The 230,686-nt window shown below is 40.5% G+C and carries 248 protein-coding genes, 2 pseudogenes, 2 riboswitches and 1 other annotated feature (2 of these 253 running past the window's edge); of the genes and pseudogenes, 78 read left to right on the plus strand and 172 right to left on the minus strand.

Going from position 1 to position 230,686, the window contains the following annotated elements:
* From BOD01S_RS01215 to BOD01S_RS01250, 8 genes are all read right to left on the minus strand, one after another.
* Window positions 1-23 carry the start of an ABC transporter ATP-binding protein gene (locus BOD01S_RS01215; RefSeq protein WP_198948692.1) on the minus strand. Its footprint begins 1,039 nt before the window's first position, so 23 of the gene's 1,062 nt are visible here — the first part of the coding sequence; its start codon is at window positions 21-23; the stop codon falls past the left edge of the window.
* A 12-nt stretch (window positions 24-35) separates the two neighbouring features.
* Window positions 36-1,010 carry an ABC transporter permease gene (locus BOD01S_RS01220; RefSeq protein ID WP_036154871.1) on the minus strand — a complete coding sequence of 325 codons (975 nt, stop codon included), beginning with the start codon at window positions 1,008-1,010 and terminating at the stop codon, window positions 36-38.
* Window positions 1,010-1,954, minus strand: coding sequence for an ABC transporter permease (locus BOD01S_RS01225; protein WP_036154873.1), 945 nt, complete (start codon window positions 1,952-1,954; stop codon window positions 1,010-1,012). The genes BOD01S_RS01220 and BOD01S_RS01225 overlap by 1 nt, the downstream gene beginning before the upstream one ends.
* Before the next feature lie 134 nt (window positions 1,955-2,088).
* Complete coding sequence (locus tag BOD01S_RS01230) at window positions 2,089-3,909, minus strand: peptide ABC transporter substrate-binding protein (RefSeq protein WP_036154875.1); 1,821 nt, start codon at window positions 3,907-3,909, stop codon at window positions 2,089-2,091.
* Window positions 3,910-4,019: 110 nt separating this feature from the next.
* Entirely contained in the window at window positions 4,020-5,087 is a 1,068-nt protein-coding gene (locus tag BOD01S_RS01235; protein ID WP_036154877.1) for a dipeptide epimerase, read from the minus strand.
* A 23-nt stretch (window positions 5,088-5,110) separates the two neighbouring features.
* Entirely contained in the window at window positions 5,111-5,905 is a 795-nt protein-coding gene (locus BOD01S_RS01240; RefSeq protein ID WP_036154880.1) for a M55 family metallopeptidase, read from the minus strand.
* On the minus strand, window positions 5,902-6,435 hold the full coding sequence (locus BOD01S_RS01245) for a M15 family metallopeptidase (RefSeq protein ID WP_081977963.1): 534 nt from the start codon (window positions 6,433-6,435) through the stop codon (window positions 5,902-5,904). The genes BOD01S_RS01240 and BOD01S_RS01245 overlap by 4 nt, the downstream gene beginning before the upstream one ends.
* 456 nt (window positions 6,436-6,891) lie before the next feature.
* Window positions 6,892-7,947 (minus strand): DmpA family aminopeptidase, encoded by a 1,056-nt coding sequence (locus tag BOD01S_RS01250; protein ID WP_036154884.1) that lies wholly within the window; start codon window positions 7,945-7,947, stop codon window positions 6,892-6,894.
* Window positions 7,948-8,222: 275 nt separating this feature from the next.
* Between BOD01S_RS01250 and BOD01S_RS01255 the strand changes: the two genes are divergently transcribed.
* The 3 genes from BOD01S_RS01255 (at window position 8,223) to BOD01S_RS01265 (ending at window position 10,375) form a co-directional block, all read left to right on the plus strand.
* Entirely contained in the window at window positions 8,223-8,507 is a 285-nt protein-coding gene (locus BOD01S_RS01255; RefSeq protein WP_036154886.1) for a hypothetical protein, read from the plus strand.
* 421 nt (window positions 8,508-8,928) lie between these two features.
* Window positions 8,929-9,258 carry an antibiotic biosynthesis monooxygenase family protein gene (locus tag BOD01S_RS01260; protein ID WP_036154889.1) on the plus strand — a complete coding sequence of 110 codons (330 nt, stop codon included), beginning with the start codon at window positions 8,929-8,931 and terminating at the stop codon, window positions 9,256-9,258.
* A gap of 268 nt (window positions 9,259-9,526) precedes the next feature.
* Window positions 9,527-10,375, plus strand: a complete 849-nt coding sequence (locus tag BOD01S_RS01265) for an MBL fold metallo-hydrolase (RefSeq protein WP_036154892.1) — start codon at window positions 9,527-9,529, stop codon at window positions 10,373-10,375.
* Window positions 10,376-10,753: 378 nt separating this feature from the next.
* On the opposite strand, the gene BOD01S_RS23950 is transcribed toward BOD01S_RS01265, so the two are convergent.
* The 3 genes from BOD01S_RS23950 to BOD01S_RS01280 all read right to left on the minus strand — a co-directional run bounded on the left by BOD01S_RS23950 (window position 10,754) and on the right by BOD01S_RS01280 (window position 13,134).
* Window positions 10,754-11,041 carry a TIGR04104 family putative zinc finger protein gene (locus BOD01S_RS23950; RefSeq protein ID WP_036154894.1) on the minus strand — a complete coding sequence of 96 codons (288 nt, stop codon included), beginning with the start codon at window positions 11,039-11,041 and terminating at the stop codon, window positions 10,754-10,756.
* Between the two features lie 448 nt (window positions 11,042-11,489).
* Entirely contained in the window at window positions 11,490-12,254 is a 765-nt protein-coding gene (locus tag BOD01S_RS01275) for an SDR family oxidoreductase (RefSeq protein ID WP_036154896.1), read from the minus strand.
* 319 nt (window positions 12,255-12,573) lie between these two features.
* Window positions 12,574-13,134 (minus strand): hypothetical protein, encoded by a 561-nt coding sequence (locus tag BOD01S_RS01280; protein WP_036154898.1) that lies wholly within the window; start codon window positions 13,132-13,134, stop codon window positions 12,574-12,576.
* A gap of 225 nt (window positions 13,135-13,359) precedes the next feature.
* On the opposite strand from BOD01S_RS01280, the gene BOD01S_RS01285 reads away from it, so the two are divergent.
* Complete coding sequence (locus BOD01S_RS01285; RefSeq protein WP_036154900.1) at window positions 13,360-13,845, plus strand: DinB family protein; 486 nt, start codon at window positions 13,360-13,362, stop codon at window positions 13,843-13,845.
* Window positions 13,846-14,013: 168 nt separating this feature from the next.
* Here the strand turns inward: BOD01S_RS01285 and BOD01S_RS01290 are convergent, their stop codons facing one another.
* From BOD01S_RS01290 to BOD01S_RS01305, 4 genes are all read right to left on the minus strand, one after another.
* Window positions 14,014-14,958 carry a DNA/RNA non-specific endonuclease gene (locus tag BOD01S_RS01290; RefSeq protein WP_036154902.1) on the minus strand — a complete coding sequence of 315 codons (945 nt, stop codon included), beginning with the start codon at window positions 14,956-14,958 and terminating at the stop codon, window positions 14,014-14,016.
* A 914-nt stretch (window positions 14,959-15,872) separates the two neighbouring features.
* Window positions 15,873-17,003, minus strand: coding sequence for a DNA polymerase III subunit beta (gene dnaN, locus BOD01S_RS01295; RefSeq protein ID WP_036154904.1), 1,131 nt, complete (start codon window positions 17,001-17,003; stop codon window positions 15,873-15,875).
* Window positions 17,004-17,246: 243 nt separating this feature from the next.
* Window positions 17,247-18,290 carry an LCP family protein gene (locus BOD01S_RS01300; protein WP_036154906.1) on the minus strand — a complete coding sequence of 348 codons (1,044 nt, stop codon included), beginning with the start codon at window positions 18,288-18,290 and terminating at the stop codon, window positions 17,247-17,249.
* Window positions 18,280-18,807 (minus strand): sigma-70 family RNA polymerase sigma factor, encoded by a 528-nt coding sequence (locus BOD01S_RS01305; protein WP_036154908.1) that lies wholly within the window; start codon window positions 18,805-18,807, stop codon window positions 18,280-18,282. The genes BOD01S_RS01300 and BOD01S_RS01305 overlap by 11 nt, the downstream gene beginning before the upstream one ends.
* A 658-nt stretch (window positions 18,808-19,465) precedes the next feature.
* On the opposite strand from BOD01S_RS01305, the gene BOD01S_RS01310 reads away from it, so the two are divergent.
* Both BOD01S_RS01310 and BOD01S_RS01315 read left to right on the plus strand, forming a co-directional pair.
* Window positions 19,466-20,053, plus strand: coding sequence for a Crp/Fnr family transcriptional regulator (locus BOD01S_RS01310; RefSeq protein ID WP_036154910.1), 588 nt, complete (start codon window positions 19,466-19,468; stop codon window positions 20,051-20,053).
* A 210-nt stretch (window positions 20,054-20,263) separates the two neighbouring features.
* A complete protein-coding gene (locus tag BOD01S_RS01315; protein WP_036154912.1) occupies window positions 20,264-21,232 on the plus strand; it encodes an NAD(P)-dependent alcohol dehydrogenase in 969 nt (322 codons plus the stop codon).
* A gap of 581 nt (window positions 21,233-21,813) precedes the next feature.
* On the opposite strand, the gene BOD01S_RS01320 is transcribed toward BOD01S_RS01315, so the two are convergent.
* Window positions 21,814-22,113, minus strand: coding sequence for a hypothetical protein (locus BOD01S_RS01320; protein ID WP_052124849.1), 300 nt, complete (start codon window positions 22,111-22,113; stop codon window positions 21,814-21,816).
* A 430-nt stretch (window positions 22,114-22,543) separates the two neighbouring features.
* Between BOD01S_RS01320 and BOD01S_RS01330 the strand changes: the two genes are divergently transcribed.
* Both BOD01S_RS01330 and BOD01S_RS01335 read left to right on the plus strand, forming a co-directional pair.
* Window positions 22,544-23,053 carry a gamma-type small acid-soluble spore protein gene (locus BOD01S_RS01330; RefSeq protein ID WP_081977965.1) on the plus strand — a complete coding sequence of 170 codons (510 nt, stop codon included), beginning with the start codon at window positions 22,544-22,546 and terminating at the stop codon, window positions 23,051-23,053.
* A gap of 345 nt (window positions 23,054-23,398) precedes the next feature.
* Window positions 23,399-23,791, plus strand: a complete 393-nt coding sequence (locus BOD01S_RS01335; protein WP_036154915.1) for a DUF1259 domain-containing protein — start codon at window positions 23,399-23,401, stop codon at window positions 23,789-23,791.
* Between the two features lie 387 nt (window positions 23,792-24,178).
* Here the strand turns inward: BOD01S_RS01335 and BOD01S_RS01340 are convergent, their stop codons facing one another.
* From BOD01S_RS01340 to BOD01S_RS01350, 3 genes are read right to left on the minus strand one after another with little or no spacing between them, the layout of a single operon-like run.
* Window positions 24,179-24,508: a BRCT domain-containing protein gene (locus BOD01S_RS01340; protein WP_052124850.1), complete on the minus strand. Its 330-nt coding sequence runs from the start codon at window positions 24,506-24,508 to the stop codon at window positions 24,179-24,181.
* A 5-nt stretch (window positions 24,509-24,513) separates the two neighbouring features.
* Window positions 24,514-25,083: a signal peptidase I gene (gene lepB, locus BOD01S_RS01345; RefSeq protein ID WP_233153109.1), complete on the minus strand. Its 570-nt coding sequence runs from the start codon at window positions 25,081-25,083 to the stop codon at window positions 24,514-24,516.
* A 26-nt stretch (window positions 25,084-25,109) separates the two neighbouring features.
* Entirely contained in the window at window positions 25,110-25,580 is a 471-nt protein-coding gene (locus tag BOD01S_RS01350; RefSeq protein ID WP_052124851.1) for a DUF4306 domain-containing protein, read from the minus strand.
* A 297-nt stretch (window positions 25,581-25,877) separates the two neighbouring features.
* Between BOD01S_RS01350 and BOD01S_RS01355 the strand changes: the two genes are divergently transcribed.
* The 5 genes from BOD01S_RS01355 (at window position 25,878) to BOD01S_RS01375 (ending at window position 29,068) form a co-directional block, all read left to right on the plus strand.
* Window positions 25,878-26,189: a YunC family protein gene (locus BOD01S_RS01355; RefSeq protein WP_407655984.1), complete on the plus strand. Its 312-nt coding sequence runs from the start codon at window positions 25,878-25,880 to the stop codon at window positions 26,187-26,189.
* Between the two features lie 211 nt (window positions 26,190-26,400).
* Window positions 26,401-26,853 carry a LytTR family DNA-binding domain-containing protein gene (locus tag BOD01S_RS01360; RefSeq protein WP_036154919.1) on the plus strand — a complete coding sequence of 151 codons (453 nt, stop codon included), beginning with the start codon at window positions 26,401-26,403 and terminating at the stop codon, window positions 26,851-26,853.
* Window positions 26,850-27,272: a DUF3021 domain-containing protein gene (locus BOD01S_RS01365; protein WP_052124852.1), complete on the plus strand. Its 423-nt coding sequence runs from the start codon at window positions 26,850-26,852 to the stop codon at window positions 27,270-27,272. Before BOD01S_RS01360 ends, BOD01S_RS01365 begins: the two co-directional genes overlap by 4 nt.
* Window positions 27,238-28,227, plus strand: a complete 990-nt coding sequence (locus BOD01S_RS01370; RefSeq protein ID WP_036154921.1) for an ABC transporter ATP-binding protein — start codon at window positions 27,238-27,240, stop codon at window positions 28,225-28,227. The genes BOD01S_RS01365 and BOD01S_RS01370 overlap by 35 nt, the downstream gene beginning before the upstream one ends.
* The gene (locus tag BOD01S_RS01375) at window positions 28,190-29,068 is read left to right on the plus strand and encodes an ABC transporter permease (protein ID WP_036154923.1); all 879 of its coding nucleotides are present in this window, start codon (window positions 28,190-28,192) and stop codon (window positions 29,066-29,068) included. The genes BOD01S_RS01370 and BOD01S_RS01375 overlap by 38 nt, the downstream gene beginning before the upstream one ends.
* Window positions 29,069-29,185: 117 nt before the next feature.
* Here BOD01S_RS01375 and BOD01S_RS01380 read toward each other — a convergent pair whose 3' ends face one another.
* Window positions 29,186-29,530, minus strand: a complete 345-nt coding sequence (locus BOD01S_RS01380) for a DoxX family protein (RefSeq protein ID WP_036154924.1) — start codon at window positions 29,528-29,530, stop codon at window positions 29,186-29,188.
* Window positions 29,531-29,788: 258 nt separating this feature from the next.
* Window positions 29,789-30,637: a DUF2268 domain-containing protein gene (locus BOD01S_RS01385; RefSeq protein ID WP_036154926.1), complete on the minus strand. Its 849-nt coding sequence runs from the start codon at window positions 30,635-30,637 to the stop codon at window positions 29,789-29,791.
* A 108-nt stretch (window positions 30,638-30,745) separates the two neighbouring features.
* Here BOD01S_RS01385 and BOD01S_RS01390 point away from each other — a divergent pair, with 108 nt between their 5' ends.
* A complete protein-coding gene (locus BOD01S_RS01390) occupies window positions 30,746-31,000 on the plus strand; it encodes a hypothetical protein (RefSeq protein WP_036154928.1) in 255 nt (84 codons plus the stop codon).
* A gap of 101 nt (window positions 31,001-31,101) precedes the next feature.
* On the opposite strand, the gene BOD01S_RS01395 is transcribed toward BOD01S_RS01390, so the two are convergent.
* Complete coding sequence (locus BOD01S_RS01395; protein ID WP_036154930.1) at window positions 31,102-32,241, minus strand: zinc-dependent alcohol dehydrogenase; 1,140 nt, start codon at window positions 32,239-32,241, stop codon at window positions 31,102-31,104.
* Window positions 32,242-32,383: 142 nt separating this feature from the next.
* Between BOD01S_RS01395 and BOD01S_RS01400 the strand changes: the two genes are divergently transcribed.
* The 4 genes from BOD01S_RS01400 (at window position 32,384) to BOD01S_RS01415 (ending at window position 35,648) form a co-directional block, all read left to right on the plus strand.
* On the plus strand, window positions 32,384-33,232 hold the full coding sequence (locus tag BOD01S_RS01400; RefSeq protein WP_036154931.1) for an MBL fold metallo-hydrolase: 849 nt from the start codon (window positions 32,384-32,386) through the stop codon (window positions 33,230-33,232).
* 291 nt (window positions 33,233-33,523) lie between these two features.
* The gene (locus tag BOD01S_RS01405; protein WP_036154933.1) at window positions 33,524-34,603 is read left to right on the plus strand and encodes a type III polyketide synthase; all 1,080 of its coding nucleotides are present in this window, start codon (window positions 33,524-33,526) and stop codon (window positions 34,601-34,603) included.
* 4 nt (window positions 34,604-34,607) lie between these two features.
* The gene (locus BOD01S_RS01410; protein ID WP_036154935.1) at window positions 34,608-35,141 is read left to right on the plus strand and encodes an isoprenylcysteine carboxyl methyltransferase family protein; all 534 of its coding nucleotides are present in this window, start codon (window positions 34,608-34,610) and stop codon (window positions 35,139-35,141) included.
* A 129-nt stretch (window positions 35,142-35,270) separates the two neighbouring features.
* The gene (locus tag BOD01S_RS01415; RefSeq protein WP_036154937.1) at window positions 35,271-35,648 is read left to right on the plus strand and encodes an SET domain-containing protein; all 378 of its coding nucleotides are present in this window, start codon (window positions 35,271-35,273) and stop codon (window positions 35,646-35,648) included.
* A 201-nt stretch (window positions 35,649-35,849) separates the two neighbouring features.
* Here BOD01S_RS01415 and BOD01S_RS01420 read toward each other — a convergent pair whose 3' ends face one another.
* Window positions 35,850-36,896: a DUF4030 domain-containing protein gene (locus tag BOD01S_RS01420; protein ID WP_036154939.1), complete on the minus strand. Its 1,047-nt coding sequence runs from the start codon at window positions 36,894-36,896 to the stop codon at window positions 35,850-35,852.
* Window positions 36,877-37,398 carry an RNA polymerase sigma factor gene (locus BOD01S_RS01425; protein ID WP_036154941.1) on the minus strand — a complete coding sequence of 174 codons (522 nt, stop codon included), beginning with the start codon at window positions 37,396-37,398 and terminating at the stop codon, window positions 36,877-36,879. Before BOD01S_RS01425 ends, BOD01S_RS01420 begins: the two co-directional genes overlap by 20 nt.
* 71 nt (window positions 37,399-37,469) lie before the next feature.
* On the opposite strand from BOD01S_RS01425, the gene BOD01S_RS23165 reads away from it, so the two are divergent.
* Together BOD01S_RS23165 and BOD01S_RS01435 are read left to right on the plus strand one after the other, a co-directional pair.
* A complete protein-coding gene (locus tag BOD01S_RS23165; protein ID WP_052124853.1) occupies window positions 37,470-37,724 on the plus strand; it encodes a hypothetical protein in 255 nt (84 codons plus the stop codon).
* A 375-nt stretch (window positions 37,725-38,099) separates the two neighbouring features.
* Window positions 38,100-38,513, plus strand: coding sequence for a hypothetical protein (locus BOD01S_RS01435; protein ID WP_407655985.1), 414 nt, complete (start codon window positions 38,100-38,102; stop codon window positions 38,511-38,513).
* A 213-nt stretch (window positions 38,514-38,726) separates the two neighbouring features.
* On the opposite strand, the gene BOD01S_RS01440 is transcribed toward BOD01S_RS01435, so the two are convergent.
* From BOD01S_RS01440 to BOD01S_RS01450, 3 genes are all read right to left on the minus strand, one after another.
* The gene (locus BOD01S_RS01440) at window positions 38,727-39,011 is read right to left on the minus strand and encodes a hypothetical protein (protein WP_036154945.1); all 285 of its coding nucleotides are present in this window, start codon (window positions 39,009-39,011) and stop codon (window positions 38,727-38,729) included.
* Between the two features lie 410 nt (window positions 39,012-39,421).
* Window positions 39,422-39,781: a VOC family protein gene (locus BOD01S_RS01445; protein WP_036154947.1), complete on the minus strand. Its 360-nt coding sequence runs from the start codon at window positions 39,779-39,781 to the stop codon at window positions 39,422-39,424.
* Window positions 39,782-39,917: 136 nt separating this feature from the next.
* Window positions 39,918-40,658 carry a DUF2087 domain-containing protein gene (locus BOD01S_RS01450; protein ID WP_036154949.1) on the minus strand — a complete coding sequence of 247 codons (741 nt, stop codon included), beginning with the start codon at window positions 40,656-40,658 and terminating at the stop codon, window positions 39,918-39,920.
* 168 nt (window positions 40,659-40,826) lie between these two features.
* Between BOD01S_RS01450 and BOD01S_RS01455 the strand changes: the two genes are divergently transcribed.
* Window positions 40,827-41,600, plus strand: a complete 774-nt coding sequence (locus BOD01S_RS01455; protein ID WP_036154958.1) for a Cof-type HAD-IIB family hydrolase — start codon at window positions 40,827-40,829, stop codon at window positions 41,598-41,600.
* Window positions 41,601-41,673: 73 nt separating this feature from the next.
* Here BOD01S_RS01455 and BOD01S_RS01460 read toward each other — a convergent pair whose 3' ends face one another.
* A complete protein-coding gene (locus tag BOD01S_RS01460; RefSeq protein ID WP_036154960.1) occupies window positions 41,674-42,099 on the minus strand; it encodes a hypothetical protein in 426 nt (141 codons plus the stop codon).
* Between the two features lie 306 nt (window positions 42,100-42,405).
* On the opposite strand from BOD01S_RS01460, the gene BOD01S_RS01465 reads away from it, so the two are divergent.
* Entirely contained in the window at window positions 42,406-42,897 is a 492-nt protein-coding gene (locus BOD01S_RS01465; protein WP_036154962.1) for a hypothetical protein, read from the plus strand.
* Window positions 42,898-42,970: 73 nt separating this feature from the next.
* Here the strand turns inward: BOD01S_RS01465 and BOD01S_RS01470 are convergent, their stop codons facing one another.
* The 3 genes from BOD01S_RS01470 to BOD01S_RS01480 are packed head-to-tail and all read right to left on the minus strand — an operon-like array spanning window position 42,971 to window position 44,567.
* Window positions 42,971-43,768 (minus strand): CPBP family intramembrane glutamic endopeptidase, encoded by a 798-nt coding sequence (locus tag BOD01S_RS01470; protein WP_169745615.1) that lies wholly within the window; start codon window positions 43,766-43,768, stop codon window positions 42,971-42,973.
* A gap of 38 nt (window positions 43,769-43,806) precedes the next feature.
* Window positions 43,807-44,031, minus strand: a complete 225-nt coding sequence (locus tag BOD01S_RS01475) for a hypothetical protein (RefSeq protein ID WP_052124855.1) — start codon at window positions 44,029-44,031, stop codon at window positions 43,807-43,809.
* A 44-nt stretch (window positions 44,032-44,075) separates the two neighbouring features.
* On the minus strand, window positions 44,076-44,567 hold the full coding sequence (locus BOD01S_RS01480) for a GNAT family N-acetyltransferase (protein WP_036154964.1): 492 nt from the start codon (window positions 44,565-44,567) through the stop codon (window positions 44,076-44,078).
* A 440-nt stretch (window positions 44,568-45,007) separates the two neighbouring features.
* Between BOD01S_RS01480 and BOD01S_RS01485 the strand changes: the two genes are divergently transcribed.
* The 8 genes from BOD01S_RS01485 to BOD01S_RS01520 all read left to right on the plus strand — a co-directional run bounded on the left by BOD01S_RS01485 (window position 45,008) and on the right by BOD01S_RS01520 (window position 50,105).
* A complete protein-coding gene (locus tag BOD01S_RS01485) occupies window positions 45,008-45,763 on the plus strand; it encodes a DUF4386 domain-containing protein (RefSeq protein WP_169745616.1) in 756 nt (251 codons plus the stop codon).
* 131 nt (window positions 45,764-45,894) lie between these two features.
* Window positions 45,895-46,257 (plus strand): VOC family protein, encoded by a 363-nt coding sequence (locus BOD01S_RS01490; RefSeq protein WP_036154966.1) that lies wholly within the window; start codon window positions 45,895-45,897, stop codon window positions 46,255-46,257.
* Between the two features lie 40 nt (window positions 46,258-46,297).
* The gene (locus BOD01S_RS01495) at window positions 46,298-47,074 is read left to right on the plus strand and encodes a class I SAM-dependent methyltransferase (protein ID WP_036154967.1); all 777 of its coding nucleotides are present in this window, start codon (window positions 46,298-46,300) and stop codon (window positions 47,072-47,074) included.
* Between the two features lie 22 nt (window positions 47,075-47,096).
* Entirely contained in the window at window positions 47,097-47,561 is a 465-nt protein-coding gene (locus BOD01S_RS01500) for a GNAT family N-acetyltransferase (RefSeq protein WP_052124857.1), read from the plus strand.
* Window positions 47,562-47,607: 46 nt separating this feature from the next.
* Window positions 47,608-47,865 (plus strand): hypothetical protein, encoded by a 258-nt coding sequence (locus tag BOD01S_RS01505; protein ID WP_036154969.1) that lies wholly within the window; start codon window positions 47,608-47,610, stop codon window positions 47,863-47,865.
* 150 nt (window positions 47,866-48,015) lie between these two features.
* Complete coding sequence (locus tag BOD01S_RS01510) at window positions 48,016-48,876, plus strand: M23 family metallopeptidase (protein ID WP_036154971.1); 861 nt, start codon at window positions 48,016-48,018, stop codon at window positions 48,874-48,876.
* A gap of 198 nt (window positions 48,877-49,074) precedes the next feature.
* Window positions 49,075-49,638, plus strand: coding sequence for a GNAT family N-acetyltransferase (locus tag BOD01S_RS01515; RefSeq protein WP_036154973.1), 564 nt, complete (start codon window positions 49,075-49,077; stop codon window positions 49,636-49,638).
* 56 nt (window positions 49,639-49,694) lie between these two features.
* Window positions 49,695-50,105 carry a GNAT family N-acetyltransferase gene (locus BOD01S_RS01520; RefSeq protein ID WP_036154975.1) on the plus strand — a complete coding sequence of 137 codons (411 nt, stop codon included), beginning with the start codon at window positions 49,695-49,697 and terminating at the stop codon, window positions 50,103-50,105.
* Window positions 50,106-50,338: 233 nt separating this feature from the next.
* Here the strand turns inward: BOD01S_RS01520 and BOD01S_RS01525 are convergent, their stop codons facing one another.
* The 5 genes from BOD01S_RS01525 to BOD01S_RS01545 form a co-directional block, all read right to left on the minus strand.
* Window positions 50,339-51,358 (minus strand): 2,3-butanediol dehydrogenase, encoded by a 1,020-nt coding sequence (locus BOD01S_RS01525; protein WP_036154977.1) that lies wholly within the window; start codon window positions 51,356-51,358, stop codon window positions 50,339-50,341.
* 18 nt (window positions 51,359-51,376) lie between these two features.
* Entirely contained in the window at window positions 51,377-51,982 is a 606-nt protein-coding gene (locus BOD01S_RS01530) for a TetR/AcrR family transcriptional regulator (RefSeq protein WP_036154979.1), read from the minus strand.
* 79 nt (window positions 51,983-52,061) lie between these two features.
* On the minus strand, window positions 52,062-53,075 hold the full coding sequence (locus BOD01S_RS01535; protein WP_036154981.1) for an NADP-dependent oxidoreductase: 1,014 nt from the start codon (window positions 53,073-53,075) through the stop codon (window positions 52,062-52,064).
* A 459-nt stretch (window positions 53,076-53,534) separates the two neighbouring features.
* Window positions 53,535-54,098 carry a hypothetical protein gene (locus BOD01S_RS01540; RefSeq protein ID WP_036154983.1) on the minus strand — a complete coding sequence of 188 codons (564 nt, stop codon included), beginning with the start codon at window positions 54,096-54,098 and terminating at the stop codon, window positions 53,535-53,537.
* Window positions 54,091-54,879 carry a hypothetical protein gene (locus tag BOD01S_RS01545; protein WP_036154985.1) on the minus strand — a complete coding sequence of 263 codons (789 nt, stop codon included), beginning with the start codon at window positions 54,877-54,879 and terminating at the stop codon, window positions 54,091-54,093. The genes BOD01S_RS01540 and BOD01S_RS01545 overlap by 8 nt, the downstream gene beginning before the upstream one ends.
* 176 nt (window positions 54,880-55,055) lie before the next feature.
* Between BOD01S_RS01545 and BOD01S_RS01550 the strand changes: the two genes are divergently transcribed.
* From BOD01S_RS01550 to BOD01S_RS01560, 3 genes are all read left to right on the plus strand, one after another.
* On the plus strand, window positions 55,056-55,490 hold the full coding sequence (locus BOD01S_RS01550; RefSeq protein WP_036154987.1) for a YugN family protein: 435 nt from the start codon (window positions 55,056-55,058) through the stop codon (window positions 55,488-55,490).
* Between the two features lie 294 nt (window positions 55,491-55,784).
* Window positions 55,785-56,585 carry a CPBP family intramembrane glutamic endopeptidase gene (locus tag BOD01S_RS01555; RefSeq protein ID WP_036154988.1) on the plus strand — a complete coding sequence of 267 codons (801 nt, stop codon included), beginning with the start codon at window positions 55,785-55,787 and terminating at the stop codon, window positions 56,583-56,585.
* A gap of 293 nt (window positions 56,586-56,878) precedes the next feature.
* Window positions 56,879-57,265, plus strand: coding sequence for a hypothetical protein (locus BOD01S_RS01560; protein WP_036154990.1), 387 nt, complete (start codon window positions 56,879-56,881; stop codon window positions 57,263-57,265).
* Window positions 57,266-57,368: 103 nt separating this feature from the next.
* Here the strand turns inward: BOD01S_RS01560 and brnQ are convergent, their stop codons facing one another.
* From brnQ to BOD01S_RS01575, 3 genes are all read right to left on the minus strand, one after another.
* Window positions 57,369-58,715 (minus strand): branched-chain amino acid transport system II carrier protein, encoded by a 1,347-nt coding sequence (gene brnQ / locus BOD01S_RS01565; RefSeq protein WP_036154992.1) that lies wholly within the window; start codon window positions 58,713-58,715, stop codon window positions 57,369-57,371.
* Window positions 58,716-58,926: 211 nt separating this feature from the next.
* Window positions 58,927-59,168 (minus strand) — a binding site (T-box leader).
* Window positions 59,169-59,811: 643 nt separating this feature from the next.
* Window positions 59,812-60,339, minus strand: a complete 528-nt coding sequence (locus BOD01S_RS01570) for a GNAT family N-acetyltransferase (RefSeq protein ID WP_036154994.1) — start codon at window positions 60,337-60,339, stop codon at window positions 59,812-59,814.
* Between the two features lie 228 nt (window positions 60,340-60,567).
* Entirely contained in the window at window positions 60,568-61,152 is a 585-nt protein-coding gene (locus BOD01S_RS01575) for an LOG family protein (protein ID WP_036154996.1), read from the minus strand.
* A gap of 86 nt (window positions 61,153-61,238) precedes the next feature.
* Here BOD01S_RS01575 and BOD01S_RS01580 point away from each other — a divergent pair, with 86 nt between their 5' ends.
* Complete coding sequence (locus BOD01S_RS01580; protein WP_036154997.1) at window positions 61,239-61,565, plus strand: MazG nucleotide pyrophosphohydrolase domain-containing protein; 327 nt, start codon at window positions 61,239-61,241, stop codon at window positions 61,563-61,565.
* A 59-nt stretch (window positions 61,566-61,624) separates the two neighbouring features.
* On the opposite strand, the gene BOD01S_RS01585 is transcribed toward BOD01S_RS01580, so the two are convergent.
* From BOD01S_RS01585 to BOD01S_RS01595, 3 genes are all read right to left on the minus strand, one after another.
* Window positions 61,625-62,755, minus strand: coding sequence for an FtsW/RodA/SpoVE family cell cycle protein (locus BOD01S_RS01585; RefSeq protein WP_233153110.1), 1,131 nt, complete (start codon window positions 62,753-62,755; stop codon window positions 61,625-61,627).
* 268 nt (window positions 62,756-63,023) lie between these two features.
* Window positions 63,024-63,593 (minus strand): DUF6434 domain-containing protein, encoded by a 570-nt coding sequence (locus BOD01S_RS01590; protein WP_036155001.1) that lies wholly within the window; start codon window positions 63,591-63,593, stop codon window positions 63,024-63,026.
* Between the two features lie 132 nt (window positions 63,594-63,725).
* Complete coding sequence (locus tag BOD01S_RS01595) at window positions 63,726-64,301, minus strand: hypothetical protein (RefSeq protein WP_036155003.1); 576 nt, start codon at window positions 64,299-64,301, stop codon at window positions 63,726-63,728.
* A gap of 192 nt (window positions 64,302-64,493) precedes the next feature.
* On the opposite strand from BOD01S_RS01595, the gene BOD01S_RS01600 reads away from it, so the two are divergent.
* Complete coding sequence (locus tag BOD01S_RS01600; protein WP_036155005.1) at window positions 64,494-64,907, plus strand: DUF4181 domain-containing protein; 414 nt, start codon at window positions 64,494-64,496, stop codon at window positions 64,905-64,907.
* A 76-nt stretch (window positions 64,908-64,983) separates the two neighbouring features.
* Here BOD01S_RS01600 and BOD01S_RS22785 read toward each other — a convergent pair whose 3' ends face one another.
* The 6 genes from BOD01S_RS22785 to BOD01S_RS01625 form a co-directional block, all read right to left on the minus strand.
* Window positions 64,984-65,427 (minus strand): hypothetical protein, encoded by a 444-nt coding sequence (locus BOD01S_RS22785; RefSeq protein WP_036155007.1) that lies wholly within the window; start codon window positions 65,425-65,427, stop codon window positions 64,984-64,986.
* Window positions 65,428-65,960: 533 nt separating this feature from the next.
* Window positions 65,961-66,377 (minus strand): GNAT family N-acetyltransferase, encoded by a 417-nt coding sequence (locus BOD01S_RS01605; protein ID WP_036155009.1) that lies wholly within the window; start codon window positions 66,375-66,377, stop codon window positions 65,961-65,963.
* 50 nt (window positions 66,378-66,427) lie between these two features.
* Complete coding sequence (locus tag BOD01S_RS23615; protein WP_233153111.1) at window positions 66,428-67,561, minus strand: hypothetical protein; 1,134 nt, start codon at window positions 67,559-67,561, stop codon at window positions 66,428-66,430.
* Window positions 67,548-68,069, minus strand: a complete 522-nt coding sequence (locus BOD01S_RS01615) for an RNA polymerase sigma factor (protein ID WP_036155011.1) — start codon at window positions 68,067-68,069, stop codon at window positions 67,548-67,550. Before BOD01S_RS01615 ends, BOD01S_RS23615 begins: the two co-directional genes overlap by 14 nt.
* Before the next feature lie 320 nt (window positions 68,070-68,389).
* Window positions 68,390-68,665: a hypothetical protein gene (locus tag BOD01S_RS01620; protein ID WP_036155013.1), complete on the minus strand. Its 276-nt coding sequence runs from the start codon at window positions 68,663-68,665 to the stop codon at window positions 68,390-68,392.
* Between the two features lie 16 nt (window positions 68,666-68,681).
* Window positions 68,682-69,140, minus strand: a complete 459-nt coding sequence (locus BOD01S_RS01625) for a helix-turn-helix transcriptional regulator (protein ID WP_036155015.1) — start codon at window positions 69,138-69,140, stop codon at window positions 68,682-68,684.
* 349 nt (window positions 69,141-69,489) lie between these two features.
* Here BOD01S_RS01625 and BOD01S_RS01630 point away from each other — a divergent pair, with 349 nt between their 5' ends.
* Both BOD01S_RS01630 and BOD01S_RS01635 read left to right on the plus strand, forming a co-directional pair.
* Window positions 69,490-69,768 carry a CD3324 family protein gene (locus BOD01S_RS01630; protein ID WP_036155018.1) on the plus strand — a complete coding sequence of 93 codons (279 nt, stop codon included), beginning with the start codon at window positions 69,490-69,492 and terminating at the stop codon, window positions 69,766-69,768.
* 147 nt (window positions 69,769-69,915) lie between these two features.
* Window positions 69,916-70,476: a GNAT family N-acetyltransferase gene (locus BOD01S_RS01635; protein WP_036155020.1), complete on the plus strand. Its 561-nt coding sequence runs from the start codon at window positions 69,916-69,918 to the stop codon at window positions 70,474-70,476.
* A 383-nt stretch (window positions 70,477-70,859) separates the two neighbouring features.
* Here the strand turns inward: BOD01S_RS01635 and BOD01S_RS01640 are convergent, their stop codons facing one another.
* The 11 genes and pseudogenes from BOD01S_RS01640 to BOD01S_RS01690 all read right to left on the minus strand — a co-directional run bounded on the left by BOD01S_RS01640 (window position 70,860) and on the right by BOD01S_RS01690 (window position 79,745).
* Window positions 70,860-71,474, minus strand: coding sequence for a cysteine peptidase family C39 domain-containing protein (locus BOD01S_RS01640; protein ID WP_036155022.1), 615 nt, complete (start codon window positions 71,472-71,474; stop codon window positions 70,860-70,862).
* Between the two features lie 64 nt (window positions 71,475-71,538).
* A pseudogene (locus BOD01S_RS01645) lies at window positions 71,539-71,947 on the minus strand (NUDIX domain-containing protein).
* 48 nt (window positions 71,948-71,995) lie between these two features.
* A complete protein-coding gene (locus BOD01S_RS01650) occupies window positions 71,996-72,442 on the minus strand; it encodes an NUDIX hydrolase (RefSeq protein ID WP_036155024.1) in 447 nt (148 codons plus the stop codon).
* A gap of 79 nt (window positions 72,443-72,521) precedes the next feature.
* Entirely contained in the window at window positions 72,522-73,352 is an 831-nt protein-coding gene (locus BOD01S_RS01655) for an alpha/beta fold hydrolase (RefSeq protein WP_036155026.1), read from the minus strand.
* Between the two features lie 36 nt (window positions 73,353-73,388).
* The gene (locus BOD01S_RS01660; RefSeq protein WP_036155027.1) at window positions 73,389-73,901 is read right to left on the minus strand and encodes a hypothetical protein; all 513 of its coding nucleotides are present in this window, start codon (window positions 73,899-73,901) and stop codon (window positions 73,389-73,391) included.
* A 160-nt stretch (window positions 73,902-74,061) separates the two neighbouring features.
* Window positions 74,062-74,562 (minus strand): hypothetical protein, encoded by a 501-nt coding sequence (locus tag BOD01S_RS01665; protein WP_036155030.1) that lies wholly within the window; start codon window positions 74,560-74,562, stop codon window positions 74,062-74,064.
* A gap of 167 nt (window positions 74,563-74,729) precedes the next feature.
* The gene (locus BOD01S_RS01670) at window positions 74,730-75,461 is read right to left on the minus strand and encodes a LytR/AlgR family response regulator transcription factor (RefSeq protein ID WP_036155032.1); all 732 of its coding nucleotides are present in this window, start codon (window positions 75,459-75,461) and stop codon (window positions 74,730-74,732) included.
* Between the two features lies 1 nt (window position 75,462).
* On the minus strand, window positions 75,463-76,767 hold the full coding sequence (locus tag BOD01S_RS01675; protein WP_036155034.1) for a sensor histidine kinase: 1,305 nt from the start codon (window positions 76,765-76,767) through the stop codon (window positions 75,463-75,465).
* Window positions 76,768-76,927: 160 nt separating this feature from the next.
* Entirely contained in the window at window positions 76,928-78,133 is a 1,206-nt protein-coding gene (locus tag BOD01S_RS01680) for an ABC transporter permease (RefSeq protein WP_036155036.1), read from the minus strand.
* On the minus strand, window positions 78,126-79,025 hold the full coding sequence (locus BOD01S_RS01685) for an ABC transporter ATP-binding protein (RefSeq protein WP_036155038.1): 900 nt from the start codon (window positions 79,023-79,025) through the stop codon (window positions 78,126-78,128). Before BOD01S_RS01685 ends, BOD01S_RS01680 begins: the two co-directional genes overlap by 8 nt.
* 132 nt (window positions 79,026-79,157) lie before the next feature.
* Entirely contained in the window at window positions 79,158-79,745 is a 588-nt protein-coding gene (locus BOD01S_RS01690; RefSeq protein WP_036155040.1) for a hypothetical protein, read from the minus strand.
* An 842-nt stretch (window positions 79,746-80,587) separates the two neighbouring features.
* On the opposite strand from BOD01S_RS01690, the gene BOD01S_RS01695 reads away from it, so the two are divergent.
* On the plus strand, window positions 80,588-80,908 hold the full coding sequence (locus BOD01S_RS01695; protein ID WP_036155042.1) for a general stress protein: 321 nt from the start codon (window positions 80,588-80,590) through the stop codon (window positions 80,906-80,908).
* Window positions 80,909-81,336: 428 nt separating this feature from the next.
* Here the strand turns inward: BOD01S_RS01695 and BOD01S_RS01700 are convergent, their stop codons facing one another.
* From BOD01S_RS01700 to BOD01S_RS01725, 6 genes are all read right to left on the minus strand, one after another.
* Window positions 81,337-84,321 (minus strand): restriction endonuclease, encoded by a 2,985-nt coding sequence (locus tag BOD01S_RS01700; RefSeq protein ID WP_036155044.1) that lies wholly within the window; start codon window positions 84,319-84,321, stop codon window positions 81,337-81,339.
* 11 nt (window positions 84,322-84,332) lie between these two features.
* A complete protein-coding gene (locus BOD01S_RS01705; protein WP_036155046.1) occupies window positions 84,333-86,267 on the minus strand; it encodes a site-specific DNA-methyltransferase in 1,935 nt (644 codons plus the stop codon).
* Window positions 86,268-86,559: 292 nt separating this feature from the next.
* A complete protein-coding gene (locus BOD01S_RS01710; protein WP_036155048.1) occupies window positions 86,560-86,781 on the minus strand; it encodes a hypothetical protein in 222 nt (73 codons plus the stop codon).
* 290 nt (window positions 86,782-87,071) lie between these two features.
* On the minus strand, window positions 87,072-87,569 hold the full coding sequence (locus BOD01S_RS01715) for a GNAT family N-acetyltransferase (RefSeq protein ID WP_036155050.1): 498 nt from the start codon (window positions 87,567-87,569) through the stop codon (window positions 87,072-87,074).
* Between the two features lie 53 nt (window positions 87,570-87,622).
* Complete coding sequence (locus BOD01S_RS01720; RefSeq protein ID WP_052124858.1) at window positions 87,623-87,901, minus strand: DUF3784 domain-containing protein; 279 nt, start codon at window positions 87,899-87,901, stop codon at window positions 87,623-87,625.
* A gap of 44 nt (window positions 87,902-87,945) precedes the next feature.
* Window positions 87,946-88,362: an Lrp/AsnC family transcriptional regulator gene (locus BOD01S_RS01725; protein ID WP_036155054.1), complete on the minus strand. Its 417-nt coding sequence runs from the start codon at window positions 88,360-88,362 to the stop codon at window positions 87,946-87,948.
* Window positions 88,363-88,468: 106 nt separating this feature from the next.
* Here BOD01S_RS01725 and BOD01S_RS01730 point away from each other — a divergent pair, with 106 nt between their 5' ends.
* Window positions 88,469-88,891, plus strand: coding sequence for a carboxymuconolactone decarboxylase family protein (locus BOD01S_RS01730; protein ID WP_036155055.1), 423 nt, complete (start codon window positions 88,469-88,471; stop codon window positions 88,889-88,891).
* A gap of 52 nt (window positions 88,892-88,943) precedes the next feature.
* On the opposite strand, the gene BOD01S_RS01735 is transcribed toward BOD01S_RS01730, so the two are convergent.
* On the minus strand, window positions 88,944-89,483 hold the full coding sequence (locus tag BOD01S_RS01735) for a TetR/AcrR family transcriptional regulator (protein WP_036155057.1): 540 nt from the start codon (window positions 89,481-89,483) through the stop codon (window positions 88,944-88,946).
* Window positions 89,484-89,656: 173 nt separating this feature from the next.
* Here BOD01S_RS01735 and BOD01S_RS01740 point away from each other — a divergent pair, with 173 nt between their 5' ends.
* Window positions 89,657-91,090 (plus strand): DHA2 family efflux MFS transporter permease subunit, encoded by a 1,434-nt coding sequence (locus BOD01S_RS01740; protein WP_036155059.1) that lies wholly within the window; start codon window positions 89,657-89,659, stop codon window positions 91,088-91,090.
* 76 nt (window positions 91,091-91,166) lie between these two features.
* Here BOD01S_RS01740 and BOD01S_RS01745 read toward each other — a convergent pair whose 3' ends face one another.
* The 5 genes and pseudogenes from BOD01S_RS01745 to nhaC form a co-directional block, all read right to left on the minus strand.
* Entirely contained in the window at window positions 91,167-92,108 is a 942-nt protein-coding gene (locus BOD01S_RS01745) for a sensor domain-containing diguanylate cyclase (RefSeq protein WP_036155062.1), read from the minus strand.
* A 408-nt stretch (window positions 92,109-92,516) separates the two neighbouring features.
* Window positions 92,517-92,990, minus strand: a complete 474-nt coding sequence (locus tag BOD01S_RS01750) for a DinB family protein (protein ID WP_036155064.1) — start codon at window positions 92,988-92,990, stop codon at window positions 92,517-92,519.
* Between the two features lie 60 nt (window positions 92,991-93,050).
* On the minus strand, window positions 93,051-93,575 hold the full coding sequence (locus tag BOD01S_RS01755; protein ID WP_036155066.1) for an SMI1/KNR4 family protein: 525 nt from the start codon (window positions 93,573-93,575) through the stop codon (window positions 93,051-93,053).
* Window positions 93,576-94,146: 571 nt separating this feature from the next.
* A pseudogene (locus BOD01S_RS01760) lies at window positions 94,147-94,476 on the minus strand (MFS transporter); the annotation flags it as partial.
* Window positions 94,477-94,708: 232 nt separating this feature from the next.
* On the minus strand, window positions 94,709-96,160 hold the full coding sequence (gene nhaC / locus BOD01S_RS01765; protein ID WP_036155070.1) for a Na+/H+ antiporter NhaC: 1,452 nt from the start codon (window positions 96,158-96,160) through the stop codon (window positions 94,709-94,711).
* A 487-nt stretch (window positions 96,161-96,647) separates the two neighbouring features.
* Here nhaC and BOD01S_RS01770 point away from each other — a divergent pair, with 487 nt between their 5' ends.
* Window positions 96,648-97,256 (plus strand): protein kinase domain-containing protein, encoded by a 609-nt coding sequence (locus BOD01S_RS01770; protein WP_036155073.1) that lies wholly within the window; start codon window positions 96,648-96,650, stop codon window positions 97,254-97,256.
* Between the two features lie 217 nt (window positions 97,257-97,473).
* Here BOD01S_RS01770 and BOD01S_RS01775 read toward each other — a convergent pair whose 3' ends face one another.
* Window positions 97,474-98,343 (minus strand): helix-turn-helix domain-containing protein, encoded by an 870-nt coding sequence (locus BOD01S_RS01775; RefSeq protein WP_036155075.1) that lies wholly within the window; start codon window positions 98,341-98,343, stop codon window positions 97,474-97,476.
* Between the two features lie 113 nt (window positions 98,344-98,456).
* Here BOD01S_RS01775 and BOD01S_RS01780 point away from each other — a divergent pair, with 113 nt between their 5' ends.
* On the plus strand, window positions 98,457-99,155 hold the full coding sequence (locus tag BOD01S_RS01780; protein WP_052124859.1) for a CPBP family intramembrane glutamic endopeptidase: 699 nt from the start codon (window positions 98,457-98,459) through the stop codon (window positions 99,153-99,155).
* Window positions 99,156-99,341: 186 nt separating this feature from the next.
* On the opposite strand, the gene abc-f is transcribed toward BOD01S_RS01780, so the two are convergent.
* The 4 genes from abc-f to BOD01S_RS23795 form a co-directional block, all read right to left on the minus strand.
* Complete coding sequence (gene abc-f, locus BOD01S_RS01785; RefSeq protein WP_036155076.1) at window positions 99,342-100,958, minus strand: ribosomal protection-like ABC-F family protein; 1,617 nt, start codon at window positions 100,956-100,958, stop codon at window positions 99,342-99,344.
* Window positions 100,959-101,057: 99 nt separating this feature from the next.
* The gene (locus BOD01S_RS23790) at window positions 101,058-101,189 is read right to left on the minus strand and encodes an RAxF-45 family protein (RefSeq protein ID WP_269845638.1); all 132 of its coding nucleotides are present in this window, start codon (window positions 101,187-101,189) and stop codon (window positions 101,058-101,060) included.
* Window positions 101,190-101,337: 148 nt separating this feature from the next.
* Window positions 101,338-101,760 carry an organic hydroperoxide resistance protein gene (locus BOD01S_RS01790; protein WP_036155078.1) on the minus strand — a complete coding sequence of 141 codons (423 nt, stop codon included), beginning with the start codon at window positions 101,758-101,760 and terminating at the stop codon, window positions 101,338-101,340.
* A gap of 121 nt (window positions 101,761-101,881) precedes the next feature.
* A complete protein-coding gene (locus tag BOD01S_RS23795; protein ID WP_269845639.1) occupies window positions 101,882-102,007 on the minus strand; it encodes a hypothetical protein in 126 nt (41 codons plus the stop codon).
* 188 nt (window positions 102,008-102,195) lie between these two features.
* Between BOD01S_RS23795 and BOD01S_RS01795 the strand changes: the two genes are divergently transcribed.
* A complete protein-coding gene (locus BOD01S_RS01795) occupies window positions 102,196-103,608 on the plus strand; it encodes a VanZ family protein (RefSeq protein WP_036155080.1) in 1,413 nt (470 codons plus the stop codon).
* 350 nt (window positions 103,609-103,958) lie between these two features.
* On the opposite strand, the gene BOD01S_RS23955 is transcribed toward BOD01S_RS01795, so the two are convergent.
* The 3 genes from BOD01S_RS23955 to BOD01S_RS01810 form a co-directional block, all read right to left on the minus strand.
* Window positions 103,959-104,132, minus strand: a complete 174-nt coding sequence (locus BOD01S_RS23955) for a DUF2441 domain-containing protein (RefSeq protein ID WP_407655986.1) — start codon at window positions 104,130-104,132, stop codon at window positions 103,959-103,961.
* Window positions 104,133-104,217: 85 nt separating this feature from the next.
* On the minus strand, window positions 104,218-105,234 hold the full coding sequence (locus BOD01S_RS01805) for an anti sigma factor C-terminal domain-containing protein (RefSeq protein ID WP_036155084.1): 1,017 nt from the start codon (window positions 105,232-105,234) through the stop codon (window positions 104,218-104,220).
* On the minus strand, window positions 105,224-105,727 hold the full coding sequence (locus BOD01S_RS01810) for an RNA polymerase sigma factor (RefSeq protein ID WP_036155086.1): 504 nt from the start codon (window positions 105,725-105,727) through the stop codon (window positions 105,224-105,226). Before BOD01S_RS01810 ends, BOD01S_RS01805 begins: the two co-directional genes overlap by 11 nt.
* A 659-nt stretch (window positions 105,728-106,386) precedes the next feature.
* Between BOD01S_RS01810 and ytaF the strand changes: the two genes are divergently transcribed.
* The gene (gene ytaF, locus BOD01S_RS01815; protein ID WP_322786781.1) at window positions 106,387-107,001 is read left to right on the plus strand and encodes a sporulation membrane protein YtaF; all 615 of its coding nucleotides are present in this window, start codon (window positions 106,387-106,389) and stop codon (window positions 106,999-107,001) included.
* Window positions 107,002-107,236: 235 nt separating this feature from the next.
* Entirely contained in the window at window positions 107,237-109,834 is a 2,598-nt protein-coding gene (locus BOD01S_RS01820) for a cation-translocating P-type ATPase (RefSeq protein WP_036155091.1), read from the plus strand.
* 153 nt (window positions 109,835-109,987) lie between these two features.
* On the opposite strand, the gene BOD01S_RS01825 is transcribed toward BOD01S_RS01820, so the two are convergent.
* Both BOD01S_RS01825 and BOD01S_RS01830 read right to left on the minus strand, forming a co-directional pair.
* The gene (locus tag BOD01S_RS01825; RefSeq protein WP_036155093.1) at window positions 109,988-110,455 is read right to left on the minus strand and encodes a DUF6985 domain-containing protein; all 468 of its coding nucleotides are present in this window, start codon (window positions 110,453-110,455) and stop codon (window positions 109,988-109,990) included.
* 239 nt (window positions 110,456-110,694) lie between these two features.
* Window positions 110,695-111,234: a flavodoxin family protein gene (locus BOD01S_RS01830; protein ID WP_036155095.1), complete on the minus strand. Its 540-nt coding sequence runs from the start codon at window positions 111,232-111,234 to the stop codon at window positions 110,695-110,697.
* A 137-nt stretch (window positions 111,235-111,371) separates the two neighbouring features.
* Between BOD01S_RS01830 and BOD01S_RS01835 the strand changes: the two genes are divergently transcribed.
* Window positions 111,372-112,265, plus strand: a complete 894-nt coding sequence (locus BOD01S_RS01835) for a LysR family transcriptional regulator (protein WP_036155097.1) — start codon at window positions 111,372-111,374, stop codon at window positions 112,263-112,265.
* Between the two features lie 212 nt (window positions 112,266-112,477).
* Here the strand turns inward: BOD01S_RS01835 and BOD01S_RS01840 are convergent, their stop codons facing one another.
* The 4 genes from BOD01S_RS01840 to BOD01S_RS01855 all read right to left on the minus strand — a co-directional run bounded on the left by BOD01S_RS01840 (window position 112,478) and on the right by BOD01S_RS01855 (window position 114,713).
* The gene (locus BOD01S_RS01840; RefSeq protein WP_036155099.1) at window positions 112,478-112,792 is read right to left on the minus strand and encodes a hypothetical protein; all 315 of its coding nucleotides are present in this window, start codon (window positions 112,790-112,792) and stop codon (window positions 112,478-112,480) included.
* Window positions 112,793-112,848: 56 nt separating this feature from the next.
* A complete protein-coding gene (locus tag BOD01S_RS01845) occupies window positions 112,849-113,493 on the minus strand; it encodes an SMI1/KNR4 family protein (protein WP_036155101.1) in 645 nt (214 codons plus the stop codon).
* A gap of 386 nt (window positions 113,494-113,879) precedes the next feature.
* Entirely contained in the window at window positions 113,880-114,320 is a 441-nt protein-coding gene (locus BOD01S_RS01850; RefSeq protein WP_036155103.1) for a hypothetical protein, read from the minus strand.
* Between the two features lie 141 nt (window positions 114,321-114,461).
* Window positions 114,462-114,713 carry a hypothetical protein gene (locus BOD01S_RS01855; protein WP_036155439.1) on the minus strand — a complete coding sequence of 84 codons (252 nt, stop codon included), beginning with the start codon at window positions 114,711-114,713 and terminating at the stop codon, window positions 114,462-114,464.
* A 946-nt stretch (window positions 114,714-115,659) separates the two neighbouring features.
* On the opposite strand from BOD01S_RS01855, the gene BOD01S_RS01865 reads away from it, so the two are divergent.
* Complete coding sequence (locus BOD01S_RS01865; protein ID WP_233153113.1) at window positions 115,660-116,922, plus strand: cytochrome P450; 1,263 nt, start codon at window positions 115,660-115,662, stop codon at window positions 116,920-116,922.
* A gap of 273 nt (window positions 116,923-117,195) precedes the next feature.
* On the opposite strand, the gene BOD01S_RS01870 is transcribed toward BOD01S_RS01865, so the two are convergent.
* From BOD01S_RS01870 to BOD01S_RS01895, 6 genes are all read right to left on the minus strand, one after another.
* Complete coding sequence (locus tag BOD01S_RS01870) at window positions 117,196-117,741, minus strand: DUF2812 domain-containing protein (protein ID WP_036155105.1); 546 nt, start codon at window positions 117,739-117,741, stop codon at window positions 117,196-117,198.
* Window positions 117,738-118,058, minus strand: a complete 321-nt coding sequence (locus tag BOD01S_RS01875) for a PadR family transcriptional regulator (protein ID WP_036155107.1) — start codon at window positions 118,056-118,058, stop codon at window positions 117,738-117,740. Before BOD01S_RS01875 ends, BOD01S_RS01870 begins: the two co-directional genes overlap by 4 nt.
* Before the next feature lie 134 nt (window positions 118,059-118,192).
* Window positions 118,193-119,200 carry a FecCD family ABC transporter permease gene (locus tag BOD01S_RS01880; protein ID WP_036155109.1) on the minus strand — a complete coding sequence of 336 codons (1,008 nt, stop codon included), beginning with the start codon at window positions 119,198-119,200 and terminating at the stop codon, window positions 118,193-118,195.
* Window positions 119,193-120,200 (minus strand): FecCD family ABC transporter permease, encoded by a 1,008-nt coding sequence (locus tag BOD01S_RS01885; protein ID WP_036155111.1) that lies wholly within the window; start codon window positions 120,198-120,200, stop codon window positions 119,193-119,195. Before BOD01S_RS01885 ends, BOD01S_RS01880 begins: the two co-directional genes overlap by 8 nt.
* Before the next feature lie 12 nt (window positions 120,201-120,212).
* Window positions 120,213-121,151: an iron-hydroxamate ABC transporter substrate-binding protein gene (locus tag BOD01S_RS01890; RefSeq protein ID WP_036155113.1), complete on the minus strand. Its 939-nt coding sequence runs from the start codon at window positions 121,149-121,151 to the stop codon at window positions 120,213-120,215.
* A 1-nt stretch (window position 121,152) separates the two neighbouring features.
* On the minus strand, window positions 121,153-121,944 hold the full coding sequence (locus BOD01S_RS01895; protein WP_036155115.1) for an ABC transporter ATP-binding protein: 792 nt from the start codon (window positions 121,942-121,944) through the stop codon (window positions 121,153-121,155).
* A 271-nt stretch (window positions 121,945-122,215) separates the two neighbouring features.
* Window positions 122,216-122,314: riboswitch (guanidine-I (ykkC/yxkD leader) on the plus strand.
* 67 nt (window positions 122,315-122,381) lie between these two features.
* On the opposite strand from BOD01S_RS01895, the gene BOD01S_RS01900 reads away from it, so the two are divergent.
* Window positions 122,382-122,723 carry a DMT family transporter gene (locus BOD01S_RS01900; RefSeq protein ID WP_036155118.1) on the plus strand — a complete coding sequence of 114 codons (342 nt, stop codon included), beginning with the start codon at window positions 122,382-122,384 and terminating at the stop codon, window positions 122,721-122,723.
* Window positions 122,723-123,037, plus strand: a complete 315-nt coding sequence (locus BOD01S_RS01905; protein WP_036155120.1) for a DMT family transporter — start codon at window positions 122,723-122,725, stop codon at window positions 123,035-123,037. The genes BOD01S_RS01900 and BOD01S_RS01905 overlap by 1 nt, the downstream gene beginning before the upstream one ends.
* 373 nt (window positions 123,038-123,410) lie before the next feature.
* On the opposite strand, the gene BOD01S_RS01910 is transcribed toward BOD01S_RS01905, so the two are convergent.
* On the minus strand, window positions 123,411-123,875 hold the full coding sequence (locus tag BOD01S_RS01910; RefSeq protein WP_036155443.1) for an AraC family transcriptional regulator: 465 nt from the start codon (window positions 123,873-123,875) through the stop codon (window positions 123,411-123,413).
* 418 nt (window positions 123,876-124,293) lie between these two features.
* On the minus strand, window positions 124,294-125,013 hold the full coding sequence (locus tag BOD01S_RS01915) for a nucleotidyltransferase domain-containing protein (protein WP_036155122.1): 720 nt from the start codon (window positions 125,011-125,013) through the stop codon (window positions 124,294-124,296).
* Between the two features lie 258 nt (window positions 125,014-125,271).
* Between BOD01S_RS01915 and BOD01S_RS01920 the strand changes: the two genes are divergently transcribed.
* Window positions 125,272-125,739: a GNAT family N-acetyltransferase gene (locus BOD01S_RS01920; protein ID WP_036155124.1), complete on the plus strand. Its 468-nt coding sequence runs from the start codon at window positions 125,272-125,274 to the stop codon at window positions 125,737-125,739.
* Between the two features lie 86 nt (window positions 125,740-125,825).
* Here BOD01S_RS01920 and pdxT read toward each other — a convergent pair whose 3' ends face one another.
* Together pdxT and pdxS are read right to left on the minus strand one after the other, a co-directional pair.
* Entirely contained in the window at window positions 125,826-126,401 is a 576-nt protein-coding gene (pdxT, locus tag BOD01S_RS01925; protein WP_036155126.1) for a pyridoxal 5'-phosphate synthase glutaminase subunit PdxT, read from the minus strand.
* Complete coding sequence (pdxS, locus tag BOD01S_RS01930; RefSeq protein ID WP_174523053.1) at window positions 126,401-127,288, minus strand: pyridoxal 5'-phosphate synthase lyase subunit PdxS; 888 nt, start codon at window positions 127,286-127,288, stop codon at window positions 126,401-126,403. Before pdxS ends, pdxT begins: the two co-directional genes overlap by 1 nt.
* A 282-nt stretch (window positions 127,289-127,570) precedes the next feature.
* Between pdxS and BOD01S_RS01935 the strand changes: the two genes are divergently transcribed.
* The 4 genes from BOD01S_RS01935 (at window position 127,571) to BOD01S_RS01950 (ending at window position 129,932) form a co-directional block, all read left to right on the plus strand.
* A complete protein-coding gene (locus BOD01S_RS01935; protein WP_036155128.1) occupies window positions 127,571-127,987 on the plus strand; it encodes a VOC family protein in 417 nt (138 codons plus the stop codon).
* Between the two features lie 129 nt (window positions 127,988-128,116).
* A complete protein-coding gene (locus BOD01S_RS01940; RefSeq protein ID WP_081977968.1) occupies window positions 128,117-128,569 on the plus strand; it encodes an HIT family protein in 453 nt (150 codons plus the stop codon).
* Window positions 128,562-129,374: a protein phosphatase 2C domain-containing protein gene (locus BOD01S_RS01945; protein ID WP_036155131.1), complete on the plus strand. Its 813-nt coding sequence runs from the start codon at window positions 128,562-128,564 to the stop codon at window positions 129,372-129,374. The genes BOD01S_RS01940 and BOD01S_RS01945 overlap by 8 nt, the downstream gene beginning before the upstream one ends.
* A gap of 231 nt (window positions 129,375-129,605) precedes the next feature.
* Window positions 129,606-129,932, plus strand: coding sequence for an SMI1/KNR4 family protein (locus BOD01S_RS01950; RefSeq protein WP_233153114.1), 327 nt, complete (start codon window positions 129,606-129,608; stop codon window positions 129,930-129,932).
* A gap of 106 nt (window positions 129,933-130,038) precedes the next feature.
* Here the strand turns inward: BOD01S_RS01950 and BOD01S_RS01955 are convergent, their stop codons facing one another.
* The 5 genes from BOD01S_RS01955 to BOD01S_RS01975 form a co-directional block, all read right to left on the minus strand.
* Complete coding sequence (locus BOD01S_RS01955; protein ID WP_036155133.1) at window positions 130,039-130,929, minus strand: PhzF family phenazine biosynthesis protein; 891 nt, start codon at window positions 130,927-130,929, stop codon at window positions 130,039-130,041.
* An 85-nt stretch (window positions 130,930-131,014) separates the two neighbouring features.
* Window positions 131,015-131,527: a GNAT family N-acetyltransferase gene (locus tag BOD01S_RS01960; protein WP_233153115.1), complete on the minus strand. Its 513-nt coding sequence runs from the start codon at window positions 131,525-131,527 to the stop codon at window positions 131,015-131,017.
* A 205-nt stretch (window positions 131,528-131,732) separates the two neighbouring features.
* The gene (locus BOD01S_RS01965; protein WP_036155135.1) at window positions 131,733-132,446 is read right to left on the minus strand and encodes a transglutaminase-like domain-containing protein; all 714 of its coding nucleotides are present in this window, start codon (window positions 132,444-132,446) and stop codon (window positions 131,733-131,735) included.
* Window positions 132,447-132,511: 65 nt separating this feature from the next.
* Window positions 132,512-133,270 (minus strand): helix-turn-helix domain-containing protein, encoded by a 759-nt coding sequence (locus BOD01S_RS01970; RefSeq protein WP_052124860.1) that lies wholly within the window; start codon window positions 133,268-133,270, stop codon window positions 132,512-132,514.
* Window positions 133,271-133,656: 386 nt separating this feature from the next.
* Entirely contained in the window at window positions 133,657-133,884 is a 228-nt protein-coding gene (locus BOD01S_RS01975) for a DUF1540 domain-containing protein (RefSeq protein ID WP_036155137.1), read from the minus strand.
* A 652-nt stretch (window positions 133,885-134,536) separates the two neighbouring features.
* Between BOD01S_RS01975 and BOD01S_RS01980 the strand changes: the two genes are divergently transcribed.
* Window positions 134,537-135,679: a fused response regulator/phosphatase gene (locus BOD01S_RS01980; protein ID WP_036155139.1), complete on the plus strand. Its 1,143-nt coding sequence runs from the start codon at window positions 134,537-134,539 to the stop codon at window positions 135,677-135,679.
* Window positions 135,680-135,780: 101 nt separating this feature from the next.
* On the opposite strand, the gene BOD01S_RS01985 is transcribed toward BOD01S_RS01980, so the two are convergent.
* From BOD01S_RS01985 to BOD01S_RS02025, 9 genes are all read right to left on the minus strand, one after another.
* A complete protein-coding gene (locus tag BOD01S_RS01985; protein ID WP_036155141.1) occupies window positions 135,781-136,284 on the minus strand; it encodes a hypothetical protein in 504 nt (167 codons plus the stop codon).
* A 257-nt stretch (window positions 136,285-136,541) separates the two neighbouring features.
* Window positions 136,542-137,390, minus strand: a complete 849-nt coding sequence (locus tag BOD01S_RS01990; protein ID WP_036155143.1) for a CheR family methyltransferase — start codon at window positions 137,388-137,390, stop codon at window positions 136,542-136,544.
* Window positions 137,390-140,224 carry a CHASE3 domain-containing protein gene (locus BOD01S_RS01995; RefSeq protein ID WP_036155145.1) on the minus strand — a complete coding sequence of 945 codons (2,835 nt, stop codon included), beginning with the start codon at window positions 140,222-140,224 and terminating at the stop codon, window positions 137,390-137,392. Before BOD01S_RS01995 ends, BOD01S_RS01990 begins: the two co-directional genes overlap by 1 nt.
* Before the next feature lie 479 nt (window positions 140,225-140,703).
* Window positions 140,704-141,132 carry an immunity protein YezG family protein gene (locus BOD01S_RS02000; protein WP_036155146.1) on the minus strand — a complete coding sequence of 143 codons (429 nt, stop codon included), beginning with the start codon at window positions 141,130-141,132 and terminating at the stop codon, window positions 140,704-140,706.
* A gap of 51 nt (window positions 141,133-141,183) precedes the next feature.
* Entirely contained in the window at window positions 141,184-141,609 is a 426-nt protein-coding gene (locus BOD01S_RS02005) for a hypothetical protein (protein ID WP_036155148.1), read from the minus strand.
* Window positions 141,610-141,885: 276 nt separating this feature from the next.
* Window positions 141,886-142,419, minus strand: coding sequence for a VUT family protein (locus BOD01S_RS02010; RefSeq protein WP_036155150.1), 534 nt, complete (start codon window positions 142,417-142,419; stop codon window positions 141,886-141,888).
* A gap of 60 nt (window positions 142,420-142,479) precedes the next feature.
* Window positions 142,480-143,139 carry a 7-cyano-7-deazaguanine synthase QueC gene (queC, locus tag BOD01S_RS02015; protein ID WP_036155152.1) on the minus strand — a complete coding sequence of 220 codons (660 nt, stop codon included), beginning with the start codon at window positions 143,137-143,139 and terminating at the stop codon, window positions 142,480-142,482.
* Between the two features lie 114 nt (window positions 143,140-143,253).
* Entirely contained in the window at window positions 143,254-143,754 is a 501-nt protein-coding gene (gene queF / locus BOD01S_RS02020; protein ID WP_036155154.1) for a preQ(1) synthase, read from the minus strand.
* Between the two features lie 120 nt (window positions 143,755-143,874).
* A riboswitch (PreQ1 riboswitch) is annotated at window positions 143,875-143,921 on the minus strand.
* 236 nt (window positions 143,922-144,157) lie between these two features.
* Complete coding sequence (locus BOD01S_RS02025; RefSeq protein WP_036155155.1) at window positions 144,158-145,711, minus strand: histidine kinase N-terminal 7TM domain-containing diguanylate cyclase; 1,554 nt, start codon at window positions 145,709-145,711, stop codon at window positions 144,158-144,160.
* Window positions 145,712-145,927: 216 nt separating this feature from the next.
* Here BOD01S_RS02025 and BOD01S_RS02030 point away from each other — a divergent pair, with 216 nt between their 5' ends.
* Window positions 145,928-146,158, plus strand: coding sequence for a hypothetical protein (locus BOD01S_RS02030; protein ID WP_036155158.1), 231 nt, complete (start codon window positions 145,928-145,930; stop codon window positions 146,156-146,158).
* Window positions 146,159-146,376: 218 nt separating this feature from the next.
* Here BOD01S_RS02030 and BOD01S_RS02035 read toward each other — a convergent pair whose 3' ends face one another.
* The 8 genes from BOD01S_RS02035 to BOD01S_RS02065 all read right to left on the minus strand — a co-directional run bounded on the left by BOD01S_RS02035 (window position 146,377) and on the right by BOD01S_RS02065 (window position 153,463).
* On the minus strand, window positions 146,377-147,054 hold the full coding sequence (locus BOD01S_RS02035) for a hypothetical protein (protein ID WP_052124861.1): 678 nt from the start codon (window positions 147,052-147,054) through the stop codon (window positions 146,377-146,379).
* 19 nt (window positions 147,055-147,073) lie between these two features.
* A complete protein-coding gene (locus BOD01S_RS02040; protein WP_052124862.1) occupies window positions 147,074-148,426 on the minus strand; it encodes an arsenic transporter in 1,353 nt (450 codons plus the stop codon).
* Entirely contained in the window at window positions 148,416-148,568 is a 153-nt protein-coding gene (locus BOD01S_RS22790; protein ID WP_156117036.1) for a hypothetical protein, read from the minus strand. The genes BOD01S_RS02040 and BOD01S_RS22790 overlap by 11 nt, the downstream gene beginning before the upstream one ends.
* Window positions 148,569-148,968: 400 nt before the next feature.
* Entirely contained in the window at window positions 148,969-149,463 is a 495-nt protein-coding gene (locus BOD01S_RS02045; protein WP_036155165.1) for a hypothetical protein, read from the minus strand.
* Window positions 149,464-150,020: 557 nt separating this feature from the next.
* Window positions 150,021-151,523 (minus strand): malate:quinone oxidoreductase, encoded by a 1,503-nt coding sequence (locus BOD01S_RS02050; protein ID WP_036155173.1) that lies wholly within the window; start codon window positions 151,521-151,523, stop codon window positions 150,021-150,023.
* Between the two features lie 574 nt (window positions 151,524-152,097).
* On the minus strand, window positions 152,098-152,367 hold the full coding sequence (locus BOD01S_RS02055; RefSeq protein WP_036155174.1) for a hypothetical protein: 270 nt from the start codon (window positions 152,365-152,367) through the stop codon (window positions 152,098-152,100).
* Window positions 152,368-152,532: 165 nt separating this feature from the next.
* Window positions 152,533-152,769, minus strand: a complete 237-nt coding sequence (locus tag BOD01S_RS02060) for a hypothetical protein (RefSeq protein WP_036155176.1) — start codon at window positions 152,767-152,769, stop codon at window positions 152,533-152,535.
* Window positions 152,770-152,917: 148 nt separating this feature from the next.
* Entirely contained in the window at window positions 152,918-153,463 is a 546-nt protein-coding gene (locus tag BOD01S_RS02065; RefSeq protein WP_036155178.1) for a cupin domain-containing protein, read from the minus strand.
* A 111-nt stretch (window positions 153,464-153,574) separates the two neighbouring features.
* Between BOD01S_RS02065 and BOD01S_RS02070 the strand changes: the two genes are divergently transcribed.
* Window positions 153,575-154,180 carry a LysE family translocator gene (locus BOD01S_RS02070; protein ID WP_407655987.1) on the plus strand — a complete coding sequence of 202 codons (606 nt, stop codon included), beginning with the start codon at window positions 153,575-153,577 and terminating at the stop codon, window positions 154,178-154,180.
* A gap of 127 nt (window positions 154,181-154,307) precedes the next feature.
* On the opposite strand, the gene ahpF is transcribed toward BOD01S_RS02070, so the two are convergent.
* The 11 genes from ahpF to BOD01S_RS02125 all read right to left on the minus strand — a co-directional run bounded on the left by ahpF (window position 154,308) and on the right by BOD01S_RS02125 (window position 166,954).
* Entirely contained in the window at window positions 154,308-155,867 is a 1,560-nt protein-coding gene (gene ahpF / locus BOD01S_RS02075; RefSeq protein ID WP_036155457.1) for an alkyl hydroperoxide reductase subunit F, read from the minus strand.
* 137 nt (window positions 155,868-156,004) lie between these two features.
* Window positions 156,005-156,568: an alkyl hydroperoxide reductase subunit C gene (gene ahpC / locus BOD01S_RS02080; protein ID WP_036155181.1), complete on the minus strand. Its 564-nt coding sequence runs from the start codon at window positions 156,566-156,568 to the stop codon at window positions 156,005-156,007.
* Window positions 156,569-156,792: 224 nt separating this feature from the next.
* A complete protein-coding gene (locus tag BOD01S_RS02085; RefSeq protein WP_233153116.1) occupies window positions 156,793-158,781 on the minus strand; it encodes an EAL domain-containing protein in 1,989 nt (662 codons plus the stop codon).
* A gap of 359 nt (window positions 158,782-159,140) precedes the next feature.
* Window positions 159,141-159,407: a hypothetical protein gene (locus BOD01S_RS02090; protein ID WP_036155187.1), complete on the minus strand. Its 267-nt coding sequence runs from the start codon at window positions 159,405-159,407 to the stop codon at window positions 159,141-159,143.
* Between the two features lie 92 nt (window positions 159,408-159,499).
* Window positions 159,500-160,075: a hypothetical protein gene (locus tag BOD01S_RS02095; protein WP_036155188.1), complete on the minus strand. Its 576-nt coding sequence runs from the start codon at window positions 160,073-160,075 to the stop codon at window positions 159,500-159,502.
* A 109-nt stretch (window positions 160,076-160,184) separates the two neighbouring features.
* Window positions 160,185-160,748, minus strand: coding sequence for a hypothetical protein (locus BOD01S_RS02100; RefSeq protein WP_036155189.1), 564 nt, complete (start codon window positions 160,746-160,748; stop codon window positions 160,185-160,187).
* 498 nt (window positions 160,749-161,246) lie between these two features.
* Window positions 161,247-161,735, minus strand: a complete 489-nt coding sequence (locus BOD01S_RS02105) for a PaaI family thioesterase (RefSeq protein ID WP_036155190.1) — start codon at window positions 161,733-161,735, stop codon at window positions 161,247-161,249.
* A gap of 435 nt (window positions 161,736-162,170) precedes the next feature.
* Window positions 162,171-164,357, minus strand: a complete 2,187-nt coding sequence (locus BOD01S_RS02110) for an MMPL family transporter (protein ID WP_036155191.1) — start codon at window positions 164,355-164,357, stop codon at window positions 162,171-162,173.
* A 91-nt stretch (window positions 164,358-164,448) separates the two neighbouring features.
* On the minus strand, window positions 164,449-165,069 hold the full coding sequence (locus BOD01S_RS02115) for a response regulator transcription factor (protein ID WP_036155192.1): 621 nt from the start codon (window positions 165,067-165,069) through the stop codon (window positions 164,449-164,451).
* Window positions 165,070-165,079: 10 nt separating this feature from the next.
* Window positions 165,080-166,252: a sensor histidine kinase gene (locus BOD01S_RS02120; protein ID WP_036155193.1), complete on the minus strand. Its 1,173-nt coding sequence runs from the start codon at window positions 166,250-166,252 to the stop codon at window positions 165,080-165,082.
* A gap of 111 nt (window positions 166,253-166,363) precedes the next feature.
* Window positions 166,364-166,954, minus strand: coding sequence for a TetR/AcrR family transcriptional regulator (locus tag BOD01S_RS02125; RefSeq protein ID WP_036155194.1), 591 nt, complete (start codon window positions 166,952-166,954; stop codon window positions 166,364-166,366).
* Between the two features lie 87 nt (window positions 166,955-167,041).
* On the opposite strand from BOD01S_RS02125, the gene BOD01S_RS02130 reads away from it, so the two are divergent.
* The 3 genes from BOD01S_RS02130 to BOD01S_RS02140 are packed head-to-tail and all read left to right on the plus strand — an operon-like array spanning window position 167,042 to window position 169,675.
* Entirely contained in the window at window positions 167,042-167,731 is a 690-nt protein-coding gene (locus tag BOD01S_RS02130; RefSeq protein ID WP_036155195.1) for a CoA transferase subunit A, read from the plus strand.
* The gene (locus BOD01S_RS02135) at window positions 167,718-168,362 is read left to right on the plus strand and encodes a 3-oxoacid CoA-transferase subunit B (RefSeq protein WP_036155198.1); all 645 of its coding nucleotides are present in this window, start codon (window positions 167,718-167,720) and stop codon (window positions 168,360-168,362) included. The genes BOD01S_RS02130 and BOD01S_RS02135 overlap by 14 nt, the downstream gene beginning before the upstream one ends.
* On the plus strand, window positions 168,359-169,675 hold the full coding sequence (locus tag BOD01S_RS02140; protein ID WP_036155200.1) for an MFS transporter: 1,317 nt from the start codon (window positions 168,359-168,361) through the stop codon (window positions 169,673-169,675). The genes BOD01S_RS02135 and BOD01S_RS02140 overlap by 4 nt, the downstream gene beginning before the upstream one ends.
* Window positions 169,676-169,745: 70 nt before the next feature.
* Here the strand turns inward: BOD01S_RS02140 and BOD01S_RS02145 are convergent, their stop codons facing one another.
* The 10 genes from BOD01S_RS02145 to BOD01S_RS02190 form a co-directional block, all read right to left on the minus strand.
* Window positions 169,746-170,186, minus strand: coding sequence for a hypothetical protein (locus BOD01S_RS02145; RefSeq protein ID WP_036155202.1), 441 nt, complete (start codon window positions 170,184-170,186; stop codon window positions 169,746-169,748).
* Window positions 170,187-170,291: 105 nt separating this feature from the next.
* Complete coding sequence (locus BOD01S_RS02150; RefSeq protein WP_233153117.1) at window positions 170,292-171,260, minus strand: alpha/beta fold hydrolase; 969 nt, start codon at window positions 171,258-171,260, stop codon at window positions 170,292-170,294.
* Between the two features lie 268 nt (window positions 171,261-171,528).
* On the minus strand, window positions 171,529-172,518 hold the full coding sequence (locus BOD01S_RS02155) for a S66 family peptidase (RefSeq protein WP_036155211.1): 990 nt from the start codon (window positions 172,516-172,518) through the stop codon (window positions 171,529-171,531).
* 194 nt (window positions 172,519-172,712) lie between these two features.
* Window positions 172,713-173,348, minus strand: coding sequence for a hypothetical protein (locus tag BOD01S_RS02160; protein WP_143815052.1), 636 nt, complete (start codon window positions 173,346-173,348; stop codon window positions 172,713-172,715).
* Window positions 173,349-173,575: 227 nt separating this feature from the next.
* Window positions 173,576-174,310 carry a hypothetical protein gene (locus BOD01S_RS02165; RefSeq protein ID WP_052124863.1) on the minus strand — a complete coding sequence of 245 codons (735 nt, stop codon included), beginning with the start codon at window positions 174,308-174,310 and terminating at the stop codon, window positions 173,576-173,578.
* A gap of 164 nt (window positions 174,311-174,474) precedes the next feature.
* Window positions 174,475-175,593 (minus strand): ABC transporter permease, encoded by a 1,119-nt coding sequence (locus BOD01S_RS02170; RefSeq protein ID WP_036155214.1) that lies wholly within the window; start codon window positions 175,591-175,593, stop codon window positions 174,475-174,477.
* Between the two features lie 11 nt (window positions 175,594-175,604).
* Window positions 175,605-176,843, minus strand: a complete 1,239-nt coding sequence (locus tag BOD01S_RS02175; protein ID WP_143815054.1) for an ABC transporter permease subunit — start codon at window positions 176,841-176,843, stop codon at window positions 175,605-175,607.
* Window positions 176,844-176,847: 4 nt separating this feature from the next.
* Entirely contained in the window at window positions 176,848-177,717 is an 870-nt protein-coding gene (locus BOD01S_RS02180) for an ABC transporter ATP-binding protein (protein WP_036155222.1), read from the minus strand.
* A complete protein-coding gene (locus BOD01S_RS02185; protein ID WP_036155223.1) occupies window positions 177,696-178,466 on the minus strand; it encodes a hypothetical protein in 771 nt (256 codons plus the stop codon). The genes BOD01S_RS02180 and BOD01S_RS02185 overlap by 22 nt, the downstream gene beginning before the upstream one ends.
* Window positions 178,450-179,007, minus strand: coding sequence for an RNA polymerase sigma factor (locus BOD01S_RS02190; RefSeq protein WP_036155224.1), 558 nt, complete (start codon window positions 179,005-179,007; stop codon window positions 178,450-178,452). Before BOD01S_RS02190 ends, BOD01S_RS02185 begins: the two co-directional genes overlap by 17 nt.
* Before the next feature lie 402 nt (window positions 179,008-179,409).
* Between BOD01S_RS02190 and corA the strand changes: the two genes are divergently transcribed.
* Window positions 179,410-180,366 carry a magnesium/cobalt transporter CorA gene (corA, locus tag BOD01S_RS02195; RefSeq protein WP_052124864.1) on the plus strand — a complete coding sequence of 319 codons (957 nt, stop codon included), beginning with the start codon at window positions 179,410-179,412 and terminating at the stop codon, window positions 180,364-180,366.
* A gap of 14 nt (window positions 180,367-180,380) precedes the next feature.
* Here the strand turns inward: corA and BOD01S_RS02200 are convergent, their stop codons facing one another.
* Window positions 180,381-181,001: a TetR/AcrR family transcriptional regulator gene (locus BOD01S_RS02200; RefSeq protein WP_036155465.1), complete on the minus strand. Its 621-nt coding sequence runs from the start codon at window positions 180,999-181,001 to the stop codon at window positions 180,381-180,383.
* Between the two features lie 107 nt (window positions 181,002-181,108).
* Between BOD01S_RS02200 and BOD01S_RS02205 the strand changes: the two genes are divergently transcribed.
* The 3 genes from BOD01S_RS02205 to thrS all read left to right on the plus strand — a co-directional run bounded on the left by BOD01S_RS02205 (window position 181,109) and on the right by thrS (window position 184,694).
* Window positions 181,109-181,648, plus strand: coding sequence for a hypothetical protein (locus tag BOD01S_RS02205; protein WP_036155225.1), 540 nt, complete (start codon window positions 181,109-181,111; stop codon window positions 181,646-181,648).
* A 332-nt stretch (window positions 181,649-181,980) separates the two neighbouring features.
* Window positions 181,981-182,340, plus strand: a complete 360-nt coding sequence (locus BOD01S_RS02210; protein ID WP_052124865.1) for a hypothetical protein — start codon at window positions 181,981-181,983, stop codon at window positions 182,338-182,340.
* A gap of 419 nt (window positions 182,341-182,759) precedes the next feature.
* Window positions 182,760-184,694, plus strand: a complete 1,935-nt coding sequence (gene thrS / locus BOD01S_RS02215; RefSeq protein ID WP_036155226.1) for a threonine--tRNA ligase — start codon at window positions 182,760-182,762, stop codon at window positions 184,692-184,694.
* A 161-nt stretch (window positions 184,695-184,855) separates the two neighbouring features.
* On the opposite strand, the gene BOD01S_RS23800 is transcribed toward thrS, so the two are convergent.
* The 3 genes from BOD01S_RS23800 to BOD01S_RS02225 all read right to left on the minus strand — a co-directional run bounded on the left by BOD01S_RS23800 (window position 184,856) and on the right by BOD01S_RS02225 (window position 187,003).
* Entirely contained in the window at window positions 184,856-184,990 is a 135-nt protein-coding gene (locus BOD01S_RS23800; RefSeq protein WP_269845640.1) for a hypothetical protein, read from the minus strand.
* A gap of 187 nt (window positions 184,991-185,177) precedes the next feature.
* Window positions 185,178-186,206: a spore photoproduct lyase gene (gene splB / locus BOD01S_RS02220; protein WP_036155228.1), complete on the minus strand. Its 1,029-nt coding sequence runs from the start codon at window positions 186,204-186,206 to the stop codon at window positions 185,178-185,180.
* A 173-nt stretch (window positions 186,207-186,379) separates the two neighbouring features.
* Window positions 186,380-187,003, minus strand: coding sequence for a DUF3298 and DUF4163 domain-containing protein (locus BOD01S_RS02225; protein ID WP_081977970.1), 624 nt, complete (start codon window positions 187,001-187,003; stop codon window positions 186,380-186,382).
* A 124-nt stretch (window positions 187,004-187,127) separates the two neighbouring features.
* Here BOD01S_RS02225 and BOD01S_RS02230 point away from each other — a divergent pair, with 124 nt between their 5' ends.
* Both BOD01S_RS02230 and BOD01S_RS02235 read left to right on the plus strand, forming a co-directional pair.
* Window positions 187,128-187,616, plus strand: coding sequence for a hypothetical protein (locus tag BOD01S_RS02230; RefSeq protein WP_036155230.1), 489 nt, complete (start codon window positions 187,128-187,130; stop codon window positions 187,614-187,616).
* 144 nt (window positions 187,617-187,760) lie between these two features.
* Complete coding sequence (locus BOD01S_RS02235; RefSeq protein ID WP_036155231.1) at window positions 187,761-188,210, plus strand: PH domain-containing protein; 450 nt, start codon at window positions 187,761-187,763, stop codon at window positions 188,208-188,210.
* A gap of 36 nt (window positions 188,211-188,246) precedes the next feature.
* Here the strand turns inward: BOD01S_RS02235 and BOD01S_RS02240 are convergent, their stop codons facing one another.
* Window positions 188,247-189,179 (minus strand): aldo/keto reductase, encoded by a 933-nt coding sequence (locus BOD01S_RS02240; RefSeq protein WP_036155232.1) that lies wholly within the window; start codon window positions 189,177-189,179, stop codon window positions 188,247-188,249.
* A 303-nt stretch (window positions 189,180-189,482) separates the two neighbouring features.
* Window positions 189,483-189,881, minus strand: a complete 399-nt coding sequence (locus BOD01S_RS22795) for a hypothetical protein (protein WP_036155233.1) — start codon at window positions 189,879-189,881, stop codon at window positions 189,483-189,485.
* A 301-nt stretch (window positions 189,882-190,182) separates the two neighbouring features.
* Here BOD01S_RS22795 and BOD01S_RS02250 point away from each other — a divergent pair, with 301 nt between their 5' ends.
* Complete coding sequence (locus tag BOD01S_RS02250) at window positions 190,183-190,881, plus strand: class I SAM-dependent methyltransferase (RefSeq protein WP_081977971.1); 699 nt, start codon at window positions 190,183-190,185, stop codon at window positions 190,879-190,881.
* 83 nt (window positions 190,882-190,964) lie between these two features.
* On the opposite strand, the gene BOD01S_RS02255 is transcribed toward BOD01S_RS02250, so the two are convergent.
* The 8 genes from BOD01S_RS02255 to BOD01S_RS02290 form a co-directional block, all read right to left on the minus strand.
* Window positions 190,965-191,744: a M48 family metallopeptidase gene (locus tag BOD01S_RS02255; protein WP_081977972.1), complete on the minus strand. Its 780-nt coding sequence runs from the start codon at window positions 191,742-191,744 to the stop codon at window positions 190,965-190,967.
* 291 nt (window positions 191,745-192,035) lie between these two features.
* Window positions 192,036-192,224 (minus strand): hypothetical protein, encoded by a 189-nt coding sequence (locus BOD01S_RS02260; protein WP_036155235.1) that lies wholly within the window; start codon window positions 192,222-192,224, stop codon window positions 192,036-192,038.
* A gap of 12 nt (window positions 192,225-192,236) precedes the next feature.
* A complete protein-coding gene (locus BOD01S_RS02265; RefSeq protein ID WP_036155237.1) occupies window positions 192,237-193,433 on the minus strand; it encodes a class I SAM-dependent rRNA methyltransferase in 1,197 nt (398 codons plus the stop codon).
* A 119-nt stretch (window positions 193,434-193,552) separates the two neighbouring features.
* Complete coding sequence (locus BOD01S_RS02270; RefSeq protein ID WP_233153118.1) at window positions 193,553-194,488, minus strand: nitrilase-related carbon-nitrogen hydrolase; 936 nt, start codon at window positions 194,486-194,488, stop codon at window positions 193,553-193,555.
* A gap of 18 nt (window positions 194,489-194,506) precedes the next feature.
* Window positions 194,507-195,733 carry a Zn-dependent hydrolase gene (locus tag BOD01S_RS02275; RefSeq protein ID WP_036155241.1) on the minus strand — a complete coding sequence of 409 codons (1,227 nt, stop codon included), beginning with the start codon at window positions 195,731-195,733 and terminating at the stop codon, window positions 194,507-194,509.
* 11 nt (window positions 195,734-195,744) lie between these two features.
* The gene (locus BOD01S_RS02280; RefSeq protein ID WP_036155242.1) at window positions 195,745-197,235 is read right to left on the minus strand and encodes a sodium:solute symporter family protein; all 1,491 of its coding nucleotides are present in this window, start codon (window positions 197,233-197,235) and stop codon (window positions 195,745-195,747) included.
* A complete protein-coding gene (locus tag BOD01S_RS02285; protein ID WP_036155243.1) occupies window positions 197,232-197,435 on the minus strand; it encodes a DUF3311 domain-containing protein in 204 nt (67 codons plus the stop codon). Before BOD01S_RS02285 ends, BOD01S_RS02280 begins: the two co-directional genes overlap by 4 nt.
* On the minus strand, window positions 197,432-199,054 hold the full coding sequence (locus BOD01S_RS02290; RefSeq protein ID WP_036155244.1) for an amidohydrolase: 1,623 nt from the start codon (window positions 199,052-199,054) through the stop codon (window positions 197,432-197,434). Before BOD01S_RS02290 ends, BOD01S_RS02285 begins: the two co-directional genes overlap by 4 nt.
* Window positions 199,055-199,301: 247 nt before the next feature.
* Here BOD01S_RS02290 and BOD01S_RS02295 point away from each other — a divergent pair, with 247 nt between their 5' ends.
* The 5 genes from BOD01S_RS02295 to BOD01S_RS02315 all read left to right on the plus strand — a co-directional run bounded on the left by BOD01S_RS02295 (window position 199,302) and on the right by BOD01S_RS02315 (window position 207,000).
* Window positions 199,302-200,882: a PucR family transcriptional regulator gene (locus tag BOD01S_RS02295; protein WP_036155245.1), complete on the plus strand. Its 1,581-nt coding sequence runs from the start codon at window positions 199,302-199,304 to the stop codon at window positions 200,880-200,882.
* Between the two features lie 306 nt (window positions 200,883-201,188).
* The gene (locus BOD01S_RS02300) at window positions 201,189-202,538 is read left to right on the plus strand and encodes an aspartate aminotransferase family protein (protein ID WP_036155246.1); all 1,350 of its coding nucleotides are present in this window, start codon (window positions 201,189-201,191) and stop codon (window positions 202,536-202,538) included.
* 12 nt (window positions 202,539-202,550) lie between these two features.
* The gene (ald, locus tag BOD01S_RS02305) at window positions 202,551-203,678 is read left to right on the plus strand and encodes an alanine dehydrogenase (RefSeq protein WP_036155248.1); all 1,128 of its coding nucleotides are present in this window, start codon (window positions 202,551-202,553) and stop codon (window positions 203,676-203,678) included.
* Window positions 203,679-203,699: 21 nt separating this feature from the next.
* Entirely contained in the window at window positions 203,700-205,214 is a 1,515-nt protein-coding gene (locus BOD01S_RS02310; protein WP_036155249.1) for a CoA-acylating methylmalonate-semialdehyde dehydrogenase, read from the plus strand.
* 451 nt (window positions 205,215-205,665) lie between these two features.
* Window positions 205,666-207,000: a VWA domain-containing protein gene (locus tag BOD01S_RS02315; protein ID WP_036155250.1), complete on the plus strand. Its 1,335-nt coding sequence runs from the start codon at window positions 205,666-205,668 to the stop codon at window positions 206,998-207,000.
* 93 nt (window positions 207,001-207,093) lie between these two features.
* Here the strand turns inward: BOD01S_RS02315 and BOD01S_RS02320 are convergent, their stop codons facing one another.
* From BOD01S_RS02320 to BOD01S_RS02385, 14 genes are all read right to left on the minus strand, one after another.
* Entirely contained in the window at window positions 207,094-208,182 is a 1,089-nt protein-coding gene (locus BOD01S_RS02320; RefSeq protein WP_036155251.1) for a helix-turn-helix domain-containing protein, read from the minus strand.
* Window positions 208,183-208,343: 161 nt separating this feature from the next.
* Complete coding sequence (locus BOD01S_RS02325) at window positions 208,344-210,449, minus strand: GAF domain-containing sensor histidine kinase (protein ID WP_036155252.1); 2,106 nt, start codon at window positions 210,447-210,449, stop codon at window positions 208,344-208,346.
* 293 nt (window positions 210,450-210,742) lie between these two features.
* Entirely contained in the window at window positions 210,743-211,102 is a 360-nt protein-coding gene (locus BOD01S_RS02330; RefSeq protein WP_036155253.1) for a DUF2750 domain-containing protein, read from the minus strand.
* A 148-nt stretch (window positions 211,103-211,250) separates the two neighbouring features.
* Entirely contained in the window at window positions 211,251-211,418 is a 168-nt protein-coding gene (locus tag BOD01S_RS02335) for a hypothetical protein (protein ID WP_036155255.1), read from the minus strand.
* A gap of 164 nt (window positions 211,419-211,582) precedes the next feature.
* Complete coding sequence (locus BOD01S_RS02340) at window positions 211,583-211,792, minus strand: hypothetical protein (RefSeq protein WP_036155475.1); 210 nt, start codon at window positions 211,790-211,792, stop codon at window positions 211,583-211,585.
* A gap of 520 nt (window positions 211,793-212,312) precedes the next feature.
* Window positions 212,313-212,942: a YdeI/OmpD-associated family protein gene (locus tag BOD01S_RS02345; RefSeq protein WP_052124866.1), complete on the minus strand. Its 630-nt coding sequence runs from the start codon at window positions 212,940-212,942 to the stop codon at window positions 212,313-212,315.
* 62 nt (window positions 212,943-213,004) lie between these two features.
* Window positions 213,005-213,619 (minus strand): pentapeptide repeat-containing protein, encoded by a 615-nt coding sequence (locus BOD01S_RS02350; RefSeq protein WP_036155259.1) that lies wholly within the window; start codon window positions 213,617-213,619, stop codon window positions 213,005-213,007.
* 98 nt (window positions 213,620-213,717) lie between these two features.
* Complete coding sequence (locus tag BOD01S_RS02355; protein ID WP_036155261.1) at window positions 213,718-214,053, minus strand: hypothetical protein; 336 nt, start codon at window positions 214,051-214,053, stop codon at window positions 213,718-213,720.
* Window positions 214,054-214,190: 137 nt separating this feature from the next.
* On the minus strand, window positions 214,191-214,646 hold the full coding sequence (locus BOD01S_RS02360) for a GNAT family N-acetyltransferase (RefSeq protein WP_036155263.1): 456 nt from the start codon (window positions 214,644-214,646) through the stop codon (window positions 214,191-214,193).
* Window positions 214,647-214,792: 146 nt separating this feature from the next.
* Complete coding sequence (locus tag BOD01S_RS02365) at window positions 214,793-215,221, minus strand: MarR family winged helix-turn-helix transcriptional regulator (protein WP_036155265.1); 429 nt, start codon at window positions 215,219-215,221, stop codon at window positions 214,793-214,795.
* 137 nt (window positions 215,222-215,358) lie between these two features.
* A complete protein-coding gene (locus tag BOD01S_RS02370; RefSeq protein WP_036155268.1) occupies window positions 215,359-215,985 on the minus strand; it encodes a nitroreductase family protein in 627 nt (208 codons plus the stop codon).
* Between the two features lie 247 nt (window positions 215,986-216,232).
* Window positions 216,233-217,021: a YwqG family protein gene (locus BOD01S_RS02375; protein WP_036155269.1), complete on the minus strand. Its 789-nt coding sequence runs from the start codon at window positions 217,019-217,021 to the stop codon at window positions 216,233-216,235.
* A 788-nt stretch (window positions 217,022-217,809) separates the two neighbouring features.
* Entirely contained in the window at window positions 217,810-218,307 is a 498-nt protein-coding gene (locus BOD01S_RS02380) for a DUF3278 domain-containing protein (RefSeq protein WP_036155271.1), read from the minus strand.
* Window positions 218,288-218,500, minus strand: coding sequence for a helix-turn-helix transcriptional regulator (locus tag BOD01S_RS02385; protein ID WP_036155476.1), 213 nt, complete (start codon window positions 218,498-218,500; stop codon window positions 218,288-218,290). The genes BOD01S_RS02380 and BOD01S_RS02385 overlap by 20 nt, the downstream gene beginning before the upstream one ends.
* 904 nt (window positions 218,501-219,404) lie before the next feature.
* Here BOD01S_RS02385 and proS point away from each other — a divergent pair.
* On the plus strand, window positions 219,405-220,841 hold the full coding sequence (proS, locus tag BOD01S_RS02395; protein WP_036155275.1) for a proline--tRNA ligase: 1,437 nt from the start codon (window positions 219,405-219,407) through the stop codon (window positions 220,839-220,841).
* Window positions 220,842-220,955: 114 nt separating this feature from the next.
* On the opposite strand, the gene BOD01S_RS02400 is transcribed toward proS, so the two are convergent.
* The 4 genes from BOD01S_RS02400 to BOD01S_RS02415 form a co-directional block, all read right to left on the minus strand.
* Window positions 220,956-221,567 carry an anti-sigma factor family protein gene (locus tag BOD01S_RS02400; protein WP_052124867.1) on the minus strand — a complete coding sequence of 204 codons (612 nt, stop codon included), beginning with the start codon at window positions 221,565-221,567 and terminating at the stop codon, window positions 220,956-220,958.
* Window positions 221,557-222,066, minus strand: coding sequence for an RNA polymerase sigma factor (locus tag BOD01S_RS02405; RefSeq protein ID WP_052124868.1), 510 nt, complete (start codon window positions 222,064-222,066; stop codon window positions 221,557-221,559). Before BOD01S_RS02405 ends, BOD01S_RS02400 begins: the two co-directional genes overlap by 11 nt.
* Window positions 222,067-222,253: 187 nt before the next feature.
* On the minus strand, window positions 222,254-223,168 hold the full coding sequence (locus tag BOD01S_RS02410) for a hypothetical protein (protein WP_036155276.1): 915 nt from the start codon (window positions 223,166-223,168) through the stop codon (window positions 222,254-222,256).
* Window positions 223,116-223,664, minus strand: a complete 549-nt coding sequence (locus BOD01S_RS02415; RefSeq protein WP_052124869.1) for an RNA polymerase sigma factor — start codon at window positions 223,662-223,664, stop codon at window positions 223,116-223,118. The genes BOD01S_RS02410 and BOD01S_RS02415 overlap by 53 nt, the downstream gene beginning before the upstream one ends.
* Window positions 223,665-223,823: 159 nt before the next feature.
* Here BOD01S_RS02415 and BOD01S_RS02420 point away from each other — a divergent pair, with 159 nt between their 5' ends.
* A complete protein-coding gene (locus BOD01S_RS02420) occupies window positions 223,824-224,414 on the plus strand; it encodes a hypothetical protein (RefSeq protein WP_036155278.1) in 591 nt (196 codons plus the stop codon).
* An 800-nt stretch (window positions 224,415-225,214) separates the two neighbouring features.
* Window positions 225,215-225,655, plus strand: a complete 441-nt coding sequence (locus tag BOD01S_RS02425) for an NUDIX hydrolase (protein WP_036155279.1) — start codon at window positions 225,215-225,217, stop codon at window positions 225,653-225,655.
* Window positions 225,656-225,837: 182 nt separating this feature from the next.
* Here the strand turns inward: BOD01S_RS02425 and BOD01S_RS02430 are convergent, their stop codons facing one another.
* Entirely contained in the window at window positions 225,838-226,728 is an 891-nt protein-coding gene (locus tag BOD01S_RS02430; RefSeq protein ID WP_052124870.1) for a LysR family transcriptional regulator, read from the minus strand.
* A 118-nt stretch (window positions 226,729-226,846) separates the two neighbouring features.
* On the opposite strand from BOD01S_RS02430, the gene hutG reads away from it, so the two are divergent.
* From hutG to BOD01S_RS02445, 3 genes are all read left to right on the plus strand, one after another.
* Entirely contained in the window at window positions 226,847-227,764 is a 918-nt protein-coding gene (hutG, locus tag BOD01S_RS02435; RefSeq protein ID WP_036155280.1) for a formimidoylglutamase, read from the plus strand.
* Between the two features lie 18 nt (window positions 227,765-227,782).
* Window positions 227,783-228,967, plus strand: a complete 1,185-nt coding sequence (gltS, locus tag BOD01S_RS02440) for a sodium/glutamate symporter (RefSeq protein WP_036155281.1) — start codon at window positions 227,783-227,785, stop codon at window positions 228,965-228,967.
* Between the two features lie 260 nt (window positions 228,968-229,227).
* Window positions 229,228-230,097, plus strand: a complete 870-nt coding sequence (locus BOD01S_RS02445; RefSeq protein ID WP_036155283.1) for an SDR family oxidoreductase — start codon at window positions 229,228-229,230, stop codon at window positions 230,095-230,097.
* Window positions 230,098-230,188: 91 nt separating this feature from the next.
* Here BOD01S_RS02445 and BOD01S_RS02450 read toward each other — a convergent pair whose 3' ends face one another.
* On the minus strand, window positions 230,189-230,686 hold the 3' portion of the coding sequence (locus BOD01S_RS02450) for an MBL fold metallo-hydrolase (RefSeq protein ID WP_036155284.1). 351 nt of this gene lie beyond the right edge of the window; 498 of the gene's 849 nt are visible here — the last part of the coding sequence; its start codon lies off the right edge, out of view; its stop codon occupies window positions 230,189-230,191.

Genomic DNA, 230,686 nt, shown 5'->3' on the forward strand with positions numbered 1-230,686 from the left:
TCCTGCGGATGATTTGCTTCCATCATAATTCCCCTTTATACGTGATTTTTTGGATCTGCCGCATCTGCAAATGAGTTCCCAATAATATAAAATGCAATCGTAATGACACTTAACACAATACTTGGGAAGATGAGCTGATAACGCAGGTCTGGTGACATCATCAGCACACGCCCTTCATTAATGAGATTTCCTAATGATGGCTCACTGATTGGTAAACCTAGACCGATATATGTTAAAAATACTTCTGCGCCTATGGCAAACGGAATGGCTAAGCTCATCCGCAGCATAATGACAGAAATTAAGTATGGTAATAAGTTTCGCAGAATAATGCGGTAGCCAGGCGTTCCTAAACATTTCGATGCTAAATTGTATTCGCGATCTCGCAGTATGACAATTTGATTTCGTATAAAACGTGCCATTTCAACCCATCCGGTTATACACATCGCGATAATAATCGTGGAAATGCTCGGCCGTAAAATATAAGACATTAAAATCAGGACGATTGTCGTCGGTATATTATCTACTACGTTATACAGCTGGGTAATAGGCATTTCAAGCTTGCGGGAAAAGCCCCAAAGCGTACCAATTGTAATGCCGACAACCGCTTCGACTAACGCTACAATACAACCGATAAATAAAGATGTGCGGGTACCAGCCCAAATACGGGACCATAAATCCTGCCCGATGGAGTTCGTACCAAACCAAAATTCAGCGCCTGGAGCTATATTCCGTGCCTGGGATCCAGTCTCAGCATCTAAATAGATTTCTGTCGGCGATTTTTGGCCTGGTAAAATTGGCTGTAAAATGGTAAATGCTACGATAATAAAAACAGCTACTAATAAGAAGACAGCGATTCGATTTTTCAAAAAGGATTTCCATGTTGAACGCCAATATGAATAATTCGAGTAAGCTGTTTCTTCGGCTTTTGCATCGTCTGCTACAGCAAACTGAAATAACTCTTCACTTGATTTGTCTGAGATATTGTTGATTTCTTTTGTAAAGATTCCCATTAGCGTACACTCTCCCCTTTACCTAATTTAATACGCGGGTCCACAAGTGCCATTGCAATATCACCTAAAATGAGGCCGAGAATTCCAAGTGATGAAAAGACGAGTACAAGTCCTTGCACAACGGTATTGTCCTGACGCTGAATGGCATCAACGAGTAACCCCCCCATGCCGGGAATCGAATACAGCGATTCAATATAGATGGAGCCTGTAATCGTAAATAAAATAGTTGCGGGTAAGTATTGTGCCATTGGAATAAACGCATTACGCAATACATGACTGAACATAAGTGTTCGCTCTTTTACCCCTTTTGCCCGTGCCAGCTTAATATAGTCTTTGTTAAGTTCATCTACCATATAGCGCCGCATCCACATAGCATAAGAAGCTGTAGGCGCTAGTGCCATTGATAAAAGCGGTAAAACCCAGCTGATTGGATTGTATTCGTCAAACAGCATAGGCAATTTAAAAATGTCGGTAATATACATTTGGATGAATAAGTAGTAAACTGCTGCTGGTACAGCGACAACAAAGACGATGTAGCCGGTTCCTAAACGGTCCAGCCAGCGACCTTTCATTTGTGCCATCAGAATACCGAGCGGCACCCCTAAAAGAAGCGACAGAGCGACTGCACCGAGACCGAATAATAGCGAATACATAATTTTATCCCCGATAATCGATGTAACTGGGACATCTGTACGATAATTAACGGATTTGCCTAAATCCCCTTGAAATAAATCTCCGTAAAAATTGCCCAATTGCACGATTAATGGATCACGTAACCCCAAATTCGTTAAATAAATCTCCTGCTGCTCAAATGACATTTTCTCTGCAGCGGCCCCTAAATACCCCTCTTCAGGCATTAAGCGCAGCAGCGAGAAAACAATCGTAATAATAATAAATAGTGTCAAAATCGACTGTAGCAATCGCTTTCCTATGTACCAAAACATAGCTTTCAACCTCCAAACTATTAGTAGAATGAGAAAGAATGAAGGAGATGCGGAAATATCTCATTCCGGTCATCTCCTTCGTAATGAACAATCATAATTAGCCGCAAGTTGCTACTAATAATTTTTTGTGGTTCTTAATTTGCCGCTTCTGCTAAAGCTTCAGCACGTTTTTGCTCCCACTCAGCTAAAGCTTTTTTGAACTCATCATTACTCATTGGTTTTTCTAATACTGTTTGACCTTTGAATTTTTCAGATGTTACACCAAATGGAGAGTACTGCGCTTCAAATGGGTTTAATTTTGATGCAACATAACCGCTGCCGCCAACTGCATAAGGAATGACAAATGCTTCCTCGATTAAGAACGCCTCAGCTTTTGCGAATAATTCATAACGTTCTTCAGGGTTCACTGCTGCTTTTGCTGCATCAACTAAAGTTTGATAGGCTGATTTTCCATCACTATCTGTGTAGCCTTCAGCAAGCTCGGGTTTATTGTACGTGCCGCCTTCAGTGAATGGGTCTGTATATGTCGATGGGTCAGCGTAGTCAGGACCCCAGTTTGCTTCTAACAATGCAAATTTACCTGGTTTACGTACTTCTGAAAGGAATCCTGTAGCGGGACCAGCCTCCACAATAATATCGATATAATCTTTCCCTAATAAGTTTTCAAGCTGTTGTTCCACAACTTGTGTACGGTTTGCCCAATCAGGCATGCCTGAGTTGTACGGCATTAATACTTTAATAGGGAAAGTTGCCTTTCCTTCTAGTGCTGTCATCGCTTTTTCCTTATGTTGTAGAGCTAAATCTTTATTGAATGAATCGTTATTTGTAATGTTTGCTAATGGTGCTAATTGTGTATAATCTACCCCTTCAACGTCAACGAAGTTTTTCGGAGTAATGGTATTACTTAACATATCTTGCGGATTGTAAGGCTCTAAAGTCATCATGGCAGATACGCGATCAAGTGCATGATACAGCGATTTACGGAAGTCTTTGTTGTTCACAGCAATCTTCCAGTTTTCAGGCTCATACTCAGCGTCAAATTGCGGATCAAAGTTTAATGCATAGAAATACGTATAGAAATTATTTTGGCTTTGACGAACTTTATCTTTCTTCTCATCATTGTTTAACCATTCGTCAATAATAGAAGTAGGGATGTCTGCTCCATCAATTTCACCGCGTAAAAACAGTTCAGGTGCAACAGTAGCAGCTTCCTTGTTATATTTATAACGAATACGGTCAATCAACACTTTATCTTTATCCCAATACGTCTTATTTTTTACAAGGACACGTTCTTTTTGCGGTTCAAATTTATCTAAAATATAAGCACCGTTATAAAGGAAGTTCTCCCGTGTTGTTCCGAAATCAGTTCCTTTTTCCGCTAAAAACTTACCATTAACAGGGAAGAAACATACATAGTTCAACATAGAAAGGAAGTATGGAGTTGGAGCTTCCAACGTGTACTCCAATGTATGTTCATCTACTGCTTTAATGCCTACTTGGCTAAAGTCTGTCACTTCACCGTTGTAGAAAGCATCCCCGTTTTTGACAACAGTCGCAATCCAAGCCGTGGAAGATTCATTTTTTGCATCAAGTACGTATTGTAAGCCGTCCACAAAATCCTGTGCGACGACATCTGCATATTTTTTGCCGTCATGGGATACCCACTGGGCATCATCACGCAGCTTGAACGTCCAAACTGTCGCATCGTCATTGTGCGACCATTCTGTTGCAAGGCCTGGTTTGACTATGCCATATTCATCATATTCAATCAGCCCATCCACTAAGTTAGCTGCAACGGCAAATTCATTGGTTTCGGAAGTTTTTAAGTAGTTCAACGTTTTAATTTCCCCTGAATACACTGTCCGGTATTCTGTTGTTTCCCCATCTGAGGAATCGCTGCATGCTGCCAGGAAAACTGCAACAAGGCACATCACAAGTAACCAATACTTTTTCATCAAAACCATCCCCCCAGTAATCTCTTTTTTAAAATAATAAAGTATAAGTTTCTGGAGCCTGAACAGTATCTAATTCCAGTGCACAGCCTTTGTCAGACCACTCATACCTTTTATAATGAAAACCCTATTCCAACAGCATCTGTCATCGAAATTTTCTCTTTATCGAATATGGGACCGCCATGAATAGGATCTTTCATACATAAACTTGGACCGTCTAAATCGATCATCGTAATATTTTTCTCAGCTGCCGCGAAATGAGCAGCTGCACTTACGCTGATTTTTGTTTCAAGCATACAGCCAATCATACACTCGATATCATTGGCCTCGGCAATTTGGCAGATTTTCTTCGCTTGATAAATTCCGCCCGTTTTCATGAGTTTAATATTAATTAAATCAGCCGCCCGCTTTTCGATAATGGTCAGGGCATCCTTTGGTGAGAATACACTTTCGTCTGCTAAAATATTCGTGAGTGTATGCTTCGTTACATATTGCATGCCAGCTAAGTCACTATAGTGAACAGGCTGCTCTACTAATTGAATATTCGTGTCAGCATCTTCCAGTGTTCCAATAATGCGTACTGCTTGTTTTGCTGTCCAGCCTTGATTGGCATCCACACGAAGCGTAATGTGAGGTCCGACTGCTTCCCGGATCGCCCTCACACGTTCGACATCACCAAGTGGATCTTTGCCGACCTTTACTTTAAGAATGGTAAAACCCCGTTCTACTGCCGCTAGGCTATCCTTCACCATCTCCTCTTTGTCATTGACGCTAATCGTTATATCCGTGACTAATTCTTTTCGATAGCCGCCTAATAGTTGATAAAGAGGAGCGTTATACCGCTTGGCGTATAAATCATAAATAGCCATATCAACCGCTGCTTTTGCACTCGTATTTTGATAGATACATTGATTTAGCCGATACATTATTTGCGCGATGTCCTCAATATCCATCCCTTTAATGGCAGGCTTTATATATTCCTCTATCGCATAAAGTATGGAGCCGCGTGTTTCTCCCGTAATGACGGCGGTCGGTGCTGCTTCACCAATACCTATCTGCCCATCATCTGTATGCACATAAACAGCTATATTTTGAATGCTATGTACTGTACGAAGCGCTGTTTTAAAAGGGGTAATAAGCGGTGCCTCGACATTTGCCACGACAATATCTTTAATAATCATTTCATCACCTGCTGTCTTCGTTATTATGTTAAAAACTGAAGAATACGTAACACTTCAAAATAATTATCCGTTACAAATTCAACCGTGTTATGAGGCTTAAATGTCGCACCTGGATAAAATGAATTACGATAAGCGCGTGTATGATCACGATATATAATTTCAACGACAAAACGTTCAGGTAATGGTACTTGTAATGTGTCACGTTCAACATGCATAGACTGCTCAACAAGTTTCTTCGTTTCTGAAATCGTCAGCTGCGGGCTGACGCTGATTGTCGCGTTTCCGATTCCTTCCTTTGTCGCAAATGTGATAATATTGCGATTCACGCTATAAATTTCTTCTGTCAATCCAACATCTCCACTGACGAATGCAACTGGCACACCATGCAGAGCGGCTGCGTAAGTATTAATTAAAAATTCACTCGCATATTCACCGTTAATTTTTACATCTGCAAATGTGCAAAGTGTATGTGCCAGCGGGTTACGCTCACTGCCGCCTTTGCTGTGATAGCCGATGAAGACAGCGCGATCAAAGCTTTTATCCAGCCCAGCTACCATGCACATCGGGTCATATGTCCAACCGCGAATGATTTTGCAGTTAACAGGTAAGTTTGCAATATGGATATTACGTGCAGAATCATGTGCATCCTTTAATAGTATTTCTGTAGCACCTCCAGCGATGGCTCCCTCAATAGCTGCTTCTACTTCTTTTGTCATTTGCTGAGAGAAATATTGATAATCAGGAGCGTTCAGCTCCGTTTCACTCCAAACGGTCGTACCTGTAATTCCTTCAATATCCGCACTAATATAAACTTTCATATAAAGCGATACTCCTTTAGCTGATTATTTTGAATTTCCGCTTCAATAGGACCATAAATAGCCTTCTTATTTCCTATACGCCTTGCCCATGAAATATTACCAAAATCGTAGTGCCACCATTCCTCTGAATAATTCATAAAACCAGCTGACGTCATACTATTGTATAGGATTCTGCGGAGGTCACGTACTTCCCTATTTTCCTCAGCATTTTCTTCGTAATAACGGGTTGCCGATTTTTCGTTCATCTCATCGAATGCTGTCCCTAAATGAAGTGCGTTGCCATTTAAATCGCCGATAGTCAGGTCAATAGCACCACCGGTTAAATGAGGAGCAGGATACTCTCTATCTAAACTCGGGAACGCAACATACTTGAGCGTTTCTTGCTTCACTTCCTGCTCTGATAAGGTTGGATACTGTTTTTGTAGTTGAGCTGAAAACTGGTTGAATAAATACTGTTGTACTTGTAGTGGCCGAAAACCGTCATATACGATAAAACTATAATTTTCAGGCAATAAAGAGACTGCCTGCATGAAGCGTTCGTAAGCGCTTTCTCGTAAATAAATGGATCGCAGGCTATTTGGTGCTTTTTGGATATAGTAAATCGGATAAATGAAAACCCTAGGGTGATCCCCTCCAATTTGAATAAGCTGCTCGCCGTTTTCCTGTATTGTTGGCGTATGCTGCTGAGTAGATTGTTTAACAGGATGAATTGGCTTTATTAATTTTTCGCCAATACTGCATCACCTCCATTTCATAAAGCGGGAAAAAGTGACTCTTCATTTAGCGAGGAACCTCCTCATTCCCAACCGACTGATAATCTGGTTATATAACTATATTATTTTAATTATTCTGTTATTTCAGATAATTCGGTTTTTTATTTTACATCCTAGCATACTTCATTATTTTTGACTAGAAAAAAATGTTATTTGAGCCAAATGAAACAGAAAAAAGCTATTAAGATACCGAGGTATCCTTATAGCTTCAGGTTAAGATTCAAATAAATATGCATTCACTACGTGACCGTCACGTCCTGCTGTTGTCTCAGCCTGTGAAAGGGAATTTAGTATCGCCTCCTCTGTTGCTTCAGCGGCAGCAGCAAATAATAGATTCATTATCGAGTGGTCTTCACGTATTTGCACGCGCGTTTCAAGATAATCATTTGTTTTATGAGCGATATGATGAGCTGTTGTGAAGCCAATCACTATGTCACCGCTCCCGTGTGAAAAGTGACTGCCCGTTCGACCTAGACCAATTCCACAGCGTTTAATGACACGTGTAAGCTGTCGGCTGCTAAGTGGTGCATCCGTGGCAAGTACAATAATAATCGAGCCATCTGTAGGAGATAATGTTGATGGCTGCTGAATGGTTGAAACGCGGTAACGCTCTGCAAAAAATTCTGAGCTATATCCGAAATTACTTAACACCATGCAGCCCACTGTAAAGGAAGTGGAATCATTCTCAATAGTCACGACACGTGAAGAAGAGCCGATCCCCCCTTTATAACCAAAGCAAATCATTCCCGTTCCTGCTCCAACAGCACCTTCTTCCGCTGTATCTTCCGTTGCATTTTGTATCGCTTGTATTGCATGATCAGGTGTAACAGGACATTCACGAATAGAGTTTAAATGGCTATCATTGCATTCACCGACAACGATATTAATCGTCCCCGTTGTATCACCTATCTCCTTATTTGTGTCTAACATATATTGCAGAGTACCTTGTGTTACAGCAGGTACACCAAATGTGTTTGTCAGCATAATGGGAGCTTCAATCACACCCAGCTCATTCACTTGTACAAGGCCTGTCGTTTTTCCAAAGCCATTCAGAACATAGGAAGCAGCCGTAACCTTTTGCTGAAATAAGTTTCCGCCATGCGGTAATATGGCTGTTACACCCGTACATGCATAAGCGCCTTCTTGACTAAGTTCTTCTTGAAGCGTTACATGACCTACACGTACACCGGCTATGTCAGTAATACAGTTTTTTTCTCCAACGGGTAATTGACCGATTTTTATTCCCATATCTCTTACTTTCTTTTTCATATAATTACTCTCCTAAAATAGTAGTTTAAACAGGTTCATTATCAAAAGTTTGGAATGACATAATGAATAAAGTCTTTGTTGATTGGAATGGAGTTAGGGTGTAACTATTTACTTCTCTCTTTATCCTCCCTCCTTCAATTTATAATTTTTTATATTGTATAATTTTAACATATAATGAGGTTAAAATATTGTTATCCCCTATTTGAATAGTAGAGGAGGAATTTAGTGGAAGAGAGAAGATTAATAATAACCATTTTTCAGAAAGAGGGAGTTAGATGAATAGTTTTTTCATCATAGTATTGATTGTTTTCATCGTTAGTGCAAATATTATCGGCTTTATCACCTATAGAAAAAAGAAAAATCTATATTCCGCTGCTTTTACAATACTATTACTAGCCGTTTTATTCGGTTCTATAGGAAGTGTATTGGCAGTATTTATTCTCCGTGATGCCTTTGCGATATTTTACGGTATGCAGCTAGGATACTTTTTAATAATAAATAGCCTCATTGTTTTTATTATGGCTATTATCTCAACTTTAGTAAGGAAATATAGCAGCTGAAAAATGTGATTCACGGTTCGTAAAAATCCCCAGTTGGGTTTACTAATGAGGTAGTTTCCCTATTTCAGCGTCGTGCCCTTTAACGGGAAAGATGTACCTAAAAAATATATGCTTTTACCGGTATCATGATTTGCTTCAATTGCGGTCGCAGAGAAAATAGGATTCAGAAAGATATTTACCTATAAAGGCTATGAGTTTCCATTTGAGTAATGGTTCCTTTATCTATCCGAAGAGTATGTTAAGCCGCTTCCATTCAGGGGGCGGCTGTTTTTATCTTCCGCATACAGCAGCTGCTTGTATGGGCAGAACCATCCGTTTCGATTTTCCCTCTCATTGAATCTCTGGCAATTGATTATTCTCAAATTACCGCTTACCTAATATGGTATTATTTTCAATATAAATTGGATTGGAGGCAATCATTATGTTATTTGCAAACACGCCCACTCCCCCCTACTATGCAGTTATTTTTACTTCTCAAAGAAATGAAAACGATCGTGAGGGCTACCATAAGATGGCTGATTTAATGGCAGAGCTTGCTTCAAAGCAGCCGGGATTTTTAGGAGTTGAAAGTGCTAGAGATGAAAACGGCTTAGGAATTACCGTCTCTTATTGGGATTCATTAGAAGCTATTCAGCAGTGGAAGGAAAACCGCTCCCATATAAGAGCACAGGAACAGGGAAAGAGAGATTGGTATTCTTCATACAAAACACGAATTTGCAAAGTGGAAAGAGATTATACAAATAATATCTAATTTAAGGCGCTTCACAAATTTTTGTTGAACCTCTTCCTCTTTAATTTGTTTCTCCGATCACTTATAAAGTGTGAACTATAATTAAGCCTAAATACTTTTTTTACCAAAATCAGTTTATTCTCACAATAGTATGTTATACTTTTCCATAGCAAAAAAAGGAGGTACTAGTCCAATGGTAAAAAACTAAACTGAGAAAATCTTATATGGTTACTAAACATGTGGATTTTCTCTTCCAAAGAATTATCATCTACCATAGAGGAGAAATAACATGTTGAATAAATTAAGTGAAAGTATTTATTATTTATCGAATCAAGATGAGAAAGAAAGACCAACGTTAGGACTAGTGTGTGGTGACCAATTTAGTCTACTAATAGATGCCGGCAATTCCACTCAGCATGCTAAAGATTTTTTATTAGAAATCGAGAAGCTGAATGTACCACCCGTTAAATATCTCGTTATTACCCATGCTCATTGGGATCATTTCCTAGGCATGAATGAGTTCGATGCAACGGTTATCGTGAATAATAAAACAAGCGAACTGTTAAAGAAATGGCAGAGCTATACGTTTGATGATAGTTCCCTGAAAAAGTATGTAAATACAAATCAAATGAGCACTAAGTGCATGGAGATTATACAGGCTGAGATACCAAACAGAACTAGTTTTAAGTTGAGCTCTCCTCACATCATCTTTGAAAATACATTAACGATCGATTTAGGCAATAAAGTTTGCCTACTTGAAAGAATCAAAAGCACTCATACAGACGATTCTACCATCGTTTATATTCCTGATGAGAAAGTTGTTTTTTTAGGTGACGCTGCATATGGTACAACGACAAATGCGCTATTCCATATTAAGCAGTCATTGTTGCTGCCTATGATTGAGGACATTCGAAAACACGATGCTGAATTTTTCCTTCTTGGCCATGAATCTATCTGCGATTTAAATGAAATGACTATTTATTGGGATGAGTTAACAGCAGCGAGTCAGTCTGTCACATCCCCTTCAATTAATGAGGCAATAGAGAATTTCAAGCTTGAGATGAAAAGAGATCCAAATGAAAATGAACTGTTTTTCATGAAAGCATTTGTAAATGACCGGATTGTTCAATCACGATAATTCTATCAATTCGCAGCCACTTCATTTCATTACCTATGAAGTGGCTGTTTTCATATCCCCTGCCAATATAGCAGAAGTTGCAGTTTTACAATTAAGTTAGATCAAAACAACCCGTAGCCCCTTATGTAAAGTTACATGAAAAGAACCCGTTTTGACTAAAGTTTGTTCTAAACAGGTTCATTCTTTGTGAAACACAGTGCGGTTTTTATAAAAAGGTTTGATCATTTCCTTAGTGGGTTCGGTTGAAGGGGAGAAAAATGCTAAAAGCAATATAAATGACAAATAAAAAACGCTCACATAAAATAATTCGAGCGTTTTTCGGTGTAATATTTACCAAGCTAATCGAATTAAAGCACCCGTTACTGTAAGTGTATTTCCTCACGATCCCTCTTTGTATCGGACAACATATGGCGAGAGTAAAAAACCGACTGTTGCCATAAGACCTGTTCCACCAAGGGTTAAAAAGATGTGATCGGTAGGAATAAGAAAAAATTGAACTATCAGAAATGGTAACAGCGCCAGGAATGCAATCGTACATCTCCCAAAAATGGTTATCTTATGTATAGTACAACAATTGTCACATTCAAGTGGTCCGTAGTTCCATTTATACGATTTAAAGATTTCCCTCCAACCAAATCGCCTATTGCATTTTATACATTTTTGCAAACACGATTCCTCCTTTTCCCCTATTGAACTAAACTGCCCTGTTAGCTGAAGTATACCCTTCCTAAACTATAGATTAGTAACATTTAACACTTAAAGGTGTAAATCCCACAAATAAGGTGAAATCTATATGTATCGATTTTAACATAAATTACCTGTAATCCTTTAAAAAGTGTGTTGCTTAGTTTATTTAATTCGTATGTGAATTGATTTGCTAATTTGGGTGCTAAATCATCCGAAATACTGATATATTAACAATAAAAGGGACACCAATTACTATTCGAATTGTGTCCCTAAATATGCTGCTATTTAATGTTTTCTCCCTATCAACCGAACCTGTTATTATTTCCTCAAAGTCTTATTCAACAATCGCAATCATAATTATTCCATTCCTACATAAAGAAATACACTTAAGTCTATAATTTTTGTACTGATTCAATATTATCTTACATCATCTTTGATCCAGCTTATTCCTTAAATGCTCCTCATAGGTAATTATCCCTTTTCTTTGCAGAGGATTTGTATTTTTTCCTTCGACTAAAGAATTGTATAGTTTTCCTGGTAAAGCAATACTTAAAACAGTATTTGCTTCATTGTTAATCTTAATTTTTAACTCCGCCATTTCTCTTAATGTCATTATATCTGGACCACAGAAATCATCTAATTTTCCTTGTGGGCCTTTATTAACTAAATCGATTAAATGTTTAGCAAAATCATTAACATCCACGCTTTGAAATTTAACCCTGCCAGGGATTATATATCTTTTAAAGAAAGATTTTGATAAGAGCAAACTATCAACAAAGCTATGAAACTGACTTGCACGAGCAATTGTATAAGGTACAGAACTATTTTTCAATAATTCTTCTGCTTTGTATTTAAGTCTATAATATTTGAAGGGGATTTCTTCAATTCCTACAATTGATGGATAAATAAAAAGTTTTAGATGGTCCAGCTTGCTTAAAAGTTTTTCAAACCCGGCAACCTCAATGTTTTCAGAACTTTTTACCGGACTAGTTGCTGCGTGAATGATGACATCAACGTCTTTTACTGCTTCCTCTAAACCTTCGCCAGTTAATAAATTGCTATAAACCCATGTGAAATCTACTCCTTCTGGTTTTCTTCTCGAAGTTATTTTAACTTGATAATCTAGATCTTTTAATTGCTTTAACAAAGCTGAACCTAGTTGTCCGGTTGAACCAGTTACAAGGATTTTCAAGTACAACACTCCTATTCAAATGGATATTCCTTGTATTGTAATATTCAGAAGTCGGTTACTTTATTCTACTAGCCTCCCCCACTAGTGTAAGCGGTAGTCCTTCATAATTTTTCTATACCATTATATATAAGACCTATATGTACTTACATTTTCTCCATAATCTTGTCCCGTTCATATCATAAGGTCAGCCAGAAAATATTTCTGGTTGACCATTTTGTTTAATATCGTTTTTTAACTAAAGCCCCTAAAGGAAAACCCAAACTTTCATTTGGAAACGTTTATTGGGTTTCATGTGTATATTTTATTAACCCTTTTTGCACTAAAGCTCCGAGTAAGCTGAAGACTTTGGCATGTAAATATTCCCGCTTGCTACCATTTCCTTTGTTTCAACATCATAAATAGCATATCTACCTCTAAATTCTTTTTCAGTGTCTTTAAACGAATAAAAGAAATAAACTTGCCTGTCGGGGCTAACAGCTAGATGGTAGTTAATATCTATATCAGGATAGGGATGAAAGATATTTCCATCAAAAATTATATAATTTAATTCTTCTACCTCATTAAACAATAACTTTCTCCTAATATTCACAGATGCATCAGGCATTTCTTTAAAAAGATTAGTATCCAAATGTCTTTGCTGCTGCTTTGGCTTTTGCTTGTACCTTTGATAAACCTCCTGATGAACTGGATACTTTAGCTCTCTTAATGCCTGATAAAATTCATCTACAGTTTCATCAAAAACTTTTTCCTTATTTGAGGGATATACATATTCAATTTCATCTGAAAGGATTGTCTGTGAATATACAGGGCTACTTACTAAAACGGAAAGGATAACGGAAAATATAAACATATGCAAACTAATTAAGGATAGTTTTTTCATTTAAGATGCTCCTTTTTTAAAATAATTTGCCCTAAAGGTTATATATATATCCTGCTACGTTAGTTCAACAAGGTTTTCGTATTTTTTCAAGTACAATAGGACCCGTTTTCTTTGTCGTTGTATTGACTGCCCGAACTTTGATACGAGAATGTTGTCGTTAAAGGAGTATTTTCACTGACCGAAGAATATAAAGTAATAGAATTCTGAAAAATGGAGAGTGGAAATATGATTCATGATATAAAGGAGTATGTAAAATATTTAGATGGAATTCATAAACGAACGATGGAATATGTGAAAGTAATACCTGATGAACTCCTAGATTGGAAGCCTTCAGAGGATAAATTTTCTACTGGTGATTTATTGCGGCATATCGCATCCTCTCGATTGATGTTTTTAGGTATATTTGAACACGGTTCGTGGAATTACACAGGACATGATACTAGTAAGGGAGCTTCTCTTGAGGATATTTCAAATTATTTAGAGGCATGTCAGATCAAATTAACAGAGGGTCTATTAAAAGCTGGCAACGATGTATTGACTAAAAAGGTTTTAACCCTTCACGGTCATGAAGTTAGCGCTTGGAGAATACTTATGGCAATTCCAGAACATGAAATCCATCATCGTGGACAAATCTCTACTTATTTACAAATAAACAAAATTGAACCTCCTCAAATTTTCGGATTAAAAATTGAGCAGGTTACAACATACTAATTTTTAAAAAGAGCTTTGGACATTCTCATATATCCAAAGCTCTTTTTTTAGGCCCTGTTACAAAGTTGTTTCTGTACAGGCACCCACCCGCAAATTGTTATAAATCGTGCAACGAAGGAACTGTTCCTTTTTTCGTTCATTTTTATTTTGCCTCAAAGTTCTAGAGGTTTATTCACCTACCAGACCATCCTTATCCCGGTCATCCATAAATTTATATAACCAGTGGTCACTTGTAATCGGCATGCTATAACCTGCTGCTTTTGCTTCTTTAATCGTTACTTGACCATTTCCATCTGTATCCACGCTAGAAATGTCCTCCGTGCCATTCGAAGCATTGGACTTATTAGAACTTGTTGACTTATTTGAGTTAGTTGATTTACTTTCAGTTAATCCTAGAGATTTATTTATTTCATCAGGGTTGCCATTATCAAATTCATCTACAATTTTATTCCCTTTTAAAGTGTAAGTGTACTTGTAATGAGAAGGGATCTGCGTTTCCGTATTTGGATATGTGATAATCGCCTCAAAATTAGTTGCTCCACCGGCTTTACGAATAGCGTCTTCCATATATGCTTGGTCGCCATGTCGGTTAAGCGTACTATCTTGCGGTGTAATATTATAAGCATTTGATACCCCGCCAAGAGAATCTGCAATAATATGCCCTTCATCTAAATCTGGTCTTTCGACACCAGGAACTTTTGCTTCATCAGCGTAGTATCTGCCAGCTGATGTTACAGGCTCTGTACGATCATTTTGTAAAACGATTTCGTCAGCAATGACACGTACTAACTGTCCGTACTCGTTAGTAAACGCCCAATATTTACGGTCCCCATAACCAATATCAATAACAACATTTGGCTCGCGATATCCAGACAAATCACCACCATCAACTTCAATAAGTTTATAATCTTTAAACTGTTGATCTTTTGATTCAGTTGATGTTTCCTCTGCTACTTGTTTTTCAGTCGCAGTTTTTTCTTTTTCACTATTTTTTGTAGTTACTTCTTGTAAATCAGCTTTCTCATCAGTATTCGATACATCTTCTGCGTCAGTACAACCAACTATTAAGATGGCAGTTAAAAGTAAGATTAAATAATTTATTTTCTTTTTCATTTTAGGACTCCTTATAGCCTTTTTGCTGAACATTCTAGAGATCTTTGAATAAAACATACATTAACAGTGTAAACCCACTTTTAATAGTATATTACAATATCAATCTTATTGCAGTAGATACTTAGTTCGAAGTATGTACTGTTACATTCCAATAAGGATTAGCGGAGTCCATTGCAATGGAAAAGGCACAATTCCAATTCAAGAATTGCGCCAGATTGTTGAAGCCTATTTCATCTAAATCCCCGGTAATTGAAGTAGAGGATTAAAGAAGATAAAGATTTACAGCATCTCTATATGCAGTTTTTTATTTAAATAGCTGTATAAACCCCATCCAAAGAAAAAGCCAAGAAACATTTGTTTTACAGCGTTTCTTGGCCTTTTTTGTCTACCCAGACTTACATTTGGGAACGTTATTTATATATCATTCGCATATTGAATATAAATTAATTTATCGACTTAGATATGTATTCAAAAATTAGAGGCGGTCAAACCACTTAATATAACAAGGAGTGCAATTGATGCTAGTAATAATGGCTTGCTACTAGAATTTTCATTTTTTATTAATTCTTTAATTCCGTAAGATAGAGAAAATACTAATACAAAGGGCCAAATAAACCACGTCCAATAATAAAATATCTCAATACCTTTTAGTAATTCTATTAAAATAATAACCCTTCTCCTTTTCAATTAAAATCACCATACAAATTACATATTATATGTTTTTGATAAAAAACCTTTATTAGCCTTACCAAAGCAACGTTTGGTAATATTTAACGTTTTTTCATTCGACAAGCTGACCCCTTAATGGAAAAAGGAGCAATTCTTTATTAAAGAATTACACCCAATTGTTGAATAATATTAAAATAAATGTTCTGTCAAATTAACATCCCTTTCATGCAATAAGGAGCTGTTTTTTAATATGAACGTACTGGAGATATAAGATGAATATAAGAAGGATTATTAATAGGCTCAATTAAAACTGGTCTCATCGTATCACCAAAACTTAATCTTATCTCTTCTTCTTTAATTGCTTTTAAGGCATTTATTAAATAACTTCCATCCAGCGAGATAGTTAAATCAGTTTCACCATTAATCATCTTGATATTTTGTGTTTCCTCTATTTCCCCTATATTTGATGAATTAGACGAAATTTTAATTTTCTTACCATCTACGATTTCTAATTGTACGTTATTATTTTTCCATTCACTTGCAAAAAGACAGGCTCTATCAATACCTGTTAATAATTGAGCTGTGTCGAGAATAATTGTTGTCTTTGCATTTTTTGGAAGTAATCCTGTTATGTTAGGATAATTCCCTTCAATTAACCTTGAAAACAATGTAAAAGAACTTGTTTTAAATGCCATATAACTGCTCGTTACATATATACGTATTTCGCCGTTATCATTATGTATTAACTTGGTAAGCTCATTAAGGCTTGCACTTGGGACAATAAAAGAACCGTTTATGCTTGACTCTAATACGAGTTCTCTTAACGCTAAGCGGTGGGAGTCTGTTGCAGCAAATGATAGGTAATGATCTTTAAATGATATGTTTACTCCTGTTAAAACAGGTCGAGATTCACTCTTTGAGACTGCAAACGCAGTTTGTTTAATAATTTCAATTAATTCAGTGCAGGGGATTTTAGCATAATTAGTTTCATCTATTAGAGGAAGCTTCGGGTACTGTTCCGAATTAAAACCGAATATTTTAGTTACAATTTCTTCGGATTGAATGGTAACTACTTGTTTTTCATTTACTCTTACATGTACTTTAGCTGGTAATTTTTTAATAATTTCACTTAAATGTTTAGCGGGAATAACAACACTACCGGTTTTATGTACTTCTAATACCTTTACTCCATCCACCGTTAAAGGAATAACCTTTTCAATAACGATATCAGAGTTACTTCCAATAAGGACTAAGGAATCGTTATAAGCAATAACCTTAATCCCTGACAAAATAGGAAAGGGTGTCTTTAAAGATACTGCTTTATTAACATCTGAAATTGCCTTATAAAACCATTCATTATCTATAATGAATTCCATATATAGTTCACCTCATTATTATCACTAGGAAACCAGTTTGACAAAATAGTATATAAACCCTTCTTTTCCAAATTACTAGGTTTTTTAACCAGATCTAATTTTCCGCAACCCTATTTGTTTATGTTATTCAACAATCTGTCCCTATTGCTGAAAAAGGGCGATTCTTTATTAAAGAATCGCACCTGATTGTTAAATAATGTTCAGCTTCTATCCGCTAGTTTTGCTCTATATGCTATTTTTCACTTAGTTAAATGTGGTTAACTCTTTTGAAACAGAATTTAAAAACTCTTTTTCAAACTTATAAATGTGTTTACCTTCAGTACTACTTAATTTTATTACGTCTGATATCATTCCATCAATTAAGGATACCGATTTTATAGAATTGATTTCTATTTGATTATCGAACAAATGCTCAAGTGAAGCATTGGCTTCTATTTGAGTAAAGAGTTCTTTTAATTGTGCTGGTGGAATTTCGCCTTCTAATTTATTCATTACAGTATTCAGCAGATTCACTAGATTTTCTTCACCTAATTTGCTGCCTTCTGTTGCAGCCATCAGTAATGCTGTAAATTCTTCACCGTTTAAATGATTCGTTCCTTTTTCAAACTCAAATGCCACTTGCGTAATCGCTCTTATTCGGATATCTTCCTGCAAGTTGTACTCTACGCCATCCATAGAATCGATAAGCGTTGAAATAGTATCTAAATCAATCACTGCATAATAATCAATTGGTAAATCTAATAGTTTTGAAACAGCTGTTCTTACATTTTCAGCACCGCCAAAATTATAAGCAAATAATAATTTATCGTACAAAGTAGTGCCATCCTTTTTATCCGCTACCGGTACATATGTATCATTAGGCAGCGAGACAATTTTCATCATTTTTTTATCTTTGTTATAAGTAAGTAAAAGATTTACATAAATTCGATTTTCCATCTCTTTCGACTTTACCGTAATTAATGTAGTGAAATATTCAGCTTCCTCAATTACTGAGTCACTTGCAACACTTGTGTTAGATCCTTTATGGAAATCACTACTGCTTGAATCGCTAGTCCAGCTTTCGGGAAGCAACGATGGCATAAACAAAAATAGACACAAACCTACTACTAATAAAGATACTGTTGCAGGAGCGAGTTTTTTTACAGGAATAAGCGGCTTCTTTTGTGTATGAGTACCCTCATCCATTTTGTGAATTTGTTCAAATACGCTATCACGATTTTCTTTTGTAAATTGCAGTTCTCGATCCGATATATTGGAAAACGCATTCTTTACCCGTTTATCTTCCACTATATTCTGCCTCCTTTAACATGGGCTCTAATCTTTGTTTTGCTCTTCTTAATCGAGTTTTTACCGTATTAACCGGCATATTTAAAATTTCGGCAATTTCCTCTGTCTTTAATGAATCGTAGTAGTATAGATAAACTACTTCTTGATACACTTTTGGAAGAGAGAAAATAATATCTTTTATTTCATCATTATTGTATTTATCGATAACTGTTTTTTCAGTTGATGGTAATATCGACTTTGCTGTTTCATTAACAAAGCTTTTTACCTTTACCATTTTGTAATTCCAGCTTTTTAAATAATCCTTACACTCGTTAATCGTGATGCGATAGAGCCATGTTTTAATCTGTGCTTCATAACGATACGAATCAAGATGTTTGTAACATTTGATGAACGTATTTTGAACCAGATCCTTAGCACACTCGGCATCCTTCACATAAGAAAAGGCCAGTCGCACCAGCTCATTACCGTATTCAATCATTATTTTTTCTAATACATAATCTTTTTCCTCTCTGTCCATTCTACTACCCTCCCCTTCAATCTACTTTGAATTCTGCTATTAGACGATTGCCAAATCATTATAGGTTCAATTTTACAAAAATAGTTAAAGAAATAGTACGTCAGTAAAATGGGGATCTGCAATGTTAAGTAATTTTCCATATAAAAAAGCCTGATTTCTCATCACTCAAACGAGAAACCAGGCCTTGTTATTGCTCTAACAAATGGCCATGTAATGGAAAAAATGCACTCTTTATTAAAGAATTGCGCCCAATTATTGATATCACATTATTCTATTCAAAATAAAAATTAGAATTACTCTACCCCTAAACTTTCACAACATTAAAAGTATTTTATGTGCCGGCTCTTTTTGGCAACACATGGGTGCTGGTTAGTTTAGGTAATCGGATGGATTATACAATCGTAGAACCTAGCCCTATTTAGTATAACTAAATTTTTATTTTGGAATGTTATTAGAATAATTTTTATATGCTTTATAAATCCTTTCTTTACGAAAGTGCCTCGTTAGTTGAATGGGAAAAGAATTGTTTGTTTTACAATCATACCTTGATAATTTAGATGCTATTCCGATTGTTTTATCTAATAAAGGTGAAATGGATAAAAGTGTTGAAATGAGTAAGATACATTTAAATTGCCTCAATTAGAAAGGGAGAGAATAAATGATTGATATACTCTTAAAATATATGTCTGATTTTACTTCACTCAGCGGAGATGAACAGCGGGCAATTTCTGAAAGTTTAAGAATTGATGAATATAAAAAAGGAAAGTACCTTCTTAGACAAGGAGAATTTTCCGCCATTAAATGTTATTTCGTGTTAAAGGGGTGTGTTAGGCAGTTTTTTATAGATGAATCAGGTAAAGAGGTAACAACAAACTTTTTTACTGAAGAACAAGCTATACCAATTATCAACGAAAAGACTCAAGGTGAGCTGTCAAAGTATTCATTAGTCTGTATCGAAGATTGTATATTAGTTGTTGGTGATATTGATTCAGAAAATACGATGTTTAACCAATACCCGCAACTTGAAATGATGATACGAAAAATGATGGAGATAAACCTTGGTGAAATGCAAGAACAGCTAGGTGAATTTATCAGCTCGTCTCCAGAGGAACGATACAAAACCGTTTTAAGGCAATGCCCCCAGTTAATTGACCGTGTACCACAACATCAATTGGCTAGTTATCTTGGAATCACTCCTGAATCGTTAAGCAGAATAAAAAAGCGAATTAAAAAAAGCAATTTTTAAAATAGATGCCCTTCACATTTCATAATCATCTTACCTCTTTAGCAGCGACAATGTACGAAAGATTAACTCGCCAAACATTATGAACCAAATCCTCCTTTATTCTTTGGAAAAAATTTATAAAATCATTAGTAAATTAACCTAAGTCAATGAAGAGTGTTTATCCCCTTGTTATTATTTAATTAGCAAAGATATCAGGTTGGAGGAGTTTTTATGAAAGCGATCATTTGTAATAAATATGGTTCACCCGATGTACTTGAGTTAAAAGAGGCGGAAAAACCTTTCCCTACCGAGAATCAAGTATTGGTAAAAGTTCATGCAGCATCTTTAAACTTTGGGAACTTAGTTCTTTTAACAGGCAAACCCTTCTTAGCCCGATTTGCCTTCGGACTAACGAAACCAAAATACTCCATTCCAGGAGGTGACATAGCTGGTACAGTTGAAGCCGTTGGGAAAGACGTTACGCTATTTAAAGCAGGAGATGAAGTATTTGGAGACCTATCTGGTTGTGGATGGGGTGGGTTTGCTGAATATGTAACAGTCCACGAATACGCTTTAGCCTTAAAGCCAAACAATATCTCCTTTGAGGAAGCAGCTGCTGCTCCTATGGCTGGTGTGACTGCCTTACAGGGACTACGTGATAAAGGGAAAATTAAATCGGGAGATAAAGTATTAATTTATGGTGCATCTGGTGGCGTTGGTACTTTTGCGGTACAAATTGCTAAAGCATTCGGTGCTGAAGTAACGGGTGTATGTAGTACGAGAAATGTAGAAATATTGCGTTCGATAGGAGCCGACCATATCCTTGATTATTCAAAAGAGCGTTTCACTCAACAACAGGATTATTATGATTTGGTTCTTGGTGTGAATGGCTCTAACTCCCTTTCAGCTTATAAACGAGTATTAAAACGAAATGGGAATTTTGTTCATGTAGGAGGTTCCGAGGCCCAGCTTTATAAAACATTATTTTTTGGACCTTTTATTTCAATGACTGGGAGCAGGAAAATAAGCAGCCTGTTGCAAAGAGCGAGTCAAAAAGACTTAAATGATGTAAAAGAGTTACTTGAGACCAGTAAAGTAAAATCAATAATCGATAAGCGGTTTAAGTTAAGTGAAATTACTGAGGCGTTTAAATATTTTCAAGAAGGTCACGCCCAAGGTAAAGTGGTGATTACTATATAACAGGGTGCTCACCTTGCTTTATTCTACTATTATGCTAACTCCGACCAAGCGATAGCCTCGCAATGTATGGAGGGTATGAACACATTTGTGGAACAAAAAAATATCGATCCTATTTACACAGGAAGTTGATCAAACTTTTTTATAAACGATTAGACTTTATTATAAATTGCCGAACTTCATCTCAAAGCCACAGAGGTTTGTGCAACCGTGACCGTCAGTACCAAGTGTACTGTCCCCTTCTATCGTTCTCTATTAAGCTTTAGTTGGATAATCAATAGACGTGACAAGATTTCTCCCCCTTTTGCTAACATCCTTAAAATCATATACGGTATGTATTTTTCTTATCGAAACAATTATCCCCGACTGATCAAGTCGTTTTTTATGTTCATTATAATAACCAAGAGCCTTATTACATTTCATTGTAATAAGGCTTTCGAAGGTTGTTTTAAATTGTATTGATTTAAGGAATTTTGTTGCTGAAAAGGATATTGAAGTTGTTTTAATTCTTGCTCTACTAAGGGGAGCGCCCGAATTTTCATTTGGGAAGGTTATTTTGAATGAAACGGCATAATTTATAACTATTAAAACCGAATTGTTTTTTTAGGTAGTGACTTTGGATCCTCTATTAACCTCGCAATATTCTTACCTTTATTAAATTTCACATTGTTCAACCAATAAATAAAAGCATCTGTACGGTAAGAAACACCATAATCAATATTTCCATCTTCCTCATATTCAAACCAATAAGGATGCTGGTTCTTTCTGTCAAATAGCCAATCCCAAAATTCCTGTTGTAATCGATTGATATCTCTCCCTACTTTTGCAGGACAAACCATATATTCTATATCATCTTCATAATCAAATCCGACTTTAACAATCATGTTGCTATCTCCCTTTTTATGTAATGAACTTTGCTAATCGTTGAATACTACATGCATAATGAATAATACCATAAGTGGAATCATATGCTTTTGCGGTGTTTGGAGACGTTTTAAATACTTGTTGAACTAAAGTGCCTGTTGTTGCTTCTAAACAGTTACAGCTCCACATGGTGGTTCTTTTAAGTTCAGATGTTCTTCAAGGTCAAACGATACTACCTCATCTTTATAAGTGATGTAAACACATTCATTTGAATTCACGATCAATTTCATACAAGTAATGCACTGCTTGTTACCGGACTGTTTGGTTTCAATAAAAATAAAGGTTGGCTGCTTTTTCCCCTTTTCATGCGCCTTATTTTGAAAAAGATCAAATTTTTTAGCCGAATAATAAACCATCCTGTGTACAGACTAATTTCAGGAGGTGAATTTTATGACAAAAAATAACAACCAAAACTTCAACCAAAAAATGAACACCGAATTCGCAAATGAAACGGATATTAACCAAGTTAAACAACAAATCCAACAAGCAGAGGCTAGAAAACATCAAGCTTCTGGTATATTTGCAAATAATGGCAGCCAACAAGCTTTTAATGCCATGAACGAGGAATTCGGAAGTGAAACGGACGTTAACCAAGTGAAACAACAAATCCAGCAAGCTGAAGCTAAAAAACAACAAGCTTCTGGTTCACAAAACTTCAATGCCATGAACGTGGAATTTGGAAGTGAAACGAACGTTAACCAAGTGAAACAACAAATTCAACAAGCTGAAGCTAGAAAGCAACAAGCTTCTGGTTCACAAAACCTCAATGCCATGAACGTGGAATTTGGAAGTGAAACGAACGTTAACCAAGTGAAACAACAAATCCAGCAAGCTGAAGCTAAAAAGCATCAAGCTTCTGGTTCAATTGTAAATAACCGTAACCAAAATAATAATCAATAAGCTAATTATGCTCCCCGACCGGCAATCTTTTTTGCCGGTTTTTTGTTCTTCATCTTATCGCTTGCTTATTCTTCTATTGAGTTACTCAACAAAATGTTACTTATGTAAACACACCTTTTGATCATCCAATTTACAACAATAAAAATGAGAGTTCCTCATGTAAAAAAGTAATCACCATAACCCCATTTTTACGAAATGAGGAACCACTCTTGACTAAAAATAGCGCGTATTCAACCTGTTTTAAAATTTCCTTTCACACCTCCACAAAACGATTTGTTTTGAATATTCTAGGGTGCATTATTTTGTTCATACAATAAGACATAATCAAAGGAGAGTGTGTCTTACATGGAAAATTTCCAATCGATTTGTAACCAATTTGCTCAAATCGTTAATGGCAAGCCCACAATAAAAAAAGGCGGTTGTTCTGTAGAATTGGAGAGAAAGTTTCATTTAACTATTCAAGGACGTCCTAGCCGCAGTGCTTTGCCAGCCGGTATAACTTTCGAATCTTTAGACTATGAAGGTAATGCACTCAATCTTGGTGAAGTGGCTGTTCGCCAAGAGGAATTGCCTGCATTTGTAAGAGCTCTTGTAAAAAACAATTTGATCGTAAGTGCCATTCATAATCATTGGATTTTTACAAATCCGACTACCCTATATGTACACTTCCAATCAATAGAATCTCCTTTAACCTTTGCCAAAAAATTTGCCGAGGCTTACAGACTATTAGAGAAATAATGAATGTTTTTACGGAATAATTTGTTTCATTTTCAAATTTTTTGTTAAAGCTCCCGCAGCGTCATATTATACACTCCTTCTTAGGAGGTGATCTCCATGAAAAAAACACTTTCAATGGAAAAATAATATGTTTGGTAAGATTGATAAAAATCATCTTCAATCAATGGAATTTAACAAAGGGGCAGAGGAAATTTTTACTTCTGTTAATAGCATGATACATGACATTTCATCAGCTACTAGCAAACGAAAATAGCAGGATTGGCAGGCACTCACTGGTGTCTTTTTTTTATGAATATAAATGCTCTGTAGCAAAAAAGACTGTCCAGTTACTGGACAGTCTTTTTGTTCTAATTTGTCTATTATACGATGTACGGAGCGTTACTCCCCTCACCTTTCCTCAAAAGAAAGAATCCAATAAAAATCCTCTTCCTCGATGATTTGGATATCGGCACCGAGGCTAATCAACTGCTCAGCTTTTATTTGTTTTGCGCTTTTGCTTTTCCGCTCCTTGCCTACAAAAAGAAAATCGGTTTCTTTTGTAACAGCTCCCTGTATAACAGCTCCGCAGGCTCTTGCCCGTTTTGCCGCTTCAACCCGTGTCATGCGGGAGAGTGCACCGGTAAACACGATTTGCTTATTTGCAAGCGGGTGTATACGGTGTTCCGTAGGGCTTGTCAGGAAAATAGTGTTGCTATCTTGCATCTTAAACTCGCTCATTTCTATTACTCTTTGATTACTTTTGCATGATCAAACGGCCAAAAGACGACGCTTGCCCTGCCGACGACCACATCTGCTGATACAAAGCCGACTTCCGGCTTGCGGCTGTCAAGGCTTCCTCTTCTGTTGTCCCCCATTACGAAATAATGGCCTTCCGGAACAGTGGACTGTCCGAGCGATTCCTCCAAGGTAAAGTCTCTCGTTAATGGACCTCCATCAGTCAGCTCATCTTTATACTCATCCAAATAAGGTTCATCATACCGCTTTCCATTGATCCATAGCTCATCGTTTTTGTACTCAATATGGTCACCGGGCAGGCCGATAATTCGTTTAATATAGTTTTCGTTCTTTGCGGTTTTAAAGACAACAACATCAAACCGGTTATAGTCAAATAGCCTTGGACCAAGCTTATTTAAAAGCACATAATCTCCATTTTCGAAAGTCGGCATCATCGAAGCGCCGCTCACTGAAGCGGGCGTCACGAGGAAAAGCCGTATAACGACAACAGCTATAACCGCTATACCAATCGCTTTGACCCACCCGAACAGCTCTTTTTTATTCATATTTTTATCCATATTCTCACCTCATATGCTGGCTCCGTTTATATATTTGCCTCTCGAACGAGGTTTTTCCCTGCTATTATAGCATACACGCCTGATATGACTGCTGTAATGGCGAAAAGAGAAACAAACCATCTGCTGCCAGAAGACGTTGCCTCAAGGAAAGCCCCCGCAGCACCAAATGATATAATAGTTACAATACTAAAATAAAGAACTGCCTTCCGCTTTCTCAAACGCAGCAGCATAAAACCGCCTATCATCGCAATATACAGGACACTTGCTATCATGACCACCGGAAAGAACGGCTCGTGCTTTGCTGCAAAATAAAAATAGTCAAATGGCGAAATATCGGCAGCATGTTGTACGTCCCTTCCGAGCAAGCTTGTGATCGGTGTGGAATAGCTCCACTCCCACGAATTGTCGGCCAGTGCGCTCCCCTCATAGAAAGCAGCAAAGGCAGAAGCAAGAAATACCGCGCAACCTGCAATAACCTGAACAAAGTACTTATACATAGCGCACTCTCCTTTCCTATTTCTTCCTTCTATTACCAACGCTTGAACTTGCGAAAAGTTCCCATTTCCTCTCGATTATTATGTGCTTTCTTCCTTCGATGGACCACTTTTGCACCTGCTGCATATGTTTACATAGAGGAGCTGACCTGAGCGTGTTAATGATGCTGTTACTGACTGCGGTTATACGAGGAATATTGGCTAAATGGAGAGCTTTCTCTATTCGTTCATAACGGGGCTGCAGGCACGGCATCCACGCTTTTAGGTGATTTTCTGCCGTTTGAGCATCTAGATGAAAGGATGAAGTGTTTGGTTACGATCGAGACGTTGGAAATTGAAGGGCACCCTTTTACTGCTGTCACCGTCGCATTGCCGAAAACAACATTGCTGACGGTTTCCAATGATAATGGCTATATTATGTGCGGTGCTTTAGATGTCGGACTTTTAAATAGCAAGCTGGCAGACCGGCGGATTTTGGCCGGACGCGCGGTCGGTGTGAAAACGATTGAGCAGCTGCTGGAGGCTCCGCTTGAGTCCATTACGATTGAAGCGGAGGCAATCGGCATTTATCCCGGTATGACCGGAAAAGATGCGCTATTGAAGATGATTTAACTTTTTATACAGGAATTATAGACGTCCTTTATGTGGCAGACAGCCCGTTTAGGACGTCTTTTATTTCATGATAATAAATCCTCCTACTTGAACAAAACACCTCTTATCGCCTCTAATTGACCGCTTATAACGATTTTTCACCCTTTCATTTTATTTCCCTGTAAACGGAAAATCCAGATGATATAGTTAAGATAACCCGGGGGAGGTTTTTATGAAAATACATGTCAAAATAGAAAAACAATACGAGGAAATTGAAGTACATCTGTATGCGAATGCTTATTCAGATGAAGTAGAACGAGTAATGAAACGGCTGAAAACACCTGTTACGACAACGATCGATGGGTATAAGGAGCAGGAAATTTATATGTTGAAAATTGAAGATATTTATTCCGTATATGCAGAAGGGCCAAAAATCTTTTTCCAGACAGAAGAAGAGGAATTCGAATCCAAAAGAAAGCTATATGAGCTGGAAGAATTATTATCTGAACAGTTTACACGGGTGAATAAGTCGACACTTATTAATACGAACAAAATCGCCTCGATACAGCTTGGGAGATTCGGTACCCCTACTCTTGTTCTAGATAACGAAGTAACGGTTGCTGTTAGCAGAAACTACTTAAAGCCGTTAAAACAAAAACTTGGAATTGGGAGGAATGCACGATGATCATTAAAATAATCCGTTCCTGCCTGATCGGTCTATTAATCGGTCTCAGCTGTTCCTATGTGCTGATTACAATTGATGCTGTAACAAATCCGGATGCTGTACTAAATGGAGGCAATTTACTCGAACAGCTGCTTATTGCAGCGGCAATGGGGATTGCGATCGGCTTTGTCACATTGATATTCGACACAGCGTTCTTTTCCTTACCTGTTCAGCTTTTGATTCATCTGTCCTTTGTTACTCTTTGTGTATTCATCGGTGGAATAGTCGGTTCGTGGTTTTCCGATTTTTCCTCGTTCCTGCTTGTCTTCCTGAACGAGCTGATCATTTATGCACTTGTATGGTTTTTCATCTTACTTACGACGAAACGAGAGGTTGATGAAATCAATGAATATTTACAAAGCCGAAAACGAATTAAATAAAACGAAACCGATTATTGATGTCCAGGGGCTTGTAAAAAACTACAACACGCATCAGGCAGTAAAGGGTATCTCCTTTCAGGTGAAACGAGGCTCCTTATTTGCCTTCCTTGGAACAAATGGTGCCGGTAAATCAACGACGATTGAAATATTATGTACGCTGCTTGAGAAAACTTCCGGCACAATAAAAATTAACGGAATCTCATTAGGAACACGCAAAAATAATGAACTGATCCGAAAATCTATCGGTATCGTCTTCCAGCAAAGCCTGCTTGATGAGAAGCTGTCCGTAAAAGAGAATATTCTGCACCGCGGCCGTCTGTATGGCTTTACAAAGCAAGAGCTAATAGAAAACTGGCACTTTGTTAAGCAGGCTCTGCATTTGGAAGAAATCGAGCATCAGCAGTACGAAACATTATCAGGTGGGCAAAAACGCCGCGTAGACATTGCCCGCGCAATCATCCATAAACCGGACATCCTGTTTTTAGATGAACCGACGACAGGGCTTGATCCACAGACACGCCTTTTTGTGTGGGATACGATTAAACAGCTTCAGAAGGAATTAAACATGACGATCTTCCTCACAACCCATTATATGGAGGAAGCAGCCGTTGCAGACGAAATTGTAATCATGAAAGAAGGAAAAATCATTGCAGCCGGAACTCCTCACTCGCTAAAAGAACACCATGCAAGTGATCAATTATCCATCACCTTTTTAGAGGAGACAATCGGCCGCCACCTTCTACTTGAAAAAGGGCTGTCTTTTACAATGAAAAACGGCATTTTTACGATAAATGTTCCTTCCACTTTAGAAGCACTCCAGCTTTTAAAGGAATGGGAGCCTTCGATCCATGCATTTGAAGTTATAAAAGGCTCTATGGATGATGTATTCATTCGACTTAACAAGGAGGAAATTGGCGATGAACAGCTTATTGAATTTAGTCATTCGGCACAATAAATTATTCCGCCGGGACCGGATGCTTGTCTTCTTTTCTCTTTTAACGGTCATCATCGTCATTTTGTTATATGCGATTTTCATTCAAAAAACGCAAATCGATGCAATCGAACAGCTTGTCACAGCTACACCGGATATTAAAAACATGGTGAATGAATGGATGGTAGCCGGTCTCCTCTCCATTATGACCGTTACCTCTACCCTTGCAGCTTATGGTATTGCGATAAAGGATATGGAGACAAAGGTGCTCGCCGATTTTCTGACGGCCCCTATCACCCGTGCAAAGCTTCAGCTCAGCTATGTTATCAATGCTTTTTTTATCGGTTTTGCACTTTCCCTTTTTGGATTGATCTGCTGTCAGCTCTTTTTAGTAGCTGTAGGCGGAGAATGGTTTTCACCGGGCAAAATTAGCATGCTGTTAGGCGTGGTGATTCTTTCTGTTACACTCAGCAGCGTCTTCAATCTATTTTTCACATTGCTTGTTACGACCCAAACGTCCTTTTCCACATTAAGCACGATTATCGGGACATCGATCGGCTTTTTATGCGGCGTCTACGTACCACTTGGCTCTGTTCCTGAATTTGTCCAAAAAATCATCATGCTTTTTCCAATCAGCCATACGACCGTTCTCTTCCGCGAGATCCTTATGCGTGAGTCAATCGATACTGTTTTTAAGGGGAATGCTGAAGCAGCCAGCTCCTATGAGGTTCACTTTGGTGTCCATTATGAATGGGGCAGCACATTGATCACCAATAGCTACAGCCTTCTATTCATCACGCTATCTATTATTGTTTTCACGCTTTTATCTTTATTTCTTTACAGCAGGCTGCCAAAGCGGTTCTAACCACGAAAAAAAGGCTCCCTATTCACCCTGCGGTGGCCACATCCGCATGTCACCATCCTCGCCGCAAAGGAGGTATCCCAGAAAATCTTCTCGGACACCTCCTTTTCTATTTGCCTATTATAAAGAAAATAGAAATAAAAAGAGTACAAAAACAAAGAGGACGATAATCGGCAGCATTTCCTGCATATCATCCTTTACACGGACATGTGTAAAGATCGCACCAATGCATATGCAGAACAGAAGCAGCAAACCGTAAAGTGCTAACCCTTGAATGAGCAGTCCCATCAGTAATAGCAGACCAGCGATCATTTCGAGAAATCCAGTCAGCACGAGAAGCCAGTAAGGCAGCCTCCATTTGATGAAAGCTCTCCGGAAGGCGCGGTTACCGGATATTTTCCCAAAACCTACATAGACGAAGACTGCGCTTACTAGTATTTGGATAACCAACGTTACCTGTTCCATGTTGTCACTCCTGAATTCGTCAATTACACCTCGGTATCACGGTGTTTCCCGAGACTTATACTTCATTATCCATAAGCAGCTGGATACCTGCCAAAACAGTCAATCGTATTGACTCTGCCGCTCTCGTCATAAAAGATAACAGTAATAGAATAAAGGACATCTACCTAGCGGGAAGTATCCTCTTTCCCCTTTTATATCTTATGCAATAGTGGAAACAGCAGGCGGGCAGTAAGCAGATTCTCTTATTTTTTACTCCGTCTATTCTGGTCGTTCCGAAAAACTGGAACCATTAATAATCTCGTCCGAGGAGAGCTTATATAGCTTTTCCTGACTGATTGCTTCATTTTGCTCTAAATACGACTTTACGAGCCGGTAACCGGTGCTATAGCCGCCCCATGGGGGTATTCTCCTTCTTCTATCTCCATATAAATAAGGGCGGTGATTTCCTACTCCTATATTGTCAAGCGCCGGAACAAAATGCTGCTTCCATATTTCTTTTGCTTCCGCTTCTGAATAACGCTGGGCCCACGGGGAAAGCCACTCTTCGCCATAGAGCTCCTCCACCGCCGCTTCCGCCATGCCTTCAATTACAAGCGACTCCTTCAACGAATGCTCTGCTGGTGAGGATCCGAGAAAAGCAATTCTGCAAATATGGTGGTATTCATGGGCGAGCAGCGCATAAAATTCATGTTCCGTAAGCTCCGGCGCTACAAATAAGAAAAGGACATTTTTATAAGCTACCCCATTTTTATTTGCCATGCTGCCGCCTATTGACGGTCTTTTTCTGGTTAAGGGATAGATATAAATTTCAGCCTCCGGACCATTCCATAACTTTTTGAGACGATTATATTCTTTTTCAGCGAGTGTCCATAGCTCTTTCTTTTCCAGCTGCATTACTATATCCATTAGCTCTGCAGAATCCCTAGGTTCGTATAAACCATTTTGTAACAGCTCGTAGTATATTGCTTCCGGCGGCGTTTCGGGAAATAAAGCTAAAAGCGGCTTCGTGATGACGTCCCGCTGGATAGACGCTATGAATGTTCTCGGCTTCCCCTCACCTTTTTTGCAGATCTTCTGCAAAGTTCTTTGAGTCTTTTTGACAGCCATTCTATTCTCATCCTTTTTCACAGTATATGTACTAGACGCTTAGCACGTGTCTATCAGTATTTTCAACATATAGTAATAAGTAGTTTAAGGTAAAAGGAGGGTAGATTTATGGGTCAATATAATGATATGTACAATATGTGCTGTCAATATCATGGTAAACGGGTTCGCATTACCGACAATCAAGGAAAGGTCCATGTAGGTACGATCACTCGTGTCGATAGAAGACAGGTTTGGCTTATGCCTGATAGAGGGATGGGCGGTTACGGCTTCGGATGGGGCTGGGGCTACGGCGGCGGCTTCGGTTATGGTATCGCACTAGGTGCTATTACAGGTATCGCTTTAGCAGGAGCATTCTTCTGGTAGACTCCCCCTATTTTAAGGGTGAATATAAATAAAGCTCTCGGATGATTTGAACTAAAGAAGAGATCCCCCTCTCCTTATCAAATCATCTGAGAGCTGTTTTTCTAATTTTTCAAAACAAACTTGATGCTTTTATCCTCATGATCGTGGAACATACGGTAGGCATCGCTCGCCTGTTCAAGCGGCATACTATGTGTAATGATTTCTGTCGGATCGATTTTTCCTTGGACAATCATATCATACAGCATCGGCATATAGTGGACAGCAGGAGCCTGCCCTGTTTTTAGTGTAACATTCCGCTCAAAAATATTGCCAAGCGGGAACATATTATAATTCAGTCCGTATACACCTGTCAGCTGGATAGTACCGAATTTACGAACAGCTTTCCGGCCGATTTCAATCGCACTTAGTGAGCCGCCGTGCATTTTCAGTTTTTGACCCGCTTTTTCAAGCAGCGACATTTTTCCGTCCATTCCTACGCAGTCAATGACGACATCTACGCCGCCGCTTGTAATTTCACGGATATGGTCACCGACATCATCGAATTTATCCATATTAAAGGCTTCGACTTTATTCGTACGCATCGCATGCTCTAAACGGTAATCGAGCGGGTCTACAGCAATCACCCGGCTTGCCCCCTTCATCCATGCAAACTTCTGCACCATTAAGCCAATCGGGCCTGAGCCAAGGACAGCGACCGTATCGCCCTTTTTAACACCGGCATGCTCTACACTCCAGTAGGCTGTCGGCAAGACATCTGATAAGAATAATAATGCCTCATCCTCCAGTTCGCAGGATTCCGGCACTTTAAACGGGATAAAATTGCCGTATGGTACACGCAGAAGCTCTGCCTGACCGCCCGGATAATTGCCATAGCGCTCCGTATAGCCGAAATAAGCTCCTGAATCAAGTGCAGGATTTTCATTTGCATTATCGCACTGGCTTTCCATTTCATTTTTACAGTAGAAACATTCGCCGCAGGAAACATTAAACGGAATGACGACACGGTCGCCTTTTTTCACGCGTGTTACTTCGGGACCAACTTCCTCGACAATCCCCATTGGCTCATGTCCGATAACAAATCCTTTTGTTGTCGGGACAGAACCGCGGTAAATATGCAGGTCTGAACCGCAGATGGCCGTAGTCGTAATACGTACGAGAATATCATCCGGTTTTTCAATCTTTGCATCTGGTACATCTTTTACTTGGACATCCTGTGCCCCTTGATAAGTGACTGCTTTCAATTTTATCCCTCCTACAATTAATCTAGCCACCCTATTCCCCAAACATCCGCAAATCTAACGTCAAATGAACGAATCCGTGTTTAGGAATAAGAAATTCAGGAAATGCAAACATATATAGTATCCAGGAAAAGGAGGGTTTATCATGACAAAAGAAATGGAGTACGGAGATGACTATAAATACATTCCGATGACTTCGCTGTTAAGTATGATCGGACAAGCAGTGACGCCGGATATTTATTGTTTTACGATTCAAATAGTCAATGTATGCTTTGTGGGAGACTCCGGCAAAAATGACGGCTGGACACTCATCGATGCAGGCATGCCCCGTTCGGCACAAGCAATTATCGAAGAGGCCGAAAAACGTTACGGACAAGGGACAAAACCGAAAGCAATTATCCTTACGCACGGCCACTTCGATCATGTCGGGGCGATTGTCGAATTGCTGGAACACTGGGACGTACCTGTATATGCACATCCATCCGAAATTCCGTATCTTACAGGAATGCAGGACTATCCAAAGCCCGATCCTTCAGTTGGGGGCGGCCTATTGGCACGAATATCACCGTACTATCCAAATGAAGCGATTAACCTTGGCGACCGCGTGAAACCGCTGCCTGCAGATCATTCGGTTCCTACGATGCCCGGTTGGCAATGGATTTATACGCCGGGTCATGCTCCGGGACATGTTTCCTTTTTCCGGGAAGCAGACCGCGCGCTGATTGCCGGAGATGCATTTGTGACAGTCAAGCAAGAATCGCTCTTTAAAGTGCTCGTGCAGGAAAAGGAAGTGAACGGTCCGCCGAAATATCTCACGACTGATTGGGAGAAAGCGCGAGAATCGGTAAGAACGCTTGCAGCATTAAATCCGTCTGTCGCCGTGACAGGTCATGGCATGCCAATGTCAGGTGAAGAGCTGGCAAACGACTTGACGACATTAGCAAACGAGTTTGACCAGCGCGCCATCCCCGAGCAGGGACGATATTTGGAATAGGCATAGTTACACCTTCAACTACCGGATAGTTGAAGGTGTTTTCATTTTCCTAAAGCTTTCCGGCACAAGTTTCCTCTCTTTCCCCGTTTAACTTTTGGCTGCAGGTGGAACTTGTACGGTATACGATCATAGGTCTTTTATGCGCTATGGATATATTCTATTGCGCAGGAAACCTCTTATTTTATTTATGGGGCACCTCACCTGCCCCTTCCTATGAATACCGTAGTCGTATATTTTCCAACTTCTTTCAATATATTGAGAGAAAGTACTTGTTTATAAGGAGACTAGTCCATGCCGAAAATCGCTTCTGTTGGTACATACAAACCGCCATACCCGTTAGCTCAAAAAAATATCGAGCAGCTGACGAAGGAACTTTTTCAAGATAAAATTCCCAGGCTCGAACGCCTGCTGAAAGTATTTGAGAACGGCCAGATTGAAAACCGCAATTTCTGCGTTCCTTCTGAGTGGTATCGCGAGCCTCATACATTTGAAGACCGCAATGATCTGTACATTCGGCTTGCTGTGGAATATAGCGTCAACGTCATTCGACAATGTTTAGGAAACCAGGCTTTTTTAAATATGCCCGTTTCCACGGAAGAAATCGATGCGATTATCTTCGTCAGTACAACCGGCATTTCCACACCGAGTATCGACGCACGCGTCATGAATATTCTGCCGTTTTCTGACCGGACCGTACGACTGCCGATTTGGGGGCTCGGCTGTGCAGGCGGAGCGGCCGGGGTGAGCCGGGCATATGATTATTGCAAGGCACATCCAGATGCAAAAGTCCTTGTTGTTTGTGTCGAGCTGTGCAGCCTGACATTCCAGAAGGATGATTATTCGAAAAGCAACCTTGTCGGAACCTCCCTGTTTGCGGACGGCGCAGCCTGTGTGCTTGTTTGCGGTGACGAAGCAGTGATCCCGCAGGACAAGCCGATGCCGTATATTCACGGATCAGCGTCTAAATGGATGCCCGACTCTGAGGATGTGATGGGATGGGATATAAAAAACAACGGACTCCATGTCGTTTTCTCCAAAAGCATTCCGATGATTATATCGAAATGGCTTGGACCGTTCATTCATGAGTTTTTAGGAGAACACGATATATCGGCTGAGCAGATTGACCATTTCGTTGCCCACCCGGGAGGAAAAAAAGTGCTCGCCGCTTATGAGGAAGCCCTGCAGTTACGTGAAGGCCAGACAAATGTATCCCGCGATATTTTGAGAGAAAACGGCAATATGTCGTCCCCTACAGTTCTTTATGTACTGGAGCAGTTTATGCTGCAGAAAAACGAACCGAATACGTATGGGCTGCTCGTTGCACTTGGCCCCGGCTTCAGCGGAGAAGCCGTCCTGCTGGAATGGAGGTAATGATTTGATTTTCTTTATCATTCTGTCACTTGTCATCATACAGCGCCTCTTGGAGTTAGTCATTGCGAGAAAAAACGAAAAGCGCATGCTTGCAAAAGGAGCATATGAGGTCGGCGCGAATCATTATCCTTACATGATTGCCCTGCATACAGGGTTTTTCATCAGCCTGATTATTGAGGTTGTCTTTTTCGACCGCGGTCTTTCACCTTATTTTTTATGGCTGTTCATTCTGTTTATAGCAGTACAGGGACTGCGGATCTGGTGTCTTGCCTCGCTCGGCCCGTTCTGGAATACAAAAATCATTATCCTGCCGGGTGCCAATGTTGTCGCAAAAGGACCGTATCTTTACATCCGCCACCCGAATTATTTGATCGTCTGCATTGAGATTGCGCTTATTCCCCTTATGTTTGGGGCCTACTTTACAGCGATAGCCTTTACGATACTGAATTTACTTATGCTCTCTGTACGCATTCCAACCGAGGAGAAAGCACTGCGTGAGCTGACAAACTACAATGAGGTTTTCCAGCCAAAAAACTAAATGTCGACCGAAAGCAGATTTTCCGCTTTTGGCCGGCTTTTTTTGCAGTATTGAACGTAATAAAGAGCTTTCTAAGCAAATCCGTGTTACAGTTAGATAGAAAATTTGCAAGAGAACAAGGAGACTAACATGATCGAGATAAAGACATCTCCACTAAGTGATGGAGAATTTAATAGAGGGGTATTCGCTGTATGCGATATCAAAAAAGGAGAGCTCCTGCATGAAGCGCCAGTCATTGCTTATCCGAATGAACAGCACGAATACATAGAGAAGACTCTTCTCGCCGATTACGCCTTTGAATACGGGATCGGCCGTTCTGCCATCCTGCTCGGCTATGGTATGCTGTTCAATCACTCCTATGAGCCAAATGCAACGTACGAAATCAATTTTGAAAACCAGACTTTCGACTTTTTCGCTTTCACGGATATAAAAGCCGGCGATGAAATTCTTATTAATTATAATGGGGATGTCGATGATATGGACCCGCTATGGTTTAATGAGGAATAAGAAATGATGTTGGGTCATCAGTTAGGGCGAGTATCATGACATTTCGATGTGAGCCCCATAGACACTATACTTTACAATCAATAATGATTTTGGAAATAGAAGTCTATTCTTAATATCCCAATAAAAACAGAGCCTTTGCAGCACATGCAGCATCGGCTCTGTTTTTTCGTGTTCATTTATTCTTCTATCTTTCCTTCTATCCTAATTCGTCACTTCAAGGAATGGTGTTTTATCCTTCAGTAAAAGTTGAATCGTATAGGCATCATTCTGAATAATTTCCGCTGTTTCAGGTGCAGCGAGATATTTCTGGACTGCCTCTTCGATTTCCCGGATCAGCTCTCCGCCCGGCCGTTTTGTAAAGTCCGTTTTCAGCCAGACATACGTGTGGCCTTTTTTCACCTTATAGGATAGACCCGACACCTGGTAGGCGGACTTTCCAGCCATTGCATCATAAATATCGCTTGCTATCATTCCCCAGCGATTGTCCTGCTGGCGGTGTGCAAGATTAAACGTCTGCACTTCGATACCCTTGACCTTTATGTCTCTTTCTTTGAATTCCTTTTTCATATCGGCAACAATTTTATCTGCTTCTGTAATATGGTCCGGCATATCGAGCGTGGCTGTATAGGCAGGTTCGGTTTTATTCAATCCAATCCCCAGCTGTGCTGCTTCTTCTGCATAACCATACGCTGTGAAAATCTCAACAGCAATCTCATTAATCTGTTCCAATAAAATACCTGTCTCATCCGCATCTTCGTAGGAAGGCATTTCCTCCATTTCGGAAAATACCAATTCATATTGGTCATAGCCATTTTCGTTTAAATACGTCTCCACAAGCGGCGTAAGATGATCTTGTGCGTCCTTCAATGTCCCTCCATCTAGAATAAGATTGATTTCAATTGTGTATGGTGATGGTGTGACACCTACTGAATTCAGCATATAGCCTTCTTTTTCGACCATTTCATAAAGATCCCTCGTTATATTCGTACCCCCTCCGTCTGACAAACTAGAACGGATATCGAGTGGTAAAATCTTTGACGCAATACCAGCCATCGTCGTGGAATAAAACGGCGATGTCAATACGAGTAAACAAACTGCCGCCACCGCCCAGACATATTTTCTCCCGTGATTCTTGCGAGGTGCAGCCGCGTTCTGCAGCACCCGTCTCTTCAGCTCACCCTTCGCTTGGGACTTTACTTGCAGATCCTCACCAAGTTCCTTCAATTGTTCATCTAAGGTAGATTTCATTTGTGACCCCCCTTTTCATTAACTCATTTTTCAGCTCCACCAGTGCTCGCTTAAGCGTCATCTTCACTTTACTTTCAGACCAGTGCAGGATATCTGCCGTTTCCGCTGTAGAAAACTCCTTTACCTTGCGCAGAATGACGACATGGCGGTATGTAGGCTTTAATTGCTGAATTGCCCGGTACAGCTGCTCATGCTGATCATGCAGCTCCATCATCTGTTCAGGTAGTGGCCGCCAATCTACCTCTGCTGATGTCAGTCCCAAATAATGCTGCAGCGGATGTTTCTTTCGAAAAAAATCAGTCGTTACATTATGAGCAATCGAGAACAGCCACGTTTTCACAGAGGCTCTTCCTTCAAATTGCTGCCGGTTCCGGTACGCCTTGATAAACGTTTCCTGTGTCAGATCCTCCGCCTGCTGGTAGTCCTTCACCATCATGACGATATAGGTTAGAATCGACTCACCGTACTCATCAAACCACACCGCTATTTCCTCATTTTCCATTCTCTTCACCTCTTATCTATTTGTTTAGACGTAAATATGTTTTTGGTGGTCACACTTTTATTCTTTTATAAATGATTTGTTACTCGTCAGGCTGTTTTCTAAATGATACTTCAATTTCAACTTCGGTTAAGAGAGATAGTATAGCGGATATACTGGGCCCAGAATTTGATGTAAACATCACTTTTACAGATGGAAGTAAAGAGGGCTATCATCTTTGGGTAGAAGAAAAAGGGCAGCAAAGCACCTTGGGGAATGTGAAGGATTCAAACACTGTGTACGCTGTCCCTGAGGAAGTAACTGATTGGTTTGTTGAATTGCTAAAATAATATGGCCAAACATCTCACAGCTAATCGGGAGAATCGATATTCTTGTAAATGCCTCATTCCCCTTCCTTGATAGTTATTGCGTCGAATTACTCAGTATATCTAAATGGTGTCGCAAAAATTCAGGATTATCCTGTTTTTGACACAAACGATTTTTTTGAAAATTGATTCATAGGAAAGAACCTTTTCTTCAAATAACTTGTGGTGACGTTATTCTATCAAGAAAGTGGCTTCTTTTGTAAGTTTAGATATAGTAACGCAAAATATTTTATCATTTTACTTTGAGAGGAAGATGAAAACTATGAAAAGATATAGCCAACTCATCATTGCCGATTACCCTTATTCTTACTTTTATGTTATAGTTATCTAAAGGAAGTGATGGTTTTGAAAAAGATAACTGGATTAATTTTTATTTTATTCGCTAGTATTATATTATCCGGATGTTCAGATATCATAGATGATCCCGATGTTGAAATTGCTATTAAACAAGATACCGGAAACGGAAGTATTGAATTATTAACGCCAAAGATTACAACAAAAGATAATCAATTAGAATTTATAACTGAGGGCATTGATGAAAATAAAGTGACCTATATTTTTGTTGCAAATAAAAAAGTATTTGAACAAAAAATAAAAAATGATACACCCTACAAACTTAACATTATGGATATCAAAGATGCTCACAGAACAGACTACAAGCCAAAAGTACAACTTTTTCAAACGATAGATGATACTGAAGATGGAGATATAGTAACGTTTAAACAAGTTCGGTATACAGTTGAAAAAGATTAATTTTATAGTTATTTAATTTCAATTTGATTAGCAAAAATAAATCCAAATACCAACTTATTGAATTATCCTGCCTACGTTAGTTAAGTAAAACATCCATAAGCTTTTCGCTCCCAACCATGAAATTAAATTATTTACACAGAAAAAAGTCCCCAAAGCGGGACTTTTGGTCTTTTGCTCTTAATGTTGTAACCCCATATGAACCCCAGTAAGAATTTATTTTTTATTTTTTAATTCTAAAAATATAGGAGTTATATTCAGCAGGATAGATACAATTGTCAGAAACCATAACGCCCTTTCCATAGTAGGTACAACATCCAATAAAGCTGACCAATCTTCAACTTTTACCCAATCTGATACAAGACTGTATTCTGAACAAAGTGTTAAAGCTGTAAATGATAGTCCTACCGCCATAGCAAGCTTATAATCCTTTCCCGCTTTATACATAAATAGATTTATAAATGTTGCTGCTATTGCAATAAGACCTAATATTAACCACATAATGATACCTCCCTCATAGTTTTATTAAAGATTAACGTTTGAATGAAACTACAAATCAAGGGAATTTCTAATAAGTTAAATAATTCCTTTTATTATAGACTGTTTTTATGTTAGTAAGTTCCTAAATCTTCGTTCAACAGCACTGATAGGTACTCCCCATTCTGCGGATTTTTCGCATGCATTTTGTAAATGGGCAGCTCTAAAAAATCACCATTTGAACATTCATATTTTCCACTTTCGATGCAATACACTACGGCTTATCAAGGCCGGCCATTACTTCTTTTATTTTGTCCATTGTTTAAATTGCATGTTGTCCCTCCTTATTATGTATGAAGAGAAACTCGGGTCACAAACAACATAAAAAAGCATGATTCCTCATGCTTTTACCTTCTTATTAACCGTTTCTTAGCTTACCCACCGATAAGCACAAATACATTGCCGTCTGGTGCCTCCATTACGGCAACATGACCGCCGAGCGCGTTCGGAAACGGTGGACGGATCCATTTCACTTCCGCATTGTCCTTTAATGAATCATACAGGGCCCGCACATCCTCTACCCGAATTTCAGCTTCCATCATATCCAGATCCGGATTATTCTTTAGCACAAGCTCTGTATTTCCTTCTGGAAAGCCCAATCCGACAAGGCGCCACTTCTTGCCCTCATCCTGATAAGTATCCCATGCCTTTTTTAAGCCCATTGTTTCATAAAACGCAATGGATTTTTCAATATCCTCTGTATAAATCGCCACACACTCAACTTTCTTCCACATTTTATGTACTCTCCTTCCTCGAAAACAAACATTTGTTCCTATAACTTATTTTACCTTTTATAGTTATAAAATACAATAAAAAAACTGATACGGAATTTCCCGTATCAGCTTCTTCTACGCCATCTGCTAAATCAGTCTAGACTTCCTTCACCCAATACGTTGCCCCGTCATTGCTGCGGTCCATAAAGCCGTACTCGATTAAGTACCGGCGGATCGTCACAAAGTCGGAGTACGCCGTTTTCAGCACTTCATTGACTTCTTTTTCTGTATACTGTCTTCCTATGTCAAATCGTTTCATGATTTGCTGCAGGATGACGATTTTACGTTTTTCCTTACTTGGGAATGTTTCAATCGCCCCGCCCAGTCCGTTTTTAAAATAGGTTTCCAGTATTTTATCCTTTTCATCTGCCGTAATGGCATAGCGTTCGTCCATCATTGTCGCCCCCTTGTGAATCGGTTCGTAGTGCTTTGTCGGCTCCAAGTTTGCCATGATTGCAAGCAGCATCTTCGCCTGCCGCTCCTTTTCCTTCAGCTTGAAGCGATGCTGGCGGATTGTCGATACACTATTCGCTGAAGTCCGTTCGACAACTTCCTTATCATGGAGTCCGCTATGGAACAGCTGCAGGAGCTCTGTCTGTATTTCCGATAAGCCTGTATGCCGCTTATCCAGCCCAATCAGTGCATCAAAAACGGAACCATGCTCACTTTCAATATGATGCTCCGCGGCACGCTTTGCTTGAAAAAGACGTCCGTTAATCGAAAATATTTCCTCGATATCAAAGCGCTCATTACAGAACAGGCATTGATACGCCGTGTTATCGGCTGTTTTTTTATATCCTTTTGTCAGTTCCTCTACTGAAGCTTCATCAAAATTCATATCCAAACACCCCTTATGTAAACAATTATAATTTATGTTTATTAATTAGTAAACGCAATTTATAAAAATCATTCTATTAACCTATTCATTCTTCTTTTCCTATCACGCAAATCTTCCTTTATAATTAAAGGAAATTAATTACAGGCAAATGAAAAGGAGAAGATGGAAGTGTCCTATAAAATTGTTTTCTTTGATGTGGACGGTACATTAATTGATTACAGCAAGGGGGTTATATCAGCCACAACGATCACTGCCATTCACCAGCTGCTGGACAAAGGGATAAAGGTAGTCGCTGCTACAGGCCGGCCGCTGTCCATGTGTACAGAGCTGCAGCAGCTTGGGATTGATACATTCATTACCGCAAATGGGGCCTATGCGAAGCATCAGGAAACCGTAATATTTTCTTCCGTTTTGGATCGTAATATAACTGAAGCCATCCAGGAATATGCAAAACAAAAAGGGCACGCGCTATCTTTTTTTACTGAAACGCTCACAATGAACGGTATCCAAAACACCTCTACATTACGTGCCCTCCAGCAGACGCTTTCGTTACACGATTATCCGGAGGTCGATCCCTTCATTATAGAAAAGGATATTTATCTTATGTGCCTTTATGCGGAGCACCATGTTGTGGAGGAATACAAAGCGGCGTTTCCTCACCTCCTGTTCGAGCAGTGGCATCCTACCATTGCGAATGTTCTGCAGCGAGAGGTGTCGAAAGCAATTGCAGCAAAAGCAGTACTGGAATACTTCGGCTTTAAACCTGAGGAGGCCATTGCTTTTGGTGACGGAGAAAATGATATAGAGCTGCTCGGACTTGCGGGCTTCGGAGTGGCGATGGGCAATGGCAGTGATAAACTGAAACGTGCAGCAGACTTTGTGACAAAGGACTGTGACAAGGACGGCATCGCCTTTGCCTTAAAGGATTTACAGCTTATTTAAGACGTTATATAACAAATAAAAAAGCGTACTCCAAATGCGGATACGCCTTTTCCTTTTGCAGCTGGACTTTACTTCATTCCAGCAGGACAAGCAGCTCTTCAATTTGCGGTCCATCGACAAGCACATACGTATGCCCTTGAATATTCATTAAGCCATCGGAAGATATCGGAATCGTGAGCGTATCTTCCCCGTAGGAAATATCTATCTGGTACGCTTCTTCATAATCCATATTTTTAAAGAATGTCTTCCTCACCTGCCAATCTTCCAGCGCCTGCCTCACTTTTTCCAATTGCTCATCACTCCGTTTGGCATTTGCCAGGCTCTCATTCAAATGACTGTTCGTCTCCCAAATCGTTACTTGGTCCAGCCTTTCATCAAACTGGTCTTCTTTGATAAATACATCAACAAACCTCTGCTCGCTATATGTTGAGTAGCCAGTTACGACTGCTACCCCAAGAAGGATGATCCCGGCAATCCATACCGTTCTTCTCGCCAGCATATAAGAACTCCCTCCCTATTTCATTTCATGTCAGAACATGATCTTCTCTATATCCTATTCCAAAGGAAATCCAATTCATGTTTATTCATTAAAAAGATCTCTTTGCTGGAAGGCATTTATGTCTTCTTATACGGGATGCCACTTTTCAGGTCAGAAAGCAGCAGTTTTTATTACCACCTATTTAAGAAGAAGGGTTTTCCATAAATAAACAGAACTAGTTATATAGACAACGGAATATCCTCTAAAAATTCTTGGATACCCATGATGCAGTAAACTTTTATAAAATTAATGGAAGGGAATGGGAATATGAAAAATATAATCGGAGTACTTCTCTATTGTTCAGTGCTCATTCTATTTACGTTATATATTGGCTTCTCACATTCTGCAGCTGCTAAAAATGAAGCGGAAGATAATAATATAACTTGGCAGTTTCATAATATTGCCACTTCGGTAAGTACAGAGGAATTTACGATAACCAGCTATATTGATGAATTGAAATTAGATAAAATAAAGCAAACGACAGCTTCAGAACCGAACCGGACAAAAGCAAAAGTGGAATATCGACTTCTCAAATTGGATAGTAGTGGTTCATTTGTAGATACAGGAATTTATAATATTCTGGAAGGTTCGCCGTGCAAAAGTAAATCTGCCGGTAATCTATATGGTTCAATCAGTCCGGGTACTTATAAAATTCTCATTTCGAACTTAACTGGCCATGATGCACGCGTACATTCGGAAAGAGTATTGGATGAAAAACCTAAACGAGCTGCTGCACTTGCCTGTTTATTTACTTATTAAGTGCAGCTATTCAGCAAGAAAGGACATTAGATGACTTCTGCATAATGTCCTTTTTATTTTGCCTTTGCAACGTTTACGATAAAATCCACCCGCTCAGCACCATACCGATGTTCAGAACAAAATGAAAAAGGGTGCCTGGGTAAATACTGTTTGTTTTATAGACGACCAGTCCGTAAAAGAGCCCCGCTATTGAAAAGAACAGACTGATTAGAAACGGTATCCCGATTGCCAAATGCAGCAGACCAAAACCGATGCTTGTTACAGCTAATGTGTACGGGATGGAAGTATGCCGCAGGAGGCTTGAAAACAGCGGCCCCCGCCAAATCAGCTCCTCAAATACCGCATTAATCAAGGAAAAGAAAAGAGCAAAAAACAGCAACGATTTCACCGCCTCCATCCCCTGCATGACAATAAACGGAATGTAGACCGCGATATTCACGATCAGTCCAATAAACCAAAAGCGAAAGACCGGAATGGCATGACCCCGCAGCTTTAGTTGCGTATGCCAATTCGGCTTCTGGTGGAAGAATGAAATCGGCTGTTTGTACAGTAGATGCGTTATGTATAGTCCAAGGATGATGATGCTTAAAGAAAGTCTGTTGAAAATAATGCGCCATTCTCGTTGGATATCAGTCGCTGCCACCCAGTTATTCACGAATTGGAAGAAAGCAAACCCTATAAGGAATGCAATATATAAGGCATTGATAAAGCGTGTTCTCGGATTAGCTGCATACAATCCAACAAGCAGCAGTAAAATAACTCCCAGTACGAGCCACCACTCAAAAGCGCCCGCAACAAGCCCCAACAGAAACAATACGGCAAGGCCTACCTTGCCAAAATCTACACGACGAACAGTAAATGGCTCTTCCACCAAGAGTCATTCCCTTCTGTTTAAAAATTTCAGACAAGCTACTGCATCATATGGTTGAAGAGATAAAAATTATAAATTACCGGTACAAGTAAAGCAATGGCAAGACAGATAACTGCCGCTAAACGCGATTGCTTGATCTTTCTTTCGTCTCCCTCTTTCAAATATTGAAAATAGTAGAGTGTACAATAAAAACAAAGAATCAAAAAAACAGTCTTTAAAACCCCTAGCCAGCCTATTGCTCCAAATTGGTTTACAGCTTCCATTTAGTCCCCTCCTTCCTACCTTACGTTCCTATTAGCTCAAAGTTTCAAAGCTCAGGAATATCTCGAACATTTCTAATCATCACATCGAAGTCAGCTGTACTTGTAGAAAACTTACTCACCTTTACAAAGCCAAGCTTTTCATAAAGATGGATTGCCCGCTTATTGAACGCAGCAACTGTCAGCCGGATCGGTAGACGCGGGTGCAGCTTTTCAATCTGCTCTACTATAAATGTACAGAACGAAAGCCCCTCACCCTTTCCCGTCAGTGCGGGATGGAGTCCAAGTCCCATGTCGATTGCATCTTCCTTATACATACCGTGTTTCTTTCCAATAGGTACTTGAGCAGGAGCACCGGTGCAGAAGAAACCGACCAGCTTGTCATTTTCATCTTCCAGCGCACGATAAGAACCACTCAATAGCTCTGCTCTACCCTCTGCTGTATATTCATTATTATAAAAGTCATATGGCGCTTCATACCGCCAGCCGAGAATTTCAGCGGCCTTCATTTCATCCATTTGTGCTACACGGAGCTTCATCGATACTTCCCCTCCCCCTTATTATTCAATTCAATTGTAACCTTATTTTCCCAAAACTTGAAGACCCATCAAATCGGGAGGTGAAAATAATGTAACTGCAAACACCACGCTGTCTATTTAAGAAATTTAAAAGAAAAAGATCTTGAGGGTAAAAGCATTTATATACAAATGTAGAAGTCAGAAAACATTTAGGCGGTACTGTCGATTCCGCTTTAATAAAAGAAAATTTCACGATGATTCTCGCCTCTCCGGCTACCGGACAGGTCGGGAAGAGGCTATAGAAAGGAATGTATAAAGGCATCCATCAATTTTGCTTTTCGGCAGCTGAATATCTCGAAAGATTTGGTTCCGGGCAAATTATTTATAAAATAATGCTATAGCAAGCTTTCCTCGGCATTTTAGGAATACCTTCTATTCCAATGCTATCCGGTCTATTCCTTGTGCTATTTTCATACCTATTTAGCACTGTTACTTGTTCGCCATGTAAAGGAGGAATTATTATCAACCGGATTCCGAATGGGTCGATAGGCTTTTATGCTAAGGTAGCAGGCATAGGGCTTTTGCTGATGGCTGTGCTGGCCGGTTTTTCGAATGGGATGGTCCTGAATCGTCTCTTAGTGGAAGCTGAAGCGGTAAAAACGGCAGCAAACCTTATAGAAAATGGAGTGCTGCTCCGTGCTGGATTCGGGTGCTTTATTATTGTACTTCTCCTGGATGTCATCGTTGCCTGGGCTCTTTATACTCTATTCAAACCGATTAGCCTTGATCTTTCATTACTTGCTGCCTGGCTGCGCCTGCTCTATACAGCCGTCTTCGGTGCTTCTCTTTTTCATATTGCCGAAATCATTGGACTTCTGGATAACCCACTTCCCCCTTCGCCCGAGCAGATTCTTTTTCTTATAAGCTCATTTCATAACGGCTGGCTGATCAGTCTCCTATTTTTTGCTCTTCATCTATTGATTCTAGGCTACTTAATTATCCGCTCCAGCGGCTATGTACCGAAGCTAATCGGCTTTCTCCTTGTACTTGCTGCCATTGCTTATACTGCAGACAGTCTTGCCTATTTCCTGTTGCCTGATTACATTCATTATGAAAAGACCCTGCTGCTCATTGTAACGTTTTGCGGAGTGCTTGGAGAGCTTTCTCTTGCCTGCTGGCTGTTGCTAAAAGGCGTCAAAATGAAGCCTGTTCGATAATGCTTCAGTATTTCAAACAGATATAAGTAAAACTTATGTTATTTCATAAATTTTATAAAATTTACTTATATTTAGAAAAAGCTATACTAAAAGTAGAAGATTTTGTAATGTAATGAAGGAGGAATGATTCCATGATTAAAGGGATTCATCACGTACAAATTACGATTCCAAAAGCAGCAGAAAAAGAAGGTAAGCAATTTTACTGCAGTGTATTAGGTTTTGAAGAGGTGGAAAAGCCTGATTCTCTAAAAGGCAGAGGGGGCTTTTGGGTAAAAGCCGGTGACCGGGATGTCCATATCGGTACAGAGGACGGATTTGACCGCCTAACGACAAAAGCCCATATCGCTTACGAAGTAGAAGACCTCTCCTACTGGAGAACGAAACTGGAAGCAGAAAACATCAATATTTTGGATGCAGTCCCGATTCCCGGTTTTGACCGTTTCGAGTTCAGGGATCCATTCGGCAACCGGGTGGAAATGATTCAGCTGTTATAAAAGGCAGTTTCCTCTATTGAAAATGAAGGGCGGGATACACATGGCGATTGATTTTCATGACGACAAAAACCGGAACAGCTACACTGCCCGGGAGGTAGACCGGACATGGACGGAAACAATTACAGGGCATGTACCATTTGAAAAGATAGCAAAAGCTGTCGATGTGGGCTGCGGCGGCGGCATTTATACAAAGATGCTTTCTGCTATGGGCATCCCTTCCGTGACAGGAATAGACTTTTCCGAAACAATGCTTGACGCAGCACGTGAAAACTGTAAAACTTTACCTAACATTACATTTCGTTATGGCACTGCCCTCCGCACAGGTCTTGAGAGTCATGCTGCTGATTTCGTACTTGAAAGAGCGTTAATCCATCACATTACCGATTTACAGGCTTGTGTCCAAGAAGCCTATCGAATACTCGATAGCGGGGGTTATTATGTTATTCAGGACCGTACGCCTGATGATTGCTTACTCCCCGGAGACGACAATCATATAAGAGGCTATTTTTTTGAATGCTTTCCAAACCTAAGAGATAAAGAAACGAGCCGCAGATATAGCAGTGAACGCGTAATTGAAACATTACACGCTGCTCGTTTTCAACATATCCAGGAAATCAAATTATGGGAAACACGTAAGGTCTATGAGAGTAAAGAAGATGTATTGGAGGACCTGCGCCACAGAACGGGCAGGAGCATCTTACATGAGTTAGATGATCAAGAGCTGCAGGTACTGGTTGCCTATATTGACAATGCCCTTCCATCAAATTCCCCGATTCACGAAATGGATCGTTGGACAGTTTGGATTGCTGTTAAATAGAGCAGAAAAGGAAATCACTTATATGCAAATACGACTCGCTCACTTAGAAGATGTTGACAATATTGTCGCCCTATTAAACGAAACTACTTTAGACCTGCACAATAAAGGCATCCAGCAATGGACCTACCCATGGAATAAAGACGGAATCAAGCAGCAAGTAATTGATTCCACAGTGTACGTTTCTCTAGCAGAAGGGCATATTATCGGAACTTTCCGCATAGAAAATACTAATAGACCACTGTTCATAGATGCTGAAATCTACTATTTATCACAAATTGCGGTCTCCCCTGCCTTTCAAGGAGGTACCATCGGTTCAGCGATTACCGCGTTTGCCTGCTCTTTCGCTAAAAAAATGAATAAGGCTCTCTATTTAGATTGCTGGGCTGGAAATGAAGTGCTTAAAGCCTTTTACCAACGTAACGGCTTTGAGTATATTGGGGATTATCCTGAGGAAAATTATTTCATTAGTGTATTTCGGTGCATGTAGCTTAACTTTTGACTGCTCCTTTTTTTTGCAGATAGGAGGTACCATTTTGAAAAAACGCGCAGGTATGTTATCGGTTGTGTTTGTCATTATCAGCTTAATTCCTTTTTTTCTGACGTTGTATCCAGAAGCTTTTTCTGAGTATCTATTTTTAATCTCTGTTATTTCTTACTTTATCGCGATCATCTTTGCATTAATTGCAGAAAAAGGTGTGTGGAAGGTTGCCGCTATCACCCTCCTTGTTATTATCACGGTTGCCCTCATCGCCTTTTATGCGTTCATGGGCATTTTCTGGAACCAGCCATAACAATATCCCTTTCCTAAAGATCTATTTTAGGAAAGGGATTTTTTTAGTTATGTACTCCTTTTATATATTGAAACTTTTTGGAAACTTATCCGTATTTAACAAGTGAAAGCTGTTTACTACATTTTGAACCCAAAAGGAGCGATACAGCAGATGCTACACGAATCTATTCAACCACCTCATTTCGGTGACCTGTTCCATCAAGGTCAGTTCGAAAAAATTTATAAACAAACATCGCAGGAATTTCAAAGCCTCGTTACACTTGAACAATTCGAAGAACTGGCCGCCCCTTTTAATGCCGACGTGTCTTCTTACCAGCTAGAGCTTTCTACAACCATTGGAAATATCGTGCAATACTTATGGCTGGATGACCAAAGAGAAAAAGCAATTCATGTCTCATTTGATGAAAACGGTATGATCCAAAGCTTTTATTTAAAGCCTTACACAACTTATCCGGACAGTGATAAACGGTACACCGAAAATACATACATCATGCCGATCAGCGGAGACTGGTTTGTCTTTTGGGGCGGGACGAATGAATTCATTAATTACCATTACTCTTATGAAAACCAGCGTTATGCGTATGATCTAATACAAGTAAAAGACGGTGCCTCATTCAAGGAGACACCGCTGCAAAATGAACACTTCTATGCGTTCAATCAGGAAATCCTCTCCCCTGCTGCCGGTAAAGTCGTGAAGGTCATCGATGGACTGCATGATAATACACCTGGTGAGATGGATGCAGACAATCCCGCAGGAAACTATGTCATCATCGAACATAGCCATAAGGAATACAGCATGCTGGCCCACTTACGGAAACATTCTATTAAAGTACGTGAAGGAGACGCAGTAACAGAAGGCCAGTGTATCGGGTGCTGCGGGAATTCCGGGAATTCTTCAGAGCCACATTTGCATTTTCAGGTGATGGATTCCCCTGATTTCTATAACGCGACTTCTATTCGTATCCGTTTCAAGAATGGACTGGATCCTGTTCAAGGAGACACCATATACTGATGTTATTTTCAAGATATATTTTTTAGTAAATAACCAAAAATAAAATTCAAAAAATTCCCTCAAATGTTATAATAAACTCAACTTATATAAAAGGAGTTGCGCCCATGTTACCTAAGATTGCAGTAGATGTTTGTGTAAAAAACAAATAACCAAGGGGTTGTATACCCAACTGCAGCCCCTTATAAAGGGAGAAAAACAATGGAACAATTGATGAATGAATTTTTAACAGGCAAGTTGATTACTTTGAAACAAATGACTTCAGATGATTTGACGAAATTTGCCCAGATCGAAAATGAAATAGGCACGCTGCTGCTGGCAAATGATGATATCCCCTTTCCCGGCACCTTTGAAGATCATCGCACGTTTTTTGAGGGCATCAGCGGAAAGAAGGAAGAATTTATCTTCGGGATATTCGACCGTACATCTGATGAGCTGATTGGCTCATGCGGTGTATTTGCGGTAAATTGGAAGAACAGCACGTGCCAGGTCGGCATTGCCATTGCGAAAGACTGGCAAGGAAAAGGCTGCGGTACTGATGCGATGCAGACGCTTATTTCTTTTATTTTTAATTACATTCATATTCACAAAATTAAATTGCAGGTGTTCAGTTTTAACCAACCGGCTATCCGTTCCTATGAAAAATGCGGATTTGTAAAAGAAGGTGTTTTGCGAAACGAAGTATTCCGCTTTGGAACATTTCACGATATGCATCTTTTCGGTCTGCTGCGGGAGGATTGGATAGCTGCCCGAGAGGAGGTATAAGACAGTGGAAAAATTACGAAACAACTCTTCAAAATAATATTTTGAGGAGGAAAAACGTGAACATTACGTATAAACAGACAAAAACAATTAACCTAGAGCAAGTGGAGAACCTATATAACGATGTAGGATGGACAGCCTATACAAAGAATATGGACCTTCTTCAGCAGGCTTTACTACAGTCACTCGATGTGATTTCTGCCTGGGACGGCGACCAGCTAGTCGGCCTCATCCGGACAGTCGGTGACGGCCTGACGATCCTCTATATCCAGGACATCCTCGTACTGGATGCCTATCAAAATCAAGGCATTGCATCAAAGCTGCTGCAAATGGTTTTACAAAAACATGAGACTGTACGGCAAAAAGTGCTGCTGACGGAAGAAGCACCTGATGTACGTCACTTCTATGAAAAGAACGGCTTTGAATCATGCGACAAAGGCTCAGTTGTCGCTTTCGGCAGATTCCAATAACGAAAAAAAGAGCTGCTGTGCCGGATTATACCGGCGCCTGGCAGCTCTTTTTTTCAATTTGCGGACTAGAAAATCGGCCATTCTTTCGGGTTAATAGACCAATTTTACGTCTTAATAGACAATCCCGCCATGTTAATAGACAATTCTGTCATGATAATAGACAGTTTCAATGTATTAATAGACAATCCCACATTAATAGTCTTTTAACGGATAAGCGAGCCACTCAGAAGTCCTTAAAGGCTCATATCCACGAGAATTTTACATTGGCTGCGATCATGCGCCAATGTTTCAAAACCTTTTTCCACAATATCATCCAATGCTATCTTGCTTGTGATGACTGCGTCTCCATCAATGATACCGCTTGCAAGCAGGCGGATGACTTCAGGGAACAAGCGAATATATGCATAAGAACCGCTGATTTTCGCCTCAGTTCTAACGATCATATTCGGATCGAAATTCACTGGTTTTTCCCATACACTGACAATCTTGAATTCTCCGCCTGGTCGAACAACACTAACGCCGCTTGTAAATGTTGCCTGAACGCCCGCAGCGTCATATGCAACATTTACGCCGCCATTTGATTTTTCGCGGATAAATGCGACTGTATCCGTATCAATCGGATTAATCACATGTGTAGCTCCAAGCTCCAGCGCTTTTTGACGGCGTTCCTCCGCTACTTCTACTACATAAATTTCACTAGCTCCTGCAGCTTTTACGGCTTGCACCAACAATAATCCAATTGGGCCGGCACCAAATATTGCGGCAGAATCCCCGAGCTTTAATTGACTTTGGCGAACTGCGTGCACCGCCACAGCTGTTGGTTCAACGAGTGCCCCAAGCTCTAAACTCATGTTTTCAGGTAAATGGAAAACATTTTCTTGTTTCACGACTGCATATTCAGCAAATCCGCCTGAAATCGAATAGCCATACCCTTGGCGATTTGTACATAAGTTTACGAAACCTCGCTGGCAATTATCACATTTTCCACAAGGAATAAGTGGTTCAACGGCTACCCGGTCTCCTACTTTGGCATTCGTTACTTCATCTCCTACTTCCACTACTACACCGGAAAACTCATGGCCTAAAACAGGCTGCGTACGCACTGGATAAATACCCGCTAAATATTCATGCATATCGCTGCCGCAAATACCGGCGTACTCAACCTTTACTTTTACCATTCCTTTTTCAAGGGAAGGCAATTCTGCTTCTTCTATTCGAATATCTCTTGCTCCGTATATTTTTGCTGCTTTCATTTTTCTTTTCCTCTTTCCTTATTCCGAAGTTGCTTTTAGTCCATGAATAATAAAGCTAACAGCCAGATCTGCTACTTGTTCAAGAGATAATTCCGATTCAACTTGATTCAAAAATGAATTATTAAGAGAAAACATTAAAGTTCCCATTATAAAGTTAACTGCTGCATCAACTGATGGAAAATCAATCTTCTTTCTGTCCTGGCACTCTTGTAAAATTAATCGAAGCTGTTCCCAAGATGGCAGAAACACATCTGTCAGCATCTCTAATCTCGGGCTATTCATCACTAACTCCTGCTGCAATATACTAATTAATTCATGTTCTTTATTTCTAAAAATAACAAACTGTCTACAAAAGCTCTTAAGTGCACCTAACGGATCAGATAAATCATATTTCATACCCTCAAAAAGCTGCCTAATTGTTTGGAACACTTCAAAAAAAACGTTTTCTTTACCTCCAAAATGATAAGAGACAAGAGCCAATGAAACATTTGCCTCAGTACAAATCTGTCTAACGGTCGTCCCTTCATAGCCGTTTTTCGCAAATAAATACTTTGCAGCCCGAAGGATTTGATCTCTTACATCTTTATTCCTGTCATTACTTTTGCTCTGTTTTAATTGACTCATCCTCTTTCATTTTTTATTAAACAAACGTTTTAAACAATTATTCGATTACAAGCATACCTAAGGTAAGAAGTACCGATGTTTATATGATATCCGCTACTTTGACAAGTGATTTACCTATATTTGCTCCTGTGAATAGGTCAAGGAAAGCATCAATTATATGATCGAAACCTTCTGTAATCGTTTCTTCATATTTCAGTTTTCCTTCATTTAACCATGCGGCGAGTGCTGTGTTTCCTTCCTGCAGGCGACTTGAATAATCGCCAAGCGTGAAGCCTTTCATAAGCGCGCTCGTTTTGATCAGTGCCGTTTGAACACGTGGGCCCATATCCATTTCAACACTGTTATAGGCAGAAATCGCTCCGCAGACCGGAATGCGGGCGAACTTATTAAGAAGCGGGAATACAGCATCAGAAATGGAACCGCCAACATTATCAAAGTAGATATCGATTCCGTTTGGACATGCTTTTTCTAATGCACTTGAAACATCTTCCTTTTTATAATTGATCGCTGCATCAAAACCAAGTTCATTTAAAAGATACTCGCATTTTTCTTCTGTCCCGGCAATTCCTACGACACGCGCCCCTTTAATTTTGGCAATTTGTCCAACTGCCGATCCTACTGCTCCTGCAGCTCCGGACACGACAACAGTCTCCCCTTCTTTTGGCTGCCCGATATCAAGCAGGCCAAAATAGGCCGTTAACCCCGTCATACCGATAATACCTAGATTCGCTGTTACAGGCGCTAGCTTCGGATCAAGTTTTCGAATAGTTCGCTCATTCGCAACGGAATATTCCTGCCAGCCAAGAGTACCAAGTACGATATCACCTTTAGAGAAATGCTCTGATTTTGATTCCACTACTTGGCCAATTATCCCACTTGTAATAACCTCGTTTAATTGAAACGGAGGAATATAGGATTTTGTATCCTGCATCCTTCCACGTAAATAAGGGTCAACCGAAACATATATAGTACGGATTAACACTTCACCATCTGATGGGGTTTCAATTGGTGCATCGATAAAAGCAAAATCCTCCATCACCGGGGTTCCAACAGGACGTTTTGCAAGCTTAATTTGTTTTTGCATTTGACTCATTATTATTCCTCCATTCAGAAGAGAGATTATCCATAATGAAAGTACTTTATGCTTTCATGTTTAATTGACGGATGGCACTCAACATTTTGAACATTCGTTTTGAACGTTTGTTCAATTAATAGTATAGTACTCTAATTATTTTTTTGTCAAAAAACTAGAACACCTTATTATTTCCTCTTTTATGAATAGCCGGCTAAAGCCGGTCAGCTTTGTTAATAGACATTTTCTGCGTGATAATGGACATTTTCAACGACTTAATAGACAATTGCGACCTGATAATAGACAAGCCTGCCTTCATAATAGACATTCCCTACTTACCAATAGCCAATCCATCTTTATTAGACATTTCCAACTCGTTTATAGACAATTCTGGCGTAATAATAGACAATTTCGCCCCCATAATAGACAATCCCACTTTTTTAGGCATTTCCTACTTATCAATAGACACCCCCCTTCCCTTCAGCTTTCAGTGATTTCGGTCATCAACCGGCTATCCAGCTGCTTCCGTTTCCATTCCTTATGGCGAACGATAATATTGATGAAGAAGCAAAACATGAGGACAATACCGGTTAGTCCAAGGAAAAGCGTAGTTATTTCTGCATCTTCCAAAACGAAATGCATGTTCACATGCTGCCACAGTATCCATATTAATAGATAGCCGAGGATTATAATGGAAAATCTGCTTCGCTTTTGCCGCTCCAACAATTGATCTGACACGATAAAAAAGGCGGCATATGCTAAAAACTCGGCAAACGGCAGCGCAAAATAAATGATCTGAAGCCACATAGGAATATCACTTCCCTGCGGTAAAGTCGAGAATCCCTGAAGGACAAGCGGCATAGAAAGAACGGAAGCGACAATGGCGCTCCATTTTCCCCAAGCAGCAGCCTCTCCCTTTCCTTCAGAAAAAGCAGCCCCTATTAACATCCACCCGATAAAATCCGGCAGCAAGTCAATCAATATATTGATATCTAAAAAGATTAATATAAACCCCGTCACCCATCGTCCATGAAACTTAGTCAAGATACTTCTCCACCCTTTCCTTAATCCAGGCTGCCGATGGTGGTTGATTGATCAGGTCGCCCCGTACTTCATTGAACGTTTTATCACCAGCATGACCGGATAATCGAATATATGCCTGCTGCGCCGGATAGGTACCGACCATTTCCTCCAGCTCGACTTGGAGCTTATCTCCCTCTTGAAGCGTAACGGGCAGCGACACGATTTCTTCCTCTTTTTCGAAATGCTTTATCTTGCCGAATGTATTGGCGAGCGTAATGTCTGTAAATGTCAGTGTTTCCTCCGCCACTATTGCCATCACCATCTTACTGTCTTCTCGTTCCCAGCCATTTACCGTAAGCCCAATATCCGAACTCGGCGGAACAATCAATATATCTGCCTCATACGGTTCGGGATGTCCCGAAAAGTAAATATGTGCTTTTTTCACTGATGGCAGATTCAAAAGCAGCTCCTGCCGGTCAAAGTCATCGATACTATATTGAGCGTTATAAAGAGAATAGTATTGAGCATTCACATAGCTGGAGTTCAAAAAACCTCCACCCCCATACAGATCAAATCCCCAATTTTCAGGGTGGCTGGAATACGTCCTTCCGTTGATTTCTATTCGTTCAATCATCATCAGTTTCTTTGTATCGAATAAATAGGACACATGAATAGAATTAAAGTCAAAGTCCATTACTACATCTAAAACAATGGGTTCTTCTAACTTTTTTGAATCAGCCAATACTTCACTAATGATACTAACAACCGCCACAATGGTGAGTACAATCCCCCACTTTTTCATTCTTCCCCCTCCTTCAACGCTTTTCTTTCATTCATTATGACATAGGCAAACTACCGGTAAAAGGTTAATATGGAATACCATTTCCAAATACCTATATGCGGTAGCCATAGATCGCGTATAGAGTCCCTTCTTTTAGGAAACACTTTTCATAAAAATATCATCAAGGAGATAGTGGAATGTTACGTTTAGAATCGGAATTAAATGGAAAATTTGCGCACTACGGTCAGCTGCGGGATAAAATATGTAAGCATGGATTCTGTATCGGCGGAAACTGGGATTATCATAAAGGAAGCTTCGATACAAAAATATGGTGTGACCGGGAGGAAGGCGAAACAATTTACCTGCGTATGCCTTTCGATGTCGCACAAGGGGAACTCGATGGGTATAATACAGTAATCCGCTTCAAGGAGCCGTATATTATCAAGCATGTGGTGCACGTTGGACTTGACCATGACGGCAGCTCCTTTATGGATTCCACCGGCTTCAGTCAGTTCCAAACCCCAATCGACAGCGATGCACCGATTATCAACAAGAACAAATGGGCACATATAAGCGAACAGCTCGTGAATGAAAGCGTCCTGCCATTTGTGCATATGGAGAATATTTATTAACGCTTGAAAAGCCCTCTTCATTTATGATGAAGAGGGCTTCAGACTGTAGACAAAGTCATTTATATCTTGAAGCACTGTATATTGTGATAATAAATATGCAGTGCCTCTTTTTTAATCCATCTCTGCTGTAATTGAATAAAATAGAATTTAGTTTAGTAGTTATAACTGTAAGCTATTTATATTTTGTGCGGCGTGCAACTTTGAATTGGCAGAAAGCAAACATTAGGTGAGTAAAGTCAAAGCATCCATACGTTAAAATTTAATGTATACTTTAAAATGTGAGGTGAAGAAATCGTGGCAGACAAAAAAATCACAGTACAATTTACGATGCTGACATTTTGCATAGCCTATCTTGTGTCAGGTGCTTTGATTGCTCTTGGGCAATTCGGATATTCGGTTCACAATTGGGTTCACTCGTTACAGCAATTCGGGATGAATATCCCTTTTGCACTCTATATTTTGTCGCCCGCTATTGCTTCATATATCGTTCTGAAGAAAAATAACAAAATAACAGGTTTCAAGGAATGGTTGAGAACTGTTTTTTATGCCAAAAATAGCATATCTCTCTATTTGTTTGTTGTTGCAGGACTTGCACTGTATTTTTTGATACATATGGCAGTTTCAGGCAGCACGGAAATGGCGCTTCCCGTTTATACGTTCTTCCTTTCCCTGCTTGGTAATCTTATAATCGGTGGCTTGGAGGAAGCTGGCTGGATGTACATATTGCAGCCTGAGCTTGACAAAAAATACGGTTTTGTTTTGTCTTCTCTTTTTGTAGGAATCATTTGGACTTTATGGCATATCCCTCTCTTCTTCATTCCTGGGACGAATCACGGAGAGGGACTCATCAACTTTTGGATGTTTGCAGTTCAACTCATTGCATTTCGGTTTTTCAATGGGGCAATCTACAAAATATCAGGAAAAGGCCGTGTGTTTATGTGCGTATTATTCCACACCATGTTCAATGCGGCATCCCCCATCTTTGGCACCATGACTATGACTTGGGCGGGAACCATTGCCGCAAATGCTGTGTTAGTTCTTGTTTCAATTGTAACCATTGTGATATACGACAAGAAGAACAGGCGAATAGTATAAGCATAATATTAAGCAATTAAATTCCAATTTAAGAACAAGTCAATAGGACACCAGATATCATAAATCATCTGGCGCCTTGTATTTATATACAATAACTGAATAAAGAAACTATAGAAATATAGTTTGTCTACAGTCTGAAGCCATTTACGGATTCAAAACATTATAGACCATTCCATAATTGCTATGCTTCAAAGCATCCCACTATAAGCTCCACAGTTAAGTGGGAATATATGGACATTCATTGCCCCCCTATCTATAATGGCTATATAAGCTGTTAGAGTAAGGGGTGTATTATGAAAAAGGTCATCATTACCTTTGCCGTAGGAACAGTCTGTGTATTAATCATTCCGTATTTACTCTCTTATAGGTTTCACTATCCCCCGCTCCCGTTCGAAAATATGACTAAAAGAGAAGTCGTAGAAAAAATAAATGATGCCGATAACCGGCTTGTTAAATTAACAACTGAAAACGGTCATGAATGGTTTATAACGAGTGAACGGAATATAGCCGCAGTTGATGAAATGATTAAAGAACTGGTCAGCAAAGAAGGCTGGGTGTTCGAACTAAAAGAAGGCAGCGGACTCATATTTGAGAAGCAAGGGGAAAGATTGATCGTAACGACACAAAAATGGACCGGTGACTATGTATTATGTCAAATTCCTGCTTATTTTAACGAATAAAAAATCAGCATGTGAATGGATTCAGTTATTGAAATGTTCCAGCACAACTGAAAAGCCCTCTTCTTTTATCTGAAGAGGGCTGATTTGCTTTTATCATCTTTTCTTACTTATCTATCTTTACCTTCGATGGTAGGACAAGCCCGATTACCGTACCGACAAGTGCCGGCGCAATCCATCCAAGCCCGATATCATATAGCGGTAAAAAGCTTTCATAAAATGCCGCAATTGCATTGAAGAAGCCCGTTTCAAATGCTGGTACACTTGCGATCAGCGCATTATATCCATCGATAATGCTCACAAAGAACGTAAAGATCATGGCAGCTGCAAATACACTTTGCTTATTGTTAAACAGCGGTGCAGCAAGACCGAGTAATATTAGGATAATTGCCAGCGGATATAGGAACATAAGCACCGGAACGGCAAATGTGATGATATTTGATAAGCCGACATTAGCAATCGCAAACGAAACGATACATAAAATCACAACGAACACTTTGTAGCTGATTTTTGGGAATACCTCGTGGAAAAACTCTCCGCACGCTGTAATTAAGCCGATGCTTGTTTTTAAGCAGGCAAGTACAATAATAATGGCCAATAAAATCGCGCCGTAAGAACCAAAGTAATGATCGGCAACTGCTGCGAAAATTTGCCCGCCGTTTTCAAATGTTCCAATCGCCGTAACACTCGATGCGCCCATATACATGATCAATCCATAAATCAAAGCCATAAGCCCTATCGCAAAAATACCTGATTTCCAAGTTGCTTTGGCGATATCTTTTTTCTCCGTGATGCCTAAGCGTTTAATTGCATTGATGACGATAATACCGAATGCAAGTGATGCCAGCGCATCCATCGTATTGTAACCCTCTTTAAATCCGGTCATAAATGCTTCATTTACATAGGAAAGACTCGGCTCGATGAAGCTGCCCATCGGAGATAATACGCTAATAATAATTAAGGCGAATAAAAAAAGTAAAAATGCCGGTGTTAAATATTTTCCGATGTAATCCATAATTTTTGCCGGGTTTAATGAGAAATAAAACACGACAAGGAAAAAGATCAGACTGAACAGCAATAGCCACAGCTGTGCATGTTCTGGGTTAATGAATGGTTCAAATCCAACAACAAACGGTACGGTTGCAGTACGTGGAATCGCAAAAAATGGACCGATTGTTAAGTAGAGCGCCATTGCAAACACAACCCCAAAAAGAGGATGTACCCGGCTTGCCAAATCTCGTAAACCGTTACTGCCTGATAACCCGATTGCTAGAATTCCTAGAAATGGTAAGCCGATTGCTGTTACTAAAAAGCCGATAAGTGCCCACCAGTAATTTGTTCCGGCAAGCTGCCCCATTTGAATCGGGAATATTAAGTTTCCTGCCCCAAAGAACATGCCGAATAGCATAGTTCCAATGATGGCATAGGTTGAAAACGGTATTTTCTTTTCCATAAATGTCTCTCCTAAGATGTTCTTTTGATAACTATTTGCACGCTTCTATGCAAAAATCATAAAAGCTGCCTTACTCAGTCCACACCAGCACATAAAACTAATTTTTCAAAAAATTCAATGTGCATGATGTGGACATTGTCTCTTTTCTCTTACCTTGCAGATAATACCCTCCCGTATATTCAGTGTGAAAGGCACACAAAAACCCCATCCCAAAAGGGACGGGGTTAACCGCGAATACCACCCTAATTCTATTGAAAAACATTCAATAGCTCTCAGCAACGTACAATCATACGTGTTCTTTTTAACGGAAGACACCGGATCAGCTTACTGTTTATTGTTCAGCCAACCTTCTCAGAGGGGAGTTCATGTAACATCTGTACACCGACTTCCACCAACATGCCGGCTCTCTGTAGAACAAATTGAAACACTACTTTTTCTCATCAACGAATTTGTATGCACTTATTATTAATCTAGAATGCTCTCATTTCATTTTGAATGTGATAAAGCTCAAACCTGTATGAGCGATAAACCGCCTTTTACATGGATAAACAAACAATTCGAAGCCGTCAAAACGAATCGAATATATGCTATGCGGGTTTAATATTCAAGAGATGAAACGTTAGTCTTAGGAACTACACCATACTCCTGCAAATGACTAGCGCGTACGCCGCTGTCCGCAGGAACCCCCCAATTCTAGGCATCCGCCTGACTGTGGATAGTTCAATAGAGGTTACTTTAGCAAACATTCAAAAAATAGTCAACGTCAATTTTAGAAATGAAGTTTTTTTACCACATGTATAAGCGAAAATACCCAAAAATGACGGAATATTTTACAATCTTTAAATATCTTTATTCGAGCAGATATAATCGAGTTTTATGGGAATTTTCTATGCACAGGAAAAAGCAGCATTATTTAAACGCTTTATCATGCTGATAAAATAAATCGTAAAAATACACTGTTATTATGTTGTATTTTTCTCTCTATTACAGCTTTTTCTTTTTTAATCGAATCATACATGCACCCTAACACTGGCACAATTAATCCATCACAAGCTGAGCCCGATCTATAAGAAAACAGCAATCAAATTAACAACGATCAGCTTAATTCTATTTTCTCATAAATACTGCTAATATCTTTCCACCCATATACAAGTTCTTTAAGCTTTTTGCCCCCGATTTCCACTTCTACGGTATCAATCATTTGGCCGCCGAGTGCTTCATAAAAATGCTTTGACGTATTTTCCTCCAATACACTCACAACCATTGTGCTGATGCCAAGCATTTCGATTTCCTCAATGATTGTTTTGACGAGACACTTACCGAGCCCCCTGCTTTGGTATGCCTCTGCTATATATAAAGTGCTCAGTTCACCTTGAAATTCTTCATACGCTCCGCTTCTTTCCACGCCGCCTGTCGCAAAACCAATAATTTGTCCTTCCTCATTTTCCGCTACAAAGACGCAACCTTCCAGCAGCACGCTTTCCCATAATCGCTTTTTCTTGTCATACGTCATCTTTTTCAAAAATTTTGGCGGGACAATATCTTTATAGGTCGTCCGCCAGCCATCCACGTGCACTTTGGCAATACTTGCCGCATCCGCCATCTTTGCTCTACGAATCCTCATACGATCCCTCCTTTTGGAAACAGACCAGCTTTCCCCTACTATTCTACAACGGAAGCTATATCCCTTCTAAAATAAAAAAGGAGCTGTGTTAAAAGTTAAAATGACCTTTAACACAGCCTCTTTCCATCATAAATAGTGCTCCTAAGGTTATCCCCTCACGCTGTCACTATTCTCAATACAACGAGGATGTCCGACAATGTCTTCCCGGACAACTCCCTCGTTTTTTTATTAGGTTTGGCTTTTCTTCTCAATATATGTTTTGACAGCCGGCGGATTGTAGGAACGGAATTGTTCAAGCAGACTGGACGGGTCTATATCTGTTAAAAACATCGGCATATACTGATCGTGCAGGAACTGCTGCTCATTCATGTGCTTGAAAAACGAAATGAGCAGATCATAGTAATGACCGACATTTAAAATCCCCGACGGCTTTTGATGAAGCCCAAGCTGTGCCCACGTAAAGATTTCAAAGAACTCTTCCATCGTTCCAGGCCCCCCCGGCAGCGCAATAAAGCCATCTGCCAGCTCGGCCATTTTTGTTTTTCTCGCATGCATCGAATCGACAACGATCAGCTCCGTCAAATGAGGATGGGCAATTTCTCTTTCCTCCAGCATTTTCGGGAGGACACCAATAACCTTTCCTCCTTCAGCCAGCACTGTGTCTGCTACAACCCCCATAATCCCAACGCTTGAGCCGCCGTAAACAAGGGTCAGATTTTGTCTTGCCAGTTCCTTTCCAAGCTGAACCGCTCCTTCCTTATAGAAGGGCTCTGCTCCTATACTGGAGCCGCAAAATACTGCAATACTTTTCATTATTTAGCCTCATTCCTTTATTTCAGTTTTGTTGTATGATAGTTTTATCTTAAATTCAAAATAATCCGAAAAAGGAGCCTGTACTAATGAAAACAAATGAATTCCAGCAACGATTAAAGCAATTTTATAAAGAAACGGGAGGCTTCGAGGAGGAAAATCTCCTCTCTGTCGTTATTCTAGCTGAAAATATTGGTGAAGTCGCTAGAATCTTAAGGGATATGGAATACGGCTCCCACCCTTTAAATACCACCCCTAATACATATAAAACAAATAAAAATCTGCTCTCTGAAAAACTCGGCGACATTTTAGGTACTATTACGTTTATTGCTAATCAGCACGATATTCAACTGCAGGACATATGCAAAAATCATATAGAAAAGCTAGAAAAAATACATACAATGATGCATAACTAATATTCTCATATTTTTAAACCAGGCAAGGAACCCTTCCCCCAATCAGCGTTCTTTGCCTTTTATTCATAGTTTTCATCCCGTGACAAGAAAAAATAATTTTCATATGTTTTCCGGAAGGATAAAATGACGCCAAGCAACAGGAAGTTCGATAAAAGCGAGCTCCCCCCGTAGCTAAGGAAAGGCAATGTTACCCCTGTCACAGGTAAAAGCCCCATCGTCATGCCGATATTCTGGAATATCTGGAAGGTCAATAAGCTGATGATACCAGCTCCCGTAATGTAGGCAAATCGTGTCCTCGCCTTTATAACAATAACAACAAGCCGGTATAAAAGAAGGAAATACAACAGAATTACAATAGAGCCGCCAATAAAGCCCGTTTCCTCCGCAATCGTGGAAAATATAAAATCCGTATGTTTTTCCGGGATATACACATCATTACCCCGGTAGCCTTTACCTATAATTTCACCTGTGCCGATTGCCAGTATCCCCTGCCTTGTCTGGTACGACGATGCCTCATATTCGAAGGGCTGCAGCCATCCATTAATCCGTGACACCTGATGGGGCGAAAGACGTCCTAATAATTCCTCCTGGTAAATATGATGAAACTGAAAATAAATAATTAGTATGCCGATGACTAGTGTCACTGGAATCGCTGCAACGGTTATGAGCAATTTTTTATTAATGGATGAAAAGAAAATCATAGGTGCCAGCAAGGCAAGATATAATAGGATCATTCCTGTATCCGGCTGTTGGTATACGAGCAGCATCGGCGGCATAGTGATAATGGCCACTTTGCACAGCAGGCGGCAATCAGACATAAAGGATGGCTCCTCCGTTAACGTATAATGCTTCTCCATCACCCGTGTAACAACGAGAACAAACGCAAACTTTAGAAACTCCGACGGCTGCAAGCTCCCTAGAAATTTAATCTGGTACCATGCCTTCGCTTCATTAATCGGCCTGGCAATGCTTTCCGGCGCAAAAATAAGTCCAATCAGCAGCAAAACAACCCCCGCATAGACAAACCAGGATATTTGCTTTAATTGTTCTACATCCAACATTGCTACGCCTACCATCAGGCTAAAGCCGAGTATGTAAAAGATGATTTGCTTGATCACAAAGGTTTGCCCATATTGCGGGAAGGCCTCTGTCGTTGAATGGATAAACAGGCAGCTAATGAAAGCGAGCAATGCTATGTATAATGCGACCTGCTTATCGATATATTTTTCTATCCCAATTCACCCGCTCCCTTTCACTTCATGTGGACAAAAGCCTTTACAGCTTACTGTATGTCCCTGCATGAATAAAAACGACTCCAACAGGAAAATGTTCCTGAAATATACTTTTATTGTCTAATTTGGAATGCTGTCATTATAGATCCATACACCATAAAGATTAAAAGCCATACTAGTTTCGAGCGTTTTCTCTCATTTTTTAAACCTGCTCTTATCGTCTTGCTTACGGTCTATACTTATTATCCCCCGGCAGGCTTTTTACTGTTTTCCACGCTGAAATAGCGTCTTCCCGGCTCTTTCCTATATTTTGTGGGTCTGCAAAATAGTCACGTGTAAACTGGTTGTATTCAAACTGAGGAGCGAGCTTGCTTTTTTTATAGGAGGGGTCTTTCTTCCGCTCCATTTCCTCATACCAGGCTGTGACCACATCCTGATATGTCTTCCCGACATTTTCTTTAAAAAACTGCTGGATATAGGTGGAGAAATGGAATTTAGGGATGATAGAGGTAAAAAACGCCCTCACTTGCTGGCTGCATCGATGGTTTTCCGTAATCACTGTTTCCAGCGTTAACGGTTCATTCGAAAGTGCCTTTTTGCGAGTAGTTTGTTTTTTTCGCAGCGGTTTTAGCTTCTCTCCAGTGTGAAGAAAATGTGTAATACGCTCTGCTAGCTCGATCTTTGAGCCCGTTGCACTCATTTCCTCCTCCCGGCAAAATGCCTGCAGCTCTTCCTTCAGCCAGTAATAATTTTTGAACTCTTCTACATTGATTTCTTTTGTTAAGTTAGGGCGCATCGTATTCCTCTTCTTATGTGTATTGTGTATTACTTATATTTCCAATATATTATTATACATTTTTTATCCATTTCACAAAACCCATGATGATTCGCTTCCTCTTTTTCCATGAGTACGGGTAAGGCGCTGTTTTTAATACAATTGTTCAAAATTATCTTGCTCCATCTCTATATCAGCAATTTTCCATTCATTCTCTTCTTTCACGACCTCCACTGTCACTTCCGTTGACCACCATGCCTGCTGCACATTCGAGGCCCTTTTATATTGCCCAAACTCTACTATATAGGAGACTTCATACCCGTCCTCTTGTTTAGTCTCTTGCTGTTTTTTAATATCGCTAATTTTATAATCACTTTGGTTCATATATGCCCGTTCAAACATCGCCGTCAGGGCACCTGTATCAAGCAGTGTATCAAAGCTGTCTGATGTTACATATCGGCCAAACTTGTCCATTGCGGTATTCTCGATCGCCTTGCTCGAAAACGTAACAATTTCCTCATCATTCTTTTCCAGTGCTTCTTCGATTTCCTTATCAATCGCTTGAAAAAGCTTCTCGCTTTCCACAAATTCCACTGTAAAAAGCTTGGTTATAAAATCGACTGTTGATTCGTCCTGAAACTCTTCTTCCTTTTGAAAAACAAACCATACCGCTATAGCCACCCCAAGCAGTACGATGCCCCCTGCTGCAGCCTTTTTCCACTTTTGCATTTCAGTCTTTCCCCTCCCATTTGCTAATCAAAAAGTGCTAACGTGCTGCTAACTATTTTATAAATAGAATGATAGAAATATGCGCGCCCTTTTAGTGGTGAATGGGCGCTCCCTTGGATAATAGAGAAAAAGGGGAAATAGTGTATAATGGATAAACAGGAAATTAATTTACAAAAATAGAAGGAGAATAACATGCCAAATTACACGACCCTTATGCTCATCCTTGTCCTTGTAGCGTTTGTGCTCTATGCATTTGATTATGGGATGAAAAAACTGTTGAAAGTGAAACGGGAAAAGTGGCCTTCCTATAACCATGTCAATGCCCGCCACCGGAAAATTGACTGGGGGATTCGGTGTACTTTTCTGCTTTTCATATTGTCATTATTCATTTATTACGATAAAACAGGGATGACTATTACCGTCTGGCCGTTTGAACCCTTGACTATTTTCATACTTTTAACAGTCCTCTCTGAATCGGTGCGTGCCTATATGGAGTGGAAATACGCTGAAAACCGCCGTACATATGTATTAACATTATCTAACATGGCCTTTGCTATTGGATTGATCGTTCTTCTCATTGGAACCGATTGTTTTGGATTCCTATAGCACACAAAGCAGGGATAAAACACGATTGTTTTATCCCTGCTTCTGATCTGCTTTTATGATCATTTACTTGTCCTTCTTATCTGCGTAAGTTTTCCTGATCCTTCAAGCGATTCTGCTCATTAGGTACACGGCTTTGGTCTGCGATGCTTTGATTTTTCTTTTCTTCCTGCATATCACGCTCGACTTCTCGAAGACTTTTGTTGTTTTCTTTGTTGTCTGACATACAGCATCCCTCCTGTTTTTGAATGTTTTCCCGCCCGTCATCTCCTTTAAACACATACTTTTTCCGGTCAAGTGCTCGAATCCCTGCTTCTATCGACTTACAGACACTTCTAAAATAGAGATGAACAGTACGCTCCTGCTGGCATATAAAGGAGACGGAGTGTTTCATGTACACTCGACAGGAACCACATCGGATATTGTCTATGATGACGGCAGCAAGCCCGACACCAGTATAGACGTTTCCGGCCATTTCTTTTTCGAGAATTATCAGAAGTGGCTGTAGATCGGTAACGTTCAAGAAAATTCCACATTTACCCAACGATCATACAAGCGAAAAGATACATAAAAGGGTATAATAAAGATGTGCAATTATTTAAATACTCTGTTTATTAGTACCTATGTTTTTCATGATCTTCTAAAGAAATGAGGGGTATATGTATGATCTTTTATGAATCCGTCTGTATTTGCTGCAAAAAGAAGTTCAAAATCCTGGAAGGTACACTCAAATATCAAAAGTATAAAACCAATATGCAAGGGCGCTTTTCCTGCGAGGACTGCGATCACAAAATCTATATGGAAGCCAGAAAGTATATGATGGCGAAAATTACGTAGCACGTTTGCTTAAGCAGAGCATTTCATGTAAGGAATGGCTCTGTTTTTTCTTTTTACTTTTTAGGTATTTAATTACTCGAAAATATAGAACTCAATTGTTATACCAGAATTCAAGCAGCCATTGGAAGATTAGACGATATTATATATTCTTTATCGTTTTCCATATAAAAAAGCCTGTTCTGAAGAAATGCTTCGAAACAGGCTTTCCTTTTAAAATTCCTACTCCAAATACTCAGCAGCTAATTGCTGATTTTGATAAATCGCCATACCGGTTTTCAATTTTTTAAAGCCGCACTTTTCATAAAAGGACATATTGCCGGTCGTAGAGATAAGATGAATACAGGAAACTTCCTTTAGCTCATCTAGTATCCTTTCCAGTAAAAGACGTGCAATCCCCTCTCCCTGATGCTGTTTATGGACAACAACATCATAGATCGCCGCGTTAAAGATGCCATCCGATAGAGCCCTCGCAAATCCGATTACTACTCCCTCTTTCACCGCAAAAACCTTATGCGTACTAGCTTCAAATACAGTACGGATTACCTCCTCGTCATGCTTCATCCAGCCAACTGACCTGTATACCTCTCGGAGTTCCTGTAAGTGAAGTTCTTTTATTTCCTTTTTTACTGTAATCATGTATACCTCCACTCACTTGTTTTCTGCAGCAATTAATGAATTCTTTAGTATTAATTCGTCTCTTTTTTAAATATCCCAATTAGTAAAATAACCAGGCCGGCTAAAAATAGAGGAGGAAGTAGAATCAACATGACGCCTATTCCCGCAAAACCATCTCCTTCATAGATGGCGTAGCTCATTCCTATGAGCCATGATAGCAGTGGTGCAATGACAAGCATTGTCGTTATTCCCCAGATGATTCGTTTCTTCCTCTTTCCAATTCCTTTTGTCAAAACAGCTGCGAAAATGAGGCCCCCTATTAAAATTGCTGCGCCCATCAGCATACTTTTACCTCCTTTTGCATGCTCCTGTTCACCCATTAAATTATGTTCCAACCCTACCTCCTGTAGATTATTTTGGAGGATGAATTCCTTTACATACGAAACAACTTCTTCATGATTCCCTTCTATATTGTAGCCTACATGATATATAGCACCGTTGTAGTACGTATACAGCTCATTGGCAGTTGTTTGTGTGACATTCATTTCATTTTTCTCATCATCAAATGTAAAATACCGATAGGCTAGAGCACTATTCGTTGTACGGATTTGATGGATCAGCGGTGTTGTTTCGTCCAACATCTCCTGCTCAACCCGGTTGCCGACAGCATCTTCCGTTAAATCCGCAAGAAAATCCGGGTACAAACTATTCATAAAGTGTTTGGCCACCGAGATAACCATATATTCCTCACCATTCCTGAATGAAAATTGCAGTTCTGTCTGCATCCCGTCATTTACCGCGAGAACTTCTGCGTTGCTTTTGTTAAACGGTTCAATAATATCAGGGATCATTGCATTATTTGCATTAAGGAATTCCGTTAACGGAACAGGCTTGAAATATTTCAGACGGCGTAAATCCTGGTGGTCAAACTCTTTAAAAAGCTCGCTATACGCAGCCCCATTTCCGTCCACCTGCTCAAACACATGTAAAATGGTATATCCTCGAGCGCTCTGTTCACGAACCGTCCCCCCGCTATATTGCAAGAAGACGAACACGAGCGCGGCTGCTGTGACAACGGCGGCTAAAACTGGTGCCAGGATACGTCTCTTTGGCCTATTTTGTGAAAGATTTTGCTTTACACGCCGGATGATTGCCTCCTCATGCTGCTTTGTCTGGCGCAGCTCTTTTAGTTTATATGGTCTCATCCATTAGCACCTCCCATTCGATGGATTTCAGCTGTTCCTTGAGCTGCTCCCGCCCTTTTGCCAGCCGGGACTTCATAGTGCTTTCCGGCATATTCAACAGGCTGGCGATTTCCCGGATGTTCAATCCTTCCATATAGTAATAAACAATTGCTTCCCTCTGCTTCACCGGAAGTGCCAGCACTGCTTTACTGATTTCTGCCTCCTCATCCTGCTGGATTAAAGCATCCTTTTCGGTAACTGTTTTAGAAGAAAACAGCCTCTCCTGCAGCACAAGCTTTCGGTAATGCCAGCTTTTCAAATAATCCTTCGCCTTGTTGGCAGTCATGCGAATTAAATAAGGTTTCAGGTCCTCCTCGGATAGCTGAACATTCGACTGAAAGAATTTTATAAACACTTCCTGCACAATATCTTCAGCGGTATGTAGATTTTTCGTATAATAATATGCAATTCGAAACAGCAGGGACGTATGGTCCGTCATAATCCGGTCCAGCTCTTCCTCGTCTTTCATGTGTCTCCCCCCTCTATATACAAAACGATGCCAAAAATGGAAAGGACGAAAAAAACTAAACTTTTCTGAAACCGTAAAATGGGAAATTTCCCTTATGGAGATGTAAGGGGGCTCTTCAAGTAAAAAAAGAAGAAAGAATAGAAGAAAAAACGCTCATCATAAAAATTAACAATGTAAATGAGCGTTATATATAGATTTGCTATTATAATGGTAAGTTCCACCATAAAAACTTTATATTGTACAGAGCCGGCTACTAATAAGGCGATGAGAATCACACTTCCTATTAGGCGTTTAAATACTTTTTTCATAAATACTCTCTATTACCCCCACCACATTGCCAAAACAAAGAATGACCACATACTCACCATTCCGCCTACGGATAATGTTGCCGTTAAAAGCGGGCCAAGCTTTTTCCATAAGCTTATGCCTGCCACGAAAATCAGCAGCACATAACTGCTGACCGTGACAAATGTTAAATAGGCAATCGGCCAGCCCGTATTGAATATTCCTTCTAGAAAGTAAGCAAGCGACTGCGCGTAGATACCAAGCAGGCACCCCGTTACAAGCAGCCCCCATAATATAGTTTGTTTCCTCATTGCCTCATCCCCTTTTTTATCGAATGTTCTGCGCCAGCTCCTGTAGGCGTTTTTTTGCTTCTGTCTCATCAAATGAGCTGTACCAGCGATAATCTTCTTCATCGAGGATACGGTAATGCTGGCTGAACATGTTTTGCTGCAGCCGGAAAATTCCTGCTGCCTCCACCTCACGCCACCATACCCGGCCGCCCATCGATTTTTGCTTTGGCAGCGTAATTTCCTCATGGGCAAGCATTTCTACGATTTCAATTGGGTCCTCCCCGATAGTTGCCTGGAGAATTTCACTTTGGCGAAACAATGTGCATACCGCAATTACTGTCGTCCAGCCGGCGAGGATACGTTCCTTCTCAATTTCCACTAACGTCTTTTTCGAAATGCCGATAATCGATGCCATTTTTTCCTGTGAGTAGCCTCGCTCCACACGGATCAACCGCATCTTTCTCGAAATTAACTGGATGAATGTTTCTCTATCCAATACAATCAGCTCCCAACTAAATTGTTTCATTTAGTGTAATTTTACACTATTCTATGTGAAATAAAAACAAAAAGTACACCTAATTTGAAAAGACTTTTACTATTTAGATGCCAAGATCACTTCCTACCAAAATAGAATTCACTCATTGTATAACATCATAGAATATTGAGGTTATATTACCGTAAACTGTAAATATTATGCTATGATTTTTAAAAAACGATTCACTAAATGGAGGGTTGATCTGCTTGAGAAAACATACATACTTCGCATAGCATTGGCTATGTTTTATCTAATGAAATGTAGCCCTTGCTCTTTCTAATAAATTATCTTGATTATTAGGAGTGTAAGAATGAGCTATAAGAAGGCCGAAGATTTTTTACCATGGGAAGTAATTGAGTTAATTCAACATTATGTTGACGGTGAATCAATCTATATCCCTCGAAAGGCGGAGCGGAAAAAAGCTTGGGGCTCCGGCACAACGACAAGGCAAGATTTAAAAGTGAGAAACGCGAACATATATAAAGATTTTTTATCCGGCATTGATACACATACACTCAGCCGGGACTATTATTTGTCATTAAAAAGTATTCAGCGAATTATCCTGCAAGAAAGAAAGCGTCGATTATAAATACCGCCAATACGGTTTATCCCGTATTGGCTTATTTTCATTTATGAAACAAGATTGAGGTTTCTATGTGAAATGACTGCAACTTATAATGAACGTATCATGAACCCGCATATCAACCGCTAAAACGGAAAAAGGAGTTGCTTGCAGTTGAAAGAAGATACTTTATTTACCATTGACTGTGGTGAATTTTACTTAAGAGAGTTTTGTGAGGAAGATGTGGATGCGATTGTTGACATTACATCACAACATGAGGTCGCTGAATATCTGCCGGATTGGAAGTCGACTAGAGAACAGCGTTTAGATTGGGTGATGAACTACGAAATCCCCGAAAATCAGGAATTTTTGGCTGCTGTTCCGAAACTCCGTCACGAAATAATAAGACTTGGAATTATTTTAAAAGAATCAAATGAGTTTATTGGTTTTTGTACATCCGGGATAAAAAAGGAATTAGGCAGCTCATGCCGGGAAGTTGCCTATGCGATTTCAAAGCATCACCAAAACAAAGGCTATGCAACAAAAGCTGTAAAGAGATTAATTCACTATTTATTTCAGCATACAAACGTAGAGATCCTTCATGCGGTAGTACTGCCCCGAAATGGCAGCTCCAATAAAGTCATTCAAAAATGCGGTTTTCGTCTAAATGAAATGGCTGAAATAGACGGAGAGCAATTCAACCATTATGTGCTAATGAAGGAAGACTGGAATTGATCAATATTCAAAGAGCAGTCTTGACGGATACTGAGAAGTTAACAAGCATAATGAAAAAGACTTGAGGTGAAGAAGCGAGGAAATCGAAAAAAGTAAGTTCAAAAAGTTCTAATCAACCCTTATTTAGCAACAAAGGCTAAAACTCCATTTTGAAAAGATTCCTCAAAATGGAGTTTCATTTTAGTTAAGTATGAAATTCTTATTATAAAGTTTGACCATTTCCTCAGACCGCTGCCCCGTAATCTCGGCCGCTTATTAAAGATTGGTATTCAACTAAAGCATCCAATAGCACGACTAGCCAGAGTTAAAATTATAGATGATTGAAAGCTAATAAGATTCTATTAATTTCCGGTATTTTTCTCCGTGTATACAGGTCATTAACATTAGCTCTGTGTGGCGTCTACGGTTATGTAAGTATTACTATAAAGAAGCATATGAACTCTCTTTACATTCCATAATTCCTTAAACTCATTAATTGGAACTTTTCGATTGTAACTATTATGTTCACCATCACAATTCACCAGATGCCTTAATGATTCCGAAAGGTAAATGTACTCCTTGTCATAGCCTACAACAGGAACAAAATGCAAAAGATTACGATCCTTCTGTACTTTAATAAAAACAATTACGGGAGTTCCTTTACTAACTTCGTATTTTAATGTATTTATACTTCCTTTATAATAGCGTGTTTTAAAGCCCTTTTTTCTTAACACTGTTCGGATTCCCTTTGGATATACATTCCCCGCCCTCGTTTTACTAGGAAAATGCGTATATAACGCTTCCCCCGCATCCTCCATACCAAAATGACGCAGCACATACGCTGTTGAAAATGCTGCACATTCGGTATTTTGTTGAAAATCTATGCGGTTGTTTTGTTGAATCAGATAGTTAGCTGGGTAACCTCTTTTTCGTAAAACAGGTATAGGTAATGTCATTAAATAGGCATTTATGATAGTTGATATAATCACCCATAAAACAACTGTTCTAACTATAAACATACTGCATCCCCCAATACTTTGTGCATCTATATTGAAATGATGATCTATAACCTGCACCATTAGTTTATATCAACGGGTTAAGCCCTTCAGGCAGCTCATTTACTTTGAAGAATTCGCTTCCGTTGTTTCCTCCCCATTTGCTTTAAGAACACCTCCTCTAGTTTCCTTTGAAATATAGGCGATTGTAACAGGATAAAACTCATTGCCGTTTGGTAGTTTCACATAATGCTCTTTGCCTGAAAATATACCTACCAAATCGAGCTTTCCAATTTCAATTCCCCTTTCCTCCAGCACTTCTCTTCTTCCGTGATTTCTTCTAATTCTATAAATCCGCCGGGAACGCCCTATAGCCCATCGCTTCGCTTCTGTAATAAAACTCCCCCATTTTCATTCACAACAGCTACCGCAACTCCAACTAATAGTAGAGGTTGACTTCCAACAACTCTGCGTAATTCATCAATATACCCCTTCATTTCCTACTAAAAAAATATTATTTAAAGAAATTTTCTTTACAGCCAAGCTCAATCCTTCACATACCCTATTCTTTTCAGTAATTTCTCCGTTGTCCCGTTTAGCTCCGGTAATGAGTCTAACGGAAAATAGCCGAGCTCCAGGCTTTCTTCATTGCCCATTAACGTCCCCGTCACTTTCATTGCCTTGAAAACAGCGGTTACATTATAAATCTCATCTCCATGCGGAAATTGATAATAAAATTCCTTACCAGATGCAATATCGAGCAATTCAAGGTCCTGTGCTTCTAGACCTGTTTCCTCGAAGAGTTCCTTTCTAGCGGTTTCCTCCAAGCTGTCGCCTATTTCCATGCCCCCGCCTGGTATTCCCCAGTCATTCGTATCTGACCGTAATTGCAGCAATATCTCGTTTTGTTCATTTAGAACGATCACAGCTGATCCGGGTGCGATAATCGGTTTTGTACCGATGACTTTCCGCAGTGATTGGATGTAATTCACAGTATGTATCTCCTTTTGTTCTATTATCCTAGATTAAAAGATTGCCATTACTTTCAAACAGTATTTAGGTCAACTGCTGTCACTCTTGCCGCTGAATGAAATGCACAATCGCCTCTTGGAATTCTTCTCTGCTTTCCACATAAGGGTGATGAGCTCCTTCCAGTATACGCACTTCCGCATTTGGAAAACGGAACGATTTATAATGATCAGGACCAACAGCATCATCATATACTCCTGTGAGTACTAATACTGGTTTCGTGATATGCTGGGTCATTACTGTAAAGTCCTCAAAATATTCTCCTGAGGAAAATACATAGTGCTGAAACTGTGGATCACTAGCAAGTCCTTCTCGATCGATAATATCCATCTTTTCCTTGTTTGCCGGATTTTTATATTGAAGTTTAAAATATAGATCTTTCTCCAGCAGCTCGGAAACCATTTCATAAAAAGCGTCGATAAATGGCTGTTCAGTAAATGAGCCCTTTTCCTTCTGTCCTAATAGTTCTCTTCCTTTTTGCAGCTGGTGCTCAAAGGAATACCGCATAGAAAGCGTTACATTTGATAAGATCAGTCCCTTCGTTCTCTCATGGAATCGATAGGCATAGTTGACTGCTAAAATCCCTCCGAATGAATGTCCCATCACATACCATTCCTCTATGTTTAGGGACTCCCTTAATTCTTCAATATCCGCTATCAGTCTATTTAACGAATAGTCCAAACTATGTTCCGAACGGCCGCATCCTCGCTGATCGAGATAAATCATTTCCAGGTCATTTTCCAATACATCCCCCGCATGATATTGGAAGGATCGGCTCCAGTAACCCGGTCCTCCGTGAAGAAAAAGACAAGGCGCCCCCTTCCCCCCTTTTTCCACATACAGTTCGACACCATCACTTGTTTTATATTTCATCTGTACTTCCCCTTGTTCATTGTAAATTGAAACTACTCAATTCTGTTCATACCCTTCCTCCTCCAGCTGTTCTTCCAAGCGCTGTTGGAGTTTTTCGCTCGGATCTGTGAAAGCCTCGTACCAGTCAAGATCGCTGCCCAGTATTTGTTCTAAACTATTGATAATAATCGTTATTTTCCGTATAGATGTATTCAATTTTTCCTGGTCCTCCGGTGAAAGTACGCCGTCATTTTCATAATCCATTAAAAGCATAATAATCGTTGGAAGAAGCGAGGATACTTCCGACTCACTACTATAAAGCTGCATCTCCGAATACCTTAGTATCGTGCCTAGATTGCTGACGCTTCCGAATGTCTGAGGCTCGGTACTTAACTCCGATAATGCCTCATAGTCTAACCCATGCAGTGCTGTAGCTATATTCACTACATTAATATGATAGCCTCTTCCAATCTCCTTTTTCAGATCCTGCTGTGCCCCGTAATGAAAGGCGTATAAAAAAGTAAGCAGAAAAGCTGCCAGCAGCAGCTTGCCGATCAATCGTTTATTCATGTTAGCTCACCCCTTTAAGCTCTGTACTTTCTAGCGTAATATAAGTTCCATTTTTATTCAAATAAGATATTTATTAGATGCCAAATAACCTTGAGGTTTTTTAATAAAGGTTTGGTGAAATAAAACCTTTCTAAAACAAAGAAGCCGGTATAAGGACTTCTTAAAAGTCCATTACCAGCCGTTCCTTTACCCGCGATTGAATTTTTTCGTTCGGTTCCATAAATGCATAGTACCAATCTATTTCGGTGCCGAGTATGTCTTCAAAATCGTTGATTAGAAATTTTACTTTTCGTACGTTTGAATTAAACGCCGCCTGCTGTTCCTCAGTCAGCTCCCCTTTACTTTTATAAACCGATAATAAATTACTAATATCGGAAAGAAGCGACTTGATTTCCGGCTGTCCTTTAAAGGTTTGGAAATCCGTATACATCAGCGTAAAATACAATTTGTTCAGGCTTGTATATGTGCTGTTGTCGGTTTCCATTTCCTTCAACCTCTCATACTCCAGTCCTTCAAAAGCGATCGATATATTTACCATGTTGACATGATACGCCCTGCCGATTTCCTTTTTCAGTTCCCGTTCCGCTTTATAATGATACATTTGCAGGGCCAGGAGAGCTGCGAGTGCAACCAAGCCGAGTCCAATCAATTGTTTTTTCACCTGTATTCCTCTCCCTTTATATTTGCTTTCAAGAATAGTTTATTGCCCGAAGCTATTAAATAGAATGAGTTATTAAGATGTTTAGAACTGCAGCAAGAGAAGAATAAAATATAGCCTTTCCTTCCACCATGATATGATAAAAGGAAAAGGCTATTACTCATGATTGATTATAGAAACGTCTTACTTGCCAAGCCTTTAATAAGCCGAGCTGATGCATAGCACACTTCACCATTCTCTAAAAAAATGGCTCTTTCTTTCGAATCGATTTTTTGAATTTTGCTTTTATTTACAATAAAAGATTTGTGACAGCGGTAAAAGTCTGTATGTACCTCTTCATAGTTTTTTAGCCTTCCGTAAAATTCAATATGCTCATTTTCTAAATGTAAAATAATTTTATGTGAATCCGCAGATGCCTCGAAAAAATATATATCCTGAAAATCAACATTATAGGTACGCCCGGTTGTTTTGATTTGTAATTTTTGAATATGATCTTGTTGGCCTATCTGCAAATAACGTCTATGTGATTCTTTTAAGGTAGATAATACCTTTTCTTTTAACGTATCCGATTGGTCTTTAATAATAAAATCCAATGCAGCTAATTTATAAATGAATGTAAGGTAACTCATTTCAGCATGTGTTGTAATATACACTAAATTAGCGATAGGGTCTTTTTCCCTGAGCTTACTGCCTAATACAATGCCTGTTATTTCATGTTTCAGGTCGATATCAAAGAAATAGCAATCCGCTTTTTTAGTTTCCAAAAACGTTAGAACATCAGCAGGATCGGTAGTAGCTAGGACAATTTTCATTCCATTGTCTTCCATCATGGCGTAATTTTCAATTATTTTTTTAATGTTCTCTAATTGAGCTAGATCATCTTCACAAATAACAATCTCCATCTTATCTACCCCTTTCAAAGCCGATTTCTTGAATAAAATAAGGAGGGCTAATTTTCGTATTCAAACTGACATTCTGTAAATCCTTTTTCATTTGACGTAGATTAGCCAATCCTAGACCTCGATTTTCCCCTTTAGTTGAAAAACCTTCTCTGAAAATTTCGTGCACCTTTATATTTGTTTTTTCATCAAATGTATTGCTCACAACTAATAGGATCGCTTCATCCATATGAATAAACGCTACGCGGACTTCACCATTTTCGATTTCCCGTGCAGCTTCAATCGCATTATCCAGCAAGATGCCGACCATTCGGTTTAAAATAATTGGATCTACTGAAATATTTCTGACTTCCTCGACAATTTCAATATAAAACGGTATATGATGGGATTGAGCCTGCAAGATTTTCGTCGTTAACAACCCTTTTAAACTATTAATTTTCAAGTTATTTAGTGTCATCATCGCTTGTTCGTTTAGCTGTTCCTGGTATTTCGTATCTAAAATATGCTGATAAAAGTATGTTTGCAGACCATCATAATTTTTGTCATCAATGAATGTACGCAATGAGGATAAAATATTCACGTAATCATGCTTAAATCTGCGCATATCCTGATTAATTTGTTCTAGCGATGCGACATAGGATTCGAAGTTTTGCAGTTCCAGTTCCCGCTGCTTCACTTTATATTGTTTGAATGCTACATATAAAACGACAAACATAAGCACTGCGAGCAGTGCTAAATACATCATGAATGTCATTAAATTATTTTGGACACTTTCGTAAAAGTTGTTATGGTCAATTGCTACAATATTGATGTACATGCAGATAACCGTAAAGACACTTAGAAACACCAACATGGTTGAAATATAGCTGTTGAATACCCAGCGGTCAATCAAATATCTTATAATCCGCTTGTAAAAATACGCCAGTACTACGGCAAATAATATAAACAATATACAATAGCCAATAAAAATGTAATGATTATTTCCCTTTTCATTCAGTAAACGATAGGAAATTATATAAGAGAGATTGTCGCTTATTACTAAAAAAAAGAGCGACATAAATATATGAAAAATGTGGCTGATTACGTTTGTTTCCCGGTACACCATTATGGCTAATATCGTCAAATAGAATAACATCGATGGTGCGCCAATAAGTGAAAACAATATATAGGTTGGGAAAAATATAAAACAGATAGTAATTATATAGTGCTTCTTTGACCAATTTAGATCGAGGGTATAAATGCTAAACAATAGTAATGTCATATATTGAATAACCATTAATAGAAAATTCTCAAATGCTGTAACTACCATTTCACACCACCCACTGCATTTTTGTATATATTACCATTATATACTATTTTTTAAAATAATCTGTTTTCCTTAATTCATAGCATTTTTTACAATAAAAAGACTCCCCAAAAGCTACTTACACTTTGGAGGAGGCTTATTTTAAATTGCTAGAAGCGGTGCCCTAGCGGTTAGATTGCATCAGCTGCTTAAATGTCAGGCTATCTGATTTCAGAACGCCTTTTGGATAGATTTTCGCCGCCACTGCTGCAAATAGAGCAATAAACAAAACCATTAGGAGTAGCGAAATCACCGTTTCAACTGGTGTAATGGTGTTATAGACAATCCGGACCAATACAGTCATAGGTGCCGTAAATGGAATATAGGAAGTAATCGTCGTCATCCTTCCTTCCGGTGCATCCATTACAAAGAGCATTTCCACTGCTAAACTGGCCATTAATAAAATCATAATGGGCATTGTTGCACTTCCTAAATCATCCGGACGGCTTACCATAGATCCGACAATCGCAAACAGAGTGGCATAGATAAAGTAACCGATGATAAAGAAAATAAGGATACATGCGGCTGTTTCCCATGTGATTGTTTCCATGATTGTCTGGACAAATGAACCTTCAGGAATATCGAAAATCCCTATGTTGGCCCATAATAACAAGGCGCCAATAAAGATAAATACTTGTGTTAGACTCGCTAGGCCGACACCCAGGATTTTCCCGTACATCATCGGTACTGGTGCCACTTTTGTAATCATGACTTCCATGACACGCGAGGATTTTTCGGATGCAATCGCTGTTGCCACATTATTGCCGTATATGGAAATGGCCAGGAACATAATCGTGATTAACCCATATACAATCAGCAACGCATTTGGTTTTGTTTCATATAATGGTTCCACGCTGCTTTGCAGGGGGGCATTCAGTGCCTGCACGACAGCTGGATCGATTGACTGTACCGCAACGATGGATGCCACTTTCTTTTGTTCGATATAGGATTCCAGCGTAAGCAGCAGTTCATTGTTCACTTTCGGCATATAGATATTCAGCTGCATCATGTCCGTCTGCTCTTCCAGTACAAAGAAACCGGTTAATGCCTCTGCCTTCACTTCTTCCTTCAGGCTCTCTATCTTTACACCGTCTACAATCTGCCAGCTGCCACCAGCACTTGCCAGCTCTTGTTCGGACAATTCCAGCGACGTATGATTGACGATTTTATACGTTTCATCCGGGCTGTTTTTATTGAACATGGTAAGGATGGCCGGGGAGGCAAAGAGCAGCACGCTCAATGCCACCAGACCAATCGTGATATATAAGTAGGGCTTTGTTTTGACTGCCTCTTTGAAAACGGTGCTGAATACAATACTGAAATTACGCAATGATGTCCCCTCCTGTCCGTTCAATAAAGATTTCATGCAGACTCGGCTCTTTTAATGAAACCCCCTGCAGTTCGAATTTCTCCCCGAATTCCTGAATAAGCCGGTAGATTTCTTCGCTCCGCGGGATACGCAATTTATAACGGTTGTTTTCCTGTGTGAAATCATATTGTTTTTGTGTCAGATAGTCCTTCAAATGCGCAGTTGCTGTCTCCAGCTCCAGGTAGCGGTAGTCATACGCACGCTTTACGTTCGCTAACTGGTCGGAGACAATCAGATTGCCGTCCTTCAAAATGCAGATCTGACTGCAGAACGATTCGACCTGTTCCATTTGATGGCTGCAGAAAATAATCGTTTTCTTTTTGGCAATCAATTCTTTCACAACGCTTTTTAGCATATCTGCATTCACGGGATCCAGTCCGCTGAAGGGCTCATCTAAAATGATAAACTCCGGATCATGGATAAGCGCTGTAATCAACTGTACCTTTTGCTGGTTCCCTTTCGATAATTGTTCGGTACGCTTCTTTGCTGCATAAGAGATTTCAAGCTTCTCCAACCATATCAGCGCCTCTTTTTTTGCCTCTTTTTTGTCCATGCCTTCCAGCATGCCAAAGTAAATAATCTGATCCAGCACATTCATTTTGGCATATAGCCCTCGTTCTTCCGGTAAATAGCCAATCCGCAGGTTTTTCTTGGAAAAAGGCTTTCCTTTCCATAAAATCTGCCCGCTGTCTTTCGGAATAAGCTCTAACATCATCCGGATGGTCGTTGTTTTTCCGGCGCCATTCCGGCCCAGCATCCCAAGAATCTGTCCTTCCTCCAATTGAATGGAAATATTATTCACCGCTTTTTTGTTACCAAAGCTCTTGTTTAAATTTTTAATTTGAAATGTCATGAAGCACCTCTCCTAGCTCATCGTTTTGACAATAGAAATAACTGCGATTCCAATAATTACCCCAGCTAAAGCCATTAGCACTTTTTTCATTTTGTTTGCCTCCTCCCTTGTTTTTATTTATAAACACTGTGTTCAATACGTAATGATTTTCTGTTCAAATGCCTTACTAATCGATTCTATATAATTCGGCACTTGAAAATAGGTGTTAATCCGGTAGAGGGACTGATCAATTTCTTCAGCCGACAGCCCCCGTGTACGCTGGATAAATTCAAAAGTATGTCCAATTGCTAAATCTTTGAGGACTTTTTTGTCCATCTCCATTAAAGAAACCTTTGGGAAAGTTGATACATTACTTTTAAAGGACTCCATTAGCAGTAAAAACTCATCCAGGCTCGTATTTTTAGTAACACTAGCCCAGCGCTCTTCATCTTTTACATGATGATATACCTCTCCCAGCCTTGAATCGACTAGCAACATGATATCTATTTCAGGACCCGCTAGTTTCTTTACACTTTCAATCATTAGGGCAAAATGCTGATTTGTTGTTTCGATGACGACAATGTCTACCCACTGTTCTTGTATTTTTTTCATCACTGCTTGATTGAATAGAGGTGCTTGCATTGAATAAGTTTCCACTTGCCAAGCTGGACGCCTATCACGAATCGCGATTTGTAATGCTTCGATAAATAAAGCAGACATGGAAACAATTAATACTTTCAACGTATCCCCCCTTTTTTAAAATTGTCTAGGTTCACTATACTGCTGATTTACGTTTTATTGGTTAAGTGCTCCCCAAAACTAAAAAATCATTCATTACTGTTCTTTTTTAGAGAAGATAAATACGTTCATCAAATCATGAACGTGTTTTTCTGTGCTTAGATTATTGGAGTAAAGGGCTGGTCGAAAGCTTTATATTGGGGGTTCTATGTAATGATGAATTTGGCTGGACTTTAAAATGTAGATGATTGCTCGTCTTTGTAATAACATTTTTCCTGGAGCTTTAAACAAAGTTTAATTTAAAACAACCCACAGCCCCATATTTTAAGTTACATTAAAAGAGCCCGTTTTGAGCAAACATTGTTCAAAACGGGCTAATTCTTTGTTCATAAAAAAGTTTGATTATTTCCTATTGCTGATCTTCCACAATCGCGCCCGTTAATTGAAGAATATATTTTCACAATCCACTTAAGCTAACCTGTCATAAGTAAGAATCAATAACAATATTCACTTTTTATTTTTATCCAAAGCCATTTTGATTTTTGTTTTATTTTTTACATAAAACTATTAATATTAGGATCATCCATTGGAGGACATAAGGGCGTAGAAATAGATAAAAAAGTACCATAATTTGTATATTTGGCATTAAAATGATATTACCTTTTTATAGAGTGAAATTCTTCCTCGTGACTTCTATGCTCGTAGGTCCCTGATAATTTAAAGGGTTCCCAACCTATTGAAGCACTTCCCCGGGAAGCTTGGTCAATAATTTGCAAATCTCTAAGTTTTATTTACTCAATTTAGTGGAATAGGTTGAATGTGAACATATTTAGGAGGGATAAATAATGACAGTCAAATTGACAGTAGAAAACGTGGTACAGGCGAAACAAGAAGTGGAGAAATTAGAAGCGCAAGGATATCTTCGAGATAACATTTACATCTTTGCACACTATGAAGAACGTGAAGATGATATTAACGAAGCACTGGGGACAGAAGAAGCTGGTATTGGCGAGCAAGGGTTCCTGACTTCTATGAAGAACCTGGTGAATTCCCGTGGAGATGAACTCCGTAATGAGTTAGCTTCTGTCGGATTAAGTGAATCGGAAGCTGCTCAATTCGAAGAGGAACTGGATACAGGTAAATTGGTCATAGTTGCCAATAAGTAAAAACAAACCCGGGAATACAATCCCGGGTTTGTTTTTCATTTTACAAGTCCTTCTCGTATTGCTTGGACTCTGTATTGCAGATGGCCTTTCAACCAAGTCAGAATAAAAACCCATCCTTCTTTATTGTCAATGATCTGCTCGGGGAAATTTTTATCTTCTTCGTTAAAGAGTCTTCTACCATACAGGTTTTTATCAAACTTTATTATTAATGATCGAACTTAATTATAAATTATCCATCTTTATTAAAAGACCGCATTTCCAATAAAGAAAAAATTATTTAATGAAATTCAACATATAATCCTATTACCTAATAAAAATAAGCTCTAACAACAGCATCACCCCCTGCCCATTCATTCGGGAGGGGGTGATAACTTGGATTTACTATTGATGTTTGGCTGTCAGCCTCTATTTTTCTGGCACTAACTAGCCTAGTACAAACTCTTCTCATTCGTCGTCTTCTTAAACACTACACCTGTATCAAGTGCAGCGAAGTGCTTCCTGCCGCATTTGATTTTCGCCAGCTCTGTCGGACGAATATCTTCAGACGCGGTGCTGCCTTTCGTTTCAACGATGAAATACAGTCGTTCCTCACCGAATTTCTCCAGCAGAATGGCCCAGTCCGGGTTGTACGGACCAAGCGGTGTTTTCACCTTGAACCATGAAGGCAGCTTGATGTAGCTTTTCACATTTTCATCCTGCTCGCATTCCTTCACAAACGTACGCTCGACATCAGAATCAACAATAATATGTTCGAATGGTGAACGACCGCCTTTTACTTCGACTGTCTTGTCCTTATAGCTGACAAGCTCTTCATGAAGAAACAGCTGCTGGTCATACGCTTCATTGCTCGGCAGCTTTTCGTATTTGATCCCGTCTACCATCGCCAGGCGCTTTGCCGCGTTCAAAATACGAGCAGTCTGCATCATGTACAGCTGTGGGTTGCGTTTGAAGTCCGGCAGCGTGCCGCTTTCTTTTAAAATCGCAATAATCGTCTTTCGCGTGAGCTTCGTTTCGTGCTGCAGGTAGCCCACAATATCTGGTGCTTCCTTGTATTGCTGCTTGGACGCTTCAATACTTGTAACTGTCTGTTCTCCCACATCGATTCCAGATGCTGCCTGCACGAGGTTTGCTTTCATATATTCCAGCTTGGCAAGCGTCACTTCGAGCTCATCTGCCAGCTTTTCAGCAGCACTGTGAACAAACTTTTCCGAGTCAAAGGAAATCGAATAGTTCGTTTTATATTTGATTTTCTCCCATAGCTCAAGGAACGGGCCGGCAAGCGCCTCTTTCTTTACCTTGACGGTTACACGCTCGTCCCTATTTTTGATATCGACCTTGCTGCTGTCAAATTTCCGCTTGATCACTTCCAGCACTTTTTCTGTTACACGTTCACCAAGTGCGGCTATTACCGGAGGCAGCTCAAATGTACCTTCCTTTATTGCCTTTGCCAGCGTTTCCGTTCCCTTGCCCCGGCTATCGATATAGCCATGATCACCTAAATAATGAACAAGCTCGATTGATTTTTCGTGGCCGAGCGGTTTTTTGAGACCTGTATGCTCGTCTACCTCCAGAATAATGGCGCTGAATACGGTGGCATCAATCACACCAAACTGAACGCCCTCCTCTTCGTATTCACGCTGCAGACCTTTGGCAAAATCCTCATAGCTTTCATTTGCCATGACTGTCAATGTGTTGACTTCAAAGCCCGGAACGCGCTGACCTTGCTGATTAACAGCAATCCGCAGTCCACGGCCGATTTTTTGTCTTTTTGTGATTGTATCCTTCGATTCAATGAGCGTACAGATCTGGAAGACATTCGGATTGTCCCAGCCTTCCTTCAGTGCTGAGTGCGAGAAGATAAAGCGTAGCTTGTTCGCTCTTTTTATCTGCCCCTTTTCTTCATCATAGAACGTCAGCAGATCTTCCTTATCCTTCATAATAATTTGGTACGTGCTTTCATCTGCCTGTGTTTCACCGTTTGTATTTTTCAGCCTGCCCTTGCCGTCCTGGGCGAAATAGCCATCATGTACGTCTATTACTGGTACTCCCCGGTCACGCAGCGTGCGGTATTTCTCCTGGCTGATCAGCTGCTCATATTCTTCCTCAAATATCTGGGCATACTCGCCTTTTACCGTTCTTCCCGCTTCATCGTACTGGCGGTAATTGGCTACATTATCAAGGAAGAACAGGCTCAGCACCTTAATACCGAGCGGATTTAGCTTCAGCTCCTTGTTCAGATGCTCCTCAATCGTTTTACGAATTTGTGCACGTTTGATCTGGCGGTCGTTTTCCACTGACTCCTTCAGCCGGATGATGGACGGCTCACCTGATAGCTCAATGTACTCATTACCGGGCTCTGCGGAGATTTCTTTTATAAAGCCAAGCTTTTCATAGGTGGAAATACGTTTTGATTTAATATATAAATCGTCCCCCTGCTTTAGCTTGATCTCTTTTTTGGCAATACCTGTCTTTGACTTTTCGTACATTTCCACAGTTGCCGTAACAGCACTTTTGGTAGCTTTAATGCTGAGCAGCCGGATATAGGCCTCGTTGCCATCCGTGTTATGACGGATGCCCGCTACCTCGATTTGCTTGACGAGTTTGTTCTCATAAGCTTCAACCGGCCCCAATTTATAAAGCAGCGGATAGTCCGTATTTTTATGTGTTGCAGAGTAACGGAAGGTAAAAGAAGGGTTCAATGCCGCGATGGCTTTCTTCGCATTTTCCGTATTATCCACGCTCTGCGGCTCGTCAATGACAACGACCGGATTCGTTTCTGCAATGAGCTCGATTGGTGCAGTACCGAATAAAGAATCCATATCCTTACGGTAGATGATATTCATATTATCCTCATTCTTACTGCTTTTTGAGAATGCCTGGATGTTAATGACCATGATCTCAATCGATTCGCTCTGCGCAAAATCCCGCACTTCATTTAATCGTTTGCTGTCATACATAAAGGCGCGGTAGATTACACCGTTCATCTGTGCCTTAAAATAATTCTTCGTTATTTCAAGTGTCTTCATGACACCTTCCTTGATTGCAACAGATGGAACAACGATAACAAACTTCGTAAGCCCGTATAACCTGTTCAGTTCAAGGATTGTCTTCAAATAAACAAACGTTTTACCCGTTCCTGTTTCCATTTCGATGTTAAACTGCGGAAATGGTTTGGGCAGTATATTAGATACCGGAATACCGTTATCAATCTGGATTTGCTGGACGTTCCGCAGTATGCGTGCCAGGTCATGGTCGATCCGGTTGCCGATTCCCTTTTCACCGAACAGTTTCCCCTGGCGGTCGTCTCCTGCAATCATAAAGTCCGAGCTGCGGATTTGCTGGCCCTCAAATACACGGAGTACAGATTGAATGGCCTCTGTTTGATACGATAGTTCATCAAATTGTATGTTCATGCTGCTCACCTCTAAATAGACAGCAGATTATCTTCTGGATAACCCGCATCCTTCAGGTATTCATAGCAGTTCAGCTTTTCTGCGTCATTGCCGGCAAAGCCAGCGTCCTTAAAGATCACAGCACTCGCTCCAACCTTCGATTTCCCATGTTCTTCCACAATTGCCTCTGCAATGTGCCGGTCAATATGGTCGTCAAGGCAGATAAATAAACGTCCTTGTGCAACATTGTAGACATTCCGTCCGTCTACATCGAACACACTGACTGGACTTGTCAGCTCCAGTCCATTTTTCAGTATCATTTCATATACGATATCAAGCTCAGAGCGTCCGTCGACAAAGACTTCTTCAAACAGATCTAATTCACTCTCAAGCTGTTCAAAATCTGTATTCCACTCACGGATATTGGACTTATCAAGCTTGAGCACCTTAAAGCCGGTATCGAGCTTTTCAGGATTCAACTGTTCATTATTTAACAGTCCTGCTTTCATCGCTTGTTCCTGCATCGCTTCCTTCAATTTTTCCCCTGAACGGCGTATCCGCTCCTCACCGATATCGCAAATTGTGCTATAGCCATCCGTATTTTGTGCAATCGGTTCAGGCAGCTGCACAAGAATAAAACGGCGGTTTTTCCCGTCCTCTGCATTTCGCTTCATCACCGCATGCGCTGTCGTGGCCGAGCCGGAGAAGAAGTCCAGAATAATATCGTTTTCCTCTGTTACGACACGGTCAATCAAGTACTCGATTAAACGGACCGGCTTAGAATAGTCAAATACATTGCCCATGCCGATACTATCAAGGAACTTGGAGGCCTGTGTACTGGAGTATTCTTCAATAATGCCAAGCGGTCGCTGTGTTCGCGTAATGGGATTGCCGTCATTGTCCATTTTTAAATATTGCTTTGTATAAACCGTCCAAATACCCTTGGAATCTTTTTGGATCACAACGAAATCATTTTCAACGCCCCATTTAAACTTCGCCTCTGACCAGCGCCAGCAAGCCTTTTTGCCATTGTTGTTATCAGCCGGGTAAATACTCGTGCCGTCCGGCGCTTCGATTGCATAGTCAAGCGATGATGAATATTGAATCGATCCCATGCCAAGCTTTTGCAGGTAATAAGGCCCCCGTACACTTTCATGCTCATCCTTTTGCTTATAGCGGTCTTCATTACTGATGGCAACGCCTGTAATATCAAGCTGTTCAATCGATTTGGCATAGCACACGATATACTCATGCTTAATACGGAACAGCCGGGAATCGGAGCTGCCCCCGCCCTCCTTGTTCGCCCACACGAGGTTTGCGACAAAATTATGCTGTCCAAAAATCTCGTCACATACTTTGATGAGATTGCTCTGCTCATGGTCATCGATGCTGATAAAGATGACACCATCTTCTTTCAATAGATTACGAGCGAGCTTCAGGCGCGGGTAAATCATGTTCAGCCAGTCCGAGTGGAAACGGCCGTTGCTTTCTGTATTCGTCGTCATGCGGTTACCTTCTGCATCGACCTGTCCTGTCTGCTCCAGGTAGTTGTCGACACCTTTTGAAAAGTTATCCTTATAGACGAAATCCTTGCCGGTATTGTACGGCGGATCGATATAAATCATTTTAATTTTGTTATTATACGATTTCTGTAGAAGCTTGAGGACTTCGAGGTTGTCCCCTTCGATATAGAGGTTTTGTGTCGTATCGAAATCCTTGCTCTTCTCAGGTAGAGGACGCAGCGTTCCCTTTGACGGCTTTTGTGCACCAAGCAGAGCTTCTTTCTTGCCATTCCAGCTGAAGAAATAGCGTTCATTGCCCTGTTCTACTGCTTCCCCAAGCAGCAAACGAAGCTGTTCAAAGTCTATACGTCCGTCCTCCGTCACAACTTCGGGAAACAGCTCTGCTAGCTTTCTGCTATTTGTCTTTGTGAAATCCGTAGATTCTCCTGACATTTTGTGATACATAGTCATTCTCCATTTCTATCGCTGAATTTCATATTTTCAGGTGATTCTTATTTAATAAGGAATCTACAATCTCTATGTAAGTATGTTATCCACCCTTCATTGTAGACAATTTCCCTCGCAAAAACAAAGCGGAAATTCTTCCATATATAGAGTTGGGAAACGATTCGGATAATAGTTTTTCGAAAAGGCATTAAGTAAAGGGAAAACTGAGGAATCTATATTTCATCTACTAAACAAACTCAGAAATGATAGAGGAATTGTAAGAAAGGCAAAGCTATTTAAGTAAATTCTCTTAAAAAAAGGAGTCTTTCTCTTTCACAGCTACAACAATAATCGCAGCGAGGATGAATAAAAAACCGGCGCTTGTCGTCCATTTCGAATCCTTTTCCTTCGGGATTCGTCTGATAACGAGCGAACAGAGGACAGAAAGCAACAGAAAAGCCAGCGTATTAAAATAGCCTGAAAACAACATGGCAAGCATTATCACAAAGTACACTGCACCTACAATCAGCATAAACTACGTCTCCTTTTCCTATGTGTTAAACTGCAGCAGGCCGCCCAACGATAAAGGCGGCCTCTTTTACAGGAAATAAGCCTCTACTTCTGTGGCAAGCTGCTTGTATGTAACAAAAAGCTTCAATCGACAGTAAATTATAGGTTTTGTTTATCCTTTCCTACTGCACTTGGATCGCAGTACAGGCTAATAGAAGAGGACTCCTACGTCATATGACATGCACAACTATCCCGTCGTGCTTTAAAAGCCTTTGCGAATTTCATGAAAATTATTCATTTCCTCGTCCTTCCTTATAAAAGCTTTGCCATATAGTATTCATCCACATACTCCCCATCAATGAATAATGAGTGTTTCTTTACTCCCTCTGTCTCATAACCAAGTTTCTTATACAGGCTGTACGCTTGTTCATTTTTAGAAATAACCGTCAGCTCCACCCGGTGGATATCTCTTGCCTTCGCCCAGTTGTGTGCATACTCAAACAGGGCTCTTCCGACACCTTTCCCGCGGCTTTCGCTATGCACACCTATAGCAACACTCACTTTATGGGAAACGCGTTTTGGCTTCGTTTCCCCCTGCATGATTAAATAGCCTAGGATGCTGTCTTTTTCCTCGGCAGCAAATATCGCCGAATGCTCCTTTCCGTTCATGCTTTCAATAAAGCGCTGGAACTGTTCAGCTGTCAACTCCCGTTCTCCCGGTCCGTACATCATAAAGTTTGACGCTTCCGCATCTTTCATCACCTTAATGATTTGCTCAGCATCGCTGCTTACTGCAACTCTTACTTCCATCTTCCCCACTCCTCTTTATTTAACGGGAGCTGCTGCCTCCCAGCTCCCCACCCTTATTCTACCATCTTACTATTCACATAAATAAGCAGCCCAAGCAGGATTACTACACAGGCTATGACGAGGTATTCTTCCGGTTGTACGCCGACCAGTCCGCCGATAATAAGTATTGCGCCCATAAGGATTTGGGTGCCCCCTACAAGATTGGCCAGCCGCTCCTTATCCTTTACCCGTCTTTCGTTAAAGCCGGAAAGCAGCCATGTCATCTTCTTTACGCCGACGAAATAGCCGATTGCCAGAATGAGTAAGCCGATAATGATTAAATTGATATTCATCAACATAACCTCCTTTGCCTCGCGTAATAAAGCTCTTATCCTTTTTAGAAACGTGCCACTTCAGAAAAAACGAAATTCGTTTTCGTATGAGCAAATGGCTGCAGTTCATCGATGAATGTCTCGGCATCGACGAAAGTTTGAAAGTGGGCCTTTAACAGAAAGCATGCCTCACCTGCAATCCGGTAGCAAAAATCAATATTCGTATAGGTCTGGATCTGTTGCTTGAAATCATTGTAACGGTTATTTTTAATCGTTGCCTCAATGATGGCCTCGATTGGATATCCCATCTTTTTTATGTCTAGGGCAATTGTAAACCCTTTAATGATTCCCTGCTCCTCCAGCTGCCTCACCCTTTCCCTGACAGCCGGCGGTGATAGGTGAACCCTTCTGCCCAGCTCACTCATCGAAATTCTGCTGTCCTTTTTTAACTCTTCGATAATCATTTCATTTACAGCATCCATATTACTAAATTCCTTTCATTTAGAAAGTTTCATTCCCTTTTTTCCGTCAATTCAGTCTGTAGCGCCTCTTTTCTCTATTTTATAATCATTGCAGGAGGAATAACAAATGACACTTATCCCATTACACGAAAAAGGCGCTACGCCATTTCAGCAATTGCTCGCCTATAATGAACACATTCTATCAAGCTGGACCGAGCTTGGGGATGTACTTGAAAAAGACGGTGCATTGCCTGCATCGCTGAAAGAAGAGGTCCGCCGAACGCTTGCTGCGCAAAACGGCTGCGAGTACTGCAAGGCAAAAGGACAGCCGAATCCGGAAAATTACGATGAGAAAACGGCTGTTTGTACAGGCTTTGCAGAGGCATTTCTAGCTTCAAAGGGAAAAACTTCACCACGCGTGACTGCTGTTTTAAAGGACTATTTATCAGATACTGAGATCAGTGAACTGCTTGCCTTTATTTGCTTCACAACCGCTTCCCAATATTTCGGGGCGCTCATGCAGCTGCCGGCAGCAGGAGAACACGAGTAAACCAAAGCCGGACTACTGTGAACAACCGCTAGTCCGGCAATCTTACTTTCTGCTATTCTTTTTTGTAGAGCAGTCCTATCTGACCCGCCACATATTCCGAACTAAATTGGATACCATCCTTCACCCACCAGATGATAATGCCTAGTAATGAAGCCCCGATAATATCAATGGACACAAGTTTCGGCGGTAAGTCTGCCCCCTTGGCGTCTCTTCTTGCCTGGATCGTCTTCTTTAATAAATTGGAAAGACTCATTTTAAAGCCTGGATGCTCCACCAGCACAGCAAAGAACTTACGATAATCATAAATACAGTCCAAAAAAGCGACAAGCTGTTCATATTCATCGGAACGCGGAGATTTTAACAGCGGCTCTACCTTCATTGACAGCTCACCAAATATTTCATGCACGATATGACGCAGCAGATCGTTAATGTCCTCATAATGTAAATAAAATGTCGCGCGGTTAAGCTCAGCGCAATTTGTGATTTTCTGGACGGTCAGCTGTGTTACGTCCTGATTTTCCGCCAGCAGCGAAAATACCGCCTCCTTTAACACTCGCTTTGAACGTAGAGAGCGCGGGTCTTCCTTTTTCATGATAAACAAATACTTCCTTTCTATCGATTAATCCCTATTTCTTCAACAAATCACTTTAATATGTTGTTTAGTCGACAATTTCTTCAAAATTGATCATGGGATTCTTCCTGTTATATTGATATGATCTATTTTATCGACATTACGTCAATAAAACAACATAGAAAGGACTACTTATGGTACAACAACAAAAAGAAATCAAAAAAGGGATTTTACTGACTGTCCTTATTGTCGGCTGTTTCCTTTCCACATTAAATCAGACATTACTAAATGTAGCACTCAGTAGTTTAAAAGATACGTTCCATGTAGAGGCGACAACCGTCCAATGGCTTGCGACAGGCTTTATGCTTGTCAACGGTGTACTTGTGCCGATAACAGCTTATTTGATGAAACGCTTTACAACACGCCAACTGTTCATCAGTGCCATGGGCTTTTTACTGATTGGTTCCATTATATGTGCTACTGCGCCTATCTTCGGTATACTCCTTGCTGGACGTATGATCCAAGCAGCAGGTGCAGGGATTCTAATGCCCCTTATGATGGGGGTAGTACTTGCGATCTTTCCCGCAGAAAAACGAGGCAGTGCTATGGGGTTCCTCGGCCTTGCCATCATTTTCGCACCAGCGATTGCGCCGACACTGGCAGGCTTTGTCATCGACTTTTATTCATGGCGCTGGTTATTTATCGGCCTGTCGATTCTTTCTGTGCTTGTGATCCTGTTTGCGCTAAAATTCTTAGTGAATGTTTCCGAAACAGCAAAGGCAAAGCTCGATCTGTTCAGTGTTATCTTATCGACAATCGGATTTGGGCTGATTTTATACGGATTCAGTAATGCAGGAAGCAGAGGATGGGATGATTGGATTGTCATCCTTTCAATCGCAGTCGGCGTCGCTGTTACAGTTGCCTTCTGTGTTCGTCAAATAAAATCCGACGATCCGCTGCTTAATCTATCCGTCTTTAAGCATAAAGTATTTACGCTCACTTCCATCATCAATATCACGGTAACAATGATGATGTATGCAGATATGATTTTACTGCCGATTTACTTGCAGGACGGCCGCGGCTTTACAGCATTTGATGCAGGGCTGATTTTGCTGCCGGGAGCGATTATTAACGCATTGATGTCTCCTGTTACAGGTAAGCTCTATGACCGCTTCGGTGCAAAACCGCTGTTTATTACGGGGCTGGTTCTTATCATCCCATCGATGTGGGCGGTGACAGATCTTTCTGAAACGACTACCTATATGTATGTAGTTATCCGAACGATTTTCCTTCGCATCGGCTTGAGCTTTATTACAATGCCGCTGAATACCGCGGGGCTGAATGCCTTGCCGAAGGAGCTTGGCACACATGGTTCAGCAGTGAACAACACAGTCCGCCAAATTGCCGGAGCCATTGGAACAGCCGTCATTGTCACTATTTATACGGCACAGGCAACGTCTCATGCAGAAACGATTATGATGGACAATCCTTCGACTGCCCCTGATACACTTTCTTCCATGGCATCAATGCTCGGGTCCGGGGATGCCTATTACTTCATGACAGTTTTGGCGGTCATCGCGTTGATTTTAACGCTGTTTATGCCAAGGAAAGCAAAACAATCTCGCTAGCTTCAAAAAAATGTACGCCATGTAATCCAACTGGCGTACATTTACTATTTGGCGCAGAAAAATAAAATAAGCTTACTTAAAAAATCTCATAGTTGTTCTTTCCTGCTGCTTTTGCATTGTACAATGCACCATCCGCATTTTTGAGGATGGTGTCTAGAGAAATATTGCCATTGGCTGGATACGGCACTATCCCCATACTTGCCGACAGCTGACATTCGGGTTTCCATGTATTTAGACGATTAAGAAGATGTTCCGCTCGCTTACCTATCTCTTCTCTAGAAGACATATGAGGGAAAATGATAATGAATTCATCTCCCCCTAATCTAACCGCAAATGCTTCTTCCTGGTCTTTTATAAACTGTTGAATTCTCGCCGAAACCTCTTTAAGCACTTGATCCCCCGCATCATGGCCATATACATCATTCACCTTTTTAAACCCATCCAGATCCAGAAAGAATAGCACTCCGCCAAGTTTAGAAAAGTCTGCAAAGAAATTAAAAAGATATTGCCTGTTATATAGTCCTGTCAGCGAATCCTTATAGGCAAGATTCTCTAAAGTTAAATAATAGGAGAACATCTTCGCTATTTTTTGGAGCATGCTTATGCTCTTTTTATCAAAGTGAGTAGCTTGATCATGAACTACACATAAAGTTCCAAATCTCTCGCCATTCTTTAGAGAAATAGGAATGCCCACATAAGCGTTAATATTGACTTTTTCATATAGGCTTCTTAAGTCATCCAGACTAGCTTCTTTACTTGTGTCCTCAAAGACTAATGGCTGGTTTTTTTCGAAATCAATCCGATTACAAACAGTTCGGTTAAGCTTGATAGCCGTTCCTTCAGACACATGAATATTTGGATTAATATTTGAAAGTTTAAGGATCACTTGCTCGCTATCGGTAAAAGAGCTCAAATAAATCAATTTATCAGGTAAAATTTCCTTTGCCAGGTCTAATACATCCCTAGCAAGCTCATCGAAATTTCGATACATCTGTAATTCGTGTAATGGTATTACCATAAAAGCCCTCCATTATTCAACATTACTTTTATAATTTTAATTAGAGGTTCAATTGCCGCTTTAAATATAAAAACCCTAAACGTTAAGTTCAAAGTTTGATTTTCTTCCCCAAAGCTTAACATAAATAACTAGTTCCTGTTTAATGTTGGTCAGAAATAAAATTTGATTAAAAAATTCTATTCTACCCCTATTTAACAGCAAATGCAAAAAACCATTTTGAAAAAGATTGATCAAAATGGGATTTTTCACTTTAACTAAATAGGCGACTATCATAAAGAAGGTTCAATCAGTTTCTTATAGTGTTGTTCTACTATCACGTCCCATAATAGAGCAGTTAAAAAATCATTTAGCTCCTAAGCCACTTGATCTTTCTTCCACTAAGACACCCTTTAGCTAAACAAGTTTAACTTACTCAAACAGCTGGACGTTCGGTTCCCGCTTTAATACATGAACGATCAGTGAGTGCAATTGCCCACGATGATGGAAAAGATGAGCCTGTGTATCCAACAACCATTCATATCGAGAATGAGTTATACCAAAAAACGAAGTGGTTTCCCGTAGCAGCTCTTCTTCATGCAATAACCCTATGCCTTCTTTTAGATAAGAATAATTGCTAATAAGGGCATTGATAATGGCAGTTTTATTTATATTTGGTTCAGCCTCTATATAAAAACGGTCAAGCTCTTCTTCAGAAGCACCCATCCCTATCAGGAAGTCTGCTTTGCATATAACCGATATGTGTGAGAGGAGTTCACCAATAGACCATTTTCCCTCAGTTGGTTTAATATCCATATCTTCTTCGCTTAAAGTTTCTATTAGCTTGATAATCGAATCAACAGCTAAATCCATCTCTTTAATAACACCTTTGCAGTATACATTCACGCCGCCATTCCCCCTTTTTAAAAACTTGTCTAACGATATTCACGGGTTTCTCCCGCTCTGCTACTCCTCTTCGTCCAAGCACATTTCTATAAACGCAAACAGACCCGTTGCCTCAACAGAGCGGTCTCCCCAGTCATGCCAAAAATATAAAATCTGCCCTGCTGTCCCTGACTCAGCAGGATCCGTATCGATGCAGAGATAATCCCCTCCGCCATTTTCTGCAATCGGAATCCACTTTTCGTTCCATAGGACCGGTTTAATTTGCTCTTCATTATCAAGCTCCAATTCATCATCCGGATCAAATTCTTCCTGCAAAAACTGCCAATTTTCAATAATGTCGAACGTAGGAGACAGAGTCAAATTTCTTACAAAAGGGTTAACGCCTGATTCCCAAACTTGTCCGTTATGTATCCGGTATATACTTTTCATTTCTTCCGGAAGTGTCACACCGAGTGTCTCCTCGACCAGCTTCAATTCATCATCGCTAGCGCCTGGCTGGAGATTTAATGATTGTTGAAAATGCTCTTCAACCTGTGATCCCTTTTCAAAAATCTGCTGCCACAGCCATTCAGCTTTATTTGTCATTCTATTTCCTCCCCCAACTACTAATGCCTTATTTCATTTAACTATCTGCAAAAGGACTTCCTATTAATATATCCTATAATACTAGCAGCATAAATACTCGATTATGCTCCACTTATTTATAATTTCGTGCGCCTGTCAATAAGCGTAACAAATAAAAGAAGATTACCTTTACCGGCAATCTCCTATTCTATAGTGCCTATTGATTCCCACAAAAAACGTCACTTCTTTACCCGAAGTGATGTTCACATATTTTATAAGCACTCGTTATTCTTTTTTCGGCAAACATCCTGCAAAACTAACCCTATTTCAAAGTTTCCTAATTATTATTAATCAGCACTATAAACCCGCCACACAAAAAAACTTCCGCCAGCCCCTATAAACAAAAGGTTGGCACTAGGATATACAATGTCTCCATATGACAGTTGAACGGTCAACAGCCACACACCCGTATCCATGACCGTAACAATCAACACTTTTACAAATGAATGATCAAGCCTTTTCATGATGAACCGAGCTGTTACTAGTGCAATGTTTTCTCTAGTACTTGTTTATTTCCCCCGCTTTTAGCTTCTTACTTCGGCACTGGCTCTGTAAATCTAACTTGATTGTTTCTTAGGAAAATAAACACCGCATTCAATATTAATGCTAGGATACCTACTAATACAACGTATTGTGTGCCCCATGCTGATATAAAGAATCCACCTGCAGCTGCACCGATTGTTGTGCCTATATTACAGGAAGATAAAAATAGACCATTCGCAAAGTCAGGAGCTTCATTGGCTGCTGAGGCTACTACATATTGATTGATGTTTGCAGCCAACCCAGCAAGGATCCCCCAGATTAACGTAATAAGTGCCATTGATATAGTAAACTGTCCCGTGAAGAATAACAGGACGTATACCGTAATAACATATTGTAGAATAGCATTCACCGATTACAGCGGTGTCAGAAAATGAATCGGTTAAGAAGAGCTGCTGCACTTATGTAACGAACCCCCGCATACAAAAACTCCCCATTATATAAACAGACTTTATATCTGTCTATCGAATGGGGAGCATATGAAGCATTATATTAGAGGACCTTTTTAAAAAATCAGAAATCTCATCTGACAGGAAGCCTCTTTTTACTATTCATTACATATCCATCACTGTATTTTCGGATTCAATCACATCATGTTTGTCTAATTCTGCCATCTCTTCTTTCGTCAACTTCTGGATCGTAAAACCAGTAAATGCATAAATAATGGAGATGATCGGCACGATGAAGTTCAGCACTGCATATGGTGCGTATTCAAATGCACCGACACCGAGAGTTGCTAATATAAATACGCCACACGTATTCCAAGGAATAAATACAGATGTTAACGTACCACCGTCTTCTAATGCGCGGGATAGGTTTTTCGAATGTAGCCCTCTTTGTCTATAAGTAGAGGCAAACATACGGGCCGGAACGACTATCGAAATGTACTGCTCGGAACATGAAGCATTCGTTGTAAAGCAAGCTGCAATTGTAGCAGCAACTAAAGAGCCCGTTGATTTTGCAAGCTTTACTATTTGATTCATCAGCGTTTGCAGCATTCCGGAATATTCGAGGATCCCCCCGAATGTCATAGCTACCAGCGTCATGGAAACGGTATACATCATTGAATCCAGCCCGCCGCGATTAAATAGGTCATCAACCATTGCATTTCCTGTTTCAATGACATAGCCGCTTTGCAAAGAAGCAAATGCTGTAGCTAAACTATCTCCCTGGATAAAGACCTGGGATAAAGTTCCAAGTAAAGCCCCGACGATTAATGCTGGTATTGCAGGTACTTTCATCACCACTAAAGCAATGACAGCGAGCGGTATCAATAATAACCAAGGTGAAATAATAAAGCTTTCTTCAAGTGCTGCAATTGTCTGGTTAATACTCGCCGTATCAATCGAGCCATCTTTATAGTTCAAACCGATAACTCCATAAACCGCTAATGCGATTAAAATTCCTGGAATCGTTGTATAAAACATATGTTTAATATGTACAAATAGATCTGTATTCGTTAAACCGGAAGCTAAATTTGTCGTATCAGACAGCGGAGACATTTTATCCCCGAAATAAGCTCCTGAAATAACAGCGCCAGCTATAATTGGTGCTGGAATTCCCATACTCAAGCCGATTCCCATCCCCGCAACACCTACTGTTCCCATCGTAGACCAAGAACTGCCGATTGCCAAAGATACAATGATACAGATAAGCGTAATCGTGATTAAAAAGAATGCAGGCGTAATGATTTTTAAACCATAATAGATCATTGTTCCGACGACACCGCCGCCTATCCAAGAACCGATGATTAAACCTACTAAAATAATGATAATGATTGCAGGTAGTGCGAGTTTTATTCCCTTGTACATCATTTCTTCGATTTCTGTCCACTTAAAGCCCTGTTTCCAGGCAACAATGGCAGCAATAGATGTACCGATAATTAATGGTATGTGTGGGCCCTGTTTTAAATAGACAATTGTTATAATCATTGTGATAATCATACTGACTAGCGGCAATAGCGCCCAGAAAAGAGTAATCTCCTTTTTAGCAGCTTCCTTTTTCATCTTATTCCCCATTTCTGCATCAATTTTCTGGATGATGTAAATATATTTCTTAATATTATTAGATTATCCACCAAAAAAGGCTATGTCAATATATTTCGAAAAGTCTGAACTAAATGCTTATATTATTTTTCTTTACTTTCCTGGAATCTTTCATTGTCTATACTATCTCCTAGATCTTATTAAATGAGCTCAGATGTTAAAAAGTTCTTTTGCCCATAATTGAACAGCAGTAATTTATTTTTGGTATGTAAAAAGCACCTCCAGAAATGATGCATGGAAGTGCTATGTATATATTAAATTGAACAGATTAACATCATTTAAGGCATTCATTATAAAATCTAGCTAAACGACTTTAAGATGATTTCTGAATGATAGCCGAAAGAGGACTTCCTGAATACTATTGTTATAATAATAAATATATAAGCAGCTGCTCCCATTTTGAATGAATCGATGATACCTATTAATTATTTGATATGAGGTGTATTTTATGAAGTACCTACAATTAGCCGATAGCGTTATTATGGAAGGAAAAAGGAAAATACCGCGGTTAAAGGGCTACAGTTCTGCACTTCAATTAATTGGCACAGGTAGAAGTGCTTACGTATTTAAGGTGCAGGATGAACAGATCGCATTAAAGGTGTTCTTCCCTCATAAAACGCATCTTGCACGGGAAGAAGCAGCAATTTATCGAAAGCTTCCATCTGGCAGTTATTATCCTACCTTACATGAAGGTGGAAAAAATTATATAGTAATAGATTATCTCGATGGATATACTCTATTCCACTACTTAGAAAACGGTATATATATCCAGGAAGAAAAAATATACGCTATTAATGAAGCATTGGAAATGGCAAGAAAAGCCGGACTCAACCCGTCAGACATCCACCTTAAAAATATTATGATAACTTCAAACAAACAAGTGAAGCTAATTGATGTAGCACGCTTTCGCCAAACGGAAAAAGACAGACAGTGGGATGATCTTCAAAAGGTCTATTTTAAAGGTTATGTGAAACCGTATTTTCCGAAAAGAATCCCTCGGGTTATCCTAAACTGTATAGCCGCTGTTTATAAAACTGGACTGCGTTTTATAGGTTGATGGGAATGTCGAAAAGCTTAATTTTAAAGTACTGACATTCGGCAGAAGATAGAAATTATTATATAAATGAAATATTTAAAGTATAAAAAGAAAATAATAATTAAATTAAAAAGCATATCCCATCAAACAGTAGTTAAAACTGCCGAAGAGATATGCTTATTTTTCTGAAGCCTGTATTTATCATTCAAAAAAAGACAACCGACTCTTATTGTTGAAACTAAGACTTCAACTCAAAAACCGCCTTCTGTTTAGCAATCTCCTCCAGTAAAAGAGATAGCACCTCCTGATCGTCAAACAAATCCATTAGTGTTTCCAGTCTTCGGAGTTCCTCTTCATATGGACGCTTCAAGTGAATATGGCAAATTGTTTTATGGGTAAAAATATAGCCCAATGATTGATAGGTTAATTTTCTTTTGAATTTTTTGTAAGTTCGGTCCAGCCATTCGATACATGCCTCATATTGTTCATTTTCCAAATATAAAAGGGTTAAATTTAAATGAAAATATATTTTTAAATACGTTACATCTCTTTCATAATCATCGTAGGCATTTAACCTTTTGATTGCCGTTGTGGTGATTTGAATTGCGGTATCCAATGGGAATAAGACAATGATCGAATTTAGAAGCTCCATATCTTCAATATACCAGTGATCCAACTTCTGGACCCGCTCCCAAATATTCTCCGCAATCGCCCTTACTGCTTCCAAATCATCTTCCTCCGTTAGAATGAGCAATGCCCGGTAGGAATCAAAAAGCAGTTTAATACCGTCATCAGGCTGTTTTTTTAAATACCGCTCAATAATCCGCAATTGGTCTTTTATTTCCTTTGGAAGCGTGAGCTCCATTTCCCGATAATCCTTCAATATTTTTTCTCGTTCCGTCGCTTCATACTGATGATGGATATAAAGAAATTCATTCAATGATATATTGAGTCTTTCCACTAGTTGTACAAGGAGCTCTGCACTTATTTGCAATTGATCCTGCTCAATTCTAGAATACGTGCCTTGCTGGACAATCCCTTCTATCAGCTCTTTTTGCGTCAAATTACGATTTCTTCGTATGCTTCGCAATGTAGCCCCAAATCCCATTTTACTCCTCCAATATTCCGATCCGTATATTTTGTTCGGTTTCAGTTACCTACCAGTATAATAAACATATATTCTATTGAATATGGCATTTTATCGAAAAGGAGAACAGGTTTATGTTCTGGTTAGGCGTATTTTTATTAGGCATCTGCATTTATTACCCGGTTTATGATGCCATCTATTTAAAACAGGATCTTTCAAAAATCCAAAAGGTCCAAATGTATAAAAGCAGCATTAGAGCTCAATGGCTTTTCGTATTGGTCGCATTCGTCATCTGGTTCTGGCAAGGGTTAGGATTTTCACAATTAGTGACTTTTCCTGTTCCATCCACTATTTCTTTTGACAAGCTAACCCCCTATACGGCGGGCGTATTAAGCGGGGTCGGACTGTCTATTGTATTATCCTATATATTAGTGAAAAGAAAAAAAACCCCACCAACAATGGGCGATATCGACTTCCTTTTGCCGCAGACGAAAAAAGAAAAGCTATGGTTCTTCTTTTTATCCGCAACTGCCGGGATTTGCGAAGAGCTTATTTTCCGGGGCGTAATGGTGTATTTTCTCTTCCACCTTCCACTGGATTTGCCTTTATGGGCAATCGGCTTGATTGCTTCTAGTGCATTTGGAATTGTCCATCTGTATCAAGGTTTCAAAGGTGTAATAGCTACAGGCTTCATGGGTTACTTTTTATTTGGACTATACATGCAAACAGGCTCACTTTGGCTGCCTATACTGCTGCACTTTATAATTGATGTAAAATTTGTGTTTATGCCGAACAGAGTGAGCACAAAAACAAGTGAAAGCTCACGTATATGATTCCAAAAGAAACCTCATCATTTTGGTGGGGTTTCTCTTCGTACAATCATGGAACTGTATTCTATGTAAGAAACCATCGGCCTCTGTTTTGGTGATTCCATTATACGATGTAAATAAAAGGCTTAAAAAGGTCTGCCAGAAATAACTCCCTGGCAGGCCCCTCCGCTACAAAGTGAGAAATACCTCTTATTCACACCAGTTCTTCTTTTGTTTTTCATATGCCCAGTTGTATGGTCCGTTGTGTACAGTAATGGAATGATTTTCGATCCATGCTGTTTTTGTAAAAATCCTTTGTAAAAAGTAACGGTCGTGACTGATTGCAATGATTGTTCCAGTAAATTTCTCCAATGTTTCTTCCAACACTTCTCTTGATTCGATATCCAAATGGTTTGTTGGTTCATCTAAGATTAGGACATTACAATGCTGATACATTAATTGGGCTAATCTCAGCCGCATTTTTTCCCCGCCGCTTAAATCACCAACACGTTTAAAAACATCGTGCCCATAAAACAGAAATTGGGCAAGGATATGACGCGCCTCCCCTTCAGCTACTGATAAATCTTCCCTGAAGGCATCAATTAACCGAGCTGAAGGATTACGAATATCAAATTGCTGTGATAAATAGCCGATCTTGACATTACTTCCTTGCCGAACGTAACCGGACAGCGGAGATATTTGCTGAAGTAATATTTTTAGCAGAGTTGATTTTCCTGTTCCGTTGTTTCCGACAATCGCAAGCCGGTCCTGCCAATAGATCGGTAAATTGACATCCATAAAGAGGATTTCCTCTCCAAAGCCATGCATCACATCCCGTAATTCAAATACTTCTTTACCAGCCCGATGATTAGCCTGCAGCTGTAAATTCATTGCTTTTTCGTTTTTAGGCTTTTTTACAAGTTCCATTCGCTCCAGCATTTTTTCCATTACCTTTGCTTTGCGGTATAAATCAGGATTTGGCGGTGATGCCTCGTTAGCCCATTGACGCAGCCTGCGAATAGTTTCTTTTATTTTTTGGATTTTCTTTTGCTGCTCCTGATAGGCTGCAAATTGCTGCTCAATCTTCAATTCCTTGTTCCGCAAGTAGGCATCATAGTTACCGATGCTCACCCAGATTTCTCCGTCCTCCATTTCGAATACTTTTTGGGCTGTATTATTTAAAAATTGGCGATCATGGGAAATCATGATGACCGTCCCTTTAAAATAGTGGATATAGTTTTCCAGCCATTCAATGGCAGCCAAATCGAGATGATTGGTCGGTTCATCCAATAATAAAATACTTGGCTGCTGTAAAATAATATGTGCTAGCATCACCTTTGTTTTTTCCCCGCCGCTAAGATCATCAAAGAGACTATCCACCAATGGATGAATACCTAAACCATTTGCTACGGAAGAAATTTTTGCATCCATTTCGTAACCGCCGCGTACCATAAACTGCTCCTGGAGTTCTCCGTATTGATGGAGGAGCTTTTCTGTTACTTCTTGGGTCATTTGTTCCTCAAACTCTTTTAGACGTTCTTGCATTTGAAGGAGTTCTGCAAAGGCTTCTTTCAGTACCTCATACACCGCTTTATTTGGAAAGTCCGGGATTTGATGTAAATATCCGACTTTATCGCCTTTTGCTTTCATTACCCTTCCTTCATCAGGCTGCTCAACTCCTGCAAGCAACTGAAAAAGTGTTGTTTTCCCACAGCCATTTCGTCCTACTACCGCTATCCGCTCCCCAGCGAGCACTTCTATATTCATCTTCGTGAAAATCTGATTACCACCGATTGATTTTGATATATTTTCTGCTTTTAATTGCATTTTCTACGCCTCCCAGCGCAGCTGAAAAAAGCATACAAAAAAGACTACTCATTAACTGAGCAGTCTTTCACAAATTGTGAAAAAAATGAAGTTAATCAGCTACGCGTTCTTTTGAATTTGTCTAAAAAAGGGCACACCTATCCCGTTAGCAGCAAAATCAAAAGTAATGACACGTGCAAAATACATAGCTGTATCCACTTTTACACCTGTCTTCGTAGCTAAATTCATCATTCTTTCCACCTCCGTTCATTAAAGTTGTTTTAATCTTACCATATTTCAATCAATTTACAAGTCGTAACGGTAAAAAATTCCGAAGAGGTTTTACCACCTTCTCGAAAGCGAAAATCAGCATTTTGCCTTCCCTGCTAAATCCCTATCTTTATACAACTTCCAGCGTAACTTCAATATTCCCTCTTGTCGCCTTGGAATACGGACACACCTGATGTGCTTTTTCTACCAGTTCTTTTAATTGGTCCTGTTCAATATCCGTTCCCTTCACCTGTAGAACAACGGCCAGCTTAAAGCCTTGATCCGCCTCATCCTTTAGGAGGCTGACGTTGGCTGTCACCTCGGAAGTAAATTTCACATGTTCCTTACGTGCTGTTAACTGGAGCGCGCTGTCAAAGCAGGCGGCATAGCCGGCAGCAAATAGCTGTTCCGGGTTTGTCGCATTTTCTAATTGCTTTGCTCTTGGTGTACCAGGCATGGCAGTATCAAACTGGATAACCCCATCATCAGACTGCACCTTGCCCTCTCGCCCGCCTAAAGCGGTTGCTTTTGCCGTAAATAATTTTTCAGACATACTAACAGCTCCTTTTGCGTTTTTGCTTTCTCTCCCCTTATACCCATATGAATGTTCTTTTATCAGGATAAATAAATCTTACATATAATTTGCATGAAGTTTTACTGCAAATTACCATTAATTATAAATTTGTTAAACTCATTAAAACGGATACAACCAATGCACTGTAGAAGCAGTGATGACAGTGGCGAGATTCAGCATAAAAAGAATGCATAATATCTGCAAAGGATAATGATCTTGAAATCATCAAGTACGCTCCTTCTTTTATATGACCCCCTCTATCAAAAATCCAACTGTATCTTTATGCACTCGTTTTTTCGCCTCGTTTACCACAACAGCCATTTCCTTCATAATTTCTTAAGATTATCCCTTAAATTCTGTTAAGATTCCTCTGCTACACTGGATAGACCAATGTTGTTCAGGAGGTTGCGGTGTATGGATTTAATCAGTGTTGTATCTGGTCTTTTGCCATATGTAAAATATTCTGTTGTTATACTTATCATTCTATTTGTTGGATACTTTGTTTATAGAAAGTTTTTCTATAAACAATACCCTATCCGTTTATCTACCTTTGTCTGCATCACCTTGCTGATCTGCTGGGCAGTGGTAGTAGTCGGCATCACCACACTCAGCAGGCCGGCAAATTTTACAGGACAGGTGAATATCAGTCTATTTAGCGGCTATATAAATGCATGGAATAAATGGTCTCTGTTTGAATTGCAGCTCATTATCTTTAATATGGTCATGTTCATGCCGCTCGGAGCCCTATTGCCGTTGCTTCACAAAAAAAATAGGTTATTCTGGCGTGTGCTTGTGCTGTCGCTTGTAGTCACACTCTCTCTTGAAGTTTTCCAACTGCTTTCCGGAAAAGGAATTTTTGAGTTGGACGATCTGTTGCATAATACAGTCGGGAGTTTGGCTGGATATTTCTTTATGATGGGAATTATTGAGGTCATCAAGCAGAGAAAATTAAAACTGGCCCCGGTTGTAAGAGCCATTGCCATTCCTTTATCCTTCGCTGTGTTATTTGGAATAGCAGCTATAGTCTATGAAGTACAGGAATTTGGGAATATGCCCTTCAAACCTGCCCAAAAACAAAGCATGGAGCAAGTTCATGTGCAGCTGGAAACAACGCTTTTCGATCAAAAGGCAGGAGCATGTATATATTACAACGAAGATATCAGGAATAAGAAAGTGATAAAAGACATCGCCCATTCTATCGCCAAGCAATTTCAACTTCAACAGGTGGGCGGCCTGCGCAGGGAATCGGAAAATCTTAGCTTTGCATTTGTTGATGCTGAAGGCACCAACTATTCCCTGTCCTATAGCATAACGAATGGCACATGGGACTGGTACACTGATCATCTAGACGAAAATCCTTCACCAGCAGATATTAAACAGCAAAGACAGCTTATAGAGGATTGGCTGAAAAAGGAGAGTTTACTGCCAAGCGAGGCCATCTATCAGCAGCAGGATGAACGGACAATTCGTTGGGATTTAGCGAAACCAGAGAATCGGCAAACTGCCTGCGAGGATTTTTCCGAAGGCATGATCATAGCTACCCTTTCCCATCAGCAGAAGCCCGAAAGTCTGTTTTATATGATAAGTAACAATGAAATGGTGGCAAAAGAGCCGATTATTTCACAGAAGGACGCATATGAAGCATTAGTGAACGGGGAGTTCAGCCTTTTCAATCCTTTACAAAAGGGCGATACATTAACAATTACAGATGTCCAGCTAACTTATGCTTATGATACGAAAGGCTATTACCGGCCGGTCTATGAATTTACAGGCAGTGTAAATGACCCTGACTTTGTAGTAGCTATTACAATAGACGCGATGCAATAGGAAAAACAGCATCAGACTGTAGACAGGTTCAAAGAAATTTGAATTTGTCTACAGTCTTTTTTGTACTTTCAATCAACTTACAAAGATAAAAAGGTATAAAAAACTACGAAAAGCATCACTAAAACAAAAACCAGAATAACGTCAAATACCTTTGTTGTTTAACTATTCATGAAATGAAAGGCCTCCATCTTATTTCAATTAAGCACCCAGAATAAACAAAATAATTACGATACTTTTTTCATATCAACTGCTGCCAAAAGGAACTGCTAAACAGATAGATTTTCAATAATCTCCACCACTTCAATTTTGCCATCGACTAAAAGTTCAGCAAGCTCAACTTTCACATTCCCTTACCAGTATTCTCGAGCTTGATCTATTTTTCGGGCGAACGAAGCTCCATTATCTTTTGGTAAAAGATTTCCGTCACCTTCAAAAACCATGTCATATAAAGAAAAAGCCCGCCGGAAATTGCTCTCCAGCAGGCCCTCTTTACTCATTTTATAAAATAGTTCATCTTCATACACTCTAATGAGGTGTTTCTTATCCAGATAATAATTAAATTTTTGTGTTAATTCGTAAAAAATATAATCGATATAACGGATCCGGCTTTTAATACCTATCCGTAATAACCCCAATTGACGATGCTTTAATGAACGGAAGTTCTTTTAACTGAGATAGTGTTTTTGTATCGCCCGTCACAACCGCACCATAATATTGCAGGTCATTGCCGGCTAATATTCCATCTTCACCGCTGAGCGTTTCGTACAATCGTTTATACTCCCCTTGCCATCGTGCTTTAAATTTTTTTCCAGAAGAAATATTCCTGATAAATGACAGTGCAGGCTCCTCTGCCTCGTCTCCATTCGCATCTAATAGAGAGAAACCATAAACCGTATCCTCTGAACGAATCAAATAATCTCCTAAACTAACTACTTCCCCATTCTCATCCATGTGTCCTGTCTGGAAGTTATCTTTTTCCTCATCCACATCGTCGACCCATATCCATGAAAGTGTCACATCATTTGGAATGAGTGATTGCACTTCTTGTAATGTGTATCCTTGGTCGAAGGAAAGCGCTACTTCCATCACCTTTTCCTGCCCGATTTCATCCAACAAGTCTAAATCACGACGATATGAATCATATGGTAAAAAAGGATAGTAAAAAACCATCTGTCGTTGACCTAATTCGTTATAGGTTGGCTTTTCTGCCTCTTCTTCCGTAAAGGCAGCTCCGATTAGTGCAGGATATCCTCCTCCCTTACTTAACACTTCATCACGAAACAGGCCGTATCCGTAACCATCTTCCCCTGTATATACTACTTTCCCTTCAATGATTTTATAGGTAGTATAATAACTTTTTCCTCCTAGGAATCCTGGGTATCTTTCGCGTTTTCCTATAAATTCATTCGGTGCTGAAATTTCATGCATCCCCCGTATTGAACTCGTAACTTGTCCTTCTATTACACCCGTTAATTTAGGATTGGCGAAAGCAATAAATACGACTATAAAAGTAAGCACCAGGATCGCAATCAATACCATTTTCCAAGTAGCTCGCCGCTTTGCCTTTTTAATCGTTCTTTCCATTTTCTCTATGTTAAAGAGATCATCCCTTTTTTCATTGTCCATGCTCCTTCTCCTCCCAGATCTTTTTAAAGCTGTTCCTTGCACGCTGTAAGTATGTTTTCACATTCGTTTCTTTCATGTCTAAAATATCGCTGATTTCTTTATAGGAAAATTCCATATAGTATTTTAGAATAAGCAGCTGCTGGAAGGTTGGCTGAAGTCGCTGCAACGCTTCCGCCATTTCCCTTCCTTCCTCTTTAGATAATAAATTTACCGAAACATCTTCCATTGCAGGCTTTAATTTTTCTAAATCCTCATCCTGCAATCGCACAATCAATTTATTTTTGTTATATAGCGAATAATAGCGGTGAATCGCCACTTTAAACATCCATCCCCGCATTTTCCTTGGTTCAATTTGTTGCAGACATTCGATTGTTTTTATAATCGTTTCTTGCGTAATATCCTCTGCATCCTCTTTGGCAGCCCCAATTTTCAATAAATATTTGAATACAATTTCTGCATGTACAAGGAGCAGCTGCTCCCATTCATTTTTCAATCGTTCACCAACTTTTGGATATCCATTTTTCGTATGTAGTGATCACTCACCTATATAACAATTGTAAAGCAAAAAAGTATACAGCTTTTTACAAATTTATATTAAAAAGAGAAATATACAGCTAAACGCATGTAATGTATATGGTCTGGCGGCTGATGTAAATGAAGGATCCATATTAAAGTTTTCCTCGATAGAAAGCAGCTACTTCTCCCCATTTACTATGTACAGTTGTCTCGCACGCAACGTCATACCCATACATAAGATAAGAAAGTGATACCACCTGAAAAAAGGACTTCTAAATACCAAACAAAAATGCTGCATATGTAATGACCGCCAATATTAAGCTGACTGTTCAGGAAAGTAATCAACTTGGCACTTTTTGGTTTGAGCCATACATTCTCTGAAAGTACGTGATGTATATGAACATAAAATGAGCAATCAGCTTAATCTATACAGCAATTCACCCTCCATTTAGACGGCATACAAAAGAATCGCTATTACACAAAGCGTCTCTCTTTAGCGAACGTTCCTCATCTCCATATATTTCATAATGGTTTCGTACGTTTCCATTACCATTTAGATAGTTAAAACTACGTGAGATAGTGATGCATGAAAATTTATAAAGGGAGTGAGTAAATATAAATGATTTAGTAGCTTTACTGCTTTTAGGATTTGCAGTGAGTCTTGATAGTTTCACAGTCGGGTTAACTTATGGGATGCGCAAAGTAACAATCCCGTTCAAATCATTTATCATTATTTCATCCTGTACGTTTCTCGTATTGCTCCTTGCGATGGGGCTTGGTTCATTTATTGAGCTGTTTATATCGTATGAAGCCGGGGAGAGAATCGGCGGAATTATCCTGATCGGGATCGGTATTTGGGTGTTATACCAATTCATCACTTCCCAACGGAGTGCGCATGAGCCGGCATCTGATTACAAAATTATCGAATTTGAAATCAAACCATTTGCCATCATGATAAAAATCCTGAAAAAACCGATGGAAGCCGATTTTGATAAGTCAGGAAAAATCAGCGGAATAGAAGCTTTGTTTTTAGGGCTTGCGCTGTCACTAGATTCCTTTGGTGCGGGAATTGGCGCAGCATTAATTGACTTGCCCCCTATTTTATTCTCTATCGTTGTCACGATCTCCAGTGCCATTTTTGTTATAGCCGGTATCCATATAGGAAAAATCTTTAGAAGTGTAACATGGATGAAAAACCTTCCCCTGCTTCCGGGGATCGCTTTAATATTGATTGGTCTCTTTAAAATGTAACTTTATAGACTGTCTGTTTTGTCAAAAAGAGCGCTAATTTCATATTATCGCTCTTTTAGATTTAGAGAAAAAAGAAGTGTCATAAATAGTATATTTTGAAGGCAGCAACCATACATTTGGTTATATTGAATGATCCAATCGGATAGGACATGGTCAAATAAACGGCTATAGCAGCTACATGAATCTTCCGGTTAAAGTATAAATCATTCATATAGACCGATGGAGGGGTTTTCTAATGGATGCGACACAATACTACCGAGCCTCTGCCCAAGAGGTAATGAAGAAATTGGACGTCACACCTCAAGGATTATCAGAATTTGAAGTTCAATTAAGGCACAAAGAGCACGGGTACAATGAATTAAAAGAGAGCAAACAAAAGAATGCGGTGCAGGTTTTTTTAGAGCAATTCCAGGATTTTTTAGTCATTATTCTAATAATGGCAGCTGTTATTTCCATCTTTCTTGGGGATGTTGAAAGTTCCATCGTCATCATAGTAGTCATTGTTTTAAACTCTATTTTAGGAACAGTGCAGCATATAAAGGCTGAAAAGTCATTAAACAGCCTAAAAGCAATGGCCGCCCCTATCGCAAAAGTAATGCGGAACGGTGAAATACTTGAAATCCCATCAAGAGAGGTTATTGTAGGAGATCTTCTTATTTTAGAAGCCGGGGATTATATTAGTGCAGATGGCCGTATATTGGAAAGCTATGGGCTGCAAATCAACGAAAGCTCACTGACAGGTGAATCGCTGGCTATTGATAAAATGGCCCACATTATTAATGAAACAGATGTTGCCCTTGGCGATAAGAAAAATATGGTCTTTTCAGGAAGCTTTGTGACAAAGGGCCGTGGACAAGCAATCGTTACGTCTATCGGAATGAATACGGAAATTGGAAAAATTGCCAGTTTACTGGATAGCGCCAAGGAAAAGAAAACACCCCTTCAGCAAAGCCTGGATAACTTCGGGAAACGGCTTGCATTCGGGATTATACTTATCTGCCTTATTATTTTCGGGCTGGATATTTTACGCGGACGTGAGCTAGTCGATTCCTTTATGTTTGCCGTTTCGTTAGCCGTTGCAGCCATTCCGGAGGCATTAAGCTCGATTGTAACAATCGTGCTGGCATTCGGCACGCAAAACATGGCAAAGCAAAATGCAATTATGCGTAAATTGCCTGCCGTCGAAAGTCTCGGCAGTGTCTCTATCATTTGCTCCGATAAAACAGGTACACTGACACAAAATAAAATGACTGTGCAAAAAATGTATATAAGTGAAGGAATATTCCACCATGATCAACTGCAAACAAAAAATCCACTTCATAAAAAGCTTCTCGATATGGCTTTATTATGTAATGATTCGATTCTTTCTGATGACAAACAAATCGGAGATCCGACAGAATTGGCGCTTGTCAATTTAGGCCATCAGTATGACATGAATGAGCAAATAACTCGAGGCCTTCATCAGCGTGTCGGTGAAGTACCATTTGATTCTGCCCGCAAGCTGATGAGTACAGTTAACCGCATGGGTACCCGCAATATTATGATTACAAAAGGGGCAGTCGATATTTTGCTGCCGCGCATTCGAAAGATCGAAACGTCTAAAGGAGCCATGAGCATTACAGAGCAGCAGCTTGAAAGCATCAAGCGGGCAACCCATACGTTTTCTAGTGAGGGACTACGAGTACTTGCCATAGCTTACAAAGATGTCGTCTCCCCTCGCATCAGCACTGAAGATGAAAATAATTATACATTCGTTGGATTAATAGCGATGATGGACCCGCCGCGTGAGGAATCTGCCCAGGCCATTGCGGATTGTATCGAAGCAGGCATCAAGCCGGTAATGATTACAGGTGACCATAAAATCACAGCCACGGCTATTGCAAAGCAAATCGGTATTTTAAAGGATCCGTCAGAAGCAATGGAAGGCGTAGAGATTGAAAGATTAACAGATGAAGAACTGCAAAATAAAGTAGAAAAGATATCCGTCTATGCCCGAGTCTCACCGGAGCACAAAATCCGGATTGTAAAGGCTTGGCAGGAAAAAGGACATGTTGTGGCCATGACGGGGGATGGTGTAAATGATGCCCCTGCCCTAAAACAGGCAAACATCGGTGTTGCGATGGGTATTACCGGAACTGAAGTCGCAAAGGATGCTTCCTCGATGATTTTAACCGATGATAATTTCTTAACGATTGTCAAAGCCATCTCAAATGGCCGCAGTATTTATGCTAACATCCGCAATGCAATTAAGTTTTTATTATCCGGTAATGCAGGTGCTATTTTAGTCGTACTGTATGCTACACTGCTGGCTCTGCCGGTTCCATTCGCTCCTGTTCATTTATTATTTATTAACTTACTGACAGACAGCTTACCGGCGATTGCGATTGGACTCGAGCCGCACAACAAAAAACTGATGAAGGAAAAACCGCGTAATATCCAAGAGCCATTACTAAACAAAAAGTTTGCCACCCAGGTAGGATTAGAGGGGCTTATAATCGCAGCGGTAACGATCATCGCTTTCCAAATCGGCTTATCATCCGGTGATCCACTAACAGGCAGTACAATGGCCTTTGCTACACTATGTTTAGCGCGGCTGTTCCACGGCTTCAACTGCCGCTCGGATCAATCCATCTTTAAGCTCGGTCTTTTCTCCAACATCTTTGTATGGATTGCCTTTTTACTAGGCTTATCTCTGTTGAATGCCGTACTAATTGCAGGCTGGTTTGAGGTTGCTACATTAAACCATGCCCAATTGCTCGCAGTGTATGGATTAGCGTTCATTCCATTGGTTATTATTCAGCTGGAGAGAGTATTCTTCGGGAAAGATGAATAATGGTGACTTGCCGATTTTGTAAATACCAATTCAAAAGATGATGAAAGGCGCTGGCTTTATAGGTCAGCGCCTTTTTTCATTAGGTGTCGAGGCATTACGAAAAAGGCCTGCCAGAGAGCTCCCTTTGCCAAACCTTCTTTCCAGAAATAACAGCTATATGGCAACGTCCTGATATCCTACTGTACTTACCTTTTCATCGAGCAAACGAATTCCTACTCCATTTTCTTCATCCCATGTACAATCAAATGACAGCCCAATATCGCGCTCGTCATAAATATCTCCGTATGGAACCGTAATACCTACTAAGTTTATTTTTTCAAGCAGTTGCTCCGTCGTTTCAATAGCGGCATATTCTTCGTTATACGCGACATCATACCCTAGCTCATGCCTTTTTTGTTTATAATAATCTAAGATTGGCTGTAACAAATGGTACTGTAGCTGCTCCCATTTTTGCATGAGTGCTTTATAGGCTGCATATTGTTCTTCATCAAACTTGCCGTCCTCTTCGCCGTCTATCGTAAGAGCGATCTCTGCTTCTTTTCCGCAAAATCCAATCGTAGTATACCGAAACCACATTAGTTCATAATCAAGCGCCCCAAATACAGCATCATTTACCCACACAGTAACATCCCCTCTTCCTGTTGAATACGTTTATCTCTTCTGCACTTACATGCCAAATATAGGGATAGTATTAGCTTACTATGCAAAGACCTATGGCACAATCTCATGAAGAAGACTTCGTTCTTTTTATATGGAGACATCAAATATAGTGTCGAAAAGATGTTTATCACTATCGTATTTGTTACTATCTTTTGGATTACAAACTCCGTCACACTTTGCATCTCTTGCGGATAAAAATCTTATTGTAATTCTTTTCTTAGATGCTCCGCTGCAGCCAGTGCTTTTAAGTCGTGTGAAATATCCCCTGGTCTGTTACCTTCTCCAATAATATATCCTTCAAAAGACGTCCCAATAAAATCAAAGATATGCTGGAACTGCTGAATCATCGGCAGACCTTTAACGTATGGTTCATCCCCGCCCACGGCAATGACGTATGCCTTTTTGGAAGCCATCATAGTCTTGAAGTCAGGGTAATTTGGGTCTCTTAAAGTCTGTGACCACCGATCCACAAAGTTTTTCATTATGCCTGTCATGCTATACCAATAAATCGGGGTAGAAAAAATTAGAATATCGTGTGGAAGAATGCGATCAATGATGGAGTTATAATCATCGTTTACCTCTGGAAACCCCTCTTCAGCATGCCGTTTATCTAGTATAGGTTCAATCAAATAATCCTTCAGATATACCTCTTCGACGGCTAACCCTTCAGTTGCTAGCTTTGTTAATGTTTCTACATTTCCATTCGCCCGGTTTCCCCCGTAAATAATTGCTATTGTCATGTTGATAAGCTCCTTTTCCTTAAGTATGTTGCTATTGTTCTTTGAATAATAATATTTTATGATATATGGATAAATCGATAAAGACGATTATTTCGATTGAATAAATCAAAAAAAGCGATTTAAAAGAGGCTGATAAAATGGAAATTAAACAATTGATTACATTCAAACAGGCTGCAGAAAATCTGAACTTTACTCAAACGGCAAAATTATTGAATTTTGCGCAATCAAGTGTGACGGCTCAAATCAAAAGCCTGGAAGATGAAATTGGTAAACCTTTATTTGAGCGTTTAGGGAAACGACTCGTTTTAACAGAAGCAGGACAGCAATTTAAAATATATGCTGAAAAAATGATTAATTTAAGCAATGAAGCAATCTCGGCTGTAAACGGAGAAGAAGAATTAACGGGCACCCTCACGATAGGTGCTCAGGAGAGTCAGTGCACTTATCGATTACCGCTAATTTTGAAAGAGTTCAAGGCTGCATTTCCAAAAGTAAAACTTGTATTTAAACCCGCTCATTCTGACGAAATGGCAAGAAAACATCTGATGGAAGGATTATTGGATGTTGCCTTTATTATGGATAAAAAAAAGCCTGAGGGATCGTTAAAAGTAGAGCAGCTAATGAAGGAAGAGTTAAAATTAGTTGCAGCACCACACCAATTTATATCAGCGTTTTCGCTAGATGACCTAAAACATGAAACGCTTTTACTTACAGAGGCTGGATGTTCCTACCGAAGCATGTTCGAAGAATCCTTGCATTCTCTAGGAATATATCCACTGGATAAAATAGAATTTTCCAGTGTAGAGGCTATCAAGCAATGTGTCATTGCAGGACTGGGTGTAGCCCTGCTCCCTGAGATGGTGGTGAAAAAAGAGATTGGAGAGGGACGGTTACAGGAATTACCGTGGGGACCTTTTTCCTCTTCGCTATATACTCAAATTGCTTGGCACAAGGATAAACTAGTAACACAGCCTTTAGATGAATTTATTAACTTGACTCGCAAGGTATTTGCATCTGATTGTTTAAAGTAATTTACTATTTAAAAGATGATTCAATCATTAAGAGAGAGCCTTATGGAACAATCAGTTGCCGTTGTTGAATAAAACATAGATTTTCGAGTGACTTTGTTGTTATATTTCTTGGGATAGAAAAGTGCCCTATATTAAATTTAAACAACCATAGTTTTACCCCGGTCTAAATCTAGAGCGGGGCTATGATTTTCTGGAAAACCGCAGGAGTTACTTCATGAAGTCTCTATATAACTTTCTGCCAAATCGATATCCTGTGTCATTTCTAACTCCGGGTATTTTCTATCTAGCCTCCTTAACGAGGCAATTAGTTTTTTACTTTGTAATTTTTCAGCTATATCTTCAAAAACCTCACTTATATAATATAAATCTTCTTTACTACAATTCTCTAAGTACCTTATTGCCTTCTCCTCATTTTCCGAAAGAACTTCTGTTATTTCGTTCCAGCTTTTATAGATTCCATAGTCATCATTCAAATGTAACTGTTTCCTTTTAGACAATATAACTTTCATTTTATCGGCAATATTCATATTAAACCTCCCAACTCCATCAAGATTGTTATGGAATTTTCCGACGGTACTTCACTTCATCGATCCTCTTCTATTTTAAGCACTTCCGCAACAGGTCCCAGCTTTTCAATAAGCTTCTTTGCTTTACCATATGGATAGCTCTCTATCAATGTATACGGAAGATTTTTTGAAGCTTTCAATAGGTCTGCCGGAGAAATTTTAATCCCTAGAATAGTTTTTATCTTTACCAAATCTTTTAAGCCCTCACTCGGGGCATTCACCAGCACTATTTTACAATGTTCCGGCATATCAACTAGTAATTTCTCATCCGACACATCAATAAAACCATCGTTCACCCATTTACTAAAATCCGGGGTGATCACCTCAGCGTGGTTCGGATTCATATCTCCGCTATCAACGACTAACACTTCTTTTTTGTTTTGCTGAGTATGCATTAAGAATACGTTTCCTCCGCCGTCATCCCCCACGGCAATAGTACCCGGAGCATATTTATCCACTTCCCACGTTTCATTTCTTTCCAAAATATCTTCTGTTCCATAAATGAATATTCCGCTATCAATTGAAAGCCCATTTGTATGCCTTAACAGCTCTTTGTAGTCATCAGGTAAGTTTATGCATAATCGACTTTCCACTTCATGAATATCAGCTTCGCTGGCTGCTCCATTTTTTGTTAATCCTGCAATACCGGATAAATCTATCATTTATAAAGCCTCCTATACGTTCAAGTTACTTCGTATCCTTCTTTACTTTTAGAATAGCTTAAGTGCTAATTACTATTATTATAAGTAATTCTAAGTCCCCCCTGACAGTTAATTTCCTTTTTTATTAATAAAAAATAGCACTTGCTGTCTTTAGCAGACAATCAGGTGCTAACTTCACTTGATTATTTTTTAATAAACTTTTGAACACAAACTTCGACAACCAAAAATTAGTATATGGAATCCTTGTAAATCTGTATAATTCACTTTAATTCTAATTACCAGGAAGTAGTCACTACTAGTTGAATGGGCATAAAAATATGTCGAGTAGATTCATCTCACTCAATATATAAGAACAACCGCCTTTTCCCAACTTCTTACTAAAGGCACTAGAAGATTACTCCAAAACTAACATTCTCAAAACTCAAGTATGCATTACAAATAGTTGAAATATAATAAGGCTTGATTGCTTCGATTTCTCTCCTTGTAATAAATAATCCAAATACAGATATATCATTACAGTTCTTTTCAAATAATTGTATCTCTACGTCCGTATCGTCATTTGCAACTATTATCTCAACATCTTGATTAATTAACTGCATTGCTTTTACGTGAATATTAATTAACTTATCAATTTCTTTAAAAACATTTTCCTTGCGAAATTCTATATCAATTATATCAAAGTCTGTTTCAAAATATTTTCGATCCTCATACTTATAGCTATTCACTTCAATATTTTCAGCATATTCTTTTGCGAATAAATGACGTATGATTGCTATTTCTTGTTTCTTTATTTCTTTTATCGAGAGATAAGTATTTACTAATCTCACTACTTAATTCCCCCAGTCTACATTAGAAATTAAAACAGTGACATACCCTGGATTCAATTTCCCCTACTGCTTTTAGCTGTCAATCAGGTGCTAAGCTGGATTTTTCTATCTATATTCGTTTAAGTTATTCATCTACCAACATTAAGATTCTATAGTCGTCCGATCAACAAAGCTATGGTTCTCTCTAATCACCATTCGGGAAAAACGTCTTCCTGCTCTCTTAAAAAAGAAATCATCTGCAAAACAATTTGAATCTATAGGTGAAATCTGGTTGATTACCTCATGTTTTTTATCATATTCAATCCGTCCCATCGTATTCTCATTCGGTCCATAAAAGTAAACAACCCTATCCTCATCTTCAAACTCCTTTATCGTTAATACAAAAACTGCCACAATTCTTCGCTCCTTGAGTTTTCTCGCTTGAAAAGTGTTACACAAAAACAATTTCATCTTGAGTATTTCCCCTCAAAACATTCAGTAAATAAGCGGAGATACAAATGATTTCCAAGCTGCCACCACACCTTATCTTTTGCAATTTGATTTTACTTACTCAGCACTTCGGAAATACGGCGAAATGTTTACGTTTCAACTCCAGAATTCATCTTATCTATAAATTTTATTTTTCTCATAGCCGCTAATCTATTTGTATTATTTCCACCAATTAGCAGTAATTTGTTTTAAGTTTAATTCAATAAACTCAATAACTTCTTTATAATCATTTGATATAAATTCACGAATAGGATGTTCCCAGTCTGAATCTTTCATAATTAATACTAGGTAATGGCCCTCAGTGGAAATGTCAGGGTACCACCCCAAGTTTAATGTTAGCGATGCTCTCTCATGATGGAATTACAATAAACTATCGGTAAACATAAACCAACGATCATCATCTGTATCTAAAGTCTGTGGATCTATTTCCTAGAACTTATTAAAGTGAACACTCCATCTTTCCTTTATTCTTAACGGATGAACACTAACTTCTGGAACATCCAACTTAACATAGTTCCTCATAATTATAACCTCTTAATCATTATATTTTATTCCCTATTTGTCATAAGTATTTGTTCTAATATTTCTAAGAACATTAATTATTAACCTTTTATACATCTGTTCAATTATTCTCAATCCTCTCTATAAGTTCCTCTATTACATAACATTCTTTGCGAAGCCTTTATGTTTGGAATTCATTGTTTATTGTCTTACCCGGCGGGAATATATTTACCAGCATCCCAATTAAGGGAAATTTTTTAAGAGTGAAATTATTTTTGTGTTTTTGGTGTAAACCTTTTTAATAGACCAATACTAAACAAATATGAAATATAAATAGGAGTTGATTACCTTGGCAGAAACGAATCCAATACCAAAAGAAGAAGGAATGGACCATAGCCTGAATTTACTGCGGGAAGGTTATACGTTCATTCTAAATAGACGACGCGGCTTTAATTCGAATGTTTTTGAAACACGTCTTCTTGGAAAGAAGGCAATTTGTATGGGCGGTGCTGAAGCGGCAGAGGTTTTCTATGATGAAAGCAAGTTTATCCGTTCAGGCGCAGCCCCGCAGCGTTTAATTGAAACGCTGTTTGGTCAGGGCGGTGTCCAAACACTTGATGATGCAGCGCACCGTAACCGGAAGCAAATGTTCATGTCTGTTATGAAACCGGACGACATGCAGAGACTTCGTGATATTACGAAAAAGCAATGGGATATGGCATTGACAAAATGGGAACAGATGGAGAAGGTTGTTTTATATGAAGAGGCACAGGAAATCACTACCCGGATCGCCTGTGAGTGGGCTGGTGTACTTATAGCTGAGCAGGATGTAAAGACCCTTTCCAAGGATCTGACAGCTACGTTTGAATCTCCGGCGGCTATCGGTCCTTCCCACTGGCAAGGAAAGCATGCGCGAAAGGAATTGGAGAAATGGCTGATTGTGCTTGTAAATGAAATCCGTGAAGGAAAGCTGCAAGTACCGGATTATACTGTATTTTATAAATTCTCATGGCACACTGACTTAAACGGGGATTTACTGGATCCCGAAACAGTTGCAGTGGAAATCATTAATATCCTCCGTCCGATTGTAGCCATTTCTGTTTATATCGCCTTTGTCGGGCTCGCTGTTCATCACTTCCCCGAGGAGGCAGCAAAGGTTCAATCAAGTGACGATGAAACTGCACAGCGCTTCATTCAGGAAGTGCGGCGCTATTATCCATTCTTCCCTGCCCTTGTAGCGCAGGTGCGTGAGGACTTTGTGTGGAATGGGTATGAATTCCCTAAGGATACGATGACATTGCTTGACATCTATGGCACGAATCACGATCCAACATTATGGGACAATCCGGATGTATTTAATCCGGACCGTTTTATCGATTGGCATGGCAGTCCGTTTAGCTTCATTCCGCAAGGCGGCGGAGATTATGAAATGGGTCACCGCTGTGCAGGCGAATGGGTAACGATAGAAGTCATGAAGATCAGTCTTGATTACTTGGCAAACCGGATGAAGTTTGACGTACCGGAGCAGGATTTAAGCTACAGTGTAATCAGCATGCCAAGCATACCAAACAGCAAGTTAATCCTGACGAATGTAAAACGGAAAATGCAATAAAAAACGAAAGCCAACCGTTTATACGGTTGGCTCAGAGTGAAGACAAAGTCCTTTTTGACTTTGTCTTCACATTTTTTCAGATCGTTTTATAAAGTAAAATTTTACCCAGCCTGTCTTGAAAACGCTTGCCAGACAAGGCGCGCCGACAAGCGAAGACGCGAATAGAACCTAAGTTCATGAGTGGACGAGCGCGGCAAGCAACGCTGGATGAAAGCGTTTGTCAACAGGCTGGGCCAACCGTTTATACGGTTGGCCTTTACATAGGTATTTTTCTTATAAAGAAAGAGTCCTTTTCTTTCGTACCTTCCATTTTTGATAGACGATGGCAAGACTTGTCATGATAAGAGGAATTACGATGCTAATAGCCCCTGTAAATGCCCAACGACTAATTGTTTCTATCATGCCATTAGACAGGTTAAAAAGGATACAGAGTACAATAGAAATAGGTACCATCATAGAAGTGATGGCAAGAACAGGCTTTTCCATTCTGCTGATTTTCTCGATTGTCGTCTCTGATTCGCTATAGATCGGCTGTGTATCTTTATCGGCCTTAAATAGATGGAAACCATGCTCAGAGCAGATACGTGCCCAACCCGTTGAAGCGAAAAGCTCAAAATACTCGCCCTGCTCACTCTCTTCCATCGGACGGAAGTCAATGCTATAGATAACGTCCTCGGGTTTTCCCCGCTCAAGCTTATAACCCATAAACGCAAAGCGTTTCACATGCCACCCCTTTAGTGATTGCTTACGTAGCTTTTGCAGGTCCTTTTCCTCTGAAAAGGCTAACCCTCCTGACATCATATACTTTTCCTGTCTCACCCTATCTCCCCCTTTTCTAATCCTTTTTCAGCTAATAGAATCATGACTTTTCTTCTTTCAATATCCCTTTGCAGCACTGATCGTCCTTTTTCTGTTAGGACATATACTTTTCTTCTGGTGTCAGAATCGTCATATAAAATAATAAACTCCTGTTCAAGCAATTTTTTTAAAATGGTATACAGCGATGCCGGACCAATAATGAAATCTCCCTTTGTTGTCTCTTCAATTAGGCTCATTACAGCATAGCCATGGCGTGGCTCTGTCAATGCAGCCATAATATAAAATACGGAATCTGTTAGTTGCTCAAAGGATTTCAATGCTTTACCCCCTTTATATCATAAAGTGATATATCTAAAAACAATATATCATTAAGTGATATATACTTCAAGAATAAATTCCCATCTTTATTCAAAAAAGCCCGACCGCCTCATCGGCAGCCGGACTTGTTCTCCTATAAAGCTTTTCGCAGCAAATACACAAAATAAGGTGCGCCAATCAGCGCAACGATGATCCCTGCTGGAATCGTTGCCTCACTGTATATTACCCGTCCGATTGTATCTGCTCCAACTAAAAGAGACGCTCCAACAAGCATCGAAATCGGTAGGAAGCGTTGATGCTGGACGCCTGCCATCTGCTTTGCTATGTGGGGCGCAATAAGACCGATAAAGCTCACACTGCCGACAACTGAAACAGATGATGCTGCCAATGCAACAGCCAGTACAAGCAGGATGGCCCGTTCTCTTTTAAAATGAATGCCCAGTCCTTTTCCGACACTATCCTCAAGCCGCATAATATTCAGCCGCTTTGCCTTCCATAAACTAACCGGTACAGCGATAACAATCCAAGGCAGGATTGCCCATACATACGGCCAATCAGCCCCCCATACATTTCCGGAAAGCCAGGCAGCGATAAACTGTACATCTGTCCTGTCAGCTGAGGACATCAGGATCGTCATAAGCCCTGATAAAGCAAATGCAAAGCCGATCCCAATTAGCACAAGTTTCATAGGATTCAGACCAGCATGCCTTTCCATCGCCAAAAAGTAAATCAAGCCTGCTGCAAGAATCGCACTGATAAACCCAACAAGCGGCAGCATATATGGTTGATTTGTTAATCCCCCGCCGGCATATATGTAAAAGATCGTAACCCCAATCCCTGCACCTGCATTGATCCCAATAATACCTGGATCGGCAAGGTCGTTTCTTGTCAGCGTCTGCAAAATCGCTCCTGATAATGCCAGCGCACTACCCGCAATCGCTAAAACGGCAAGTCTTGGCAGCCGGACAGAAAAAATGACGAACTCCTCTTTAAACGTACCATCTCCTAAAAGTGTGGGGATGATCCGCGAAATGGAAACAGATGATGCGCCTAGTGAAATCGCTAATACACAAATTAAAAGTAAAACGGTGCTCCACATGATCAGCCAAAGGGGAAAGCGTTTTTTATACTTATTATACAATGTTTCTTCCTCCCTTCTTCACAAGGAATAGGAAGAACGGCAGGCCAATGATGGCCACGAGTGACACAACCGGGGTTTCAAATGGTGCATTGATGACACGTCCGGCAAAATCTGCGAATATCATAAAAGCGCCGCCTAAAAGGATAGCCATCGGAATGATCCGACGGTAATCAGAGCCTACCCAGCGCCGGACAATATGCGGAACGATCAGTCCAACAAACGCCAGGTTTCCGATAAGTGCTACTGCTGCACCAGCCAGCAGTACAACCGTCATAAGTAGAACAGGTTTCAGCCATTTTGTATTCTGCCCAAGTCCAATGGCTACTTCCTCATTCAGGCTCATAATCGTCACATGGCGGCTGAGTGCAAGCGCAATGAACAGACCTACAATAATGAAAGGCACAACAACGAGTGAACTCCAAGTCGTCCCTACCAAGCCGCCTGCCGTCCACATCGAAACATCCTTTGCCAGATTGGTCAAAATCGCAATCCCATCAGCAATCGCCTGTAGGAATAAGGAAACGGCGGCCCCTGCCAGCACCAGCTTAAAGGCCGTCATCCCGTTCTTACTAGAAGCGCCTATCCCGTAAACGAAGACCATTGCGATACTTGAACCGATAAAACAAGCCGCCATAATGGTTAAATGGTTGGCAGCAGGTAAAAAGGCTAATGCTGCAGCCAGGCCCATGTTAGCACCCGAAGTAAGCCCTAAAAGGCCGGGATCAGCTAGGGGATTTCTCGTAATCCCCTGCATAATCGCTCCTGCAGCAGCAAGCGCACTTCCAACAAAAAAGGCTGCGATCACCCTGGGAAATCGAATTTCACGTAGTACTTCGTAATATTCTCCGCCAGATTGTCCAATGATTGCTTTGAATACGTCTGAAAGTGTTGTTTCTGCAGCCCCTATCCCAAAAGCCATGCAGCTGATCGCCGCCAATACGGCGACAGCAAGTATGACCTTTATTGAAAAAGAAAATTTTTGATATGAAGCGTTGATCATAGCTCCGGCTCCTTACGGTTGAATCGCAGCAAATGCTTCTTCCAGCACCTTTAGCTGATAGTCAAGTGAGGATGCATCATTAAAGTAAAAACTCTTGGCATCCACTTGAATGAAATGCCCTTTTTGTACAGCCCCGATCTTTTTAAACCAATCCTTCTCAAGGAAGGATGTATCTTGTCCATCACTAACTAAGCTCATCAGTAAATAATCCCCCGTGTAATCGCCTAGTACTTCCTGGGAAATGGCATAATAGCCCGGCTCCAGTGCTGCTTCTTCTACTGCTTTCGGCATCTTCAAGCCCATTGCCTGATACAAAACTTCCGTACCTCGGCCCCATGCATCACCGAAAATATACATTTGTTTATCGTAGTTTTCTACAACTGTAATCGTTGCTTCTTCTCCGATTTTCTCCTTGATCTTATCGCCGGCTTCAGCAGCACGCTTCTTGAAGTCCTCCACCCAAGCCTTTGCTTCTTCTTCCTTGTTCAGTGCTTTACCGATTTCGATATGCTGCTGTAAATAATCGTACTCACCGTATGTAAATAAAACAGTCGGTGCAATTTCAGCCAGCTTATCCCCATTTTCAATACTGTCAAAGCCAATAATTAAATCCGGCTCCAGTTCAATAATCTTTTCCACATCTTCATTCGATACAACCGCAGCATCTTTTAAACTCTCTTTGAATTCCGGATTATCTGCCGACCATGAATCCACTCCGACAATATTTACACCGAGCTTCATGACATCGCCAGCATAGGCAGCGAGTACAACAACACGCTTAGGATCTGCAGGCACTTCAATTTCTGTTCCATCGGATTTAGTATAAGTAACCGTATCGCTTGATGATTCCTCTTTTGCCTTACCTTCATTACTTCCTTTTTCTTCTTCGTTACCGCATGCCGCTAACGCAAGCAGCATTACTGCTACACATAGCCATAGCCATTTTTTCATGTTATTTATCTCCTTTTAGTAAATGATATGTCATACAAAACGGCTTTCCTGTAGTCGGATCTTCGCTGATCATTGCGTCAATCTGGAAAACCTGTCTCAGCACTTCCGGTGTCATGACAGATTCAGCTGACCCAGCTGCCACCACCTCTCCTTTTGCCAGGGCAATCATATGGTCGGAAAAACGAACAGCATGATTTAAGTCATGCAGTACCATAATGATCGTGCGGCCTTGCTCCTTGTTTAACTTTTGCAAAAGCTCTAGCACTTCCAGCTGGTGGGCCATGTCTAAATACGTTGTCGGTTCATCCAAGAAAATAATTTCCGTATCTTGAGCAAGCGCCATTGCAATCCAGACACGCTGCCGCTGCCCTCCGGATAAGGCGTCCACTGTCTGATAGCGGAATGCTGCCGTATTCGTCACATCGAGCGCCCAGTCGATTATTTCCTTGTCTTTTTTGGATAAGGAACCGAATCCTTTTTGGTAAGGGAACCGACCGTACGAGACAAGCTCTTCTACTAACAAACCATTATTTGCATCCTGTGTTTGCGGCAAAATGGCAATTTGTCTTGCCAGTTCCTTTGTATCCAATGTATGTATTTGCTCACCATCCAGGTAAACTCCCCCCTTCTGGTACGGAAGAATTCTTGTCATCGCTTTTAAGAGTGTCGATTTCCCGCACCCATTGGCACCTATAATGGTCGTGATTTGCCCATCTGGTATACCGATGGACAATTGCTCTATAATTTTCCGTTTATCATAGGCGATTTCAATATCCTGTACTAACAAACGCAAATTCCTCTCACCTCATTTGATAATGATAATCTTTATCAATTACATTACCAACATAAACTTGGAAGATAACTTTGTCAATAAAAATTTAAATCATAAATCAGATAAGTGGGATAAAATGAATTGTTTCGACGTGATTATATTAAGCGTAGAGAAGGTGCAGCTGTTTCCCTGTAATTTTTTCTCAGCCGCTTTCTTTGTTATGGAAGACAAAAATCCTTATAGAGGTTGACTAAAAATAAAAACTGTGTATAATACAGGGTAATTGCATAAGTTGAATGTTTTCTAGGGTTCCGCAGCAAATATGTTGGACTGGTCCGAGAGAAGACTCACGGCTTACGCTGTGGCACGGAAGGATAAAAGCCTGGGAGATACTGTTTTTAACAGTGGTCTCTTTGGCTTTTTCTTTTTGTCAAAAATACAACGAGGAGTGTTCTAGCATGAATACAAACTGGCTGAAAGTCTTTATCGCTGCTTTTTTAGAAATCTTTTGGGTAATCGGGCTGGCGCATGCCTCTGACTTTTGGACATGGACAGGAACGATTATCGCCCTTATTATCAGCAATTATTTAATGATCACCGCTGCACAGATTTTACCGGCTGGTACCGTTTATGCCGTGTTCGTCGGGTTAGGTACAGCAGGCACGGTCCTTGCCGAAATCTTCTTCTTTGAAGAGCCCTTTGACTGGCGGAAAATTTTGCTGATTGGACTGCTGTTAGCCGGAGTAATTGGTTTGAAAATGGTTACAGAAGAGAAAACAGAGGAAGGAGCTGAACAGTAATGGCTTGGATTTCATTAATTATCGCAGGATTACTAGAAGCATTCGGTGTTTCCATGATTAATCAATTAAGTAAAACCCGCAACTGGCAAACCCTTCTACTGCTCATTTTAGGATTTGGATCAAGTCTCTTTCTGCTTGGCTACTCCCTGCAAACTTTACCAATGGGAACAGCCTATGCTATTTGGACGGGTATCGGCGTCGTAGGAGGAGCAATTACGGGAATGATTATGTATGGGGAAAGCCGAGATTGGAAACGGATGGTTTTTATCGCCATGATTTTAAGCGCAACAATCGGATTAAAGCTTATTTCATAATCCCCCTTATTCCTTGGTGGCATAAAAGATAAGAAGAAAAGCATTCCTTTTTTCAAAAAAATAATCAGGAGGTTTGTTCCTCCTGATTCACTTTAACTTCTGTTTTGCGTTTATATTCCTAACATTTTTACAGTATTTGCAGCAAATTATGCCTTTTGTCTTACTTAATTCAAAACAAGCAAGAAATGCGCAAGAAATTCACCATAAATAAATTAATTTTAATATTTACAAACTATTCTTTATATTAGAAAATAAGAGTAAGAAATAGAAAAGGTTGTCGTTGTATTCCAAATTCATGTACATACCTATGATTGAGCCCATAAAGGGTTCAATACTCTGAACCGCCGCTCTAGAGAGGTGGTTCTCTTTTTTGTTACAAGAGTGTTGAAGCATCCTTTCTCTTAACAGGTACACATATTTCGCAAAAGTGGCTGCTGACCATTTCCTGCCTATACCTTTCAATAACCGGTTTATGATCTATTTGATACTCACTATGATGTAAACCTTCCAAACTATCTACCCAAGCCTTTTGAATAGCCTCCGCTGTATGTTCAACTTTATAAACAGCATACTCCCCTCCTGCCAGCTCACCTTCATTCATTCCTTCCTCCAGCTGAAAATCGTCCGGAATAACAATACAGGCATCATATCTGCACTGTTCAGGCTCTGTTTCAGCAGGGTTATCCTGAGGAATTCCATAGATCCCCTTATCATTCAGCAGATTATTATCCGCTGCCCAGCTCTTGATCCTTTCCATCGCCTGTTTGTTTGCAGGACCATATGGACCCACTTGCCGTACGTAGGCCATACGATAATTAGGAATCGTTTCAATTTTCATGGCTACCACCCCTTTTTCCTTTGTGCTGTCTACATTTTTCATGCTAATTCAATATAAAATGATTTTCCACCCATTTTTTTGAAATAATTGAATTTATGTTACTCACCATCGTAACCTGGAGTTGTTTTTGTCTGGACGCTTTCCTGGAGGACGGTTCCAACTAAATAAATTCGGCGATAGCCCCCGATTTCATTGGATTTTCTGCACGCGCTCGTCCCCAAGGAGTCGCCAGGTGCCGCTTCAAGACAACTCTAAAAACTAGTTTGTTATTCTTGGTTTATGGTGAAGAACCATAAATTTTTATAAAGGAAAATGGAAATGGCGCTACCCTGAACATTATGTTTTTTCATAAATTAGAACGAGGCTTTACTATGTTGATTTTTGCAATGAACAACTGAAATACTGAGCAATCAATTATTTAATGTTCTGTACTCTTTCCAGCCGAATACCCGTCGAATAACTGTCCTCCAAAGGGTTCCAGCATATTTTCAACGAAATGGATTACACTGTTTTTTTCGCCAGTCCTATAGAATAGATCAAACGCTTCTACAAATTGCTTTGCGAACTGCTCGTCATAATGGTTCAAGGCACGAACTACCCATTTTGAATGGCCAATCCATTTACGGTTTGTTCTTAGTACAAATTCACTTACCAAGTCAGCAAGCGCATTAGCTATAAATATTTCTTCTGCTCTATTGGAACTCCCTATAAAATCATGAAGCGCATCTGTAATGAAATACCGTTTTGTGTTAATTGTTTCTGCTGTCCATTCTTCCGGCCCTTTTTCCAGCATGTCGTTTGCCTCTTGTTTTATAGAAGTAATGATTCCTTCATCTTTTAAGACAATCCCTTCGCTTACCATTTTGGGCAGTGTAGGCCTCGCTCTCTCGCAATCGCTTTTAAAATAACGCTTATAGGATACCAAGTCATGCACGAAGATTTCGATAGCCCATCCGAAATCCACAAGGGACTCCCGGTATGGTGCAGCGCTATTTTTATCAAAAATGACTATATCAAGATCAGATGTCTCTGTCGCTTCACCTCGAACAACGCTCCCTGCTAGCAGGGCTCCTATACAATTCGGAAAATATTTATTAACAACCTGATGTGCTGCATTTATCGGCTCTACCCTTTCCATCGCTATACCTCCAACTTTTGGTAAATAAATTTTATAACAAATTATAATGGTCCCTTTACTATCAAATCAACCCCCAGTAGAGATAGATGACTTTAAGGCTCACAAGTAACACATAGGCACATATAATTTCAAAATCATTATTTCCCTCTTTTCATAATCACTTTCTTTAATATAGAATGTTGTCCATTTTCTTCCTAATCTTTATACTAGAAACAAACACAATGTTATCTTAAAGAGACAACTGAAAAGAGGGATTAGATGAATATCCGTTTAGCGACAATGGAAGATATAGACCAGCTTATTCGTATGCGTTGGGATTTTACCTTGGAGGATTATCCGGAGATGGTAGGAAACTCATCCGGTTATGAATCGTTTGAAAAGGAATGTAGAGGGTTTTTAGAGCAGGCAATTGCCGGTGAGCGCTGGCATATATGGATAGCCGAAATGGACGGTCAGATTGTTTCGCATATGTATATAGAGCTGATTGAAAAGGTGCCGAGACCTGGACGGATCACCCGCCCGTTTGCTTATATGACAAATGTTTATACAGTGCCGGAGTGGCGGGGAAAAGGGGTCGGAGGCAAGCTTCTGGCACAGGTCAATATGTGGGTGAAGGATAATGACTATGAGTTTGTTATTGTATGGCCTAGCGAAGAAGGAACAGAATTTTACAAGCGGCACGGCTATACACAGTGTCAGGATCCTTTGGAATTTGTTCCATCTTAAAGTTTTCTTCGACTCCTGGAGATAGAGAGAACTTAATTTGACTAAAAAAAGCGTCTAGACTTCTTTCTTCGTCTAGACGCAGGTTTTTAATTCACGGTTTGTTTGCTGCACATTTTCTCAATAAAATACTTCATCAAGGACCGGTCACCCGTCAGCTCGGGATGAAAGGAGCAGGCTAGCAGATGGCGGTCTTTTGCACAGACAATATCGCCTTCATGTGTTGCTAAAACCTCTACCCCATTTTCTACAGCGGCAATTTTCGGTGCGCGGATAAAAACAGCTGGAAAAGAGTCGCTCACACCTTCAATGGCAAGCTCTGTCTCAAAGCTGTCCACCTGACGCCCGAATGCATTGCGGCGAGCAGTCATACGCATCTGCCCGATATGCGCCTCTTCGCCTTCTACCGTTTCAGCAAGTAGAATCAACCCTGCACATGTCCCAAATACCGGCTTGTTTTTGGCGAATTCCGTGAGCGCAGGCAGCATCTGCGCATAGTCAATTAAGCGCCGCATCGCTGTACTTTCTCCCCCCGGCAATAGTAAACCGTCCAGTTCCTTCAGCTGTTCCCCTTGTTTAACGGCAATACTTTGTGCTCCGCATGCTTTAATCGCCTTCATATGCTCGGTTACAGCCCCTTGAAGTGCTAACACGCCAATCTTCATTACCAGCCACGCTCCTGCATGCGCTCACCTTGTGCAAGCTGGCGGATTTCGATTCCCTTCATCGGTGTTCCGATTTGCTTCGACACATCAGCGATCAGTTCGTAGTCCTGATAATGCGTTGTTGCCTGTACAATGGAACGCGCAAACTTTTCAGGGTTTTCCGCCTTGAAAATGCCGGAGCCTACAAATACACCGTCCGCTCCAAGCTCCATCATGAGTGCTGCATCCGCAGGAGTTGCTACCCCGCCTGCTGCGAAGTTAACAACCGGCAGACGTCCTTCACGCTTAATGGCCAGTAGTACTTCATAAGGAGCTCCTAAATTTTTCGCCTCTGTCATCAATTCATCTTCATTCATTGCCACGACTGCTCTTACTTGCGCATTCACTTTTCGTAAATGACGGACAGCTTCGACAATATTTCCTGTCCCGGGCTCCCCTTTTGTACGGAGCATAGCGGCACCTTCCCCAATACGGCGTGCAGCTTCCCCTAAATCGCGGCAGCCACAGACGAATGGTACTGTATATTGGCTTTTCAGTAAATGGAACTCTTCGTCCGCCGGTGTCAGTACCTCGCTCTCATCTATGTAATCAACACCCATTGCCTCTAGCACCCGAGCCTCGACGATATGACCGATCCGTGCTTTTGCCATAACAGGAATCGAAACAGCATTCATTACTTCCTCCACAATACGGGGATCTGCCATACGCGCTACCCCGCCTGCTGCCCGGATATCTGAAGGCACACGCTCCAGTGCCATAACGGCTACAGCTCCTGCTGCTTCAGCAATTTTCGCCTGTTCAGCATTCACCACATCCATGATGACACCGCCCTTTTGCATTAATGCCATTCCTCTTTTCACTACATCTGACCCTGTTAAAATTGACATTTCTTACTCACTCCTTCAGGTTAGTATATCGCTTATTATAATAAATTCTGAACTTTTAGAAATAGTCAATTTCAAACATTTTAAAGTGGTCAGATGGAATAAAGCTTTATTTTTCAAGAAATTTTATCCTAAATATGCGGAATAGAAGGAAAATTGCTACCAAGAGCGGAAGTATTTATTATCGTTGATGAATAATTCGGTGATAAGTTCCCCATTATCCATTTGAACCAAAATGAATTCAACAAACAAGCACAGCCATATGTAAAAAATGGAGGTAGTTATATGAACCAATCACTCATAAGAGTCGGAACGCTCTACCTACCCGTCACAAATGTAGATCGTTCTGCAAAATGGTATGTTGATAATCTGCATGCCCAACTTACCCATCAGGATGAAGATAAAGCGATTCTGAATCTGGCGAATGTCAGCATTTTTCTAGTAAAATCTCCGGAAAGCGAAAGTGCCAACTTTGTAGATGCTGCCGGGGAACTACGGTGCTCTATGACTTTCGAGGTTGACGGTTACCCTGCCCTGCAGGCGCTGCGGAAAGAATTCATCGAAAAAGAAATAGAAGTCGGTGAAATCGAAAACCGAGGGCATGCCGGAAGGAACTTTATTTTTAAGGATCCGGATGGCAATAAGTTTGACGTCTGGAGCGAACTGAGTCCGAATTTTAAGAGAAACTTATTTATTTCATGATATAGGAGCTTTATTTGCCCAGTGAAAAGTGATTCTTTTACCGCCACGGTAGGCGGTTTTTTAAAGCCTATTTACATTTATTAACAGGCCGGTCTATACTTTCTTTACAGTAGAAAGGAGGAGATAAACTTGAAAGATTGTTTTATTTGCCAAAAACATGCCGGAAACATTCAAACTGCTGGAAACGTTATTTATGAGGATGATACCTTGTATGTGGGGCATATTGATCAAGCTGGAAAACCAAGCTATTTAGGCCATATCATGATTGATCTAAAAAGACATGCCCCGACACTTGGCGATATGACGATAGAGGAAGCACAAGCATTTGGCGTCATGATGGTGAGGGTAAGTAAAGCGCTGCTGGCATCAGAAAAAGCCGAACATGTATATTCTCTCGTATCTGGGAATTCCGTTCCCCATCTGCATATGCACCTTGTCCCGCGCTATCCTAATACACCGGAACAGTACTGGGGGCCATTTGATGTTTATGGATGGGAGGAAGCTCCAATGGGTGATAATGATGAGGTTACAGCGCTTTGTCTTCGTATAAAAACATATCTAGAAAATCATCACCATGAATAATTCAGCGGCAGGATTTTGCTGGGTCGGCAGCCAAAAGGATTTTGTAGATGAGCCTGATATCATAAAACTTCAGCATATGATCATTGGCCGATATGGCGGGAATTCAAATGCCGGTCAATATAAAAATGAAGACGGATGTTTAGCATGGATCGATCAAACAAACGACTGGGAATTTGCCATTCTGTTAGATGCCCACAACACAGCGGAAAGTGCAGAGCTTATTTTATCTCTATTTGAAAACAATAAGGACCAGTTCGTTTCTTTGTTATCCTGTTCCCTAACAAGACACACCTTCAACATAATTGAACAGAAGGTGCTGAAGCTATTTCAATCAAAAGAATTTTTATCTGTCTGCAGACAAGCGACTGGAGAGACTGCTTGTTTACTTGTTATTCGAAAAGACAAATATGTTTGGTGGTTTTCAGTAGGCGATTGTGTCTTTTACATGCTGCACCCGGAGTTAGCCGTATTACGCCAGTACCAAGTAAACCAACGGCAATTTTATGAATGGATAGGTCAGGTAAACACCTTCGAACAGAAAGTCCCCTGCTATACAGTCGGTGTGAAGGAGCTGAGGAAAGGAAAAAACCAGCTTTTTCTCACGACGGACGGCTTGCTTGAATGTCCTAATGAGCCTTATGCCGCTCCCCAAAATATTTATAATACCCTCATGCAATCCGGGATTGAAGCTGGCATCCAAGCAATGTTTACAACATTGATAGAGAATAACGTGAGAGACAGTACAACTATTATTTCCTGGGCTATTACCGTTACAGAAGATGCTACAAAGGCGAGTAATCAATAAGTGATTTTCGTTTTACAGGGGTAAGAAATAGAGTTATATTTACACCGACAGCATGGACGATGCTTTTAAGATTCAAAACATCAGTGAATGTGTATGTCACATGGAAAGGAGGTATACCTTATTTGTGTGGAAAAAGTATGTAAGCAGTATATCAAAAGACTATCGGTTTAAAGCACCCGCTACAAAAACGAGCTGCAGGTAATTCAGGAAGAATTAAACGTTGAATTACCTATGGTGTTAGCTGAATTATACAGCGAGACAAATGGAGTATATGGCGACTATGGGGTTTCTTATATATGGTCAACACAACAGCTTATCAAAGAAAACATGTTTTTTCGAACTCTTCACGAGTATAGAGATTCTATGATGCCGTTACATAATTTCTTATTTTTTTCTGATGCGGGGAATGGTGATTTATTTGGCTATTCATTATTAAATGGAAGAGTTCCCGGCGACAATATTTATGTGTGGAATCATGAAGATGATAGTCGGATCGTAATTGCGTCATCGTTAGAGGAGTTTATCGAAGGCTGGTTTACAGGTCGGATTTTTGTCTAATCAATATTTTTTACTTGATAGGAGCATCGTTTGGAAAAATAAAGGGAACCCCGCAAGCAGCAGGCTCCCCTTCTACATACTATAATTTTATTAATACAGAACTATATTATAAAATTTCTATTTCAAACTCCTTCACAAACACCGCCGTGCCGGAAATCGAAATAGACAGCTGTCCCTCTTCTTCATCTACATGTACGTACACTTTGCCGTCCTTATGAATCTCATGTCCCTGCTCCATTATAAGAGTAGCAGGCAGCGGCAGGTCGGGTTTTACATATGTGTTATAATAGGCACCCATCACCCCGGATGCAGTACCGGTGACCGGATCTTCTACCGTTCCTGAAAATGGTGATGAAAAATGGCGGCTATGCAGGATACATTCCTCATCCCGTGTTTCCAGACAGATCGGGTGAATCGACATACGCGGCATTTCCTTCAGCACTATCGGAAAGTTTTCTGTATGAGGCTTCATAGCAGAAAAGCTGGCAAGACTCTTGATGGGTACAATGAGCGTCCAGATGCCGGTGCTTCCGTAAACAATCGGCAAATCATCATGGATATCCTCTTCTTGGAGTCCGATTGCTTCAGCAAGTTCTGCCTTGTTCCCTGCAAAGGTTTGAAAGGCCGGAGCAGCATGCTGCATAGTGATCATTATACTGTTGTGTTCCTCTTTTACATCAATTGGCAGTATGCCCGCTTTTGTATCGATTGTGAAGGACTGTTTTGTAAGCTGTCCCTCTCTGTACAGGGCAAAAATTGTGCCCATCGTTGCATGTCCGCATAAATTATTTTCGTGTCCCGGCGTAAAATAGCGGATGCCGATATCTGCCTTCTCTGTTGGTACGACAAATGCGGTTTCATTAAACCCTACTTTTCTTGCAATCTCCTGCATCTGTTCGTCTGTCCACTGCCCCCCGTTTAATACAACCCCAGCCGGATTTCCCTTTCCGGGTACTGTACTGAACGCATCAATATGCAGTACTGTTACGTTTCCCATGTTTTTTTCTCCTTCATTATGCATTACTGCTTTGTTTCTTTTTTATTTTACATGAACGGCTTTTTAACGTATATTTTCTCATCATTTACAGCAGCTTTTCATATTGGATTAAGGCGGTTTCCTCTCCGTAATACATATCCGTCCCATTACGGCTTACCTCCCGAAATCCAAGCTTTTGGAGCATTTTTCTAGAGCGGTGATTCGTCTGGTGGGTTTCGGCAACTATCGTTGTAAGCCCAAGCGTTTCTTTGGCATAATTCAGCAGCTTTCTTGCAGCAGCCGGCCCAACACCTTTCCCCCAAAGGCCCGATTCCCCAATAGCGATGCCAAACTCTGCCTTGCCATAGCGGATATCTGCCAAATCAGCATAGCCGACGAGCCTCTCTTCAAATTCAATTCCAATACGTAAAAAATCATCCATCTTACTATTGACCCAATTTGCCCACCATTGATAAAGCTCTTCTTCCTCCCTGCTAGGTTCCCAGCTGTTTGCAAAACAAAATTCCATATCCCGGCTCCATTCTGCAACCCTGCTGAAATCCTGTAAGCGTAACGGGCGGAGTTGGACCTTTTCAGCAATTTGCTCGTCTACTTTCAAATTCGCTCTCCCTTCGCATTATACGATTTACACTTGTAAAAAAGCGGATATCTTGACTGATCATTCTGTAGGCAGCTCTCCTATTTTATATTCGGATAAGTGCCTTTTCATCCCCTTCATTCCGTAATTTACGGCCATTTAATTGTTATTCGCATAAATTTTATACAAGGCTCTCGATTTGTATAAATGTTATAACTTTAAACAATTATTCTACGTAGTTCTTATTCTGCTTACGAAGGGAATCCAGCTGGCGATTAATTCTTTTTCGAAGTATGTTAAAAAGCAGCTTCTTAACAAAACGATCCGTATTGTGAAACTGTGAAAAAAACTCATCAGGACTGGCATAGATGCCAAGATCATCGGTAATGGAAAAGCTCTGGATGTAAGTACTCGCCCCGTTCCAGCATACATTTATATCTTTTGGGTGCTCAACAGCCACGCCGTAACCTATATAACCATTATTAAAGCGGTATAGTTTTTCCTTTACTTGCTGCAAATACGGCTCATCAATGATGACTCCTTCCAGTGCCAGCCACTCTCCTTGAAAATATACCTCTGTCCAGGCATGGACGATTTTTTTCGGTGCAAACTGGTACACAATACCAGTCAGGGCTCCTTTTTGCATCCGCTTATCAATATAGAACCCATGGATTCTGCAAGGAATACCAACCGCCCGGAGCAGAGCCATAAGCAACGTGCTTTTTGTATTGCATTGCCCGTAGCCATCACGGAGCACTTCCGAAGCTGTTAGTTCATCGCTCTGGTTATAGCCGAACGTTATATCATTACGAACAAATTCATAAATGTGTGAAATCCTGTCTCTTTCCGCCAGTCTGCGCCAGCCTTTTCTGTCGATTAACTGTTGAATGCTTGGATTTTCAAAATTCAGCATCATTGTACTTGCCAAGTATTCTTTCATAGTGAATCATCCTTTCTATAGATTCACTATAGCGAATGCTTTCATAATAAAATTGCAAATAGATGCTATTTTTTTATAGCACTTGGCGTCATCCCGAGTTTTTCCCGGGCACTTCTCGTAAAATGCGAAGAACTATTAAATCCTGCTTCCAGGGCAGATTCCGTCAAGCTTTTCCCTCCAAAGATCAGCAAAAATGCCCTTTTTAATTTTTCATGCAGCAGATACCCCGTCAACGATATCCCCATTTCTTCCTTAAATAGATGAGATAGCCTGCTTTCGGATAGATGAACATATTTACTTATCTGACGGAGATTGATCTCTTCTATTGTGTGGTCACTTATAAAATCCAGCGCTTGCTGTATTCTCGAATCGAGCCGGGAATCTGTGTCCACTACTGCAATGCCGAGTGTCTTTTTTAAATTACTCAGCAGCAGATCGTAATGTTCGCGGTCTTTCCATGACGTGATATCTAATATGTATTCTGGACTTTGTATTTCATCGCTATCCAGCAGCATAAAACCTTTATTTGTCTTTATCTTGTTTTTTAGTGACTCACCGAAAACTGATTCTGGACTTACGAGCAGGTAGAGCTGCCAGCCATTTGTCCCCTGTAATCGATGCTGTTTCTTAGAATCGATCAGTACACCACTTGTTGTAAATTCCCGGCCATCCACTTCAACAAAAAAAGTACTTCCTATTGCCAATGTCAATTGGATATAGTGATGCTGATGAAAATCCGCGTCTACCTTATTTGTCCAAAAAGCAATATGGTCCTGAAAGAAAAGCAGTTGTATATTGCGCTCGAAAAGCATCTGCATTTCCATCTCACTCACCTTCTTCCCACTCCAACTTTTCAAAATAGTGCATTTCGTCATGCTTTTGAATAGATAATAATACATCACCATTCTTACTGCCTGGCTACAATACTATCCAGGAAAATAATGGTGACTCGATACTTTTTATTCATTATATAGGATGAATGATAGAAAGGGGAAGCGAACGTTCTGAGGAATCAGCAATTAAGAGCAGCTATCATTTTTTAACCTGCATTACCAAAAATTACACGGTTTTCTTATGTATTAATAAAGCCTTTTTTTGGTTACCTTTAGGATAGGCGAGTTCCCGCTCCTTCAAAAGTAAAAGGGACTAAAAAGAATTCTTTTTAGTCCCTTTTTTGAAAGCTGGGCGAAACGCTATGAGCAACGTTTCGTTAATTGTGATGCTTGTCCTTTGGTTCAAATGTCTGACAGCACGTTTCACTGGATGTGCTGGCTTTTTCAGTTACAGAATAATCATCGAAATCAGATGCAAACTCGGTGTTATTTTTACCACGGCTGTTTTCTGTACGGTCTACAAGAATCTTTTCAGCACCGCATAAATTTCCTTTTTCATAAAAGAGACAATTTGAGATCGTACAGTTTACTTCTACGTTTGGCATACTATTCCTCCTCATTATTTAATATGACAAGTACAAAATGCCTGCACTTCATTTTTGTACTCCTCATACAATAGTTTGTCCAATTTTATTGGATTTTATTTTCCTTTATTCTCTTGTGTAAGTTTTTATTCCCATGTATTGCGCATTTCAAACTTTCATTTAGGAAATAGGTATTTTAAATTGCCCTTATATCAAAAAAGTACTAAAAAAAATACATACATGAATTGTCCCCCGAATGTGTTCCTCCACCTAAAAACGGCTCATCTTTACTAAGTTGAAGCAACATTCATATTTTTACGTTGGACTCACAAAAAGCGCCCTCCATTACCCTTTACTTGGAAAATAACAAGACATCATTGGTTTATTCTTATTTATTTTCATAAACTCTTATTATTTTTTAGCTTTATAAGGGTAAAAGATAGGGTTTCTAATATGTTTACTGTATAATGAGATTGATATATATTAAAAAACGAATACGCTTTCAATTTAATATTTCACAAAGTAAAATAAGTGACTTTCCTATTAAACATCCTTTGAAGGCCACTATCAATTTAATAAAAATATTAGAATTGGACTGTACTATTTATTATTGTACGGTAGCTAAATGACAAACTTTTTTGTAACTATTTAATTGGGATAAGGTGAAGGAAAAATGACGATTCTTCTTGTGGACGATAATTCAGTTAATTTATTTGTTATCGAGAAAATACTTAACAACGCTGGCTATCATGATTGTGTATCGCTTGCCTCAGCGATGGAGCTGTTCGATTATCTTCATTTAGAAGATACGAAGGCAACCGGCGGAGCGGTCGACTTAATCCTGCTCGATATAATGATGCCGGAGATTGACGGCTTGGAGGCATGTAAACGTATTAAGCAAGATGATCGATTCAAGGATATTCCCGTTATTTTTGTGACGGCACTTGAAGATAAAAGCAAGCTTGCTGAAGCGTTAGATATTGGTGGCGCCGATTATATTACGAAACCTATCAACAAAACGGAGCTGCTCGCTCGTATCCGTGTAGCACTTCGACTGAAGTCTGAATTAGACTGGCACAAGCAGCATGAAAAGAAAATTCAGTATGAGCTGGATTTAGCGACTCATGTACAGCGAAGCCTGCTAAGCCCGCCTCTTTCTAAAGAAAATCTGCAGATTGAAGTAACTTATATGCCTTCCTCCAATTTAGCTGGTGATATGTATTACTGGCATAAAATTAGTGAGCACCGCTATGCAGTCATCCTGCTCGATATGATGGGGCACGGCATTTCCGCTTCGCTCGTTTGTATGTTCATCTCCTCTGTGCTTCGCGAAGCGGTCAAGCAGCTTGTTGAACCTGAGCTTGTCATAAAGGAGCTAAACCGCTATATGGCTCTCCTGCAGGATGGTAAGCAGGATATGCCTTACTATTTCACGGCGATTTATCTTGTCATTGATACAGAAAGCAACACAGTGGAATATGTCAATGCGGGACACCCGGCAGGCTATGCGTTTGTTGACAATAAGGAGCTTGTTCCTCTGGATAAGGGCAGCTATGCAGTCGGCTTCTTTGATGAAATCAAAGTGAAAAAGCAAACGCTCCACTATACAACTGATTTACAAATCATCTTATTTACGGATGGCCTGCTTGAAGCAATGGGTCCTTGTGAAATTGAATCTGAAAAGCACATTCGTGCAGCTTCCTCTTCGAAATGGACGAATTTCCAGGAGACAGTTGAACAGCTCATTTCCAAAGAAAAGCAGCAAGATCAGCCAGATGATATTTGTATCCTGATGCTTCAGGCACAGGCAAAATAAGAGGCATTAATAGCCAATCTATCCGTAACGATAGATGGTATCTTTCCCTCTACAAGAGCAAAAACTATCCAGAAGTGATACCCTTCTGGATAGTTTTTATTTTATTCAGGCGCTGTTATGACAAAATCAAACACGCTATCTTGATTGTTTAAAGACGCTACGGAAAATGTATAGAGCCCTTTAGGCATATACCCTTCTTTATATTGTGCAACAAACGTTTTAGACTGTCCCGGATTCAATTCCCCACTATTCCACATACGGTCATCGGGAGCAGTAATCTTCCACGAAAATGGGCTGTCTCCTTTATTCGTAAATCTGTAAATGACTTGCTTTCCAGTAGTTTCTATGTAAAATTCATTCTGGTACTCGGCCGGTGCCCCGGCATCCCGGTACTGGACGAGCAATGTTTTTTCATTTTCCCAGGAAGAATCCCCGATATAGCCGGTATGCTCAGGGAGAATTTCATTTTCTTCCTGACTAATGGCTTCTTGCAAAATCAAGCCTGTACTCACAGCCACATCCTCTTTTTTATCCGTTTCAGCTTGGCAGGCTGCCAATACGATTACACATCCTATTGTTACTAATAGTTTATTATATCCATTCATCGCCTACTCCTCCACCTAACACCGATTTTTTTTTAAATATTCGATAGCTCTTCGTCTTTTCCTTTGTCATTCTCTCTTTTTGTTGCAAAGAAATAAAAAAAGGGCTGTATTAAAAGTCAGAACGACTCTTAACACAACCTTTTTCATAATAAATATCCCTTATAAAATATTGCTCCTGCGATGGTCACATCAATATATTCCCATCCTCATGGCAAAGGGGATGTCCTCGAACAACTTCTCGGACATCCCCTTTTTTACTATTTAACTTTTTGGTATATTTTCTCACTTGCTACTACTTCTTCATAATTAGAGATTAGCTCTTCAAACCGCAATGTCTCCTTGTCACCTAAACAGAGGAACCCGTTTAAGCTAAGGCTATCATAAAATAATCCATGAACCTGATTTTGCAGTGGTGGTGAAAAATAGATTAGCACGTTGCGGCACAGGATTAAATGGAACTCATTAAATGACTGGTCTGTTACAAGGTTATGTTGCGCGAAAATAATATTTTTTTTCAAGAATGAGTGAAAATACGCAAACTGAAAATCTGTTTTATAATACTCGGAAAATGCTTGGTTTCCGCCCGCAAGCATATAATTTTTTGTGTAGGACTGCATACGCTGAATCGGAAACACACCTTGCTTCGCCTTTTCGAGTACCCGTTCATTCATGTCCGTTGCATAAATGACCGCCTTATCAAGAAGCCCTTCCTCCTCAAGGAGAATCGCCATCGAGAATACTTCCTCACCGGTAGCACAACCCGCATGCCATATGCGGATTTCCGGATAATCGCGCAGCTTTGGTATAACATCCGTCCGCAATGCCCTGAAAAAGCTGGGATTGCGGAACATTTCCGTTACATTAATCGAGAAGTCATTTAGCAGCTGCGTTAAATATCCTTCCTCATGTATGACCCTTTCCTGAAGGCGGGAAATTGTCGGGATGTTATTGATTTTCATCCGGTTGTATACACGACGGGAGATGGAAGCCCGGTTATATTGGCGGAAGTCATAACCCGATAATCGGTATACGGTTTCTAGCAGTAAATCTAATTCAAGATTGGCATGCTGATTATTTTCCAACCTCTGTTCATCATAATTCCCCATTACTTAACTCCTTTAGACACGAGCCATACTCTCAGCACTGAGAACAGCTGCTCTAAATTTAATGGTTTACTAATGTAATCAGATGCGCCGGCTTCCAGCGATTTGTCACGGTCATTTTTCATCGCTTTCGCTGTCAGTGCGATAATCGGCAGATCCGTTAATTTCATTTCGTTACGGATGATCGACATTGTTTCATAGCCGTCCATATTCGGCATCATGATATCCATTAGCACCACATCTATATTATGATCTTCCCTCATAATATCTAAGCATTCCAAACCGTCTTTCGCGACTAATGTCGTCATTCCCCGGTTTTCTAGAACTCGCTTCAGTGCATAAATATTTCGGTTGTCATCATCGACTATTAATACTCGTTTATTTTGGAATACTTCCAGCTCATTTTGTGGAGATAAAGCAGGGGCTTGCTTCTCTTCTTCTGCCTCTTCTTCCACTGGCTGCTCTTCAAATCGGCTGGCTTCCATTGCCTCCAGCGCTTCTAATTCCTCTATATCGTCATAATCCACGGCAGAAGCTGCACTCATCTCTGCATAGGATAAATGCATCTGTTCCTCTTCGGCAATACCATCAGGTAAGCTTGGAATAATCAATGTAAACGTACTGCCTTTGCCCTCTTCACTAGCAAGGGTAATTCTAGCCCCCAGTAGTTTGGAGAATTCGCGGCAAATTGAAAGTCCAAGACCTGAGCCGCCGTATTTACGGACAGTCGCACCATCAGCCTGCTGGAATGTTTCAAAAATCAGCTGATGTTTATCTGCCGGAATACCAATACCCGTATCGCTCACGGAGATTTCCAGCCAATCAGGACTGATATTTTGCATACATGTTGTCACTTGCTGATCATTCAATCTATTAATGTTCAAGCTCACAGAGCCCTGCTCGGTAAATTTGAATGCATTCGCTAATAGGTTTTTCAGAATCTGCTGGAATTTCTTCGCATCTGTATAGAAGACTTCAGGAACAGAATCTGCTTTTGTAATATTAAACTCAATATTTTTTTGGTTGGCTACTGGTGAGAATAGCTGATCCATCTGTGCTGGCAGTTCGCTTAAATTCACTTCGCCAAATAATACATCAATTTTACCTGCTTCCACTTTAGAAAGATCAAGAATATCGTTAATGAGCGACAGTAAATCCACACCGGACGAATGTATGACTCTAGCAAACTCCGCTTCTTCATCCGATAGATTATTGCTGCCATTTTCCACAAGCATTTCAGATAAAATAAGAATACTGTTCAATGGTGTACGCAGTTCATGCGACATATTTGCCAGGAACTCGGATTTATAGTTCGAGTTCAGTCTTAGCTGTTCAGCCGTCTCTTCCAACTCTTTCTTCGCCTTTTCCAGCGCTTTAGATTTCGCTTCGGCGTCTTGTGTTCTTTCCTCAAGCTGCTTATTAATCGCTGTCAATGCATCAGTTTGCATTTGCAGTTCCTCAGACTGTGTTTGCAGCTCTTCTGATTGTGTCTGCAGTTCTTCTGATTGGACTTGCAATTCTTCCGTCATCGCCCGTGATTCATTTAATAAACGAACGATTTCCATGCGTCCTAAAATGCTGTTTACAGTTAAGCCCAATGTTTCAGTAATCTGCTTAACTAGTTCCAGCTGCTGCTCATCATATTCTTTCATTGTCGCTATTTCAATGACTGCAATCGCTTCATCATCATAGATAATAGGTAAAATCACTACTTGATTCGGCGGTATTTCCCCAAGCCCCGTGCCGATTAAACGATAATCTTTTGGCAGGCCTTTATTCGTGAACATGCGCTTTTCAGCAGCTGCCTGTCCTATTAGCCCTTCTCCTAGCTTGAAGTTTTCACGCCCAACCGTAGCACTATCTCCTGCAAATGATGCCTGTTTTACGTAGCTGACTTTATTATCTACCGTTTCCCGTACATAAAAGGCGGCATAAGAAGTTTCTGTGCGATCTGCCACTTCTGACAGGAATACTTGTGCCAGCTTCGTAATTGAAGAGACACCTTGGTACGTGGTCACAATATCAGCAATATTCTTCTGCAGCCATTCCCTTTTTTCCAATGTATCCAGTAAGTAGTTCGTAGCATTTGCAAGGTCTCTCACTTCATCCTGCGTTTTCACCTTGATCCGCTCTCCATGACTGCCCCCGGATAAGGCTATTTTTCGGATTGTATCCGTAACGTCGCTAATTGTATTGACAATCATCCGTGAGATGCCACTTGAAATTCCAATAGCAATTAATGAAATTATAATTAACAGAGCGAACAGGCCAAATGTTAGAATCTGGTTTCGGCCATCAAGTGCTGCAGCCCGTTCATCAATGTTTGCGGCCTCAATCGCTAGGAAAGACTCAAATTGAGATTGAATGGCTTCCGTATCCTTCCGTCCTACATCCACCCGGAAGAATTCTTCCAATTCTTCAACTCTATTTTCCCTTTTCATTTGGATGACAGGATCACCCGCATTCGCAATCCAGTGGTCAATTGTTACCTTAATCTCATCTAATAACTTTAATTGTCCAGGATTCTCAGCCACTATCTGACGGAGCTTATCATAATTTACTTTCCAATTTGAAGAGGCATTATTATAAGGTTCTAAGTAGCTAGTTTCTCCCGTTATAACATATCCGCGCTGACTTGACTCCATATCTTTTATACTTTTTTCAATATTATTCGTCAAAGTCTGCACTTGCGAATCAAATTGGATAAGATGATTCCTTGACTTTTGCAATGAGGTAATTTGCGCATTTAAAAAGATAACGGATATTAGCAAGCAAACAATAATGACAATATAGCCAACCGTTATTTTGGAGCGTATACCTAATTTTATTCTATTCATAGAGTCTCCTGCCTTTATCTTCTCTATTTTCTCTTCTTTAATACTATACTAATTAAAAGGGAAATGAAACCGAGAGTGAGAGAAATGGTCTTTATTAATTAGTATCTATCATAAGTAAATCATACTATTTATGTTACATCGCCTCAAACCTAAAGGACTATTTGTATTTTTCTATATTTTCCTTCTATTATTAAAGCGGATTTTTTCTACTCAAAAAACGACAACTGTCTCTTTTACCCTATCTTTTAAAACTCTAAACATATTTTTTTATTTTTATCTCAGCTGAAGAGAAAGCATATATTCCATGAGGAATACTACGTAAGATTAGTGCAAACAGCAGCCTCTCTTCGGGAGCAGATCATAAGCGTTGAAGTAATTTGCACTATGCAGCTGGTTTTGTATGTATAAGGGGGTATTAGTCCAGCCGCAAAAAGACTCTACCTGATAGGCTTTTTGCAGCCGGTTGACCTGATTTTCCGCTATAATTCCTGTAAGCTGGCCTGTAAATACTCCTTCTCCCATTTTTCCTTTTTTTCGAGAAAGTCTACAGTAGACAAATCGTCATAATCAAATTTGATTTTCATGTTTCCTTTGCTATTTAATTGGAAGGTCAAATTTGTCCAAAGCTCCTGCTCGGCTTCATCAAATGCTAGGAGAAGCCGTTCAAATGCGTCATATAGCGCATTCGCCAGCACTTCCCATTCCCGTTTGCTTCCCTTAAGCATACTGGCTACATCCAGCATGTAAACTGGTTCCGTGCTGAACTCGGGATAATAATAGAAAAACAGCCTATGGTTTTTTTCATCTATTTCCGTATAGAGAAAGATCGTCTGCCATTTCTCCGGAATCATCTTCACCAAAATGTCGGCAACTTCCTGATAAATTCTCTCCATCTCTTTTGTGACCATCTTATTCCCCCTGCTATTTTATTCACCGTTTCCCCATCATTTGCTTTCTTATTAGTTAAGCGTGATATATTCCATCTGTTCTTCTCCGTCCAGTCCCTGCCATACTATTTGAACTTGATAAGAAATATTGTCTGTTGGCGGGTCGCCGAAAAATAAATCCGGGAATGAAAAAGGATGGAGGGTATGAACCGTTCCATCAACATTGTCTACCCAATCCGAGAACTCTGTTCTGCTGACGATAACTTCCTCCCCCTCTAAAAATGCCAGCTTCTTTACGGTAAGTTCTTCCGTTGTTTTTTGTTCCACCGAAAGCATCCAGCCTCCTTCTAAACTGCCTGGGCCCTGTTCTTGGAAAAGTACCTTCCATGTGCCATCTTTAGAGCTGCCCTTCATCGTATGGGTGGAATAGTCCCAGTAAATGAATCCGGCAATAGCGAGCACGAATACACCAACTAAAGCAGCGTAAAATTTCATCATTTCCCTGTTCCTTTCTCTTTGCCTGCTAAGAATCGTTTCCTCCTTTTTTCTGCATATAAGCGTCGAACTCCTTTGTCTTTTTGCGGGTAAATTAAAAACAGGTCTATTGCCTAATGGCAATAGACCTGTCAGCCTGTTGAAAAACGCTTTCATCCAGCATTGCTTGCCTCACTCGTCCGCTCATGAACTTAGGTTCTATTCGCGTCTTCGCTCATCGGCGCGCCTTGTTTGGCAAGCGTTTTCAAGACAGGCTGGGTATACCTTCTGTCAGTAATTCTACACTAACGCCTTTTCCTTTCTTACATGTACCTGATTCAGAATCAGTGCACCAAACAGTTGGATGATCGTTTTCACGATAATTTGCCCTAAAATAGCAGTCGGCACCGCCTCCCAAGGCAGTATTCCGGCGCCAAGCGGACTTAAGCCGACAATGACAAAGACAGCAGAATCGAGTAATCCACCGACAATACCGCTGTAAAGTACACGCCAAGCCATTGGCAGTTTTAGGCGCGTATAGATTTCTGTATCGGCAGTTTCTGCAATAACAAAAGACAGTGCTGACGCTGCTACAATCATAAGCGTATCTCCTAGCAAAAAGGAAGCGAGCGCTGATAACAGAAGGGCTGTCATAATAAATAAATATGTTTTCGCCCGGCCGTATTTATTTTGCACTAAATCACGGAAAATAAAGGTCGCTCCTACGAAAAGCGTTCCCATCGGTACAATGAACATGCCAAATTCCAATGGTGCAAAGCGTGCCGTCACTACATTGGCAATGACGATTGATAATAAGTAAAATAAAATTCTCATAATCGTACTCCTGTTCTTCTAAATAATTCATCTGTTTAGGCAGGCTGTTTTGAGCTGCTTTTATTCATGTTTTTTTGAGTTCATATACTCCTCAAGCCCTCTTTGACGCAGCTTACATGCCGGGCACTGTCCGCACCCGTCCGCCTTTATACCGTTATAGCAGGTAAGTGTCCGTTCGCGTACAAATTCGAATGCCCCCAGACTGTCCGCCAGTTCCCATGTTTGTGCCTTAGTAAGCCACATAAGCGGTGTGTCGATAACAAATGTCTTATCCATTGATAAATTTAACGATACATTCAATGACTTGATAAAGCTGTCACGGCAGTCCGGATAGCCGCTGAAATCCGTTTCGCACACACCCGTCACAATATGCTTTGCTCCTACCTGTGCAGCCAAAATCCCGGCAAACGTAAGGAACACTAGATTCCGTCCCGGAACGAACGAGGATGGCAGTTCATCATCTTTTCCGTCGCGCACTTCCATATCAGTGCGCGTCAATGCGCTTGGTGCTAACTGGTTAAGGAGAGACATATCAAGGATATGATGCTTGATCTGAAGCTCCTTGGCAATTTCAGCCGCACATTCGATCTCCAGGCGGTGCCTCTGTCCATAATCAAATGTTACTGCTTCTATTTCCGCAAACTGCTTTTGAGCCCAGAAAAGACAGGTTGTACTGTCCTGTCCTCCACTGAAAACAACGATTGCTTTTTCCTGGATCAATAAAATAACTCCTTTCAACGTTAAAAAACGGCATTCTAAGAAAAATGCCGTTTCTTCTTAGTTTTTTTAAAGAGGGGTGCTAAAAACCTCTTGCCTCATACTAGACTTATTTAATTAGCGGTTATCAATTGTTTCTGGGTTAAGGTCATGGTTCATCAGACGGTACTGTGCCATCTCTTCATACTTCGTCCCAGGGCGCCCGTAATTACACCATGGATCAATGGAAATCCCTCCGCGCGGTGTAAACTTTCCCCACACCTCGATATAACGCGGGTCCATCAGCTTGATTAAATCATCCATGATAATATTGACACAGTCCTCGTGGAAGTCACCGTGATTGCGGAAGCTGAACAAATACAGCTTCAATGACTTACTTTCGACGATTTTCTTATCCGGAATATATGAAATGTACATTGTCGCAAAATCCGGCTGTGATGTAATCGGACAAAGACTTGTAAATTCCGGACAATTGAACTTAACGAAGTAATCACGGTTTGTATGAAGATTATCCACCGCCTCCAGTACTTCCGGGGCGTAATCAAATGAATACTTTACATTTTGGTTTCCTAATAATGTTAGTTCCTCTAATCCTTCTTGTTGGCTTCGGCCAGACATAAAAAAACCTCCCTAGTAAATGTGTCCGGACACATAACAAGAGAGGCGCATGGAGTAATCTATTAAACGTATGATTGAAACAAAAAAGCCATGTCCTGTATGGACATGGCATATAGGCATGTTTCCATAGTTTTTTATAGAGGGTATCAGCTATGAACCTCTCCCGTTTAAATCCGGGCATTCTTTTCTTTCACATAATACAGAAATAACGCCGAAACGTCAATTGTATTTTTATAAAGGAAGCCTATTTTGCAATTAACTTGTCCCTTACAAAAGAGACAGGACAGCAATAGGTAAACGGTACTTCCTGTCTTTTGGGCTGAATATTTTCGCGGATGCTTATCCTAAAACCGGTCTCTCCTTTACGAAGCAGTATCTGCCTGTCTATATGATTGCAGCCTTTTTATATTTCCTCATCTTTCCCAGCGATACAGATACGATTACGTCCCGTCTCTTTCGCCTTATATAATGCCTGATCAGCACGTTGCAGCAGCTGGTGCAATGTCTCATTCTTCATTTCCGCAGCACCGATACTCACCGTTATTTTTACCGGACCGCCTTCTGTCATGACGGGTTGCTGCTCAATAGCTCCCCGGAGTTTTTCGGCAAGTGTTATCCCCTCTTCAAGAGATGCTTTTACCAAACCGATAAACTCTTCCCCGCCGTACCGCGCAAAAAGGGCTTGTCCGGCAAACTGGAGCCGAATTGTTTTAGCTACATGCACGAGCACCTCATCTCCCACATGATGCCCATATGTATCATTCACCTTTTTAAAATGGTCAACATCTATCAAAATGACGGTAAATGGGGCAGATTGAGCTCTCAATTGATCAAATTCACGATTGCTTTTTTCAAAAAAAGCGCGACGGTTATACAGCTGGGTCAATTCATCAAAATGGGCCTGATGCTCCAATTTTTTATGCAGCTGCATCAGTTCGGTAATATCAGTAAAAATGAGCAGAAACCCCTTTCTATCTGCTGCCCCTACGATAGTCGATGTCCGGATTTTATAGATGTGCTCTTGCTCATTGATGGTAAGCATGATATCACTACTGGATTTTGCCGTAAAAGCCTGAACGGAAAAAGGCACGCCGGTAAGCTCAAGCCATAGTTTTTCAAATTCATAGCCGAGCATTTTTTTGTTCAATGAAGGAAGCATGCTTCTAAGCGGCTCATTAAATTCAATCAGCCTGCGAGATTCATCAAGTACTGCTACCCCATCATTCATACTATTGAAAATGACATCTTTAGCAACCGGCATAATCGCAAACAGGCCGGAAGAACGGATTGACCAAAAATAGAAAAGCGATGAGAGCCATAAAACCATCGGCACCGGGTCAATCCCTGCAGGTGTCAAACCAATCAAATAGACAAAGGCTGTAAATATCGGGACAAACTGACCGCAAATAAGAGAAAGAAGCTGGGGGCGGTATGGTTTCGCCGTTTCCTTCCACCGGGACAAAGCTAAAATGAAGGCAGCAAACATACAGCTAAAAATAAATGTGCCATGAATGGTATACCATATTCCAATTTCCTGATGGACAAAGGGCATACCAAGATCTTTATCAAACTCAAACACTCTATAGTGCAAATGATGGAGATCGTTTGTTGCTACCATTAAAACAGTAATCGTCGGGATAGAAAGAAGCGCAACTATCTTTTTCTTTGTCATTTGGACACCTAAATAGGCCATAATAAACAGCAATCCTGCCGGCGGTGCAAAGGCAATCCCGATATACTGGAATACCGTCCAAATCTTGATTTGTTCCAGTGTTGTCGATAACAGACCAAATGCAGCAGCAAAGCAGTAAATCGTCGTTACAAAGGAATTAAATAAAAAAAACTTCAGGACTGTTGAATAATGATGACGCTTGCCGAACGCATAGATGGTCAAAAAAAGATTCATCACTCCCGACGTGCAAATCAGCGCAATATAAGCCGTTATTTGAGAACTCACAGTAGGATACCTCTTCTACTCACAATTTTATTTAAATGTAGCATAGTTGAAAAAATTTGTGGATAACTATTCAGTGAATCGGCAGAAGAAAAGAAATATAGTAACTTTTCGACCATCCAGCATACATTATTCACCTTTCCCCTTACCTATCTAGTATTCAATGGAAAAACCAGCATACTCTAATAGCTTGACTCATATCCTCTAGAAGAAAGGATGATGAACATGAAAATCATTTTAGAATATACAGAGCTATTGGAGCAAATCTATGAGATTTCCATTGCTGTACTGCTCCTATTCTCTATTTTAACTCTCCGTCTTTTTAGGAAAATTAGACGTGAGAGAAAACTATCTCTCTTTGAATCACTAATGTTTTTAGTGCTTAAAATCGCTATTTTCTTATGGTTAGCCAGTTTTCTTCTTCTAAACTACGGTGATTATTTACCTTAACTACATTTACATTGGAAAAGTAATCGTGCCTAACGCAATGGTTGATAAATATCCTTTCCCGTAAGAGGCGGCAGCTTACAGTAACCTGAAAGAAGAGCCTTTACTATGTATTTAATGTCAAAGGATAGACTACCTCTTCTAACATGCAAATACAGGAAAACCGAACAACTCCGCTTTCATAAAGCGTCTGCTATTCGGGGCTCCATGTATCAATATTGCTAAACGACATGTATCGTTTGAATATGATCCATATTAATATAAAGGTTCTCTTTAGCTGTTCGCAACTCAACAATATTATTATGAATAGTTTCAACTTTACCTATATCAGGCACTTTGTCTCCCACATTTATTACTACGAGCCTGCCTATCAATTCTGCAAACTGCATGCTGAAATACTGCTTGTATTGCCGGTCGCTAATTGACATTTTGTAGTTATCTTTAGACAACCCGTATGGCTCCTCGCCATGTATATAAGGAATCAGCCACTTTAGATGTGTAATGGGAATATACATCGTTTTATATATCGGTGAATAGAATACGAAATAGTCGTTTAATACTTCACCTATTGTGCCGTACAGTGGTTTTTTACTAACGACACTAATTTCCGTATACATTCCCCTTGCTTTATGAAGAGCTCCTTCCAACGTTAAATTAACATTTAAACTATTGGAGATAATGCTTGGGAAATCGGCAGGTTTTACAATTTTATTTTCCGTCTCCGCTTCTTCATTCTTAATATCTTTTACGTGGCGAAACGGAATATAAATGAAATTTTCTCCATTAAATAATATAATCATATGGCTGCTGCTATCTATGATTTTTCCTTTAAAAAATTGGTCTCCTACTAAATTGACCATGACGAGTTCTTTATCATTTTGCTGAAACAGATTGTACAAGGTTTCTTCCTCCCGTCTGCTATACAACCCATATAACCCATACATATAAACAAACCAAGCTGATAATCAATCCTACAGGAATGATTAGAATCGTCACTTTTACATACTGCCCCCACGAAATTTTCACTCCGTATTTTTTCAGTATAAACATCCATATTAATGTAGCGAGCGTTCCGATCGGTGTTAATAAAGCACCAATATCGCTGCCTATCACATTAGCAAGATACGTGATTTGCAGCAGCAGCGGATCTAACTCCATATCCATAATAGACATTGTCCCTATCATTACCGCTGGAAGATTGTTTACTAAATTGGATAGGACAGAGGTAACGATCCCCATCACAAACGTGGCATGGATTGCATCTTTCATTACATATTCCTCAGTCATCGCGGCGATCCACTCATTGAAGCCTACATTATTGAGCCCATATACAAGTACATACATATTGAATGCAAATAAAAAAATATGCCATGGAGATTCTTTTACGACATCCAATATACCAATTCCTTTACGGACCCATCTATATAACATGAGAATAAATGCGCCAAATAGACCAATCCATTCAATCGAAATACCATATGGTGTAAGAATGAAAAATCCTACTCTCGTTGCTACTACAATGATTAAACAGACTTTGAACATATACCAGTCTATTTCTTCATCCCTGCTGCTTGTATCAAGCGGGTGAGTATATAAATAGTTACTATTCAAGGGCATATGTTGAAAAAAATTAGCAGAAAAATGAGGAGGTATATCTTTTTTAAAATAGGTATATAAAAGCAAGGCAATTACGAAAATGCCAAGCATGGATGGAACAAACATCATCGTCACATAACTATTTAAGCTCAATCCAACAATTTCTAGAGCTATAAGATTTGAAATATTACTAACTGCAATCGGTGCACTGGCAGAGGTAGCTATCAATGCGCCTGAGATCAAATAAGGTAACATTTGATGAGGTTTAAACTTAAGCATTTGGATGATGCGGATAATAATAGGGGTTGTAATTAATATGCTGCCGTCATTATTAAAAAGCACCGTCATTAAAAAGCAAAGCAGGTTGGTATAAATATAAAGTCTTATACCCGAACCTCTAGACTTTTTTACTATATTTATAGCAACCCATTTAAAAAAACCTATGCTTTCCAAAACGATAGACATCATGATGGTTGAGAGAATAGTGAGTGAGGGGCCGCTAATAATACCAATAATCCCGATGACATCTGACCAAGAAACAATGCCTATCATCAGCACAAGAACTGCGCCGATAGTGGTAGGAATTGTTTCATTTATATCAAAAGGCCTCCATAGCATGAAGATGACAGTGAGTGTAAAAATAATAAGCATGACTATTAATGAGCTATCCCACATTTATATCCGCCGCCTCATTACTGGTGATTTTCGGTGGTGTTACTACTCTTGTTAAGTCCTTTTCATCCGGTACTTTTATAAATAGTGTGTAAAAGAGTCCCCCGACTGCGGAAAAGTAAAGGATTATTAACGTAATGAGCACTTAGCTCACCCCCCTTCAGCCCAAAACCTTGCTTGATAACCACTGTAAAAAAGGAAATTTAAAATTCAATATGCACTAACCGGTATGGTTGGCGTTCAACTGATAATGTGCATATTAATTTGGCCATCAATTCGCTTATCTTGTAAGAATAGGTTTATGTCATGACGGATATTTCTTTATCTCTAACACACAGACCCTTCGTTTGAGCGCAGGCAAAATAATCACCAGAAAAGAATGCAATAACCTATCTGTTGTTTGCATTTCGTGATCAGTGTAGCAGCACTATTAATCAGGCCGTTATTTTTCTTAACCGATAAATGCTATCCAGACCAAGCGGATAAAAATTACGTTAAATCTTTTAAATCCAATAGCTGTACATTTTATAACTTACCTGGGCAGCCTAGTTTCTTTTTCTAGCTCCAGTATTTTTCCCGCCCTCATTCTTTTCCTGCTCATCTTCTTTTTTGGCATGTTTCATATGACCATAGCTGATATTTCGAATATGGAACATGGAATACCTTACTAACTCATCTTTCGAAAAGACAGAAATATAGTCATTCTCCACCTCATTCAGCATTCCCTCCAGCATTTCCGGTCCACCACGGTTGACCTTTACCCACTGGTTTCTGAATTTTGGGATGACGTTTTTAAAAGCGTCCCCTTTGTGCCATACTAGATTTTCAGGTACTTCGAAATCTTGATCCAGCCCGCCTTTTACATCAACCGTGACACTTTTGACATGCTGCATTTTATAGTAGACGACACCATCCTCTTTCGTGTACATAGTGAAATGATCTCCCCCTACGTCCAATAGCTTTCCTACACGGGATTCAGGTCCTCCCCTGTCTACCTTGATTACACTATTGACAAGTGTAAGCATCAGTTCTTTGTTCATACTGCTGCACCCTCCCTCTTATTATTTACTCAATAATATGTCTTCATTATTTGGTTCACGTAGTTAGGAGCCTATAATTAAAAAAATTCTCCAATATCGATTCAAATTAAATTACTGTTTGAAGACATATTTTTGCCTATTTGGTATGGGCTTTTATATATAAGGACAAGCCCCTAAACAGGAAAACGTAAAAAATTTTATCGACTGGTGCTCCACAGAAAGCAAGAGAAAATAGTACCTTCTGTTCTGCAGCGACTAAAAAGTGTCAGTTTATCTTGATAGAATTTATTTACCGGAAATTGTAAGTTTTTCTGTATCTCACCTAAAGATGGTAGTCCCATTTGTTAATACAAGAACTATAGCAGAAGCGATTCCTGAAATTAAAAAGCGCAGCTAGAATATTATCTGCATATATACACCCCGGCTATCCTGCTTTTACAGAAATAAACGGTTTGTTCACTAATAGGCTGGCCTGCACAACCGGCTTTTTTCATAACAAAAAAACCTTCCATCCAATAAGGATGAAAGGTTTTGTTGCAGCCTAATCTACCGGTTGATTAGCTCTGCACAGATGCGTTTTTATTTAAGCCAAGTGCTTGATCTGCATTTTCATTGATTTGTTTTAGTAATTCTGGGTTTTTTGCTAAAGAAATACCGTAAGATGGGATCATTTCTTTAATTTTAGTTTCCCATTCCTTCGCCTGAGCTGGGAAACATTTATTGATTACTTCCAGCATAACTGGAACAGCTGTAGAAGCACCTGGAGAAGCTCCTAGTAATGCAGCGATCGAGCCGTCTTCTGCACTAACTACTTCTGTACCGAATTGAAGTGTACCTTTACCGCCTGCTTGTGTATCTTTAATAACTTGTACACGTTGGCCGGCAACGACGATATCCCAATCTTCCACTTTTGCATTCGGAATGAACTCACGTAGTTCTTCAATACGCTGTTCTTTCGATAGCAATAATTGCTCAACCAAGTATTTTGTCAATTTCATTTCTTTTACGCCTGCTGCCAATAACGTTGTAATGTTATGTGGTTTTACAGAAGCGAATAAGTCTAGGTTTGAACCAGTTTTCAGGAACTTCGGAGAGAAGCCTGCAAATGGACCGAATAATAGTGATTTTTTATTGTCGATATAGCGAGTATCAAGGTGAGGAACAGACATTGGCGGCGCGCCAACTTTTGCTTTTCCGTACACTTTTGCATGATGCTGCTCAACAATTTCTTGGTTTTTACATACTAAGAATAGACCGCTGATCGGGAATCCACCGATGTGTTTTCCTTCTGGAATGCCTGATTTTTGAAGAAGCTCCAAGCTGCCGCCACCAGCGCCAAGGAATACGAATTTCGCTGTATGGTATTCCATTTTGCAAGCGTCTTGGTCATGAACTTTTACTTCCCATAGACCTTCTTTTGTACGTTTTAATCCTTTTACGCTATGTTTGTAATCTATTTCCACACCTTGTTTTTGCAGATGTTCAAATAGCATACGTGTTAATGCACCAAAGTTTACATCTGTACCCGCATCTACTTTTGTCGCCGCAATGCGTTCGCTTGCCGGACGGTTATTCATAATAAGCGGAATCCATTTTTTTAATGTTTCTGGGTCATCTGAGAATTCCATGTCTTGGAATAATGGGTTTTGTTTCATCGCTTCATAACGACGCTTTAAGAACTGTACGTTCTCCTCGCCTTGTACCATACTCATGTGTGGTAGTGGCATAATGAAGTCTTCTGGGTTGCTGATTAGCTTGTTGTTGACTAAATGAGACCAGAATTGTTTTGATACTTGGAACTGTTCGTTTACGTTGATTGCTTTTGAAATGTTTACTGTTCCATCTGCATTTTCAGACGTATAGTTTAGTTCACAAAGCGCTGCGTGCCCTGTTCCGGCATTGTTCCATTCGTTTGAACTTTCTTCACCAGCTTTATCAAGATGCTCGAATACTTTAATATTCATGTCTGGTGCTAATTCTTTTAGAAGTGTCCCTAAAGTAGCACTCATGATACCAGCGCCAACTAAAATGACATCTGTTTTCGTTTCATTATTGCTCATTTTTACCATCCTTATTCCCTATTATATTTAGAAAGGATGTAGGCGTCCTGCTTAAGTGCCACACCAAGCCAAGGCGCGAACACCTTCCCTGTATCAACTTTACCATCTCATAGTGTATCACAATTATTTTTAGATTGAAATATCTACTATTATATAATAATTTCAAGCTACTTGGTGAGACACTTACTAATGAGGCTTCACTACTAGATGAAAACGTAAAACAATCTGTTCTTAGCATTTTCGTTTTACCATTTCATAGTGTATCATATTCATTTTTATATTAAAATAATTTTGCTCTTCTCGCAACCTATTGACTATCAAGAGATTTCTCTCGAAATATACCTTTCCAAGAAGCTATGTGCTTTCCCTGAAATAACATTTTCAATAAACGGTTGTAGAAAAAAACGTCCTATTCCTTGGAATAATCGACATGAAAGAGTAGCACATTAATCTAAAGATATATGTAAAAGCATGTTCAATTTATTTTCGGACTATAACAAAGTCTAAAGGGCTGATAAAAAAATTTAGCTATCTAAAAGCCCGCATGGAAAATCCATACGGGTTCAGGCATTTTTTATAAGTTCTCTTGCGTTTCCTGCAATTGCTGTTTAATCGTATCAAGCATTTCTTTGTTTTGTTCCACCATATCCATATGCTCTTGGTGCTGCTCTGCATTCAGCAATGCATTTTCCGCATGTTCAATGGAGTTGAAGGCGTGTTCCATCGCGATTTCTTCCGGATGTGACATCACCTGCTTCACCGCACGATTTGCCTTCTGCACAGAATTGGTTAGTAATGTACTTGGATGATCTTTCTTCCAGCTAGTATCTGAATGCTTCGCCATATATTTTCCCCTTCCTCACTTGTTTTTTCGAATGCTTAGTATTCGAAGGAGAAAAGAAAATATGCGTGAAGACACTTGGTGAGAAGCTGCACATACTGTCCTCTGTTAGTAAATCACACGCTTTTTAGGAGAAACCCTACAATCAAGCAACTGCGCCAAATATATTTAAACAGCTTTTTTATATAACTTTCTTACGTAGATTTTTTCAGCAATAGCGCTTGCTGCAAGCCCGATTATGAACGGTAAAAATGAGCTGGCCGAAAAAAAGAATCCTTCATCGCCGGCTTCATATTCGTAACTGAACTTCAGCCAGTCAACAGAAAATTGTTCACCAATCAATATTAACGCACTTGAAATAATAATAAACGTAAAAAGTCCAACGAGAAAGCGCTTGTATCTCATATAACCCCTCCTTTTTTAGGGAAGATCACCGTCTTCAGTATCTAATCTTCCGTGCACGAAATTAAATTATTTTCTATTACCATACTTCCGTAGAAATGTAAAAAAACGCTGTAGTCACTTGCTAATCCGATGTCTTATAAAATTTCTTTTAGAATGAAGGCGGTGTGACAGAAAATAAAATGCTGACCGGGTGTTGTGATTCGTTACGCCATTGGTGAGTCGTATGAGCCGGAACTTTTACACTGTCCCCTGTTGCCAATATATATTCCTCTCCTATTAGCGTTAAATGAATCGGCCCGTTTAATATAAAGGCCACTTCCTCTCCTTTATGACTCATCGGTGTTTCTGAAGATGATTTTCCCGGCGGCAGGTGCATAATGGCTGTAGCAAGCTGACTTGTAAAATCAGGCGACACTAATTCGTATGCAATACCATCAATCACCATTTGTTTTCTTTCATTCTTTCTTATGACGAGCTCCCTTGTATCCACTTCATCCATTAAAAACGTAAAAACCGGTACATCCAATGCTTTGGCAAGTGATTTCAATGTCTGAATGGATGGATTGCTATGGCCTTTTTCTATTTGACTGAGCATTGATGGTGTAATAGCTGCTTGTTTCGCTAAGTCCCGCAGCGAAAGGGCTGCCTGTTTGCGGTATTGTTCTACTTTTAAACCGATGAATGATTGCTCCACTGGACATACTCCTTATTTGATGTAATTTATTTTGTTGAAGAAGCTCATGATTCATGTTAATTTAAATTTAACATATTAAGTAAAAGTGAACAAATATAAGGAGTGTGGATGGTGATTACCTATTTGGTTATGACGTTTTTTGTTGTCTTGAGTCCCGGAATCGATACAGCCCTGATTACAAAGCGGACGATTGCTAATGGTAAGAAGGAAGGTTTGCAAATGGCATTTGGGATTACAGCAGGTTCCATTGTTCACACACTTGCTGCGACATTAGGTATTTCCATGCTCATCTTGCAGTCCGCCGTCGCATTCACTCTATTAAAATGGGTTGGCGCTTTGTATTTAATCTATTTAGGCATTCGTTCATTTATTAAAAAGCCAATAGAGCAACCAACCGAAGGCAAACTATTCAATCATGGCCATGCTTTTAAAGAAGGCCTTCTATCCAATATTTTAAATCCAAAGGTCGCTATCTTTTTTATTACTTTTCTGCCGCAATTTGTAACGGCAAAAGAAACAGCTATGATCGAGCTATTAATGATGGGAAGCATATACGCCATTGTTTCGATTTTATGGTTCGTCTGTTATGTGTTTTTTTTATACTATGTGCGGAAATGGCTTCTATCTCCGCAGGTGCAGGGCTATATGGAAAAAGCAACCGGTATCGTACTTGTAGGCTTTGGCATCAAGCTTTTGTTTACGCAAAATGAAGCGTAAGTTTATAGAATGCCTATTTTCTTTATATCAGTAATTAGTTCAAAAAAGAAGCATTCCTCGTAAAAAGGAATGCTTCTTCTTCATTTTGGTGAAGTAATGATACCCACCATGGACTTCTATAGAACGATTATACGCCCACAAGCTCCTGTGTTGGCGCTGTATGGCGGATTAAATAATCAAACGCCCCAAGTGCTGCTGTTGCACCTGAGCCCATAGAGATGACAATTTGTTTATACACAGTATCTGTACAGTCTCCTGCCGCAAATACACCCGGCATGCTTGTTGCACCATGTTTATCGACGATAATTTCGCCGTGTGCGTTTACATCAATCGTACCTCGTAAAAACTCTGTGTTCGGCAGCAGCCCGATTTGAACAAATACACCTTCCAGTTCAATATGGTGCTCTTGCCCGCTGACACGGTCCACATACGTCAGCCCATTTACTTTATCTGTACCTGTGATTTCCTGTGTTAACGCATTTGTCAGAACTGTTACATTTGGTAAACTGCGAAGACGCTCTTGAAGTACGCGGTCCGCTTTTAACTCATTCCCGCGCTGCAGCAGTGTTACATGGTTAACGATACCTGCCAGGTCAATCGCTGCTTCTACACCGGAGTTACCCCCGCCTACTACCGCTACATTCTTCCCTTTGAAGATAGGGCCGTCACAGTGCGGGCAATACGCGACACCTTTATTTTTAAATGCTTCTTCCCCAGGTACACCTAGCTGACGATAGCGGGCACCTGTTGATAGAATCACTGCTTTACTTTTTAAAACAGCACCGTTTTCAAGTTCCACTTCTACTAACTCTTTACGTGAAATATGTGCGACACGCTGTGATTTCATCACTTCAATATCATAATCGGCTACATGCCCTTCCAGGCTTGCAACAAATTTCGGGCCTTCTGTTACTTTTGTTCCGATGATATTCTCAATGGATAGTGTATCGTTTACTTGACCGCCAAAGCGTTCTGCAACAATACCTGTACGAATACCTTTACGTGCAGTATAAATGGCCGCACTTGCACCTGCTGGACCGCCGCCCACAACTAAAACATCAAAAGGTTCGACATTTGCAAACTCGGTGCCGTCTGATTTACTGCCCAATTTTTGCAGAATATCTTCGATTTCCATACGGCCGCCCGCAAAGTTTTCATTGTTTAAGAAAACAGTCGGTACAGCCATAATGTCTTTTGCTTTCACTTCGTCCTGGAATGTGCCGCCTTCAACCATTGTGTGCGTAATATTCGGGTTTAAAACAGCCATAATATTTAGTGCCTGTACGACATCTGGACAGTTGTGGCATGTAAGACTTACGAATGTTTCGAAATGCAGCGGCTCTTGAATTGCTTGGATACGCTTAATGACCGCCTCATCCACTTTTGGTGCACGGCCGCTTACTTGCAATAATGCAAGCACTAACGACGTAAATTCATGCCCTAATGGCAGGCCGGCAAACACAACACCTGAGTCCTCGCCCACTTTATTCACGCTGAAACTCGGCGTACGCTCCAATTGTACATGCTCTACGGTAATGCGTGGAGACATTTTTTCCAATTCTGTGACAAGCTCTACCATATCACGCGATGTTTTATCTTCGCCTGCGCTGATCTTTAGTACAAGATCGCCTTCAAGCATCGTTAAATACTGCTGTAATTGTGCTTTAATTTGTGTATCTAATACCATGTTATTTGCTGCTACAAAACTATTTACCGTAGCAGACCATTCACCTCGCATTCTCTTTAGTAAAAACAGAGCGACAAAAACCAATCAAAGGGATTGTTCTTTGCCGCCTGCATCGCTATATGTTCAGTTTCAAAAGCTTAGATTTTACCTACTAGGTCTAAGCTTGGTGTTAACGTCTCAGCGCCTTCTTGCCATTTTGCAGGGCAAACTTCGCCTGGATTGTTGCGAACGTATTGAGCTGCTTTGATTTTGTTAACTAAAGTAGAAGCGTCACGACCAATACCGCCAGCATTGATTTCGTAAGCTTGTACAATACCGTCTGGGTCGATGATGAATGTGCCGCGCTCTGCAAGGCCATCTTCTTCGTTTAATACATCGAATGCTTTTGAGATTGTGTGAGATGGGTCACCAACCATAATATATTCGATTTTACCGATTGTGTCAGAAGTGTCGTGCCATGCTTTATGTGTGAAGTGTGTATCTGTAGATACAGAGTATACTTCTACACCTAATTGTTTTAATGTTGCATATTCGTTTTGTAAGTCTTCTAATTCAGTTGGGCACACAAATGTGAAGTCTGCTGGGTAGAAGCATACTACGCTCCACTGACCTTTGAAGTTTTCTGAAGATACATCGATGAATTCGCCTTTTTGGAATGCTTTTGCTGTGAATTCTTGGATTTCTTTACCGATTAATGCCATGATAATTCCTCCTGCTGTCTGTTATTTATACATTAGTATTCTAATTATGTTAGAATAATTCCAATCAAGATATGAAATTACCATATTGCTGTCATACAGTCAACCCATCCTGCAAAATTCACTACAATAATCGCTATACCAAGCAGAAATTAATGGCTATTCGGTGACAAAGCTTCATGTTTTACCTAACAAAATAATGCTTTATTGTGGCATTCTAATTCCATTTAGTAATTCTCAATTACCTTTTTGCCGATCCACTCTTCTAATTCCTCCGCCTTCATTGGTTTTCCGAAAAAGTACCCTTGAACAATTGGCTGCTTTTCAAGTGATTCCAAGAATTCCATTTGACTCTCAGTTTCTACCCCTTCGATCACTACATGCAATTTTAAGGAATAGCCTAGAATGATAATAGCTTTTAATAGCTCTGCCTCTTTCTCAGATGCAGGGACACCATCTACAAATGATTTATCGATTTTAATCGTAGAAATTGGAATCCGTTTTAAATATGACAATGAAGATAGGCCCGTTCCAAAATCATCAAGCGCTACAGATAACCCTTTTTCCCTGAACTTTTCCAAAGCAGTAATCGCATTATCCATATCATGAATAACACTTGTTTCAGTAATTTCCAGCTCTAATTGCGTCGGATGAATACCATGCATTTCTAAATTTTCGTTCAACGTACTCGTTAAACGCGGCGACGTTACATAAATGCCTGGAATATTAATGGACACCTGTCCAAAAGATATATTGGCTGTGTTCCAAAGGGCAATTTGGTCGCAGACTTTTCCAATAATCCAATCTGTCACATCATAAATTTTTTGTGACTCTTCCAATACCGGGATAAATACCCCAGGAGACACCATGCCATATACTTGGTGATTCCACCGAATTAATGCTTCCACTCCGACGAGTTCACCGTTACCGGGATCTATTTTAGGTTGATATACCAGATACAAATCATCATTGTCCATTGCATGTTGAATATCTGTAACTAGCTGTCTTTCAAAATTGAATGTATGAATAGAAGGATCATATTCAATCACAGCATGGTTATATACCGTTGATGGTGATTGTAAAACAGCCATCGCATTCGCAAAATGCTCCCCGATATAGCAGGGGTCATCTGATTTTGAAAGTGAGCAAACCATCTCTACCGCAATCGCCTGCTCCTCTACGGAAATCGGCTGCTTTACTACTGAACAGATTTGATCTAACACGTCAATTAATTGTTTTGTCTGGTCGCGCTGTGTATTGACAATCGTAAAACGATTTGCCTCCGTTCGGTAAAGCTTTACACTTTCAGGAAGCGTACTTTCAATTCTTTCACTAATACTTTTAACCAGCTCGTCTGCTACAGAATAGCCATACGCTCCTATATATCTTTCCAGATGAGGAAGATGGATGATGGCTACGGCATAGCCCTCTCCCTCTTTTTTCTGATCGTCTGTAAATTGTTTTTGGTTTGGTAATTTCGTCAGGGCATCAAAATTTCTCAAACGAAAATCCACATATTTATCCAGCCGACTTGTCAAAGCTGCCAGCAAAAACAAGCTGATCGTACTGACCGTCACAAACACAATAACCCATAAGACGTCCATCGCATGCTGTTCATGCCCTGCTGTTATCTCGTCAATTGTATAAAACTGCACAGCAACCATTCCTGTATAATGCATACTCGTAATCGCTGTCGCCATCAGAACGGACGTCAATATTTTCACTATTATGCGATCCATCAGTTTCGAAATAATCGAAAAAATATACAGAGAAGCAAAAGATGCTACCATTGCAATGACTATGGAGAATATAAATATACTTGGTTTATAAACATATTCTGCATCCATTTTCATGGCAGCCATTCCGATATAATGCATCAATGAAATACCAAGTCCCATAAAAACGCCCGCAGTAATATAGGTGTAGATGCTCGTATTTTTTCTGTTCGCAAAGTACAACGCTAAATACGAGGCAATGATCGCCGGGACGATCGAAAAAATCGTCGTGCTTATGCGGTATTCCATATGGATAGGCAGCATAAGCGCACTCATACCAATAAAATGCATTGACCATATACCAAGCCCCATGGCTAAAGAGGCAAGCGTAAGCCACACATTTTTATGGAAAAAGCCATTTTCCCTTATGCGCCGATTAATAAATAACGCTGTATAAGAAGCAGCAAAAGCGATAAGGAAAGACAGTACAACAAGTGGCATTGAATATTCCCCTTTTATAAGGTGGACATCCAATGAAGCAGGTAGGTTAAACATAATGCAAACTCTCCATCTTCTATAATAATCACTCTTCCTATATCGACAACTATAGGTCATTTATAACACAAAAATAGCTGTGTTTAAAAACTTTTTTATCTTTCCACTCAAATTTCTGACTATTATTACAATAAGGTAATATGTTGGAAATAACCTTTGATTTTGGATATGCTTTATCGGGTTTCTACACTGTCTTCGATGAATATCCTTAGGAGCAATCACTTTATGGATTGACCTCTGCACAGGCATAATAAAAAGGCTTATAGGTATGTAATCCAAACCTATAAACCCTTTTCTCATTCCCGTTAAAATAGCTTAAAAAGATAAAAAGATCCAACAGGGTAGACACTATTTACCGCAACCGCTATGAGTGATTTCATGCGCGGTTCCTTCAGAACAAGAGCCCCGATGCCTAGCATAATACCAGCAAATGTAACGAGCGGAAAGAAAATAATCCCTAACAGCACAATGCCTGCAAGCACCCCTGCTTCGATAACTATCAGTGCAAAATAGCTTATTAAAACAATTATATTAAACGCCGCGCACATACAGGACATTTTATAGACAGCCATACAAAGACCTCCAGTAATTGTAAAGCAACTCTTAGTAGTACAGTCTATTTTCTATATTTCTCGATAACGGCTTTTCACTACAAATGATCCGCTTAATAAATAAACGCCTCCAGCTCCGCTGCCTTTTGCCCATCCAATTGATTTGTGACGCCATATAATTCGCCTTTTCCGTCATGGTTTATGATGATATCAAGATCGTGAAGCAATTCGGTGAAGTAAGTAATCGCTTTATGTAAGGACTCGGTTGCTTCTGCCGTTCCAATCCCCTGCTTCTCCTCTTCTAAGCGTACATACATAAAATGGCTGATCGTAGTCCCAAGCACCTGTAAAGTTGTGAAGTCCTTCTGAAGGTATTCCCCTTGGACTCGGAAATATTTAGAGCTCTCTGTTGAAATAGCAGTTGCTTTCGTTGCATATTCGTGAACATCCGTTGTTTTCGCCATTTCCTCGGCATGATAGGCGATCCATGCTTGTAATGTTGGCTCAATACCGTATTTGTTGAAGCCTTCTGGAGTGGATACATCCTTCCATACCTTTTTATCATTCATTACTTCCATTACTTGCTCGTCTTTTACTTCTTTCTTCAGCTGAGGTACAGCTTCCTCGGTACACCCTGCAAGCAATCCGCTTATGACAAATGCTGCGAGCACGAAATTTATCCGCTTCATCCCTCTCCCCCTTTATGGAAATAAGACGCGGCATTCCACTCGTTTGTTTCCTAATCCATACCTTTTATCCACCGATTTACTTTTACTTAAAACTTCTCTGCACGAAACCTTATGGATACCATGAAAGCTTGCTGTCGCTGTCCAATGACAGCGATTTAATTTCTTCGCTCAATAGACTGAACCAGCTAGTGACAATTTCCTCTACCTCTAAATTTGCTTTCGCATCATCACCCCAAATAATATGTGAAAACCAAGCGCCTGTTGCCCATTCGAACTGCAGCTGTGCATAGGCAATTACCGGGTGATCCGCCTGCACAAACTTTTCATTAACCGCGGCAGCCACATTTACCGCCTGGGGCAAAAGCTCACTCTCAATTTTCTGCTTTATGTCATCATCCTCCAGCTGATTCCACATAACCAGTTCCCCATCTACCTGATAGAAAATAGCAAATGCAGGATGCTCTCTCATATCCACTACTACAAATGCACGGTCTACCGAATTATCTGTTGCCTTTACCGCATTGACAATGATGTTCTGGGCCATCTCCACCCAATAATCATTTGCTTCATCTAATGCCGATTCTATATACAGTTCATCATTAAGTTCGGAAATATCCGCCTCCCCTTTATTCACATCCTCCACTTTTTTAAATAAGCGAGTAAAAAATCCCATGTGCCGTATCCTCCTATTTCATTATTCATATCCTTTAGTTTAGCATTCGATGAATAGGAACAAAATCCTCGTTATATCATCTATTTCTTGTTGAATTTTTGCATTTGTTTTATATATCACTCAAAAGCGGTTTGTCATATCCAGCCTTCCCGTCACAAAAAGAGTTTATATGAGCTCTATTAAATAAAAATTATAAGGGTAGATTATAGACGGGCAAGAGTAAAAGACAGCAAGTGGCAGGCAATATTTTTTCTCTAATAATACTTAAAAATTTTCAGGAAAGAACACAATGAATAGATTAAATTGAACCACAGTAGGGACAAAGGTTATTGTAAAATCATGCGCCTCCTTTAATAACCTTGGCTGGAAATATGATAAGCATAACAATATGCAAAAATTAGATATAAGTATGATAAAAAACAGCAATTACACCCTAAGAAAAACAAGCTAACCTTTTCTAGGCTAGCTTGTTTGGAATAGGAGGTGAGGAATTAGTAATCATTCATTTTTTAGGAAAGTACTAGGCATTACCACAAGCACTACGGTACCCCGGGCACAGAGAGTATCCTGCGCGTAAATTTCGGTCTCAACCTTCCACTTTTTAGGATGGATTTCTTCAACAGTCCCAATAGCTTTTAATAAAACATGCTGTGGAGTTGGTTTCAGGAACTCTACATTAAGACTCGCAGTGACAAATCGAGGGGGTACTGACCCATCACCAATTTCGTTCCCATTTTTGCGATGCAGCGCTAGTGCAGCAGAGCCTGATCCATGGCAATCAATTAAGGATGCGATTAAACCGCCATATATAAACCCGGGGATTCCCATGTATTTAGGGTCAGGTGTAAAGAAGGTAACAGTGTTGTCCCCTTCCCAGCCCGTACGAAGCTGATGACCATCTTTATTTAGCCGACCGCACCCATAACACCAAGCAAAATCATCTGGATAAATATCTTGGATTGCCTCTTTAATTATTAAATCTTCCATTCCATTTCCCCCTTACTAATGTTGTATAAGTATGTTTTCTAAACAAGTATTCGAGCAATTAAGTAATTTAAGTATAATCCACTGCTCTCTTTCTATCAATCATTTATTGATTATTCAGTAAATTACCAATACCCGCCGTCTTTGTGATAATTTAAATGTGGATTTAGGAAAACAGTAAATCAGCAACAACTTGAACAGTTTAAGGCAGCGGCTTACATACTATGTTATTTATGCTTTTCTCCATGCTGTTATAGTTCTTTAAAATTTTTCGTTAATTTTATAAAATGGCACCATCATTTTTGGGTAAAAAACACCTTTTTTATATTAAACAAAGTCTATGAAAAGCACATGTATTTTACAAGGTTTTCCGCATTGATAAATAAAAACTGTTTAGACAGATTTCTCCATCTAAACAGTTTTTTCATTTCTGGCTTATTATTTCTTCTTATTGTCCTTCTCTAATTCTTTCATAATCGAGTCGCCTTCAATATCGATGTTAGGCAGAATTTTATCGAGCCATTTCGGCATATACCACGCCGCTTTGCCCAAGAGAAGCATGACAGATGGCACGATCATCATGCGGACAATAAAGGCATCGAATAATACGCCGAACGTTAACGCAAGGCCAATTACTTTTGTCATTGGGTCCGGTGCCATCATAAAGCCTGTAAATACCGCTATCATAATTAGCCCGGCTGCCACTACAACACCGCCGCTATCACGGATACCTGCCAGTACCGCTTTTCGGGCATTGCCTGAATGGGCATATTCCTCACGCATACGGCTCACGAGGAATACTTCATAATCCATAGCCAGGCCAAATAAAATACCAACCGTTAAAATCGGCAGGAAGTTTAATACAGGGCTTGATGTGGCGAAGCCAAACACCTCGTAATAGTGCCCATCTTGGATAACCCACGTAACAAAACCCAGTGTAGCCCCGAGTGATAGTACGAAGCCAAGCACCGCTTTTAACGGTACTAAAATTGAGCGGAAAACGACCATGAAAATAATGAACGCCAAACCAACGATCAACGCTGCGAATACAGGCAGGGCATCCGCCAGCTTTTCAGAAATATCAATGTTCATCGCCGTTGTGCCTGTCACATTCAATTTCATGCCCTCATAGTCTGCATTGCGGATATTATGCACTAAATCGATTGTTTCCTCTGCATTCGGGCCGGTTGTCGGATTTAGTGTAATTACAGCCATTTCCCCAGACTCTTTTGGAATCACGTTTGTAATGTACGCCACGTTATCCATTGTACTTAAATCAGCCTGAAGCTGCTCTAATTTTGACAATACCTCTCCGTCTTTATCTGTTGCCTCTGCTACAACAACTAAAGATGCATGGTAACCTTCACCATAAGCTTCTTTTAGTAAATCATATGAATCACGTTGATCTGTTCCTACTTCATAAAAACTATCATCCGGCAGACCAAGCTCCATATGGAAAAATGGAACCGTAATAACACTCAGTAAAATAATTCCCGCTAACGCAAAGACAATTGGCATCTTATGTAAGGCATTGGCCCAGCCCTGCATTAGCTTTCCTGAAAATTTCACACGATCCGCGATTTTTTCAGCCTTTGTCTTTTTACGGTCAACTGGAGGCGTGATTTTATGGCCTAGTAAATAAAGCGCGGCCGGCACAACGATAACAGCTACAAAAATCGCCAGCAGTACCGTGAGTGCTGCAGTGTAGCCCATCATTGATAGGAACGGAATTTTCGGGATCGATAAGCCGATTAATGCAATGATGACTGTAACGCCCGCAAATACAACAGCTGTCCCGGCTGTTCCGTTCGCAATCGCAATGGATTGCGGGATTGAATACCCCTTCGCATACTCCTGACGGAAACGCGAAACGATAAATAATGCATAATCAATACCTACTGCTAACCCAAGCATCGCTGCTAATGATAAGCATACGAAGGAAACCGATGTGAAATTTGTGGCCAGTAAAATCCCAAGCAGACCGACGACAAGACCTATACCTGCCGTGACAATCGGCATACCTGCTAAAATAAGCGAGCCAAATGTAAAGAATAAAATAATGAATGCGACTGCTACACCCATTACTTCCGTTGTAAAATGCATTTCAATCGGATAAAGTTCCGTTTCAGAAGAGTATAGCTCCGTCTGGATACCTTCATCCGCCGTAATGTCCAATACGTCTCGTAACTCATCTATTTGATCAAATGTTACTTCTTTTGACGGGACATCATACATCGCCATCGCAAACGCAACCGTCTGATCCGCATTATAGTTTTGCAGCATCTCTGGTGTGTAAACCGCTTCAACACCGTCTAATGCTTGTACCTTTTCTGCTAATTGCGCAATATGACCCTGTACTTCCGGATCAAGCAGCGTTTTTCCTTGAGGTGCTTTAAAGACAACTTGTATTTGTGCTCCCGCCTTCCCGACCTCAGGGAACTCTTCTTCCAGCATTTCAATCGTCTTTTGGGCAGGTGTGCCTGGAATCGACATATCATCATCAAAATCAAACCATAAAACAAGCACTGCCACACCTACTGCCAGCAGTAAAGCAACAGCCGAAAACAACACGGCTTTGGCATGGTTTGCCGCCCAAAAACCTAGTTTGTATAATAGTTTAGCCACGGTAGAACCCCTCTCTATATGAACCATTCCTTATGGTACTATAATGACCCAATAAAAAAAACGTACATTCAGCATGTACGTTCGGGCATTTTTAAATGTACTTTTTGTCAATTGCCACCGCGATTGCCTGTGCTCTTGACTTTACATCCAGCTTGCTATAAATGGTTGTCAAATAAGACTTAACAGTACGTTCTGCGACATTCATCTCTTCGGCAATTTCATTATTTTTTAGTCCGCGTGCCAGCGCTTTCAGGACGAGCAGTTCTTTTGCCGTAAATAACTTCGGCGTATGCTTTTCCGCCTGTGCTCTTAGTAAAAGCTGTAGCATCTCCGGCTGCAGCAGTGTCTCTCCACGTAGGGCAGCATCTATTGTAGCAAATAGTTTTTCCCTTCCCGTGTCTTTTAATAAATAGCTGGCAACCCCCAATTCAACAGCCTCCAGCAGCAAATGCTGTTCATTATAGGTCGTTAAAACAATAACAGGAATGCCCTTTCCTAAGCTATTAAATTTCTTTAAGAAATTCAGTCCGTCTAAAATCGGCATATTTAGATCTAATAAAATGACATCTGGAATCTTTGTCTCCAGCAGTACAAGCGCCTGCTGTCCATTCTCCGCCTCTCCAATTACCTCATAGCCATCCTGTGTTTCTAATATGAGACGGATTCCTTCCCGTACGATTAAATGATCATCTACTATTATTATTTTCACCATTTTTCTACCCTCACTCCAGTGGAATGGCCAATGTAATGCACGTGCCGTTCTCTTTTTCAATCGTTACTTGTCCCTGCATGAGCCGGACACGTTCCTTCATGCCCAAAATGCCGTAATGCCCCTGTTTATGTAAATCCTGTTCGATTTCTATTCCTTTACCATTATCAATAATTTGGACGATTAGCGAATGATGCTGCTCCTTAATCGTAATAGAAACCTTTGTCGCCTCCGCATGCTTATATACATTCGTTACCGCTTCTTTTAAAATGGATAAAATATGTTCTTCCACAGCTGTTGGACAATGTAGATCGCCCATTGTCAGCTGAATCGGGATATTATATAAATATTGCATCTGCGCCATTTCCTCTGTTACACGGTCTGTAAACGACTCATCCGACTTTGCCAGACGCAAATCATCAATCACTTTCCGTGCATCTGCCAAGGACCCCCGTGCCTGTTCTTTTGCTGATAATAAAATGGTTTCCACTTTCTCGACATTTCCCTTTTTTAAATGCGCCTCGCTTGCGTCCAGTTTTAAAATAAGACCGACTAGCCGCTGCGCCAGTGTATCGTGTAAATCCCTTGCCATCCGCTCCCTTTCCTGCTTTAACGTTAACTGCTCGATTTTTTGATTCGCCAATTTTAACTCTTCAATATAATATTGCAGCTCCATATTTTCCACGTCTTTTTGATTGAATAGATACAGCACTAAATGCAAAATGACAAACAATATAACAAAGATTGCAATAAATAACCATAAATATTCAGCGCCAAAATGGATATACATACTCGCAATATAAAAGCACATATAGCCAAGGACAAGCATCGTTAATTTAGCTGCCTGCTGAAAATAAAACATACCTTGAATAATAAACACGAGCATTAAACCAAGGATAATAAGCGGTGAAGCATCAGGTAACAATACGGTACACGCCAAAATGATGATCCCCTGCAAATAAAAATAGAGCGATTTTATTTTCAGAAGTATAGTATCTGAATGCCAATGAAGCCACGTATAAACGGTAAACAATCCAATGCACAATAAAGTCTGGCTGACGGAAATACGGACTGTCGACTGCATAAAAAGCACACCAATCAGGACAATGAAATGCATCATCGTGATCGGTATGCGCGCGAGTTCTATATTATATTGTAATCTTTGAAAGTAATTAATAGCCTTCATCGCATGATATCCTCAGTTTTTAGTTGAAGTATATCATACTTTTCCTTTGCTGCAGGGAGGGCTTCTCCAAAAAGATAACATATAGGCAAACCTGGCTGCTCCCTTTCCCTTTTACCGAAAGCCGTTTAAAAAGTGCTCAATCGGTGCTTTTGCACTGACATACAGCGGCTGTGGATCATTCAAGGTACACCAGTAATAGATAATGCCCATCGCCAGCTGAATAAACGATACTTTCAGCTCCTGCAGGGATAAGTTAGATTCCTGCTCCTCTAAAATTTCAGCTATGAGCTTTTCAAACAGCATAAAGAGCTTTCTGTCCGGTGTTCGGAAATACACATGTGTTTCTGTTTCCAGAGAGGTCGAATAAATTACCGCCAGAAACTCCTGCCCAAATGTTTCCTCCAAGTAACGGTACATCTTTTCCATGAACACCCGGAAGCGCTCCTTTGCCGGTATTTCTGCCGGCAGCTCCGCATATACCTTTTCATAATATTTATCAGCAATGATGAATTGCTCATTTAAAATTTCAGCCTTTGATTTATAGTGATGATAAAATGAGCCTTTCGATGTCCCGCAAACACCCACAATCTCATCAACCGTCACCTTTTTATAACCCTTTTCTTTAAAGAGTTTCAAAGCCTCAGTCGCTATTAAGGACCTCTTTTCTTCTCCTCTTTGTTGCTTTTTTTCTACTTTAACCATTTTATTTCTCCTTCGTGTATTGACTACATTTTCATTTTAAACTAAAATCAGACTACAGTCTAGTATTGTGATAGGGAGGAGAGATTAATGAAAAACAAGGTAGTACAGAGTGTTTCCGATTTAAAGAGCATCTTTAAGGACAAGCAGAAAATCTTGGCTGGCGGCTTTGGTTTATCCGGTTCCCCGTTGACGGTCATTGATATGATTGCAGAAACAAATGTAAAGGGGCTGCATATCGTCAGCAATAACTTAGGAGATCATGGTATTGGTCTTCACAAGTTATTTATCCAAGGACAGATTGAGAAAGCAATCGGCTCTTTCTTTACGATGAACCGGGAGGCAGTTGTTGCCTGGTCGGAAGGAAAGCTCGATATTGAACTGCTGCCACAAGGTACATTGGCTGAAGCCATACGCTGCGGCGGGGCCGGGATCGGCGGATTTTATACAAAAACCGCTGTTGGAACAGAGCTGGCAAAAGGCAAAGAGGAACGTGAAATTGACGGGGAACGCTACATTTTTGAAAAAGCAATAAAGGGCGATGTAGCAATTATCCGTGCGAAAACGGCCGACCGACTCGGAAACCTCACATACCATACGACAGCCCGAAACTTCAATCCAATGATGGCAACTGCAGCCGATATTGTGATTGTTGAAGTGGATGAAATCGTGGAGACAGGCGAGCTGGACCCGGAATCCATCATTACCCCGCATGTGTATGTCGATTACATTATCCAAACAGCCTATACGAAGGCAGGTGATCAATATGTCAAAGCTTGATGTACGTGCTAAAATCGCGAAGCGGATTGCCGAGGAACTGGAAGATGGGCAGGTTGTCAATCTGGGCGTAGGCATCCCTACCCTAGTCGCTTCTTTCATCGAGGGGAAACAAGTATTTTTGCAATCGGAAAATGGACTTGTAGGTATGGGCCCTCCCCCTTCAGAGGAGGAACTCGATATCGATTTGATTTCTGCCGGCAAAGAACCGATCACCATTACAAATGGTGCTTCTTTTTTCAGCAGCGCTGACTCTTTTGCAATGATTCGCGGAGGACATATTGATGTGGCGGTTTTAGGTATTCTACAGGTGGATGTTAACGGTGAAATCGCTAATTGGGCTGTACCCGGACAACCGATTCTAGGTGTTGGAGGAGCGATGGATCTCGTAGTTGGCGCAAAAAAAGTTATCGGTGCTGCAACTTTATTGGCAAAGGATGGTCAGGCGAAAATCGTTAAGCAGCTGACATATCCGACAAGCGGTGTAAGACAGATTGATTTGTTAGTAACGGAGTATGCCGTATTTTCCTTTGAGAACAGGGAGGTTATCGTCAAGGAATTGCTCGGTCATTTGACAATGGAAGATTTACAGCAGCTTTTAGGAATCCCATTAAGACAGGAGGTCACTTTATGAATGAACATGCATTAGCCGCTTCTACTACAAAGAAGACAATGGTTCGTATATTGCCGTTTATTTTAGTGCTTTATGTAATCGCTTACTTGGATCGGGTAAATTTAGGCTTTGCCGCGCTTGAGATGAATTCAGATTTAGCTCTTACAGCGGAAGTATTTGGTCTTCTTTCAGGTATTTTCTTCATCGGTTACTTCTTCTTTGAAATTCCAAGCAACATGATTATGCATAAGGTGGGGGCCCGGATTTGGATTGCCCGCATTATGCTTACTTGGGGAATTATCGTTATCTTAACGGGCTTTGTACATTCCGCTACTCATCTATACATTTTGCGCTTCCTGCTAGGGGTAGCAGAGGCAGGATTTTTCCCAGGTATCATTTTATATTTAACGTATTGGTTCCGTGAACGTGAACGCGGTAAAGCCACTGCTGTACTGCTATTGGCTTTACCGGTTGGCGGCTTGATCGGTGCTCCGCTATCCGCATGGATTATCGATAACATTGCATGGGCTGGAATGGAAGGCTGGCGCTGGATGTTCATTTTAGAAGGGATTCCGGCACTTATTTTAGGGGTTGTGACAATTTTCTTCCTTACTGACCGGCCGGCAAAAGCAAAATGGCTGGACCCTGAGGAAATCGCCTGGCTTGAGGGCGAGCTCGAAGGTGAACGCCGGGCTGCTTTGCGCCTCAACAAACCGACAAAATGGGAAATGCTAAAAGGGGCAACAGTGTGGAAATTATCCGCCTTCTATTTCGCAGGCTATACTGGCGTTTATGGATTATCTTTCTGGGTGCCGACAATTATTAAATCATTGTCAGCTACAACAGCAACTAACATGGAAATCGGCTGGATGGCGATGCTCCCTTCCTTGATTGGCATACCTGCCATTATCTTTACAGGATGGAGCGCGGATAAGACAAGAAAACATAAGCTGCATCTTATCATCTGTTTAGGCGTAGCCATTGTCGGATTTACCGGCTGTGCCCTCGCAACATCTTTATGGCCTATGGTTGCTATGCTATCGCTCGCCTCTGCCGGACTTTACGGCTTTACAGGCTGCTTCTTTGCTTATTTAACATTCTTCTTCACCGAATCAACCGCGCCTGTCGGCATTGCACTTGTCAACTCCTTCGCTGCGCTGGGAGGATTTGTTGGGCCGACAATTTTAGGCTCATTCACTTTACAGACAGGTATGTTCGTTTTAGCCGGACTATTAATCGCCGGTGTCATCATTCTATTTACAATGCAGAAGACAAATATCGAAATGGATGCCCAAGAAGTAAGAGTGACGCCTTCCGGGAAACGGCTGGCATAAATGAAGCAGAGACCCTCGCGTTATTGGCAGGGTCTCCTTTTTGTTTGTTAATAGCCGGACGGAAGAACATTTACAGTGAAGAGTTGACGGACAATAAGAAAAGCTTCTTGAAAAGCCGGTATAATATATATGTAACGATGTGTAAAAAGCAAAAAATAATCAGCTGCATAAATGCATAAATGAAAACAAAAAGAAATAAGTCCCAGTATACTTCGCCTGGCGGGAGCCCCTCTCCGGCCGCCGCGTCTATATCCATATAAAGGACAGTATAGAAAAGAAGGATGGAAAAAGCATAGCCAGCGTATAACAATAGCCAATATTGATAGAACTGTATTTTTTGTCCGACGAACCAAAGAAGCATGTTCATGCCGACAAGGATGAGAGGAATGAAGAGATGAAAGTTAGTTAAGCCCATCCCATCGTTTAGCAGTGAGGCGACGTACCATTGGAACAGGCAAAGGCCGATCAGATTGATGAGCCCTACTGTTAAAATTGTGGAATGTTTGATCATATTCATTCCCCTTTTCTAAACCCTTGAAATAGCCATCATTAACCAGACGTCAGATTTATCAAAAATGTTACCTATTAGTTAAAATACAGCGTATTGCTTAGACATTTAAAATGAATTTGTAAATTCTTTAATCTCCCCACTCATTTCTTTATAGTTCTTCCAATGCAAATAATGATGGCCTTTTAAAGCTATGAGTCTCTCGTTTTCCACTGAACGTAACTGCTGCTTATAAAATGTCTCCATGGATTTCCCGTCTTCCGTCACTTTGTCATCCTCCTTCATGAAAATCATGACAGGCAATTGTGATGGGAATGACAGCTCCTTTGTCTTCTCGACATTTTCTTGAATTGCATTTGCTTCCTCGATGATATTTTTGTTATAGCCTTTCCATGCTGAAATTGCTTTTGTCATTGTTAGATTTTCTTCAGAATAGGTGCCCTCTTCGGCAGCTGGAAGAAAATTATCACTGTTTAAAAGAAGGGTTAACCTGGCAATACCTGTGGGCGCAAGAAACCTGAAATACGAAGGCATCTTTGGAGCTGCTTCATCAAAATATTCGAGTGCTTGCGGTAATGTAGGGTCAATGCCAATAACGGCTTCCACTTCTTTCGGATACTTATCGGCATAGTACATACTGTAAATGCCGGCAAGCGAGTGCGGCATTATGATATACGGTCCTTCAATTTGGGCGGTTTGCAATGACGTTCTTATTTCTTCCACTATGTTTTCAACCGTTCTCTCCCTTTTTGTCAGATCGCTCCATCCGTATCCGAACGGCTCGACTACGACTACCCGAAAGTCTTTTGATAATTCATTAACCAATGGTTCAAAATCAAGTGCCGGTGCTGCTGTTCCTAAGCCTGGCAGCAGGACAATCGTTTTCTCCCCCCTTCCTTTTACTGTAACATGAAGCTTTTCCCCTTCCATGTCTACATACTCCCCGGTAGCGGGATATTTGTTTTCTTCATATAGTTTCATTCCTGTATGAAAGATAACCCACATCATGCAAAGGACAATGAAAGATAGCACGATATTGCGAATTACCTTCCAAACCCGAACCTTCTTTTTGACCATTATGTTTCCTCCCCTATTTTCTCTTTGTTATTTAGTGGATGGTCTGTTTTCCAGCAGCTGTTGCCGGAAATGCCGCTGTAGATCTTCCTCTTTTCCACTTTATAAAACTGGTCACATGGCAACCATCGATTATCCTAACAATGTCCAGCCCTACTGTTACAATTTCGTCACTTACCAAGCAGCCTGCATTTTGCTGAAAAACAAAAAAGATGGTAGGAAAACTGAATTTCCACACCATCTCTTTATTTTTTCACGATGTAACATATGGTTACAGCCATTCTTCCACGCATTCGACTTTACGCTGCTTTGTATCGACCCGTATCCGCCTTCCAATTGCCAGCGGGTGCATCGGATGGGTATGGCATGTGTCAAACCCATTTAGAATGGGAATGTTCCTGCCATCCAGCTGTTCTAACAAAATATCGATAGGCTGCCTGCCAGTCCCAAGATCATCATAGCGCTCATGCTTGCCAAGCAGGATCGCAGCTGCCTTATCAAAAATGCCGTGCAGCTTAAGCATCGCAACATTCTTTTCGACGATTGCCGCATTCTTCATGCAGTCTTCAATCAGCAAAATATCTCCTTTTTTAATTTCCGGGAAGTATTCCGTACCGATAAAGCCGTACATTGCATTATTGTTCCCGCCAATCAGCCGCCCTTCTGCCACCCCATCATTCACGGACGTCCATTCATTCGGGTAAAGCGTCTTTTCCGTTTCCTTCTCCAGCCAATTCACCGGTTCATCCGACCAAACCGGTGACATCGGGATGGTATACGGAATGCTCTGCTCCCGGCAGAAATAATTTTCGAAAAACTCATATGTAATAGTAACAAGCGGTTCAAACTCTCCAAATGACGGCACAAGCGCCGGCCCGTAATAGGTGCTGATGCCAGTCTTGGCATAAAGCGCAAGCAGGACAGCTGTCGCATCCGAGTAGCCGACGACAAGCTTCGGGTTTTCCTTGAATGCCCCATAGTCGATATACGGCAGCATACTATTGGCGTTCGTCCCGCCAATCATTGACATAATCATCGGTATGTCCGGATTCCTGAGCAGTTCATTCAGCTCCCCTGCCCTCTCTTTTGGAGAGCCTGAGCGGTAGACATCCGATTGACCTGTAAGGCTTCCTTCCACGATTTCAAAGCCCTTCTCCTCAAGGAAAGCCTTTGCCCGTTTATATCTCTTTTCCTCTGATACCGATGCAGGGGACGACGGTGAGAAGATACCGATTTTATCTCCTTTTTTCAAGTATTTCATTTCAGCACTCCTTCTATTATATAGTAGTTAAATCGTTTATCAGTGCGGGGGGAATGCCCCTTCTTAACTGCGCATTCTCCCCTTAAACATATCTATGATTAGAGCTTAGGAAAGCCAAAAGGTATTCAGCCCAGGTTGAAGGCAATGTCAATAAGCCCTGTATGACAAAATTCATTTCTGTTAAGCAAGGAGCGTTATACAGTCGCTACATCCCTGGCTATTCCTATAAGATACCAGTCCCCTTCCCGTTCCTTGTAGATGAACCGGATAGATTGGAACGAATGCTCATCTTTTCCTGGCGAATAGTATTCCACATATTTAGCATCCGGATAATACGTATGAATGGTGTTTATAACACCCGCAAAATTCTCTGCCGATTCATTAAAAGTGATAATATTATAGTCTACTTCCTCCTTTCCCCATCGTTGTAACAGCATCTGCTGGACATACTCATGTAATGTCAATTGATATTCCTTTCCTGATTCATCATGTCCCCATACATACTCCCTATCAGTTGCTGCGCTTATCTTCTCTTTGGATAAGTGAACATACTGTCCGCCATAGCCATCCGGATTGCCAAAATCAGCATAAAAAGCAAAGGTAATCCCGTCTTCCGGGTCAACCTTATCAGCCATATTTATAAAGTCAGACTCCTGTAGCAGCGAAAATATTTCTGCGGACAACGCTAATAACTCCTTTTCCGTTTCTTTGTCCGAGCTGTTCTTTTCAGTGCTGTCAGCTAAAGAGACCGCTTGCTTTTCATCTCCATTACAGCCGTAAATCAATATCAAACTAAAGGTTATATAAAAAAGGCCCAGAAGGTTTCTCATTTTTTCCCCCATTGCTTTATTACTCTTTTTTCATCGATTTATTGATACAGTGCGGATTGTTACTTATACAAATAGAAACACAAACATTAAACCAATAGGAATCGCGATCCAAGGTGAAAATTGCCTAATAGTAATAAATACTTCCACAAGACTGCTCGCTATCATATTACTTCACACTAAAGTCTATTTTATATGGAAGTCCGCCTTTCACTTTTTATATAAAAAATTTAATAAATGTTTCCGTATTGATCACAGTTGAATTCAATACTGAACGCTTTTTCAAATGTTAACCCCAGTCCGCTCCAAATCCCTTCAATGTCGATACTATATGTGCGCCCGCCATCAATTAGGGACACCTCAACGGATGTCTGCTCCCACTCGGCATAGGAGCTTACCCCCTTTGTCGTGATGTTATCTATCCCTGCAAATACTTGCCGGCCGTGAGTCTCGCTGTATTGTGTAGTAAAATTTGCAGCAACCTCAACTACATGTATTACATCACTAATATACATATATGCCTTTTTCGCTATTTTCCCGTCCGCCTGCATCTTCGTCTCTTTATCCGATCGAGATAATGATTGCACAAATTCGCGTTCTTTTGCCAAATGCTGTTCCACCATGTCGCGCATTCCTTTTTCAAAAATATCCGGGTCCTGCCAGGATTCTTCCGTGAATTGTTCAATCGGAGACACTTCCATATGAAGCCCGGCTTTCTGCTCGTTTAGCCACGTTACTGCCTCTACATACCGCCTGTGATATGCCTCCTTTTGCTGCTGTGTTAATTCTAATGGGGCAGCTTCCGCTTCCTGCACAGTATCAAACATACTTTCTTTTTCTGAAACAGCTTCCTTCTGTTCTCCAATGACTGGTGTATCTACCATAACGTCCGTTTCCTCTTCAGCCATGCAAGCTGCCATTGTAACAGTTCCTAGCAAAACACTCATATAGAATCGTTTTTTCACTCCTAGCCCCCTCTCATTGGATTATATCCTCTATTGTTTATCCATACTTTACCATTAAATACGTAGTAGATGAATAACTTATCTTATTTTTTAGAAAAATTAAAAAAGGAGTTATTGCATCTTCTGCAATGACTCCTGATATTCCTTTTAAAAATTCCTCTGTATTAAGTAATCTCCCGTACCCTTTCACGCCGTAATAGCCGATAAAAAAGCAGTAGAACAAGAGTAATCAAGCCAACGTAAATCCCCGGCACTATCCATGGCAAATGATACGTCTGGAACAGTCTTCCGAGCGCCATTGGAATCACCAGCCAGATGAACAGTCCAATCAGCACAATCTGTGTCGCCATCTGAATGAGATAATTGCCACTTAAAGAGGAGCATGCAATGACCAGCATGCCAAAAATAGCACTAATAAGATACATACCAATTACGACAGAGATAATATACTGACCGAATGTGACGTCATACCAATAGTTAATATTGTCCATATGATACAGCTGCATAAAGAAGAATGGTGATGTGCCATTTCCCATATAGAGAAGGCCGTAAGCTGCAATCAAAAATGTTGTTACAAAGAGTGTCAACGCCAGTCCAGCCCACCATTTCGTAGCAAATATCTTACGGCCATGCTTTGAGCTGTATTGCAGCGGCACCATTTGATTTACCCGATCCCTCAAAAATAGAGGCGACAGTAAAATCATTAGGTTGAATAAAATGATGATGGTGACATTTTCTGCAATCGTTATGAAATTTTCCACCACCGATGAGCCGTAATACTGATAGCTCTCGTTTTCGAGCAGCTCATCAATGCGTTCTTTTTCCTGCGCTGACCTATAATATTCTCCATAGAAAATTCTATCTTTATACCGATAGTTTTCAAAAACACCTTCATAAGCCTGTATCCACCACATCAGGTCGAAATCATCCGTTTCCCAAAAAGCCTGCCTCATCTTATTGAAAGCTTCATCGTCCCTCTCACCTTCTCTGTACTGTTCAATCGTCTCCACCCCCGCTGCCTGACTAAGTGGATGGACTTTCAAGATGGCTTCAAATTTCTCAACTATCTTCCCATATTCCCGTTGAACTTCAGCTATCTCTCCATCGTCAATAACTTCTCCGTACTTTTCAACCATATCTAGCTCGATTTCAAACCTTTCACTTGATGGCCGCCCATTTGGAAAATTGTCTAAATGAAATTCCACTAACAGACTATATAACAGCACATTCATCACAATGAGCAGCCCAATAATAGGCCATGTAAAGCATTTCTTTATTTCCATCCACCAAAGTCTCATTCGTGTATGTCCTTTCGTTTAAATCGTTTCATAGTACGTATTGCGACTACAGCAGCTAGAAGCATGAAGATGCTTAACGTCAACAGTTCGTGATACCAGAATCCCGTCATCCCTGACAGCCCATTGAACAGCATATGCGGATTTAAAACAAGCAGCATAAGGTTGAAGTGGCTAGCGAGCATTAGCAGCGGCGAAAACGTAAAATAGCTCGGTACAACGAACAACGCGAGGAGAACGAGCAGTATTGCAATCGATACGATATAGCTGCTCTGTACACGAACCGCCATCGCGAATGTGGCAATCGTAATAATCAGCCATGAAATGAAAACGATGACTACTGCCAATAGCAGATACTGCCATATCGGCATATCCCACCAGAAAACGTATGGGGCTTGATATTCCCAATTCAGCCCGCTGCCGACATTGACATTCCAAAGTCCGCTGTAGTCATGGAAACTAAAGAATACCGCTAACGTGCCTGCCATTAGCAAAAGACCAGCCCACACTGTTGCAATGCCAGCCGCCCAAGCCTTTTTCTTCATTAACCCTCTGCCTATTTTGCTTGCAAATACAAGGAGATGTGTACGTTGCTCACGTTCATAGGCTGTAAGGTAGGCCGTCATTAGAACCGCAAGCAGAATTCCTTCCAGGGCAATGATTTTCATAATGGAACGAAACAAAAAACTATGCATCCGGTACGGGTTCCCTGCAAAAAACCACTCGTTGTAGGATTCATTTTCCATAAAAGTTTCGAATCTTCCCTCCAGCTGGGCAAAATGCTCATCCATCCAGGAGGCAGAAATCCCAGAAAGACCGTATGTTTTCTTCATATCTTCACCAAATGCATGGATGTCTATTTTCTCATAACGCTCCCCCAGTCGGCCGGCAAGATCTGCATACATGGCATATAAACTGAGTTCATCAATTTGCTGCTGCATGTCTTCTGACTGCTTGTAATAAAATTCAGGTGTCATCGAATCCAAGTAGGCAGCTGCCCCTTGCTCAGAGCCGAGCGCTATTGCTTTTTGTTCGATTTCCTCTTGTAGTCCTTCAAGTGCTTCGTCATTAATTGTCTTTCCGTATGTTTCCACGATATCATTTAATATAGCGAGCTCTTTTCCTTCACGTGCTTCTGACCATATGTAAAAACTATTAAAACCAAGAAACACAATCAAGAGTATCCATATGACAGGAGACCGCCACAGCTTTTGCAGTTCTAATCCTATGTATCTCATCTCTTCACCCGACAGTGCTTTCCTGGGCATACTCTACAAGGAAGACATCTTCCAGTGTCGGTTGGACTGGGTGCCAGTCCGGCTTTTTCTCCTCTGCCATAAAGCGGACGAGCATGCGGCCTTGTTCCTGCTTTTCCGCAAGGACAATATATTTTTTTGCAAAATCTGCTGCATCAGCATAATCAATAACTGTTTCAAAAATACGGCCCGACATTGTAGCACATATGGAAGCAACATCTTTTTGATAGAGCAACTGCTTATTTTTGATCATAATGATTTCATTGGCAATCGACTCTACATCCGAAACAATATGTGTTGATAAAAGAATTATCCGTGTTCTCGCCAAGTCAGAAAGAATATGGCGAAAACGTGCACGCTCCTTCGGGTCCAGGCCGGCTGTCGGTTCATCTAAAATAAGTATTTGAGGATCGGCTAGCAATGCCTGTGCGATACCAACACGCTGGATCATGCCGCCGGAGAATTTGCGCATTTTCTTCTTCTTCACATCAGATAGTGCAACAAGCCCAAGAACCTCATCAATGCGGCTCGCTGCCTGTTCCTTTGGCATCCCCTTTAGTGCTGCCAAATATTGCAAATACTGTACAGGCGTATAGTGCTTGTAATAGCCGAAATGCTGCGGCAAGTAGCCAAGCTTTTCCCGATATCCCTCACCTAACGCGAGAATTTCTTCGCCATTATAGGTAATTGTCCCTGCCGTGGGAGTTATGAGTGTCGCCAGCATTTTAATAAGTGTAGTCTTCCCTGCTCCATTTGGCGCAAGAAGACCGTATACCCCGTTTTTAAACGATAATGAAATATTCCTTAGAGCAACAAAATCGCCGTATTGTTTTGTTACGTTTTCGATAACAAGCATTCCAATGTACCTCCCTGTTGTTTCTTGAAAAATTGCTGCAGGCCAAATAGAAAAAGACTAATGGCTGCGCAAATCATCATGATATATAAAGCGTTTGGCAGCTGCAGTACAACCTGAATGTAGACCAACTTAGCCTGACTGAACAGCACAAAATTCCCTGCAAACCAACTGATACTGTAAATGATGGTATGTAAGAGCGGCCGTTTGCCACGCAGTACATACAGTAGACCCGCGGCAAACAAAAACAGCCCTGTCAGTGCCGCGCTGATCATCTTGAAAACATCCATCGATATAAACTGCGCTGCGATTACTATGCAACACACATGTGCAATACTCGCTGTAATACTGTAGAACAACATACGGATGGCCAGTATCTGATACACCGAATACTTCATCGTCATTTCCAGCTCTAAGGTCCCTTCAAGCTGCTTTCGAATTGTTGAAAAGCCTGTTAGTGCCAGAAATAAGAATGGTGAAATAAGAAACAGCATGGCCGTCCAGCTATCTGTGGTATCCCTCGGCGCCTCGATTGTATACAATAACAGGCTAGCAACAACTGCTAGCAAGAGGCTTGTAAACAGCAATTCTCCGCGTTCAAACAATAGCTGCCTCTTCGGAAACTCACGCCATATCTTTCTCATTACCTCCCACATCGATTGCTTGCGGGACAGCCCCTTGCTGACAATAATGGCAATCTGCCGTTCGATTTCAGCCTCCTCAGGCAATTTTGCTTCAAATTTCGTCCTCATAATATGCCTCCATTCCTTTTCGCAGCATCTTGATTGCCTTATAATAGTTCGTCTTGACAGTTGCTTCTGGCATTTGCAAAAGATTTGCTATCTCCATAAAGGTCAGCTCCAAGAAGATTTTATAGCGTACGATTTGCTGGGTAATCCCGCTTTGCCCACTCAGCAGAGCATTGACCGCTTCGTACTGCTCCTTGTATTCAAGCTGTAACATGCCATCTTCAGGTTCTATCTGCTCCTCATCCACCATAAACACCGTTTTCTGCTTCATCTGATACTGCTTTGAGCGGAGATAGTCGATGCAATGGTTTGTGGCAATTCGGTATAACCAAGTACGAAACCTAGACTTTTCCTCATCATAGGAAGCAATGGAACGCAGCATACGAATGAAGATTTCCTGCGTCAAATCAAGCGCCAGCTGTTCATCAAGCGTTTGTTTATAAACGAATATGTACATTTCTTTATAGTATTTCCGTGTCAGCTTGTCCGCACTTTTCTCATCGTGCTTCCGCTGGATTTTCCGAATCCAATACCGCTCATTCATCTCCCTGCTCTCACATCTCTTTCTTGTGCTTCATTTATATATTCGTAAAAACGAGATCAATAGTTTTATATTTTTAAAAAAAATTCCCTTTCCTTTTCAAATCATACAGGAAATGAGGTTATTTGGAGAATTAACAAAAGTTTGTAAGAGACTTCTTGTGCTAAATATTTAAAACCCCAATCACTCATCACGGTATTTATAGAATGTTTGATAAAGGAGTATTTGTGGCTATTTAAAAGAAAAGTGCTTTATAAATTGAGGTCATTCGGGGAAAAATGGTTAGATGACAGGCACCCAAAAAAGAGAAGAACATCATTATTATTTTAACGGACCTATCAAATAGTAATTGGAAGTAACAAAGCAGCATTTTGCATGAATTAATAAGGAAAAGGTGTGAAGACGGTGATCGGTTTTATCGGTATTACGAACGACAATCATATAGAAACGCATATTTCTATAAAGAATCTCAACTTTTCTTCTTATAAATGGTTTTGGGTGGATTTTAATCAGCCTACCAAAGAAGAGGAGCAGCATTTAGCGGATACTTTTCAATTCCATCCCCTCGCAATCGAAGACTGTGTACACAGACTTCAGCGTCCGAAGCTGGATTATTATGATAACCATTCTTTTTTTGTGACACATATTGTCAGGGAGGAAGAGAATGAAATACTGAAAGATGAATTGAATTATTTTATTGGGGACAATTTTATCGTTACATTCCATCTCACGCAGTCCGATGAAGTGGACGAAGTATGGAACAGAATGCTATTTCAGGAGGATAAGGAACAATGGGATTCCTTTTATGTCTTCCATCAAATTTTAGACAAGACGGTCGATAACTACTTTCCTATCCTTCATAAAATCGAAGATAATTTAGACAAAATTGAAGGCAATATTAACCGTAAATCGATGAACCTTCTTATGAATGAATTATTTGCGACAAGAAATATGCTATTAAAGCTCATACATACAATTAATCCAATGCGCGATTTGCTTTACCGTATGTTGAATTCCCATCATTTAAACGGTATAACCGACAGAAAAGAATATTTTTCCGACATTTATGACCATCTGTTAAAGCTATCCGATATGATTATGTCTGATCGGGAGCTGACGGCAGATATTCGGGATAATTACCTCTCGCTGAATTCACATCAAACAAACAATGTCATGAAAGTCCTCACCATCATCACATCTATATTTGCCCCGTTAACATTCATAGCCGGGATATATGGAATGAACTTTGAGTATATGCCTGAATTAACATGGAGGTACGGCTATTTTCTTACGATTGGACTGATGGCGGTAACAGGTATTTCCATGTTTATATGGTTTAAGAAAAAGGGCTGGTTTGGATAACCAACCCTTTTCATCTACATATCTGAAATAGGCAGTTTTAATACTGCTTCATCCTTAAGAATAGAGTTTAAGTGGTAAACAAGTGTCCGTATCACCCTGTCCCGATCAAGCCTTTCCCGCTCAAATAAGGCATGAATTGCCAGTCCGTCCACAGCAGCATACAGCCTCTCGACCTCTAGATCCAGATTCAGACCTTCCTTTAGAAAGCCATATTCCGACAGCCCATAAATGGTTTTTTCCATTCCGCTAAACAATGCATTAAACGGAACATTTGCCTGTTCTTTCTTATGCTTCACAGCCGCTATGTAAGCAAACCATACCTCCATCTCAAGCATGCTTTGCTGATCGACAGGCAATGCTTGCAGCAGCACGTGCAGCACCTGTTCCTGCAGAGGCATACTCTTCTTTAGTACTTCTTCAATCCGTTTGTTAACATTCTCCGTTACAAGATCCATGGCATAGACGAGCAGCTCATCCTGGTTAGAAAAGTAGTGTCGCAGGGCTCCTAGTGATAACCCCGCCTCTTTTGCAATATTTCTGACCGTCGCTCCTTCCATCCCTTTCTCCAGAATGACCCGCCATGTTGCCTCCGCTATGGCTTTTTTTCTTTCCGCTACATCTACAATCTTCGGCATATACTCAGTATAGCAAAAACCGTTTTTAAAATACACTTGTATTATTTAAAATCCTATGTTATATTTTTAAAAAATACAAGTGTATTAAAAAGAGAGGGGATTTTTTCATGGGAGGAATTGGTTGGCTGATCGTCGGAGCGGAAATCGCCTTTTGGGTTGTAATTCTGCTTGGATTGTTCACTAGATATATACTGAAAAAGAAGAGGCTGGGGTTATTCTTCTTGGCACTCACTCCTGTCGTTGATCTCGTGCTGCTTATTGCTACGGCAGTCGATTTATATAATGGAGCGACCGCTACAACAGTTCACGGTATTGCGGCCATTTATCTCGGAGTTTCCATCGCCTTCGGAAAAAGTATGATTGCCTGGGCTGATAGACAATTTACGTATTATTTCTTAAAGCAAGGAGAAAAGCCCCGTAAAAAGTATGGCTTCGAGCATGCCCGCCACGAAATTAAGGGCTCGCTTCAGCACCTGCTTGCCTTTCTGATCGGCGGAGCTTTCATTTTCGGGATTCACTTCTTCATCGGAGATCCGGAGCGTACAGCAGAGCTGCTGAATCCGTTGCGTATCTGGGCAATTGTAGTCGGAATCGACCTGCTCTATTCGGCTTCGTATTTTTTATGGCCAAGAAGAGCAAAGGGGTAAAATCACTTCGACGTATAACATTATATCGGTAAAGTAAGTACAGGGATGTTGAACACTCAACTTCCCTGCTTTTTATTAATCTGCCCACCTTTCTTTCCGTGTCCCGCAAGCAGGACCATCTGCACACTAATATGCTGTTTGAAACTACATTTTGCCTTTTTAATTGTTTGAATGGTCTTTCCGGCAGAAATATAAAATGAAAATCGATATACCTCCTTTAAAGCATCATGGTCACATATTTCTAATCCTCTTTTTCGTTTTAGTAATATAGATTTTTGGGTAATAGTATCTATAGATAGAAAATTACCGATGCAGCAAGAAAGGAGTTCACTATGAAAAAGGTTGGAAGAAAAAAGTGGATTATCATTAGCATCCTTGCCCTCGTATTGATTGTATTTGTGGTCATATATTATACAACGGCAAGTTCTAGCTATCAGTCGCTCGAAGATATGAATGACTTCCCTGTACCAAAGTCGGCAGAGCTTGTTAAAGAAGAGGACAATGCAAAGTACTATGAATGGGACGGAGCCAGCACGGCGAACGGCCTTCCGAAAGGATACCAGCTTGTCATTCAAAACCGCGGATGGGAAGAAACCGCGCGTGAAGGTGAAACAATCACTTACAAAAAAGGAAATGTTATTCTCCAGCTTCAGTATGATGATGATTCTATTGACATCATGAAGGAGAAGTAATAAGAGGAGCAGGACAAACCTGCTTTTTGCAGTATTATCTAAAAAAAATGTAAAGCAGCTTACGGGCTGCTTTTTCTAATTTTCATAAAAAAATAGATAATCGCCTATTGACAATTGCTTCATTTCGTTTTAAAGTAAATAACAATTTTAACCATACAGGCAATGAAGAGGACACGAATGGATAAGAAAGATTTGCAGAGAGGGAAATCACCGGCTGAAAGTTTCCTAATTCGGACTTATCGATTTACTACCTCCGAGCTGTGCCGGGAAACCGGTGACGTGAGCAGGCGTTATCTGCAATCAATGAGCTGCTGGTTTGTATCGGCAGGAATTTGGGTGGAACCACGGGTAATCAACACATACTCGTCCCTTAGCGGACGGATATGTGTTTTTTTATTTTATAGAAAAGGAGAATGTTTATGTCAAATCAACAAGTAATGATTCAATTTCCAGATGGCAAACAACAATTGTTTGCACAAGGTGTAACACTAACCGATATTGCAAAAGCAATCAGTCCGGCTCTTGCCAAAAAAGCTGTTGCAGGGAGTGTGAACGGCACCACAGTTGATTTGACGCGTCCCATCCTAACAGATGCCCAAATTGCTATTTATGATGCAAATTCAGCGGAAGGAATAGAAGTCATTCGTCATTCTACAGCCCATCTTCTTGCACAGGCTGTCAAAAGACTGTACCCTACTGCACACCTCGGAGTAGGACCAGTTATAGAAAATGGATTTTATTATGATATTGAGCTAGATCATTCATTTGTTCCAGAAGATCTGCAAAAAATCGAGAAGGAAATGAACAAAATCGTTAAAGAAAACCTCGCTATTTCCAGAAAGGAAGTTACAAAGGTAGAAGCAGCACAGTTATTTGCACATGATCCATTGAAGCTGGAGCTTCTTGAAGCGATTCCTGTTGAGGAGCTTGTGACTGTGTATGAGCAAGGAGAATTTTATGATTTGTGCCGGGGTCCCCATGTACCGTCCACAGGCAGGCTGCAGCACTTTACGTTAACAAATCTTTCCGGTGCCTACTGGCGTGGAGACAGCAACAATCAAATGCTTCAGCGGATTTACGGCGTTGCCTTTGCAAACAAGGAAGACATGCAGGCATATTTCATATTTTTGGAGGAGGCTGAAAAGCGAAATCACCGTAAGCTCGGCAAGGAATTGGAGCTGTTTATGTTTTCGGAAGAAGCACCGGGGATGCCATTTTATCTCGCAAACGGGCAAATACTGCGTAATGAGCTGGAGTCTTTTTTACGTGAATTGCAGACACGGTACGATTACAAGGAACTACGGACACCGCTCATGATGAACCAGCGTCTATGGGAACAATCGGGGCATTGGCAGCATTACAAGGAAAATATGTATTTCTCGCAGGTGGATGAACAGAAATTTGCATTGAAGCCGATGAACTGCCCAGGGCATATGCTAATCTATAAAAATGACTATCATTCCTACCGTGATTTACCGATCCGAATGGCTGAATTCGGGCAGGTACATCGACATGAATTCAGCGGTGCGCTTAACGGGCTGCTGCGCGTCCGGTCGTTTTGCCAGGATGATGCCCATATTTTTGTCAGACCAGATCAAATCGAGGACGAGATTACGCTTGCTCTTCAGATTATTGACCATGTATACAGGGTCTTCGGTTTCACATATGAAATTGAGCTATCGACACGCCCCGAAGATTTTATGGGGGAGCTGGAGTTATGGGATAAAGCCGAGACAGCGCTTGAAAATGTATTGAAGAAATTAGGCTACCGCTATAAGGTGAACGCAGGAGATGGTGCCTTTTACGGACCGAAAATCGATATTCATATACAGGATGCTATCAAGCGCAGCCATCAATGTGCAACAGTACAGCTCGATTTCCAGCTTCCTGAAAAATTCGACTTAACGTATGTCAATGAACAGAATGACAAGGTACGCCCTGTCGTCATCCACCGGGCTGTTTTCGGATCGATTGACCGTTTCCTCGGCATTTTAATTGAGCATTTCGGCGGCGCCTTCCCGTTATGGCTTGCACCGAAGCAGGTTGAAGTAATCGGTGTTTCCACTGTTCATAATGCCTATGTTGAAGAAGTTTATGAACAGCTGCGACGAGCAGGCATCCGGGCATCTATCGATAGAAGACAGGAAAAGCTTGGTAAGAAGATTCGGGAGGCACAGTTAAAAAAGGTGCCGTATATTCTTGTGCTTGGTGACCAAGAGCAGGAAAACACTACCGTCACTATCCGCTCCTATCATCAGGAGAATTTGGAGACAATGGCTTTGGAGAACTTTCTTCTTGCTGCGAAGAGAGAAATGGAAGAGAAGAGACTGCCTATGACTGGGGATCTTCATTAAATTCGCGGGTATTCAGTTGCAAAGCGCGGGTAAAAGAGGTGATTCCGCGGGTATTTTCAAAAAAGCGTGGGTAAACTCCAAAAAACCTAGGGTATCTACAGCTTCACTAATGAGAAAAACCGCGCCAAGTGAATTGGTGCGGTTACCATTTATGTAGATATTTATTTCCCTATTTTATCTAAACTTGACTGAATTGATTGAGGCAAGCTTTTATAGAACAGTCCTTTATACTTAATATCGAGAAGCCCCGCAACAGCAACGGCAATCCCGCCTATTACAAGCATGCATTTTTTCATCCTTTTTCAACTCCCTTCTCTTTCTTTATTATAGTCTATTGCGCGAATTTTTGGGTGTATTGCGCGAATTCAAGGCTTCATTGCGCGGTTTTAAGTGTCTATTGCGCGAATCACAACTTTCCGCCTACAGATTAACAATCCCCTCATAAAAAACGGACATCCCGCTACAGCAGGATGTCCGTTTGTCTTACGTAAAATATTCAAATTTGGCCTCTGGAAAGAATTCATGCATATATTCCTCAAGCCGCTCCTTTATCTCTTCTTCCTGATCTTTTTGGTAAATATATTTGTGGATACCGTACTTGCCCCATTTTACTCGTCGAACTGATTCATCCAGCTCCAGCTTTGTTTTCGGGTAGTTTTTTAAAATCACCTTTTTCGCCGGCTTTGTAAAACGATGCTGGATAAATTCAAATGTGATATCAGCCCGAGCATCTGCAGGCAGTTCTGCATCCAATCGCTCGAACATATGGCGATAGCCCTCTTCCCACCCATCGTGTAAATATATCGGTGCCACAATAAACCCAAGCGGATATCCCGCCCGTGCTACCTTCCCTGCCGCCTCGATCCGGTCGACAAGCGCTGATGTCCCCGGCTCAAAGTTTTTAATTACATAATCGGCATTTATACTGAAACGAAAGCGCGTATGCCCGTTATGATTTGCATCAAGTAGATGATCAACATGATGAAATTTTGTTACGAACCGCAGCCTTCCAAGCTCTGTTTGCCCAAAATGTTCGATAGCATGTTTTAATGTATGCGTTAGATGATCAATGCCGACAATATCTGATGTACAGGCCGCCTCAAAGCGAGTAATCTCCGGTGCCCGCTCCGCAATATACTGATCGGCGACGTCCAGGATTTCCTCTACGTTTACATAAGTACGAACGTACGGTTTACTGCCCATAGTCGTCTGTAAATAACAATAGTGGCAATGCCCCATGCATCCTGTCGCAAATGGAATCGCATATTCGGCAGACGGTTTTGACGTATCAAATTTCAATGTCTTTCTCACTCCTACGACGAGCGTGGATTTTGCCATCCGATACTTTTGAAAATCGTTGTCGCCGGGAAGATCCCGCACCTGATTGTGAGAAGTTGTATAGCGGATTTCAATCCCCATCTTTTCAAACTTTTCCTTCAGCTCTCGGCCAAGTGGATACTCTAATGCCTGTGGCTCAAAATACACAAGCTTTGGAATGAATGGCCCGCTCATTTGGCATGTCTCCGTTGAGTTGCTGCCCCCTCTTTATTTATACCATGACTGGACATCCCATCACCTTCTTTAATCTTTTTCATTAGCTTGTCTAAAGAAGGCGTAATTATGAGGGCGAACGAGAAGAAAATCGCTACACCCTCATAGATAAATAGTAATCAATATTGCACCCGCTAATTATTTTCAGCGAGCCTTCCGAGCGGCCCATTTTCATCAATGATATCCTGCAGCTCATACACAGAAATCGGGAACATCGGAAAACCATAAACATAAGGAGTCAGCTCATATAGCTGAAAATAGATAACAAGTATTTTATCCGCTACATAAAAATCCTGGTTCGGCCCGATAGCATTGAATTCATTGATTAACGGTATGTCACGTTCTTTAATTTGCTTTTGGATGATCGCAGATAGCTGCTTCACATAGTCGCTCCCCGGCTTGAATAAATCCTTCAGTTCACATCTTTTTCCTTTTAGCAGATCAAAGGTCAAGGATTGGAGGACTGTCATTCCATGTGCAGCATGGGCATGGTATGTATAATTGCTGAGTGATAGGCTTAAGACATTGCGCTGGTTATTTTTCAGTTCGTACGTGCCAAGTATTTCTTCCACCGACGGCCCACCGATATTTCCATCTTGCTGCTCAATCATTTTCTCTGCTTCCTTAATGATTTCATGATTGATGTATATTTCAAGCTGCTCATTTGCCATTTGAACGACCTGTGGAATATAAATCGTCTTCTTTGGACCACCGCTCATTATAAATGTAGCGATGTTCACAGGAAACGGCACAGTCATTTTTTCATCCTTTCTTTTTCTCTAGTATATGCCCAAAAAACAAATACAACTCTTTTCCCTTTCCCTAGTACCGATACAGCTTTCTGTGCATAACCCTAGAGAGGATGGAAATGTAAATGAAGGGATGAATGCAGTGAATTTCTTTTCCTTTTCCGGTACAGTCATTGCAATAGAAGATTTTATGGCGGGGAATGGCGAGGGATGCCAACAACTGATGTCTGTCCAAAATGAGCAAGGCGAAGTCGTCAATTTTGTCATAACACCTATGACTTATTTTGTCGACCATGCAATGGTATTAATCGGCGATCGTGTCACTGGCTACTATGACGGTGATGCGCCTGCCATTCTGATTTATCCTCCGCAGTATCAGGCACTCGTTATCGTAAAAGAAAGCCCGTATCAAAATGTAAAGGTAGGCTATTTTGACAATCAGCTTGTCAGCAGTGATGGGGAACTAATGCTAAACCTGTCGCCTTACACTGCTATTATCTTAAGAAATGGGCAGCCCTTTACTCGGTACCCTGCCAATCGCAATCTTATCGTTATCTATAGTTCAAGTACACGGAGCATTCCAGCGCAGACAACGCCTTCTGCTGTAATTGTCTGGTGCTAAAAAATGATCCCTCAAGCAGGACACTTGAGGGATTTTTTTCAGTTATCGCGAAAAGTATTGCGTAAGGAGAAACATGTTTCCATATAAATTGAAACTCTTTGGCAATTGCTACGTATGAAATAGCAAGAAAAGGAGGAGATAATATTGTCTTTCCCATCAAAAAAAGATTTATGGATGACAATTATCCTTTGGCTGTTTGCTGTTTTATTTATCATTCCACCTATCTTCTTCCCTGATGTTGGTGTATGGATGACACCAGCATTATTTGATAAGCAGTGGATAAAAATTGCCACTTTATCTTCCATCGGATTATTTTTACTATCGTTTTGGTTTAATACAGTGTACATAATCGCAGACAACCTTCTGATTATCCGCTATGGGCCCTTTACAAAGAAAATAAAAATAGCAGACATTCATCGTGTGCGAGAAACGAGAAATCTATTTTCTGCCCCTGCTTTATCCATGGATAAATTAGAAATATCTTATGGTAAGTTTGAAGTGATCGCAGTTTCTCCGAAAGATCGGGACGAATTTATCCGGTTGCTCGCAAACGAGAATCCAGCGATAAAATGGGAAATAAAAAAGGAGAATTAGCAGTTACATTCCTGCTGGTTCTCCCTATCACATACTCTATGAAAACAGGCGGTCGATCACTTGTATTTCTCCCGGTGTCAAATGAACATCCAATGTTCGAAGATTGCTCTTTACCTGCTCTGCCCGCTTTGCGCCCGGGATAATAACATCAATGCCATCCTGTGCCAAGTACCATGCCAATACAACATGTGTCACTTCTACTCCTTTTGCTGCTGCAATTTGGCGGACTTGTTCTACTTTTTCCAAGTTCTCGGCAAACACTACACCCTGGAAATGAGGCATGGAAGCGCGTAGATCATCAAATTTATCATCCTTGCTGTATTTTCCTGTCAGCAAACCTGATGCCAGCGGGAAATACGGAATAAATGAAATATTATGCTCTATTGTATACGGGAAATATGTCTGCTCCGCCTCCCGCTCCAACAAGTTATAATGGCCCTGCAATACATCAACATACCCGTCTTTATTCGCTTCCTTGAGCTGTTCCGGCGAAAAGTTGGAAACGCCGATTGCCCGGATCTTCCCGGCGTCTTTCAATTCCTTCAATACACCGACAGCTTCATCCTTTGGTGTCTGTTCATCCGGATAATGCAAATACATAAGGTCAATATAATCCGTCTGCAGACGCTGCAGTGCCTTGTCCACTTCTCCCCGTAAGAACGCCGGTGAATTGTCCATTACCATCTTGTCTTCTACATATTTAGGGCCAATCTTTGTCGCAAGTGCTACTTCCTGCCTGCAGCCCATCTCTTTTACCACTTCACCGATCAATTCCTCAGAGCGGTACGGACCATACATTAAAGCCGTATCAATCAGCTGGATACCTGATTCAATTGCAGTACGGACGAGGTTTTTCCCCTCCTGTTCATCCAGATTCGGGTACAGATTATGACCGCCAACTGCATTCGTTCCCAGCCCGATTGGATGTACATATACATCCGATGAGCCTAATTGCACTTTTTTCACCATCATTCACTCCGCCTTTCCGAATTTTCTTGTCGTAAAGCTATGGATAAAATACCGCTGAAAACCTTTCCTTTCTCCTGCAGGAAAGTTATAGCCATTCTACCAGATTCCTTTTTCTATCTCTAGAATCCGGCACACGAGTGAAGACTGTTTATTTACCCGCGATTTTCACCTAATTACCCGCGAATCTCCTCCATATACCCGCGGTTTTCAATAAATTACCGGCGAATCAGCTATCTCCACCCATAATAAAAAGACTTGCCATAGCAGCAAGTCTCTTCAAAAGAGAACTTTTCACCTAATCTATTATCTAAATAATGTCATTAACGAGCCGAGCTGTCTGAGCATATTTACACCGTTTGTAACAGTACCAACGTGCCCCATCAAAGTATTGAGATGGCCCGACAAGCCTGGGCCCCTAAACTGCTGATTAGGATAATAGGCATTTGGGTCTTGCATTCCAAATTGGTTTTGGTTAAGGAACGGTTGCCCCTGATTGCCGAACGGACTTGGGCTGAAGAAAGGATTACCCGGTCTGCCCATTGGATATGGCTGCTGATAAAATGGGGGCTGAGCTCTAAATTGTGGGACAGGGTTTGGACTAACCTGCCTGCCGAATGGTGCCGGGTAGCCTGGTGGACCGAAATTTTGTCTATAACCTGGTGGAAATGGACCTCTTCCGGGATTTGGCGGATAAAATGTCATGTCAATTCACCACCTTTCTAATTGAAGTTCAAACTAGTATATGTCTTATTTTTTTCCTATTTTAGACGTTTGGGGAAATTGAATAAAAATAACATTCCTCTTTCATTTTGTTCATTGCAGCGTTACTTTGCCGTATGCCTGCTTGTTTGCCTTTCTATCCAATCGAAGGACAAAGTGAGTTTCCTATTGGCAAGCGAATGAACTGGGCTCTTATCTTATTACCGTTCACTGTGATCTCATGGAACCATACACTGTCAGCACCCATATGATACAAATAAAATGAACAAAGAAGGTGGCTCTCATGCAGCAATCCAAATATCTTGATTTCCTCGCTGAATTCGGTGTAGGCGGCGCACACCCGGGAGGTATTGAGCTCACAAAGGAAATTTTTAAAAACGAAAATATCAATAGAATGACCAGGGTTCTTGATGCTGGATGCGGTACAGGTCAAACTGCAGCTTATCTTGCATCCACATACGGAGCAAAAGTCACAGGAATGGATGTTAACCCTACGATGGTCGCTAAAGCAGTCAATAGGATGCGGAGTAACCGTTTGCCTGTAAGACTTGTGCAGGGCTCTATTGAACAAATGCCGTTCCCTGATCAATCCTTTGACATCATCATTTGTGAATCCGTGCTATCTTTTGTGGATAAGCCAAAGGCCCTTAGCGAAATTTACCGCATCTTACGAACTGGCGGGCGATTTATCGCGATTGAGCTGACAGTCAATGATCTCCTCGAACCGCAGCTTGAGGAAGAGATCAAACAATTTTACGGATTCGAAGCTTTTTGTTCGAAAAAGGATTGGATTGATTTGTGCAAGCAGGCCGGCTTCGAAAACATTCGTATAAAAAAGAACAAATCCATACAATCTGCCCCAGACTTCCAGCACTCTGAAGATATCTCTCCAGATCTGTATGAAGTGATGGCGGAGCATTATAACCTTAACTTGGAGTATCAGAATGAGCTGGATTATCGAATTTACACAAGTACGAAATAAACACTGATCTACAAGCAAAAAAGGATGCCACTCGCCTCTTCCAGGCATGTGCATCCTTTTTTATCTTTCTTAATTTCGAAACATTAGCCTGCCAGCTCTGCATTTTTTAAGGAGGCTTTGTTCACTTCATGATGAAATTGGTACAGGCGTTCAATACGAACAGGCAGCGGCGGATGTGTAGACAAAAGATGGCTTGCCCATGCGTAAAAGCCGCCTTCCGCTTTTGCGTCCCGGACGTATTCAGATATATCCACCTCTTTGCACAACGATTTGCCAACCGCCAAGATTGTCAGTGCATTGGCGCCTGCCTCCGTATTTTGAATATAGGCAGCTGCCATCCGATCACAAGTAAACTCACATGCTCTTGAATAAGCTTTTCCGAGAAAAGGCATCCATCGCGCAGGCAGGATAATTAAACTTTTCGTGATATGGTTACGCTGGATATGTGCCAGTTCATGGGCAATAACAAAATCCAGCTCCTTTACATATCCTTCTTTTGTAATTTCTACAATGTCCGCATAAAGCACAACAAATTTCCGGCCAAAAAAGCTTGTCGCAAAAGCATTTAAAATACCGCCCTCCTGTGTGATATAAATATCAGGTACAGCCCGCATCCCCATATCTCTAGAGATTTTCTCAGCTCTTGCATAAATATCGGGAAATTGCTTTCTTGTTACCTTCACCGCGTTATTCTGAATTTGCCCAATCGCCAGCCCGTGGAGCACTACTGTAATCAAAAAGCCTAATAGAATATAAAAAAGACCAATAATAGAAATAAAAAGCGCTATATACACAAAAAAACTAGCTGCCAAACACACTCCGTAGTATACTTTCTCACTATCAAGCACCAATCGATTTTTCATAAAATCCTCCGATCATTCACTGTACACCTTCTGCCCGAAAAGAGCAGTTCGGTTATTTCCATTAATTCAAATAAAATACAAATATTATTATAATGAAGATAGACAGTGTATGGCTATATGCTGAACTGTATAATAAAAAAACGCAGAAAAAGGACATTTCTCACTCTTTCTCTTCAGCTACTATAGAAATATACATATATTTATTACATATTTAGTCTGCTGTATTGGGATAGCTTTTCTTTCCATAAAAAAACTCCTGCTCCGCCATGACGGCAAAGCAGGAGCATACAATTATTGACGGCGTTCCAGCTCTTGATATTCCAGCATAAACGGACCGTTATCGGCTACGGCTGAATGATACAGCGCTTTAATCGCCAGGTTTTTTTCCAGACCCATTTCCACTTTGATTTTCTTCAGCTCATCGTGCAGCTCACGGTGCTGATTGATTAATTTTGTCATGACTGTTTTATTATATTTCACCTTGTCACACCCCTAGTCCATTACTTTAATAAATACGACTTTTAAATAGTTAAACTCAGGGAAGTTATGAGGGACAGTAAAGTCCTCCGGCAGCTGGTGCTCTTCCAGGATTTTATAGCGTTTGTTCGCTTCCGTGAACGCTTTATCGATGAATGTTTTAAATTTTTTCATATTAAAGCTGGCATTATTCGTGGAAGCGATGATTATTCCGCCTTCATTCGTAATTTTCAGCGCATCCTTCAGCAGCTTCGGATAGTCCTTCGCTGTGCTGAACGTCATTTTCTTTGTCCGTGCAAAGCTTGGCGGATCTAACACAACAACATCAAATTTCAGACCATGCCGCGCAGCATAGCTGAAGTAATCAAAGACATTCATCACCTTGATATCCTGGGATTCGTAATCAATGCCGTTTACCGCAAACTGTTCAATTGTTTTTGGCAGGCTGCGTTTTGCCAAATCCACACTTGTCGTTCCAGCCGCACCGCCAAGAGCAGCGGCTACGGAAAAGGCACCTGTATAGGAAAAGGTATTAAGCACCGTTTTGTCTTCTGCATATTTATCGCGCAGTGCTTTTCGGACGTTGCGCTGATCCAGGAAAATCCCTGTCATGGCACCATCATTTAAATCAACAGCAAAGTTCATGCCATTTTCCAAAACGATGAGCGGGAACTCTCCCTTTTCACCCGAAACATAGTCATCCTGGTCTACATATTGGCCATTTGTATCAAAGCGCAGTTTCTCATATACACCGCGTGTATTCACCACTTCATTCAGTGCCTGGTAAATATCTTCCCGGAATGAATAGATTCCTTCACTATACCAGCTCACCATATAGAAACCGTTGAAGAAATCAATCGTCAAACCGCCAATACCGTCCCCTTCCCCGTTAAAAACACGGAAAGCTGTTGTATCCTCCGATTCATAGAAGTCTGCACGCTTCTGTGCTGCTGCCTTCAGTTTCTTCGCAAAAAAATTCTTGTCAATCTTTTCTTTTTCCTTACGGGTTAATACCCAGCCGATGCCCTTATTTTGCGCACCATAATAGCCTGTACCAATATAGCCGCCGTTTTTATCAACAAGGTGCAGTAAACTTCCCTCTTCAATCGACACTTCCGGCATTTCCACCGCATCTTTTAATAGTAATGGTTTACCGTTTGTCAGGTCTTTGATTGCTGCTGGTTTTACTTGTATTTCCACTAACTGTCTCATCTAGTCATCCTTACTATCATGTTATCCATTCATTATGACACTTTTTTAGAAAAAAAGCGAAAAACTCCTTTCTCTCAAGTAGTTTTTCGCTTTTTGCCCGTAATTAATAACCAGGTCTATTAACTTTCTGTAAGACTCGGCGCCGGCTGCCGGCTGTAAGGTTCATAGCGCTTGTACAAATCGTCCCTTCGCGTCCGGTCCTTAAAGGTCGTGGCAGCACCGATTTTACGGTTTTCATATAAATGATCGATGTTCACAGAGGCTGTAATAACCGTAGAGGTATTATCAGAAGCTTCTACGACAACCCCGTTTCCAGACCAGCGCATATCGCATGGACTAATAATGGAAGCCCGCCCATAGCCAGGCGGTAATAGCAGGCTGCCTTTGCTGATGGTTGGACAATGGACGACATATACTTGGTTTTCGATTGCCCGCGCCTGGGCACAATGACGCACCCGCCAAAAACCTGCTTCCGTAAATGTATAGGACGGACAGAAGATAATATCAGCCCCCTGCAAAGCAAGGATACGGGATATCTCTGGAATTTCCACTTCATAGCAATTGGCGATTCCAATTGTCACCGGGCCTGCCTGAAAGACCTCCAACGTATCGCCTTCTTTTGCATCCCACCCGGCCTCAGCAGGAAAGATATGCGTTTTTTCATGCCTCCCGACCAGCCCAGTTTCATCAAAGAGAGAAGTCACATTCATAATATTACCTTCTCGTTCTTCTAGATGACTTCCCGCTATTATGACTTGTTTCCGCTTCTTTGCCAGGTCTGCAAACAGATGGTGGACTTCTTCCCGGAATTCAGTGATTTGCTTAAGACCCTTGATTCCCGCGTTATATGCATTATCAAAAACACCGACTAATCCTAGTGTAAATAATTCAGGGAACAATACATAATCGCTATCTAACGGAACCTCTGCCAGCATAGCTTCTACCTGCTGGCTGAATTCTTCAAATGAACGGTTTTCTTTTACTTCAAACTGGCAAACAGAAATTTTTACTTCCTTCATTCCAACCCCTCCGATCGAAAGAATAGAGGTATGCATTATGCATACCTCCCGCATTTATTGTTCTACCGTTTCCCGGCAAAGGTTCAGTACAGCATTCAGCAATACATTCGCACCTTTTGCACAATCTTCATAAGATGTATATTCGTCCTCGCGGTGACTATATCCTTTTTCACTCGGCACAAAAATCATGGCAGATGGTACGAAAGAGGCGATAAACTGGGCATCATGTCCTGCCCCGCTGTACATTCTATGTTCTTTATAATGGAGATCCTGACTCGCTTTTTCTACAGCTTCCACTACCTTCTCATCAAATAGAACGGTATCCCGGTCCCATAACCTGCTTGAGGATACAGCACAGCCGTGAGCCGTCTCAGGCAATTGCTCTACAATTGTTGAAACCGCAGCAATAACTTCCGGATCATGATGACGAGCCTCCAATGTGAAAACAACATGAGAAGGAATAACCGTATGGATATTCGGATAGGCATTCATACGACCGATCGTGTAGACAAGTGATTCATCCAGCTGCTGCAGCTTTTCCTGCATTCCCACGATTAAATTTGCCGCTGTAAACATCGGGTCTTTTCGCATACTGATCGGTGTGGTCCCAGCGTGATTGGATTCTCCATGCACAGTAATCTCATAGCATACCATCCCAAGAACGCCCTCGACCACGCCGATTTCAAGCTTTTTATGCTCCAAAACCGGCCCCTGCTCGATATGGAGCTCGATATATGCGGTTGCCTCCTTTAAGCGGTTTTCCACCTGCCCTTTAAAGCCGCTTTCCTTTAATGCTTCGGCAAACGTGATGCCATTAGGATCCTGAGAGGCAAGCATCTTTTCCTTATCAAATTTTCCGGATAAGACACCTGAGGCCATTAAAGAAGGCTCAAATCTTGCTCCCTCTTCATTTGTGAAATTAACAATAGTAATAGGATAATCTAGCTCTGTATCCGTTTCCTTCAATGTATAAATGGTCTCGAGTGCCGTTAAAACCCCTAAAATACCATCATAGCGCCCTCCTTTTACGACCGAATCCATATGGGAGCCAAGCACAATAGGCGGCAGCTCTTTCTTTCCAGGCAGCGTTGCATACATATTTGCCACATCGTCGTATGTCACGGTCATCCCAAGCTCTTCACATAATGCTTGGAAATATTTCCTCGCTTCAATATCTTCCTGTGATAAAGCAAGTCGCGTTACACCATTATTTTCTGTTCTTCCAAATTGACTAAACCGCTCGATTAATGATTGAAGACGAGATTGATTACATGTTTTCATCAGAGGCCTCCTTAATTTGTCACCGGTTCATTTAATACTTCGTTTTCACTTTGCTTTCGGACAATTGAATTCGTTGCCAAGCTGACAGTTATCCCTATGATTATATTAATAATAATCGCAACAAAGCCCATATTAATATCATTGAGGACGCTCGGAATATTCGGGAAAATATTCACTAGCTTAAAGGATGTAACAGCATTGAACAATACAATGGATACTCCAGTTAAAATCCCTGCCATCGCTCCATATTTATTCATAAACTTGGAATGGAAGAAGCTAAAGATAATAGCCGGAACCAATTGTGTAATGAGCCCGTAGGACATAATATTTAATATCGCGAGCGCATTTCCTCCTTTTAATGTGAAAAGGTATGCTGCTAAGATGATTAAAATAACAAACACTTTTGATACCGTTAATTGCTGTCTGTCTGTTGAGTTTGGCTTGATCAGCTTATAGAAGCCTGTCATTAAACCAATGGCGCCGGACATAATCATAACCGATACAGGTACAAGCGCTGTTAATAGACCGGCTCCCCCAACTACTCCGACTACCCATGGATCAAAGGTTTGCATGACGAGACGCAGCAGCGATAAATCGCCATCTGCCCCTTGTAATCCAGGGACTTGCAAAATTGCAGCAAAGCCGATGAAGAATGCGAACAAAATAAGAATGGTATAAAGAGGCAATGTAACTGCGTTCTTTTTTAATGCCCGCTCGCTCTTCGCAGATAAAATAACGCTAAATGACTGTGGCAGCAAATAGAACCCAAAAGCATTTAATACAATCGTAGAGATAAACCATGCCAAGCTATACCCCTCAGCTTCCAGTGAAAGCGCTTCCGGTTTTGCTGCTTGTACGGCTTCAAACATTGGCTGGATACCGCCGAAATAATGATGTGGAATATAGATTCCTAAAAATATAATAACGATTAAAATCATAATATCCTTTAATACCGCCGTCCATGCGGAACCATGAATGCCTGAAATGACGACATAGACAGTTACAATGACAGCTCCGATCGTAGATGCCATAATCGGGGTAATCGCACCGTAAGAAGCCTCAGATACAATGATCCCAAGCCCTTTTAGCTGAATGACGATATAAGGAATAAGGGCAATCGTACCGATAAAGGCAACTACTACTCCCAAGCCTTTACTATTATAAGATTTCATAAAATATTGGGGCTGTGAAATGACATTGTGCTGCTTTGCAAAACGCCAGATTTTCGGGATGATCCAATACGACAAGACGTAAGCTAAACAGATGTATGCCGGTACATAATAGGCAGCTGACCCATGTGAATAAGCCCAGCCGCTCCCTCCTAAAAAGGTAAAGGTCGTATATACTTCCCCAGCAATCAGTAAGAATACGAAGAGCGTCCCAAAGCCCTTGTTTCCTACTGCAAACTCATTGACGTTCATCTCTTTTCCGCGCGTGGCTCGTATCCCTAAATACAAGGCAATCGCTGCAAATAAGAAAATAATAAGAAGAGCTGCATTCATTCTACTTCACTCCCTTCATTTTCAGGATCTAACTTGTACACAATTAATAAAATGAGGGAAGAAAGAAGCATCCATAAGACAATCCAGAAGAGTAAGAATGGCAAACCGAATACATAAGGTTCTGCCCGGTTTGCCCAGGGCAGTAATACACACATGCCGATAAACGGAATGACTAACAGCAATTGAAAGTATTTTCTCATGCATTCACCCCCGCATGCTGCTTGGAATAAACAATCTCTCCGTCCAAAATCGTCATTTCAACTTCCACATTCAATAAGTCCTCTGCTGGCCGGTCTAATATCGAAGTATTTAAAATAGCTAGATCTGCTAATTTCCCTACCTCTATGCTTCCCTTGATGTCCTCTTCTTTACTAGCATAGGCAGCATTGATTGTATACATCTTAATAGCATCGTGCAGTGTAACACGCTGTTCCTGTCCAAAAGGTGTGCCTTTTTTCGTTACACGTTCTTGGGCCATATACATACCGACAAAAGGATTGGCTGTCGTAATCGGGGCATCAGACCCTGCCGTTACTACTATTTCTTTGTCAATCAGCTCTTTAGCAGCATACATATAATCCGTACGTTTTCCATAGTTATGGATATAACTCTCGCCAAATTCATACGGGAATGAAGGGTTCAGCACCGGGATTACCCTCAGCGTGCGAACACGTTCCTGCAAATCGGGAGGACATACTCCTAAATGTTCAACACGGTGGCGATGGTCCTGCCGAGGATGCTCTGTTTGCAGCCGCTCTATGACATTCAAATACTGTTCAATCGCCTTGTCTCCCTGGGCATGCACGGTAAGCTGATACCCCTTTACATGTGCCGGCAGAAAAATATCGTATAATTCATCTTCGGTATATTGCAGATAGCCGTAATTTTCTGCATCACTGTCATAAGGTTCACGCGTTGCAATCGTCGGTCCTGTACTGCTCCCATCTGTGAACAGCTTGGCTGGACCAATTGTAAAGAATTCATTTCCTGTATAAGAAACGACTCCTGATGAAATCATCGTTTTTGTAAAAGCTTCACAATCATTCAGGCTGCCGATCATCGCATAGACCCGCAGCTTCAATTGCTTTCCTTTGGAGGCCTGTTGCATAATGCGGAAGCTGTCAGCATCAAACCCACCTGCATCATGAACACTTGTAATGCCATAGGCCAGCAGCTTATCCTGCGCCTTTTCAAGTGCTTTGTACAATTCCTCTTCACTATAGGTTACATGCTGGTTAAATTGGAGAAAAGCATTTTCAATTAAACGCCCTGTCAGTTGGCCGTTTGCGTCTTTTTCAATTGTTCCTCCATGTGGACTTGGTGTATGCTCATTCATTCCCGCCAATTTCATAGCAGCCGAATTAATCACCCCAATATGGCCACATGTTCTTGTAATAATAATAGGGTGCTCTTTTGATATAGCATCGAGCTCCTCAAGCGTAGGGTATCTTTGCTCCTCCACCATTACTTCGTTAAAACCAAATGCACGAATGATTTTTCCTGCTGGAGCTTCTGCTACAATCTCTCTTATTCTCTCTAAAAGTTCTGCTACAGAGGAAATAACAGGATCTTTGCAGTTTACATGGATCAGTGTATTGCCATATAAAAATAGGTGCATATGTGCATCTATTAAACCTGGAAGTACCGTTTTACCATGCAAATCTACTATTTGTGCATCTCTGTTTAACATCTTCCGTATTTCTTCAGTCGTTCCCACTGCGCTTATACGATTTCCTTCTATTAAGCACGCTTCATAGACGTCGCCCTGCGCATTTTGACTAATTACTTCCCCATTTAAGAATGCCAATTGTTTCATCATTTCTCCCTCCCTAACTCTTGAGTGATGCATTTCTATAGTTGAAAATATATCATACCGGTTTAACAGCCCGATATAAACAAAATGTAAAAAATATCACTCTTCCATTTTACATTATGTTATATTTTTGCTATGTAAATGCGTTTTTTTCTATTTTACATTACTTCCTTTTTCCAAGAAAAGTGAGTATGTAATCATATAAACCAGTTTCGTTTGTTCTATAAAATAGACTTGAAGGGGTGGGTTCATTATGTCATTTTCATTTACGGTTAAAGAGCTGCTTACGAAAAGCCACTTTCCAAAAGCAACCTTGATTTCCGGAAAATCAGGCCTGAAGCGTCAAATAAAGTGGGTACATATTTTAGAAACAACGACAATTGAAGAACTAATTAAAGGAAATGAACTGATCCTTACAACAGGTATCCAGCTAAAGGAGGAATCAACCTTTCTACGATTTGTACAGCAATTGATTGATAAGCAGGCAGCTGCACTTTGCATCGAGTGCTGTGAAAACATCCAAAGCGTGCCTGTATCTGTACAGCAATTAGCAGAGCAGCATCACTTTCCCATCCTTGTATTTCATGAGGTCGTCCCTTTTATAGAAATTACACAATATGTCCATACACATGTGATTAATGAGCAATTCAACCAAATTAAGCGGCTGGAGGACTATGCACAGGAAATAAATAAACTAACTTTAAAGCTAAACCACTATGAACAGATTTTAATGCGCCTGCATCAATTTTTAGACGTGTATGTTGTATTCCATGTGCATGGTCAGCAGCCTCTCTATATCCCAAATCATGGACAAAGCGTTTATGAACACGTATGTAAGCAACGCGGTAATGAGAAGATCGCACATTCCATTGCAAAATGTGATGTAACAATTTTAGAAGAAAGCTATGGTGAGGTTTGTATATTTAGTGACACGAGAGAAATCACAGAATTCGATATACTTGTCCTTGATCGTACAGTCATTGCCCTCTCTCAATATTTACTGCGCAGTCTCTACACAGAGGAAAAGCAAAATATGGAGTATCGTACCTTTCTCGAATCCTGGCTGGATGGAACGGTGGAGACACAGCAGCTGACAGCATTTTTAAACGAACAGCATAACCCCATGCTATTAAACTGCGATTATTTCGTATTGATTGAAAAAATTCAGAAGTCAAAACAAAATGTTGATTTGACCTACTATAAGTTATATTCAAGAGGGATTTTTGAAAAAAGCAGCTTTACGGTTTTCCTAATTGAATCGCGTCAGCAGCTTGTCTATATAGTCGCCAATTTAATGGACAAGGACCTGAAGAGGCGTATAACAAATTGCATCGATAAGTTACATGCATTCCGAAGAAATAATAATTATAGCCATTTAAAAATAACGACTGCAGTTGGCCAGGTAGTAGATGATCTTCATCTGGTAGCACAAAGCTTCGAGACAGCCAAGGACACGCTGCTGATCCGGAAAAATGCCCGCCAGCTTTCCTATTTTTATGAAGACATATACATATACCAGCTTGTTTTGCAGATGCAAAAAAACCGGGCGATTATGGATATGGCAAAAAATCATTTGAAAGCATTGTATGAGCATGATGCCAAGCATAAAGGACAGCTGATTCAGACATTGCAAGTTTATTTGCAGTGCAACTGCATGAAGCAAGAAACTGCCGAAAAATTGTTTATCGTCCGTCAAACGCTGTATCACCGACTTTCTAAAATCGAATCGTTCCTTGGCGCTGATTTTACCCTCCCTCCTAAACGTCTGGCACTTGAGCTCATGCTCCTGGCTACCCAGTATAACTTCTACGACAGCGAGGAAGGGACAGTCTAACAATTTTTGAATCTAAACTATTAGCAGAAAAGGAGCGCCTAACATAAGCTCCTTTTCTTTTTTTACATATAAACACCTTTTTGCTGTCCCCCCTCTTCCTTATATTCTGCATATTCCCCTATACAGACTACATACCATTTTCTTGTACACATTGTCATATCTCCATGGCTTTTTCATCTTTTCTTGAACAAATATGGCAATATGTGAAACGAACCTCTTTTAATATGTTACAGATTGTAAGATGCTAGGCAATCCAAAACATTGCACAATAAAAGAGAAAATAAATCATCCAAAGGAAGTGAAAAGATGAATTTACAGGTTGGTACAAACTTAACGCAAAAAGATGAACAGTTTTTATGGCATGCAATGAAGGCTTATAACCCAGATGCAACGATGATCATTGAAAAGGCGGAAGGCTCATGGCTGACGGACATTAACGGCAAGCGCTATCTCGATGCGATGTCTGGACTTTGGTGTGTAAATGTAGGGTATGGAAATCAAGAAATTGCAAATGCCGCCTACGAGCAATTATTGAAGAACAATTATACTCCGCTTTCGATGAGTCATCCTTCCGCTATTCTTCTAGCGGAAAAAATCAGTGAAATGCTCGGTGATGATTACGTTGTCTTCTTCTCGAACAGCGGTTCCGAAGCAAATGAAACAGCCTTTAAAATCGCAAGACAGTACTTCCAGCAAAAAGGCGAGTACAGCCGCTATAAAATTGTCTCCCGCTACCGGGCTTATCACGGGAATACGATGGGTGCTCTGGCAGCTACAGGGCAGGCAGAACGAAAATATAAATACGAACCGTTAGCGCCAGGCTTCCTGCATGTAAAGGCACCGGATCAGTACCGATTCCCCGAAGAAAGCGGTGATAACCCGTTAGAGCTTTCGTCGGTTAAAGCAATCGATGAAGTAATGACATGGGAATATTCTGATACGATTGCTGCCATGATTGTCGAACCGATTATTACAGGCGGCGGTGTTATTATGCCGCCGGATGATTACTTGCAAGGTGTGCAGCAAGTCTGCCAAAAGCATGGTGCCCTCTTAATTGTAGATGAAGTAATTTGCGGATTCGGCCGGACAGGAAAAGCATTTGGGCATCAGAATTACGGCGTAAAACCCGATATCGTCACGATGGCAAAAGGCCTGACAAGTGCTTATATGCCGCTCTCTGCAACAGCTGTCCGCCGTGAAATTTATGAGGCGTTCATGAGTAATGGCCAATATGACTTCTTCCGCCACGTCAACACGTTTGGCGGTTCACCTGCTGCTTGTGCAGTAGCACTGAAAAATCTGGAGATTATGGAACGTGAAAATCTCTTCAACCGTTCAGTAGAGATGGGGGCCGTTTTATTGAAAGAGCTGGAAGGCAAATTGGGTGCTCATCCAAACGTCGGCAACATTCGCGGGAAGGGTCTTCTTATCGGTATAGAGCTTGTCGCTGACCGAAACACAAAGGAGCCTCTTGATGTAGCCGCTGTAAACGATATTATTGCCCACTGCAAAAATAACGGGCTGATCGTTGGTAAAAATGGAGTGACAGTAGCCGGATATAATAATGTCCTAACATTGTCCCCTCCTCTTAATATTTCGCTCGAAGAAAAAGACTTGATTGTATCGAAGCTTACAGAAGCAATCGAAGCACAGTAAGGAGTTATTGATATGATTATCGGTATCCCAAAGGAAGTAAAAGTATTTGAACAGCGGGTTGCCATTACCCCTGCTGGTGTTGTAACACTCGTCGATCACGGACATCAGGTATTAATCGAAAAGGATGCCGGCTTAGGCTCCGGCTTTTCCGATGCAGACTATGAAGCTGTAGGTGCAAAAATTGTTTCTACAGCAGCGGAAGCATGGGCGGCAGATATGGTCATGAAGGTAAAGGAGCCTATCGCCGAAGAATATATGTACTTCAGAGAAAACCTTATTTTATTTACTTATCTGCACCTCGCTGCAGAACGTGAGCTGACACATTCATTAGTCACAAATAAAGTAACAAGCCTGGCTTATGAAACAGTCCAGCTGAAGGACAAATCCTTACCATTGCTGACACCGATGAGTGAAGTAGCCGGACGAATGGCAACACAAATCGGTGCCCAATTTTTGGCAAACTCAAATGGAGGCAAAGGCATCCTGCTCGCTGGTGTTCCCGGTGTAAAACGCGGACGGGTGACAGTCATTGGCGGCGGCGTTGTCGGAATGAATGCTGCTGCAATCGCCGCCGGTTTAGGTGCGGAAGTGTCCATTATTGATGTCAATGCCAACCGTTTACGAGAACTGAACAATATTTTTGGCAATACGTTGACAACCTTAATGTCTAATCCTTATACGATTAAAGAAGAAGTGGCGAAATCCGACTTAGTGATCGGTGCCGTTCTGATTCCTGGAGCGAAAGCCCCTACACTGGTGACAGAAGAAATGGTAAAGGATATGACTCCCGGCTCTGTCATCATCGATGTAGCCATTGACCAGGGCGGTATTGTGGAAACAGCAGACCACGTAACTACACACGACAATCCAACCTATACAAAACACGGGGTGATCCACTATGCAGTTGGCAACATGCCTGGGGCAGTAGCGAAGACCTCAACGATTGCACTGACAAATGTGACATTGCCGTATGCATTGCAAATCGCAAACCGCGGATTAGAAACAGCAATCCAGAAAGACGAGGCGCTCGCAAAAGGCTTAAACACCTATCATGGGCATATCACCTACAAAAATGTAGCCGAGGCGCATGGCTTTGCCTTTATGCCTTATGAAAACCTTATCAAAACAGCACATGTTTAATAACGAAGGGAGACTGATTTCATGACAAATAGTACAACTGTAAAAGAGTTAACTCATTTTATCGGCGGCCAGCAAGTAGCCGGTGCAAGCGGACGTTTCTCTGACGTATACAATCCTGCAACAGGAGAGGTCATTGCCAAGGTACCATTAGCTTCATCAGTTGAAGTGAAGGCAGCTATCCAGAAAGCGAAAGAGGCATTTCCTGCATGGAGAGATCTAAGTGTAGCAAAACGTGCAGAAGTTGTATTGAAGTTCCGTAATCTTCTCACTGCCAATAAGGAGAAAGTAATTGACTTAATCTGTACAGAAAGCGGCAAAACCGTAGAAGATGCAATGGGTGAAATCACGCGGGGATTAGAATCGGTAGACTTAGCCATCAGTGCGCCGCATTTGGTAAAAGGTGAATATTCGGTCAATGTCGGGGGCGGCATCAATGCTTATTCTGCCAAATATCCGTTAGGGGTAGTCGCTGCGATTGCTCCGTTTAACTTCCCTATCATGGTCCCTCTTGCACAAACAAGCATGGCCGTTGCTGTCGGGAATGCTGTCATTTTAAAAGCATCAGAACGGGTGCCGATGACAGCCCTTTATATTTCCGAACTGTGGAAAGAAGCGGGCTTGCCGGATGGTATATGGACAGTCGTGAACGGGGATAAAGAAGCAGTAAATGAATTATTGGAAAATCCTGCTGTAGAAGCCATTTCATTTGTCGGTTCAACACCTGTGGCACGCTATATTTATGAAACAAGCGCCAAATACGGCAAGCGGGTTGTCGCATTAGGCGGCGGCAAAAATAATATGGTCGTCATGCCGGATGCCGATTTAGAGCAAGTAGCCAATGCCTTTATCAGTGCTGGTTACGGGGCGGCATCTCAGCGCTGTATGGCAATTTCGACTTTAATGGCAGTCGGTCAAGATACTGCTGACCGTCTCGTTGGAATTTTAAAAGAGAAGATTGAAGCACTAAAAGTAGGAGCTTATCAGGACGGTGCCGACTATGGACCTGTCATTTCCCCGCAAGCAAAACAGTCGATTCTAGCTGCCATTGATCAAGGAGAAGCCGAAGGTGCGGCACTTGTCGTAGACGGCCGTGAAAAAGAGATTACAAAAAACAGTAAAGGCTTCTTCCTTGCTCCAACTTTATTTGACCATGTCAAGCCGGGGATGGAGCTATATGATCAGGAAATTTTCGGTCCGGTCCGTAATATTGTAAGAGTCGATTCGCTGGAAGAAGCAATTTCACTAATTAATGAGCATGAGCTTGGCAATGGCGTAACGATTTTCACGAATGACGGAGCAGCAGCCCGCAAGTTTACTACCGAAATTGATGTCGGTATGGTCGGTGTCAACGTACCAATTCCTATTCCGGTAGGCTACCATAACTTTGCAGGATTTAAGGGCTCACGCTTTGGTGATGGTCAAATGTTCGGACCAGATCAGGCGCGTTTCTATACAAAGTCCAAAATGGTATCAGAGCGATGGATTACACCAAGCGATTCATCCGGTCTTTCCTTCGCCTTCCCAAGTAATAAGTAAAACCCCCTTTTCCCTCCCAAGCTGCGGTTTTCTGCGTGCTTGGGAGGGCTCTTTATGCAGTTCCCCTTTTTCCTTTGAGACTTTTTAAGATTAAATCATCATTTTGCCCTAGTAAGACTCATCATATTTCATACATGCTTTGCTTCTTTATATCTGAAAGGATGCTCTCTATTATCAACGGTACATTTCTGCCAAAGCCCTTCCCGCCCTAACAAAACGTTGAAAGGCTTTACTATAAACTTATCAATCCTCCAATACTTCTACTCCTCCTTCAACGCCCTCATAAGTGCCGCTGTTTAAAAAGAAGATTTCATTAGTAATGATTGGAAAAAGCCGACGCATTTCTTTATCATGAAAGAGTAAAGTAGTAGTTTACCAGACATGTTTTTATACACGAGACATTCCCCCGCGGTAAGCTTTACGTAACTAACACAAAGGAGTAGATGGATGTATGAAGCATTTTATTCGTGGCGAAAAGGTAAAATTATCGGATTATACGCCAGACAGCCGGCTGGAAGTGACGGTACAGATTGCATCGGATTTTGAAATAGATATTACCTGTTTTGGGCTTGATACAAATAAGCAGCTGACCGATGATCGTTATATGGTTTTTTACAACCAGCTGCAGTCCCCTCATGAAGAAATCAGATTGATTTCCTCAGGCAATGGCAGCGGTACCTTTTCAATCGATTTATCAAAGCTCCCTTCTTCCGTCCAATATCTCGTCTTTACGGCGACAATTGATGGTGCGGGCACAATGGGGCAAATTCAGGATGGTGCTATGACAGTTCAGGCAAATGGCCAGCTTCTTCTCAGTTATGAATTAAGAGGGGCTGATTTTAAAAACGAAAAAGCGATTATTATTTCCGAGTTGTATTATAAATCGCTATGGCGTGTCGCAGCTGTGGGGCAAGGCTTTGACGGCGGTCTTGCCGCACTGCTCACAAGCTTCGGCGGGGAGGCCGGAGAAGAACAGTCCCCTGCACCGCCTTCACCTGCTCCACAGCCTCCTGTTGATAAGAAAGTTTTACTGGAAAAGCGCTTGGAGAAAGAGGCGCCAAAGCTGCTTGACCTTTCAAAAAAAGCAAAGATCTCCTTGGAAAAGGTCGGTCTACAGCACCATCAAGCAAAAGTCGCCCTCTGCCTCGATATTTCAGGCTCCATGTCCCGTCTTTATAGCTCCGGGAAAATACAGGATTTCGCAGAACGCATTTTGGCACTTGGCACCCGCTTTGATGATGACGGCTCCATCGATATTTTTCTCTTTGGTAGAAACGCCCATAATGCAGGTGAGCTGACGATTACCAACTTTGAGGGCTTTGTAAACCAACTGATCAAACGATACCCACTGGAAAGCAGCACATACTACGCAAAAGCGATGAAAATGATCCGTGAGCACTACTTCGGCTCTGCAGAAAAACGAAATCAGCCGTTATCGCAAAAAACGCCCGTGTATGTTATGTTCGTGACAGACGGCGATACATTTGATAAGGATGAAACGACAAAGCATATTAAAGATTCCTCCTATGAACCGCTGTTTTGGCAGTTCATGGCGATTGGTGAATCAAAAAAGGATGCAAAAAAAGGGCTTTTCAAAAACTTCATTCAATCGAACTTTGCATTTTTAGAGCAGCTTGATGATTTATCCGGACGTTACATCGACAATGCAGACTTCTTTAGTGTCAAAGATCCAGCTGATGTTTCGGACGACGAACTGTATGATCTGCTCATGCAGGAATATCCCAAATGGGTGAAAAAAGCACGTTCAAAAGGAATGTTTAACTAACAAAAAAACCGCACGTATGGAATCGTCATCGTGCGGTTTGTTATTTTAGAAGCTGCGATAGTTCAAGGGCTCCCTAAAAGTTAAAGCATATTTTTAATCATACGTATTTCTAGCTTGATTAATAAGCGCTATATATTGGGAATCACCGTAGCCCAACGTGGGGAAAACTTTAAATAGCCTCTTCACTAATTCATCTGGAGATAAATCTTTATTTTTTAAAATATATTTCGTCACCTCATTGTTTACCTCCAGCATATTTAAAAACAAATCTATTGCCTGATACATGACAGGAAGTAATTCAATCGACGGCTTTTTATGATGAATGAGCACGTCTTCGTATATAGCATAATAGTCACCTAATAGTAACTCTGTCTGATTGACTTTAAATTCATCTTCCCGAAAGTTATTTAAAAATACCTTTCCTTTATACTGTCCCTGTTCCAAATAGGCAAGGATTGTTAAGAGGTTCATCTGACAAAACATGTCTTCCCCAAACCATAGAACGATATATTGATAGTCTTTCTTAAATAAATCATCCATTGGCTTCATTACCTTCTGAATATAATTTTCCACCGAGTCCTGATGACCGGCTGCCCTCACCTTGATAAATCCCTCTGAAAACACCTGTTTTGTTGTGGCATTCACACACATTGCTTCGTTAAACGGCACATAATCCGAATCACCCATTAGCTTTTTTGATGCAAACTCTTCGTACATCATTTGCCCGTTTAAAATATTTAGCACGTCTTGATCAAACAATTCGCCATTTACATTTTTTAACCGTTCCATTTCATTTTCTCTCGTAAAATTCATCATAAATCCATCCTTACTCTGGTTAATAGTAGGTTTAACAAATGACTGTACCGGCAGCTTATTCATTTGGAATGCTTTCGGGCTTGTCCCAAACACCGACTTAAATGCCCTGCTGTATGCTTCCTGTGAAGAGTAACCGTACTCAACAGCAATATCGAGTATCTTCCGTTTGCTCCTTAACTCCTCTGTAGACAAATACAATTTCCGCAAAAGGATATAACGTCTTATACTCACCCCTGTTGCCTGATGAAATTTAAAGGAACAATAGTAGGGGGAATAGCCCATGTAATGTGCCAATTCATCTAATGAAAATTCATTTGTTAAGTTTTCTTCTATCCAATCAATCATAAGCTGTATATATTCATCCATTTGTCTCACCCCTGATTAATAGTATAGGACGCCGTTAATTTGTTCTTTTGATATTTGTTGTGGTTGTAACGGGGGTCTCCCGAAATGCCCGTCAATTTAAAAGCCTATTCAAGAGGTCTTGAATAGGCTTCATTCAGTATGAGGAAGGCTGATTGATAGACTTATAATCTACCTTTTTCATTCCTTGTAAAAAACTTCACTAAAAAAGTAGTTCCATCTGTTCCCGTGTCAACTTCAATTGTTGCACCGTGGCGGGCGGCAATGCCATAGCAAACACCTAGGCCAAGGCCGGTGCCATTATCTTTCGTTGTAAAAAACGGAGTGCCCATCTTTTCCAGCACTTCCGGACTGATTGCTTTTCCTTCATTATGAATAGAGAGCACTACAGCATCGTCCCCTTCCCTAAAGGTTTTAATAGACAATACCTCTCCTTTATCCATCGCCTCTAACCCATTGCGGGACAGATTGACGACTAACTGCCGTATCTCGCCTGGGTTTAAAAATAACGGCAGGGTGTCAGTTGTATCAACTTGAACATTTTTATCTTGATTAAAAGCATCAATCATGATCAACGGTACAATGTCTTGAACTACAGAATTCAAGTCCATCATTTGCAGATCGGTTGTTCTTGTTCTTCCCATTGAAAGAAATTCAGTAATGATCGAATTTGCCCGGTCAATCTCTTCGATCATTAAGTCAAAGTAGCCATCATATGCTCCAAAATTCTCTTTCTCCTGTAAAAGTTGCAGGAAGCCCCGGACCGTTGTCATTGGATTCCTTATTTCATGGCTGATACCTGCTGCCATTTGGGCGATTAATTCAAGGCCGGATAACCGCTTTAGCTCTCTCTCATACTTTTTCTTTTCCGTTATATTTTTAAATATGCAGCAAATTCCATCTTCATAAGGGTATGCTGCTATCTCATACCAATAGCCTTCATAAACAGATTGGGCTTCAAAATTAACGGGTGCCCTTTCCTCCATCGCCTTATAGAGTTTTTGATAAATGGCTGTTTCGGCAGCCTCGGGATAGATCTCCCACATATTGTGTCCGAGCACCTCTTGAACCGTTTTGTTTTTAGGCAGATGATGATGTTTATTGACAATGGTATATCTCCACTCTTTATCAAGCGCAATAAAACCATCTGTAATGCTTTCAATCACACTCGTCAGCTTCTCGTTTGCTGTGGCGAGCTCCCCTGTCCTCTCTCTCACGACATTTTCTAGTTTGTCCAATTGAAGGAGATTCGCTATTGAGGAGGCTGTCGTATCGACAAGTGATTGGGCCAATTTCAGCTTGGATTCCATATGTTTTGGGCCTTTCCCTGCCCAGTTAACGACAACAATGATGCCTAACACCTTGCCGAGCGAAACGAAAGGCATAATCAAAAGACTATTCATCTGAACGGATCGGCATACTTCATGATTAAGCCGCTCGTCTGCAAATACATCTTCTATGAAAATACGGGACTTTGTTTCAATTACCTCCTGCAGAAGAGGACGGAAGTTTTGATCAATATCTTCATTTGTGTCAGCCCAATTGATCTCTGTCCAATCACTTTCTTTATTCAGCTTTCCGCTTCTGACTATTTTTCTATTTACCGGCTCTAGAAGGTACGCCACTAAATTATCGTTATTCAGCAGTTTCCCCAAATAATAAAAACACTTATCAAGACCTTCCTGCATGGAGGAGCACATTGAAAGGTCACGTGTTATATCAAGCAGCAACTGCTTCTCGTCAATAAGCCACTCCTGCTGCTTCACTATATTGGCATTTTGAATGGCGACCGCTGCCATATTTACATATGCTTCCACACTTTGGATCTCCAGCTCGGTTAAATTCATCGGCGACCCATAATTAAATAAAAACACCAGTCCAAATAGCTCCTGTTCGAATGAAATAGGCAGTGCCAGTATCGACTTCATCTTGAAATCCTCCACTGGTCTTTCATCCGGCCTGTCGTCCCGCGAAGTATCATGAATATAAATTGTTTTCCCTGTTTCAATCACTTCTTTTACCAGCATATCCTCTGCAGGGTCGATTACCTGCATATCCAATGTCTGCCCGCTTATTACTTCAGGCTTTCCGACAAAGCCTCTGTATGTTCCATCGTCCTGGGGCAGATAAATCCCTACAGCATCACATTGAACTATCTCCTCCGAGATTGCAGTTGTGACATGCTGCAACACTTCCCGAAGCTCTAAATTTGTATTAATTATTTTGGTTATATTCGCAAGCCGAAGATATCTCGTCTGTTCTTTTTCCATCTGAAATCCCCAATCATTACCAGTCGTCGAATGGACAACAGCAATAGACCATAATTTAAACCACCAGTCTATATACAATGCCCCGTCTTATTCAATATTTATAGTTATGTCCATTCTATCATTTGATTGCAGGAGTTTGTTTAAAAATGACTTTTTACTAGTATATACCTTTTGAAAAACTTTCTTTTCTTCTTAATACAAAACAAAGGAGCTGCTCCGGAATGATGGGACTTTCCGGAACGCTCCTTTGCTGAATGTGTAGTTGGTTGAAGGTATAGTATCTTTCTCGTTACTTACCCTATATTGTACAGCATTTCCTTTACCTCTTCACGTGTCTGGATGATCGTATCATAGCCATTCGGAAAAATTGTGGCCGCGCCGCCGACCTTTTCTATATCAGCAAGAAAGTCGTCTACAAAGGCATTAAGTGTTACATTAAATGCCTCGTACGGTATAATCAACTTCTCTGCCACCATTTCCGCAAAGCTCCGGCTTGGCCATACAGGAAGTAAAAATGTATGCTTTTCATCTTCAAATAGTAATAAATCGCCGACCCTGTTACGTAGCAGACATACCTGTTCTTCCACTGTCACCATTCCGTAAAAATAGGCAAGTCGCTTCTCTGCAGGACGGCTTATAATAAAACGGTTCATTAGATTCATCTGCAGAAGTCCTTTATCCTAGTGTTCTAAAAATTATATTAAAAAACAGAGAAAAATACTACCTCCATTTATAGGAAAGACTTCATGTAAGATGAATGCACTGTTAATATACAAGACACGATCAATTTCACATAGTCGTTTATTTTTTATTGAAACACTGCTCGCATAGGAAACTTCCTTCGTTTTGTAAATAGGCTTTTATTTCTGTAAAACCCTTACGTTTTGGGTAACGTATTTTCACAAAAACGACTTCATCGCCTTTAATTTCTTTGCCGCATTCCGTACATTTAGGCTCTTCTCCAAACATTTTTCATTCCCCCCATAAAATTTATGTATACATGTATTACGATTGAGTTTTACAAAAGTTCCCTGAAGGATAAATACCCGCCAAAATAAAAAACCAGTAAAATCATATTAAAAGATTTTACTGGTTATCAGCCTTATGACTGTCATGCTCGCATGCTTGCCCTTTTAGCGTGACGCTTTTGGCGGCTGGCATACGTCACATTTACGCTGGTTATTGTTTTTAAATTTCGTAAATGTTTTTTCAAAGTTACTGCCGCATGCGCATTTAAAAAGCAGCTTCTGAGAAAAACCGTGATATTCTGTTGTCAGCAGTTTGCTGTCCGAATTATTCTCTACAAATTCCTTAATTTTGCCGATCGTCCATCGTTTATTCATTGTTTGTACCTCCAATTTTTCATGCAAGGCGGAGGCTCTTTTGGCATCCATTTAATTATAAGTAAGTATTATAATTCCCTTAAGCTCCTCATTATAACATGGGCTGTTAAACATTTAAATAAACGAAAAACGCCTTACTTTAAACTCCCTTTTTCAGTAATTAAAAATTCCTAAAAGAAATACGGATAGAAAATAAAAACCAGCCTATACTATTAAAGATTTCACTTCAAATCCAATGACTTAGGAGGGTTAACCCGATGAGTGCGGATGACCGATAACTCAGAAGGACAATCAAACTGATTGCAGCCAAAGCGTGATTGTCTTAGGAAGTTCTTAAGATACAATGCGGAAGCGAGGCAGTGTGTCATGGATAACAAAATGTAGTGTGATCAGACCCGGAATTCATATTCCGGGTTTTTAATTTCCTTTTTTTGCTCAGCAAAAAAACGCGGCCGTCTGTCAGCCGCGAGCTTTTCGTTTTTTTGTATATGTATTCCCCTGCCGTTCTCCTAAAGCGCCGTTATTTCTGAGCCTTTCGATAATGCTCTTTCGTTTTATAGCCCTGTGTTAATAAATCAGCCATTTCGACTAAACGCTGCTGCTGTGTTTCTTCCTTCTTTGCGCTGAAGACATAGCGTGCCCAGTCCTTTTGATAGCCGGGTGTAAGTGATTCAAACAGTGCCAGTGCTTCTTTCTTATCAGCCAAATACTCGGTAAGCTTCGGGATATATGCTACATAGTCACCAACCCGCTGACTTGACGCTGTGCGTTTTGTCTTTTTCGTCTGCTTTTTAAGCGATAAAATCGAATATGTGTCATCCAATGACTGCAAACTCGCAAACTTGACAGCACTTCCGAACACATACTTCTCCTCATCCATTTCAAATGCCGGGAAAATATCATCTCTTCCGATATAAGTATCAAATTGTTTGTTGCCTTTTTTCGGATATAGAAGGAAAAGATATGCCCCTTCCTGCAGCTGATCCTCTTTTATTATTTGACGTACCGTATCTACCATTTCATTGACTGAATACACAAAGGCCAGCACCCGGTCAAATGGTGCCGCATTAACTGATGTAACAGGGAAATCATCAGGAGCGTTCAGAACCTGAATCGCCAAATTCCCTGTTAGCTTAAACTTTTTCTCCATCTTTATCATCTCCTTCATCGACTTTATTTAAAATCATTGCCGCAGCAGTCATCCTAGAATGTTCAATCCCGGATTTCGATGCCAAGCATCATCGCAAATAACACAGCCTGCGCCGGAGCAATTTTACACCCTTGCACCTGCTTCAGATCAATATGCAGAACTTCAAACATCGACTGACTGAAATCAAGCCCCTTTAAAGCCGTTTCCTCAAAGCTAGCTTCATTCAAATCACAGGACTCCCAGGGTAATCCATTGTGCCTCATATGATAAAAGTCCGTGCCTTGCATCGTGCAGTGGGAAAATTTCGATTGTGTAAATGTCGCCTCCGCGAAAACAGCATAATTTGCGAAGCACTGTGTAAAACTTGTATCATGGAAACGCCCTTCTGCAAAGCTTGTGCCTACCAGTTTACAATTGACAAAGTTCGTGCGGTAGAAATAACCGCCTTCCCACCTGCTGTTTGATAAGTCACAATGCTTGAACACGACATCCGATAAATCAAACTTTGCAAAATCACATGCCTGAAATACACAGTGCTCGAAAACGACGTTCGACAAGCTGTATTTTTCAAGGTTTTCCTCATCCACCACTTCATGGCGAATAATACAGTCCATAATCTCCTCGTTCTTTAAAGCGTCCGAAAACGCTACTTCTTCATACTCATCATATTGGGTCATGCTATACCTCTCCTGACTTTGCTAAAGATCACGCTAAAAAATCAGCGGTTTAAAAGATTTTGCCATATTGGTTTACCACATCGTACTAAAGCTGATCTTTAATTTACTAATTGCTCAGTCATCCCAAAAAGAAATGCACAGACAAAAACGCTCATTAGTACGCCTATAAGCGCCGTAAGAACAACCGCCAGCTTAAAGTATAGGCCACCTTCATTAAATTCTTTCGTTCTCTTTAAGTAAAAATAAAAACATGGCAGGATCAATAAAATACCGACCCCCGTCTGCCATGAAAAGGACAACTGCCCCGATACCTTGGCTTCACCGAACAGCAATACAAAGATACCAATTAACATACCGTAACTGTAATATTTTGTGAAATGGTAAAAATTATATAAACGAGCCCTTTCTCTTTCAATACGTTCTTTTCGTGACAAAGCGATTACTCCTTCAGATGTTTTTCATAGATGCAGAAATCTATTACTCCTATTAAAAATATACTATAGTAATTCTGTAATTACTCTTTTTATTTAGTTACATCGTAAAGAAAACACTCAATATTCACCGCATACATTTATCTGTGCCCAACTTTTCGGGCCTGTATATATCCGTAATAGGCACACGTACCGTTTTGGGACAAATCCTTCACTTCAAACCCGCATCGCTCGTAAAAGCTGAAATTATTTGCAGAAGTATGGGCAAACCAATCGCCATGAGGCAGCTTTTGCAGGCAAAGCTCCACCAGCTTCTTGCCAATTCCTTTCCCACGATATTCAGATAATACAGCCAGATCCATAATAGTAGCTGCCATGATTTTATCTGAAAGGACCCTTACCATCCCGATCATTTTCTCTCCGTCCCACACGGTAAAAGCCCAAGTCGAGTTCGTAAAAATCAATGAATACTTTTCCATCTGCCAGGACGGTGTATTTCTCGCCCAGCCTGCATCCTGAAACAATGCTTCCACATTTTCAGCTGGTACCCCTTCTGTTCCTTCTCTAATGACTAGTCCATTAAAATATTGATACATCCGATACTCCCCCTTTTTATTCTTTACGGTATTCTACAAAGGGAGCAACATCCCTTTTTTCCATAGAAAAAACACCCTACAATTTACTCTTCAGATCATACCGAAAGTAAGTGTAAAGATGTTTTGTGTCTTTGGACTGCTCTATTCTATAAAGTTTCTGCATTTTCGTTTAAGCGATTGATCAGCCCACCCAGCTGTTTGATCTCGTCAGCTGTAAAGCCTTTATACAAATCGCCCATACATTGTTCTTTTCCCATATTGCAGCCGTTCAGCAGCTTTGTTCCTTCAGGTGAAATCGCTACAAGAATTTCCCGGTTATTTTTTTCGTTGCGCTCCCGTGTAACAAGCTGTTGTTCTTCCAGAATTTTCAAATGACGCGTAATCGCGGCCTGGTCAATGGCAAGCGTCTGCTGAAGAGCCGTTTGTGTCATGATATCATTTTCCTCAAGAGCATATAAAATTTCATAGCGTGTTAGGCTGATGCCCGTTCTTTTTTCAAATGAAAGGGTTACCCGGCGGTCAATATTTTTCAACATCAAAAATACTTGTCGTAAATCATTTTGGCATGCTGACATGGTGGTCCTCCTATTAAATACTCTCTTTTAGCATACGCTATCTCTAGCATTTCTAAAAGTATTAAAATCCATATACTGACAAAAAAGAAAGGGTTACCTTGAACCGTTTCTTTCAAGATAACCCCGCCTGATTCGTATTATGAAAAACGTAAAATTTGTTCAATTGGCAGACGTGAAGAGCCGTATGCAGGAGCCGCTTCTTTCCCGATTGCGATAAGCACGATCGGAATTTCATTTGCTGGTAATGCATATTTTTCCGCAAATTTCACTTTATCAAAGCCACCCATTGTTACTGTATCATAGCCCATTTCTTTTGCCAGCAGCATAATTTGCATTGAAATCAAGCCTGCATCAAAATGCGCAATGTTTTTTAGTACAGCCTCAGGTGCATTGCCATATAAATTCAATGAGTTTTCAATCATTGCATCAGCAAGCTCACGTGGCATATAGCCTTTTTCTGCATTCGCATCGTAAATTTGCTTCGCATTTTCATGCATTTTAATATCGCCTAACACGGCAATGACAGCCGATGATGTTTCCACCTGTTCCTGATTATTGGCAATCGCACGAAGCTCTTTCTTCTGCTCCTGATCATCAAAAACAAGGAAGCGCCAAGACTGCATATTACTTGAAGATGGAGCGGATGTCGCCTGCTCTATTAAATGCTGGAGCTGTTCACGCGGAATCTTTACTCCCTCTTTATATTTACGGACAGACTTACGATCTTCCATAAGCTGTTCTAACGGTGTTTTTGTTTGTACCATTTTAATCTTCCTTTACTATAACTGATTTTAATTACTGCTTTATTATAATTGACTAGTCAACTGTTGACAAATCATTTGTTTGGGAAGCACTTTTAGCTGTTGCTTTAAAATTAGTTTGTGCAAAATTCGCTCCGGTACTATTATTGACGTTAGTAAAAACAAACCATTTTTTAATTTAATCTTCGTAAAGCCGCAAAGGAGATGTCCCGGAAAAACTTACCGGACACCTCCTCTGTTTAATGAATGATTAGAAACATTGTAATGTAAATTGAACTTTTTCGAATTGCTTATTTGTTAATGAGTTCTTATCTATACAAAAATAAAGCATGCCACAATCGCCCCAAAGCAATTCCAAGTCGTCTTCATCCGAATCAATCTGCAGGAGCAGTACAGCTTCTTCGGGTTTAAGACCAAATTCTTCAAAAACATCATTTTGAATACTAAATGGATATCCTAACAGGTAGTGAGCCGGTTCGTAATTCCCTTCCTCATCACTAGGCTGGATAAGTTCCTGTCTCATCTCAGAATAGCTTTCTTCATCCTCATTACTAAACTCTATATCTTCAGGATACTCCGGTAATGTCAGCTTAGTTGTGAAAGAAACTTTAAAAACAGGCAAAGGGAGATAGTCTTCTGTCACTTCAGGATATTGTTTTCTTCTTAATTCTTTTTCATCCCCATCAAAGTATAAAATCTTAAAACAACCACCGTCTTCTTCAAAACCCCATGGCTGCTCTACTACATCATAGAACACATAAAGGATCCCACTGTCTGGGAAATGATTATCTACGTCATACGGTTTTACTTCCTGTAAATTGAATTGTCCCAAAAAAGAGAGCGATCTATCATTGTATGTTGGGAATTCCCAGTCTTCCGGCATATCTGGTAGACCGCCGATTTTAGAGGCACCTAACGGAATTTGTTCTTCCTCCAACTTATTTTTAATGATTTTAATGGATGGCCTTGCAGCTTTTACTATAGCTGTCTCCTTGTGAAGCAGCCTGTATTTTTGCAACAATGTTTGTAAATGTTCCAATTTATTTACCCCCTGTATATTTCAGTGTTTCTAGACTGTAATGATAAAGTTACCAATATAAAAAATTACCTGTTCTTCTCTAAAATATCCGATACATGCTGCTCAGTCTGCGAAAAGCGGGATTTTTACGTTCCTGTTGGTTTGAAATAGAGGTTGATTATTTCCTAAGAAATAGTACACGGTTTCCAGTTTTTCTGTTTTCTAAAAAAGATTAAGTAATTCTTTTTGTTTAGAAGTGTAAACCCTAATTTTCTCAAGCTTTTCAAACGTAATAAAATACTGTAGCTCTATAGCTTTTGAAGCTCATTTATAAATAACAAAAGGATGTAACCACCTATACATATAAAACCTAAGGAAAATAAGACAAAAAGCAGCGAGCATATAATCAAAAAAAACTTACCGAACCAATTACTATATATCCATTTCACGCCCTCTCCCCATTTCTAAAATTGAATAAAAAAAGCGTTCTTGATATAAATAAAAGACGAAGATTATAGGTAAAAGTTACATATAAAGTAATTTTACTACAGCAGTTAAACCAGCCTATACATAAAAAGAGCGCAATTCATGATCTAGAATTGCGCCCTATTGTTGAATATCAAATCAGGTATAGTTGCCCTTTGTTTGTTAAATAAAACTGCCTATCAATAAAAGGACATTTCCATACAGTCTTGTCGTTTATCCTATGTATTAGAGAAATGCTGTTCCAGCTATAAAATAAGCTGGTCAATAAAAATGTCTGTCCTTACGTTGGAGTTTACACACCCTATACGAAAGTGATCTTACCATTAAAAGTGTTTCTGTAGCTTTGATTTTGAAACTCCATACATTGTCATCCCAAAGAACAGTCCACCCAGAAGCCAAATCAGTATATTCCACCAGCTTACGTCTATTTCACCAGTGGAAAGATAGGGTGAAACATACTCCATAAAAACTAACATGAACAATCCCCATTGGAAACCTGCCAAAGATGATGCTTTTTTTAATTGTTTTTTCTTTTCCTCGTATTCTTCTACCGAAGCACAATCTGTTTCATCCAGTTGTTTTTTTCTTATTTTAATAACAGTCATAAGTGCGTAAACCATATTAATGAGCAGTAGTGAAGGGGTTGCAAAGGAAAGTGTGTTATGAATTGTATCTATAATAAGGCTTATAAACATTAAAAACATGGATAAATACCATAACATAATTCCCAAGAAAGCTAATTCCTTATAAATTTCATAACGCTGATATTCATCTCGATCATCTAGCACACCAATAAAACGATTAAGTAATTGATTCTTCATTATTTTTCTCCTCCCAAAATAGAGTATTAAGGTCTGTATTCAGCTCCTTTGCTAAGGAAATACACAAGGATAGTGAGGGATTGTATTTATCATTTTCAATTAAATTAATGGTTTGTCTTGCTACACCAACCCTTTTAGCAAGCTCAATTTGAGTAAAGTTGCAATGTTTCCTATACTCTTTGACCCGATTCAAGTCAAACACCCTTTCCATTACCTTATATAAGTACATTATATGTGACTTTTCTGGCTAATGTCAATTATATATGACACTCCTTTTCAATATTAGGGGTAATATATTTATTTTTCTAAAAAACAGTACAAAAAAGACCGTCTCATTGACGATCTATTGTTAAACACTTGGGTTGTAATAAACAAACCAAGGACCATTTTTGCAAGCCCTATTTCGATAAAGCACCTGCTGCCTTATTATCACTTCTCAATATTTCCAGGGTTCTCCACATATAAGCCTAATACATACCCGCAGTTCGAACAGTAATAGGACGATATCGGAGATGATAAACTTCTGGCATTATTGTACGAAAACATTTGAACGACTGCATTCCCAGACCGGATCATCCCCTTTTCGATTTGGCTGTTATGACATTTAGGACATTCTTTTTCTTTCATCTTTACAATTCTCCCCCTCTTCGAAAAATGAACAATAGAAATACCGAATATTGTTCTTCTACACTATTACGGATTACAAATAATTTAGTTTCCTTTTCTTTTGCAACCTTTTTATAAAAGCACACCAACACAATAAGCAAAATCATTGAAGAAGAATGTTGAATTCCATTTTGCAAATTGATATAGTAATTTGTAAATATGAAAATCCATGATGTGATCAAGTAAATAGGAATTGTGAAACAGAAAATATAGCCTTGGCTGAGAGCTATATCACCTCTTCTTATTGAACCCTGCCACGGAGATGTTAGGTAAAAGCTAACCGGGTCGTTACGTTACTAACGGATCGAGGACTTAATATTCATTATTAATGTCAAACGAAGGTGGTACCACGTCTAATCGCGTAAAGACGTCCTTTTTTAGGACGCTTTACGCTTTTTTTGTTCAATTTTATTTTTCAGGAGGAAAAGACAATGTCTCAAAAAACAAACGATTTTTCAAAGTGGTATATTGATACAATTCAAAAAGCCGATTTGATGGATTACACACCGGTCCGCGGCTGCATTGCCTTTAAACCGGACGGGTATGAATTGTGGGAGCATATCCAGGCGGAGATGGATAAACGCTTTAAGGAAACCGGCCACCGTAATGCCTATTTCCCAATGTTAATACCGGAATCCTTCTTCCAAAAGGAAAAGGATCATATCGAGGGCTTCTCACCCGAGCTACCTTGGGTAACGGAAGCTGCCGGGGAAAAATTAGAGGAACGGCTGGCACTGCGCCCAACTTCCGAAACAATGATCGGGCATTTGTATTCGAATTGGATTAAAAGCTACCGGGACCTGCCTGTTTTAATCAACCAGTGGGCAAATGTATTCCGCTGGGAAAAGAAGACGCTTCCGTTTATCCGTACTTCCGAATTTTTATGGCAGGAGGGTCATACTGCCCATGTCGATGAAGAGGATGCGCGAAAAGAAACGATGCAAATGCTGACAATTTATAAAGAGGTCGTAGAAGGATTACTTGCCATCCCGGTTTATGACGGACAAAAAACACCGTTAGAACGCTTTGCCGGTGCTGTGGATACATTCTCTATCGAGGCAATGATGAAGGATGGAAAAGCGGTACAAGCCGGTACTTCACATTATTTAGGGACAAAATTTGCAGAAGCATTTGATATTAAATATTTAACGAAGGAAAATAAGCATGAATATGTGCATACAACATCTTGGGGAACGTCTACGCGTTTAATCGGATCTGTCATCATGGTTCACGGCGATGAACAAGGTCTTGTCCTGCCGCCGAAAATTGCACCGACTCAAGTTATTTTGATTCCTGTCGGCCCGTGGAAAAAGAACCCTGCCATCATCGAGAAATTGGATGAAGTCTTTGCAGCATTAAAGGCAAAAGGCATTCGTGTTCGTTTGGACGATTCCGACCAATCACCAGGCTATAAATTCAATGAATGGGAGCTGAAAGGGGTACCTGTACGTATTGAGCTTGGCCCACGTGATTTAGAAAATAACCAAGCCTTACTAAAAGCCCGTGATGAAGAAGAGAAAATTTCCGTACCGTTAGCATCTATTGTAGAACATATTGAAAAAGAGCTTGAAACGATGCAAACACGTCTTTTCGAAAAAGCAAAAGCTTTCCGTGCAGACAATTCCCATACACATATCGATACGATGGAACAGCTGGAACAGCATCTGGCAGAGTCCGAGCAAAACGAAACGATTCCAGGCTGGATATTAGCCGGCTGGTGCGGCGATAATACGTGTGAGGAAAGTATAAAAGAAAAAACGAAATTTACAACCCGCAACATTCCATTTAACCCGCCGACAACAAAACATACATGCCTTCACTGCGGCAGTGAAGCAAAACATACTGTTTGGTTTGCCCGTGCATACTAATACGCGGTTTTAGTTAAAAATCTATCAAAGTAATACAGAAGGATAGGACAGCAGATACTAGATCTGCCTGCCCTATCCTTTTTATAACCACTAAATAAAAAAGGTTTTCGTTTTTCAAGTGGCATTTATTAAAAATTGGCCAGGTGGTGATTTGATTTCAAAGAAATATTGTTCATTTCTTTTTAGTCCTTCTAATTCAATACTTTTTCCATTAGGTACTTGTACTTCATCAATCACTATATTGCCGTCGCTGTCCTTTACTCTTAATAAAACATCCCCATAATTATTCGCATAATTAGTTATTTTTTTCTTCCAAAAGATACTTTTATAAATTAAATAATTTTCGTCGTTAAACTTCAGGGTTTCCCACTCTTGCATACCTTCTTCCATATTTATAACAGCCGATTTCTTTGGGAAAAAGATTTGATTGACAACCCCGACATCTTGAACAACCAAGCCTCCTATTACGGTAATCATAAATGTGATAGCTATAGCAGCAAACACTTGGATATACCGCTTTCTATTAATCTTTTTGAACGGTTTAATCGCTTTTTCAGCTTTCTCAGGGACCGGCTGAACATAAACCGGTTGCAGCTGCATCACACGTACGTATTCATGGCACGTTTTACATTGCTGTATATGGTCTTCCACTACTTTGGCCGTTTCCTCACTGCATATCCCGTCAACATAGGATGGAATTAAATCTTTAATGATATTACAATTCACGCGGATCAATCCTTTCTGATAGTTTTACTTTTGCACGGTAATACGTCACTCTCGCCCAGTTTTCACTTTTACCAAATACCTCACCGATTTCCTTAAAACTTAGGTGCAGAGAGGCTCTAAGCAAAAAAATTTCCCGGTACGGTTCCTGTAAGCGATGAATTTCTTTATGTATTGAAACGAGTGTGCTGCGCTTTATTACCTCAACATCCGGTAAATCATGTAGTGAAGGGATGTCCAAGCCCATCTGCATCATATTTTCTACACTTGCATTATGACTATGCTTCTCCTTTTTTACGTAGTTGTAATACGTATGTTTGGCGATTTGACACAGCCAAACAGACAGCTTGCATTCACCGTTATAGCGGTGAATCGACTTGACCGCTTGATAAAAGGTCTCCTGTGTTAATTCTTCAGCTAAATCCACATCGGACGTTAAGCAAATCAAAAACCGCTTTACCTCGTCTGCATAAGATTGATACATTTCACTTAGACTCTCCACTTGCTGCCTCCTTTCATAAAACTTTCGTGATACTTATATATAGCTTTCTCATCCATTTCGTTACAGGAAATTATATTTTTCCGTAAATATTTTTACTTTTAGCATCGGTACTAGTGAATTTATCAATTTACAGGCCAAAAATAAAAAGGTTTGGCTTTATCCTCCTAAAAACCAAACCTTTAATAATTTACAGGAATTTCACAAACGTAAACAATAAAGTAAATATAAATAGCAGAGGTACTTCGTAAATAGAGCTTTCAAATCGTCCGTTGTAGTAATCAATGAGCCATTTTAGAAATAACAGCAACGCCATCGCACTTGCGATAAACAATCCATTATAGGCATGAAAATAATAGAGGCTCACCCCATTTACTAGCGTGTAGATAAGATACAGGCCGATTGCTGCAAAAAAATAACGATGCCCGTTACGGCTCTCCATCTTTTCCTTCTTTGCCGGACTAATCTGTAACACGATTGCAATGTATACGGCAATTAAGAAGGACAAAATGAGTAACCGAACAAGCCCCAGTAATGACCTCTCTACTGTATCATGCATCATCATGTCAATGTTCATCGCTTCTTCAAAAGTAAGCGGCAGTGATTGCTTTGTATTCATATCGACCAATACATATTGATCATTATTAGAAATGACAGCAATCTGCGCTATGGAACCAGTGGACATCTTTAGGAGAAGCTGTTCAGCCGGCGCTTTCGGCAGGTCGTCTACCGGAACACCCGCCTCATATAACTTTGTCACAAATGGCTGGATCAGAGCCAAATCTTCTTCCTTTACTCTATTTTTCTCAAAATAATACCAATTTGTCATATACCTTAAATCAGCGGTGGAATTGTTCGCAATCGCATACCCTTTTTCGATTGTTACTAGATCGGCTGCTGTATTTTCCCCTACAGGTTGCCTGCCCGTAAAAATAGAAGCCGCTAAAAAGACAAATAGCACCGCCGCAGCCGCCAGCACGCTGTAATAGCTACGTTTTTGCCGTTTTCGGCGTTGATGTATCGTAGTCTGAATCTTGTTGAAAGATGCCTGCTTAACTGTCTGGGTCCGTTTCGGTGCCTGTAATTGCGCCAGCTCTTTGTCCATATGCTGCTCCCCCTCTCATCTTTTTTTCAAGTACTTTCATCGCCCGCTCTGTACTGTTTTTTACCTTTGCCTCATTCCAGCCTAAAACTGCTGCTGTTTCTTTAATCGAAAGCCCCTCAATCTTTCGCAGCACAACGGCTATCCGGTAATCAAATTTCAGGCCAGCGATTGCTTGGTAAAGCGCCCTTTTGTCTTCCTCAATGGAAAAAAGCTGCTCAGGCGAAAGAGTAAGAGCGATATCTTCTTCTTTTTTTGTGAAGGCGATAAATTGAATCTTCCCTTTCCGTTTAAAATGGTCATATGCTATATTTCTTGCAATCGTTCTTAACCACGTTAATACATTCGCTTCCCCCCGGTATGTATGCCTTGCTTCATAAGCCCGAATAAATGTTTCCTGCATGAGATCTTCCGCCAGCTGTACATCGAATGTTAGAAAGTATAAAAATTGATAAATCTGATCGCTATGTATTTCATAATGCTGCTCTAACTGAAACAACCTTTCCACCTCCCGTTATCAACCTAGACGACTGAACTTTCATTTTTACTCAGACGAAAATAAATACTAGAACATTTTCCCAATTCCCTTTTTACTGATTTATTTTCTACTCACCGGGTACTAGAAAATTTACGGATAATTTTGTTGGGATGTGATTTTATGTTTGGACTAGCCGACTTGTTGTCACTGACTGTTTCGGCGTTCATTATCCTGCCGGTTGTAATTTTCCTGAGGGAGTCAGGCTACTTGATCGTTAGCTGGTTATTCGGTGTCATCAATCCCAGGCTGACTATTGGTTCCGGGCCCCGGGTCAGGAAGTTCGGCATGCTTGATATCCGGAAATATTACCATGTATACAGTTGGTTTTCATATGATGGATTAAAGCGGGAAAGCAAGCTTGCCTATATTTGTATGTATGCAGGGCCCATTCTCACCAACTTGTCCATCGCCCTTCTTATCAATTTTCTAGTTGCTAATGGCTGGGCCGAGGATTATGAAACATTTTGGGACCGCTTTGTTTTCTATGCTTTTTATTATGTATTATTTGATATTGTGCCGATGAAAACTGTAAACGGCAAGCCTAATAATGGAATGATTATTTACGAAATGATCCGCTACGGCAGGCGTGTCGATTTTAATACAGAATCCTTCCTCCCAGCGACCTCTGAAATGGAAGAGGAATACCAGGAACAAATGAAGCAGATTGAGGAGATAAAAAAGGAACGTGAAGAGGAAGAGCATGGTCGCTAAATGGATCTTTCGAGTATAACGAACAGCCCAGTTGTCGGACAAACCGTACCTGGGCTTGCTACTTTTGGCGTGAGAACTTGATAAAGAAGTACATGGTTATGTTTGCTCGCTCAATGTGCTGTGGTCTTTTAATAAAGATTGATAATTTATAATTAAGTTCGATCATTAATAATAAAGTTTGATAAAAACCTTTATGGAATGCAGGTTTTCTTATTCCACAATTGGGCCATATTGTTGAATAATATTTTTTTATGAAATGCTTCGATAATATTAAAAAATATTTCCAACTTACTTTTATAGTTAATTATTGGTATATTTATTAAAAATATTATTTAAGTGAGGTTTCATATGGAGCAGTTAACATTTGGTGGGCTACAAAACTATTTGGTATGAAAATACAAAGAAGGACGCACTTCTTCTGCTTTATTAAATTAGTAGAAGAAATTGGTGAAGTTGCAGAAGTACTAAACTAGTTAGAAGGTCGAAAAAAGCGACTTAAATACTTCTTTAGAAAAGGAGTTAGTTGATGTTATACATTATTCAATAGCTATTGCAAGTATAAATAATATTGGTTTAACAAAAGCAATGATTGAAAAAGATAAGGAAGCTGCAATTAAATATAATCAATCTCCAGACTTGGAAGAGTTTTTAGAATTCCAAAAGTAAAATAACTTAAGTAACCCATAAAACATAGCTTCTTTTTATTCCACAACCGGGCGCATTTCTGCAGAAAAAATGCGTCTACGAAATGAAATGGATTAAGTGTTTAAGGATAAAGTATAAATTTCAGGGGGTATTTTATGTTTGTAGTAAATGTAGAAGGGGCAATTCGTCGCAAGGAGAAATGGCTTTTAATCCGCAGAAGTGAGAAGGAAGAGCATGCTGGTGGAGGTCTCTCATTAGTAGGAGGGAAGTGTGAAATTGAAGGTGATTCGTCTGATATTCTGGAAAGAACATTAAAACGAGAAGTTTTTGAAGAAGTAGGTAGCGAAATTACAGGCATTAAATATGTAAATAGCTCATCCTTCGTGACAGAATCAGGGATAAATGTAATCGATATAGTTTTCCTGTGTCATCATAAATCTGGAGAACCTTACGCTAAAAGTACTGAAGAAGTGGATGATGTTATTTGGATGACTACATCAGAGGTTCTTGCACATACGGAACTACCTTTATTTCTAAAAGAAAACATTAAACTTGCAGAGAAAATTCTACAAGATAATTTGCAGGAGAAATATTAGTTATACATATTCCATAATAGGGCGCGATTGTGGAAGATCAACATTAGGAAATGATCAAACTTTTTTATGAAAATTGCACATTGTTTCCCAAAGAATTAACCCGTTTTAAACAAATTTTGTTCAAAACGGGCTCTTTTCATTTAACTTAAAATATTGGTCTGTGGGTTGTTTTTAATCAAACTTTATTCTAAAACTACATGTGCCGCTTTAATAAGCTCAAACAGCTTCATAATACTTTTCGGGAATGTGCGGTCCTTCATTGTGCTTAAGTATACGTTCCGGTGCAGAAACTCGCTTTGCACCTGGCGTATCATTAGGTTATCTGATAAATGCTGCTCCACATATTGCTGCGGCAAGAGAGCGATGCCGAGCCCCTCCTCCACCAGTACTTTAATCATCTCAAACCGCTCTATTTTATACTGAATATGCGGCAGAATGCCTTCCTGCTCAAACGCTTGAAGTATTTGGGCACTCGTTTGAAATTCGGGCATGCCGATGATGAGTGATTGTTCTGTAAAGTCAGCCAACGTAATCCTATCTTTTGTCGCAAACGGATGATCTTTTTTGATTAGTACGACATATCGTTCGTTATACAATAATTCACTTTTTATTTCCGTATCGATAATATGCTGGTTTGTAATGACCGCGTGCACATGCAGCCCCAGCAGTGCTTGGCGTACCGTTTGATTGTACAATGTATCGATGATTGTAATTTGGTTATGGGGATAGTGCTTTTGATAAGCTAAAATAACTTGGGAAAACCAGTAATTTGCTGATTCGATCATCCCCAGTCGAATTTCCAGCGCCTCCCCTTTTGCCATCTCCTTAAGCTCCGTATCCATCACGTCAAATTGAGCAATTAAAGATTGGGCACGCTCATAAAACTGCTGTCCCAGCTCTGTTAATTGAAATTGCTTTGTCGTCCGTTCAATAAGCGGCGCATTCACTTCCTGTTCCAGTGCCTTTATGGCATTACTTAAGGATGGCTGCGAAATATGCAACGCTTTAGCGGCCCTTGAAAAGCTTTTATATTTCACTGTCTCAATAAAATACATCATTTTTCGTAAGTCCAATTTCTCACCCCATTTATAGCTTAAAGCTATTATAAGATATAAAATCAATATTTGTATGAATAAACAATTGAAAATATAATAAAAATATCAATTTTTCAGTCTATTGGAGGGAGTTTATATGCATAAAGAGACAGATGTAAATGTTTGGCAAGGTCGTATCGATCATGAGACAGACAGTACCTATTTCCGTTACCACCAAGTGGTGCAGACAGCTTCCACAGAAGGAGCAGTAGGAATCATTGGATTTGCCTGCGATGAAGGAGTGCGACGCAACAATGGCCGTGTCGGTGCAAAGGATGCTCCCCTTTCCCTACGCAAGCAGCTCGCTTCGCTGCCTTGGCGTCATCAGGTACCTAGTACATCGCTTATCGATTTTGGAGATGTCATTTGTGAAGGGGAACAATTGGAGCGTGCCCAGCAGGAACTTGGCGATAAAGTAGCTGATATCCTCGCACATGGAAAAGCGATTGTACTTGGCGGAGGACATGAAACATTATATGGTCAGTACTTAGGGGTAAGAAAAGCAGCAGGACCGGATGCTTCGATTGGCTTACTAAATATCGATGCCCACTTCGACATGCGTTCCTATGACAAGCAGCCTTCTTCTGGTACGATGTTTAAACAGATTTTGGACGAAGATCCACATGCACACTATTTTGTCTGCGGCATTCAGCAGTATGGCAATACGACTGCTTTATTCGAAACAGCCGATCAGTATGGGGTAGCGTACTTTTTCGATGACCAGCTGGAATCAGACGCTTTTACGGCAGCTTTGCAAGACTTTATGAATGCCCATGATGTGCTTCTCGTGACGCTTTGCATGGATGTATTGAATGCTGCTGAAGCACCTGGGGTCAGTGCGCCTTCTCCATTTGGTCTATCCGCTGTACAGGTGCGTGACATTGTACGCAAAATGGTATCTCATGAGAAGACGATCAGCTTCAGCATTTGTGAGGTCAATCCCTCGCTCGATATAGACAACCGCACAGCGAAACTCGGCGCCTATTTCATCAATGAAGCAATAATGAACATCTAAGACGAAACAACAAGGGGGATTTATATGGCATTAAACCAAATTACAACACTATGCCTAGCAGTAACATTATTTTTGATCGGTTCATTTTTAGTAAAAAGAATTGGCTTTTTAAATCGTTTTTGTATACCGGCACCTGTCGTTGGCGGCTTGCTGTTTGCGTTACTTGCAACGGTGTTAAAAAGCTTTGATATCGTAGAAATTACACTTGACACTTCCCTGCAGTCCATCTTTATGATTACGTTCTTTACAACGATCGGACTTGGGGCAAGCTTTAAGCTCGTAAAATTAGGCGGAAAGCTGCTGATCTTTTATTGGCTTGCCTGCGGATTCCTCGCTCTTATGCAGAATGTCATTGGCGTTTCGTTAGCAAAAGTCCTGGACATTCATCCATTAATCGGTGTTATGGCCGGAGCTGTTTCCATGGAAGGCGGACATGGTGCTGCTGCTGCCTACGGGGAGACAATTGAAGGCTTGGGTGTTGCTTCCGCTGTTACGATCGGAATGGCCGCCGCTACATGTGGACTGGTTGCCGGAGGACTTGTCGGTGGCCCTGTTGTACAATACTTAATCCGAAAATTCAACCTACAGCCCTCTTCTGAAGAAACGGAAGAATATGTAGAGAAATCCCAGCATCCCGTTACAGAAAAATCCTTTATGATGCAGGTGTTCTTAATTACATTCAGTATGGCTGTTGGTACATATATCGGAGAATGGTTCTCTAATGTAACTGGATTTGTTTTACCAGGATATGTAGGGGCGATGTTTACAGCGGTGCTTGTCCGCAATATCGTGGACCGCTTCAATCCTGAATTAATCAATATGAAAGAAATCAATCTAATCGGAGATATCTCCCTTGGTATTTTCTTATCGATGGCATTAATGAGCATCAAACTATGGGAAATTGCCGATCTGGCATTGCCATTATTCATCATTATTTTAGCACAGGTCGTCTTCATCGTATTATTCGCGGTGTTCGTTCTGTTCCGCCTGCTTGGCAAAAATTACGATGCAGCGATTATGGTATCCGGCTTCCTTGGCCATGGGCTGGGCGCTACACCAAATGCTATGGCTAATATGTCAGCCGTTGTATCAAAATTCGGCCCGTCACGTACAGCCTTTCTGATTGTGCCGATTGTTGGTGCATTCTTAATCGATGTATTTGGAATGCCAATCATTATTACAACAATCAATATGTTTAAATAACGGATTCACTCCATCTGAAAGAGCAGCCCTCATCTACTTGGGCTGCTCTTTTTTCAATAAACATCGATTATTTCCATACCTTTTTGGCAGCGGAGCTTTCCGTCCTGAACCCCTGCCCCAATGCAGCATCACTTCTCTTTAATTGTTTTATCGGGAGCACATATCTTCGTTTTAAATTAAAGCGTCAGGGTAATAGAACCTATGCACGGGGTTGAAAAAGCTAGAAATTAAACAGCTTTAATGAAAGGAATGATGCTCTCATGACAAAAGATTATCCAGAAAATATTCCCGCTCAACAACAGGAGCGCCAGCCAGGCTTTGAGATGGAAATGGAGCCGCGTCCGGATTTCACAAAAAATCTTGCAGGCGCTGCCCAGAGACTTGCAGGTAAAACGGCTTTAATTACCGGTGGAGACAGCGGTATCGGGCGTGCTGTAGCCATTGCGTTTGCAAAAGAAGGAGCAGATGTTGCGATTTCTTATCTTGATGAGCATGAAGATGCAGAGGAAACAAAACAGTATGTGGAGCGGGAAGGAAGACGCTGTCTGCTCATTGCAGGCGATATCGGGGATGAAGCGTTCTGCCAAGGTCTTGTTTCTAAAGTCATCGAAACATTCGGCAAGCTTGATGTTCTTGTAAATAATGCCGGTGAGCAGCATACCCAGGAATCACTGCAGGACATCACTGCAGAACAATTGGAACGAACATTCCGCACGAATATTTTCAGTATGTTTTATGTGACAAAGGCAGCGCTTGATCATTTAAAGCCGGGAAGCTCTATTATTAACACGACATCCATCACGGCATTCCAAGGAGCGCCGAACTTGATCGATTACTCTGCAACGAAAGGAGCCATCCTCACGTTCACCCGCTCACTCGCCGGGTCTCTTGTCGAGAAAGGCATCAGAGTAAACGCTGTCGCGCCGGGACCGATTTGGACGCCACTTATCCCTGCATCGTTTGCCGCAGAACAAGTCGAGGGATTCGGTAAAGAGGGAGAGTTCCAAACACCGATGAAACGAGCGGGTCATCCGAGCGAACTGGCACCAGGCTATGTGTACCTTGCCTCCGATGATTCCTCATATGTATCAGGACAGGTGCTTCATATTAATGGAGGCACACCGTTTTAACTTTATAGCAGAAGACGCTTCATCGTCTTCTGCTTTATTATTTATTCACTCATAACCATTACATAGGTATCATCTTACTGCTTTCCGCCATTTAGTAACCATTCACAAACTGTTCGATCGTGTCCATTTCACCCTCTGATACTTCCCTTTGCAGCTGCTCTTTGTATTTCTTCACTATCTTTTCCTTTTCCCCGTTATATCGCTCTGTTAGATGAGCAATTGTCCGGAGCATCGATGTTTCCTGCTGAAACTCCTCTTTTGATAAAACGCCTGTATGAGAAAGGATATATGTCTCCGCATCAAATGCTTCCAGTTTATCTAATAGTTGAAGTGTCTCATCTATTTTATAGTGCCATTTCTCAGCATACATCCTGCAATAAATGGCATCACCAAGAAATAATATCTTTTCTTCCTTCACATAGACGACAACCGAATCAGAAGCATGACTCCCCCCAACTTTCTCGATGATGCAGGTAACATCTCCAAGGTTCATTTCCAGCCTTTCTTCGAATAGGACATCCGGCAGTACGATGGAAATATTCCGTTCATCTAAGTATTCCTTTTTTATCGCAGCGGCGCAAAATTCAAT

The organism is Lysinibacillus odysseyi 34hs-1 = NBRC 100172 (assembly GCF_001591965.1).
GTDB classification, from domain to species: Bacteria; Bacillota; Bacilli; order Bacillales_A; family Planococcaceae; genus Lysinibacillus_B; species Lysinibacillus_B odysseyi.

Excerpts from the sequence above, each read along its gene's own strand:
- BOD01S_RS01220 (WP_036154871.1), bottom strand. The coding sequence starts at position 1,010 with ATGGGAATCTTTACAAAAGAAATCAACAATATCTCAGACAAATCAAGT.
- BOD01S_RS01225 (WP_036154873.1), bottom strand. The coding sequence starts at position 1,954 with ATGTTTTGGTACATAGGAAAGCGATTGCTACAGTCGATTTTGACACTA.
- BOD01S_RS01230 (WP_036154875.1), bottom strand. The coding sequence starts at position 3,909 with ATGAAAAAGTATTGGTTACTTGTGATGTGCCTTGTTGCAGTTTTCCTG.
- BOD01S_RS01235 (WP_036154877.1), bottom strand. The coding sequence starts at position 5,087 with ATGATTATTAAAGATATTGTCGTGGCAAATGTCGAGGCACCGCTTATT.
- BOD01S_RS01240 (WP_036154880.1), bottom strand. The coding sequence starts at position 5,905 with ATGAAAGTTTATATTAGTGCGGATATTGAAGGAATTACAGGTACGACC.
- BOD01S_RS01245 (WP_081977963.1), bottom strand. The coding sequence starts at position 6,435 with ATGCAGGCAGTCTCTTTATTGCCTGAAAATTATAGTTTTATCGTATAT.
- BOD01S_RS01250 (WP_036154884.1), bottom strand. The coding sequence starts at position 7,947 with ATGAAAAAGAAAGTAAGAGATATGGGAATAAAAATCGGTCAATTACCC.
- BOD01S_RS01255 (WP_036154886.1), top strand. The coding sequence starts at position 8,223 with ATGAATAGTTTTTTCATCATAGTATTGATTGTTTTCATCGTTAGTGCA.
- BOD01S_RS01260 (WP_036154889.1), top strand. The coding sequence starts at position 8,929 with ATGTTATTTGCAAACACGCCCACTCCCCCCTACTATGCAGTTATTTTT.
- BOD01S_RS01265 (WP_036154892.1), top strand. The coding sequence starts at position 9,527 with ATGTTGAATAAATTAAGTGAAAGTATTTATTATTTATCGAATCAAGAT.
- BOD01S_RS01280 (WP_036154898.1), bottom strand. The coding sequence starts at position 13,134 with ATGAAAAAACTATCCTTAATTAGTTTGCATATGTTTATATTTTCCGTT.
- BOD01S_RS01285 (WP_036154900.1), top strand. The coding sequence starts at position 13,360 with ATGATTCATGATATAAAGGAGTATGTAAAATATTTAGATGGAATTCAT.
- BOD01S_RS01290 (WP_036154902.1), bottom strand. The coding sequence starts at position 14,958 with ATGAAAAAGAAAATAAATTATTTAATCTTACTTTTAACTGCCATCTTA.
- dnaN (WP_036154904.1), bottom strand. The coding sequence starts at position 17,003 with ATGGAATTCATTATAGATAATGAATGGTTTTATAAGGCAATTTCAGAT.
- BOD01S_RS01305 (WP_036154908.1), bottom strand. The coding sequence starts at position 18,807 with ATGGACAGAGAGGAAAAAGATTATGTATTAGAAAAAATAATGATTGAA.
- BOD01S_RS01310 (WP_036154910.1), top strand. The coding sequence starts at position 19,466 with ATGATTGATATACTCTTAAAATATATGTCTGATTTTACTTCACTCAGC.
- BOD01S_RS01315 (WP_036154912.1), top strand. The coding sequence starts at position 20,264 with ATGAAAGCGATCATTTGTAATAAATATGGTTCACCCGATGTACTTGAG.
- BOD01S_RS01320 (WP_052124849.1), bottom strand. The coding sequence starts at position 22,113 with ATGATTGTTAAAGTCGGATTTGATTATGAAGATGATATAGAATATATG.
- BOD01S_RS01330 (WP_081977965.1), top strand. The coding sequence starts at position 22,544 with ATGACAAAAAATAACAACCAAAACTTCAACCAAAAAATGAACACCGAA.
- BOD01S_RS01335 (WP_036154915.1), top strand. The coding sequence starts at position 23,399 with ATGGAAAATTTCCAATCGATTTGTAACCAATTTGCTCAAATCGTTAAT.
- BOD01S_RS01340 (WP_052124850.1), bottom strand. The coding sequence starts at position 24,508 with ATGAGCGAGTTTAAGATGCAAGATAGCAACACTATTTTCCTGACAAGC.
- lepB (WP_233153109.1), bottom strand. The coding sequence starts at position 25,083 with ATGGATAAAAATATGAATAAAAAAGAGCTGTTCGGGTGGGTCAAAGCG.
- BOD01S_RS01350 (WP_052124851.1), bottom strand. The coding sequence starts at position 25,580 with ATGTATAAGTACTTTGTTCAGGTTATTGCAGGTTGCGCGGTATTTCTT.
- BOD01S_RS01355 (WP_407655984.1), top strand. The coding sequence starts at position 25,878 with ATGAAGTGTTTGGTTACGATCGAGACGTTGGAAATTGAAGGGCACCCT.
- BOD01S_RS01360 (WP_036154919.1), top strand. The coding sequence starts at position 26,401 with ATGAAAATACATGTCAAAATAGAAAAACAATACGAGGAAATTGAAGTA.
- BOD01S_RS01365 (WP_052124852.1), top strand. The coding sequence starts at position 26,850 with ATGATCATTAAAATAATCCGTTCCTGCCTGATCGGTCTATTAATCGGT.
- BOD01S_RS01370 (WP_036154921.1), top strand. The coding sequence starts at position 27,238 with ATGAATATTTACAAAGCCGAAAACGAATTAAATAAAACGAAACCGATT.
- BOD01S_RS01375 (WP_036154923.1), top strand. The coding sequence starts at position 28,190 with ATGAACAGCTTATTGAATTTAGTCATTCGGCACAATAAATTATTCCGC.
- BOD01S_RS01380 (WP_036154924.1), bottom strand. The coding sequence starts at position 29,530 with ATGGAACAGGTAACGTTGGTTATCCAAATACTAGTAAGCGCAGTCTTC.
- BOD01S_RS01385 (WP_036154926.1), bottom strand. The coding sequence starts at position 30,637 with ATGGCTGTCAAAAAGACTCAAAGAACTTTGCAGAAGATCTGCAAAAAA.
- BOD01S_RS01390 (WP_036154928.1), top strand. The coding sequence starts at position 30,746 with ATGGGTCAATATAATGATATGTACAATATGTGCTGTCAATATCATGGT.
- BOD01S_RS01400 (WP_036154931.1), top strand. The coding sequence starts at position 32,384 with ATGACAAAAGAAATGGAGTACGGAGATGACTATAAATACATTCCGATG.
- BOD01S_RS01405 (WP_036154933.1), top strand. The coding sequence starts at position 33,524 with ATGCCGAAAATCGCTTCTGTTGGTACATACAAACCGCCATACCCGTTA.
- BOD01S_RS01415 (WP_036154937.1), top strand. The coding sequence starts at position 35,271 with ATGATCGAGATAAAGACATCTCCACTAAGTGATGGAGAATTTAATAGA.
- BOD01S_RS01420 (WP_036154939.1), bottom strand. The coding sequence starts at position 36,896 with ATGAAATCTACCTTAGATGAACAATTGAAGGAACTTGGTGAGGATCTG.
- BOD01S_RS01425 (WP_036154941.1), bottom strand. The coding sequence starts at position 37,398 with ATGGAAAATGAGGAAATAGCGGTGTGGTTTGATGAGTACGGTGAGTCG.
- BOD01S_RS23165 (WP_052124853.1), top strand. The coding sequence starts at position 37,470 with ATGATTTGTTACTCGTCAGGCTGTTTTCTAAATGATACTTCAATTTCA.
- BOD01S_RS01435 (WP_407655985.1), top strand. The coding sequence starts at position 38,100 with ATGGTTTTGAAAAAGATAACTGGATTAATTTTTATTTTATTCGCTAGT.
- BOD01S_RS01440 (WP_036154945.1), bottom strand. The coding sequence starts at position 39,011 with ATGTGGTTAATATTAGGTCTTATTGCAATAGCAGCAACATTTATAAAT.
- BOD01S_RS01445 (WP_036154947.1), bottom strand. The coding sequence starts at position 39,781 with ATGTGGAAGAAAGTTGAGTGTGTGGCGATTTATACAGAGGATATTGAA.
- BOD01S_RS01450 (WP_036154949.1), bottom strand. The coding sequence starts at position 40,658 with ATGAATTTTGATGAAGCTTCAGTAGAGGAACTGACAAAAGGATATAAA.
- BOD01S_RS01460 (WP_036154960.1), bottom strand. The coding sequence starts at position 42,099 with ATGCTGGCGAGAAGAACGGTATGGATTGCCGGGATCATCCTTCTTGGG.
- BOD01S_RS01465 (WP_036154962.1), top strand. The coding sequence starts at position 42,406 with ATGAAAAATATAATCGGAGTACTTCTCTATTGTTCAGTGCTCATTCTA.
- BOD01S_RS01475 (WP_052124855.1), bottom strand. The coding sequence starts at position 44,031 with ATGGAAGCTGTAAACCAATTTGGAGCAATAGGCTGGCTAGGGGTTTTA.
- BOD01S_RS01480 (WP_036154964.1), bottom strand. The coding sequence starts at position 44,567 with ATGAAGCTCCGTGTAGCACAAATGGATGAAATGAAGGCCGCTGAAATT.
- BOD01S_RS01490 (WP_036154966.1), top strand. The coding sequence starts at position 45,895 with ATGATTAAAGGGATTCATCACGTACAAATTACGATTCCAAAAGCAGCA.
- BOD01S_RS01495 (WP_036154967.1), top strand. The coding sequence starts at position 46,298 with ATGGCGATTGATTTTCATGACGACAAAAACCGGAACAGCTACACTGCC.
- BOD01S_RS01500 (WP_052124857.1), top strand. The coding sequence starts at position 47,097 with ATGCAAATACGACTCGCTCACTTAGAAGATGTTGACAATATTGTCGCC.
- BOD01S_RS01510 (WP_036154971.1), top strand. The coding sequence starts at position 48,016 with ATGCTACACGAATCTATTCAACCACCTCATTTCGGTGACCTGTTCCAT.
- BOD01S_RS01515 (WP_036154973.1), top strand. The coding sequence starts at position 49,075 with ATGGAACAATTGATGAATGAATTTTTAACAGGCAAGTTGATTACTTTG.
- BOD01S_RS01525 (WP_036154977.1), bottom strand. The coding sequence starts at position 51,358 with ATGAAAGCAGCAAAAATATACGGAGCAAGAGATATTCGAATAGAAGAA.
- BOD01S_RS01530 (WP_036154979.1), bottom strand. The coding sequence starts at position 51,982 with ATGAGTCAATTAAAACAGAGCAAAAGTAATGACAGGAATAAAGATGTA.
- BOD01S_RS01535 (WP_036154981.1), bottom strand. The coding sequence starts at position 53,075 with ATGAGTCAAATGCAAAAACAAATTAAGCTTGCAAAACGTCCTGTTGGA.
- BOD01S_RS01545 (WP_036154985.1), bottom strand. The coding sequence starts at position 54,879 with ATGAAAAAGTGGGGGATTGTACTCACCATTGTGGCGGTTGTTAGTATC.
- BOD01S_RS01550 (WP_036154987.1), top strand. The coding sequence starts at position 55,056 with ATGTTACGTTTAGAATCGGAATTAAATGGAAAATTTGCGCACTACGGT.
- BOD01S_RS01560 (WP_036154990.1), top strand. The coding sequence starts at position 56,879 with ATGAAAAAGGTCATCATTACCTTTGCCGTAGGAACAGTCTGTGTATTA.
- brnQ (WP_036154992.1), bottom strand. The coding sequence starts at position 58,715 with ATGGAAAAGAAAATACCGTTTTCAACCTATGCCATCATTGGAACTATG.
- BOD01S_RS01570 (WP_036154994.1), bottom strand. The coding sequence starts at position 60,339 with ATGAGGATTCGTAGAGCAAAGATGGCGGATGCGGCAAGTATTGCCAAA.
- BOD01S_RS01575 (WP_036154996.1), bottom strand. The coding sequence starts at position 61,152 with ATGAAAAGTATTGCAGTATTTTGCGGCTCCAGTATAGGAGCAGAGCCC.
- BOD01S_RS01580 (WP_036154997.1), top strand. The coding sequence starts at position 61,239 with ATGAAAACAAATGAATTCCAGCAACGATTAAAGCAATTTTATAAAGAA.
- BOD01S_RS01590 (WP_036155001.1), bottom strand. The coding sequence starts at position 63,593 with ATGCGCCCTAACTTAACAAAAGAAATCAATGTAGAAGAGTTCAAAAAT.
- BOD01S_RS01595 (WP_036155003.1), bottom strand. The coding sequence starts at position 64,301 with ATGCAAAAGTGGAAAAAGGCTGCAGCAGGGGGCATCGTACTGCTTGGG.
- BOD01S_RS01600 (WP_036155005.1), top strand. The coding sequence starts at position 64,494 with ATGCCAAATTACACGACCCTTATGCTCATCCTTGTCCTTGTAGCGTTT.
- BOD01S_RS01605 (WP_036155009.1), bottom strand. The coding sequence starts at position 66,377 with ATGATTACAGTAAAAAAGGAAATAAAAGAACTTCACTTACAGGAACTC.
- BOD01S_RS23615 (WP_233153111.1), bottom strand. The coding sequence starts at position 67,561 with ATGAGACCATATAAACTAAAAGAGCTGCGCCAGACAAAGCAGCATGAG.
- BOD01S_RS01615 (WP_036155011.1), bottom strand. The coding sequence starts at position 68,069 with ATGAAAGACGAGGAAGAGCTGGACCGGATTATGACGGACCATACGTCC.
- BOD01S_RS01620 (WP_036155013.1), bottom strand. The coding sequence starts at position 68,665 with ATGAGGAAACAAACTATATTATGGGGGCTGCTTGTAACGGGGTGCCTG.
- BOD01S_RS01630 (WP_036155018.1), top strand. The coding sequence starts at position 69,490 with ATGAGCTATAAGAAGGCCGAAGATTTTTTACCATGGGAAGTAATTGAG.
- BOD01S_RS01640 (WP_036155022.1), bottom strand. The coding sequence starts at position 71,474 with ATGTTTATAGTTAGAACAGTTGTTTTATGGGTGATTATATCAACTATC.
- BOD01S_RS01655 (WP_036155026.1), bottom strand. The coding sequence starts at position 73,352 with ATGAAATATAAAACAAGTGATGGTGTCGAACTGTATGTGGAAAAAGGG.
- BOD01S_RS01660 (WP_036155027.1), bottom strand. The coding sequence starts at position 73,901 with ATGAATAAACGATTGATCGGCAAGCTGCTGCTGGCAGCTTTTCTGCTT.
- BOD01S_RS01670 (WP_036155032.1), bottom strand. The coding sequence starts at position 75,461 with ATGGAGATTGTTATTTGTGAAGATGATCTAGCTCAATTAGAGAACATT.
- BOD01S_RS01675 (WP_036155034.1), bottom strand. The coding sequence starts at position 76,767 with ATGGTAGTTACAGCATTTGAGAATTTTCTATTAATGGTTATTCAATAT.
- BOD01S_RS01685 (WP_036155038.1), bottom strand. The coding sequence starts at position 79,025 with ATGACATTTCAAATTAAAAATTTAAACAAGAGCTTTGGTAACAAAAAA.
- BOD01S_RS01695 (WP_036155042.1), top strand. The coding sequence starts at position 80,588 with ATGACAGTCAAATTGACAGTAGAAAACGTGGTACAGGCGAAACAAGAA.
- BOD01S_RS01700 (WP_036155044.1), bottom strand. The coding sequence starts at position 84,321 with ATGAACATACAATTTGATGAACTATCGTATCAAACAGAGGCCATTCAA.
- BOD01S_RS01705 (WP_036155046.1), bottom strand. The coding sequence starts at position 86,267 with ATGTATCACAAAATGTCAGGAGAATCTACGGATTTCACAAAGACAAAT.
- BOD01S_RS01710 (WP_036155048.1), bottom strand. The coding sequence starts at position 86,781 with ATGCTGATTGTAGGTGCAGTGTACTTTGTGATAATGCTTGCCATGTTG.
- BOD01S_RS01715 (WP_036155050.1), bottom strand. The coding sequence starts at position 87,569 with ATGGAAGTAAGAGTTGCAGTAAGCAGCGATGCTGAGCAAATCATTAAG.
- BOD01S_RS01720 (WP_052124858.1), bottom strand. The coding sequence starts at position 87,901 with ATGAATATCAATTTAATCATTATCGGCTTACTCATTCTGGCAATCGGC.
- BOD01S_RS01725 (WP_036155054.1), bottom strand. The coding sequence starts at position 88,362 with ATGGATGCTGTAAATGAAATGATTATCGAAGAGTTAAAAAAGGACAGC.
- BOD01S_RS01730 (WP_036155055.1), top strand. The coding sequence starts at position 88,469 with ATGACACTTATCCCATTACACGAAAAAGGCGCTACGCCATTTCAGCAA.
- BOD01S_RS01735 (WP_036155057.1), bottom strand. The coding sequence starts at position 89,483 with ATGAAAAAGGAAGACCCGCGCTCTCTACGTTCAAAGCGAGTGTTAAAG.
- BOD01S_RS01740 (WP_036155059.1), top strand. The coding sequence starts at position 89,657 with ATGGTACAACAACAAAAAGAAATCAAAAAAGGGATTTTACTGACTGTC.
- BOD01S_RS01745 (WP_036155062.1), bottom strand. The coding sequence starts at position 92,108 with ATGGTAATACCATTACACGAATTACAGATGTATCGAAATTTCGATGAG.
- BOD01S_RS01755 (WP_036155066.1), bottom strand. The coding sequence starts at position 93,575 with ATGACAAATAAAGCTGAATGGCTGTGGCAGCAGATTTTTGAAAAGGGA.
- nhaC (WP_036155070.1), bottom strand. The coding sequence starts at position 96,160 with ATGAAAAAGGAAGCTGCTAAAAAGGAGATTACTCTTTTCTGGGCGCTA.
- BOD01S_RS01770 (WP_036155073.1), top strand. The coding sequence starts at position 96,648 with ATGAAGTACCTACAATTAGCCGATAGCGTTATTATGGAAGGAAAAAGG.
- BOD01S_RS01775 (WP_036155075.1), bottom strand. The coding sequence starts at position 98,343 with ATGGGATTTGGGGCTACATTGCGAAGCATACGAAGAAATCGTAATTTG.
- BOD01S_RS01780 (WP_052124859.1), top strand. The coding sequence starts at position 98,457 with ATGTTCTGGTTAGGCGTATTTTTATTAGGCATCTGCATTTATTACCCG.
- abc-f (WP_036155076.1), bottom strand. The coding sequence starts at position 100,958 with ATGCAATTAAAAGCAGAAAATATATCAAAATCAATCGGTGGTAATCAG.
- BOD01S_RS23790 (WP_269845638.1), bottom strand. The coding sequence starts at position 101,189 with ATGATGAATTTAGCTACGAAGACAGGTGTAAAAGTGGATACAGCTATG.
- BOD01S_RS01790 (WP_036155078.1), bottom strand. The coding sequence starts at position 101,760 with ATGTCTGAAAAATTATTTACGGCAAAAGCAACCGCTTTAGGCGGGCGA.
- BOD01S_RS23795 (WP_269845639.1), bottom strand. The coding sequence starts at position 102,007 with ATGATTTCAAGATCATTATCCTTTGCAGATATTATGCATTCTTTTTAT.
- BOD01S_RS01795 (WP_036155080.1), top strand. The coding sequence starts at position 102,196 with ATGGATTTAATCAGTGTTGTATCTGGTCTTTTGCCATATGTAAAATAT.
- BOD01S_RS01805 (WP_036155084.1), bottom strand. The coding sequence starts at position 105,234 with ATGGACAATGAAAAAAGGGATGATCTCTTTAACATAGAGAAAATGGAA.
- BOD01S_RS01820 (WP_036155091.1), top strand. The coding sequence starts at position 107,237 with ATGGATGCGACACAATACTACCGAGCCTCTGCCCAAGAGGTAATGAAG.
- BOD01S_RS01830 (WP_036155095.1), bottom strand. The coding sequence starts at position 111,234 with ATGACAATAGCAATTATTTACGGGGGAAACCGGGCGAATGGAAATGTA.
- BOD01S_RS01835 (WP_036155097.1), top strand. The coding sequence starts at position 111,372 with ATGGAAATTAAACAATTGATTACATTCAAACAGGCTGCAGAAAATCTG.
- BOD01S_RS01840 (WP_036155099.1), bottom strand. The coding sequence starts at position 112,792 with ATGAATATTGCCGATAAAATGAAAGTTATATTGTCTAAAAGGAAACAG.
- BOD01S_RS01845 (WP_036155101.1), bottom strand. The coding sequence starts at position 113,493 with ATGATAGATTTATCCGGTATTGCAGGATTAACAAAAAATGGAGCAGCC.
- BOD01S_RS01885 (WP_036155111.1), bottom strand. The coding sequence starts at position 120,200 with ATGATCAACGCTTCATATCAAAAATTTTCTTTTTCAATAAAGGTCATA.
- BOD01S_RS01890 (WP_036155113.1), bottom strand. The coding sequence starts at position 121,151 with ATGAAAAAATGGCTATGGCTATGTGTAGCAGTAATGCTGCTTGCGTTA.
- BOD01S_RS01900 (WP_036155118.1), top strand. The coding sequence starts at position 122,382 with ATGAATACAAACTGGCTGAAAGTCTTTATCGCTGCTTTTTTAGAAATC.
- BOD01S_RS01905 (WP_036155120.1), top strand. The coding sequence starts at position 122,723 with ATGGCTTGGATTTCATTAATTATCGCAGGATTACTAGAAGCATTCGGT.
- BOD01S_RS01910 (WP_036155443.1), bottom strand. The coding sequence starts at position 123,875 with ATGAAAATTGAAACGATTCCTAATTATCGTATGGCCTACGTACGGCAA.
- BOD01S_RS01915 (WP_036155122.1), bottom strand. The coding sequence starts at position 125,013 with ATGGAAAGGGTAGAGCCGATAAATGCAGCACATCAGGTTGTTAATAAA.
- BOD01S_RS01920 (WP_036155124.1), top strand. The coding sequence starts at position 125,272 with ATGAATATCCGTTTAGCGACAATGGAAGATATAGACCAGCTTATTCGT.
- pdxT (WP_036155126.1), bottom strand. The coding sequence starts at position 126,401 with ATGAAGATTGGCGTGTTAGCACTTCAAGGGGCTGTAACCGAGCATATG.
- pdxS (WP_174523053.1), bottom strand. The coding sequence starts at position 127,288 with ATGTCAATTTTAACAGGGTCAGATGTAGTGAAAAGAGGAATGGCATTA.
- BOD01S_RS01935 (WP_036155128.1), top strand. The coding sequence starts at position 127,571 with ATGAACCAATCACTCATAAGAGTCGGAACGCTCTACCTACCCGTCACA.
- BOD01S_RS01945 (WP_036155131.1), top strand. The coding sequence starts at position 128,562 with ATGAATAATTCAGCGGCAGGATTTTGCTGGGTCGGCAGCCAAAAGGAT.
- BOD01S_RS01950 (WP_233153114.1), top strand. The coding sequence starts at position 129,606 with ATGGTGTTAGCTGAATTATACAGCGAGACAAATGGAGTATATGGCGAC.
- BOD01S_RS01955 (WP_036155133.1), bottom strand. The coding sequence starts at position 130,929 with ATGGGAAACGTAACAGTACTGCATATTGATGCGTTCAGTACAGTACCC.
- BOD01S_RS01965 (WP_036155135.1), bottom strand. The coding sequence starts at position 132,446 with ATGAAAGAATACTTGGCAAGTACAATGATGCTGAATTTTGAAAATCCA.
- BOD01S_RS01970 (WP_052124860.1), bottom strand. The coding sequence starts at position 133,270 with ATGGAAATGCAGATGCTTTTCGAGCGCAATATACAACTGCTTTTCTTT.
- BOD01S_RS01975 (WP_036155137.1), bottom strand. The coding sequence starts at position 133,884 with ATGCCAAACGTAGAAGTAAACTGTACGATCTCAAATTGTCTCTTTTAT.
- BOD01S_RS01980 (WP_036155139.1), top strand. The coding sequence starts at position 134,537 with ATGACGATTCTTCTTGTGGACGATAATTCAGTTAATTTATTTGTTATC.
- BOD01S_RS01985 (WP_036155141.1), bottom strand. The coding sequence starts at position 136,284 with ATGAATGGATATAATAAACTATTAGTAACAATAGGATGTGTAATCGTA.
- BOD01S_RS01990 (WP_036155143.1), bottom strand. The coding sequence starts at position 137,390 with ATGGGGAATTATGATGAACAGAGGTTGGAAAATAATCAGCATGCCAAT.
- BOD01S_RS01995 (WP_036155145.1), bottom strand. The coding sequence starts at position 140,224 with ATGAATAGAATAAAATTAGGTATACGCTCCAAAATAACGGTTGGCTAT.
- BOD01S_RS02000 (WP_036155146.1), bottom strand. The coding sequence starts at position 141,132 with ATGGTCACAAAAGAGATGGAGAGAATTTATCAGGAAGTTGCCGACATT.
- BOD01S_RS02005 (WP_036155148.1), bottom strand. The coding sequence starts at position 141,609 with ATGATGAAATTTTACGCTGCTTTAGTTGGTGTATTCGTGCTCGCTATT.
- BOD01S_RS02010 (WP_036155150.1), bottom strand. The coding sequence starts at position 142,419 with ATGAGAATTTTATTTTACTTATTATCAATCGTCATTGCCAATGTAGTG.
- queF (WP_036155154.1), bottom strand. The coding sequence starts at position 143,754 with ATGTCTGGCCGAAGCCAACAAGAAGGATTAGAGGAACTAACATTATTA.
- BOD01S_RS02030 (WP_036155158.1), top strand. The coding sequence starts at position 145,928 with ATGAACATGAAAATCATTTTAGAATATACAGAGCTATTGGAGCAAATC.
- BOD01S_RS02040 (WP_052124862.1), bottom strand. The coding sequence starts at position 148,426 with ATGTGGGATAGCTCATTAATAGTCATGCTTATTATTTTTACACTCACT.
- BOD01S_RS02045 (WP_036155165.1), bottom strand. The coding sequence starts at position 149,463 with ATGAACAAAGAACTGATGCTTACACTTGTCAATAGTGTAATCAAGGTA.
- BOD01S_RS02050 (WP_036155173.1), bottom strand. The coding sequence starts at position 151,523 with ATGAGCAATAATGAAACGAAAACAGATGTCATTTTAGTTGGCGCTGGT.
- BOD01S_RS02055 (WP_036155174.1), bottom strand. The coding sequence starts at position 152,367 with ATGGCGAAGCATTCAGATACTAGCTGGAAGAAAGATCATCCAAGTACA.
- BOD01S_RS02060 (WP_036155176.1), bottom strand. The coding sequence starts at position 152,769 with ATGAGATACAAGCGCTTTCTCGTTGGACTTTTTACGTTTATTATTATT.
- ahpF (WP_036155457.1), bottom strand. The coding sequence starts at position 155,867 with ATGGTATTAGATACACAAATTAAAGCACAATTACAGCAGTATTTAACG.
- ahpC (WP_036155181.1), bottom strand. The coding sequence starts at position 156,568 with ATGGCATTAATCGGTAAAGAAATCCAAGAATTCACAGCAAAAGCATTC.
- BOD01S_RS02085 (WP_233153116.1), bottom strand. The coding sequence starts at position 158,781 with ATGCCACTTGTTGTACTGTCTTTCCTTATCGCTTTTGCTGCTTCTTAT.
- BOD01S_RS02090 (WP_036155187.1), bottom strand. The coding sequence starts at position 159,407 with ATGGCTGTCTATAAAATGTCCTGTATGTGCGCGGCGTTTAATATAATT.
- BOD01S_RS02095 (WP_036155188.1), bottom strand. The coding sequence starts at position 160,075 with ATGAAGCGGATAAATTTCGTGCTCGCAGCATTTGTCATAAGCGGATTG.
- BOD01S_RS02100 (WP_036155189.1), bottom strand. The coding sequence starts at position 160,748 with ATGGGATTTTTTACTCGCTTATTTAAAAAAGTGGAGGATGTGAATAAA.
- BOD01S_RS02105 (WP_036155190.1), bottom strand. The coding sequence starts at position 161,735 with ATGGAAGATTTAATAATTAAAGAGGCAATCCAAGATATTTATCCAGAT.
- BOD01S_RS02115 (WP_036155192.1), bottom strand. The coding sequence starts at position 165,069 with ATGGTGAAAATAATAATAGTAGATGATCATTTAATCGTACGGGAAGGA.
- BOD01S_RS02120 (WP_036155193.1), bottom strand. The coding sequence starts at position 166,252 with ATGAAGGCTATTAATTACTTTCAAAGATTACAATATAATATAGAACTC.
- BOD01S_RS02125 (WP_036155194.1), bottom strand. The coding sequence starts at position 166,954 with ATGGTTAAAGTAGAAAAAAAGCAACAAAGAGGAGAAGAAAAGAGGTCC.
- BOD01S_RS02130 (WP_036155195.1), top strand. The coding sequence starts at position 167,042 with ATGAAAAACAAGGTAGTACAGAGTGTTTCCGATTTAAAGAGCATCTTT.
- BOD01S_RS02135 (WP_036155198.1), top strand. The coding sequence starts at position 167,718 with ATGTCAAAGCTTGATGTACGTGCTAAAATCGCGAAGCGGATTGCCGAG.
- BOD01S_RS02140 (WP_036155200.1), top strand. The coding sequence starts at position 168,359 with ATGAATGAACATGCATTAGCCGCTTCTACTACAAAGAAGACAATGGTT.
- BOD01S_RS02145 (WP_036155202.1), bottom strand. The coding sequence starts at position 170,186 with ATGATCAAACATTCCACAATTTTAACAGTAGGGCTCATCAATCTGATC.
- BOD01S_RS02150 (WP_233153117.1), bottom strand. The coding sequence starts at position 171,260 with ATGGTCAAAAAGAAGGTTCGGGTTTGGAAGGTAATTCGCAATATCGTG.
- BOD01S_RS02155 (WP_036155211.1), bottom strand. The coding sequence starts at position 172,518 with ATGAAATACTTGAAAAAAGGAGATAAAATCGGTATCTTCTCACCGTCG.
- BOD01S_RS02160 (WP_143815052.1), bottom strand. The coding sequence starts at position 173,348 with ATGAGAAACCTTCTGGGCCTTTTTTATATAACCTTTAGTTTGATATTG.
- BOD01S_RS02170 (WP_036155214.1), bottom strand. The coding sequence starts at position 175,593 with ATGGAAATAAAGAAATGCTTTACATGGCCTATTATTGGGCTGCTCATT.
- BOD01S_RS02175 (WP_143815054.1), bottom strand. The coding sequence starts at position 176,843 with ATGAGATACATAGGATTAGAACTGCAAAAGCTGTGGCGGTCTCCTGTC.
- BOD01S_RS02180 (WP_036155222.1), bottom strand. The coding sequence starts at position 177,717 with ATGCTTGTTATCGAAAACGTAACAAAACAATACGGCGATTTTGTTGCT.
- BOD01S_RS02185 (WP_036155223.1), bottom strand. The coding sequence starts at position 178,466 with ATGAGGACGAAATTTGAAGCAAAATTGCCTGAGGAGGCTGAAATCGAA.
- BOD01S_RS02190 (WP_036155224.1), bottom strand. The coding sequence starts at position 179,007 with ATGAATGAGCGGTATTGGATTCGGAAAATCCAGCGGAAGCACGATGAG.
- BOD01S_RS02200 (WP_036155465.1), bottom strand. The coding sequence starts at position 181,001 with ATGCCGAAGATTGTAGATGTAGCGGAAAGAAAAAAAGCCATAGCGGAG.
- BOD01S_RS02205 (WP_036155225.1), top strand. The coding sequence starts at position 181,109 with ATGGGAGGAATTGGTTGGCTGATCGTCGGAGCGGAAATCGCCTTTTGG.
- BOD01S_RS02210 (WP_052124865.1), top strand. The coding sequence starts at position 181,981 with ATGAAAAAGGTTGGAAGAAAAAAGTGGATTATCATTAGCATCCTTGCC.
- thrS (WP_036155226.1), top strand. The coding sequence starts at position 182,760 with ATGTCAAATCAACAAGTAATGATTCAATTTCCAGATGGCAAACAACAA.
- BOD01S_RS23800 (WP_269845640.1), bottom strand. The coding sequence starts at position 184,990 with ATGAAAAAATGCATGCTTGTAATAGGCGGGATTGCCGTTGCTGTTGCG.
- splB (WP_036155228.1), bottom strand. The coding sequence starts at position 186,206 with ATGAGCGGGCCATTCATTCCAAAGCTTGTGTATTTTGAGCCACAGGCA.
- BOD01S_RS02225 (WP_081977970.1), bottom strand. The coding sequence starts at position 187,003 with ATGACTGTGCCGTTTCCTGTGAACATCGCTACATTTATAATGAGCGGT.
- BOD01S_RS02230 (WP_036155230.1), top strand. The coding sequence starts at position 187,128 with ATGAATGCAGTGAATTTCTTTTCCTTTTCCGGTACAGTCATTGCAATA.
- BOD01S_RS02240 (WP_036155232.1), bottom strand. The coding sequence starts at position 189,179 with ATGGTGAAAAAAGTGCAATTAGGCTCATCGGATGTATATGTACATCCA.
- BOD01S_RS22795 (WP_036155233.1), bottom strand. The coding sequence starts at position 189,881 with ATGACATTTTATCCGCCAAATCCCGGAAGAGGTCCATTTCCACCAGGT.
- BOD01S_RS02250 (WP_081977971.1), top strand. The coding sequence starts at position 190,183 with ATGCAGCAATCCAAATATCTTGATTTCCTCGCTGAATTCGGTGTAGGC.
- BOD01S_RS02255 (WP_081977972.1), bottom strand. The coding sequence starts at position 191,744 with ATGAAAAATCGATTGGTGCTTGATAGTGAGAAAGTATACTACGGAGTG.
- BOD01S_RS02265 (WP_036155237.1), bottom strand. The coding sequence starts at position 193,433 with ATGAGACAGTTAGTGGAAATACAAGTAAAACCAGCAGCAATCAAAGAC.
- BOD01S_RS02270 (WP_233153118.1), bottom strand. The coding sequence starts at position 194,488 with ATGCATACCTCTATTCTTTCGATCGGAGGGGTTGGAATGAAGGAAGTA.
- BOD01S_RS02275 (WP_036155241.1), bottom strand. The coding sequence starts at position 195,733 with ATGAAAACATGTAATCAATCTCGTCTTCAATCATTAATCGAGCGGTTT.
- BOD01S_RS02280 (WP_036155242.1), bottom strand. The coding sequence starts at position 197,235 with ATGAATGCAGCTCTTCTTATTATTTTCTTATTTGCAGCGATTGCCTTG.
- BOD01S_RS02285 (WP_036155243.1), bottom strand. The coding sequence starts at position 197,435 with ATGAGAAAATACTTTCAATTGCTGTTAGTCATTCCGTTTATCGGCATG.
- BOD01S_RS02290 (WP_036155244.1), bottom strand. The coding sequence starts at position 199,054 with ATGATGAAACAATTGGCATTCTTAAATGGGGAAGTAATTAGTCAAAAT.
- BOD01S_RS02295 (WP_036155245.1), top strand. The coding sequence starts at position 199,302 with ATGTCATTTTCATTTACGGTTAAAGAGCTGCTTACGAAAAGCCACTTT.
- BOD01S_RS02300 (WP_036155246.1), top strand. The coding sequence starts at position 201,189 with ATGAATTTACAGGTTGGTACAAACTTAACGCAAAAAGATGAACAGTTT.
- ald (WP_036155248.1), top strand. The coding sequence starts at position 202,551 with ATGATTATCGGTATCCCAAAGGAAGTAAAAGTATTTGAACAGCGGGTT.
- BOD01S_RS02310 (WP_036155249.1), top strand. The coding sequence starts at position 203,700 with ATGACAAATAGTACAACTGTAAAAGAGTTAACTCATTTTATCGGCGGC.
- BOD01S_RS02315 (WP_036155250.1), top strand. The coding sequence starts at position 205,666 with ATGAAGCATTTTATTCGTGGCGAAAAGGTAAAATTATCGGATTATACG.
- BOD01S_RS02320 (WP_036155251.1), bottom strand. The coding sequence starts at position 208,182 with ATGGATGAATATATACAGCTTATGATTGATTGGATAGAAGAAAACTTA.
- BOD01S_RS02325 (WP_036155252.1), bottom strand. The coding sequence starts at position 210,449 with ATGGAAAAAGAACAGACGAGATATCTTCGGCTTGCGAATATAACCAAA.
- BOD01S_RS02330 (WP_036155253.1), bottom strand. The coding sequence starts at position 211,102 with ATGAACCGTTTTATTATAAGCCGTCCTGCAGAGAAGCGACTTGCCTAT.
- BOD01S_RS02335 (WP_036155255.1), bottom strand. The coding sequence starts at position 211,418 with ATGTTTGGAGAAGAGCCTAAATGTACGGAATGCGGCAAAGAAATTAAA.
- BOD01S_RS02340 (WP_036155475.1), bottom strand. The coding sequence starts at position 211,792 with ATGAATAAACGATGGACGATCGGCAAAATTAAGGAATTTGTAGAGAAT.
- BOD01S_RS02345 (WP_052124866.1), bottom strand. The coding sequence starts at position 212,942 with ATGGAGAAAAAGTTTAAGCTAACAGGGAATTTGGCGATTCAGGTTCTG.
- BOD01S_RS02350 (WP_036155259.1), bottom strand. The coding sequence starts at position 213,619 with ATGACCCAATATGATGAGTATGAAGAAGTAGCGTTTTCGGACGCTTTA.
- BOD01S_RS02360 (WP_036155263.1), bottom strand. The coding sequence starts at position 214,646 with ATGTATCAATATTTTAATGGACTAGTCATTAGAGAAGGAACAGAAGGG.
- BOD01S_RS02365 (WP_036155265.1), bottom strand. The coding sequence starts at position 215,221 with ATGTCAGCATGCCAAAATGATTTACGACAAGTATTTTTGATGTTGAAA.
- BOD01S_RS02370 (WP_036155268.1), bottom strand. The coding sequence starts at position 215,985 with ATGGTACAAACAAAAACACCGTTAGAACAGCTTATGGAAGATCGTAAG.
- BOD01S_RS02380 (WP_036155271.1), bottom strand. The coding sequence starts at position 218,307 with ATGAAGAATCAATTACTTAATCGTTTTATTGGTGTGCTAGATGATCGA.
- proS (WP_036155275.1), top strand. The coding sequence starts at position 219,405 with ATGTCTCAAAAAACAAACGATTTTTCAAAGTGGTATATTGATACAATT.
- BOD01S_RS02410 (WP_036155276.1), bottom strand. The coding sequence starts at position 223,168 with ATGGACAAAGAGCTGGCGCAATTACAGGCACCGAAACGGACCCAGACA.
- BOD01S_RS02420 (WP_036155278.1), top strand. The coding sequence starts at position 223,824 with ATGTTTGGACTAGCCGACTTGTTGTCACTGACTGTTTCGGCGTTCATT.
- BOD01S_RS02425 (WP_036155279.1), top strand. The coding sequence starts at position 225,215 with ATGTTTGTAGTAAATGTAGAAGGGGCAATTCGTCGCAAGGAGAAATGG.
- hutG (WP_036155280.1), top strand. The coding sequence starts at position 226,847 with ATGCATAAAGAGACAGATGTAAATGTTTGGCAAGGTCGTATCGATCAT.
- BOD01S_RS02445 (WP_036155283.1), top strand. The coding sequence starts at position 229,228 with ATGACAAAAGATTATCCAGAAAATATTCCCGCTCAACAACAGGAGCGC.